Genomic DNA, 230,686 nt, shown 5'->3' with positions numbered 1-230,686 from the left:
TCTCCCTTTTTCAGCGGGCGGCCACGTTTGACGATGTCGTCCAGCGCGTCCATGTCTTCCAGATTCAGCGAAAGCGGCAAACACAGCGGGGCCAGGCTGCAATCCTTGCAATGGGCCTGGTTATGAGTGCGCAGTTTTACTGGCTCGGACATTTCTTCAATCCTTGTGGGAAAACACACATAAGATGTAAGGGTAACCCACTGGAGGACGTTGAGACCAGCGCATGGCGGATTTGTCGCACCGTTAGATCACCCGTGAAAACCGTTGGTGGCTGTGTTGTTCCAGGTACGCATCGAACACCATGCACACCGAGCGCACCAGCAAGCGCCCGGCCGGCAGCACGCTGATTCTTTCGCGCTCCAGCTCAATCAGGCCGTCCTTGGCCATGCGTTGCAATTGCGGCCAAAGTTCGCCGAAATAGCCTTGAAAATCGATGTTGAAGGCGTGTTCGATCTGGGCGAATTCCAGGCTGAAATTGCAGATCAATTGCTGAATGACCGCACGCCGGATTCGGTCATCGCCGTTGCACGACAAGCCGCGACGGGTGGCCAATTGTGCAGAGGCCAAGCTGTTCTGATACTCGTTCAAGTCACTGCTGTTCTGGCAATACAAGTCGCCGATCTGGCTGATCGCCGATACGCCCAACCCGATCAGATCGCAATGCCCGTGGGTGGTGTAACCCTGAAAGTTGCGTTGCAGGGTCGATTCCTCCTGGGCAATCGCCAGCTCATCGTCGGGCAGGGCGAAGTGATCCATGCCGATGTAGCGGTAACCGGCGGCGGTCAGTTGCTCGATGGTGCGTTGCAGCATTTCCAGTTTCTGCGCCGGTGTTGGCAATTCATCACCGTCGATCCGCCGTTGCGGCATGAAGCGTTCTGGCAGGTGCGCGTAGTTGAATACCGAGAGCCGGTCCGGTTGCAGGCGGATGACCTCTTCGACGGTGCGGGCGAAGTTGTCCGGGGTTTGTCTCGGCAAGCCGTAGATCAGGTCGATGTTGATCGAACGGAATTGCAGGGTGCGGGCGGCGTCGATCACCGCGCGGGTTTCCTCCAGGCTTTGCAGGCGATTGACCGCGCGTTGTACGGCGGGGTCGAGATCCTGCAGGCCGATGCTGACCCGATTGAACCCCAGCTCGCGCAACAGGCCCATGGTCGACCAATCGGCTTCACGGGGGTCGATTTCGATACCGTAATCGCCGGAATCGTCGTCCAACAAATTGAAATGCTTGCGCAGGTGCGCCATCAGCTGACGCAACTCGTCGTGGCTGAGAAAGGTCGGTGTGCCGCCGCCGAAGTGCAGTTGCTCGACCTTTTGCGCGGGGTCGAGGTGACAGGCGATCAGCTGGATTTCGTGTTCCAGGCGTTGCAGGTAGGGCAGGGCGCGGCCGCGATCCTTGGTGATGACTTTGTTGCAGGCGCAGTAGTAGCAAATGTTCGCGCAGAACGGCACGTGCACATACAGCGACAACGGGCGCAGGGCCTTGCGGCTCTCGCGCAGGGCGTGAAACAGATCGAAGGTGCCGACCTGCCCATTGAATTGCACGGCGGTCGGGTAGGAGGTGTAGCGCGGTCCCGCCAGGTCATAACGGCGGATCAGATCGGTATCCCAACGAATGGCGTCGAGCATCATGCGGGCATCCCCCGGATTGGGCTGGCGGTGCTGGCCAGTCTAGGGGGGGTGACATTTGGGGATCTTGATTTGCATCAAGGGTCGGTATTTGTGTTGTTTGTGCGGGCCTCTTCGCGAGCAGGCTCGCTCCCACAGGGGGAGCGCATTCCAAATGTGTGCGAGCCTGCTCGCGAAGAAGACACCGCCGATCTAATGCCCCATGAGCCAATGCTGGTGCGGTCCCGGCAAGGTCCAGATACCGAACACCATCACCAGCAACCCACCGGTCATGCGCACGCTGCGCTTGCGCAACAGCGCCGTCACCCGCTCCGCTGCCAGCCCGGTGGCAAGCAGGACCGGCCAGGTGCCGATGCCGAATGCCAGCATCAGCAGTGCGCTGTCCAGCGCATTGCCCTGGCTGGCCGACCATAACAGCGTGCTGTAAACCAGGCCGCAGGGTAGCCAGCCCCAAAGCGAGCCCAGCAATAGTGCGCGGGGGATACTCGACACCGGCAGCAGTTTGTTGGCCACTGGCTGGATATGCCGCCATAGGCCGCGACCCAGGCTTTCGATACGCGTCAGGCCACTCCACCAACCTGCCAGGTACAGGCCCATGGCGATCAATAGCAATCCGGCGAGCACGCGCATGAACAGCGCCGCCGGGCTATTGGCCACCGCCCAGCCAGCGAGACCGATCAGCAGGCCGGCGGCGGCATAGCTGAGGATTCGCCCGAGGTTGTAGGCCAGCAGCAGGCGAAAGCGACGACTGCGTTGTTCCTTGGGAATCGCCAAGGTCAGCGCGCCCATCAAGCCGCCGCACATGCCCAGGCAGTGCCCGCCACCGAGCAGGCCGAGAATCACCGCAGACACCAGCAATGGCGCCAATTCAAGCATGGGGCGGGGCCTTGTCGTCGGGTTTGGCCGGATGGCCGCTGGCCTCGTCGACGGCCGCGGTGTGGTTCGGGTCCTGATCGTCGAACAGGATGCTATGGGCCGGGCCGTCCAGATCGTCGTACTGACCGCTGTCGACCGCCCAGAAGAAGATGTAGATAGCGATGGCCACGATCAGCAGCGCGGCCGGGATCATCACATAGAGAGCTGGCATCTGGACTCCATGCCCGCGCGGCTCACGCCGGCAACGGGCGGGTTTCTGGCGTGGTGGCGGCAACCGGCGCGCCGGGCAGGCGGGTCAGGCGCAGGGCATTGAGCACCACGGTCAACGAACTGATGGACATGCCGACCGCGGCCCACACCGGCGTGATCCAGCCGAGGGCGGCGAACGGCAACATGAGGCCATTGTACAGCGCCGCCCACAGCAGGTTCTCGATGATTACCCGACGGGTGCGCCGAGCCAGGCTGAAGGCTTGTACCAGCGCGTCGAGGCGATTGGACAGCAGCACCGCGTCGGCGCTGGTTTTTGCCAGATCGGTGGCCGAGCCCATGGCCACGCTGATGTCGGCGGCGGCCAGCACCGGTACATCGTTGACGCCGTCCCCCAGCATCAGCACCTTGCGCCCTTGTTGATGCAGCTGCTGCAGAACCTGCAACTTGTCGTCTGGGCGCAATCCTCCCCGAGCCTCGTCGATACCGAGTTCGGCAGCGACACTGGCAACCATCGGCGAGCTGTCGCCGGACAGCAGCAAGGTGCGCCAGCCGCGGGCCTTGCAGGCCGCCAGCAGGGCCGGGGCATCGTCACGCAAGCGGTCGTCGAGCACGAACCAGGCCAGTGGTCTCTGTTGATCGCCAAGCAGCAGCCATTGTCCGGCTTCATCCGGCATCGAGGGGACGGCGGCACCGCTCAGTTCGCAGACAAAACCGGGCTGGCCGATACGCAGACGCTGCTCGCCAACCCGTCCTTCAAGGCCCAGGCCCGGAAAACTGTGCACCTCTTCGGCGGCCAGTGGTGCGCGACCGAAGGCACGGGCAATCGGATGTTCGGAGCGGTTTTCCAAAGCGGCGGCCAGGCTCAGGCACTGATCGCGGTCGAGGGCGCCGAGGGGGCGGATCGAGCGCAGCGCCAGGCGCCCTTCGGTCAGTGTGCCGGTTTTGTCGAAAATCACCGTATCGATCTGGTTCAGGCCTTCGAGCACATGGCCGCGGGTCAGCAGCAAGCCGAGTTTGTGCAGGGTGCCGGTGGCCGCCGTGAGGGCGGTCGGCGTTGCCAGGGAGAGGGCGCAGGGGCAGGTCGCAACCAGCATCGCCAGCACAATCCAGAACGCTCGCGATGAATCCAGTTCCCACCACAGCAGGCCAATACAGGCGGACGCGATCAGCGTCAGCAACAGGAACCATTGCGCGGCGCGGTCGGCGATTTCCGCCAGCCGTGGTTTTTCGGCCTGAGCGCGATCCAGCAGGCGGACGATGGCGGAGAGCCGAGTGTCCTGGCCGAGCGCTTGGACTTGCACGGTCAAGGCGCCTTCGACATTCAGGGTGCCGGCGGTGACGGCGTCGCCAGGTGTACGGGGTTGCGGCAGGTATTCGCCGGTCAGCAGCGATTCGTCGATGCTCGACTGACCGTCGAGAATCCTGCCATCGGCCGGAAGGATCGCGCCCGGATGCACCAGCACCTGGTCACCCACCTGCAGTTCGGTCAGCAGGATACGCTCGCTCTGGCCGTCGGTGCCCAGGCGCAGGCACGAGGCCGGCAACAGGTTGACAAGCTGTGCGGTGGCGGCAGCCGTGCGTTCCCGGGCGCGGCGTTCGAGATAGCGCCCGGCCAGCAGGAACAGCGCAAACATGCCGACCGCATCGAAATACAGTTCGCCAACGCCGGTGATCGACGTCCAGATCCCGGCGATGTAGGCGCTGCCAATGGCCAGCGACACCGAGACGTCCATGGTCAGGTGGCGGGTGCGCAGGTCGCGCATGGCGCCCTTGAAGAACGGTGCACAGCTGTAGAACACGATCGGGGTGGTGAGAAACAGCGCCACCCAGCGCAAGATGGCGTGCAGTTCAGGGCTGAGGTCGATGTTGAATTCCGGCCAGGTGGCCATGGTCGCCATCATTGCCTGGAACCACAGCAGGCCGGCGACGCCGAGCTGGCGCAGGGCCAGACGGTTCTCGCTGGCCAGTTGTTCACTGGCGCGGTCGGCTTGATAAGGGTGAGCGGCGTAGCCGATGTGGCGCAGCTCTGCGAGCACCTGACTGAGCGGCAGTTGCGCGTCGGCCCAGCGCACATGCAGTCGATGGTTCGACAGGTTCAGGCGGGCCTCGGCCACAGCGGGCAAGGCGCGCAAGTGTTTCTCGATCAACCAGCCGCAGGCGGCACAACTGATGCCTTCCATCAACAGCGTGGTTTCGGCCAGCTCGCCTTCATGGCGGACGAAAGGTTGCTGCACGTCGGCGCGGTCATACAGTGCCAGTTCATCCACCAATTGCACCGGCAGCGCCTCGGGGTTGGCCGACGCTTCGCTGCGATGTTGGTAATAGCTTTCCAGTCCCCCGGCGACAATCGCTTCGGCCACGGCCTGGCAACCCGGGCAGCAGAACTCGCGGGTTTGCCCCAGGACCGCCGCGGTGAAACGGCTGCCGGCGGGGACGGGCAGGGCGCAGTGGTAGCAGGAGAGCGAAATGGTCATGGGTAATCTATGGCGTCTGGATGGGCCTCATCGCTGGCAAGCCAGCTCCTACAAGAGTACGTGCGTTCCTGTAGGAGCTGGCTTGCCAGCGAAGCGCGACGTTTATTTCTTCAGGTCTTCCGCCCCCTGCAACGGCTCATCACCGAGCAGCAGGTCCTTGTCATGGCTGACCAGTTCTTCTTCGAACATGCGCCATATGTGGTCGTCCTGGCTACCCAGCAATTCGATAAAGCGACGGCCTTCGATCTTGTCGCTCAACTGGCCGATGTAGCGCCCCTGTTCGGTTTCGCTACGGGTCAGGACGATCTTGCGGTCCTTTTCCGGTTGAGTCGGCGAGATCAGGTTTAGTTCAAGGGTCTTTGGCTGGCTGTTGCCACTCAGGCGCAGGTCGACTTCACCGGTGACGTCATCCAGGTGAACGCTGGCGCGCATCAGCAGGGTCTGTGCCAGCAGTTCACGATCCAGGGAACGGTTGATGCCTTTGCCTGCCTCGTAGTAGTTGTCATTGACCAGGTTGTCCGGGTGGTTCACCGCAATGGTCACCATGGACAAGGTCAGGGTCACCGAGCAGGCCAGAATCCCGATGATGATCCATGGCCAGAGGTGCTTGTACCAGGGACTTGCGGCGTTTGCTGCGGGCATGATCACTTCTCTCAACGATTTTGTGGGCCGATGAATCGGCTCTTGGCTTCAACGTGAATGCTGGCGTCATCGGCATCCTTGAGGATGAATTTCACCTCGTTGGTGCTCGATGGCAGGTGTTCCGGAGCCACGGACAGTTCGGCCGGCTGGCTGACGATATCGCCGGCCACAACCTTGATCTCGCGCCGGCCTTGCAGCTTGAGATCCGGCAGGCCGGTGGCTTCAAGTACATAGGTGTGGTCGCGCTGATCCTTGTTCATGATCTTCAGGCTGTAGACGTTTTCGATCCGCCCTTCGGCGTTTTCGCGGTACAGCACGCGGTCCTTGCTGACGTCGAAACCCACCAGCGAGCGCATGAAGAAGGCGGTCACCAACAGGCTGATCATGGCCAGCAGCACCACGGCATAGCCGATCAGGCGCGGGCGCAGTTTATGGGTTTTCTGCCCGGACAGGTTGTGCTCGGTGGTGTAGCTGATCAGACCGCGCGGATACTCCATCTTGTCCATGATCGCGTCGCAGGCATCGATGCAGGCGGCGCAGCCGATGCATTCGATTTGCAGGCCGTCACGGATGTCGATGCCGGTCGGGCAGACCTGGACGCACATGGTGCAGTCGATGCAGTCACCCAGGCCCTGGGCCTTGTAGTCGATACCTTTTTTACGCGGGCCACGGCCTTCGCCACGGCGTGGGTCGTAGGACACGATCAGGGTGTCCTTGTCGAACATTACGCTCTGGAAACGCGCATACGGGCACATGTAGATGCACACCTGTTCGCGCAGCCAGCCGGCGTTGCCGTAGGTGGCGAGGGTGAAGAAGCCGACCCAGAAATATGACCAGCCATCGGCCTCGCCGGTGAAGAAATCGATGGTCAATTCACGGATCGGCGAGAAGTAGCCGACGAAGGTCATGCCGGTCACGAAGCCGATCAACAGCCACATGGCGTGCTTGCTGAACTTGCGCAGGAATTTGTTGGCGCTCATCGGCGCCTTGTCGAGCTTGATGCGCTGGTTGCGGTCGCCTTCGGTGACCTTTTCACACCACATGAAAATCCAGGTCCAGACGCTTTGCGGGCAGGTATAGCCGCACCACACCCGGCCTGCGTACACCGTGATGAAGAACAGACCGAACGCGGCGATGATCAGCATGCCGGACAGGAGGATGAAATCCTGGGGCCAGAAGGTTGCGCCGAAGATGAAGAATTTACGCTCCGGCAGGTTCCACCAGACGGCCTGGTGACCGCCCCAGTTCAGCCAGACCGTACCGAAATAAAGCAGGAACAACACGGCACCACCCGCCATGCGCAGATTGCGAAACAGGCCGGTGAAGGCGCGGGTGTAGATCTTTTCCCGGGAGGCATAGAGGTCGACGCTGTTGTTCGCGTTTTTGGCGGGCGGGGTAACGTCGTGTACCGGAATCTGGTTGCTCATCGGTTGCATCCCACGGCAGTGGAAAAATGCCTCGGTCAGTACGTGCCGACCGGGGTCAAAAAGGGGTGTTGCAGTGGCTCAATGATACGCCTGTCGCTCTAGCTCAAGGGTGCGACCTTTGGTCACGTTGGTGGAAATCAACTGACCGTGTAATGACCTGTATCAATTGACTTGTGAATTATGGCCGGTTTTACGAAGGTCAGGACTCAATCAGCCCATGGGTTGATCAACTGAACTCCGCTGGATTGAAAGTCGCCGACGTTGCGGGTGACGACAGTCAGACCATGAACCAAAGCAGTCGCTGCAATCAAGGCATCTGCTTCGTTGGTGCGATCCGGAACGTGCAAACTTGCACACCGAAGGGCCACGGCGGTATCGATCGGCAGGATCCGGGCATCGAAAGCCGGTATGACGTGGCGTTTAAGCCAGGTGCGCAATACTTTTCCCTGTGCGGGATCGCGGCGCTCCATGCGCAGGACCCCTGTCTCCAGTTCTTTCAGGGTAATGGCTGAGATAAACATACGGGGAGCGATGATGCTTTTGGCCCAGGTGACGACGTTCCTGTCAGCCTGGGGTTTGCGCAGTTCGGAAATTACGTTGGTGTCGAGTAGATACATCAGGACAAATCCACGGGGCGATGAGTGATCACGGCGCGTTCGGTTTCGAACTCGATGTCTGTCGCTTCTGGCATTACCAGCAGGTCGACGATGTCGGCGTTGATGCCGGTCAGTTTTTGGTAATCCTCAATGCTTAGCAGTACATGGGCCGGTTTGCCTCGGTCGGTAATGAAAACCGGCCCCTGGCGCGTGGCTTTTTTGGCACCACTTGTGTCCTGGTTGAATTCGCGGCTGGAAATGGTGGTGATGGCCATCATCAGTGACCTCCTGTACGTTCTTTTGTAGCAACGTTACTACCTGCTTTGAGGGCCTGCAACATTCGAAGGTGAGTACTCGATCACCGGTCTTTGTTTGAGGATTGCTGTTCATTCAAGAAAATTTTGAGATGGGAGTGGACTGCAAACATGAGAACGCAGCGGCTTGCCGCTGCGTTTGGTCGAAGTGGCCTAAGGCAGGCGACCTTTCCCCAGGCTGTCCAGCCCACCGGAGGTGCGCTTTTTATCCGTAGCGGGATCGGGAGCGGCAAACGAGGCGCGTCGCGTCGAGTTTTCCGCGGCTTCACCGGCTTTCAATGGTGCGTCATCGGTATCTCCTGGCCGGATATCCGCGGCTGGAGCGACCTCAGCAGTCGCTTCGGGTACACCGGCATTGCAAACATGGGGATCGATGTTGTTTTGCTCAGACATTTGATGAGTTCCTTGTTTATCGATAAGTGACTTCCGTGTCCCTGAGTGATCTGCCTGCAGAACCTGCCGGTTGGTCATCAGGTGGGTCAACATTACTGTTGACCGGACTGTCGAACCATCGAACTTTGGTTTCAGTTTATTAACCAGGTGTATATCTGGCCCCAAACAAAACGGCCCCGCCAATTCACATTGGCGGGGCCGTTTTTTGTTGCTTCAAGTGTTTACCTTACTGGGCGTTTTCCGCCACAGCCTTCTCACCGTGAGACAAGCTGTAAACATAAGCGGCCAGCAGGTGAACCTTGTCGTTGCCCTGCATTTGCTCTTGCGCGGGCATCTGGCCCTGACGGCCGTAACGGATGGTCTGCTGCAGTTGAGCGAAGCTCGAACCGTAGATGAACGCAGCCGGGTGAGTCAGGTTAGGTGCGCCCATCGCCGGGGTGCCTTTGCCTTCCGGACCGTGGCAAGCCACGCAGTTGGCGGCGAACAGTTTCTGCCCGGCAACCGGGTCGGCCTTGGCGCCTTCCGGTAGCTTGCGGCCATCGAGGTTGGTCAGTACGAACGCGGCAACGTCCGCAACGCCTTGCTCGCCGATCACTTCAGCCCACGCCGGCATGACCGCGTGACGGCCGCCCATGATGGTGGTCTTGATGGTTTCCGGCTCGCCGCCCCAGCGCCAGTCGGCGTCGGTCAGGTTAGGGAAGCCATAGGCGCCTTTGGCGTCGGAACCGTGGCAGACCGAGCAGTTGGAGGCGAACAGGCGGCCGCCCATCTTCAGGGCTTGCGGGTCTTTCGCGACTTCTTCGATCGGCATGGAAGCGAACTTGGCGAAGATCGGGCCGAACTTGGCGTCCGACCGAGCCATTTCCTTTTCCCACTCGTGAACGCCGGTCCAGCCGGTCTGGCCGTTGGCGAACGCGGTCTGCTTTTCGTTATCCAGGTAGTTGTAACCCGGCAGCAGGCCTTTCCAGTTGCCCAGGCCCGGGTACAGCACCAGGTAGCCCAGGGCGAAAATGATGGTGCCCACGAACAGCATGAACCACCATTTCGGCAGCGGGTTGTCGTACTCCTCGATCCCGTCGAAGGAGTGCCCAACCGTCTCTTCGGTGGCCTCGGTGCGCTGGCCCTTGCGGGTCGACAGCAGCAGCCAGGTCAGGGAAAAGATCGTACCGAGACTGAGGACTGTGACGTACAGACTCCAGAATGTAGTCATTCTTTGTTACTCCTAGAAGCTTGCTCGACGTGCTTGATGGCTTCGGGATCATCCGCGAAAGGCAGCAAGGTCGCGTCTTCAAACTCCGACTTGCGCTTGGGGCTGAATACCCACAACGCCAGACCGATGAAGGCCACCATCACAACGACAGTGCCCAGGCCACGAATCATCCCGATATCCATCTAGATCACCGTTTGCTTTTGATGATGGTGCCCAGGCCTTGCAGATAGGCCACCAGCGCGTCCATTTCGGTTTTGCCCTTCACAGCATCCTTGGCGCCGGCGATGTCTTCGTCGGTGTAAGGGACGCCGAGCGTGCGCAAGACTTCCATTTTCTTCGCGGTGTCTTTGCCGTCGAGCTTGTTTTCCACGAGGAACGGGTAGGCCGGCATTTTCGACTCGGGCACGACGTTGCGCGGGTTGTACAAGTGCGCACGCTGCCAGTCATCGGAGTAACGACCGCCGACACGGGCCAGGTCCGGACCGGTACGCTTGGAGCCCCACAGGAAAGGGTGGTCCCAGACGCTTTCACCGGCAACCGAGTAGTGACCGTAACGTTCGGTTTCAGCACGGAACGGGCGGATCATCTGCGAGTGGCAGCCGACACAACCGTTGGCGATGTAGATGTCGCGGCCTTCCAGTTCAAGGGCGGTGCGAGGCTTCATGCCTTCGACCGGCTTGTTGGTGACGTCCTGGAAAAACAGCGGAACGATCTGGGTCAGGCCGCCGACGCTGACGGCGATAACCATGAAGAAGGCCAGCAGGCCAATATTCTTCTCGACTGCTTCATGCTTCATCAGTGAGCTCCAACTACAACGATCTGTTCGGCGGCTTCAGCTTCTGCCGGGTTCGAGGCGCGTACGGTGCGGAATACGTTGTAGGCCATGAACAGCATGCCGGTGGCAAAGAACGCACCACCCAGGGCGCGAACGATGAAACCAGGATGGCTGGCTTGCAGCGCTTCGACGAACGAGTAGGTGAGGGTGCCGTCATCGTTGATTGCACGCCACATCAGGCCTTGGGTAATGCCGTTGACCCACATCGAAGCGATGTACAGAACGGTACCGATGGTTGCCAGCCAGAAGTGCGTGTTGATCAGGCCGATGCTGTGCATCTGCGCGCGACCGAACAGTTTCGGGATCATGTGGTAGATCGCGCCGATCGAGATCATCGCTACCCAGCCCAGGGCACCGGCGTGTACGTGGCCGATGGTCCAGTCGGTGTAGTGCGAGAGCGAGTTGACGGTCTTGATCGCCATCATCGGGCCTTCGAAGGTCGACATGCCGTAGAACGCCAGCGACACCACCAGGAAGCGCAGGATCGGGTCGGTGCGCAGCTTATGCCAGGCACCCGACAGGGTCATCATGCCGTTGATCATGCCGCCCCAGCTCGGGGCCAGCAGGATGATCGACATCGCCATGCCCAGGGACTGGGCCCAGTCCGGCAGCGCGGTGTAGTGCAGGTGGTGCGGACCGGCCCAGATGTACAGGGTGATCAGCGCCCAGAAGTGCACGATGGACAGGCGATAGGAGTAGATAGGACGCTCGGCCTGTTTCGGCACGAAGTAGTACATCATCCCCAGGAAACCGGTGGTCAGGAAGAAGCCTACGGCGTTGTGGCCGTACCACCACTGGATCATCGCGTCGGTCGCACCCGAGTAGGCCGAGTAGGACTTGAAGAAGCTGACCGGCAGGGACGCGTGGTTGACGATGTGCAGCATGGCAGTCACGACGATGAAGGCGCCGTAGAACCAGTTGCCCACATAGATGTGCTTGGTCTTGCGCTTGGTGATGGTGCCGAAGAACACCAGACCGTAGGTGACCCAGACAATGGCCAGCAGAATAGCCAGGGGCCATTCCAGCTCAGCGTATTCCTTGGTGGTGGTGTAACCCAGCGGCAAGGTAACGATGGCGCCGACGATCACCGCTTGCCAACCCCAGAAGGTGAAGGCCGCGAGACTGTCGGAAATCAGTCGCGTTTGGCAGGTTCGCTGCACGACGTAATAGGAAGTGGCAAACAGTGCACATCCACCGAAGGCGAAAATCACCAGGTTTGTGTGCAACGGGCGCAGGCGTCCAAAGCTCGTCCAGGGCAGACCGAAGTTCAATTCCGGCCAGACCAGTTGAGAGGCGATGAAGACACCGAGCCCCATGCCAAGGATCCCCCAGACCACCGTCATGATGGCGAACTGGCGGACTACCTTATAGTTATAAGCAGTCGGACTGATTGCTGTGCTCATTCTAAGGTTCCACGGTTTGGGTGTTTTATTAGGATTAAAAATCGGCCGCAAGTATGTAGAAAGCGGGGGGTCATTGCAACGCGCCATGACCTGGGTCAATGCTTTCAAATGCTGATTCTGCGGCCTTTCCATGCGCCGCGTAGGGACAAAATTGGCCACCGGAAAAACGTCCCGGAAGACTGATCAGGCAAAGGGGTCAGGTCGGATGTAACGGGGTGTGTTCAAAAGCAACGATTGGGTGACCGAAGGCAATTGGCGCGACAGCCGGTATCTACCAGCCTTTGCGGCCTGTCATCGGGCAGATTCGTCGAACACGTCCTTCAGGGTCGACCTGGAACCGGCACCGGCCAGTCCGCTTCGGGGAAAGCGTAGACCCGAATCAGAGGATTCGAAAGGCGGACTATTCGAGGGTGCGACAATGAGTCGCAAAGGAGAAGGGAACTGCCGCATTCAGGAGAATGCGGCAATAGAGCGGTCAGCGATTACTGGCTTTTGCCTTCGGCCTGCAACCGTTCGGTATTCAATCCGTGGGACAGGCTGTACACATACGCGGCCAGCAGTTGCACCTTATCGTTACCCAGCAGCTCGCTCTGTGCCGGCATGTGCCCCTGACGACCATGGCGAATGGTCTGTTGCAGCTGGGCCAGGCTCGAACCGTAGATGAACGCGGTCGGGTGTGTCAGATTCGGCGCCCCCATGGCTTCGGTGCCCTGGCCGTTTGCCCCGTGACAGGCTGTACAGGTGGTACTGAACACTTGCTGCCCGGCTTGCAGGTCGGCGGTGTCATCGGCCGGCAGCGGCAGGCCAGCCAGCCCATGACGCACATAAGCCGCCACGTTTTTCACGCCGGCCTCGCCAAGGATTTCACCCCAGGCCGGCATCGCCGCCATGCGCCCGCCCATGATGGTGGTCTTGATGGTTTGTGCGTCGCCGCCCCAGCGCCAGTCACTGTCGGTCAGATTGGGGAAACCGAACGCACCCTTGGCATCCGAGCCGTGGCACACCGAGCAGTTGGAGGCGAACAAACGACCACCCATTTTCAGCGCTTGTGGGTCCTTGGCCACTTCTTCCAGCGGCATGGCGGCGAATTTGGCGAAGATCGGTCCGAACTTCGCGTCAGCCTTGTCCATCTCCTTTTCCCATTCGTGCACGCCGGTCCAGCCGTTGTCGTAGCCGGGCAGGATACCTTTCCAGTTGCCCAGGCCCGGATAGAGGATCAGGTAGCCGACGGCAAACACCAGAGTGCCGGCGAACAACATGAACCACCATTGCGGCAACGGGTTGTCGTACTCCTCGATGCCATCGAAGCTGTGGCCCATGGTCTGGTCCACGCTGCCCTTGGTTTCTCCCCGACGGGTGCCGATCAGCAACCAGGTCAGGCCGATCAGGCTGCCGATGGTCAGTACGCAGATCCACGTACTCCAGAAGGTGGTCATGGCCGGGTACTCCTTGTGGCAGGTTCTTGGCTGTTATCGGGTTGTGGCTCATCGGCGAACGGCAACAGGCGCGCCTCGGCGAATTCCGGGCTGCGCTTGGCGTTGAACACCCACAGGGTCAGGCCGACGAAGGCGACGAACACCACGACCGTGCCCAGGCCGCGGATCATTCCAGTTGTAAGTTCAAAGACCATGGTTCACCTCTTGCTCTTGATGGCAGTGCCGAGCACTTGCAGATAAGCAACCAGTGCGTCCATTTCAGACTTGCCCTTGAGTGACTCGACACTTCCGGCGATGTCGTCGTCGGTGTACGGCACGCCCAGGGTGCGCATGGCCTTGAGCTTGGTTTCGGTGTGGCTGCTGTCGAGTTGATTGGCTACCAACCATGGATAGGCAGGCATCTTCGATTCCGGCACCACGTTGCGCGGGTTGTACAAATGCGCACGGTGCCAGTCATCCGAGTAACGCGCGCCGACCCTGGCCAGGTCCGGACCGGTACGTTTCGAACCCCACAGGAACGGGTGATCCCAGACACTTTCACCGGCAACCGAGTAGTGGCCATAGCGTTCGGTCTCGGCGCGAAACGGGCGGATCATCTGCGAGTGGCAACCGACGCAGCCTTCGCGGATATAGATGTCGCGCCCTTCGAGCTGCAGTGCGGTGTAGGGCTTCATGCCGTCTACCGGTTTATTGGTCACGTCCTGGAAGAACAACGGGACGATCTGAGTCAGGCCGCCGATGCTCACGGCGAACACCATCAATAGCATCAGCAGGCCGACGTTTTTCTCAATTGTTTCGTGTTTCATGGCGGACTCCTCAAGCCATCTGCGCGGCAGCGGCGACGGCGGCAGGCTGCGAGGCCCGCACGGTGCGCCAGGTGTTGTAGGCCATCAGCAGCATGCCGCTGAGGAAGATCGCCCCGCCCACCAGTCGCACAACGAAGCCCGGGTGGCTGGCCACCAGGGTTTCGACGAAGGAGTAGGTCAGCGTGCCGTCCTCGTTCACCGCGCGCCACATCAGGCCCTGGGCGATGCCGTTGACCCACATCGAGGCGATGTACAACACGGTGCCGATGGTGGCGAGCCAGAAGTGCGCGTTGATCAGGCCGATGCTGTGCATCTGTTCGCGTCCGAAGACTTTCGGGATCATGTGATACAGCGCACCGATGGAAATCATCGCCACCCAGCCGAGCGCACCGGCGTGTACGTGGCCGATGGTCCAGTCGGTGTAGTGGGAGAGGGCGTTGACCGTCTTGATCGCCATCATCGGCCCTTCGAAGGTCGACATGCCGTAGAACGCCAGGGAGACCACGAGGAAGCGCAGGATCGGGTCGCTGCGCAACTTATGCCAGGCGCCAGACAGGGTCATCATGCCGTTGATCATGCCGCCCCAGCTCGGCGCCAGCAGGATCAGCGACATCACCATGCCCAGCGACTGCGCCCAGTCCGGCAGCGCGGTGTAGTGAAGGTGGTGGGGGCCGGCCCAGATGTACAGGGTGATCAGCGCCCAGAAGTGCACGATGGACAGGCGATAGGAATACACCGGGCGTTCTGCCTGTTTCGGCACGAAGTAATACATCATGCCGAGGAAGCCGGCGGTGAGGAAAAAGCCCACGGCGTTGTGGCCGTACCACCATTGCACCATCGCATCGGTGGCACCGGAATACAGCGAGTAGGACTTGGTGAAACTCACCGGCAACTCAAGGTTGTTGACGATGTGCAGGATGGCGACGGTGATGATGAACCCGCCGAAGAACCAATTGCCCACATAGATGTGCTTGGTCTTGCGCTTCATCACCGTGCCAAAGAACACGATGGCGTAGGCGACCCAGACGATGGTGATCAGGATGTCGATCGGCCATTCCAGCTCGGCGTACTCCTTGGAACTGGTGTAACCCAAGGGCAGGCTGATAGCCGCCAGCAGGATCACCAACTGCCAGCCCCAGAAGCAGAACGCGGCGATTTTCGGCGCAAACAATTGTGTCTGGCAGGTGCGCTGAACCGAGTACAACGAACTGGCGAACAGGGCGCAGCCGCCGAAGGCGAAGATCACCGCGTTGGTGTGCAGCGGGCGCAAACGGCCGAAACTGGTCCACGGCAAATTGAAGTTGAGTTCGGGCCAGACCAACTGGGCGGCGAGAAAAACCCCGAGCCCCATGCCGACGATGCCCCACACCACCGTCATAATGGCGAATTGGCGGACCACCTTGTAGTTGTAGGCGGTACTGATAGAAGTGTTCATGGTTCCCCATCCACGGTTCAGCCGAATCGGGCGCGTGCAAGGCAACGTCCCCTTCGCCTGGAGTTATAGGCAGACTAAAAGCGAGGCAAGCATGGACAAACAGCACAAGGCCGGTATTGACGGGGATCAATGGGCGCAGTGCGTGCAGCAACATGGATGGTTGTGGAATGCCGCGGCCGCGCCGGCATCGGCCACGCTGATCCTCGCCCACGGTGCCGGCGCGCCGATGGACAGCGACTGGATGAACGACATGGCCGCACGCCTGGCGGCGCTTGGCATCAATGTGCTGCGCTTCGAGTTTGCGTACATGGCGCAACGGCGTGTCGATGGCGGCAAGCGTCCACCCAATCCGGCGCCGAAGCTGATGGAGTGTTGGCGTGAGGTGTATGCCCAGGTGCGACGCCATGTCGCCGGGCCACTGGCCATTGGCGGCAAGTCCATGGGCGGGCGGATGGCCAGTCTGCTCGCGGATGAGCTGGGCGCGGATGCGCTGGTGTGCCTGGGCTATCCGTTTTATGCCGTGGGCAAACCGGAGAAGCCGCGGGTCGAGCATTTGGCCGGGTTGAAGACGCGGACGTTGATCGTGCAAGGGGAGCGGGATGCGTTGGGCAATCGTGAGGCGGTCGAGGGGTACGATCTGTCATCAAGTATCGAAGTTTTCTGGCTCGTAGCGGGGGATCATGATTTGAAGCCGCTGAAGGCGTCGGGGTTTAGCCATGAGCAGCATTTGGCGGCTGCGGCGGGGAAGGTGGCAGCATTTCTTCAGTGAGGTTTGCGGTGTCAGTGAGGCCCCCATCGCGGGCAAGCCTTGCTCCCACAGGTGATCGGTGCCCGCATGAACAACACATGACCTGTGGGAGCAAGGCTTGCCCGCGATGAGGCCCTAACAGGCAACATCACTTCCAGAGTGGCAATAAAAAACCCGGAGGCTTTCACCGTCCGGGTTTTTTTATTCGCAGCATCAATCAGCGGTTAAACCGCTCCACCAACGAATACTGAGTATTGGCCGTCTTGGTCAGCTCTTCACTCAGTAGCGCCGAGTTCTGCGCCTGTTCCGAGGTCTGGTCGGCCAGGTGCGAGATGTTGCTAATGTTGCGGCTGATTTCTTCGGCCACGGCACTTTGCTCTTCGGTGGCAGCAGCGATCTGGGTGGTCATGTCGGTGATGTTGGCCACCGCTTCGCTGATCCCCACCAGCGCCTGATCCGCTTCCAGTACCCGAGCCACACCCTCTTCGGCCTGGCGATGCCCGGCTTCCATGGTTTGCACCGCGGTGCCTGCGGTCTGTTGCAGTTTGGCGATCAGGGCATGAATCTGCCCGGTGGATTCGCTGGTGCGTTGCGCCAGTTGCCGGACTTCATCCGCCACCACCGCAAAGCCACGACCCATTTCACCGGCACGGGCCGCTTCGATGGCGGCGTTGAGCGCCAGCAGGTTGGTCTGGTCGGCAATGCCCTTGATCACGTCGACCACGCCACCAATCTCATTGCTGTCCTTGGCCAGTTGGGTCACGGTCAGGCCGGTTTCCCCGACCGCGGCCGACAGGCGCTGAATGGCTTCGCGGGTTTCCCCGGCGATGTCACGACCGCGGCCGGTCAGGCGATTGGCTTCCTGCGTCGCATCGGCCGTGCGCTGTACATGACTGGCGACTTCCTGAGTGGTGGCAGCCATCTGGTTGACGGCAGTGGCCACTTGCTCGGTCTCCACCCGTTGGCGTTCCAGGCCGCTGGAGCTGTTATGCGCCAAGGCATCGGACTGCTTCGCTTGGTCGGTCAGGTGCTCGGCGGTGTCCTGCAGGCGGGTCAGGCAGGTTTTCAGGCGTGCTTCCTGACTGAGAATCGACATCTCCAGGCGCGCCTGGGCGCCGCGGCTGTCGGTGTACATCTGCGCGATCAACGGGTCGGACGTGGTCTGCTCGGCCAGTCGCAACAGACGCTTGATCCCGCGTTGCTGCCAGCTCAGGCCCATCAGGCCCAGCGGCACCGAAAGGCCGGCGGCCAGGGCGAAACCCCAGTGGGAGTTGAGCGAGGCACCGATAGTGAAGCTCAACTGGCTAACCAGAATGAACGGCAGCCAATCCTGAAGGATCGGCAGCCATTTATCGGTAGCAGGAACGGCCGACTTGCCCTGGTTGATGCGTTGGTAGAGCGCTTCGGCGCGGCGGACCTGTTCGGCGGTGGGTTTGACCCGCACCGACTCGTAACCGATCACCTGATTGCCTTCGAAGACCGGCGTCACGTAGGCGTTAACCCAGTAATGATCACCGCTCTTGCAGCGATTCTTGACAATACCCATCCATGGCAAGCCTTGTTTCAGTGTGCCCCACATATGTGCGAACACCGCAGCCGGAACGTCGGGATGACGCACCAGGTTATGCGGCGCACGGATCAGTTCCTCACGAGAAAACCCGCTGATCTCGACGAAGGCATCGTTGCAGTAGGTGATCATGCCCTTGGAATCGGTGGTGGAAATCAACCGTTGCTGAGCCGGGAAGGTCCGTTCGCGTTGTGTAATTGGCTGGTTGTTACGCATGGCATGTTTAATCCGCAAGGCTTTCAAAGGTTGTCGGCCGCGTCGTGTATTTGTTGAGTATTTTTTCGAAAGCCTGACGTATGTCTCAAAACGGGAGCGTGAACTGAAGGAATTTTCCTGCCCGGCAGTTGAACTTTTCAGGTTCCCCTTGATGGACTCGGCGCGTATGATTCGCCGCTATTTTGCGTAGGGCGTTATCTTCGGTCAGGTAGGAAGACGTAATTAACACCCAGGGTGTCGCCGGTTTACCAGCATTTACATTAATGGAATTTGATTGTTGTTCGGCCCTCTTCAAAAGGGGCCGGGTATAAAAAGGGCTAGTCGTAATGCGTAAGAAAGTTGCAATTATAGGGACGTCGTTCCGTTTTCCAGGCTCTACAACTGCAACTTTTTGGCCGCACCTGCTGGATCGACAGAGCTTTATTACCCAAGCGGATTTTTCCCGTTGGTCCAAGGACGAGTTCCTGCACCCGGACAAGGCAAACCCTGCGACGTCCTATACGTTTGCTGCCGGTTCCCTGGGCGATATCTCGACGTTCGATGCCGGGTTCTTCAATATTTCTCCTCGTGAAGCGGCGGTCATGGACCCTCAGCAGCGTCTGTTGCTGGAGCTTGGCTGGGAAGTGTTCGAGAACGCCGGCGTCAAGCCGTCGAGCCTGCGTGGCAGTGATTGCGGTGTTTACCTGGGGATTGCCAGTGTCGACTATGGGTATCGCCTGGCGCATGACATGTCGACGGTCGATGGCGCAACCGCTACCGGTAATACCTTCAGTATCGCGGCCAACCGGTTATCTTTCTTTTATGACCTGCAAGGTCCGAGCATGGCCATCGACACGGCGTGCTCTTCTTCCCTGATCGCCTTTCACCAGGCTTGCCAGGCCATTCAGAACGGCGATATAGAGCAGGCGATTACCGGTGGTGTCAGTCTGCATCTTCACCCGTTCGGTTTCCTGATCTTTGCCAAGGCATCCATGTTGTCACGCACGGGGCAATGCCATGTGTTCGATGAATCCGCCGATGGCTATGTCCGGTCTGAAGGCGCGGGGCTGTTCTACCTGAAGGATTACGACAAAGCGATCCAGGACGGTAACCAGATCCTGGCCGTCGTCGCCGGCAGTGCGGCCAATACAGATGGGCGAAAGTCGAGTCTGACTGTCCCGAGCGCGACGGCGCAGATTGCCCTGATGAAGCAGGCCTATGACGTCGCCGGCATCGATGCGGCGGACATCGACTACCTGGAAGCTCACGGTACGGGCACGCCAGTGGGCGATCCGATCGAAAGCCGGGCCATCGGTGAGGCACTGGGGCAGCAGCGCCCTGTGGATAAGCCACTGCTGATCGGTTCGATCAAAAGCAACATCGGGCACCTGGAAGCCGCCTCGGGTGTTGCCGGTTTGATGAAGGCGTTGTACTGCGTGGTCGAACGCAAGGTACCGGCCACCATCGGCATCAAGAAACTCAATCCGAACATTCCGTTCGCAGACCTCAACCTCAGTGTGGTCACCGAAACCCAGGCGCTCAAAGCCGACGGAAAACTGGTGGTCGGGGTCAATTCCTTTGGTTTTGGCGGGGCCAACGCCCACGTCATCCTGGAAAGTCCGCCACCTGTGCCGCAAACGCCGAGCCGGCAAGGGCAGTCGGTGCCGCTGATGGTCACTGCCAAGGACAGCGCAGCGCTTGCTGCTCAGTCCGAACAACTCGCGCAATTCTTGTCCGGGCCAGAGGCGACGGACCTTTACGACGTGGCCTACCAGTCGATCTTTCGACGCGAGTTGCACCCGCAACGGGTCGTGGTGTTTGGCGCACAAACACTGGAGAGTGCACAGGCACTGCTGGACTTTGCCACTGAGCCGGGCGTTCCGGCGTTGTCGACGGTGCTGGAAAGTGGCCGTGCCCTGGATGAGGCAAAAGGGCCGGTGTTCGTCTTCTCCGGCAATGGATCGCAGTGGCAGGGCATGGGCAAGTCATTGCTGTCCGACCCGGTTTTCCATCAGGCGGTTGCCGAGGTGGACGCCATTTTCCAACCGCTGTCCGGTTATTCATTGATTGGCGAACTGGCGGGCGAGCAGGGTGATGACCGTTATCACCTGACTGAATTCGCGCAACCGGCGCTGTTTGCATTGCAAGTGGGTGTTACCCGCATGCTGGCCGAAAAAGGCGTGGTGCCGGTGGCCGTCATTGGTCACAGCGTCGGTGAAGTCGCTGCCGCCTGGGCATGCGGTGCCCTGACGCTGAGCGATGCCACACGTGTGATCTACCATCGCAGTCGCCTGCAAGGCTTGACCAAGGGCTGCGGCAAGATGGCGGCGGTAGGTTTGTCCGGTGCCGACACGGTGAGCCTGTTGCGAACGCTCGGCCTGGACGGCGAGCTGGTGGTCGCTGGCGAGAACAGCTTCAAAGGCGCAACCGTCGCCGGTCCGGTGCCCGCGCTGGACATTCTGGAGCAGGCGTTGACCGAGCGTCAGGTGTTCGTCCGTCGCCTGGCGCTCGATTATGCGTTCCACTCGCCGGCGATGGAGGTGATTGCCGATCAAGTCATCGACGTATTGAGCGATGTCGTCCCGGGGCCAGCCCGCATCCCGATGTATTCGACCGTGGCCGGTGACGTGCTGGCCGGTGAGCATCTGGACGCCGAATACTGGTGGAAAAACATTCGGTATCCGGTGTTGTTCCAGTCGGCGAGTGAAGCGCTCGCCAGGCAGGGCTACAACGTCTTCGTGGAAGTCGGGCCACACCCGATCCTGCGTGCCTATGTGGCCGATGCACTGGCCAGCCAGGCGCTGGAAGGCGTTGTTATCCCGACGGTGCTGCGCGGTGAAGAAAGCCCGCAGCTGATCGATCGCACACTGGCTAAGGTGCTGATTGCCGGCGTCGACATCGACCTGCAATGCCTGTTTCCCCACACCGGCCGGTTCGTGCAACTGCCCAACTACGCTTGGCAACGCGAGCGTCACTGGCATGTCGACACGCCCGAGTCTTCCGGCAACCTGAGCCGTAACCGCGTCCATCCGCTGCTGGGTTACCCGCTGCCCGAGCATGAGTTCACTTGGGACAATCGCCTCGATACGCAACTGTTTCCGTCACTGGGCGACCACCGGGTGGGCGACTCGGTGTTGTTCCCGGGAGCCGGTTTCACTGAAGTCGTGCTGGCCGCTGCCTTGCAGTATCAACCCGGTGAATTTGTAGAAATCGAAGAGCTGGAAATTCACAGCCCGCTCTTGCTCCATGCGGATTTCAGTAAAAAAGTCCGCGTGATGATCGACAGCTCCGATGGCGGCGTTTCCATTGTGTCGCGCAGTACAGCCCAGGCTGAACCATGGGTGCAGCATGTGGTTGCCAGGCTTCCGGGCGAAGCGCAGGGCGGGCTGTTGGCTTGCACCGCGCCGGTTTTGCCTGCGCGCGATCCCGACTTCACCTCGGCAGAGCACCTGGCGCTGACCTGTGCGGTCGGGCTCAATTACGGTCCGGCTTATCAGGCGGTCGAAGCGGGCTGGATCGAGGGCAACCAAGTGTTGGCGCGGTTGACGATCCCGGCACCGATCGAGACTGAACTCGCAACGCTGAATGTGCACCCGGCTTTGCTGGACAGTGCTTTCCAGTTGATCACTCAACTGCTGCGTGAGGACGTCGGTCGTCGTCAAGACCTGGCCTTTATCCCGGTGAAACTGGGGCGCATCACCTTTGCTGCTGGCAGTCTGCCCCCTTGCCTGGCTCAGGTGAAACTGGTGCGGCGCTCGGAGCATTCGTTGCTGGCGGATTTCACCCTGTATGACGTTGATGGCCGCGCGGTCATCTGCATCAAGGACGCTCGTTTCCGTGGTGTACGCCTGCACAAGGATCGCAGTGGCGACATCAAGCTGGTGGATTTTGTCGGGGTAGCCAAACCCTATCCCGCCCGTCAACGCACAGTGCCATTGCCGGCTTCACGGCTGGAGGCGCAACTTCGGCAGCACCTTTGCGCTCTCGCGGATGATCCCGTGCAAGCCCGTTATGCCGATGAAATCGACCCGTTGCTGGACGGTCTGTGTGGCAGTTTCCTGCTGGAAACCATCGGAAAGCTCGGTGGCGAGCTGACTATGCAGCAGCATGCCGACCGGGAAGCAGGCCATTATCTTGAGCATCTGCTCAAGCAAGCGCAGGAAGATGGCAGCCTGGTCGCGGTCGGCGACAAGCGCTGGCAGCTTGTCGATCAGGGCGAACGAGCCCGGGCGGAAGACATCTGGCAGGAATTGTTCAGCAGCTATCCCGAATACTTCCAGATCATTCATTCGGTCGGCCGGATCGGCATGCACCTGGCGGAACTGATCAGTGGCCAGGTGAACCTGGCGCAACTGCTACCGCGGGAAACCACGCCCGCCGTATTGACCCGCATGGTCCTCGGTGCCAGCGGTCACCACGCGTTGTTGAGTGGCCTGCGAGAGCATATTGCCCAACGATTGGACGCTCTGCCGGACGGGCAACGCCTGCGTATTCTTGAGCTCGGTTTCGAGGGTGCATCTCTGGCGGCGGAGCTGTGTGTCGGCCTGGATTTCGACCGGGTCGATTATCAATACGTTGCGCAAAACATTGAATCGCTGTCGATGCTCCAGGCTGACTTCCCGGATCTGCAGATACGGAGTCTGGAGGCGTCTGAACATATTGCACCGACGCCGGCGAATAGCTTCGATTTGGTCCTCGCCGCCACCGACTTGGCATCGCTGGACGCCATCAGCCAAGGCTTGCAGCATGGCGCCGCACGGTTGTGCGTGAACGGTGAGTTGCTGCTGCTGGCACAACACCCGGCGCGATGGGCTGATTTCACCTTCGGCGCCGAGTCTTCCTGGTGGCTGGCTCCGCAGGGGCAACAGGCCCTGTCGGTACAACAGGCACCGGGATTCTGGCAACAGGAACTGCAACGTCATGGCCTGAAAGTCTGCGAGCCTCTGGAGTTCATTCCGGACTCGGCGTCCGGGAGCTATCTGTTGGTGGCCACCGAGGACTGTGCAAAGCCCCTCGCGACGGCCGCCGGGCATCCGTCTCAGAGCTGGTTGCTGATTGCCGACGGGCAAGGTCCGGAAGGACCATTGACCCAGGCACTGGCTTCGCTGTTGCGCGAGCAAGGCCAAGAGGTTGCCGTGCTTGCACCGGGCTCGGCATCGGTGCTGGCGCAACAGCTGCGTGAACGCCCCGTTGCGCCTCAACACATTGTGATGCTGGCCGGGTTGTTGGCACGCCAAGGGCTGGATGCGCAGGCTGAGCGCTGCATGCTCGCCGCAGACATCACGCAAGCCTGTGAGTCGGCCGGCGTCGCTGCGGATTGCTGGCTGGTGACTTCAGGCGCCGCGGTCCATCTGCTGCCACAAGGCGCCCGTGGGGAAACGACGGTGCAAGGTATTGCCGATGCGGCCTTGTGGGGTTTCGGCCGGACCTTGGCGAATGAAGTGGTTGGCTGTCGTGTCCGTCTGCTCGATCTGGCGACGGGGGCCGGTGTCGAGGCGCTGGTGCCGGCATTGCTCAACGCTGATGAAGAAACCGAATTGGTGGTCAGTGCGGCTGGCGATCGATACGTCGCAAGGTTGCGGGTCCAACCCTATGAGTTGCCAGTTCCAACGCCGCTGGATGCGCCGGCGCAGGTCAGGCTCGGCTTCGACTTGCCGGGGCAGTTGCGCAATCTGCGCTGGGAAACACGAGCGCCGCTCGTTCCGGCTGACGATGAACTGGACATCGAGGTTCAGGCCACCGGTCTGAACTTCCGCGATGTCATGTACGCGTTGGGTCTGCTGTCGGATGAAGCGATCGAAAACGGTTTCTCGGGGCCGACCCTGGGCTTCGAATTTGCCGGTGTGGTGCGTGGCAAGGGCTCGTCGGTTGAAGGCGATTTCCAGCCGGGCGATCGTGTCGTCGGCTTTGGTCCGTCGAGCTTCGCCAATCGCTTGGTCACCAACGCCAACGCCGTGGCGCGCATTCCTGAAGGCATGTCTTTCGAGGCGGCGGCGACCATTCCGAGTACGTTCTTCACGGTTTATTACGCCGTGCATCACCTGGCGCGGCTTGAGCCGGGTGAGAAGATCCTGATTCACGGCGCAGCGGGCGGTGTCGGTATTGCCGCAATCCAGATTGCCAAATGGTGCGGTGCCGAAATCTACGCCACGGCCGGCAGCGACGAGAAACGCGATTTCCTGCGCCTGATGGGCGTCGAGCATATCTTTGACTCGCGTTCGCTGGCGTTCGCCGATGACATCCTGGCGATCACCGATGGCCGCGGCGTGGACGTGGTACTCAATTCCCTGGCGGGGGAGGCGATCAATCGTAACCTGCGGGTACTCAAGCCGTTTGGTCGTTTCCTCGAATTGGGCAAGCGCGACTTTTACCAGAACACCAAAATTGGCCTGCGACCGTTCCGCAATAACATCAGCTATTTCGGCATCGACGCCGACCAGCTCATGAGTGAACGCCCGCAGCTGACCCGTCGGCTGTTCAGCGAAATGATGGGATTGTTCCGCGAAGGCATCCTGGCCCCATTGCCCTATCGCGCCTTCGATGCCAATGAAGTCGTTGAAGCGTTCCGCTACATGCAACAGGCCAGGCAGATCGGCAAGATCGTCGTGACGTATCGCACGCCAATCCGGGAGACTGTCAGTGCATCGGTCTCGCGCTCGCAGGTGTTGATGCTGGAGGCAAACGCCACCTACCTGGTCACCGGTGGGCTCAGTGGTTTCGGTCTGCGCAGTGCGCAATGGCTGGTGGAGAAAGGTGCCCGTCACCTGGTTCTGCTCGGTCGCCGTGGTGCCGCGACTGAAGAAGCGCAACCCCTGCTGACATTGTGGCGCGAGCAGGGCATCGAGGTTCAGGCGCTGGCCTGCGACATCACCGACGCGGCGCAGTTGGCGTCCGTCATGACGCGCATTGAAGCCAGTGCCCGGCCATTACGTGGCGTGGTGCATGCGGCAACGGTGTTCGACGACGGCTTGATCCGCAATCTGACCCGCGAACAACTGCAACGCGTTCTGGAGCCCAAGGCCAAAGGCGCGCAATACCTGCATGAATTGACGGCGCATCTGCCGCTGGACTTCTTCGTGCTGTTCTCTTCGGCCACGACCTTGTTCGGCAACCCGGGTCAGGCCAACTACGTCGCCGCCAACCATTGGCTCGAAGCGCTGGCGCGTCATCGCCTGGCGTTGGGGCTGCCGGCCACCAGCGTACTCTGGGGGGCCATTGACGATGCAGGTTTCCTGGCGCGCAACCAGGACATCAAAGACGCCCTGCAAAGCCGCATGGGTGGCGCTGCCTTGCAGTCGCAAGCAGCCCTGCAGACTCTCGAGCGCCTGCTGCTGCAACGACGTTCGGGGCTGGGCGTGCTGGAGCTGGACTGGAAAGCACTGTCGCGATTCCTGCCGGCTGCCGGTTCGCCCAAGTTCAGTGAACTGGCCAGGTTGCACGGGGGTGAGCAGGACGAAGAAAGCGATGTCGACGATATCCAGCGACTGCTGGCAGAAATGGATGACCCCGAGCTGATCGAGCTGTTCAGTGAAATGCTCAAGCAGGAAATCAGCGAAATCCTGCGTTTGCCAACCAGCAAGCTGGACGTCACGCGACCGCTTCAAGAGTTGGGCCTGGACTCGCTGATGAGCGTCGAGTTGGTAGTGGCCGTCGAGGAACGATTCGGTGTTCGTCTACCGGTCATGGCGCTGAGCGAAGCATCAAGCATCGATAAGATCACCGTTCGAATCCTTGAACTCCTGCGCGGTAATCAGGAGAGCGATGGGCAACCGGATGCGGGAAATGCGCAGCAATCGCTGGCGAGCGATACGCTTTCCCGTCATGGGGTCGACATTAGCGCTGACGATATTGCGATGAACGATGGGCTCGACACCCAGGTTTCAAAACCCTCACGTTTGATTGATTGATCCGAACCATGACCAATAGAACCACGTCCGGGCTTGCCACTTCGATGAAGGACAAGCTGATCCAGCAAGCCCTGGAACGGCGCATGCGCAAAAACGGCGATGGCGCTCCAGGCCCCTCGCTGGAAAGCATCAAAGGTAACCGGCGCGAGGACTTCGGGCAGTTTTGCCGATTTGACCAGCACCCTGGCTATCAGCATTTGCGCATCATGCTCGACGGTGCCGCGCGATTTGGCCTGGTCAATCCGTTCTTCAAGCAGCACGACGGCCTGGCCGGGGCCGAAACCGTCATGGGCGGTAGCCTCTACGTGAACTTCGCGAGCTACAACTACCTGGGCTACTCAGGACACCCGGTTGTCGTCGAAGCTGCCAAGGCGGCCATCGATCGTTTTGGGACCTCGGTTTCGGCTAGCCGCCCGGTGTCGGGCGACCGGCCGATCCATCGTGAGCTGGAGCAGGAACTGGCCCGGCTCTACGAGGTGGACGACGCTATTACATTCGTCAGCGGTCATGCGACGAACGTGACCACCATCGGTTATCTGTTCGGTCCGCGGGATTTGATCCTGCATGACGAACTGATTCATAACAGTGTTCTCCAGGGTATTCAGTTGTCCGGCGCCCGGCGCCTCAGTTTTGCCCATAACGACTGGGAGGCGGTTGACCGGGTACTGAGTGATCAGCGTCAGCATTTCGAGCGGGTGTTGGTGGTGCTCGAAGGCATTTACAGCATGGATGGCGATTTCCCGGATTTGCCACGCTTCGTCGAACTCAGGAAAAAACATCAGGTGTTGCTGATGGTCGATGAAGCGCATTCGCTGGGCGTCATGGGACAGACCGGCAAGGGCATTCGCGAACATTTCGGTCTGGCCGGCAGTGACGTAGATATCTGGATGGGCACCTTGAGCAAAAGCCTGGCCAGTTGCGGCGGTTACATCGCCGGCGAGTCTGCACTGGTGGAGCACCTCAAATTCCTGGCGCCGGGCTTTCTCTACAGTGTCGGCATGCCGCCATCGGTGACGGCGGCAGCTTTGGCCGCGTTGCGATGCCTGCCAGAAGATGGCGAACGCGTCGCCACCCTGCAGGCGCGTGGCAGGCAGTTCCTGGAACTTGCCCGGGAAGCGGGCCTGGACACCGGCACCAGCACCGGCCTGGCGGTTGTTCCGGTCATCACCGGCAGCTCACTCAAGGCGACCCAATTGTCCAGCGCATTGTCCCGTCGCGGCATCAATGCCCAACCCATCTTGCATCCGGCGGTCCCCGAGAAATCGGCGCGTGTGCGCTTTTTCGTGTCGTGCCTGCACACCCCGGAACAAATCGCCGAAACCGTCGCCATTGTTGCGCAGGAACTGCAAAAGCTATAAGTCGGGCAGCCGAAAGAGCGGTGCAATATTCGAAAACGCCTTCGCCGGCAAGCCGGCTCCTACAGGATTGATGGCGTGCGTAACATGTGGGTGTGAACGTTTTTTGTAGGAGCTGGCTTGCCAGCGAAGACGGCCTCGGATCGTGCGACACCCTCGAAAACGCCTTCGCTGGCAAGCTGGCCTCTATAGCCATATGGCATCCCACAGCGAATAGTCATGAACGCGTTTGACCAGACCTGCGCGCAACGGGTTGGCAATGATGTAGCGGGCCACGGCTAACAGATTTTCTTCACGGCGAATGGCGCGATCGTGGAAACCTTTTTGCCAAAATTGGCCTGAGCGACCCAGGTAGGCATTGATCTCTCTCGCGCTGCAAGACTTGGTTGTAAGCATCAACCTGGGCAGTGTGCTGTTCTGGAGTTCGACCAGCCAGTGAAAGTGGTCGGGCATTACCACCCAGGCCAGCGAGTCTGCCCGTCCTTCTGATTTGGCCAGACGAAATTGATCCACCACCAAACGTCCCGCTCGCCAATCGCGGAATACCGGTTCACGCAGGTGGGTCACGGCAGTGAGCAGGTAAATTTGTCCGGACTGGGAATACCGGCCGGCGCGCAGTTGATTAGCGTGGGAGCGAGTGGGCAATCCTTTGCCCTCCTATAAAGGTGGAGAAAGGTAAGGCTAGTGCGCAGATGATTTGACGTCGTAAAGTTTGGGTCCTGATGTGTACTGACCGCAGCCTTCGCCGGCAAGCCGGCTCCTACAGTTTGGGTGTCGTCCACGACATCATCGTGTGCACGTGGTTGTGTAGGAGCTGGCTCGCCAGCGAAGGCGGCCGTGAGTCATGCGGCGCCAATGGAGACGCCTTCGCCAGCAAGCCGGCTCCTACAGCTTGGGTGTCGTCCACAACATCATCGTGTGTACGCAGTTTTTTTGTAGGAGCTGGCTCGCCAGCGAAGGCGGCCTTGAGTCATGCGGCGCCAATGGAGACGCCTTCGCCGGCAAGCCGGTTCCAGCAGGGTGTTAAAGAGAGAGCATGCCCTTGAGATAGCGGCGCACTTGCCGATAGCGCGGGCAGCTGTCGAGCAGGACCGGGCGAGGTTGTGTGTGGTGCTCCTGCGCCTGTTCCTGGCTGCAGGGCATGCCACGGACGTGCTGCAGTTGTTGTTCATCGTCGTCATTGCGCTTGAGGGTCAAGCTGGCTGTTGCGTTGCCCGGGCTGATGCGCCACAGCGGTACACCCTGTGCGGCGGCACGTGACGACAGATCATGTGGTTCATGGTCGCTCCACACCAATACCTTGCCGTTTTCGCCCGCCACTGCTGTCATCAGGTCAGCACTATGGCGGGTGAACTTCACTTGGCCCCAACGGCTATCGAGCAAGCGACGGACTGCCGGTTGCCGGCGCCGCGGCACGCCAAGCACGGTCAACGGGCCTGCAAACTGGCTGTCCTGCTGTTTCTGCCGGGCCAGTTGTCGGGCCACGGTCATCACATCGCAGCGTTGGTCGGTCAAGGGGTCTACATAGCGGCAATAGCGAATGTAGGCGGCAGCGACCAGTTGCTCCAGCGTTGGCCGGGCCTGACGCCGCGGGATCGGCAAGCGATCGTCGGTCAGCCCCCAACCCGCGTAGAACGGCAGCCCGAAACACGTCACCGGTACGCCCTGAATCAAGGCTTCGAGCCCGGCCTGGCTGGTACCGACATACACCCGTTGCGCCCGGCGCGCCAGGGAGGCCCAGGACACATGGCGGTTCTCCAGCGCCACACCCCGTGCAAGGGCAGCGTCGAGCAGGCAGCTTTTCTTGTGGCCATTAAGGCAGTCGGGGTGAATCCGCACTCGTACGTCCGCGCTGGGGTTTTCCGCCAACGCTGCATCGAGCATGCGGATGAAGTCCGCTTCACAAAGCCCGCCGCCAGGAATGGAAAAGTCGCCGTAGGTCTGGTCCACCACCAGGATCAGCGGCTTGTCACGGCCCAGGGCGTCGTCCTTGCTCAAGTCCGGGGCGTTGTTGTATTTGCCGATGCCGCTGCTGCGCATCAGGGCAATCAACGACCGGGCGGTTGCCAGCTCCGCAGCGGTCAGGGTGTGCGGGGTTTGCAGGATGTTTTCCAGCAACGACGGTCGATCGGCCAGGTAGTGGATGCCGATGGGATCAACCACCATCGACATCGGGGTATCGCCTTCCACTCCCAGCGACGAGGAGCGCAGAAAACCATCCTCCAGCGCCACATAGGGAATGCCCCAGCGTTTGCACAACACCCGTGCATGGTCGGACGAACGCTTGTAGCCGATCCCGGAAATCGCCTTCAGCCCTTCGGGCCGTTGATGACCACGCCGCCACAACCAGTGTGGTGGGCCTTCAGGGTCGAGAAACTCGCCCAGATGAAAGACTTTCCACATCACCCATTGCGACATGATGCCCACCCAGCCGGGGCCTTCCACCAGTGAATCAAGGGGGACTGATCGACTCATCTCTTCAAGGCTCATGGTTGGGATGTCAGCGAGCGGCGCATGTTGATCACCGCGGGGAAGGGCAGAAGGCGGCCCAGCCAATTCACTGGCGTGGCCCGGACCCGGGTAAAGCCCAGTTGCTCATAGAGCCGTCGGGCCCGTTGATTCTTCACATGGACCTCCAGCGCAACCCGGTCATGGCCGGCTTGCCGGGCCTGGTCAAAGATCGCTGCCATCAGCGAACGGGCAATGCCCTGATGACGGGCGTGCTTGAGCACGTGCAATCCATAGAGATAAAAGCCGTAGTACCACTCCCGCCCTTCGATAATTGCAAACAGCAGGTAGCGCAGTGCGCCCCGCAACCGGCCGAACTCGCGCAGAAAAGGCCCGGCGCCGGGCGAGAAAGGCCCGCGCCGATGATGCTTGAACGCGGCATAGCCAAGGGGGGTGCGATCGCGGTAGGCGATCAGCACCCGGTCCCAGTTGATCGACTCGGCCAGCAGTCGGTAGCGGCAGGCCTCATCACCAAGCAAGAAGGCCAGGGAGCTGCGACCCGAAGTGATCATCCGCGCGATCGATTCATCAGGCTCCGGCAAGTGGGAGCCGAGGGCGATCTGCAAAGGGACGGTGTCGATGTCATTCATGAGTAGCGGTCTGGGCCCGGTTCGCTTTCCTGATGGATGACCGGGTGTTAACCGACTGCTCGACGAAGGCCTTCGCCAACTGTTCCACCGCCATTGTCCGGGGGGCATTGGAGGAGCGCGCCTGATTGGACCAGATGAAGTAATCGGTATCGCCATCGGGTGCGCCCAGTGCGGCATACACATCCGGGAGAATCGGCACGTGGTCGCCAAAGAAACACAGCCCGGTCGAGGTCGGGCTGGCCAACAGGTACTCGCGCAACTTTCCGAGCATCCGGTCGGCATTGCTCAGGTGGCGCAGATAAGGCGCCAGGTCACGCATGCCATCCAGCAATGGGCGATCGAACCAATTTGGCAGCTCTGTCGCTTCAACCTGCTCCAGGTGCAGCGGCCCATGGTTTTCCATGGTCACGGCGTGGATGTACAAGGGCTGGGTGCGGGCGCTGTCGTCGAGCAACTCGATGATCTTGTCTGCCACGGCACAATCGCCAATGAACGGTCCGGCTTTTTGCCCGTCATTGAAGCTGCGCACGTCGATGAATTCATCGAAGCCCAGTGCCGGCAGCACGCGATCACGGCCGTAGAAACTCCCCGCGTAAGGGTGAACACACACGGTGCGATAACCCCGGCGTTTCATCTCGGCGGCGATGCTGGGCAGCCCCTGGCGAGCCAGGTGGCGGTACGGATTGAAGCGATGAACCCCCAGCCTGTCACCAGCAATCCCGGTCAGGAAGGCGAACTCGGTGCGCACGGTATTCGCGCCCCAGGCCGCGACTTTCAGGCGACCATGGACCTTGGCTTCGTTGCGCAGCACATCGTACTGACTCAGTACCTGCTCGCGGATGCCGGGCCACAATCTTCGAATATCGAAAAACGATTCGCTCTGCACCGAGACCAGGTCGGGCAGGGCGATGTCGCAAGGGTGAGCCATTGCGTGCGCATTGTTCGCAAAAGGCGAATGCAGTGTGTCGAGGGACACCTTGCGCCGGGCTGCGCAAAAGTAGGTCCACAAACTGGCGGCCATTCCCCAGCGGCGCAAATCCAGGCTGGCGTCGTAAGTGGGTTGCAGCGCTTTCATCGCGCCGATGACCAACAATAGCGAGGCACCGACCAACGCCATGGCAGCGGTGGATAACGCATCGCTGGCGCTGGCCTCGAAATACAGTCCGCCGGCCAGATAGGCGACAAACGCCAATGCCAGCACAATGGTTTTGCCAATGCCGAAGAAGGGCAGGTACAGGCGCGGAAAACGCACCGCATCACTGAAGTATTCAAAGTCGGCGCAGACAAAGGGTTCGCGCAACGAGTGGTACTTCGAATTGCTCACCAGCACGATCAACAGCCACAGGGCCAGCACATTCACGGCACTGAAATACGGGCGCCCAGTCATGCCATACAGCAGGGCAACCGAGAACAGCCATGCACCGGCATGCAGCAGCCAGCTGCGCAGCGGGCGGCGCAAGACCGGCCTTGGGATCAGCATCGCTTCGATGATGCAGGAGAGAAGAAAACCGCCAGTCATGACCCAGCAGAAAGAACTGTTCAGAAAATCAGGCACTGTAGTCCAGCCATCGCAAAATTACAGACGACATCCGCGGGGGAATGACACTCAAGGCCCAGCATCCGAGGTTCAGGGGGAAGGGGAAGCTGATGCGTGGCTGGTTGGCTGCAAGGCCACGGCGTATCCGCTGCGCGGCCTTGTCCGGGTTCCACAGCAGCGGTTTCGGCCCAGGCATTTCAAAGCACATTTTCGATTCGACATAACCCGGCATGATCACGTTGATCCGCACGCCGTCAGCAGCGACCAGATCGCGCATGGCTTCGCCGTAAGCCTTCATCGCCGCTTTGCTGGCGCTGTAGCTGGGGGTGACGGGCAGTCCGCGCCAACCGGCGAGGGAGCTGAATAGTGCGATCTGACCATGTTTGCGCGCGCGCATGGCCGGCAGGGCCGCCTGCACGGTCGCGATGGCCGCCATCACGTTCACTTCGATCAACGCCTGGGACTGTTCCCAGACTTCATCTTCCGCGTTCGGCCCGGTGGCCGTATTGACGCCGGCACCGACGATGATCAGGTCCGGCTGCTCGGTTTCGCTGATGCGGGTGATCCATTCGCGCACCGCCACCAGATCCTGAACGTCGAGCGCATGGAGGATGACCCGCGCACCGGCGGCACGACACTGCCCGGCCATTTCTTCCAGGCGCTCGGTGCGTCGGCCTTGCAGGATCAGGGTGACGCCTGGCGCCGCGTAGGCAGGCGCCAGTGCACCACCGATGCCACCGGTGGCACCGGTGATCAGGATGCAACGTGGTGTTTTTTGCAGCGTCATAGGTAGCGTTCAATCCTGGAGGTTTTGGCCATCAACACTTCCAGCGAGTTGTTCACGGCCATGTCGATACCGCAGCGCGTATAGAAGCCGCCATTGACCTGGGTGGTGTGAATCACGGTGCTGCGAAAGCGCTGGAACAGCGTGGTGTCAGGCGGTTCCGGCGTGTGCCAGAAATCGTCGAGGCCGCCCTGATGGGTCAGTCCCTTGAGGTTATAGATCGGGTCGCTGAGGGCGATGGTGGGCACGTTGTGCATCAGCGATGAACCGCCCACAGTGCTGTTGACCGTGATCACACCCGCGACGTGGGACAGCAGTGTCGGCAAGTGGCCGCTTTCGAGGAAGTCCACGCGATCGGCGATGCCGAGTTTGTGAGCAATGCGCAGAGTGATCCGGTGGTAGTTGACGATGCCCGGGGTCAGGGGATGATTCTTGACCACCAGACGCGTATCACTGCCGGCATGGCGGGCGAACGAACCCATTACATGCTTGAGCACATCCTTCATGTGCTTGAACGGCGAGTGATCGCGGATCTGCGCATCGCTGTCCAGTTGCAGTGGCAACAGGAAGGTGCGATGGCGATTGCGCGCCACTTGACTGATCACCTCCGAATCGCGGCCTTGGGCGCGGGCCAGGCGAATACCCTGGCGAATGTAGCCGGCGTACTCCACCGCAGCGTTGAAGGGCGCGTGGGTTTTGTAGTGCGGGAATACCACTTTATTCAGTGCACTACCGATGTGATACATCACGTCGTGAAGGGCCCGGGAGGCAAAGGACAGGTGGAACGGATTGCCATTCTGATAACGCGGGATGTACTTGCCCACTTCCCGATACCATTCCGGATCACGGGGCAGCAGCGAGTGATTGTTCACGCCATTGCGCTCAAGCGTGATCCAGTAGGGGCGAAAATAACCTTCTTCGAACACGTGCACGCGAATGCCCAGCGACCTGGCCAGTTCCACTGCCGGCTGATGCACGGGACGGCAGTCACCGAACAGCACCACGTCGGTAATGTGGTCGGCCCTGAAGCACTGGCTATAAAAGTCCATCAACTGCTCGGGGCGCGCCGAATAAAACACTCGCGCACCGCTACCGTACAGGATGTCACCCATGTTGAAGTTGACCGACTTGACCCACTGTCCCTCGGCCCGCAGTGCCTGGATCAGGCGTGCGAAAAACGGCGAACTGACGCCCTGCAGAAACAGGAATGAGTTGCGCGGTTTTACCGATACCGGACGTTGGGGGCGCTCGACAGGAACTACGAGTTTCTCATGCGCGGTTTCAATGCGGTCAGGAACAAACGCTGAATCATCTCTCGCCATGTTGTAGTTCTTCCTTGTGTGCGTACTTCATCCCAGTTCTGGATCTCTACTAATGTGCGTTCGGGGGTGGTGAATTTTCGGGTAATGCGGCTGACATAGGTCGGGTAGCGGATCAGGGTCGCGGCCACCAGTTCGTCCAGGCTCAGGCGTCGCGTACGACGTGCCTGGACTTCAGGGCTCATGCCCTGATCGCGGGTCAGTCCCCAACCGGCATAGAACGGCTGGCCGTAGGTGGTGACCGGCACACCGCGCAACAAGGCTTCAAAGCCTGATTGCGAGGTCAGTACATGCACCTCATCGACCTCGGACAACAGTTCGTGGAAAGGCACATCGCCGACCACTTGGTTGCACCAGTCGCTGGTGCGTTCTTCGTTTTCGCCCGCCTTACGGGTGCCCGCCAGTACTTCGGGGTGCGGCTTGTACAACAGCCACGCCAACGGATGGCGCTCGCGCACTGCCTTGAGCAAATCGAGATTGCGCCGGATCCGGTACGCGCCATAACGAATCGAGGCGTCGGACTCGACCTGGCCCGGTACCAGAATCACTTTCTCGACACCGGCGGGACGTTTCCACGAGGTGCCAGGCAAGTTGTATTTGGTGACACCGGCGGCACAGATCGCTTCACGCAGCGCCGCTGCCCGCTGCAACAAGCCCGGGTTGCACGGTTCGTTCTGCAAGAGGTGTTCCAGGCGCGACGGACGGGTCGCGTCGTAGTAAATGCCGAGGTCGTCGAACACCCAGGACAGCGGACGGGTTTTCTTCGCGCCCAGGCCGACGGAGCGCAGGAAGCCGTCTTCGACGCGGCCGAGGTGCTTGCCAGCTTTTTGGGTCAATGGCGTGTCGTGCTGACACCCCCAAGTGATGACCGCAGTTGAGGCGCGCTGACGGGAAAAACGTCCCTGGAAACGAATGGACGAACCGTTGAAAAAATCCAGCACTAATGGCTGTTTCCATTTGCTGAAGCCGACCATCCGCAAGTCTTTCGGCAGCCGACTGCGCATCCGCCGTTGCAAACCAAGCCACGCCAAAACGGTCTCCGGCTGACAGGGCGCCCCCGTTTCCGGATCGACGTAACGCGGGTACTCCACCAACGCGGCATGCAACAATTGTTCAAGGCTGACGGGGTGGCGCCGCGCAGGGGCGGGCAGGGCATCGGTGGTCAAACCCCAACCGGCATAGAACGGCATGCCAAAGGTATGCACCGGTACGCCCCACAACAAGGCATCGAAGCCCAGTTGCGAGGTCATCACGTACACAGCCTGAACGGCAGGCAGCAGCTCGGCCGGGTGAACGTTTTCGCTGATCAGATGAACTCGTGGCTGTTTGCGCAGCGCCGCCAGGTCAAAGTGACCTTGCTTGCGCCCGGCCACCACGTCCGGGTGAACCTTCACCACCACCGTGCACTGCGGATGCCGGGCCAGTGCGGCTTCAAGCATGCGCTGGAAATCAGCGACAGTAGCGCCCTGCAACGACGCATCGCCGCGGGTCTGATCGGCCACCAGCACGCAGGGCTGCGGCAATACGCAGGTTTCAATGCGGGCGCCGTTGTATTTGGACACACGCTCCTCGCACCAGCTCGCCTGTAACGCGCGGGCGCGCAGCATCTGCGCGTCTGTCAGCGGTTCGGCAATCAGTTGTTCCAGGCGAGAAGGGGCGGTGGCGTCGTAGTAGATGCCCAGCGGATCGACGATCAATGACAGTGGTGGGTCTTCGACGCCCAGACCTACCGAGCGCAAAAAGCCGTCTTCGACGGTGAGCAGCGGCAAGCCAGCCTCTCGAGCTACGGCTTGAGCGCGCAATGCGCTGGGTTTGCGTCCCCACGCGAGGACTTCATCGGCCTGGGCAATGTCGCGCACCGTTCCACGCAGCAGCCGATACTCGGGCAGCAAGGCGCAAAGGGTGGGGATTTGTTGCGCACCTTTAGACAAAATCAGCAAAGAGCGACGTGTAGCGGCATTGTCCATAAAAAACAGCGGATATCCATAAACGAGCGCACTCTCTTGTCAGTCACGAATCAGTGCGTGCCTGAAGAAAATGCTCAATCAAATGTGGCGCAAATGATAATACAAATGGCCAACTGCCATTCACCAAAACGCCCCTTTTCTAACAACTTTTTCACAAAAAATGTGATTTTTTTAAACTTGACAGTTGTAGGAAAGTGACTTGTCCGATGAGCGGTCATGGCGAGCCGCTCAAGGCGCTTGACTATCAAGCCGAATCAAGGAAGGGCCTCGCACATTGTAGGAGCTGGCTTGCCAGCGAAGAGGGCGTAACAGTCGCCGACAGACATCAACGCAATCGCGCCCATAAACTCACGCAGCGGCTCCAGCTTGCCGCGTCCGCGATATCAACATTCCCTCGCTGGCAATGAGCCGCTAACATACGCGCCCCCAAAATCAAGGAACGATAACGTCCCCATGAATCACCTTCCCATCGCCAAAGAAGCGCTGTGCGCCCAGGCACAAGCCATCAGTCAACTTGCAGAACGCCTGGATGGCGAATTCCAGCGCGCCGTCGAACTGATCCTCGGTTGCAAAGGCCGTGCGGCGGTATGCGGCATGGGCAAGTCCGGTTTGATCGGCCAGAAAATGGTCGCCACCTTCGCTTCCACCGGCACTCCGAGCCTGTTCCTGCACCCGGCCGAAGCCTTCCACGGCGACCTCGGCATGCTCAAGCCGATTGACGTCCTGATCCTGATTTCCTACAGCGGCGAAACGGAAGAAGTGATCAAGCTGATCCCGAGCCTGAAATCCTTCGGCAACAAGATCATCGCCATGACCGGCAACGGCCAATCCACCCTGGCCAAACACGCCGACATCTGGCTCGACATCTCGGTAGAGCGCGAGGTGTGCCCGAACAACCTGGCCCCCACCACCTCGACCCTGGCGACCATGGCCATGGGCGACGCACTCGCCGTTGCCCTGATCAGCGCCCTCGATTTCAAACCGATGGACTTCGCCCGCTACCACCCCGGCGGCAGCCTCGGCCGCAAACTGCTGACCCGCGTGAGCGACGTCATGCACACCAACATCCCCAAAGTCACCCGCGACACCTCATTCCACGACTGCCTGCTGGTCATGACCTCCAGCCGCCTGGGCCTCGCCTTGGTGATGGAGCAAGACAAGTTGATCGGCATCGTCACCGACGGTGACCTGCGTCGCGCACTGCTGGGCAATCCAGGTGTCGTGAACGAAAACGTGGCGACTTTCCTGACACCGAACCCGCACACGGTTAAAGCCTCTGCGCAGTTGTCCGAGGCTGAAGCTTATATGCTGGAGCACAAAATTCGGGCGTTGCCGGTGACAGCGGATGGTGGGGATGAGGTGGTGGGGGTTGTGGAGATTTTTGACTGAGACGGTTGGTCTTGTGACTCGACTGGATAGCCATTCCCCTTATTAGATTGTTTTCATGCCTATCTGTCTCAAAGGTAAATCATTGTCGTCGTTGTGCAGGGGCGGGAGTATCTAAACTTTTTTTGATTTCAGCCGAAGAACTAATGCGTCTTCAGCGCCTGCTAAATGCTGAATAAACGGCGGTCAGAGGTTGATTCTGCATAGCCTAATAAAAAATTGAGTAATAGCCGGGACAACCACCGGCAACCTGAGGGGAAGTATGACCGAATTATTGATCGAGACAGATCACACGTGCGCCTTTTTTCAACCGGGCACATCTGATTATCTAATGATCACTTTCGGCCACATGGGGAAACCCGGCCGGCGTACATTTTGGGGGCAGGCAGCAACTGAGAAGTTAGGTATAGCTTGTATTGGATTGGTTCCAAAACATCCGCATTGGTATCCGGTTTCAGATTTCGAAAAAATATTTGAGGTGATTCGCCCTGTATTAGCCCGGTACAAGGAGGTTATTTGCTATGGCTTTAGTATGGGCGGTTATGCAGCTCTAAAATTTTCCGTTAAATTACAAGCAAAGCACGTGCTGGCATTCAGCCCGCAAGCAAGTATTGATCCGGATATGCTGGGTGTAGTGGATCGGCGTTATATTGAGTTTTTTAATGCAGAGCTACATGCCGGGATGGAAATTCGTCCTGGAGAGTGCATCGATGGCGCCTTGGTTGTTTGTGATCCGGGGTTCGCCGCTGATATGTTTCATCTAGGGGCAATCAGAGCTGTCGCTAATATTGAAGTAGTGCCACTTCCTCGCGTTCAACATCAGACGATTGATGTTGTAGCTGCTACTGATCGTCTCAGCAAAGTGCTGCATATCTTGCGCCAAGATGACCAAAGGGCTGCTCAAGATCTTACTTTGGCATTGGCAGAGTTTCGAGACATTGCACCTGTGGTATAGCGTGTCATTCATGAAGCTGGGGTTTTAGTGTTTCTAGCAAGCGAACTCGGACGATTTGTTCAGGTTCGCTTCGGTAGAATCCCTGATTGTTATCGTTGCTGGTGTTTCACTTCGACTCTTAACTTCTTGTTGGTTGAAGTAAGACAACTTTAGCGGATGCAAGCTTTCGGTTGAGTGTAAACCCTAAATTTTATCGCAGGTTTTTTCTGTGCTTATTGCTTGCGCTGGCTAAGCCAGCTTGCCCTTTAGCGTCAGCCTCAGGGCAAGCTTTGCTATTGTGGTTAGTTTTTGGCTCTTCGCATGTAAATACTTCCAAGTAGTCTTACGTGCGCAGACTTCGAGTCAGCAAAAAAACGTTCCGGGGTAAGTTCAAATTTCTTTACTTTCTTTTCATTCGATGTCTTTTTTACTAACCAGTGAATAAAGCGTTGCTCCAGGTAGTTGTTTTTCTTGCCGTCATGCATGGATGCAACAACGGGTCCTGTTTTGGTTTTTTCGGGTGCCAATTTAATTTGAATAGTTTGTGCGGAAGCGGCGTTTGGTTGCTGAGCCTTTAAGGCGTTTGCGCCGACTTTCCACACGCAGTTGGCTTCTAGATTGTTTTCTTCAGGAAGAACTATCTTCAAGCCTGCGCCGCCATAGGCATCTTCAAAAACAAGGCCGGCAAACATCTGTGCATCCACCGGATGCGGATCACTGAAAAATCTCTCGAGCACGCGTAGCGATTTGACGGGCTCGATATCCAGATTTTTCAAGCGACTGCCAAAGATGCGCGCTGTTTCTTCAATAAAGCTCAGTGCCCCCTTATGGATACGATGCACGACCTCTTCACGTTTTGCCTCGGCTGCGAAGCGCTCCATGAAAATCGGGGTGAGGCGGCCATTCCAGTCACGGTCCATGCGGACAAAGGAGGTGTCCACGCTACTGAACAATGTTTCGTAGAGTGGGACATTTCGGCAGAACGGATGGTGGGTGTCGTGACGGTCCACGAACTCGCCCAGGTAACCTCTGATCGGCATACCGTAAGCATCGACGCGCTTGAGTGCCTGGCGGAAGGTCATCAAATAGTAACCGCCAAACAACTTCTTGCGATCAGTCAGCAGATACAGGGATTCCTGCATGGTACCGGCATACCCGATGTCAACCAGGGCAACCTTACCGTCATCAAGCAGACCTGTTCCTTCCAGATATTCAAGGTAATTCGCCCGCTCTTTGCTGGCCGCGTCAACGATGAGCGGAAGCAGATCAAGGAAAAACGGCTTGAGCATTTCCTGATGTTTATTGGTGACGATCGTCTCGAGGGTCAGATCGTGTTTTGAGAGGATCTCGGCCGGGACATTGGCTGGATAAACACCAAAACGAGACGAAAGCAGGTGCTGGATGGTCGTGCGTGCATAGTCCACTTGCAGCAGATCCATTACGCCGTGTTCGTCGCGCACCTTGGCCAGATTTACGGCCCTGCGCGAGCAGAGCAGGTAATGGCTGCTTGGCGCCTCAGGGTAGTTCTGGGCGATGCGGTCGTATGCTTCCTTCATGATCAAGCCGTCGCGAGACAGGAAGTACAGACGTTTCACACCGTCGCGAATGGCTTTTTCCATCAACCACTTGGTATAGCCCAGGAGCATTGGGCCTTGGCCGTAGTAGCCCAGGCGCCAAGGATCGCCACAGAACAGGGTTCCGCGCCGATGTGGCAAATAAGGGTTGTCATGGAATCGATTGCCCGCGACAGCGAGCATCATCTTCCAGTCGAGGGAGTGGCGCTCTTCATCGCGGGACCAGGGCGTCTTGAAGCTGTCGCACTCTGCAAAGACTTCCGACGCCTTGACCAGGTGGAACGGTTTGATATTGCGTTCTTTGGCTTTTACGACGTCGGCGGCAACGTTGTCCCCTACATGGAGAATCGTTTTCGGATCGACCTTCATGTCTTCGAGGACGTGATCGAATAGCCGGCCGTTGTGTTTCTTGACGCGCGCTTCGGACGAAACGTAAAAGCGCTCATAACCTTCGTAGCCATTCTTTTTGAGGATGGCTTCGAGGAAGTCGCGGGGCAGGTACATATCGGAAATGATGATGATGCGCTTGCCCAGGCTGCGGGCTTCATTGAATGCCTTGAAGCCCGACAACCTTGGATAGAGGATGTCCATTTCCATCTGCATTTCGAGCTGCTGAACACGCTCCGCCAGTTCCTGGCCTACGCCCGTTTGCTCCGCGAATGCCTGATAGATTTCATCGATCCGGGTCTCACCGTCGCCACGTGCAATAGCCTCCTCGAAAGCGGCTTTTTCTGCGGCGCGCCGCGCTGCACGAAAGTCCAGGGATGGAAGGTTGCAAATCTCGCGGACTTCATCCGACATAAACTCAAACATGTCGGAAGGCGATTTGAATGGTCGATACAAAAGCGTATCGAAAACGTCGAACGAGATAATCGGGTACCGCTGAATCTGCTGCGACAGCTCCCGGCAGTGATCCATTGATGACTCTTCACGTACCAGATTGAAATAGCCAAGCTGCTTCAGGTATTCGGGTTCGCGGCGAAGATTCAATAGTGTATTGGCCAAAGGCTCGCTATCGGTCCAGCGTGGGAAATCCCCGGCAGGGCGAGCGACGAGTTTTCGAAGCCAGGCTGCGTAGCCTTTGCCATCTTCCTCAAGCATTTGAGTCGGAAGGTGCTTGGAGCTGATTGTTGAAATGATCAGATCATCTCGTACGATCGGCTCTCCCGCCGTTACCTGGGCAAAGAATTCATTCCAGTCGTTGGTCGTCGCGAATGGCGTGATATGACTGGCACCCAGTGTCAGCAAAGGTTTTTGCCAGAATGCTGCCTGATAACCGAGGGAGGAGGAGATGGTGATAACGCCATCCATCTCAGGAACCAGCAACTGCGATACTGACGGAATTTTGTCGAAGTTTTCGAAGTAAGCGAAGTTCGCAAAGCGCGAGCGCAGGTAGCTGATGTTTTGCTCTGTCAGGACGGCACTTCGTGTCTGGCCTGACCAGTAGTTGGTCACTACCAAGGCCTGGTTGGCCGGAATACGCCCCATGATGTCGACCAGCACATCGAATTGGCTGCGGCGGCCCAGTACAGAGTTGATCATGAAGTAGCCATCAATCTGCAATGGCAACAGGATCACGCTACGAAAGCGTTGTTTAAGGTCGTTGATTGCCACTTGCGTTGGAGCAATCGAATCCAGGAACCGTGCTTCGTGATCACGCAGGGTTTCGAGGGCTTCCAGTTCTGCCCGGCTGACAGACCGATCTGCTGGAGAGGTACTATCGCCGAGAAGGCCGGTGTCAAACGCGACCAGATTGGCAAATGGCGCGCGGGAGAAAAACCCCGGCATCTGATAAACAATGCGCGCCTTGGTAAAGATCTCTCCAAGGAACGACATAGGGGATTCCCAGACGATAATGACGTCGGGTTCGAACCCTTCCGGGATGCCGGACTTAAGCAGTTCGCCGAGACGCGCGTGCTCACCATCCTTGTAGTCCTTGGCTTGATGCCTGAGCGAACGTTCAAGGGTGTTTTCGCCTTCGGTCCAGTCCAGCGGATCGATGGTCGACATCGAGCCGATTGCAGCGACGTGGCCGTCACGCAATGCGCGTTCAGCAATGACCTGGCTGACGATGCAGTGGACGTTTACACCGGCACCACGCAGTGCGGCAACTTGCGGCACGATTGAGCTGCGAAGCGTAGCGTATCGAAATTCAGGATTGCCCAGCTCAATGGCGGGCTCCAGATAGAAAAGGACGTTCATTCAAGTTCCTTGAAATCTGCTGGAGTGTTTCCTGCCGGGGCAATCCTTGAGTCAGCTTATAGAAAGTCCAGTATGTGACATCCCTGTCTTTTAACTTGTTAGTGCTGTACAAAATTCACTGGCCCAACAAACACTCAACTCAAAGTAAATATCGATTTGGATTGTCGCCATGACAGGGTCATGGCGGCATTCACGTAGGTGTTTACTGTCTTTCTTGCTTAGTTGGGGCTCACGCCCACGGCTCGACCCAGTACAAGGGTCTGTACGATGGGTCCGATAATTTTTTGCCACTCGTACACAGCCGCGTTGGTGACATAAATCGTGTCATCCGGCTTTAGCATGACTTGGCGGGCGTAAAAGATTGCAGCCGGATCACGCATGTCAATACGCATGACAATGGGTTTGGCCACTTGAGTAGGGGTGGCTTCCCCCATCCGGAACACGAATACACCCTGTGGGTTTGCATTGGCTTCTTTCAGGCCGCCCACGGAACCCAGTGCATCCAACAGACTGGCGTTCTGTGCCGGCAGGTCGTGCAAGCCTGGCTCGCCCACAGCACCCATCGCCACAAAGCGCTGGCGCGCACGGTCCAGGATCACTTCCGAATTGGGCTTCAGGACGAAGTTGTTACCGGCCAGGATATCTTCGTAGTTGTAGGTGCTGGCTTGAGCACCATTACGTACCGTGACGTTGACCAAATGCGGCTCCATCACCGGGCCACCCGCCTGGTTGACCGCATCCAGCAAGGTCAGCGGACCCTGCAGGGTGGAGAATCGCCCTGGGGCTTTCACTGCGCCGGCGACCAACACCGAACCCGACAGATCACCCACCAGATCCACGTGCGCCTGCACGTCGGTGGTCACGCCCTTGAGCTTCTGGCGGATCATGTCTTCGACCTGGATCAGGGTCATGCCGGCGACGAACTGATGGCCAACGTAGGGCAGGGAGATCATCCCCTTGTCGTCGATGCGCACCTTGAGTTGGGTGCCGCCCGTGGAGAGCGGGGCGAACAGGCCGCTGCCTTCCGGCGCGTTGTCGGTAATCAGCACATTGATCACGTCGCCGCCCATCAGGCGCACGCTTTGCGCCAGGGGGCTGGTGATTTTGGCTTTGGTCGGCTTGGCGGCTGGGCGCATGAACGGCGCGATGGTGTTGGCGTTGATGTCCACCAGGTCATACGCCGCGCTCTGGCTTTTGCTTTCGATATCGCCTTTGTACGGGCCTGCACCAGACAAGGTGCCGCCGCAACCCGCCAGGGTCAAAGTCACCAGCATCAAACCCGCGACAGCGCTGTTTCGCATGCTCAAGTTCAGGGGGCGAAGGGGCAGGCCGGAAATGGATTTAATCACGATGATCCTCGATCGATGCAATTAGGAAGCGGGTGATGCCGTACAGAAGGAGCAGGGCAAGGAAGAGGGTTGCCAGGTTGTACAGGCGCTCTGGATAGAGGGCCATTTGCGGCGTGTTAGGGCTGACCACGGTCACCAGGGTGCGGATCTTCTTGCTGGCTTCAATGCGTGCGTTGTCCAGTGCGGCAACGGCGGTCTTGTAGGTTTCCTCGGCGATGCCGGCGTCCAGGGTCAGCTGCTGGAAGCGCGAAGCCACCACGTTGAGCTGGTCGCCATCGGGTGCAGACACCAGCAGGCGTTTTTCGGCATTGAGCTGTTCACGAATGGCGTTGACGCGTTGCTGTTGCTGCGCAACCTGAGGTGAATCAGCGCGAAGCTTGTAGCTCATTTGCGTGAGTACGGCGCGCTCTTTGGAGTGCTCGCCTTCCAGGGTGTCGATGATGCTGGCGCGGCCCTGGGCCGAGCTTCTACCGTCCAGAACCTTGTTACGGTTCTGGAAGCTCAGCAGCTCTTCCTTGCGCTTGGTGTAGTTCTTCTTTGCGCCTTCCAGTTCGCCTTGGGCGAAACGCATCTGCTCGCGGGCGATGCTGTGGGAGACTTCGTTCACGAAGTGCTCGCTGGCCTCAAGAATGGTCTTGACCATTTGCTCGGCCAGTTCCGGGCTGAAGGCTTGTACTTCAACTTTGAGCAGGCCGGTGGTTTCGTCGTAGTGGGCGGACACCATGCGCTGGTAGTACTCGAGCAGGTCCTCGCGCTCGGTGTCCTTGTCCAGCCAGAAGAACGGGTCATTGCGTTGCTTGCTGTACTGCTCGACCCAGTGCAGGCGGTCTTCCAGCAACTGCATCATGTCCATCGACACGATGTATTCACGCAAGTACAGGGTCTCTTCCCGGGAGGCCGGGTTGGCACCGCTGAGCAGCATGCTCAGGCCAGGCATTTGAGCGGCAGGGTTGTTGCCGTCCTGACGTACGACCACTTGCGCGGAACTGACAAAACGGTCCACGGCAAAAAAGCTGTAGTAGACGATGGCGACAACCATCGGGAGCACGATCAGCCCCAGCGTCAGGCGCCAGCCCTTGAATTTACCCGTACTGCTCATATGCACTCGCATCCTTGAAATAAAACAATCACGCCGCGGTCAGGGCGATCAGGTGTTGTAGGCCTTGATGCCTTCATCGACATCGTCATAGATCTGCACCCCGCCATCGCGCACCAGCAGCACGACGTCACAGAGCTTTTTGATATCGGGCATGCTGTGGGAAACCAGCACAACCCTGGATTTCTTCAGGCGCTCCTCGAACACATCGGCGCACTTGCGCTTGAAGTGCGCATCACCCACCGACATCACTTCGTCGATCAGGTAGTAATCGAAGTCGAAGGCCATGCTCAGGCCGAAGGCCAGGCGCGAGCGCATGCCGGAGGAGTAGGTCTTGACCGGTTCGTCGATCCAGTCGCCGATTTCGGCGAAGTCCTCGACGTAGGCAATCTTCTGGCGCATGGCATCACCTTCGGCGCCATACACCCGGCTGACGAACTTGATGTTTTCGCGGCCGGTCATGGTGCCCTGGAAACCGCCGGCCAGGCCTACGGGCCAGGAAATGCTCTTGTCGGTGACAACGGTGCCGGAGTCTGGAATGTCAGCGCCGCCCAGCAGGCGCATCAAGGTCGATTTGCCTGCGCCGTTGCGGCCGATCAGGCCGATGTTCTTGCCGGCGGGGATTTTCAGCGACAGGTCGCGAAACACGTGGCGGCGACCTTTGGGGGTCAGGTACGACTTGGTGATATTTCTGAGCTCGAACACGGGAAACCTGCGATTAGCCGTTCTTGGTGGAGATCAAATGCAGTCGACGAACCCGATAAGTACCCAGGGAGACGAACAGCAAAACAAGGGTGAAGGCGATCACGTAGTGCACCGAGACACCATCGACCGGAACGTAATGCGGAAAGATTTCGGCACGGAGCAGTTCAAGCAGGTGCAGGAACGGATTGAGCAGCAACAGCGGCAGCATGGCGTGCGGCAGGTAGGCGGCGGGGATGAGTACGCCCGAGATGAAATACAGCGGGAAGAACATCATCCGCAGGAACAATGTACTGCTGGGCATGGCATGGGCGATCAGCGACAACAGCATGCCCAGGCCAAAGGCGAACACGACCCCCAGCAAGATGGTCAGCATCCACTCGATGGGCGACTTGATGGACATGTCAAAGCCGTACCAGGCGAAGCCGAACACCAGAATGGCGTACACGCTGGCCGAAATGCAGAACTCCACCAGCGCACGGGCGATATAGGTGTCGAGGGGCTTGATCTGTTTATAGGAAAACAGCGCACGGTTTTCCTTGGGGCTGTTCATCAGGCGCATGGCGATGTTGCGAAACAGCAGGAAGGGCGCCAGGCCGACCAATACAAAGACCGGGAAGTCGATGCCTGCCACGGTGCGGCCGCGAATCAAGGCAAACAGCACGCTCAGGATCAGCAGATGGCAAATGGGCTCGATCAGTGTCCAGGTGGCGCCCATGCGTCGGTCGCCGAAACGCGAACGCGCTTCACGCAGCACCAGGGCAAAAATGACGGATTTTTTGATTTGCAGGGGGGAGCGAGGCTTGAGCATGGGTTACCGCAAAGCACAACGGCGCGATGCACGCGTTGTTTGAATTCATTTTCAGAGGACTTTCTGCCTATGCAGATAGATCGCTTCCATTCGAGGGGCGCGAGGTTAAACGGTCGGGGAGACAATCGTCAAGCCGATTGGTTCCCTGGCAGTGCCTGACTAAAAGTAACGGTTCGGGAGCGATGGGCGCAGGTCAGGAAAACGGATTTCCTCAATGTTTATCGGGTGTTGCCGATAACAGTGCCTGAATGGAGCGGACAATTTTAATGATTTTTAACGTTGACGCGCAGGTATGTCAGGCCCGACCCTTTAGCTCGGCGGAGCGTGCCTCAATGTGCGGCATTTAGGCACATATCGCCGCCAGTCAGGAATTGTGACGTTGTTCCATGGTGCGTAAAACTTGGCGTGTTACCTTGTCGATATGCGCCGGCCATTCGCTTGAATGGCGTGCTGGCGGATTATCCTGTATCAGAGGACGGACGTGATTACTTGGCCCGTGATTGTCGTGGGATTGTTGGTGTTTTTCACCCTGATGGTTCTTGTCGTTTCGCTTTATGGTTGGATCCAACATCTGAAGAACAAAGAGGATATCGAGTAGGAGATTCCGCTCGGCACAATCCCGTTTTTTATACGAATCCCCGCCTTGTGTTGACTACAAAAACACCGCCTGTAGGAGCTGGCTTGTCGGAACGCCGCCCCGCAGCGATTGTCGTGTCGCTGTTGGGTCCTTCGCTGGCAAGCCAGCTCCTACAAGGGGCCGGTTTTTTCATCGGGCAATCATGAAGCAATCAGCTGCCGCAGCACGTAGTGCAAAATCCCTCCCGACTTGAAGTACTCCACCTCATTGAGCGTGTCGATCCGGCACAGCACTTCGACTTTCTCCCGCGTGCCGTTTTCACGGGTGATGACCAGGGTCAGGTTCATCCGTGGCGTCAGTTCGATGCCGGTCAGACCGATGATGTCCAGGGATTCGGTGCCTTTGAGGTTCAGGCTCTTGCGGTTTTGATCGAGTTTGAACTGCAGCGGCAGCACGCCCATGCCCACCAGGTTGGAGCGGTGAATCCGCTCGAAACTTTCCGCGATGACGGCTTTGACCCCCAGCAGGTTAGTGCCTTTGGCCGCCCAGTCGCGGCTTGAACCGGTACCGTATTCCTGCCCGGCGATCACCACCAGCGGTGTGCCCGCTGCCTGATAACGCATGGCCGCGTCATAGATCGCCAGTTTTTCCCCGGTCGGAATGTAGAGGGTATTGCCACCTTCTTCGCCGCCAAGCATTTCATTGCGTATCCGAATATTGGCAAAGGTGCCGCGCATCATCACTTCATGATTGCCGCGTCGCGAGCCGTAGGAGTTGAAGTCTCGCGGTTCAACACCTTTTTCACGCAGGTAGCGGCCCGCCGGGCTGTCAGCCTTGATGTTGCCAGCCGGGGAGATGTGGTCGGTGGTCACCGAATCGCCGAGCAGCGCCAACACACGGGCACCGTTCACGTCCTTCACCACCGGCGGTGGCCCGCCGATGTCATCGAAGAATGGCGGGTGCTGGATGTAGGTGGAATCCGCCTGCCAGACATAGGTAGCCGCTTGCGGCACTTTGATGGCCTGCCACTGTTCGTCACCGGCAAACACTTCGGCGTATTCCTTGTGGAACATGGCGGTGTTGACCTGCTCCACGGCATCGGCGATCTCCTTGCTACTCGGCCAGATGTCCCGCAGGTAAACCAGCTTGCCATTCTGGTCCTCGCCCAAAGGCTCGCGGCTGAGGTCGATGCGCACGGTGCCGGCCAGTGCATAAGCCACCACCAGCGGCGGCGAGGCCAGCCAGTTGGTTTTCACCAGGGGGTGGACCCGGCCTTCGAAGTTGCGGTTGCCGGACAGCACCGAGGCCACGGTCAGATCGGCCTGCTGGATGGCTTTTTCGATCGGTTCCGGCAAGGGACCGGAGTTGCCGATGCAGGTGGTGCAGCCATAGCCGACCAGGGCAAAACCCAATTCATCCAGGTAGCGCGTCAGACCGGCGGCCTTGTAGTAGTCGGTGACCACTTTCGAGCCGGGGGCCAGCGAGCTTTTTACCCAGGGTTTGCGTCGCAGGCCTTTTTCCACGGCTTTCTTCGCCACCAGGCCGGCGGCCATCATCACGCTAGGGTTGGAGGTGTTGGTGCAGGACGTGATCGCGGCAATCACCACCGCGCCGTTTTTCAGGCGGTGGGTCTGGCCCTCGAAGTCGTAGTCCGCTTCGCCGGCCATATCCGCATTGCCCACCGCCACGCCGCCTCCGCCCTCGCTTTCCAGGCGGCCTTCTTCCTTGCTGGTGGGTTTGAGTTGGACACCCAGAAAGTCGCTGAACGCTTGCGCGACATTCGGCAGCGATACCCGGTCCTGCGGGCGTTTCGGTCCGGCGAGGCTGGCTTCGACGCTGGCCATGTCCAGCGCCAGGCTATCGGTGAAGACCGGTTCTTTACCCGGCAGGCGCCACAGGCCCTGGGCCTTGCTGTAGGCCTCGACCAGTTTTACGGTGTCGAGGGGGCGGCCGGACAGGCGCAGGTATTCCAGCGTCACGTCGTCCACCGGGAAGAACCCGCAGGTGGCGCCGTATTCCGGGGCCATGTTGGCAATGGTCGCGCGGTCCGCCAGCGGCAGGTCGGCGAGACCGTCGCCATAGAACTCGACGAATTTACCGACCACGCCTTTCTTGCGCAGCATCTGGGTGACGGTCAGCACCAGGTCGGTGGCGGTAATGCCTTCCTTGAGCTTGCCGGTGAGCTTGAAACCGATCACTTCCGGAATCAGCATCGATACCGGTTGGCCGAGCATCGCCGCTTCAGCCTCGATGCCGCCGACGCCCCAGCCGAGCACGCCAAGGCCATTGATCATGGTGGTGTGGGAATCGGTGCCCACCAGCGTATCCGGGAAGGCATAAGTGCGGCCGTCCTCGTCCTTGGTCCAGACCGTGCGACCCAGATATTCCAGGTTCACCTGGTGGCAGATCCCGGTGCCCGGCGGTACCACGCTGAAGTTGTCGAACGCGCTTTGGCCCCAGCGCAGGAATGCGTAGCGCTCGCCATTGCGTTGCATTTCGATATCGACGTTCTGTTCGAACGCGCTGCTGCTGGCGAACTTGTCGACCATCACCGAGTGGTCGATCACCAGATCGACTGGCGACAGTGGGTTGATCCGTTGCGGGTTGCCACCGGCCTTGGCCATCGCCGCACGCATGGCGGCCAGGTCGACCACCGCGGGCACGCCGGTGAAGTCTTGCATCAGCACCCGCGCCGGGCGGTACTGGATTTCGCGATCGGAGCGGCGCTCCTTGAGCCAGGCGGCAATCGCCTTGAGGTCGGCGCCGGTGACGGTTTTTTCATCTTCCCAGCGCAGCAGGTTTTCCAGCAGCACCTTCAACGACATCGGCAGCTTGTCCAGGTCGCCCAGGCTTTTGGCGGCATCCGGCAGGCTGAAGTAATGGTAGGTCTTGTTATCGACTTGCAGGGTTTTCAGAGTTTTCAGGCTATCGAGGGACGGCATTACGATCACTCCTATAAGTCCACACGGCTACGGACTGAGGGGACGGGCAGAGCATTAAACCTAGCCCTGTTTTAGGTAGCTGGCTAATAACAGGACTCTATCGCTGAGTCCGAGGTTCCGAAGTCAGCTATCATGCGCCGGTTTTCGTGACAGGCTTTGCTCCAGCGCAAGTCTGGGCATCGCGCAGTGGCGAATGTCTCGCCATCTGTCCAGGAGTAAGAATGAACACCCTCTTTATGCATTGCCGGCCGGGCTTCGAAGGCGAAGTCTGCTCCGAGATTTCCGACCTCGCCGCACGGCTGAACGTAGCCGGTTATGCCAAGGCCAAGACCGCCAGCGCCTGCGCCGAATTTGTCTGCACCGAAGAAGACGGCGCCGAACGCCTGATGCGCGGTCAGCGTTTCGATCAGTTGATCTTCCCGCGCCAGTGGGCCCGGGGAATCTTCATCGACCTGCCGGAAACCGACCGCATCAGCGTAATCCTCGCGCACCTGGCGGACTTTCCGACCTGCGGCAGTCTGTGGCTGGAAGTGGTCGACACCAACGACGGCAAGGAACTGTCGAACTTCTGCAAGAAGTTCGAAGGCCCGTTGCGCAAGGCACTGACCGCTGCCGGCAAACTGGTGGATGACACCAACAAGCCGCGCCTGCTGTTGACGTTCAAGAGCGGTCGTGAAGTGTTCATGGGGCTGGCGGAGTCGAACAACTCGGCGATGTGGCCAATGGGCATTCCGCGCTTGAAGTTCCCCCGCGAGGCGCCCAGCCGTTCGACCCTGAAGCTGGAGGAGGCCTGGCACCACTTCATCCCGCGTGACCAGTGGGACGAGCGCCTGCATGGCGACATGACCGGCGTCGACCTCGGTGCGGCGCCCGGTGGCTGGACCTGGCAACTGGTCAATCGCGGCATGCTGGTGACCGCCATCGATAACGGTCCGATGGCCGAAAGCCTGATGGACACCGGTCTGGTGCAACACCTGATGGCCGACGGTTTTACCTTCAAACCCAAGCAGCCGGTGGACTGGATGGTTTGCGATATCGTCGAGAAACCGGCGCGCAACGCCGCGATGCTCGAAGAGTGGATCGGCGAGGGTCATTGCCGCGAAGCGGTGGTCAACCTCAAGTTGCCGATGAAACAGCGTTATGCCGAAGTGAAGCGCCTGCTGGAGCGCATCGCCGATGGCTTCAAGGCGCGGGGCATTCGCGTGGAGATCGGCTGCAAGCAGCTGTACCACGACCGCGAAGAGGTGACGTGCCACCTTCGCCGACTCGATGTGAAGAAGCCAAAATCCCGCTGATCGATGAATTGGCCGGTCAACACAAATCCTGTAGGAGCCGGCTTGCTGGCGAAATCGGCACCGCGGTTATTCAGATTCACCGCGTGCTGGCTTTCGCTGGCAAGCCAGCTCCTACAGGGGTGAGGCGTTGTGCCACAGATGACCGAGCACCCGGTAATGCGCGACAATGCCGGCAAGTTTCAGGAGTGAATCATGAGTGAAATGATTGATGCGCCGGTTGACGGCACCCTAGACGCCACCGGTCTCAACTGCCCGGAGCCGGTGATGATGTTGCACCAGCACATCCGTGACCTGGTGCCAGGCGGCTTGCTCAAGGTGATCGCCACCGACCCGTCGACCCGGCGTGACATCCCCAAGTTCTGCGTATTTCTCGACCACGAACTGGTAGGGCAGCATGAAGATGCCGGCACTTACCTGTACTGGATTCGCAAGAAATCCGGTTAAAGTCCCGCGAAAACTGTAGGAGCAAAGCTTGCTCGCGATGGCGTCAGATCAGTCAGCATCAAAGCGTGAATATACTGACGCCATCGCGAGCAAGCTTTGCTCCTACAGGACTTTTTTGGATCAACCCACCGGGTGGCTGATGCGAATCCGTTTGCGTGCACTGCGCGTCAGGCGGATCGACAGCATCAGCGCTGCGCAACTCAGGCCTGCGATCAAACCTTCCCACAGCCCGCTCGGGCCGCTGGCCGGGCCGAACCAATCGGTCAGCCCCAGCACATAGCCTACCGGCAGACCGATGCCCCAATAGGCGAACAGCGTCAGGATCATCGTCACACGAGTGTCTTGATAGCCTCGCAGCGCGCCGGCGCAGATCACCTGGATGGCATCGGAGAACTGATACAACGCGGCATAGACAATCAACATGGAGGCAATCTGGATCACCGCCGTGTCGGGCGTGTAGATCGAAGCAATGGATTCGCGCAACAGCAGGATAAAGCTTGCCGAAAACGCGGCGAACACCAATGCCGCGCCCAGCCCGACCTTCGCCGCGAAACGCGCCTGCCAGGGGTTGCCCGCGCCCAGTGCCTGGCCAACCCGAACCGTAACCGCCATGCCCAGGGAATAAGGAATCATGAACAACAGTGAGCTGATGTTCAGGGCGATCTGGTGTCCCGCGACCACGGTGGAGCCGAGGCTGCCGATCAACAGGGCAATGACCGCGAAGATGCTCGATTCGGCAAACACCGCGATACCGATCGGCAGACCGATGCTCACCAGGCGCTTGATCACCGACCATTGCGGGCGGTCGAAACGCCCCAGCACGCGCGTGCGGGCATAGAAACTCGCCCGGCCTGTCCAACCGGCCATGCTCAACGCCATGAACCACATCACAATGCCGCTGGCCCAGCCACAACCGACGCCACCGAGGGCCGGCATGCCGAAATGGCCATAGATCAGCGCATAGTTCAGCGGGATGTTCAGCAGCAGTCCGCACAGGCCGATGACCATGCTCGGACGAGTACGTCCCATGCCGTCGCTGTAGCAACGCAGTACGTAATAGAAAGCAATTCCGGGAAAACCGAAGGCGATACCGTGCAGATAGCCCATGCTTGGTTCGATCAGCTGCGGATCGACTTTCATCCAGTGCAGGATCGGTTCGGCGCTGAGCAGCAGGCCGCTGCCGATCAGACCGACACACAGCGCCAGCCACAATGCCTGGCGGACCAGAGGACCGATTTCGTCGTGTTGTGCGGCACCAAAACGTTGGGCGACCTTGGGTGTGGTGGCCAGCAGAACGCCGGACATCAGCAGATAGACCGGAATCCAGATCGAGTTACCCAAGGCTACCGAGGCCAGATCCCGTGGGCTGACACGGCCAGCCATTACCGCATCGACGAAACCCATGGCCGTAGTAGCCAGTTGCGCGACCATGATCGGCAGGGCCAGCCCGAGCAGGCCTTTGAGTTCCTGGCGAACCGGGGTCGTGCGGGGGGTGGTGATGGTGTCAGTCACGGAATTCACAGGCGAAGCGTCCAGAAGTTTTGATGCGCAAGGCCGCGCATTCTACGCGTTGACGCATCGGTCAGGAAAAGACTGTGTTGGGTATTTGTAATCGCGCTGATTCCCCCTGTAGGAGCGAGCCCGCTCGCGAAAAACCTGAGAGCGCCGTGGGGTGTCAGACAGCCAGCGTTTTTGTTAACACCCATCGCGAGCATTCGAGCGTCGACCGGCTGCTCCTACACAGGGATGAATTCTGCGCCTACACTGCCAACCCGCCAAAGGAGCCTGCCATGCTGATTGTTGCCGACGAAAATATCCCCCTGCTCGATGCCTTCTTCGAAGGTTTCGGCGAAATCCGCCGGGTGCCGGGACGTTCCATCGACCGAACCATGGTCGAACAGGCCGATGTGCTGTTGGTGCGTTCGGTGACCAACGTCAACCGCGCCCTGCTCGAAGGTAGCAAAGTGCGATTTGTCGGCACCTGTACCATCGGCACCGATCACCTGGACCTGGATTACTTTCAGCAGGCCGGTATCACCTGGTCCAGTGCGCCGGGATGCAATGCCCGGGGTGTGGTCGACTATGTGCTCGGCAGCCTGCTGACCCTGGCTGAAATCGAAGGTGTCGACCTGACGCAACGTACTTACGGCGTGGTCGGTGCCGGCGAGGTGGGCGGGCGGCTGGTCAAGGTCCTGCAGGGCCTGGGCTGGAAGGTATTGGTCTGCGACCCGCCACGGCATGCTTTCGAGGGTGGAGATTACGTCAGCCTGGAGGAGATCATCGAGCAGTGCGACGTGATCAGCCTGCACACGCCTTTGAACAAGCGTGGCGCTCAGCCGACCTGGCATCTGTTCGATGAAAAGCGCCTGAAGAAACTCAAGACCGGTACCTGGCTGATCAACGCCAGCCGCGGTCCGGTGATCAATAACGCCGCCCTGCGCAATGTGTTGTTGGAGCGTGAAGACCTGCAAGCGGTGCTGGACGTCTGGGAAGGCGAGCCGGAAGTCGATGTGGCGCTGGCCGAACTCTGCGTGCTGGCGACGCCGCACATTGCCGGATACAGCCTGGATGGCAAGCAGCGCGGCACGGCGCAGATCTATCAGGCCTATTGCGATTTCCTCGGGCAGCCGGCCCGGGTCCGTTTGAATGATCTGCTGCCGGCAGCCTGGTTGTCGCAAGTGACATTGAGTGCCGAGAGTGATCCGGCCTGGGCGCTGGCGATGTTGTGCCGTGGCGTGTACGACCCGCGCCGTGACGATGCGGACTTCCGTCGCAGCCTGGTAGGCAACGTGAGTGAGCAGCGGGCGGCGTTCGATGAATTGCGCAAGAACTACCCGTCGCGGCGTGAGATCGATGGGTTGCAGGTGCGGATCGATGGGGATTCGCCAGCATTGCAGAAGATTGTGGCGGCGTTGGGGGCGACGGCTGTCTGAAAACCGCATTGGCCCAATCGCGGGCAAGCCCGCTCCCACAGGGTATTTGGTGTCCACAAAATCTGTGAACAATACTAATCCTTGTGGGAGCGGGCTTGCCCGCGATGGGTGCATCGCACCCTCCGATAATCAGACATAAAAAACCCGGCCTACAAGGGCCGGGTCAAGAAGACGGTGGCTATATCACTTTTGTTCGGCAGGCTTGACCAATCGCTTTTCCAGGTCGTGGCACGCTTTCTGGATCATGTCTTCAGTGATCGGTATTTCGCGGCCCTTTTCGTCAACAATCGAGCAACCCAGAGACTGATCTCCTTTCGGGCGGATCACTGGAACGGTGACATCGCTGCTGTTTTGCAAGGACATGGCCTGTCTCCTCATCAGGTTGTGTGCTTACTGTAGAACCGCCTGGTGACCGGGTTATGACAATTCCCTGCGATCGTTTCATGGCGGCAACACCAGTCCACCAGAAATACCATGACGTTGCCACCCGGACTTTAGACCAATAGCGTCTATGACCTAGTGTTCGCGGTCATAATTAACCTGACTCATTGTGATTTACCAAGTTCCACCCCATTGAGCGGTGTAGGGTTAACCTGTCAATTGCTCCGTTGTGGATGATGCCAATGCTCTCTGTTCGACACCGCCGTGCGATTCGCCTGGCCAGCCGTTTCATCGTGCCGTATCGCTGGCAGGCTTTCGGTGCCTTGCTCGCGTTGATCGTCACGGCGGGCATCACCCTGTCCATGGGACAGGGCATCCGCCTGTTGGTGGATCAGGGTTTCATGACCCAGTCCCCACACCTGCTCAACCAGTCCATCGGCTTGTTCATGCTGCTGGTGATGGGGCTGGCAGTTGGCACTTTTGCGCGGTTTTACCTGGTGTCGTGGATCGGCGAGCGTTGCGTCGCCGACATCCGTCGCCAGGTGTTCAATCATCTGATTTACCTGCATCCGGGTTTCTATGAAAACAATCGCAGCTCGGAGATCCAGTCACGCCTGACCGCCGATACCACGCTGCTGCAATCGGTGATTGGCTCTTCACTGTCGCTGTTTTTGCGCAACTTGCTGATGGTGATCGGCGGAATCGTCCTGCTGTTTATCACCAACCCCAAACTCACCAGTATCGTGGTGGTCGCCTTGCCGTTGGTGATCGCGCCGATCCTGATCTTCGGCCGCCGCGTTCGCAACCTGTCGCGCCTGAGTCAGGACCGGATTGCCGACATCGGCAGTTATGTCTCCGAAACCCTTGGCCAGATCAAGACGGTTCAGGCCTACAACCACCAAGTTCAGGATGAGCGCAAATTTGCCGTGACGGTGGAGGAGGCGTTCGATACCGCGCGCAAACGCATTTTCCAGCGGGCCTGGCTGATTACCCTGGTGATCATTCTGGTGCTGGGCGCCGTGGGTGTCATGCTCTGGGTCGGCGGCATGGATGTGATTGCCGGACGCATTTCCGCGGGTGAACTGGCGGCGTTTGTCTTCTATAGCCTGATCGTGGGTAGCGCGTTCGGCACCTTGAGCGAGGTGATCGGCGAACTTCAGCGCGCGGCAGGCGCAGCGGAACGGATCGCGGAACTGCTGCGTTCGGAAAACATCATCCTGCCACCGACCACCGATCCGGTGACCTTGCCCGCGCGAGTGAGGGGCGACCTGCAGTTGCAGGGCGTGCGTTTTTCCTACCCGTCACGTCCCGAAAGCTACGCTGTCGATGGCTTGAGCCTGACGGTCAGGGCCGGTGAAACCCTGGCCCTGGTCGGGCCGTCGGGTGCCGGCAAATCGACGGTGTATGACCTGTTGCTGCGCTTTTATGATCCGATGGAAGGGCGCATTTTGCTGGATGGCGTGCCACTGACCTCGCTCGATCCATTGGATTTGCGTCGCTGTTTTGCCCTGGTCTCGCAAACCCCGGCGCTGTTTTTCGGCAGCATCGAAGACAACATCCGTTATGGCAACCCTGCTGCGGCACTGGCCGACGTCCAGGAAGCGGCAAAAATCGCCTACGCCCACGACTTTATCCAAGCCATGCCCAACGGTTACCAGACCCACTTGGGTGACGGTGGCCTGGGCTTGTCCGGCGGCCAGCGCCAACGGCTGGCCATCGCCCGGGCGCTGCTGGTGGACGCCCCCATCCTGCTGCTTGACGAAGCCACCAGCGCCCTCGATGCCCAAAGCGAACACCTGATCCAGCAAGCCCTGCCGAGCCTGATGAAAAATCGCACCACCCTGGTCATCGCCCATCGTCTGGCAACGGTCAAAAACGCCGACCGCATCGCGGTGATGGATCAAGGGAGGTTGGTGGCGGTGGGCACGCATCACGAGCTCATCGCCAGCAATGCGTTGTATGCGCGGTTGGCGGCGTTGCAGTTCAGTGATGGCGCAGCTGTCACCGAGCTGTAGGAGCTGGCTTGCCAGCGAAGGAGGCCTCGCGACTTGCATCGCCAATGCCTACGCCTTCGCCGGCAAGCCGGCTCCTACAGGATCGGGTTATTGATCGTCGAAATACCGCTCATGCCAATCCACCAGCGGTTGCGGCGAGTTGAGCTTCTGGCCGTAGATCACCGAATACGACAGCACGTTTTGCACATACTGGCGGGTTTCGTCGAACGGGATGCTTTCCACCCATACATCGAAACTCAGGTGATCCGCGCCGCGCAGCCACTGGCGGACGCGGCCGGGGCCGGCGTTGTAGGCGGCGGAAGCGAGGACGCGGTTGCCGTTGAACTGGCTGTGGACCTGACTCAGGTAAGCGGCACCGAGCTGAATGTTTTTGTCCGGATCGAACAACTGCTGTGGCGAGGCATACGGAATACTGAACTTGCGCGCGGTTTCCTTGGCAGTTCCGGGCATCAGTTGCATCAAGCCTGACGCGCCGACACCGGAGCGGGCGTCGTCCATGAAGGCGCTTTCCTGGCGGGTGATGGCGAACACCCAGCTTGAGTGCAGGCCACGGACCTTGGCTTCACGGACCAGGGTTTCGCGGTGCGCCATCGGGAAGCGGATGTCCAGATCGTCCCAGTACTGCGCCTGGCTGATGGTGCGGATCGCCGGGAAATACCATTTCAGGTCGTAGGCCAGTTTGGCCTGGGCGACCATTTCGTCGCGGCTGAAGTGCCGGCTGACGTGATACCACTCGCGGCGACCGTCGACGATCTGGCCACGGGCGTGGAACTCCAGGGCGCGGCGTACGCCGGGGGTGTTGCGTACCTTATTGATGGTCGCCTGACTCAGCACCAACGGCTTGTTCAGCAGCGAATAGGGCGACTGTGAACGGTCGGCGGCGAGAAAACCATAGAAGTCACGCTCGCGGGCAAGGCTCTTATAAAGGGTTTGGGCTTCCGGGTTCTGCGGTTGCGCCAGTTCCAGGCTGCGGGCTTGCCAGTAGCGCCAGCGGTTGGTGGTGGCCAGGTCCTGGGGCAGGCGACGAGTCAATTGATAGGCATCGTCCCAGCGGGCCAGGCGCAGCAGCAGGCGCAGGCGCCATTCGGACACGGTGTTGTCGCGCAACTCCGGGTCGTACTTGGTCATCACATCCAGCGCGCGGCCGTCGAAACGGCGCGCGAGGGTCAGGCCTATTTCCCGGGCGATCGCCACTTTTTCGTCGCGGGAAAAGTGCATGCTGCTGGCATAACCGTCGAGCAGCTCCATGGCCTTGTCCGGATCCTGGCGGGCGAGGCGGCGCAGGCCAAGGCTGACGATATCCGACATCGGCTCGTCTGCTGGCGTGAAGCGCGACGGCTGGTTGAGCAGCTCGGGTTTTTGCGCCACATCGATCAACAGGCGACCCCGGGGGGCGAGGGTGGTCAGGCTGTTGACCAGGGCGTTGGCCAGCGGGTAGTTGCGCGCCTGGGCGGCGAGTTTGGCGCGCTCCCAGCGTTTCTGCTCGGTCAACTGGCCCTCGGCGGCCCACATGCCGAACAGCGCGTCGCAGGCCTCGGGTTGGGATTTGCCGGTCAGCCAGAGCTTGTTGGTGTTGGCATTACCTTCGGCCTTGAGATTATGACTGAGCTGATACTGCGCGTTCAGGCAGTCCAGTTCAGTGAAGTTCATTTTTGGGTCGTAATATTTGACGAAAGTCGCCCAGTCGCCGCGTTCGGCCAGCCAGCGCAACCAGCGCAGTTTCATCCAGTTGGCCTGGGGCAGGTCGCCGTGTTCGGCGAGGAATTTTTCGATTTCGGCATTGCTCGCGGTTTTCAGTCGCGCGGTCAGTTCGTCATACGCCAGGTACGGCTCCAGCGGATAATCGGCCAGGGCCTGGCTGTAACGGAAGTAAGGTCCGGTATCGCCCTTGGCCAGGGCGCGCTTGGCCTCGTCGTAATATTGGCGTTGGGTGGACAGGTCCACCGCGTGGGCGGATTGAACGGCAGCGGCAGAGAGTAAAAAACAGGACAAAAGCTTGAGAAGGCGACTGCGCATGAGACGTCCGGACAGAAAAACCATGACAAGTGCTGGCGATGCCCACACTGAATTCTCCGTAGCTTAGCCTTTTGCCAGCAACGGGCGAAAGCTTTGCGGACCTGTCTGCATCAGTTCGCAACATTTGTTGTGCAGAGTGCTTCGACAGTGAAATTGCCGGCCTTCTGAAGCCTCGATTCAGGTAGAATGCGCGCCCGGTTTTTGGAGAAGCTCATGACCCTGCTCAAATTCAGCGATGTGTCCCTTGCTTTCGGCGCTATGCCGTTGTTGGACAAGGTGTCCTGGCAGATCGCCCGTGGAGAGCGGGTGTGCATCATCGGCCGCAACGGCACTGGCAAGTCCAGCATGATGAAGCTCGTCAAGGGCGACCAGAAGCCCGATGACGGCTCCGTTTGGCGCGCACCCGGACTCAAGATTGGCGAATTGCCGCAAGAATTGCCGGTAGCCGACGAACGGACCGTGTTCGACGTGGTTGCCGAAGGCCTGGACGGTGTTGGCGCATTGCTCGCCGAATATCACCACCTGAGCCAGAACATCGTCACCGATGCCGACCTGGACAAGCTGATGCACGTCCAGCACGACCTCGAAGCCCGCGACGGCTGGCGTTTGCAGACCCTGGTCGACAGCACCCTCAGTCGCCTGCAGTTGCCGGCCGACAAGACCCTCGCCGAATTGTCCGGCGGCTGGCGTCGACGCGTCCTGTTGGCCCAGGCCCTGGTGTCGGAACCGGATCTGCTGCTGCTCGACGAACCGACCAACCACCTGGACATCGGTGCAATCGCCTGGCTGGAAGAAGCGCTGAAGGATTTCCAGGGCGCCGTGCTGTTTATCACGCACGACCGTTCCTTCCTGCAAAACCTTGCGACTCGCATTCTCGAACTGGATCGTGGTGGCCTGATCGACTGGAACGGCGACTACGCCAGTTTCCTCGTGCACAAAGAAGCCGAACTCGCCGCCGAAGCCACCGCCAATGCGCTGTTCGACAAACGCCTGGCCCAGGAAGAAGTGTGGATTCGCCAGGGCATCAAGGCCCGTCGTACCCGTAACGAAGGCCGCGTACGTGCCCTCAAGGCTTTGCGCGTCGAACGCAGCGAGCGTCGCGAGCGCACCGGCAAGGCCAACATTCAGCTGGAAACCGCCGACAAGTCCGGCAAGCAGGTGATGGTGCTCGAGAACGTGAGTTTCGCTCACCCGGGCGGGCCGTTCCTGATCAAGGATTTCTCCATGGTGTTGCAGCGCGGCGATCGTATTGGTCTGCTCGGCGCCAACGGCACCGGCAAGACCACGCTGCTGAAACTGATGCTTAGCGGCTTGCAGCCGACCAGCGGCAAGGTGGAAGAGGGGACGAAGATCGACGTTGCCTACTTCGACCAGTTGCGCCACCAGTTGGACCTGGAAAAGACCGTGATCGACAACGTCGCCGAAGGGCGCGACTTCATCGATATCGACGGTCAGAGCCGCCACGTGCTGAGCTACCTCGGCGACTTCCTGTTCAGCCCGCAGCGTGCCCGCACGCCGGTCAAGGCGTTGTCCGGTGGTGAGCGTGCCCGTCTGCTGCTGGCCAAGCTGTTCAGCAAGCCGGCGAACCTGCTGGTTCTCGACGAACCGACCAACGACCTCGACGTCGAAACGCTCGAGCTGCTGGAAGAGGTCCTGCTGACCTTCAACGGCACCGTGCTGATGGTCAGCCACGACCGGGCATTCCTCGATAACGTGGTCACCAGCACCTTGGTGTTCGAAGGTGAAGGTCAGGTTCGCGAGTACGTCGGCGGTTATCAGGACTGGCTGCGTCAGGGCGGTTCGCCGCGCCTGTTGGGTGTGACCGAAAGCAAGTCCGGCAAGGCCGACCTGAACTCCGCGGTGGTGAAGGCTGAGCCAGCGCCAGTCGCGGCAGCTGTAGAAGCGCCGGCGAAGAAGAAGCTCAGCTACAAGTTGCAGCGCGAGCTGGAAGCGTTGCCAGGGCAGATCGAAGCCATGGAACAGCAGATTGCTGCGGTGGAAGCGCAGATGGCGGATGCTGGTTTCTACCTGCGTCCAGCAGCCGAAACCGCTGCGGTGATCGCTCAGCTGTCGCAGTTGCAGGCTGAGCTGGACGTGATGGTCGAGCGCTGGGCCGAACTGGATGCCTGATTGAACTTGCAATGAAAAAGCCCGGCGTTCAGTGATGAACGCCGGGCTTTTCATATGCCACACGACTCCTACCTGTAGGAGCTGGCTTGCCAGCGAAGGCGGTGTACTTGACACACCGAGGTGCGACATTCGCCAGCAAGCCGGCTCCTACAGGATCGGTTATCAGTTTTTGCTTTGCAGGCGCACCGCCAGCACATCGCAAGGCGCGCCGTGCAGTACGTCGTTGGCGGTGGAGCCGAGCAGCAGTGCCAGGCCGTGCCGGCCATGGCTGCCCACCACAATCAGGTCGCAGGTTTGCTCCTTGGCCAGGTGGTGGATTTCCTGGCGTGGCTGGCCGTAGGTCAGGTGGCTGTATTCCTTGGAGAGTTCCGGATACTTCATGATCAGCCGGTCAAGGCGCTCCTTGGCCTGATCGAACTGCTGTTGTTGCAGTTGTGACAGGTCCATCGGAACGTCACCACCAAACGCCATGGCCATCGGCTCGACAATGTGCACCAGGGACAATTTCGCACCGTTGCTCACCGACAGCTCACGAGCACGGTGGATTACAGGGTCGCACTCTTCGGTTAGATCTACAGCGACCAGAATGTGGTTGTAGGGCATGAGGTGCTCCTCCTGAGGAATGCAATATTGGTAAGTATGGCTGGTTTCAAGCGTATTGGTTTCAAAGTGACTGAATACGCCCATCAAGAATCGGGAGTACTGATATGACGGTCTGGATAGTGGTGTCAATCCTGCTGGTGGTGCTCAGTCCGCTGGCATGGTTGCGGCCGTCCCGCCACCAGAGTGGCCGCATGGCCCTGCGCATGGAGGCACGACGCATCGGGTTGGCCATGCAATTGGCACCTCAGGAATGGCCGCACTGGCTCGGTCAGGAGCCGCCAAACCCGTGCGCGCAATACCACCGGCCACGACGCGGCACCCAGCCTGCCTGCTGGAGTTACTGGCAAAAAACACCGGGTCTGTGGGTGAACCAGTGGCAGGAGGTCTGTGACGATCAAGCGCTGCTCAATCATTTCGAAAAATTGCCGGATAACGTCTACAAGGTCGAAGCCGACAAGCAAATGATCGCTTTGTATTGGGGCGAGAAGGGCGAAGCCGAGGTGTTGCTGCACATCGATGCCACCCTCAAGGCGCTCGCCTGAACATACGCCTCCCTCTGTAGGAGCGAGCCTGCTCGCGATGCACCTGAGAGCACCGCGGGGTGTCAGGCTGCAAGCGTCATCGTTGACGACCATCGCGAGCAGGCTCGCTCCTACAGGGATTTATCGCAGACAATAAAAAGCCCGACAACAGCATCGGGCGGGGTTGGCCAGGCAGGCCGGTAAGTCTGTGTGGGCTGATCTAACGCCCGGCATTCGCCGTGGGCGTTCAAAATTTCCCTGAAGTTCCGCCAGCTTAGCCTGTTAAACAAAGGCTGCAGTGAATTAGGGCGACTTTTCTAATGATTGATTCTATGAATGTCTATACATGCAGCCGCGTGTTGCAGGCCTTCGTCTTACAGAAATGACCGCAAAGTCGCATTTCAACCCGCATTTTGGGCGATTGACAATTGGCGGAAATTCCGTGAAGGTGGCGTACCCAAATCAAACGGGCGTATGAATTGAGCGTTTGTATTGAAAAACGCTCCTACAGAATCCCGACTATCGCGTTGGCGGGTGTGCCGGGCAGATTGGCGTAGCATCGACGTTTAACGTCCTGCCAAGCCGGTCGCCTGCGTCCGACGTGTACTGTTCAGCTTCCATATCGTGGAGATCAGTTGATGATTTACGAAGGTAAAGCCATCACGGTTAAGGCTCTTGAAAGTGGCATCGTCGAACTGAAGTTCGACCTCAAGGGTGAGTCCGTCAACAAGTTCAACCGTCTAACCCTGAACGAACTGCGTCAGGCCGTGGACACCATCAAGGCAGATGCTTCGATCAAGGGTGTGATCGTCAGCAGTGGCAAGGACGTCTTCATCGTCGGCGCCGACATCACCGAATTTGTCGACAACTTCAAGCTGCCGGATGCAGAGCTTGTTGCTGGCAACCTGGAAGCCAACAAGATTTTCAGCGATTTCGAAGACCTCAACGTCCCGACTGTCGCCGCGATCAACGGCATCGCCTTGGGTGGCGGTCTGGAGATGTGCCTGGCGGCGGATTACCGCGTCATGTCCACCAAGGCCAAGATCGGTCTGCCGGAAGTCAAGCTGGGCATCTACCCGGGCTTCGGCGGTACTGTGCGTCTGCCGCGCCTGATCGGTGCCGACAACGCCATCGAGTGGATTGCCGCCGGCAAGGAAAACCGTCCTGAAGACGCGCTGAAAGTCGGCGCCGTCGATGCCGTGGTCGCCCCTGAAAAACTGCAGGACGCCGCGCTGGAACTGATCAAGCGCGCCATTTCCGGCGAGTTCGATTACAAGGCCAAGCGCCAGCCGAAGCTTGAAAAACTCAAGCTGAACGCCATCGAACAAATGATGGCTTTCGAAACCGCCAAAGGTTTCGTGGCAGGCCAGGCTGGCCCGAACTACCCGGCGCCGGTCGAAGCAATCAAGACCATCCAGAAAGCCGCGAACTTCGGTCGCGACAAGGCACTGGAAGTCGAAGCCGCCGGTTTCGTCAAGCTGGCCAAGACCTCTGCCGCACAGAGCCTGATCGGTCTGTTCCTGAATGACCAGGAACTGAAGAAAAAAGCCAAGGCCTACGATGAAATCGCCAAGGACGTGAAGCAGGCCGCCGTATTGGGCGCCGGCATCATGGGTGGCGGTATTGCCTATCAGTCGGCCTCCAAAGGCACGCCGATCCTGATGAAGGACATCAACGAACACGGTATCGAGCAGGGTCTGGCCGAAGCCGCCAAGCTGCTGGTTGGCCGCGTTGATAAAGGCCGCATGACCGCCGCGAAAATGGCCGAAGTGCTCAACGGCATTCGTCCGACCCTGTCCTACGGTGATTTCGGTCACGTAGACCTGGTGGTCGAAGCAGTCGTCGAGAACCCAAAGGTCAAGCAAGCCGTTCTGGCTGAAGTCGAAGCTCAGGTCAAAGAAGGCACCATCCTTGCCTCGAACACCTCGACCATTTCCATCAGCCTGCTGGCCAAGGCCCTCAAGCACCCGGAAAACTTCGTCGGCATGCACTTCTTCAACCCGGTGCACATGATGCCGCTGGTGGAAGTGATCCGTGGCGAGAAGTCCAGCGAGTTGGCGGTTGCCACCACCGTTGCCTACGCCAAGAAAATGGGTAAGAACCCGATCGTGGTCAACGACTGCCCGGGCTTCCTGGTCAACCGCGTACTGTTCCCTTACTTCGGTGGTTTCGCCAAGTTGGTCAGCGCCGGTGTGGACTTCGTCCGTATCGACAAAGTCATGGAAAAATTCGGCTGGCCGATGGGCCCGGCGTACCTGATGGACGTGGTCGGCATCGACACCGGCCACCACGGTCGTGACGTGATGGCTGAAGGCTTCCCGGACCGCATGAAAGACGACCGCCGCTCGGCTGTGGACGTGCTCTACGAAGCCAAGCGCCTGGGCCAGAAGAACGGCAAGGGCTTCTACGCCTACGAGACCGACAAGAAGGGCAAGCAGAAGAAGGTCGCCGATCCGTCGGTACTGGAAGTGCTCAAGCCAATCGTGTTCGAGCAGCGCGAAGTCACTGACGAAGACATCATCAACTGGATGATGATCCCGCTGTGCCTGGAAACCGTGCGTTGCCTGGAAGACGGCATTGTCGAAACCGCTGCCGAAGCCGACATGGGTCTGGTCTACGGTATTGGTTTCCCTCCATTCCGTGGTGGTGCGCTGCGCTACATCGACTCGATCGGTGTTGCACAGTTCGTTGCCCTGGCTGACCAGTACGCTGATTTGGGCGCGCTGTACCACCCGACCGCGAAGCTGCGCGAAATGGCCAAAAACGGCCAGAGCTTCTTCGGTTAAGCGCCCCCAACTAGAGTGAGAGTGAACTTATGAGCTTGAATCCTAGAGACGTCGTGATTGTCGACTTCGGTCGTACTCCGATGGGCCGCTCCAAGGGCGGCATGCACCGCAACACCCGCGCCGAAGACATGTCGGCGCACCTGATCAGCAAACTGCTGGAACGCAACGTCAAGGTCGACCCGAACGAAGTCGAAGACGTGATCTGGGGCTGTGTGAACCAGACCCTGGAGCAGGGCTGGAACATCGCGCGTATGGCGTCGCTGATGACCCAGATCCCGCACACGTCTGCTGGCCAGACCGTCAGCCGTCTGTGTGGCTCGTCCATGAGCGCGTTGCACACTGCCGCGCAAGCGATCATGACCGGCAACGGTGACGTATTCGTCGTCGGCGGCGTCGAGCATATGGGTCACGTGAGCATGATGCACGGTGTCGATCCGAACCCGCACATGTCCCTGTACGCGGCGAAAGCCTCGGGCATGATGGGCCTGACCGCTGAAATGCTGGGCAAGATGCATGGCATCACTCGCGAGCAACAGGACGCTTTCGGCGTGCGCTCCCACCAACTCGCCCACAAGGCGACGGTGGAAGGCAAGTTCAAGGACGAAATCATCCCGATGCAGGGCTATGACGAGAACGGTTTCCTGAAACTGTTCGACTACGACGAAACCATTCGTCCGGAAACCACCCTGGAAAGCCTGGCGGCTCTGAAGCCGGCGTTTAATCCAAAGGGCGGCACCGTGACAGCCGGTACCTCGTCGCAGATCACCGATGGTGCTTCGTGCATGATCGTGATGTCGGCGCAGCGTGCACAGGACCTGGGCATTCAGCCTTTGGCGGTGATTCGCTCGATGGCAGTGGCAGGTGTGGACCCGGCGATCATGGGCTATGGTCCAGTACCGGCTACACAAAAAGCACTGAAGCGCGCGGGCCTTGGCATCAACGATATCGACTTCTTCGAGCTCAACGAAGCTTTCGCCGCACAGGCTCTGCCAGTGCTGAAAGATCTGAAAGTGCTCGACAAGATGAACGAGAAGGTTAACCTGCACGGCGGCGCGATCGCCCTGGGTCACCCGTTCGGTTGCTCCGGTGCGCGTATCTCCGGCACTTTGCTGAACGTGATGAAGCAGAATGGCGGCACCTTCGGGGTGGCCACCATGTGCATTGGTCTCGGCCAAGGCATCTCCACCGTCTTCGAACGCGTCTAAGCGTTTCGTTGACGGAAGCCGGGGCCAAGTGCCCCGGTTTTTGTTTTTCCGGATTTATTTTTGTTTTTATTTTGAAAAAATTTGAGTGAGGGCCAAAGCATGCCGATACAACCTGGGCTCTACCAACATTACAAAGGTCCGCAGTACCGCGTTTTCAGTGTCGCGCGGCATTCGGAAACCGAGGAAGAAGTGGTCTTCTACCAAGCCCTGTATGGCGATTACGGCTTTTGGGTACGCCCCTTGAGCATGTTCCTGGAGTCGGTCGAAGTTGACGGCGAACAGGTGCCGCGCTTTGCTTTGGTGCAAGCCGAAGAGAGCCTTTTTAACAAGCCATAAGCTGAGTGCGCGCAAAACCCTGCGCTTGACCTCACCTTGTAGCCACTATATATAGCGGTGCCGCGTCAGGCGCCAACCGCCTTTCACTTTTAGAATTCAGGAATTTTCTGATCCATGGGCAAATCGCTGGTCATTGTGGAATCCCCGGCTAAGGCCAAGACCATCAACAAGTATTTGGGCAACGAATACGTGGTGAAGTCGAGTATCGGCCATATCCGAGACCTGCCCACCAGCGGTTCGGCTAGCGCCAGCAAAGAGCCAGCCGCCAAGCGCGGCAAGGCTGCTGCGGGTGAAGCGCCGGCACTGTCGCCGAAAGAAAAGGCGCGCAAGCAGCTGGTCGCTCGCATGGGGGTCGATCCCGATCATGGCTGGAAAGCCAAGTACGAGATCCTTCCAGGCAAGGAAAAGGTCATCGAAGAGCTGCGCCGGCTCGCCAAGGATGCTGACACCATCTATCTCGCAACCGACTTGGATCGCGAGGGGGAAGCTATTGCCTGGCACCTGCGCGAAGCCATCGGTGGTGACGACAGCCGCTACAAGCGCGTGGTGTTCAACGAAATCACCAAGAAGGCGATCCAGGAAGCTTTCTCCCAGCCAGGCGAGCTGGACATCGATCGTGTCAACGCCCAGCAGGCGCGTCGTTTCCTCGACCGTGTAGTGGGCTACATGGTTTCGCCGCTGTTGTGGGCCAAGATCGCCCGTGGTCTGTCCGCCGGCCGCGTGCAGTCGGTTGCGGTCAAACTGGTGGTCGAGCGTGAGCGTGAAATTCGCGCGTTCATCCCGGAAGAGTACTGGGAAGTGCACGCCGATCTCGGCACCGCCAAAGGCGCGACCGTGCGTTTCGACGTCGCGCGCGAGAAGGGCGAGGCGTTCAAGCCGCTTAACGAAGCCCAGGCCATGGCCGCGCTGGAGAAGCTCAAGGCTTCCAGCTACAGCATCGTCAAGCGTGAAGACAAGCCGACCAGCAGCAAGCCATCGGCACCGTTCATCACTTCCACCCTGCAGCAGGCCGCGAGTAACCGCCTGGGCTTCGGTGTGAAGAAAACCATGATGATGGCCCAGCGCTTGTACGAAGCCGGCTACATCACTTATATGCGTACTGACTCCACCAACCTTTCGGCCGATGCCGTGGCGATGGCGCGTACCTATATTGAAGGTGAGTTCGGCAAGAAATACCTGCCGGAAACCCCGAACGTCTACAGCAGCAAGGAAGGCGCACAAGAGGCTCACGAAGCGATTCGTCCGTCCGATGCCAACACCGAGCCGAGCAAGCTGTCGGGCATGGAGCGTGATGCAGAGCGGCTCTACGAGCTGATCTGGCGTCAATTCCTCGCTTGCCAGATGCTGCCTGCGCAATACTTGTCGACCACGGTCACTGTCGGTGCCGGCGACTTCGAGTTGCGTGCCAAGGGCCGTATCCTCAAGTTCGACGGTTACACCCGCGTCATGCCGCAAATCGCCAAACCGGGCGATGACGATGTGCTGCCGGATATGGCCCAGGGCGACGCGATGAAGCTGATCAAGCTTGATCCGACCCAGCATTTCACCAAGCCACCGGCGCGTTACTCGGAAGCCAGCCTGGTAAAAGAAATGGAAAAACGCGGCATTGGTCGTCCTTCGACCTACGCGGCGATCATTTCGACCATCCAGGACCGCGGCTACGTGGCGCTGCACAACCGTCGTTTCTATTCGGAAAAGATGGGCGATATCGTCACCGAGCGTCTGGCCGAAAGCTTCTCTCATCTCATGGACTACGGCTTCACCGCCGGCATGGAAGAGCATCTCGATGACGTGGCCCAGGGCGAACGCGACTGGAAAAACGTGCTCGACGAGTTCTACGGTGACTTCAAGAAAAAACTCGAAGTGGCCGAAGGTGCGGAAAATGGCATGCGTGCCAATCAGCCGGTGATGACTGACATTCCGTGCACGACCTGCGGCCGCCCGATGCAGATTCGTACCGCGTCGACCGGTGTGTTCCTCGGTTGCTCGGGCTACAGCCTGCCACCGAAAGAACGCTGCAAGGCCACCGTCAACCTGGTGCCGGGCGACGAAATCGCTGCGGACGACGAAGGCGAGTCGGAGTCGCTGGTGCTGCGCGGCAAGCATCGCTGCCCGATCTGCAGCACGGCGATGGACGCCTACCTGCTCGATGAGAAGCGCAAGCTGCACATCTGCGGTAACAACCCGGATTGCGATGGCTATGAAATCGAAGAAGGTGTCTATCGCATCAAGGGCTATGAAGGTCCGAGTCTGGAATGCGACAAGTGCGGCAGCGAGATGCAGCTCAAGACCGGCCGCTTCGGCAAGTTCTTCGGTTGCACCAATCCGACCTGCAAGAACACCCGCAAACTGCTGAAAAGCGGTGATGCAGCGCCGCCGAAGATGGACCCGGTGAAAATGCCTGAGCTGAAATGCGAAAAGGTCAACGACACCTACATCCTGCGCGACGGTGCTTCCGGTCTGTTCCTGGCAGCCAGCCAGTTCCCGAAAAACCGCGAGACCCGCGCTCCGCTGGTCATGGAAATCATCCCGCACAAGGATGAGATCGATCCGAAGTACCACTTCCTGTGTGAAGCACCGAAGAAAGATCCGGATGGCCTCCCTGCGGTAATCCGTTACAGCCGCAAGACCAAGGAGCAATACGTGCAGACGGAAGTCGACGGAAAGCCGACAGGCTGGAAGGCGTACTACGACGGCGGCAAGTGGACCGTTGAAGACAAGCGTCCGGCGAAGACTGCCAAGGCTTAAAACTGTAGGAGCGAGCCTGCTCGCGAAAAACGCAAGGTAACGCGGGCATTCAGACAGCCCGCGTCATCGTTGACGTCAATCGCGAGCTTGCTCGCTCCTACAGAGGTGCAAAGGCCGCATGAGAACCTTCGGGTTTTCATGCGGCCTTTTTGTTTTGGGCTTGCGGTGGACTTGGGTGATCCACGACACTGTCTGACCTGCGTGAAGCATTATTTCGTTGTGGAGGCTGCCGTCATGGCCCACGAACTCTATACCCGTACCAACCAGAAGATCTATTTCGCCGGCCTGTCGCTGGAAGCACTCGGCAGGGCTGAGGAGGCGCGGGCGATGAATTCCCTGGCGCTGATTCAGGCCGGCCGCGAATCGGCATTGTTTCATCTATACGGGGCGCTACTGGGGCTGTGCCATGAAATCGCCGGTTTCTATCGGTTGCCTCAGGCCAATGCGTCCCGGGCCGAAACGCTGCTGACTCGGGAAGTGCTGGAAAGTATCGCCATTCCTGAAATGGCCGAGATGGTCGAACTGGCCAACAACCCGGAAACCTGGCTGGCCAAGCTGCTGGCGGCCCACGCAGCACTGTTTCAACCGCCACGGGCACCGCGCAAACCGAAGGGTGACGTGACGCAGCCGCTGATTCAGGCGGTAAACCTGGACGAAGAAGAGGTGCCTGAAGAGCTGAGCCGTGAAGAGCTGGAGGGCTGGCGTCAGAACCTCAAAAGCCTGGCGATTCGCTTTCGCGAAGGCTTGAACGAGTGCTGAAGGACTGAACCATTTAACGGACGACACGGAAGGCTGTCCGTTCAGGGAAGAGTGTTGTCAGACATTTCTCTTCGTGATGGCATCTTGTCAAGATCCCGAGCGAAGCCTGGCCGATGCCTATATAATCCCCGCCTTTCGTGGAGAACAAACCTTTATGCCAACGTCCTTTCTAGAAATTGTCGAGTTACCAGACGGCCGTATCGAGCTGCGCAGGGCTGAGGACGAGGGTTCTCTGGTTACTTTGGATTTCTCCGAGGACGCCAAAGCATTTCTGCAAGGCCAACACGTAGAAGTCGCCAAAGCGATGTTGAGCGTCGGTGTTCAGATGGCAGGCCGCCTGGTTGAGGGCGAATTCGAAAAGGAAGAGGGGCCGCGGGTTCTTCACTGATACCCGTTCGTCGTTTTTTCGAATACCGCTAGAGATTGGCTTCTCTGTCCCTGGAGAAGCCCTGCACCGTATTTGTGTTAACCCAATCGAATATTCAGGCTTTGCGCGTCCCCGGTCCGGGCGGCGCTGATCAGCTGTTGCCGTGAAGTTGTACTCAGCGGGTTGAGCCAGCTGACAACCGTGTGACTTCGGCCAAGGCGCAGGGCTTCACAGGTCAGTTGCTGGGCGCTCTGGGTACCACGTGGCTGGAGCAGCAGGATGCGCTCGCGATTGAGTCCTGCGTCCCGTAACCAGGCCTGGGTCAGGCTGGCGGGTGGGGCGATCAGTGTCAGCCAGCGTGCGTCCTGATCCTGGCTCAACTCCCGCAGGATCGGTGCCAGAAGGTTCAGGCAGTTCCCGGTTGCACCACGCAGAGACAACTCACTGAAGACCTCGGGTTCGGCGCTCCAGGGCGACTCGACCACTTCCTTCAGGATTGGCGCCAACGGCTGCGCCAGGAATGCCTCGAACAGCAGTGGCAGTTGGGCTTGCTGTGATGTGTGTGGGAACTGCATAAAGCCTCCTTTAGCGGCGAATGACGCCGACACTCAAGCCTTCGATCACCAGTTCCTGATCTTTAAGGTTTACTTCGATAGGGGCGAATTCAGGGTTTTCGGCAATCAGCCAGACCTTGCTGCCGTCACGCTTGAAGCGCTTGACGGTCACTTCGTCACCGATACGTGCCACCACGATCTGGCCATTACGGGCCTCGCGGGTGGTATGGACGGCCAGCAGGTCGCCATCGAAAATACCCACGTCCTTCATGCTCATGCCATGCACTCGCAGCAAATAGTCGGCGCGTGGATGGAAGAATGCAGGGTTGATGTTGCAGGACTCTTCGACATGTTGCTGGGCGAGGATCGGCGCGCCGGCCGCTACCCGGCCAATGATGGGCAAGCTGGCGTCATCGGCCTTGGCTTCGAAACCGGGAATGCGAATCCCGCGGGACGCACCAGGCGTCATTTCGATTGCGCCTTTGCGGGCCAGCGCCTTGAGGTGTTCTTCCGCCGCGTTGGGCGATTTGAAACCCAGTTCCTGAGCGATTTCCGCACGGGTCGGCGGGTAGCCGTTGTCTTCCAGGCAGCGTTTGATGAAGGCCAGAATCTCGGCTTGGCGTGGCGTCAGCTTTAGCATATTGATCGCTCTGTTTTTTTATACAGTGACTGGGATTATATACAGTGGAACGGTCTTGGCAATGCCCGTGTTTCTGCCAACCGCCGGACGGTCTTTCAGCCTGCTGATTGAAGCTTTGCGGTTGTATGGTTAAATGTCTGACCGACCATTCCCAAAACGAACTGCCAGACTTGACAATGCACAGACTGAAACGTATGTTTCAAACAAGTGTTTGTCAGGCGGAGTAGCCATGGCCCAGTCGGAAACCGTTGAACGCATTCTCGATGCTGCCGAGCAGTTGTTCGCGGAAAAAGGTTTCGCTGAAACCTCGTTGCGTCTGATCACCAGCAAGGCCGGTGTCAATCTGGCAGCGGTGAACTATCACTTCGGATCGAAAAAGGCGCTGATTCAAGCGGTCTTTTCGCGTTTTCTCGGGCCGTTCTGCCTCAGTCTCGATAAAGAGCTCGAGCGGCGCCAGGCCAAGCCTGAAATCAGGCCCACGCTCGAAGAACTGCTGGAAATCCTCGTCGAACAGGCCCTGGTGGTACAGCCACGCAGCGGCAATGATCTCTCGATCTTCATGCGTTTGCTGGGCCTGGCCTTCAGTCAGAGTCAGGGGCATTTGCGTCGTTATCTGGAAGACATGTACGGCAAGGTGTTCCGCCGCTACATGATGCTGGTCAACGAAGCTGCGCCGCGCATCCCTCCCATCGAACTGTTCTGGCGCGTGCACTTCATGCTCGGAGCGGCTGCGTTCAGTATGTCCGGCATCAAGGCCTTGCGTGCAATCGCCGAAACCGACTTCGGGGTAAACACCTCCATCGAGCAGGTCATGCGTCTGATGGTGCCGTTCCTCGCGGCCGGCATGCGTGCCGAATCCGGCGTCACCGACACGGCCATGGCCACCGCGCAATTGCGTCCGCGCAGCAAGTCGACATCGGTCGCCGCCAAGGTTTGACCGCGCACGGGTGGGCGCGGCAGCTGACATCCGTTAAGCTAGCCGCCCATGCCGACTCTCGTTCTGAATCCATTTCCCATTGATATCGCCGACCTGCCGGGCATTGCCCTCGGTGGCGAATTCGTGCGGGCTGGATTCATCGTTATCAAGGAATCTCTATGACTGCTGGCCTGCAAGGCTCGTTGATGGTGGACGTCGCCGGTACCTGGCTGACGGCCGAAGATCGCCAACTGTTGCGCCAACCCGAAGTGGGCGGCCTGATCATTTTTGCCCGCAACATCGAACACCCGCGTCAGGTCCGGGAGTTGAGCGCCGCGATTCGCGCCATTCGTCCCGATCTGCTATTGGCGGTGGATCAGGAGGGCGGGCGGGTTCAGCGTCTGCGTCAGGGCTTTGTACGGCTGCCCGCGATGCGTGCGATTGCCGACAACCCGAACGCCGAATACCTGGCCGAGCAGTGTGGCTGGATCATGGCCACCGAAGTATTGGCCGTTGGCCTGGATCTGAGCTTCGCTCCGGTACTGGATCTCGATTATCAGCGTAGCGCTGTGGTCGGCACCCGTTCATTCGAGGGTGATCCGGAGCGTGCAGCACTGCTGGCCGGTGCATTCATCCGTGGCATGAACAGCGCCGGCATGGCCGCCACCGGCAAACACTTCCCTGGTCACGGCTGGGCCGAGGCGGATTCCCATGTGGCGATCCCGAACGACGAACGCAGCCTCGAAGAAATCCGTGCCAATGACCTGGTGCCGTTCGCCAGATTGAGCAAGCAACTGGCCGCCGTCATGCCGGCCCATGTGATCTATCCGCAGGTCGATGCCCAGCCCGCCGGCTTCTCCCGCCGCTGGCTGCAGGACATCCTGCGTGGCGAACTGCAGTTCGATGGCGTGATTTTCAGCGATGACCTGTCCATGGCTGGCGCTCATGTGGTGGGCGATGCCGCCAGCCGCATTGAAGCGGCGCTGACCGCCGGTTGCGACATGGGCCTGGTGTGCAACGATCGTGCGGCCGCCGAGCTGGCCCTGAGCGCCGCGCAACGCATGAAGGTCAAGCCGTCACCGCGTATCGCGCGGATGCGTGGTCAGTCGCATGCGCGCACCGACTACCGTCAGGATCCGCGCTGGCTGGCAGCTGTCGGCGCGCTCAAAGGCGCTCAATTGATTGATTAAGGACGGTTCGTTATGACGGTTTACGCGATTATCGGTGGTACCGGCCTGACTCAGCTTGAAGGCCTGAGCATTCGTCAGTCACTGGCGGTCGACACCCCTTATGGCACGCCTTCGGCCGAGGTCCAGATCGGCGAGTATGCTGGCAAGGAAGTGCTGTTCCTCGCCCGTCACGGTCATCCGCACCGGTTCCCACCACATCAGGTGAACTATCGCGCCAATCTCTGGGCACTGAAGCAGGCCGGGGCCGAGGCGATTCTCGCGGTCAATGCCGTGGGGGGGATTCATGCCGCGATGGGTACCGGACATTTCTGCGTGCCGCATCAATTGATTGACTACACCAGCGGTCGCCAGCACACCTATTTTGCCGATGACCTGGAGCAGGTCACGCACATCGATTTCAGCTACCCGTACAGCGAACCGCTGCGTCAGCAGTTGATTGCAGCGCTGGCGGCTGAAGGCGTTGGCTACAGCAGCCATGGCGTGTATGCCTGCACCCAGGGCCCACGGTTGGAAACAGTGGCCGAAATCGCACGCCTGGAGCGTGACGGTTGCGACATCGTTGGGATGACCGGGATGCCGGAAGCGGCCCTGGCCCGTGAGCTGGAACTGGATTATGCCTGCCTGGCGCTGGTGGTGAATCCGGCGGCGGGCAAGTCGACGGCAGTGATTACCATGGCCGAGATCGAACAGGCGTTGCATGACGGGATGGGCAAGGTGAAGTCGACGTTGGCGCGGGTGCTGAAAGGCTGAGCCAGGCTTTAGATCTGGTTGACCCCATCGCGGGCAAGCCTTGCTCCCACAGGTTTAATGTTGATCACATACTGAGTGATCGACTCAAAACCTGTGGGAGCAAGGCTTGCCCGCGATGGCGATCTGTCTGGCAACGCAATTTTCAACGCTTCTCCAATTTATCCGGCAACGGCGCAAACAACGCCTCGATGTCATCGCTCTGCAGTTTCCAGTCCCCGGCCTGACGCCCATCCAGTACGCCGGCCGCGAGGTCGGATTTTTCTTTCTGCAGGTGCTGGATTTTCTCTTCCACCGTGCCTCGCGCGATCAGCTTGTAGACGAACACCGGTTTTTCCTGGCCGATGCGATAGGCGCGGTCGGTTGCCTGATTTTCCGTTGCCGGGTTCCACCAAGGGTCGTAGTGAATCACGGTGTCTGCTTCCGTCAGGTTCAAGCCAACGCCACCTGCCTTCAGGCTGATCAGAAAGATCTGACGTTTGCCGCTCTGGAAGTCCTTCACAGGTGCGCGCCGGTCGCGGGTTTGTCCGGTCAGCAGCGCGTAAGCCACACCGCGCTTGTTCAGTTCGTCCTCAATCAACAACAGCATTGAAGTGAATTGCGAGAACAGCAAAATTCGCCGGCCTTCTTCGAACAACTCTTCGAGCATTTCCATCAGGCTATCGAGCTTGCCCGAGGTGCTGCCGCGAGCCGGCAGGGCGGCATCGTTGACCAGGCGCAAATCGCAGCACACCTGACGCAGTTTCAGCAGCGCCTCAAGGATGATGATCTGGCTGCGGGCCACGCCCTTGCGGGTGATCTCGTCGCGGACTTTCTTGTCCATGGCCAGGCGCATGGTTTCGTACACATCACGCTGCGCCTCGTTGAGTTCGACCCAATGAATGATTTCGGTTTTCGGTGGCAGCTCGGTGGCGACCTGTTCCTTGGTCCGGCGCAACAGGAAGGGTTTGATCCGACCGTTGAGGTGCTGAAGTCTTACTTCGCTGGTGCGCTTTTCAATGGGTACGCGGTAATCGCGGTTGAAGCTTTTCACATCGCCGAGCCAGCCTGGCAAGAGGAAGTGGAACAGTGACCACAACTCGCCCAAGTGGTTTTCCAGCGGCGTGCCACTCAGGCACAAACGCTGTCGGGCGTTCAGCTCGCGAGCGGCCTGTGCGGCCTTGCTGTTCGGATTCTTGATGTATTGCGCTTCATCCAGTACCAGCACGTGCAGCGGCTGTGCTGCGAGGCGGTCGACATCCTTGGGCAGCAATGCGTAGGTGGTCAGGATCAGGTCGTAATCAGTCAGGTTTTCAAAATGCTTTTTGCGACTGGCGCCGTACAGCGCCAGCACTTTGAGTTGCGGCGTGAAGTGGGCGGCTTCGTCGAGCCAGTTCGGGATCAGGCTGGTCGGCATCACCACCATGCAGGGACGATCAAGACGTCCGGCGTTTTTCTCACTGAGAACATGCGCGAGGGTTTGCAGGGTTTTACCCAGGCCCATGTCGTCCGCGAGAATCCCGCCGACCTCCAGTTGCCGCAGTGACTGCATCCAGCTCAAGCCTTCCAGCTGATAGGGGCGCAGTGTTGCGTTTAAGCCTTCCGGCACGCTGGCGGTGTAGTCCTTGATGTCGCGCAGGCGCTGGGCAAAGGTGCGTATCTGCTCACCACCTTCCCAGAGGAGAGGCAGGTCTTCGAGCGGGTTCAGGCGTGTGGCGTCGGCCTTGCTCAGGCGTAATGTGGTTTCACCGGGCTCTTGCAGGTAGAACTCGCCGAGGGTCGCCAGCACGGGCTTCAAGCGGCCGAAGGGCAGGGCGACTTGCAAGGGGCCGTGCTCGGAGTTCGGTCGATGGGGGATATTCACCAGGATCAGTTCGTCGTCGCGACGTCGGGCCAGGCGTTCGGGGTTGAGGATTTCGGTGTGCGAGCGCATCAGGTTCAGCAGGATCGGCAGCAGGCTCAGACGTTCGCCGTTGACGATGATCCCAAGTTCCAGGTCGAACCAGTCACGCTCCGGTGCCTGTTCGACCGTAGCGTACCAGTCGTCCACCGCGGTCAGGTCGAAGCCAAAATCTTCGTTGATCTGCAACTCCCAGCCCTGGGTACGCAGCTTCGGCAGTTCATTGAGGGTGAAGGTCAGCCAGGCGCTGTCGTTGACCATCTCGAACAGTTCGCCGGCGCTTTCTGGCAAGGCCTTGCTTTGTCGGGTGGCGACTTTGAAGCCGAGAATCCGTAGCTGTTCCCGGTAGGACTGCTCCACTTCCGGATGGCGTTTTATCCGCAGTGTCTGTGTTTCCTGGCGAATCAGGATGTCGGCATTTTTCTGCCCGGAAACGTATTCATCCAGATAACTGAAGGACAGCGCGGCGCGGTGCTGGATGTAGCGCTGCATCCGGCCATTGCGCGGTTCGAAGGCACTGAACTCGATGCTCGCCAGCCACAGGCGCGGAACCGGTTGGACATTGTCCACCAGCAATTGCGGCAAGGCTTTAGGGCTACGGTTTTCCAGCACGGCCTGGAGTTTTTCAAGTAACTCGGCGTCTTTGGCGGCGGCGGGGTAGTCGAGGGTTTCCTGCACCTGCAGCAATACCGCTGCGCAGTGTTTGCAGTTGCTGTGGACCGGGCAGGAGCATGTGGCGTCGATCATCAGCAAAGTGCCTTTGGCTGACTCTCGCAAGCGAATGGTCTGACGGTAAACGTTACCGCCAGAACCCTCGCACGCCGCTATGATCGTTGCATCGCCGGCCTCGACGATCCTCACGCGATTCTCCAGCGCGTAGCGGCGGCCACGCTCCAGGCTCTGTTCCTTGAATCGGCTGACCCAGGAAGGTGCCAGGGGTTTGCTCAGGGTCGCGGACATAGGGGATCAATCAGTCCGGAATTTCTTCGGGGACTGGCCGAGGCGCGGGGGCTGTCAGCGAGGTGATCTTGATCAGCAGGCCGAGATGACCGGCATCGAGGAAGTTCAGCTGCCCGTTTTTGGTATGGCTTTCGGTCTTCAGGCGTTCACTGGCAGTGACCAGGCCATCGGTGTTGATCTGGTTGACCCAGAAGTCGGCGTCGACGTCGGTGAAACGCCCCAGTTTCATGTTCAGCGTGCCCTCGATCGGGAACTGTCCGAATTGTTCCTTGCCGTCGCTGATCGCGACTTTGGTGGCTTCCTCGCCAAGGGTCTGTTGCCAGGTCTTGTGCAGCAACACCTCGTATTGATTGCTGGCAGTGAGTTTTTCCACCTCGCCGTTGAGGCTCGGCGAGCGCAGGCTGTCGGGGTTGATGCGTTGGGCGCCGGCGTCCCAGTCTTCCGGCGCGGCACGGGTGACAATTGCCGGCACGGCATTCTGCCGCACCAGAATCATTTCAATCTGATACAGATCATCGGCAAACACCGAAGGTGCGACCAGCGTTATCAGCAGGGTCAGTGAGCGAAACAGGCGCATGCGGCGTCCTTCAAGCAGTTTTCGGGATGAGGCGCTCGAACAGCGCCTCTACAGTATTAAAGCGCTCTTCCGGGCGCTCCATCGGGACCATGAACTTGAACATCGTGGCGCCTTCGAATTTGTAACGTTTGGGCTGGCTCTGGATCAGCTTGATCAGGGTCAGCGGGTCGACCGGGGTTTGCGTCGCGAACTCGACCCGGCCGCCTTGCGGGCCGCCGTCGACTTTCTTGATGCCCAGCAACTCGGCCTGCAATTTCAGGGCGGTGATGCGCATCAGGTTCTTGGTCGGCTCGGGTAGCAGGCCGAAACGGTCGATCATTTCCACTTGCAGATCCTTGAGGCCTTCCTCGTCCGTGGCCGAGGCGATGCGCTTGTAGAGAATCAGGCGTGCGTGGACGTCCGGCAGATAGTCTTCGGGAATCAACGCCGGTACACGCAAGTTGACTTCCGGGCCGCCGCCCAGCGGTTGATCGAGGTTCGGCTGTTCGCCCTTGCGGATCGATTTCACGGCGCGCTCGAGCATTTCCATGTACAGCGTGAAACCGACGGCCTGGATCTGCCCGCTCTGCCCATCGCCGAGCAGTTCGCCGGCGCCACGGATTTCCAGGTCGTTGGTGGCGAGCACGAAGCCTGCGCCGAGGTCCTGGGTATTGGCGATCGCTTCCAGGCGCTTTTCGGCGTCCGGGGTGATTTGCTGGCGCGGCGGCGTCAGCAGGTAGGCGTAAGCCTGGTGGTGACTGCGCCCGACCCGGCCGCGCAACTGGTGCAGCTGCGCCAGGCCGAACTTGTCGGCACGCTCGATGATGATGGTGTTGGCGCTTGGCACGTCAATGCCGGTCTCGATGATGGTCGAGGCGATCAGTACGTTGAAACGCTTGTGGTAGAAGTCGCTCATCACCTGCTCAAGTTCGCGTTCGCGCATCTGCCCGTGGCCGATGCCGATCCGCGCTTCCGGCACCAGTTCGGCGAGGTCGGCGGCGCATTTCTCGATGGTTTTCACGTCGTTGTGCAGGTAGTAAACCTGGCCGCCACGCAACAGTTCACGGAGCAGGGCTTCCTTGACCGTGCTTTTGTTCTGTTCCATGACGAAGGTCCGCACGGACAGGCGTCGGGCCGGTGGCGTGGCAATGATCGACAGGTCGCGCATGCCCGACACCGCCATGTTCAGCGTGCGCGGAATCGGCGTGGCGGTCAGGGTAAGGATGTCGACTTCGCTGCGCAGGGCCTTCAACTGTTCTTTCTGGCGCACACCGAAACGGTGCTCTTCGTCGATGATCACCAGGCCCAGGTTTTTGATTTTCACATCGTCCTGCAGCAGCTTGTGGGTGCCGATGACGATGTCGATCTTGCCTTCGGCCAGATCCGCGACCGCCGCGTTCACTTCCTTGGCCGACTTGAAGCGGCTCATCACTTCCACAGTCACCGGCCAGTCGGCAAAGCGGTCGCGGAAGCTGTTGTAGTGTTGCTGGGCGAGCAGGGTGGTCGGCACCAGAATGGCCACCTGACGACCGCCGTGTACGGCGATGAACGCGGCACGCATGGCCACTTCTGTCTTGCCGAAACCGACGTCGCCGCACACCAGGCGATCCATCGGCTTGGGCGCGAGCATGTCTTCGCGCACGGCTTCGATGGTGGTCTGTTGGTCGGGGGTTTCTTCGAACGGGAAACCGGCGCTGAAGGTGGCGTAGTCGGCTTTCGGATCGGCAAAGGCGTAGCCTTCGCGGGCAGCACGGCGGGCGTAGATGTCGAGCAGCTCCGCCGCGACGTCGCGCACCTGTTCGGCCGCCTTGCGCTTGGCTTTCTGCCAGGTTTCGGAGCCGAGGCGGTGCAGCGGGGCCAGTGCATCGTCACTGCCGGTGTAGCGTGCGATCAAATGCAGGTTGGCCACCGGCACATAGAGCTTGGCGCCCTCGGCGTATTCTAGGGCGAGAAACTCGGCGGCCTGGTTATCGATTTCCAGCGTCGCCAGGCCGAGGTAGCGGCCGACACCGTGATCGATATGCACCACTGGCGCGCCTTCGCGCAGCTCGGTGAGGTTCTTGATAACGGCGTCGTTGTTGGCGTCGGCGCGTTTTTCGCGACGACGGCGTTGCATGACGCGCTGACCGAACAGCGGGCTTTCGGCAACCAGTGCCAGGGCCGGATCATCTAGCAGCAAGCCTTCATCCAGCGGCGCGATGGTGATCGCCAGACGGTCCTTGCCAGCGACGAAATCCGGCCAGCTATCGACGGTCTTCGGCCGCAGTTTCAGGCGTTCCAGCAACTCCAGCAGCACTTCGCGCCGACCCGCGGATTCGGCGGTGAACAACACGCGCCCGGGGAATTCGTCGAGGAAACCCGAGAGCGCCGCCAATGGCTGGGTGGCCTTGGCTTCGATGGCCAGGTTCGGCAGTTCGCGCGCGGGGAAACGCTCACGGCCGGCACCGGTTTCCACGTCCTGTTGGCTGGCCACTACACGAGGCCAGTTTTTCAGGCGTGCGAAGCAGTCTTCCACCGGCAAAAACAATTCGGTGGGTGGTAATAAAGGACGTGATGGATCGACACGGCGCTCTTCATAGCGATTGCGTACATCGTTCCAGAAGTTCTCCGCGGCCTGCTCGATGCCCGGCAACGAGAACACCTGGGTGTCCTGGGGCAGGTAATCGAACAGCGTCGAAGTTTCCTCGAAGAACAGCGGCAGGTAGTACTCGATACCGGCCGGGGTAATTCCGCTGCTCAAGTCCTGGAAGATCGGGCAGCGACGGAAGTCGACATCGAAGCGTTCGCGAAACCGTGCCTTGAAGCGGGTCACGGCTTCTTTTTGCAGCGGGAATTCTTTCGCGGGCAACAGCTTGACCGAGTCGACCTTGTCGATGGAACGCTGGTTCTCCGGGTCGAAGGTGCGCAGGGTTTCGATTTCGTCATCGAACAGGTCGATGCGATAAGGCAACTTGCTGCCCATCGGGAACAAGTCGATCAGCGAGCCGCGCACGGTGAATTCGCCATGCTCGTACACGGTATCGACATAGCGATAACCGGTGGCCTCGAGCCGGGTGCGCATCTGCTCGACGTCGAGCTTCTGGCCGACATCCAGCACCAGGCTGCTGCCGAGCAGGAATTTGGTCGGTGCCAGGCGGTGCAGGGCGGTGGTGATCGGCACCACCAGCACGCCGTGACTCAGCTCCGGCAATCTATAAAGTGCCGAGATGCGCTGGGAAATAATGTCCTGGTGCGGTGAAAACAGATCGTAGGGCAGGGTTTCCCAGTCCGGGAAATGCAGCACAGGCAAATCCGGGGCGAAGAAGCTCAGCTCCTGTTCCAGCCGTTCGGCACTTTGGCTGTCGGCGGTCAGCAGCAGGGTAAAGCGCTTGGCAGCGCTGGCGGCCTCGGCGATGGCCAGGCTCAGGGACGCACCGGGCAGGTTGCCCCAATGCTGTTTACCTGCCGCGGCAGGGAGATGCGGTAGACGCAGAACGGGCACGGAAGGTCGAGCTCCAAGCGTTGCGACAAAGTCGGTAATTGTAGCGGTCCAGGGTGCCGGCTGTCAGTTGCAGATGTGTCTAATACGCGGGTGAGGCGAAATGTAGTGGTAATGACAAAATCGGGCCGTTTTTTAACGGAAATTAGTGAATATGTAGTGGCAAAATGAGGCGGTGTTACGGATGGTTACGGACAAGGCAGCGCTGTCCCCAAAAAATTGACGACGCTGGAAGCCCCGGTTTCATTGGGCTTCAGCGAAGCGTAATTTTTTTGAACAGGATTTTGTTACGGGCAGTGCGACAAGCGCGCATTGCTACGTGAGGCGCGGAGCGGCATAATGTAGCCCCTTTTTTCTGCCCCTACATGTGGAAGGTTCCCGTGACTCAGAAGCCCGACCAGTGTCTTGGTGAATGGATCGACCGTGAAGCACTCGCAGAAGCGATGATTCCGCTTATCGGTCAGCTCTACCGCAATAACAACGTGGTGAGCTCGATCTATGGCCGCAGCCTGATCAACCGCTCGGTGATTTCGATCCTCAAAGCGCACCGCTTTGCCCGTCATCGCCAGACCGACGAAACCGAACTCTCCGTCCACGAAACGTTCCCGCTGCTCAAGGCGATGAGCGAGCTCAAGCTCGGCGCCGCCTCGGTAGACCTGGGCAAGCTGGCGGCCAAATTCAAGGCCGAAGGCAATGGCCGTACTGCCGAGCAGTTCGTCCGTGAAGAAATGGCCGACGTGGTTGGCCAGCAAAACGCTTCCGCCCGCAAAGGCACCGACGTTGTCCTGTACGGCTTCGGTCGCATCGGCCGTCTGCTGGCGCGCATCCTGATCGAGAAAACCGGTGGTGGCGACGGCCTGCGCCTGCGCGCCATCGTCGTCCGCAAGGGCGCCGAGAATGATCTGGTCAAACGTGCCAGCCTGCTGCGCCGTGACTCGGTCCATGGTCCGTTCGATGGCACCATCACCATCGATGAAGCCAACAACACCATTAGCGCCAACGGCAACCTGATCCAGGTGATCTACGCCAAGAGCCCGAGCGAAGTCGACTACACCCAGTACGGCATCGAAAACGCCCTGATCGTCGACAACACCGGTGTATGGCGTGACGCTGACGGCCTGGGCCAGCACCTGGCCTGCCCGGGCGCTGCCCGCGTGATCCTCACCGCACCTGGCAAGGGCGCGCTGAAGAACATCGTTCACGGCATCAACCACGGCGACATCAGCCCTGACGACAAGATCATCTCGGCGGCTTCCTGCACCACCAACGCCATCGTGCCGGTGCTCAAGGCTGTCAATGACAAGTTCGGCATCGTCAATGGCCACGTCGAAACCGTTCACTCGTTCACCAACGACCAGAACCTGATCGACAACTTCCACAAGGGCAGCCGTCGTGGCCGCGCCGCGCCACTGAACATGGTGATCACCGAGACCGGTGCCGCCACCGCAGCCGCCAAGGCGCTGCCAGTGCTCAAGGGCAAGCTGACCGGCAACGCGATTCGCGTACCGACGCCGAACGTGTCGATGGCTATCCTGAACCTGAACCTGGAAAAGGCCACCACTCGCGAAGAGATCAACGAGTACCTGCGCCAGATGGCCATGCACTCGGATCTGCACAAGCAGATCGACTACGTCAGCTCCCAGGAAGTGGTTTCCACCGACTTCGTTGGCTCGCGTCACGCCGGCGTCGTGGATGCTGAAGCGACCATCACCCAGGATAACCGTGTTGTTCTGTACGTCTGGTACGACAACGAGTTCGGTTACAGCTGCCAAGTGGTTCGCGTGATGGAAGACATGGCCGGTGTAAACCCGCCAGCATTCCCGCGCTAAGCCTTAGCTGCACATGAAAACGCCCCGACTTTGGTCGGGGCGTTTTTGTTTGTGCGGTGTGTCAATTGCAGGTGTGTTGCCTGGACCGGCCTCTTCGCGGGCAAGCCTTGCTCCCACAGATATTGCGCTGCCCTTGTGGGAGCAAGGCTTGCCTGCGATGGCGATTTATCAGGCGCCGCCTGCTACCGCTGCCTTCGCCGTCCGCAGCTCATGCTTGTTGCCACGGAACAATACCAGCGTCGCAATCAACCCCAACACCGCCGCCGCACTCAGCCAGATCCCCGGTGCTAGCTGCCAGGTGGTTCGCGTGATGGAAGACATGGCCGGTGTAAACCCGCCAGCATTCCCGCGCTAAGCCTTAGCTGCACATGAAAACGCCCCGACTTTGGTCGGGGCGTTTTTGTTTGTGCGGTGTGTCAATTGCAGGTGTGTTGCCTGGACCGGCCTCTTCGCGGGCAAGCCTTGCTCCCACAGGTATTGCGCTGCCCTTGTGGGAGCAAGGCTTGCCCGCGATGGCGATCTATCAGGCGCCGCCTGCTACCGCTGCCTTCGCCGTCCGCAGCTCATGCTTGTTACCGCGGAACAACACCAGCGTCGCAATCAACCCCAGCACCGCCGCCACACTCAGCCAGATCCCCGGTGCCGCTTTGTTATCCAGCACATGAATCAGATAAGTACAGGCCGCCGGTGTGAAACCGCCAAAGGTCGCCGTCGCCAGGCTGTAAGCCAGGGAGAAACCGGTCGTACGCACTTCCACCGGCATGATTTCGGTCAGGGCCACGACCATGGCGCCGTTATACGAGCCGTAAAGGAACGACAGCCACAACTCGACGATCAGCAGATGGCTGAAGCTCGGGTTCGCCACCAGCCACGACAGCGCCGGATACGCCGTGAGGATCGCCAGGATGGTCGCCGCCAGCAGCAGGGGTTTGCGCCCGATTTTGTCGGACACCGAACCCATCACCGGCAGCCAGAAGAAATTCGATAGCCCGATACACACTGTTACCAGCAGCGCATCCATGTCCGATAAGTGCAGTTCCGCTTTGCCGAAAGTCGGGGTGTAGGCGGTGATCAGGTAGAACGACACCGTGGTCATCACCACCAATGCCATGCCGGCGATGACGATGCCGAAGTTCTGACCGATCGAACGGACAATATCCTGCAGGGTGGGGCGATGTTTACGTGCCTGGAATTCAGGCGTTTCTTCCAGAGAGCGACGAATCACGAAGATCACCGGCACGATCATGCAGCCAATCAGGAACGGCACGCGCCAGCCCCATTCACCCATTTGCTCCGGACTCAGCCAATGGTTCAAGCCCACGCCCAGCAACCCGGCGAACACCACGGCTGCCTGCTGGCTGGCGGACTGCCAACTGACGAAGAAACCCTTGCGGCCCGGTGTGGAGATCTCCGCCAGATACACCGACACGCCGCCGAGCTCCACACCCGCCGAGAAGCCTTGCAGCAGGCGACCGAATAGCACAATCAGTGGAGCGGCAACGCCGAGGGTGGCGTAACCGGGCACGCACGCAATCAACACTGTGCCGGCAGCCATCAGGGCCAGGGTGATGATCAGCCCTTGGCGACGGCCGTGGCGGTCAATGTAGGCCCCAAGAAAAATCGCTCCCAGCGGGCGCATCAGGAAACCGGCACCGAAGGTGGCCAGCGACAACATCAAGGAAGCGAAAGCGCTGTCGGCGGGGAAGAAGGTTTTGGCGATGGCCGTGGCGTAAAAGCCGTAGACCATGAAGTCGAACATTTCGAGAAAGTTACCGCTGACAACGCGAAAAATCGCTTTGCCTTTGCCCGTATTGGAGGACATTTGAACGTACTCGCTTTTAGCTGTCTTGTCGGAAATCCTTGATTTAGACGCGTCCCTCTTTGTCGCTCGGGACGTCAGGTATCCTTGGCAACAGTTTGTAACAATATGTGTGGAGAGATAGATAGGCAACAACTAGTTAGCTTGCTGCTTAAACGTTTTTGCCATTTCACGGTACGGAATTAGAACCCTGTAGGAGCCGGCTTGCTGGCGAAGGCGGCGTGCATCAATCGTGATGGCGTCTGACGCGCCGCTTTCGCCGGCAAGCCGGCTCCTACAGGTTGTGCATAATGGCGGGCCTTGGCGTTGTGTCAGGGTGGCGATGGAGGTGGATTTGTTGAGCTGGCGACTGGCTGGAATAGTAATGCTGATGGGCATCCTGTCAGGCTGCGGTAATGGCGACTCCCTGGAAACCTTCGGCGGCCCGACCATGGGCAGCACCTATTCAGTCAAATTCGTACGTCACGCGGGTCTTCCGGCTCCCGCACAAGTTCAGGTCGACGTCGAAAAAATCCTGGCTGAAGTCGACCAGCAGATGTCCACCTACCGCAGCGACTCCGATATCGCACGCTTTAACCAATTACCCGCCAACCGTTGTCAGAACATGCCCGCGCCGATCCTCGAATTGGTCCGCGTCGGTGAACAGCTGTCAGAGCAAAGTGAAGGTTCCTACGATTTGACGGTGGAACCGCTGCTCGATCTCTGGGGCTTCGGCCCCCAGGCTCGCGAAGAAAAAGTCCCGACCGCCGAAGCGCTTGCACAAGTGCGCCAACGGGTGGGCCACGCACATTTGCGCATAGATGGCGATCAGCTGTGCAAGGACGCCGCCGTCGAAGTCGATTTCAACAGCATCGCCGCCGGCTACGCGGTCGACAGGATCGCTGCAAGGCTTGAAGCACTGGGCATTCAAAACTACCTCGCCGAAGCCACTGGCGAGCTCAAGGCGGCCGGCAAGAAGCCCGATGGCTCGCCGTGGCGTATTGCCCTGGAAGAACCTCGCGACGACCAACAAGTGGCCGAGCGCATCATTGCCGTCGACGGATACGGCCTGTCCACATCCGGCGACTACCGAAATTTTTTCGAGCAGGGTGGGCAGCGTTATTCCCATACCTTCGATGCCCGTACCGGTGCGCCGGTCGCGCACGCGCTGGCGTCCGTCACGGTGATTCATCCTTCAGCGTTGATGGCCGATGGCTTGTCGACGCTGTTGCTGATTCTCGGCCCGGAGCGCGGATGGGACTACGCAGAAAAACACGATATAGGCGCATTTTTTGTGATTCGTGCCGATACAGGTTTCGTCACACGCACCAGTCACGCTTTTGCACGCCTCAGTGGCGAAAAAACCGAGTGATTGCGGCGATTCAAGCATTGAAAACTGGCGTTGTAGTGCAGGCAAAAGTAGCCTACGACGCGACCAAGGGTTAATGTGCGCGGCGTTGACGCTTCTATAGACTGTGTCCGGGTTCTGCACTGGCCCCAAATTGTTCCTTCACGCCACAGATCGGCGTGATTTAGCCGCAGGTGCCGATGGCGCCACGGCCTGTTCTGAGGAGTACGCATGGCTGTCTACAACTACGACGTGGTGGTGTTGGGTTCCGGCCCGGCGGGAGAAGGCGCGGCAATGAACGCCGCCAAGGCAGGGCGCAAGGTGGCGATGGTCGATAGCCGTCGTCAGGTCGGCGGCAACTGCACCCACCTGGGTACCATCCCGTCCAAGGCACTGCGTCACTCGGTCCGGCAGATCATGCAGTTCAACACCAACCCGATGTTCCGGGCCATTGGTGAGCCGCGCTGGTTTTCGTTTCCGGACGTGCTGAAAAGCGCTGAAAAAGTCATCTCCAAACAAGTCGCTTCGCGCACCGGTTACTACGCCCGCAACCGCGTCGACGTATTTTTCGGCACCGGCAGCTTCGCCGACGAGCAAACCATCGAAGTGGTTTGCGCCAACGGCGTGGTCGAAAAACTGGTGGCCAAGCACATCATCATCGCGACCGGCTCGCGTCCGTATCGTCCGGCCGACATCGATTTCCATCACCCGCGTATCTACGATAGCGACACCATCCTCAGCCTCGGTCACACCCCGCGCAAACTCATCGTTTACGGCGCCGGCGTGATCGGTTGCGAATACGCATCGATCTTCAGTGGCCTGGGTGTGCTGGTGGAACTGGTGGACAACCGTGGCCAGTTGCTGAGTTTCCTCGACTCGGAAATTTCCCAGGCCCTGAGCTACCACTTCAGCAATAACAACATCACGGTTCGCCATAACGAAGAATACGACCGCGTCGAAGGCGTGGACAATGGCGTGATCCTGCACCTCAAGTCCGGCAAGAAGATCAAGGCCGACGCCTTGCTCTGGTGCAACGGCCGGACCGGCAACACCGATCAGTTGGGCCTGGAAAACATCGGCGTGAAGGTCAACAGTCGTGGCCAGATCGAAGTCGACGAGGCCTACCGCACCTGCGTGCCGAACATCTACGGTGCCGGTGACGTGATCGGCTGGCCGAGCCTGGCCAGTGCTGCCCACGACCAGGGGCGTTCGGCCGCTGGCAGTATCGTCGACAACGGCAGCTGGCGTTTCGTCAATGACGTGCCGACCGGCATCTACACCATTCCGGAGATCAGCTCGATCGGCAAGAACGAGCAAGAGCTGACCCAGGCGAAGGTGCCGTACGAAGTGGGCAAGGCGTTCTTCAAGAGCATGGCGCGTGCGCAGATCGCCGGCGAGCCGCAAGGCATGCTGAAGATCCTGTTCCACCGCGAGACCCTGGAAGTGCTGGGCGTGCATTGCTTCGGCTATCAGGCGTCGGAGATCGTGCACATCGGCCAGGCGATCATGAACCAGCCGGGTGAACAGAACACTCTGAAGTACTTCGTCAACACCACGTTTAACTACCCGACCATGGCCGAAGCCTATCGGGTCGCGGCGTACGACGGCCTCAACCGGCTTTTTTGAGCGGCTCCGGCCGGTGGCCTGAGCCGGCCGGGGAGACCGATTTCAGCAATTCTCGAGCGTGGCGGTGGCCAAACCGGGAAAGTCTGTAATCAGGCTGTCAACGCCGAAGTCGGCGAGTCTGCGCATCAGCGCGGGCTCGTTGACGGTCCACACCGACACATGCAGCCCTTGCCGCTGCGCCCTTTGCAGGCGTTCCGGCGTGCACAGGGTCCAGTTCAGCGCCAGAATTTCACAGCCATAGCTGGCCGCGACCTTCAATGGGTCGAGCCAGGCGTACTCGGCCACCAGCCCACGGGACACGTCCGGCACCAATTCCAGCGCGGCTTTGAGCACTTCGCGGGAGCTCGAGGTGATGGTCACCTTGTCCATCAGGCCATGACGCTGGACCATTTCGCGAATCGCCAGCACGGTGGTCGCGGCACGCGTCCGTGACGCGCTTTTGACTTCCAGCTGCCAGTGATCGAAGTCGCATTTCTCGAACAGTTCTTCCAGCGTCGGAATCGGGCAGGGTTTGATCCAGCCCGGGCCACCCTTGCGTGCGTCATACGTCACAAGTTCGGCTGCCGTGTGTTCGACGACCTTGCCGCGACGGTCAGTGGTGCGCTTGAGTGTCGGATCGTGGATGACCATCAGTTCGCCATCTCTGGACAGGTGCAGGTCCAGTTCGCAACGGCGAACGCCGTGCTTGAGACATTCCTGAAAACTGGTCAGGGTATTTTCCGGTGCTTCGCCCTTGGCGCCGCGGTGGCCGTAGATAAGGGTCACGGTTCTTCCTTAAATTAATTGCCTGATTCGAGTAGTTCGCGGGCCTGGCGTCGTTCCTGGGCCTGCTTCTGCAAGATATAGCGGGCCAGCAGTTGCCGCTGGGCATCGGTCAGGTGTTCGAACTCGGTGCCGACGTCGTAACCATCGCCCTTGCGATCGCAATGGGTGACGCGGGCGCGCAGCAACAGGCCCAGGGCTTGCGGCATTAGCACAAGCTTGACCGACAGGCGTGCGCCGGCGGCAATCGGGACAGGGTGCTGGAAGTCGATGCCGCCTTCGGAAATGATCACCGGCTGCGGTTCGCCGATCTGCCCGAGTACGGTGAGTGCGATCACCTGGCTGAGCAAATCGATGCGTTTGTTCTGGGATTTCAGAAAGGCCGAGAGGGTGCGGTCGCGCTCGCTGATCTGGCGCAGCAGGTGTTGCGACTCGAATTCGCTCAGGTGCAGTTCGCTGAGCAGGTTGAAGAGTGGGGAAGCATCCTGCAACACTTCCTGACCTGCGGCTTCGGGAGCGGACAGGGGCCGAATTTCCAGTGCGATCGTGTCCTCGATACGGTAGTATTCGCGGCGATCTTCTTCATCTAATGTCGACATGGCGAACCCATGGTAGCGGCGGTGGTCTGAGTGTAAAGCTGGTTATCGACCCCCGCCACAAGGACGTTCCTTTTCCCTCCGAACAAGCCCCGACATGTTCAGACCTCTCTTCGTATTTATCGGCACGCGTTATACCCGTGCAAAGCGTCGCAATCATTTTGTGTCCTTCATTTCCCTGACGTCGATGATCGGGCTCGCCCTTGGCGTGGTCGTGATGATCGTGGTGCTGTCGGTCATGAACGGCTTCGATCATGAGATGCGTGCCCGCGTGCTGGGCATGGTGCCCCACGCGACCATCGAGGCTGGCGAGCCGATCAGCGATTGGCAAGACCTCGCCGCGAAGGTCAAGCAGAACCCGCAGGTGACGGCCGTGGCGCCCTTCACCCAGATGCAGGGTTTGCTGACCAATAACGGCAAAGTCTCAAAAGTCCTGCTCAATGCCATCGACCCGGCGCTGGAGCGCCAGGTGTCGATCATCGATAACTTCATGCAGCAGGGCCAGCTCGATGACCTCAAGGCTGGCGAGTTCGGCATCGTCATCGGCGACAAGGCGGCAGCCAAGCTCGGCGCGGCGGTCGGCGACAAGCTGACATTCGTGGCGCCGGAGGTCACCGTGACCCCGGCCGGGATGTTCCCGCGCATGAAGCGCTTCACCGTAGTCGGCATTTTCCATGTCGGCGCCGGCGAGATCGACGGCTACCTGGGCATCACCAATCTTCAGGATCTGGCGCGGCTGCATCGCTGGAAGCCGGATCAGGTCCAGGGCATCCGCCTGAAGTTCGACGATCTGTTCCAGGCGCCGCGCACGGCGTGGAGTATCGCTCGGGAACTGGGCGAAGACCGTTACTACGCCCGTGACTGGACCCGCACCCATGGCAACCTGTACCAGGCGATCCGCATGGAAAAGGCCATGATCGGCCTGTTGTTGCTGCTGATCGTCGCCGTTGCCGCGTTCAACATCATTTCCACGCTGGTGATGGTGGTGAACGACAAGAAGGGCGACATCGCGATCCTGCGCACCCTCGGCGCCACGCCGGGCACGATCATGCGTACGTTCATGGTGCAGGGCACGGTCATCGGCGTGGTGGGTACGGCCATCGGCGCGGTGGTCGGAATCTTCGCCGCGCTGAATGTCAGCGCCGCGATCTCGGCGCTTGAAGGCCTGATCGGGCACAAGTTCCTCAACGCCGACGTGTATTTCATCGATTACCTGCCGTCGCAGGTGCAGGGCCAGGACGTATGGATGGTCTGCTCCGCGGCGTTGGTCCTGAGTTTCCTCGCCACCCTGTATCCAGCCTGGCGTGCCGCGCGCACCCAGCCTGCGGAGGCGCTACGTTATGAGTGAGTCGGGCATGAGTGATAAAGCAATCTTGAGCTGCCGCAACCTGGGCAAATCCTACGAGGAAGGCCCGGAATCGGTGGAGGTCCTGGCTAATTTGCAGCTGGAGCTGCATCCGGGCGAGCGCGTGGCGATTGTCGGCAAGTCGGGATCGGGTAAAAGTACCCTGCTCAATTTGCTCGGCGGCCTCGATACACCGAGCAAGGGCAGCGTCTGGCTCGACGGGGAAGAACTCTCGGCGCTGAGCGAGAAAAAGCGCGGCCTGCTGCGTAACCGTGCCCTGGGCTTCGTGTACCAGTTTCACCATTTGCTGCCCGAGTTCACGGCGCTGGAAAATGTCTGCATGCCGCTGCTGATCGGCAAGACCGCAATCCCGGAAGCTCGCAAGCGAGCAACCGCCTTGCTGGAGCGGGTAGGGCTGGGCCATCGCCTGGAGCACAAACCGGCGGAACTGTCCGGTGGTGAACGCCAGCGCGTGGCCATCGCCCGTGCCCTGGTGAACAATCCGGGCCTGGTGATGCTCGACGAGCCCACCGGTAACCTCGACTCCCATACCGCCGAAGGCATCCAGGATTTGATGCTGGAACTCAGCACTTCGATGCGCACCGCGTTCCTGGTGGTGACTCACGATATGAACCTGGCCCGCCAGATGGATCGCGTCCTGCACCTGCAGGAAGGCTGCCTCACTCCCATCTGATTGGCTGAAACCCGATGCCTGAAAAGGTGTCGGGTCTTTTATTTTTATACGGTGCCCCAGCGAATGTTCAGACCGTTATCGATCTTTATCGGCACGCGCTATACCCGCGCCAAGCGCCGCAATCGCTTTGTTTCCTTCATCTCGATGACTTCGATGATCGGCCTCGCCCTGGGCGTGCTGGCAATGATCGTGGTGCTGTCGGTGATGAACGGATTCCAGCGCGAAATGAGCTCGCGCATCCTCGGCATGGTGCCCCACGCGACCATCGTCGGCGTCAACCCGATTGACGACTGGCAGCCGGTTGCCGCAGCCGCGATGAAGAATCCGCAAGTCACGGCAGCCGTGCCGTTCACTGAAATGGAAGGCATGCTGTCCTACAAAGGCACGATGCAGCCGATCCAGGTCAGCGGCGTCGATCCGGCACTGGAAGGCCAGGTGTCGATTGTCGCCAAACACATCGTCCAGGGGCGGCTGGATGCCTTGAAGCCGGGCGAGTTTGGCGTGGTGATCGGCGAAATCACGGCGCGCCGCTTTCGTTTGAACGTCGGCGACAAGATCACCCTGATCGTGCCGGAAGTCAGCAACGCACCGGGCGGCATTACCCCGCGCATGCAGCGCTTGAATGTGGTCGGCGTGTTCAAGGTCGGCGCCGAACTGGATGGCACGATGGCGCTGATCCACATGGCCGATGCCGCGCAGATGCAGCACTGGGAGCCGAATCAGGTGCAGAGCGTGCGCCTGGCGGTGAAGGACTTGTATGCTGCGCCACAAGTGTCGAGCGACATCGCCACGGGACTGGGCGCCGCCTACAAGGCTGACGACTGGACCCACACCCAGGGCAGCCTGTTCAGCGCCATGAAGATGGAAAAAACCATGATTGGCCTGTTGTTGCTGATGATCGTCGCCGTGGCAGCGTTCAACATCATCGCGACCCTGATCATGGTGGTGAACGACAAGGGCGCGGACATCGCGATCCTGCGCACCATCGGCGCCACGCCGCGGGAGATCATGGCGATTTTCATGGTGCAGGGCACCGTGATCGGCATCGTCGGCACCTTGATTGGTGGTGTGTTGGGCGTGATCGCTGCGTTGAACGTCAGCGAGATGGTCGGCTGGATCGAACGGGTCAGCGGGCAGCACATCTTCAGTTCCGATGTGTATTTCGTCAGCAACCTGCCGTCCGAGCTGCAGGGCGGGGATGTGCTGTTGATCTGTTCGGCGGGGTTCATCATGAGCTTTCTGGCCACCGTCTACCCTGCCTGGCGGGCGGCGAAAATCGAGCCGGCTACCGCTCTGCGGTATTCGTAAACAGATAGACCGTTTTCGCTGGCAAGCCAGCTCCCACAGGATTATGAGTCGTTCACACAATAGTGTTTCAACTCGGTCATTGTGGGAGCGGGCTTGCCCGCGAAGAGGCCGGCCCTGCCAGCCTCAGTCTCCTTTTGGTAACTCGATCACAAACCGCGTCCGCCCCTGCTCCGATTCACAACGTATCTGCCCACCATGTGCCCGGATGATCGACCGGGTAATCGCCAATCCCAGCCCCGCATGCTCACTGCTGCCTTCATGACGCGCCGGATCTGCCCGGTAGAAACGGTCAAACAGGCGCGGCAGCACATCCTCGGAAATCCCGTCACCGCTGTTTTCGACTGTCAGGCGCAAGCCTTTGGGCTGATCGACGATTCGGATCAAAATCTCACCGTCGGCCGAGGTGAAGCGCAGCGCGTTGTCCAGCAGGTTGGACAGCGCCCGCCGTAACATGCTGCGGTCACCTTCCATGCGTCCAAGGCCTTCGCGGCTAAGCGTGACCCGGGCGTCTTCGGCCAACGGTGCAAAAAACTCCAGCAGCACGTCCACGTCCTCGGCCAGTTCCAAGGGTTCGCGCGAGGGCATCAACAGCCCGTGGTCGGCTTTCGCCAGATAAAGCATGTCGTTGACCAACTGCGCCATCCATTGCAGTTCTTCGAGGTTACTGTGCAGTGCTTCGCGATAGTCCTCGATGGGGCGCGGGCGGGTGAGGGTGACTTGGGTATGGGTCAACAGATTCGACAGCGGTGTGCGCAACTCATGGGCTATGTCGGCGGAGAACGCCGACAACCGCTGAAAGGAATCGTCCAGGCGTCCGAGCATGGCGTTGAAGTGGTGGGCCATTTCCGCCAATTCCGGCGGCATGTTTTCTTCTGGCAGGCGAGCATTGAGCGATTGCGCCGAAACACCGCTGGCCACGGCGCTCATGCGTCGCAATGGCCGCAAGCCACTGCGGGCTGCCCAGGCTCCCAGCAGCGCGGTGGCCAGGGCCGACAAGCCTACCGTCAGCCAGATCAGGTGCTGCATGCGTTGCAGGAAATGCTGGTGATGGGTGATGTCCAGCAGCAGGGTCAATTGTGGAGAGCCGGGCTTGTCGGTAAACAGAGGGGCATTGAGCACCCGGTAATCGGCCCCGTCGTTGTTGATCGTCGACAAGCCTGGCTTTTGCGGGAGTGTGTCGGGCAGGTTCGCCGAGCTGTCGTACCAACGCTGGCCATCGCTGCCAGTAATACGCAGCGACAGATCGGCTTGTCGGCTCAACTCGTCGGCCAATTTGACTTCGCTGTCGCGCGATTGAATGTCGTGCAACGCCCGCCGCAGGCCAATCAACTTGCCATCGAGCAGTTGCTGATCGAGCTCAATGAAGTGTGCCTCGCTGGCGCGGCTGAACAGGACCCCGGCGAACAGCGACACCACCGCTGTACACGCCGCAAACAGCAGTGCCAGGCGACTGCTTAACGAAAGCCGCTGCATCAGGCGCAGCGCTCTTCTAGTACGTAACCCATGCCGCGCACGGTGTGGATCAATTTGCGGGGGAATTCATCGTCGATTTTCAGGCGCAAACGGCGGATAGCGACTTCGATGACATTGGTGTCACTGTCGAAATTCATGTCCCAGACCTGGGAGGCAATCAGCGATTTGGGCAGTACTTCACCCTGGCGGCGCAGGAGCATTTCCAGCAGGGCGAATTCCTTGGCCGTCAGATCGATGCGTTGGCCGCTGCGCTCCACTCGGCGGCGGATCAGGTCCAGGCGCAGGTCGGCCAGTTGCAGGCTGGTTTCCTGGGGCGCTGAGCTGCCGCGGCGCAACAGGCTGCGTACCCGGGCCAGCAGTTCGGAAAAGGCGAAGGGCTTGACCAGGTAGTCGTCGGCACCGAGTTCCAGGCCGTGAACCCGATCCTCCACGGCGTCACGAGCGGTCAGAAACAGTACCGGCGTGTCCAGGCCCGCGCTGCGCACCGCTTGCAGGATCTGCCAGCCATCGCGACCGGGTAGCATGACATCGAGAATCAGCAGGGCATATTCGCCGCTCAACGCCAATTGCTGGCCGGTGCTGCCATCAGCCACCAGTTCGGTATTGAAACCGGCCTCGGTCAGGCCCTGGCGCAGGTAATGGCCAGTTTTCGGTTGGTCTTCGACGATCAGCAGTTTCATGGGCGACTCGGGTTTCTTGATGGAACGAAGGCTTTATACCGTGGGCGATGGCGGTACAGGCCAACCTGACAAAGTTGTAATCTGGCTGTCAGGTTACGGGCAGCGGTGGCAGTTTAGAGTTTTCCACAGGCTGAACCTTATTTTGTTGGAGTACGACGATGTTTTTGCGCAAATCCGTGATGCTGGCCGCCTGTGTGTGGGTATTGAGTCCGCTGGCATGGGCGTCAGGAACGCACAGCTATGACTTCGGTCAACCGGCGCCAGCGGCCAAGGCAACTCGCAGTGTTGAAGTGGTGATGGGTGACATGTCGTTCACCCCCAAGACAATCGACGTCAAGGCCGGGGAAACCGTACGCTTCGTGCTGGTGAATAAAGGCCAGTTGCTGCACGAATTCAACCTGGGGGATGCGGCGATGCATGCCAGGCATCAGCAGGAAATGCTGCAGATGCAGCAAAGCGGCATGCTCACGCCTACAGGCGTGAAAGAAATGGACCACAGCGCGATGGCCGGTATGGATCACGGCGCCATGGGACACGAGATGAAGAGTGGCATGAAGCACGACGACCCCAATAGCGTGCTGGTGGAGCCGGGCAAAACTTCCGAGCTGACCTGGACCTTCAGCAAGGCGGCCAATCTGGAGTTTGCCTGCAATATTCCCGGTCATTATCAAGCCGGTATGGTCGGCAAACTGACAGTCAGTCAGTAAGCACTCAAAGGCGGGAGCAAAGGCTGTTAGAATCCGCTGATTCTTCAGTCAGGTTTCCGCCATGCATCCCGCAGCCGAACACTCGCCGCTGGGCAAATCCAGCGAATACATCGCCACTTACACGCCGTCCCTGCTGTTCCCGATCCCGCGTACCGCGAAGTGGGCCGAGCTGGGCCTGACGGCTGATACGCTGCCGTACAAGGGCGTGGACTTCTGGAACTGCTTCGAACTGTCGTGGCTGTTGCCGTCGGGCAAGCCAGTGGTGGCGATCGGAGAGTTCAGCATTCCGGCGGATTCGCCGAATATCATCGAATCGAAGTCGTTCAAGCTGTACCTCAACTCCCTGAACCAGACGCCATTCGCCGACACGGCGAGCCTTGAGGCGACACTGGTCAAGGACTTGTCAGCCGCTGCCGGCAAGCCGGTGGGCGTGCGCATTCGCAGCCTGAAAGATGTCGAAACCGAAGGCGTCGTGGCATTGCCGGGCGTGTGCATCGACGATTTGGATATCAGTGTCAGCAACTATGAACATCCACGTCCGGAACTGCTGCGTTGCGACGAATCGCGCATTGTCGAGGAGAGCGTGCACAGCCATTTGCTCAAATCCAACTGCCCGGTGACCAGTCAACCGGACTGGGGCAGCGTAGCGGTGGAATACCGCGGCGCGGCGCTGGATCATGCCAGTTTGCTGGAGTACATCGTCAGCTTTCGCCAGCATTCGGACTTCCATGAACAGTGCGTGGAGCGGATTTTTCTCGATCTGCAACGGTTGCTGAAACCGGAGAAACTGACGGTGTATGCGCGTTATGTGCGCCGTGGCGGGCTGGATATCAATCCGTACCGCAGTACTGAAGAAGTGCAGTTGCCGAACCATCGCCTGGTCCGTCAATAGCGATTTCCTGTAGGAGCGAGCTCGCTCGCGATGGTCTCAAGAGCACCGTGTTTAGCCAGTAAACACGCGTTTTCGTTAACGACCATCGCGAGCAAGCTCGCTCCTGCATTGTATCCAGCGGGGTCAGATCCCCATGCTGTGCAGGGCCTGGCCAATTTGGCGCAGGGTGCCGGCGAGGGTGGGGTGTTCGAGTTCGAAGCGTTCGACGGCCAGATTAACGTTATCGGCGAGGTTGACATCCTTCGTCTTGGTTTCGAGCTCAAGTTCAAGTTCGATCTGTTGCATCAGCGCGTGCAGGTCTGCGCGCTCGGCTTCGGACAGCGGAGGATTCTGCTCCAATTGCTCGCGCAGGGCATTGAGCTGTTCTTGCAGTTCGCGGGCAGGCATGGCGTTCTTCCTTTTCTCGAATGGCACTGGCATAGACCGCGGCGGTACGCCAAAGATCTATGGCTTCCCTTAGATTAATCCACTCGCGGCCAACCTGCATGCCTTCGTAGGTGTGAGGCGGCGATCAGGGCTTTTCGCCTTTGAGCCGGCGCAAGTTGATATCCGCCAGGCAGGTGTCGAGTTCACCCAGGTGATCGATGACCGAATGCACGCCAAGGCCAAACAGCTGTACCGTTGCCTTGCCGCGACGGGTGTCCCGTTCCTGTTGGGACAGTGCTTGCCATTGCGTGGGCGAGAGCCCGCAAAGTGAGCCGCAGGATGCCAATCCGATCGTCCACAGTCCGGCGTTTAGCCCCGATTGCAGCAAGCGCGGTTCGCCGCTGACCAGCACACAGCCATCCAGACGCGAGACATTCAGCGTCATTAGCGCTTGCCAGCACGCATTCGGTGCCGGCCAAGGGCTGATTGTTGCGGGGTGTTGCGAAGGTTTGATCCATTCCGGCAGCGCGCCGGCCAGGGAATGGCTGAGGGCAGGGGGCAGTTCATCGAGCCAGGCGCAGGGTATTTGTTGGCGCTGCAAGCTGTGCACACTGTCGAGGGCACCAGGCGTTACTTCGGCGTATTCGGCCGAATGGTCGCCAGTCAGGCGCGTACGCGCGCCGAAATCCACCAGGCAGCCACTGAGGCCGAACAACACGGCGGTCAGGTTTGGCGCGGTTTGAGGCGAAGTTTCGGCATGCGGCATGTCAACGTCCCTGAAATAGCTTAAAGGCTAGGGATCGTCGATGACAGTTGCGTGACATGGGTGTGAATCGCTCACAATCGACAGGAATCATCCGCACGCATGCGGGTGCAATGCTGCCTAAAATGGCGTTTCCGACTTATACTAGGTGTCTTTGCGTCGAGCCAAGCGCCCGGCGATGGTATGAACCAAGGAGTTTTTCTATGCGCTGGAGCAATCATCTCGCTCAGCTTTGTGTATGTGCCAGTGCGATGCTGGTTCCGTTTGTTGCCCAGGCAGCTTCGGAAGACGACCCTTGGGAAAGCATCAACCGCCCGATCTACAAATTCAACGACGTGATCGACACCTATGCACTGAAGCCTTTGGCCCAGGGCTACCAGTTCGTGACGCCGCAGTTCCTCGAAGACGGCATCCACAACATGTTCCGTAACGTCGGTGATGTAACCAACCTCGCCAACGATATCTTGCAGGCCAAGCCAACGGCAGCCGGTGTCGACACCGCACGTTTGATCTTCAACACCACCTTCGGCCTCCTGGGCTTCTTCGACGTCGGTACCAAAATGGGCCTGCAGCGCAACGATGAAGACTTCGGCCAGACCCTGGGTTATTGGGGCGTGGGCAGCGGTCCGTACGTGATGCTGCCGCTCCTGGGCCCAAGTACCCTGCGTGACGCGCCATCGAAGTACGTCGATAGTTACACCGGCCCGTACCGCTACATCAATGACATTCCGGTGCGCAATTCGGCTTTCGGTCTGAACATCGTCGATACCCGAGCGAGCTTGTTGTCCTCGGAAAAGTTGATCACTGGCGACAAGTACACGTTCATTCGTAACGCTTACCTGCAAAACCGTGAATTCAAAGTGAAGGATGGCCACGTCGAAGACGATTTCTGATCCTGGCCGGTAGAACGAAAAAGGCAGCCTTCGGGCTGCCTTTTTTCGTCTGGTACGGGGTTACTTCATCTTGAGGATTGTAAGGCCAAGTTTCTGGCCGCCCTCGTGCTGTTCCTTCACCCACACCACTTCGGTATCGGCTTCGAGCCCTTTGAGCGCAGCGTGCTCGGATTCGATACGCACTCTGAGCCGATCACCTGACTCGAACAAGCGCGGCGCCTGCAGTTGCATGCCGCTGCTGGAAAGGTCTAGGCAGACAGCTGGCACCTCATCCCCCTCATGAATCAGCGACACATCGGCATCGACCCGCATGCGGATGAAGTCGCGCTTTTCGCTGTAGTCCCGACTGGTTTGACTCATGGCTATGATCCTTCCGTTGAGTTACGGTTTTGATGGTTCTTATAACTCCTGGTGCTTTGAGGAGTGTAGACGTCAAGCGACCATCGGCGTGAGCTTGAAACGCCTCGCGGATGGGAGTACCGTCTGCGCCTTAGAAGGGCACCTCTGGTGTACATGTGTGTAGGGCAAATGCTCGAAAACGGTGCGACAGAGAGGCTAGAAAGCGAATCCAGTAGTATGAGCCGGGCCAAAACCCGAGCCGCTACGCCAACCTAATTCTGGCGCCGTTTGCCCACATGCCAAAAACCAGTGCCACGCTGCTGATAATCGATGATGACGAAGTAGTGCGCGCGAGCCTCGCCGCCTATTTGGAAGACAGTGGTTTCAGCGTCTTGCAGGCCAGCAATGGCCAGCAGGGTCTTCAGGTATTCGAGCAAGACAAGCCCGACTTGGTCATCTGCGATCTGCGCATGCCGCAGATGGGTGGACTCGAACTCATTCGCCAGATTACCGAGCTGTCGCCGCAAACGCCGGTGATCGTGGTGTCCGGGGCCGGAGTGATGAATGACGCGGTCGAGGCGTTGCGCCTCGGCGCGGCGGACTACCTGATCAAACCTCTCGAAGATCTGGCTGTGCTCGAGCACTCTGTGCGTCGGGCCCTGGATCGCGCGCGCTTGCTGCTGGAAAACCAGCGTTACCGCGAGAAGCTGGAAAAGGCCAACCGTGAGCTCGCCGCCAGCCTGAACCTGCTCCAGGAAGACCAGAACGCCGGTCGACAGGTGCAGATGAACATGCTGCCGGTCAGCCCTTGGGCCATCGACGAGTTCAAGTTTGCTCACCAGATCATCCCGTCGCTGTACCTGTCGGGTGATTTTGTCGACTATTTCAGGGTCGACGAGCGTCGGGTTGCGTTCTACCTGGCGGACGTTTCCGGACATGGCGCTTCTTCAGCCTTCGTCACCGTGCTGCTGAAATTCATGACCACGCGCTTGCTGTTCGAGTCAAAGCGCAGTGGCACTTTGCCGGAATTCAAGCCTTCAGAGGTGCTTGGTCATATCAACCGGGGCCTGATCAGTTGTAAGCTGGGCAAACACGTCACAATGGTCGGTGGAGTCATCGACGAGGAGACAGGTTTGTTGACCTATAGCATCGGCGGTCATTTGCCGTTGCCTGTGTTGTACACACCCGACAGTGTTCGTTATCTGGAAGGGCGTGGACTGCCGGTAGGCCTCTTCAATGAAGCCACCTACGAAGACCACGTGCTGGAGTTGCCCCCGACGTTCAGCCTGACGCTGATGTCTGATGGCATTCTGGACCTTTTGCCAGAACCCACACTCAAAGAAAAAGAAGCTGCGTTGCCCCAACGGGTCAAGGCAGCGGGCGGCAGCCTGGATGGTCTGCGGCAGGTTTTTGGATTGGCCACGCTAGGGGAGATGCCGGATGATATCGCCCTGTTGGTGTTGAGCAGGAATCTTTAATGAGTACCGGTAGAATCCAGTTCGCCGAGCAGGACGGCACCTTCGTCCTCAAGTTCGTCGGTGAAGTTCGCCTGACCCTGTGTTCGGCGTTGGATGCGACTATTGAGAAAATCTTCACCGCGATGAATTTCAACGCGATCGTGATTGATTTGACCGAAACCCGCAGCATCGACAGCACCACCCTTGGCCTGCTGGCCAAGCTGTCGATCCTGTCGCGGCAAAAGGTCGGCCTGCTGCCGACCGTCGTCACCACCCACGAAGACATCACCCGCCTGTTGCAATCCATGGGCTTCGAGCAGGTGTTCAACATCGTTGACCAGCCTGTGGCATGCCCGGAGTGCCTGGACGACTTGCCGGATCAGGATCAGTCCGAAGAAGTGGTGCGGATCAAGGTGCTTGAAGCGCACAAGATCCTCATGGGCCTGAACGATTCCAATCGCGAAGCGTTCCATGACCTGGTGAATGCGCTGGAGCGGCATTGATCCCAATGCGAAGTTGGCTGTACTCGCCTCTTCGCGGGCAAGCCCGCTCCCACAGGTCCTTCGTTTGACTATTTAACCTGGCAGCCCACAAATCCCTTGTGGGAGCGGGCTTGCCCGCGAAAGCGTCAGCCCAATCTCCACATCTCCCAGCGCGAAGCCAACCCATCGCGCAGCAGACACAAAAAAGGGCGAACCCACCAGGGTTCGCCCTTTTTGCATTTCCGGCTCAGATCACAGCTTGGCCTGCAGCAACGCCTCAAGCTTCTCCTGGTCCCGGGCAAACTGACGAATCCCTTCAGCCAGCTTCTCGGTCGCCATGGCATCCTCGTTGGACAACCAGCGGAACTGCGCTTCGTTGAGATTCAAGCGCGCCTCACCGGCATGACCCGGCACCAGTTTGCGTTCCAGCTTGCCGGTATCCGCCGCCAGCTTGTCGATCAAGTCCGGGCTGATGGTCAAGCGATCGCAACCGGCCAACTGCTCGATCTGGCCCAGATTACGGAAACTGGCACCCATCACCACGGTTTTGTAATCGTTGGCCTTGTAGTAGTTGTAGATGCGCGTCACCGACTGCACGCCCGGATCGTCCGCGCCGGTGTACTCGTTGCCGGTGGCCTTCTTGTACCAGTCGTAGATACGGCCCACGAACGGCGAAATCAGGAACACCCCGGCATCAGCACAGGCAGCGGCCTGGGCGAAGGAGAACAGCAGGGTCAGGTTGGTCTGGATGCCTTCCTTCTCCAGGATCTCGGCAGCACGGATGCCTTCCCAGGTGGAAGCAATCTTGATCAGCACGCGGTCGCGACCGATGCCGGCCTTTTCGTACAGCTCGATCAGACGATGCGCACGCTTCAATACGGCGTCAGTGTCGAACGACAGGCGCGCATCCACTTCCGTGGAAATGCGACCAGGGATCACCTTGAGAATTTCCTGCCCCACCGCGACGCCAAAACGGTCGCTGGCCAGACCTACATCGCCCTTGCAGTCGCTGACACAAGCATTCAGCAACTCGGCATACCCGGGAATGGCCGCTGCCTTGAGCAGCAAAGAAGGGTTGGTAGTAGCGTCCACCGGTTTAACACGAGCGATCGCTTCGAAGTCACCGGTGTCGGCAACCACGGTGGTCATTTGTTTGAGTTGTTCCAGCTTGGAAGTCATGGGCGTGCTCTGTCCTATGGGTCTGATGACATTACCCGAGCGCTGACAGCCGCTCAAGGGTGTGTGCGTGTATCGGTGGCTCCGGGGGCAACTACCTGAAAACAGGTGTTTGAATGGCGAAGCGCGGTATCCGTAGATAGGAACCCAATCGGGCGATCAGGTTCAACTCATCTGACGGTTAGCGCCCGGCACAAATTATCTGGCTCCAGGATTCTTTTCGAACTTTCGCAATAGTTACTTGTTTTAGCGATATTGTTAAAGTTTAACTAGTTTGGTAGCGGTCTTGATAATTGTTATAAAAAGTCGATTAAGTTGCCGGTGACAAGTCAGTGCGTAAACATATGTTATTTGTTGAGGGTGTGATCGTTAGAATACGTCCAATAAAGGCATCGGATAAAGTGTAATGTGATAATAGTAAGTGTCTGCTTGGTAGAAACGACTTCACAAAGTGAAGAGGTATATGTTTTTGGATGCGTTTGATGATTTGATGCTTGGCTACGCACTAAAAAAGTTAACCGACGTATTTGAAGAGGTAATGGAAAACTCGAAAAGCACTTCTTCAGATAAGACAACGGGCGTACTGGACAGCAGCCAAACTAAAACCGCAAAAAGACTTCCCGTCTGGCTGGGGCGCGTGCGAGTCAATACGCCCTATCAAGTGACTCATGTATTGATCGATCAGATGCACGCTTCTCGAAAGCTCAACCGCGACCAGCGCTTCGCTGCACAAGTTGCCTTGCTTGAGGCGCTGGTGGAGGAGGGGCTGGCGATGCACGTCGCGAGTTATTCGGTCGCCATCGTTGAGAAACGTCTAAAGTGCTTTTTGGATCGCTGAATTTTTACCCCCTGAGCACCTGCTCCTATTCAAACACTAGAAGTCTGCATGAGGCGTGAGGAAGTAGATTGGAGTCAAAATTTTACATCGCTCAATACGCCGGCATCACCGTCATGTTGCCCGCAGCGCTGGTTGTCGCCGGTTGGTTATGGTGCACAGCATCAAGAAAACTCGCCCTCCTATGGCTAGGTGTGCTGTCCGCAGCCTATTTCGTCGTCGGTCTCAGTAAAGTGCTTTTCAAGGGCTGGGGAATTGGCCTGGAAAGTCTGGATATCGCAGTCATCAGCGGCCACGCGATGAACGCCTGTCTGGTGTCGACCGTTGTCCTGAGTTTGCTTTTGCGCCAACTGGATCACCGCCTTCGATGGTTGGCACTGGGTGCGGGTCTGCTGTCGACCTGGTGGTTCAGCGTCCAGTATGTCGCGCAGTCGATCCATCCTCTGTCGGAAGCTGTTGCGGGAGCGGTTGTCGGATCAGCAGCGGCCTGTGTGTTTCTTTACAGGCTGGAGAAAAAGCAAGTCCGTAAAATCCCCCCGCAGGCCCTGGTGCTGGGGCTAGCGATCATCATGTTGAGTACGAGCATTCCAAAGTATACGGCTGAGGGGGCCTTGAACTCGATTGCTGTGGCTCTGTCGGGGGCGGAAAAGGCGGTTATACAGCCTCATTGGCGCACTTCTGCCAAGGCCTCACGGTTGTAAAGTTCAGCTTGATAGCGACTCCTGGCAAAAGGGCGGTATCAGAACTCACTACTGCTTTTCTCATCAATCCGAGCCAGCAGCTCTGCCGTCTTCAACTGCATCAGCTCAACATCGCCACGACTCTCTACGTTCAGCAGGATTTCCGACCGCGTCTGCGAGATATGAACCTTGAAGCGCCATTCTGTGAAAGTCAGGCTGAGGCCGTCAGTTTCGTCCGTGTCCAGCGCTTTACTGGCATACAGCGACCGAAGATGCTCCAGTGCGGCAATCGGATTGGCGGTCGCACATCGAATCCACCCCGAGGAAGGAAAAAGCCCGATGCGCTCCACCAACAACCTTGGTTGTGGTGAAGAGGAGGAGGGAGCTCTTTCGTAAGTCCGCAACCAGGCCATCAATCCACTATTGCCCTCGGTGAGCTTCTGCCCCAAAACCATATTGCCGGGTGCAAAAGGGTCCAGCGATTTATAGACAACGTCGATGGGTGATCTGGAAGCGTTCATAGTGGTCTGCCTTGCAAAAGGTTTATGGCCGCTCAGAAACGCGGCACCCAAGAGCTGAGAAATACCGTTTACAGGCCTTTCTTATACAAATTCTCAAAACAGAAATTGGTTGCGTCGATGTAGCCTTCCGCGCCACCGCAGTCGAAACGATTACCCTCGAATTTGTAAGCCAGCACACAGCCACTCTGTGCCTGCTTCATCAACGCATCAGTAATCTGGATTTCCCCGCCCTTGCCAGGCTCGGTATCGGCAATCAAGTCAAAGATGTCGGCCGTCAGGATATAACGACCAATGATCGCCAAGTTAGACGGAGCATCTTCCGGTTTAGGCTTTTCAACCATGCTGTTGACCCGATAGATGCCTTCGCGAATCTGCTCACCAGCAATAATCCCGTACTTGTGCGTCTGATCGTTGGGCACTTCCTGGATCGCCACGATCGAACAGCGGAACTGCTTATAAAGCGCAATCATCTGAGACAGCACACCATCGCCGCCGAGGTTCAAACACAGGTCATCAGCCAGGACCACCGCAAAAGGTTCGTCACCAATCAACGGACGGCCAGAGAGAATGGCATGCCCAAGCCCTTTCATCTCTACCTGGCGGGTGTAAGAGAAGGTGCACGTCTCCATCAGCTCGCGAGTGCTCGACAGAAACTTTTCCTTATCACTGCCGCGGATCTGATGTTCCAGCTCGTAGCTGATATCGAAGTGATCCTCCAAAGCCCGTTTGCCACGACCGGTAACGATAGCCATGTGCTGAAGGCCTGCGTCCCGAGCTTCCTCTACGCCGTACTGGATCAGCGGTTTATTCACAACCGGCAGCATTTCCTTGGGCATTGCCTTTGTGGCAGGCAGGAAGCGAGTGCCGTAGCCAGCGGCGGGGAATAGGCATTTACGGATCATGAGAAAGTCCTGTATTAAAAATTTCGGTATAAATTGAATTCAACAATCAGCCACCAAATGAGTAAATTTACTTGGGGGCAAAAAACTGATGCAGCTTGCATACAAATTTATACTGTGACAAAGAAAAAAACATAAATAGTTATTTATTGTCGTGATTTCGCATGTGATGTTATTTGCGACGCGGAAATTGATTTGAGTTGCGTGCCTAGTGATTGGCGATCATTTCGGGGGAGTACCAAAAACGTCAATATATGATTATCCAATCGATTAATCATGGCTAATTGGCTAAAATTTGGCGGGATCAGGTGTCGAAGGATGGCAGTTTTAAAAGAGATTCCAAATAGTGTGTGATTATCACGATAAAAATCACTGTTAATTACGAGAAAGTAGATTTTTTTTAACATTCATGAGCCTATTGCATGATTTGCCAATATGATGTACGTAAAAAGCAGGCGCAATCGAACAGCAAACGCGAAATTTCTGATCTAAAGATATGCTGGATGAGGCTTGGGATGTAGAGAAGTGTGAATGCATTGAAATGTGCTGCTTTGAAAGCAAATATGATAGTTTGAAATGTGGAACATCTGAGAGGCAGTTTTGTGACTCGTGTTTAAATGACAGATTGCAGAAACTATTATCCGTTATCGGCCTCGGATAAGCACTTAAAATCCATTTCATTGTGATTGTCGGGAAATAAAATGATCGCTGAAAAAACAATCGATAAACTCAAGGTTGGAGATGTTCATCCAATGGATCAAGAGCTATTAGATGTGAAGAGTTTCTTGGTTCAAGAAGGCATCTGGTTCAAAGAAAATTACGAGATAAAATACGATACATATTTTAAGTCCGGTGGTTTGGTTAAGCTTTTTATCTGCCCTCAATCACGAGAGAAGATGAAGTTGGCAGTTGGAAAATTAATTGGAAAAAAGGTTGCGTATAAAGTTATTGGGTTCACATCCAATATACTTCTCTTTGATGAGATTGAGTATTCTGTAATTTTATCCACTAAAAATCTAACCAGTATTAGAAAGTGTGAAGGTGTCGTCGAGGTCGATAGCGGCTATTCATTGCAGGATTTTGTTCGTATTGCTGTGCTTGAAGAAGCAGACGGTTTTGAGGGGCTGGAAGGAATCCCAGGAAGTATCGGCGGTGGGGTGTGCATGAATGCTGGTGCATACGGATATGCAATATCTCAGAATATTATTTCAGTAGATTGCATAGATGAAAATGGAGAGCTAATAACCCTAACAAAGGAAAATTGTGAATTTAGCCATCGAAAATCTCGCTTTCAAAGTAATGATTTTATAATTCTTTGCGCTCGATTTAAGTTTGTTAAGGGGAGAGTAGAGGAGATAGCAGATAATATTGAAACATTCCATATTGCACGCCACTCGTATCAAGAGTTTGTGTACCCTAATCTAGGGAGTATGTTTTCAATTGGAGGTGATCCATATGGCGCACTATTGAAGCACGACGGAAGGTTAGAAAAAATCATCTACTATGCATTTAAGTTGCTTTATAAAAACCCGTTGATGAAGTTTGTGAACAGAAAAAAACCTAGAAATACAGCAATGAACAATTTGTTTTTGGATAAGTTCAAGCATACTCAATATACCCCGTCCAATAAAAGTCTGAATATATTGATTAACGATGGAAGAACCTCGGTTGAGTCGCATCTGAAATATATTCTAGAATTTGAAAAACGACTGGGTGACCGATTTAGTATAGAAAACGAAATGATTGTCGGGCCCGCATATCGGGTGGCTGATGATTTTCAGTCGAATCACCAAAAGATAACCAGCTACTTAAAATTTAAATGCCTTCAATGATCTATAGGCCGGGCATCTCGAGCCCGGCATTACTCGTTAAAGGTGGATTTCCAAAAAACTTCAGTCGCATTTTATTATTTTAGATATTTTTTAATTCCCTCCAGGTATCTAAATTGGTATTTTTTTGTTGGTTCGATATATGATCCTTCTCCGTATTCATTCCAGCAGCAAATAACAACTGAGTTTAGCGTCTGATTGGGGTATCTATTTAAAGTGCTCTTAGCTTTTTGTAAGTGCTCATAAAAATTCTCTGGTGTGCTTACTGACCGATCATGGATTGGATCGGCACTACCACCCCATGGGGATCTGTCCCAACCTGAAGTCAGTGGTAAGATGTAGGGAATACTACTTTTGCTTATAATTCGCTTCCATGATTGAGCATAACCAGCGGCAAGATCTGGATAGCTAGTAGATAGCTTTCTTCTGGCGCTTTTTTCAGCGGATCCAAGGTGGTAGTTGTAAGCGGATAGAGCATCATAGGTATTCCCTAAATCTGTGAAGTCCAAGCGTTTTTTATCCGCTGACGCAGAACCTACGAAATATATACCTTTATACCCGGCTTTAACTGCTGCCGCACGGGCCCGCCTAAGCAACTCTTTAGGTGTTGCGCCAAACGTTTTTGCGTCAGCGCTTAGTCGATCATGGGAAAACACATAAACAACCGGTGTATCATTGATTCTTTTATATCGTTCGTTGCTAAAATAATGAGTGATCCAGTAGTTTATGATTTCGTCGAATTGCTTGTAGCTAACAGGTGTGCCGGAGTGATTAGCCCAGAGTAGAGAAAACTCAATCGAGGAAGGGCTTGAATTTCTCATAAACGAGTCAATCGCATAAGTGGTGTCCTGTACACCGCCATTCTTTTCCCAGTACCAGTCATAAATAACATAATCAATTCCATATTCTTTCATCCATGCAGTATACGTTTTTGTATATGTGTCAGTTCCTTCCTTGTACCACCCCAGTAATGGTTCTCTCTCTGGATAGGGTTTGATTTTTCCCCAAGAGTCAACGGTCGTTTTGTTCCATCCAGGGTAATAGAAAACACCGACATCTGTCGCAAAAGTAACATTGGCGTATAACATCAAAAAAAAGGATAGTGTCAGGACGGGATATTTCATTACGGTACCTATAAGATAGTCTTACTAAAATTTTGACAAAATAACCAAGTCGATACCACTTGCAAATGTAGACAAAGACTAACGTGTGGTATGAGTTACAATTTGAGTAGCCAATATTTGGTACTTACGTTCTTTTTGCATTGTCAGGTACGTGCAAAATTTGGTGTTCGTTGTAATTATTTGATAAGTTTAACTGTGCTATCAAGACCTATGCGCTCAATTATGACGTTTGAAAATATCTCCTGCTAGGCAAAAATGTTATTTACAAGTCCAGCATGTAAAGGAGGAGGCTGTGGTTAACGTTAGAATGTTATTTTTGGTCACGTACAATTTCTCGCGTTATGCATAATTCCATGATAATAATTGCAATGCTTTTGGTTGCTGAAAACTTTCTTTGTTTTGCGATCCGGAAGTGCTGAGTGCTAACTGTCTCTAGTTGGTAGTCAAGTGTCTTGCAGTTTAAGGTACATGGTTATGGTGTTTTGTTTGTGATGAAAATGTTATCAAAAAGACGAGGGTGATGAACTTGTTTAAGCGAATTCTAATCGTCTGCATCGGCAATATTTGTCGAAGCCCTACAGCGGTAACCCTATTCCGTGAGGCGATGGCTGGAACGGAAATAAAAATTGATTCGGCCGGGCTAGCTGCCGTAAAAGACCATCCGATGGAAGCGCTGGCTAAAGTTGTGCTTGAGGAGCATGGGCATACTCCTATTGATCATTTTGGGCGTCAGCTAACGAAGGAAATTGTCGCAGAATCAGATCTAATTTTGGTGATGGAGAAACATCATCTTGATGGGGTATTTAGCATCTCTCCTGAGGCCCGTGGAAAGGTTTTTCTTTTGGGCAAATGGCAGAATGATCGTGAGATAGCTGACCCTTATCGTCAAGGCAAGCCCGCGTTTGTGCATACCTATGCACTAATAAACGAAGCGTCGCATGCATGGGCTCTACGTTTTGCACGTTAATTGTTTAATTTGAATTGAACTAGAGGCATAAAAGCAATCTTATGCAGCAACAAGCACCGATAATCCAAGTAAAAAATGACGAAAATGATGAAATTGATCTTCTTGGTCTTATTGGTAGCCTCATAGACCATCGATGGTTGATTGCCGCGATTACCGGCACGTTTATGGTTGTTGGGATCGCTTACGCATTTTTAGCCGTCCCAATTTATCAAGCGACTGCGATGCTGCAGGTTGAAGCAAAAAAGAATGACGTTTTAGGGTTTTCCGATGTCAGTAGTATGCTTGGAAAGGAATCACCCTCAGCGACAGAAATTGAGCTAATTAAGTCTCGTTCGATAATTGGTAAAACTATCGATGATTTAAAACTTGATATCATAACTGAGCCGAATTATTTTCCAGTATTTGGAGAGTTTCTCGCGCGGAAGTTTCGCAGTTCTAATCCTGGACAACTATCCCCGGCTCTATTCGGTCTCAATAGCTTCGCTTGGGGTGGGGAGACATTGAAAATATTTAAACTGGAGCTTCCTGATGATCAACTAGGAAAAAATTTAACTCTGGTTGCAGGAGAGAGTGGCAGTTTTACTCTGTTTGATGAAGATGACAATGTGCTAGCAGTGAGTGAGGTCGGAAAGGACTTCGATCAACATGGTGTAAAAATTCAAGTTGAAGAAATGCGCGGTAATCCTGGCACTCAATTTTGGGTGACTCGCAATCCCAGGCTTACGACAATCCTCGACTATCAAGACGCACTTGATGTGGCTGAACGTGGGAAAGATTCCGGAATTATCGGACTTTCCCTAGAAAGTAAAGATCCAAGTCTAGCCATTCTCACGCTAAACAAAGTTACTGACTTGTATGTATTGCAGAATGTTGAACGGACCTCAGCAGAAGCTGCCCAGAGCTTGGAGTTTCTTAAAAAACAGCTTCCTCAAGTTCGTAAGGATTTGGATAGAGCAGGAGACGCGCTAAACAAGTATCAGATCAGGCAAAAGTCGATAGATATCACTTTGGAAACAAAGGCGATTTTGGATCAGATTGTCTCTATAGATACAAGTATTTCGGAGTTGAAGTTGCAGCAAGCGGAGATGGATAGAAAATTTACGCCACAACATCCTGCTTATCGCGCTCTTCTATCTCAGCTGGCTGAACTTAATGAGAAGAAAAATGGGCTAGCAACCAAAGTAGAAAATTTACCTGCGACTCAACAAGAGTTGTTGAGCCTCACGCGGGATGTAGAAGTCGGGACTGCTATATATACTCAGCTTCTGAATAAGTCCCAAGAATTAGATGTAATGCGTGCGGGTACAGTTGGAAACGTCCATGTTATCGACACTGCAGATGTGAATTTGCGTAAGCCGGTTAAACCTAAGCGGTTGCTAGTTGTAGTAGTTGCAACATTGGCCGGTGCCTTTATTGCAATTTCAATAGTGCTCGTTCGTAGATCCCTAAACCGGGGATTAGAAAATCCTGAATCAATTGAACAATTTGGTCTGCCGGTATATGCGTCAATTCCATTTAGTATCTTGCAGAAGACGGAAGAAGATAAGTTTTCGCGATCAGCTGATCGTTCATCAAGAAAAGCATCATTGCTCGCCTTAAGTCATCCAACAGATCTTTCTATTGAGGCGCTTCGCAGCTTGCGCACAAGTTTGCACTTTGCAATGTTGGAGTCCAATAATAATAGACTAATGATATCTGGGCCAAGTCCCCAGGTTGGCAAAACATTCGTGTCCGCAAACTTGGCTGCAGTCATTGCTCAGTCAGGGCTGAGAGTATTGTTAATAGATGGAGATATGCGTAAGGGGTATCTGCATAAAGTTCTTGGATGCACTGAAAAGGATGGGTTATCAGATCTGTTAATCAAGAGATGTGATTTAGCGAAAGCCATTAGAAAAACCGCGTCAGAAAATTTTGATTTTATCAGCCGCGGGGAGATTCCTCCCAATCCCTCAGAGCTTTTAATGCATCAAAATTTCACCGATCTGTTGGATAGTGTCGGAAGCTTGTATGACTTAGTAATAATTGATACGCCGCCAATATTAGCTGTGACTGATGCTGCTATTGTAGGTCGTCAATCTGGCACTAGCTTGATAGTTACGCGCTCTGGGCTGACGTCGGCTAGGGAGATTGATTTGACGGTGAAGAGATTTGCACAGAATGGTACATCGGTTAAAGGTGCAATTTTCAATGGTGTTCAGAAAAAAGCATCCGATAAGTACGGTTATACTAATTATGGATATTATCATTATCAATACACTTCGGATGGTGCTTGAAAAGTAAGGAGGAGAGAAAAGACAAGAAGGATAGTCAACCATGCGGGTTGTCAGTGTAACAATAACCCGCTAGGTGTGTGTTAGTGAAATGCACAAGTGCAGTGGTGTAATAACTAAATTTATGGCTCTCTTCACGCCCTCAGGAATATGTCGTTAAATCCTGGGGCGGTAGCGTGGTGTAATAGTATTATCACGATAAAATCACAAGTCCTGATCGAGTGTCAGGCATTTTGCAAGTTGAGATTTGATCGGTCGTTAGATAGCCATGACTATTGAGATATTTATTAACGCTGTTCTTGTTGAATTGAAAACACGATGATGAAAAAAAATGCAATTAAAGCAATATCTCTTTTATGGATCGGATCATTATCAGGTGCAGGCTTTGCATTTTTAACTCAGGTTTTGCTCGCGCGTGGCCTAGGTAGTGCGAGCTTCGGTATTTTTTTTTCCGCACTAAGTACAATTACCCTTCTTGCTCCTTTAGCGGGATTCGGAATATCTCAATTCTGGTTGAAGGCATTTGGGGCGGAAGGTTGGGCAGCAGTTAGATGGATAAAGCCATCAATCAAATTTGTAGCGGTTAGTACGATTATATTAATGCTTATTATAATCTTTGGAGCTGGTACTTTTAGTCACGATTCTGAGTCGCAACACATTTTAATGGTTCTTTCGTTTTATATCCTTGGTCAGTTGTCAGTTGAATTGGTAAGTAGCAAGCTGCAATTGGAGGAGAGATATACTAAGTTGGCACTGTGGCAATTACTTCCGCATCTCTTGCGATTTATAATCGTCTTGGTAGCAACTACGGTTTATATTGAATATATTAGCGTTGAAGTGTATGCATTGTTTTACGCTGCTGTTGCTATAGTTTTTTTTATTTTTGCACTCCCTGAGCTGTCAGCGATGAAAAATGGAGTTCTTAAATTAAAAGGGCATGCGCATAATTCTTTGGGGGGGGATCGTACTAATCCGACGGCTCTAACTGCAGCTAGTGAAAGCTGGCCGTTCGGGATGGCTGCGTTTTCCTATTTGATCTACTTTCAAAGCAACATTGTGTTGCTTAAGTATATGTCGGGAAATCAAGAGGCCGGAATATACAGTGTTGCGTTTACAATAATGACCGCCGTGTATTTATTACCTAGTGTTATTTATCAGCGCTTTTTGACACCGAAAATTCATCGGTGGGCAAATCATGAGCCTGAAAAGTTTTATCAAGTTTACCGTACGGGGAATTGGGCAATGCTCGTGCTGGGCGCTGCGGCTATGATAACGATATATATTTCAGCAGATTGGGCTGTGCCGTTATTTTTTGGAGAGCAGTACAGGGCCTCTGCGGGAATCTTGAAAATTCTTTCACTATCTGCGCCGATAATTTTTGTGGCATCCAGTGCAGGTGCAACATTAGTAACTCAGCAGCACATGAAAATCAAAGTAAAATATATGATGAGTGTGGCGCTGATAAATCTTGTGCTTAATTTACTGTTGATACCAAAATTACACACTACAGGTGCAGCAATAGCAACTGTGATTAGTAATGCAATATTGTTGGCGTTCTACATGTATGGTGCTAAAAAATTTGTTTTCCAATCTGCGAAGGCTAGATCTTAAGTGCACGTTTTTCAGAGATAATTAGTTTGCAGGGCGCCATGTGACTTTTATAGTATGAAAGTTTTAAGGCGTTGATTCCGGTCATGAGTTCAATGTCATAAATAAGTACATAGCCCAGGCCTTCAGACGCGGGTGAAGCCACCTTCAGAGGATTCAATATTTTGAAAATTGCACTAATTACTATCCATTATGCTAACAGCTATGGTGGCACTCTACAGGCTCTAGCGAGCCAAAAAGTATTAAGCGCTTTTGGTAATGTTGAAATTATAGACTATAAAAGCGATGAGTTGAGAAACACCCTTAAACTTATTCGTGTAGATGGCAGTGTGCGTAGCGTTTTAAGAGCTGGCAAAGACTTGTTTAGACTAGTACCAAGAAGACGTCTCATAAAAAAGTTTAAGCTGTTTATTGAAGGTAATTATAGTTTGACCGAGGAGTGTAATAGTTTTAAAGAACTCCAGGATGTTTCGAAGCAATTTGACTATGTGGTTTGCGGAAGTGATCAAATTTGGAATCCCAAAATCACGGGAAAACTGGACCTGAACTACATGCTTGAATTTGCCACAGAGGCAAAAAAAATCTCATTTTCGTCAAGTTCAGGATCATACACATATACAGAAGCCGAAGCTCTCGATGTTAAAAGAAACCTCGCGACATTCCATAGTATTTCCGTAAGGGAAGAAGATACTGCGGTAAAGCTTAAATATTTACTTGATGGTAAGGAGATCCACCATACGTTAGATCCCACACTGATGCTTAACAAGCAGGAGTGGTTGCAAGTGATCGGCGGGAAAAAATCTCAAAATAAGAAAATTGATAAGTACATACTTGTATATACCCTGAAGAAAGACCCATTGACGAGAGAAGCTGTAAACAGAGTAAGAAGTATATTGGGGCTAAAAGTTATCGCGATTGATCAGGATCCTTATCTTGGGTATCGGGCGGATCATCATATAATGGACGCTAGTCCATCTGATTACATTTCGCTTTTTTCAAATGCATCTTTTGTGGTTACTAACTCGTTCCATGGGACCGCATTTTCTGCGAATTTCGAGATTCCATTCATAACAACCCAGCCAGAAAGTGGAGCAAATAGAATAAAAGGTTTGCTTGATAACCTAAGTTTGTCGAAGCAATTCATCCAATCTTTGTGCGATATTGATAGTGTGTTAAAAGAAGATGCTGATTTTGTACAAAGTAGATCAAAGTTAGAAACCATGCGCATGTCCTCCTGGAATTACCTTCATAATGCCTTTTCAGATAATTTAAAAAGTGAAAACTCAGGAGTATTATGACCTCGCTACACACCTATGGTATTCCCATATCAAGATTGTCTACTCGGTATGTACTAGCTCTTATAATAGGGTTTACGGTAACTTTTAATAATATAGAGTGGTCGTTTGGTGGTAATACTTTGACTTTGGAGCGGATACTGTCCGTTCCGCTTTTTTTGACCGTATGTATGTTGTTACTTGGTTCAAAAGTTTCGTTTAGACTTCCTCAGACTGGAATTATTCTAGTTGTATGGGTCGTACTCACTTTTTTTTCTTCTGCAACTGGTCCAGTCCCCGCCTGGTCTCTTAAAATGTTCTTGGGGTTACTATTTGCAATTAGTTTCTATTATGTAACTATTTGGCTAAGGGCTAATCCATTCACTATATTTAGGTCGAAGTTGTTTTTGCTGTTGGCTTGGTTTTGTGGGCCATTCCTTTCTATAATCTATGTGGCTTCAGTTCTTCATGTTCAGCTTCCTGATATTGCTATTCATTGGCTTCAGGAAGGGAGTGGCGGAACACGAATTAGAGGAGGTATTACTGAGGCTAACTTGTTTGGTGTCTTTGTTTCTCTAATAACGCTGGTTGTCGTTGCACTTGGAAGAACTAGAAAGATTTGGTGGTGGGTTTTAGTTTTAGGATTGCATACTTCGCTTTTGTTTTCTTTTTCTAGGGCACCATGGGTTTCCTATGTGTTGTCTGTTGGGATCTATTATGCGCTAATCAAGCGAAGCCGTTATAAGGCAAGGGGCTTCGTCTGGTATACACTTGCGGCATTATTGTTGGTTGCGGTTATAGGTGCGGCATCTTATTTTGTAATGGCCGAATTTGGAGAGTATGAAATAGTAGGTAGAACGCACTCTGTTAGGACTAGATTTATTATGTGGGGACTTGCAGCAGAGTCGATACTTAAGAACCCGTTTTTGGGGAATGGTATCTACAGCTTTAGCGAAATATACTCATTTGCGCCAGAACTAGTCGGTTCGGATAGCCATCGTAGCGCATGGATATCAAACCTACCTTTAGCACTACTACATGATACTGGTATTTTTGGGCTGCTACTTTTCTTCTTTTTCATGATTTCAGTAATTCGGCGCGGCTTAGTAGCTGTTCGAAGGTTGGCAGTAAGTAAGGTGGCTGATATTAATCAAGTGAAAGTCGGTGCAGCTCTTGTAGCATTCTTGATGGCAATGGTTTTTTCCAGTCAGTCAATTCCGGCACACTCTATTGCGATTTTTTGGGTTTGTATTGCCCTTACTGAGCGCTTTACTACATTAAGTAATACCTTGCCATTGAAGGGCTAATAAATGAAGCAAAGGAAAATTGTTTTCTTCCATCTCTTTAATGATCGTAGCGGTAGTCCAAAGGTGTTATCGCAAATAATAAAAATTGCCAGCAAAAATGATAATAAAACTGAGGTGGTCACTAGCGATCATTCGGATGGCTTTCTTTCGGGGTTGGGTGATGCTCAGAGGATACTTTTCTACAGACGATCGGAGAACAAGCTAGTAACTCTTTTGTATTACGTGTATTCCCAGGTTTCTCTATTTTTTCAATGCCTGAAATACAGTCGCGGTGATACTGTATTTTATGTGAATACAATGATGCCGTTTGGGGCGGCTATTGCGGGAAAAATTAAGGGAATACCAGTTTACTATCATGTGCATGAAACATCGATAAAGCCTAAGCCACTTAAGGTTTTCCTGCGGTGTATTATAAAAATCGCGGCTGAGAAAGTAATATACGTATCGAAGTACTTGAGGCAGGTTGAGAGTTTCAGTGGGCTGAAGTATGAGATTGTACATAATGGTTTGGATGGTTTTCCAGTCGTAAAGACTAAAGAAGTCGTCGGTGAGTTTCGGGTTTTGATGGTTTGCTCATTGAAAAAGTACAAAGGTGTTTTAGAGTTTGTCGAAATAGCTAATCTATGTAGAGGGTATAAAGAGTTAAAGTTCACTCTTGTATTAAATGCTACTTCTGAAGAGATTGGTACATTTTTTGAAAAAATTGAGCTTCCATCTAATTTAGAAATTCATGCGCGACAACAAAAATTGGCGGAGTTTTATGAGCGCTCGCACCTGTTACTGAATTTGTCTAAAAGAGATGGGTGGGTTGAAACATTTGGTTTGACAATACTGGAGGGTATGTCCTTTGGACTGCCTGTTATTGTTCCTCCTGTAGGAGGCCCAGCAGAAATTATTCGAGATGGAGTCGAGGGTTATTTAATCGATTCAAAACATACATTGCTTATTCGCGACACTATATATTCGCTTTCTAAGTCGTCTCAAAACTACCAAGAATTTTCGCATAGGGCTCTAATGCGGTCTCGCGAGTTTAGTTTGGAAAGGTTTGAATCTAAAGTTATCCGCTTGTTAAATGAGATGGCTTATTCTTCGTGAGTTATTTTTCATAACTCATGCAAAGATTTACATGCTAATCCGTTTTTTCTGTTTTTGGGCGGGATTGAAATCTGTCTATCGCGTTACGCGTTAATATTTTGTGAAATGTGCTTAGATTCGCAAAGCGCAGGCCATATTGTTTTTTTCAATATGTAGTAACTTTCATTTTTCGTTTTGGTTTTTATTTGGTGTTATGGCTTTTCGAGGTTTTTTTGAACAACGAGTCTCGTCGTAAAAATATCATCGCTAACTGATGAGTTCGTTTGATATGTGGCGAATATTACTAACTATAGATTGCAGAGTCCGATGAAAAAATTATTTATCCTTGGGATCCGCGGAATCCCAGCAAGACATGGCGGATTCGAGACGTTCGCGGAAAAACTTTCACTGTATCTGACAAGAAATGGCTGGGAAGTAACAGTCTATTGCCAGGAAACTGGTGAAGGTGAGGTTTCAACCAGTCAATGGAATGGCATCAACAGGATACATATTCCCGTATCCCGCTCTGGTGCTGGCGGTACTGTTGTATTTGACTGGAAAGCCACAACGCATGCTCTAGGTCAAAAAGGCTTGTTTCTTACCCTCGGTTATAACACGGCCTTATTTAACGTGCTTCAAAGAGTTAAAGGCCAAGTAAATGTAATCAACATGGATGGGATTGAATGGAAGCGAGATAAGTGGGGAGGAATCGCAAAGGCTTGGTTTTGGCTCAATGAGAGAGCTGGATGCTGGGTCGGCAATCATTTGGTGGCAGATCACCCTCTTATCAAGTCGCATCTTGCTACCAGAGTTTCAGAGTCGAAAGTGACAATGATCCCTTATGGTGGTGACGAAGTATTGGATGCCGATGTAACTTGTTTGGACCGATACGGGTTAACAGTCGGTGGATTTTCAATCGTCATTGCTCGACCCGAACCTGAAAATTCTTTTTATGAAATAGTCGATGGGTTCAGTAAAAAAAATCGTAATCATAAACTGATTGTGCTGGGTAATTTTACTCCTGATAAAGTTCCATATCATAAAAAAGTAATGGAAGCTGCCAGTGATGAAGTTATCTTCCCAGGTGCCATATACGAACAATCAGTCGTGCGGGCATTACGATTCTACAGTAGGTTCTATATTCATGGTCACCGCGTGGGTGGGACGAACCCATCGCTCGTTGAAGCATTAGGCGCCAGTTGTGCGGTTATTGCGCACGACAATCAATTTAATCGTTGGGTGGCAGGTAATGCCGCGGTGTACTTCAAAGACGAGCAGGACTGTGCCGCTTTGTTTGATAAGTACCTGCGCGACGACCACAACTTTTTGCGAGTGACAATGAAAAATGAAAGCACTCGCCGATTCAACGAGAACTTCACATGGGAAAACATCCTTTCCCAATATGAACAACTACTGATTCAGTGGTACCCCAAGGAGCGCAGCAAGTGACCAGACGTATTATTGTTACCGGTGGTGCCGGCTTTATCGGCTCAGCCGTAGTACGCCATTTGATCGCGAATACCGATGTTGCTGTCTGCAACATCGACAAGCTCACTTATGCTGGCAACACTGAGTCCTTGGCATCGGTGTCCGATAGCGCGCGTTATGAGTTCCAGCAAGTGGATATCTGTGACACTGCTGCGCTACATGAGATTTTTGCCTGTTTTCAGCCGGATGCAGTAATGCACCTGGCAGCAGAATCCCATGTAGACCGGTCGATCGACAGCCCGTCGGACTTCATTCAAACCAATATCGTCGGCACCTACAGCATGCTGGAGGCTAGCCGGCGCTATTGGTCGACATTGACGTCGGAGCGGAAGCAAGATTTCCGTTTCCACCATATTTCAACGGATGAAGTGTATGGCGACCTGGAGGGGACTGATGATCTGTTCACCGAAGCCACGCCTTACGACCCTAGCTCGCCTTACTCGGCATCCAAGGCAGGTTCCGACCATCTGGTTCGCGCCTGGCATCGTACCTATGGCCTGCCGGTGGTGGTAACCAACTGCTCGAATAATTACGGGCCGTACCATTTCCCGGAGAAGTTGATTCCCCATGTAATTCTTAACGCCATTCATGGCAAACCACTGCCGGTATATGGCGATGGTTCGCAGATTCGTGACTGGTTGTTCGTGGACGATCATGCCCGGGCGCTGTTCGAAGTGGTTTCTCGCGGTGAAGTCGGTGAAACCTACAACATCGGCGGCCACAACGAAAAACGCAATCTGGAAGTAGTCGAAACAATCTGCGAGTTACTTGATGAACTGCGGCCCCGGGATGCGGAGCTTGGCTCTTATAAAGAGCTGATTACATTCGTGACTGACCGCCCTGGCCATGACCGCCGATATGCCATCGACGCCGCCAAAATTCAACGAGAGCTGGGATGGGTACCGAAAGAGACCTTTGAAAGCGGGATCCGCAAGACGGTGCTCTGGTATCTGGAAAACAGCCTGTGGTGGCAGGACGTGCTGAGTGGCAACTATCGCCTCGGCCGACTTGGCGAGCACGCCTGAATTTCTGTCCGTGATTTTCCCGTCTCAGTGAAGGAGTAATTTATATGAAAGGTATCATTCTGGCCGGTGGCTCCGGTACGCGCTTACACCCGATTACCCGTGGCGTGTCGAAACAACTTTTGCCCGTGTACGACAAACCGATGATCTATTACCCGCTGTCGGTGCTGATGCTGGCTGGTATCCGCGAGATCCTTATTATTTCCACTCCTGAAGATCTGCCTAACTTCGAGAAGCTTCTGGGGGACGGATCGTCTTACGGGATTGAACTCAGCTACGCAGAACAGCCTAAACCTGACGGTTTGGCTCAGGCATTTATCATCGGTGAATCGTTCATTGGCGACAGTAATGTTGCGCTGGTGTTGGGCGATAATATTTTCTACGGGTATGGTTTCAGCGCTAGCCTGCAGGAAGCTGCCAAACGCAAGTCCGGTGCCACAGTCTTTGGCTACCACGTGGCTGACCCCGAGCGTTTCGGTGTGGTTGAATTTGATGAAAACGACAAAGCCATTTCCATCGAAGAAAAACCCAAGCACCCGAAATCCAATTACGCAGTCACCGGCCTTTACTTCTACGACAACGATGTGGTGCAGATCGCGAAGAAGGTGAAGCCTTCCCATCGCGGTGAGCTCGAAATTACTGACATCAACAACGCTTACCTGCAGCGCGGCGATTTGCACGTCAGCGTATTGGGTCGTGGCTTCGCCTGGCTGGACACGGGTACCCATGATTCATTGATGGAAGCTGGGCATTTCGTTCAAACGATCGAAGCGCGTCAAGGGTTGAAGGTAGCGTGCCTGGAAGAGGTTGCCTTCAACCAGGGCTGGTTAAGTGCTGCGGAGCTCGACAAACTAGCCACCGCTCTCCACAAAACTGGTTATGGCCAATACCTCGCGGGTCTGCTGGCAACGAGGTCTTCTAAATGAATGTCATCCAGACCCAATTACCTGGCGTGCTGATTATTGAGCCCAAGGTGTTTGGCGATGAGCGCGGCTTTTTCGTGGAGTGCTACCAGGAGCCGCGCTATCGTGACGCCGGAATTGAATTGCCGTTTGTACAGGACAATCACTCGCGGTCTCAGTTTGGCGTACTGCGTGGTTTGCATTTCCAGCGTAATCGGCCTCAAGGCAAGTTAGTACGTGTTACCCGTGGAGCCGTCTACGATGTAGCGGTCGATATCGACCCTGAATCTCCGACCTGCGGAGAGTTCGTAGGCGTTGAACTGACGGCAGATAATCATCTTCAACTGTGGATTCCACCGGGTTACGCCCATGGATTCTGTGTGTTGAGTGATATCGCCGACTTTCAGTACAAATGCACTGATCTGTACTATCCGGAGGAAGAGGGCGGCCTTATCTGGAATGACCCTGATGTGAATATTCCCTGGCCAGTGGATACACCAAAACTTTCGGAGAAAGATCTGCGTAACCCGAGCTTGCGAGCTCTACTAGGCGGAGAATGACTATGCGTGTTCTTGTCACGGGCGCTCAGGGGCAAGTCGGATACGAGTTGCTTCAGCGGGTGCCAGATGGTTTTGCTGTGTTCGGTTATGGTTCCCAAGATCTGGACATCAGCAATGCAGATCAGGTCCGTGCAGTATTTAAAGCGGTTAAGCCAGAGTTGGTCATTAACGCAGCGGCGTATACCGCAGTAGACAAAGCCGAATCAGACGCCGAGCGTGCCTATGCGGTTAACTCGGACGGAGTGGGACTGCTCGCGGCCGCTGCGGAAAACCTGGGTATTCCGCTCCTGCATATCTCCACGGACTATGTGTTTAGTGGTGATGGTGATAAGCCGTACACCCCCGAAGACGTTACCCACCCTACCGGTGTATACGGGTTGAGCAAGTTGGCTGGCGAGAAGCAACTGTCGGAGCAGTGCTCGCGACATCTGGTCCTACGGACCAGTTGGGTATTTGGTGCGCACGGTAATAATTTCGTCAAGACAATGCTTCGTCTAGGAAGTGACCGGGACACATTGTCTATCGTTGCCGACCAACATGGGGGACCAACTTCTGCGGGCAGCATCGCCGAGACGTTGTGGGCATTGGCTTCGGTTTTTCGACGCGACGGTCGTCTGGGCTGGGGGGTGTATCACTACAGCGGTGCCCCTGCTTGCAGCTGGTATGACTTTGCCAAGGAGATTTTCACTCAGGCTGCCGACCTTGGTCTGCTGGAAAAATCCCCGAATGTAAACGCAATTACCACCGCTGAGTACCCGACACCCGCGAAGCGCCCTATGTGGTCTGTGTTGGACTGCGAGAAGCTGGTCGACGCACACGGATTGGTGCCTAAGAACTGGGTGCAAGAACTCCAGACAGTTCTTCGGCAGTTAGGGGAACGACAAAGCGTTTGATGTCTTAGAGCCTCGAATATAAGTCCGACCATTAATAACATTTGTCGAGACTATCAAACTGTCTGCATCAAACACTACCCACTCAAAAGCCTCTGAACGCGCTGAGTTTACTGGCAAATCCAAAAACGTTAGAAAAATTGTAGCCATTAGCTATATAGCTTGCCATCGGCCGAGTAACGCGTAATCAGTGGCATAGATGTTCTGTCAGTGACATGATCTACAGAAGGTAAAGGGGGAGTGGGCACGGTCATTTGACGCTTTTTTTGTCGGTGTCTGTTCAGTCTTTCGCTTCTTGGTACTTAGTATCAAACCTGTATATCGAGAAGGAGTCTGATATGAAAAAGCTATTTGCAGCCACGTTATTGGGTCTTTTGAGTACCGCAGTCATTGCGGCAGAAGAGCCGCTGACTCTGAGTACTCCTCTGGTCGGTTCGGTCACTGTGGGCACAAGTCTGTTGGTCGGCGCTGCAGTGGTTGCGGGTGTGGTAGCCGCATCCAACAGTGGTGGTAGTTCTAACGGCGGTGGGGGTACTTCGGGTACAACCGGTACTACCGGTACCACTAGATAACATAACCGTCGATGTTTTGGACAAGGTCACACAGGGATGCCTGGGTGGCCTTGTTTTTTTGGATGTGCTCTCAACTAGCGTAGTGCCAATATGATTCGTAATCTTTCTGTTGCCATACTGGCAAGTATTACTTTGCAAGGCTGTATGTTTTCCCCCGGTCAACATATGGACACTAGTCAAGTCGTTCGTGATGGAACACCCGAGAGCAGTCGTGTTGAACTGATCCCTATCACTCCCAAGTTGATCGCGATGAACGCGGCCACTGAGGTGGGCGAGGCCATTCCGTCAGAGCTTTTGAGCTACTCACCGGGAAGTTATAGGATTGGTGCCAATGATTTGCTGTTTATTACCGTTTGGGATCATCCAGAGTTAACAGCTCCTTCCGGGCCACAGCAGCAAATCGATGCGAACGGGCGTCTCGTCCGTCCAGACGGCAATCTTTTTTACCCCTATATAGGCAATGTCCTTGCTGCAGGTAAAACAATTGAAGAGCTGCGAGACCATATTTCCAGCCGTCTATCGCAGTTTGTTGAAAGTCCACAAGTGGACATCAGTGTTTTGCGGTTCGCCAGCCAAAAAGTCGTTGTTTCTGGTGCAGTCATCAGGGCAGGGCAACAGCCACTCACCACAACACCGCTGAGCGTCGTCGAGGCTGTTGGTTTCGCTGGCATCGATCCTCTGAATGCTGACCTCTCAAACCTGACCCTCACCCGTGATGGTCGCCAATACAAACTCGACCTGGACGCTTTGAACCATCAGAGCGACTCCCAGTTGCCGAACGTGTATCTCAAGGCCGGCGACCAGTTGTATCTGCCTTACAACGATCGCAAGCGAATCTATGTCATGGGTGAAGTTACCCAACCCCGGGCTTTGAGCTTCAAAACCAAAACCATGAACCTGTCCGATGTGCTGGGGACAGTGGGTGGCTTGAACCAGACGACTTCCAATGGCAATGCCGTTTATGTGATCAGGGGTGTCGAAAACCTGGACAAGGAGCCAGCGAAGATTTTCCAGCTGGAGGCCGAATCGCCTTCTGCCATGGCGTTGGCCACTCGCTTCGATGTGCAGGCGCAGGACGTGGTTTACGTCGGTCCCGCCAACATCACCCGTTGGAACCGTTTCATCAGCCAGTTGGTACCGTCCGCGTCCATCGTGGGTATAGGCGCAGCTGCAAGAAACGACATGAGCGAAGCCGGCAGCAGATAAGGGCAAATTCTACCCGTGAATATTTTGCGCAGCAGCGCCTGCTTGGCGATGGCTTTCATGCTGTGTGGGTGTAACCCACTGATGAAGGCCTCTTTCGATACCCTTAAAGCGTCCGCCGTGGGGCCCGACTCTCTGGAGTTGACCCAGGCTCAGGTGGACGCTGTTCCCTTTCCTCAGATCAAAGTCACCACGTCCTCCAGCGAGGGCGTGATGGCAATGATTCGCCAGCGTGGCGACCTGCAGTTCTGGGTCGCTTCCGGTAAGCAGGTGTTGTTGATGCGCGACGGTTTGATCGTGCGCAGCGTCGGGCTCGGTATCAACCTCGATGGCACCCGCTGGGAGGGTGAGTCGCCGTTCAAGCGTGGACTGCATCGGCTGCCCGACGGCTATAGCAGCACCCGCTGGATCGATATCTATGACGGCTACCACGTCGGGATTGCCGTGAGCAGCCGGTTTACCCAGGAAGGCATCGAGGACGTCAAGGTGATGGACAAGACGTATGCCTTGGTCCGTGTTGATGAGCGCATTGATGCGCCTCAAATAGATTTCCATACGGTCAATCGTTACTGGGTCAGGCCACAGGATGGTTTCGTCATTCAGAGCGAACAGCATCTAACGCCTCAAATTTCCCTGAAGTTCATTCAGTTGCGTTCTCAGCAGGGAGCTATTCATTGAAGCGTCTGAATATAGTGTTTGCCGGCTTGCTATTAGCTGGCTCAGGCCTGGGCCATGCCGACGTCACTGTCAGTGGTGATGTTCGCAGTCCCGGCCCATTCAAGATCCAGCCAGGCGCCCGTTTGCTGGATGTTATGACCGCTGCACAACCCAATGCTGAAAGTTACTGGTTGGCTGCCGCCTGGTTACGCCAGCCTTTGCTGGAAGAGCAGCGCCGGTTGAAAGTCGGCGTACTGTTTGATCTGAAAGTACTGCAGCGTGGTGCCTTGTTGTTTAACAAGCCTGCCCGGGCATCCTTGGCCGACCAACTCTATGAGGAGGTCGCTCGACTACCGGTCACGGGTCGCCAGGTTGCAGTGCTTGACCCTGTTGCGGTCGAGGTCGGGTTTGCCCTCAACGATCGCATCGATGATGGCGACCATCTTGTCTATCCACTTCGTCCAGATACCGTGGAAGTGTTGGGCGCTGTCGCGAAACCTTGCCGGCTGCCTTATCGCGCAATGCAGGAAGCCCGTGACTATCTGCAGGCTTGTCAGTCCTCCGCCGATGCCGAGATGGACTACCTGTGGATTATTCAGCCCGATGGCCACACCCAGCGGATAGGCATTGCCTTGTGGAATCGGGAGGAGGGGCACTGGCCCGCCGCCGGCAGCAAAATCCTCGTGCCGATCAAGAACGATGATCTTGACCCGCCTACACCCGAACTCAATCAGCAGTTGGCCGAATTCCTCGCCACTCAACCTGTGGCTGAGGTGGCCCCTTGAAGTTACGTTTTGCAGCCGTTCTGTTGTTACCTTGTGGTTTGGCTCATGGAGAGCCGCGTTATACCCAGAATGATTTCGGTGGTGTGGGCTTGTTGCAGACACCCACCGCACGCATGGCGCCTGCCGGTGAGCTGAGTGTCAATGCCAGTCGAACCGACCCCTACAGTCGTTACAGTCTCTCGCTGCAGCCTTTTGACTGGCTTGAAGGCTCGTTTCGATATACCGCCATCACCAACCGTGCATACGGCCCCGAGTCATTAAGTGGCGACCAGAGCTTCAAGGACAAGGCTATCGATGCAAAAGCCCGGCTCTTGAAAGAAACCCATTGGTTGCCAGAAGTTGCCCTGGGCTTCCGGGACATTGGCGGTACCGGGTTGTTTTCCAGTGAATATTTCGTAGCAAACAAGCGTGCTGGCGACCTTGATTTCAGTCTCGGAGTCGCCTGGGGCTACATCGGCAATCGTGGCGATTTCACAAACCCGCTTTCTGTGTTTGACGACAAATTCGATGATCGCCCGCAGAGCTCTGCTGCAGTTGCTAGAGCGGGCGATGTGAATACGGATTCCTATTTCAGAGGGTCCCCCTCCTTGTTTGGCGGTGTGTCTTACCAGACACCTTGGGCGCCGCTCAGTCTGAAACTCGAATACGAAGGTAATGACTATAAAAACGAGCCACTCGACAACCCGATCAAACAAGACACGCCCATCAACATCGGCGCCGTGTACAAACTGACAGACTCGATTGACCTCAGTGCTGCCTGGGAGCGCGGCAATACCGCCATGTTCGGTATTACCCTGCACACCAACTTTGCCAGCCGCAAGACGCCCACGAAGACCTACGACCCGCCGGCGGAGCCTCTTCCCGCTCAAACGCCTGCTACTCCCCCGGAGCAGGTCGATTGGGCCAACGTGTCCCAACGCCTGCAAAATAATGCCGGCTATAAAGTGGAGCGCATCACTCAGCGTGGCTCTGAGTTGTTGGTGTATGGCGAGCAGTCCCGTTACTTCTATTCGGCGAAAGCCGTCGGCCGGGCCAGCCGAATCCTGGATAACAGTGTCAACGACGATATCGACTGGTTCACCTTGGTGAACAAGCGGTACGACATGCCTCTGGAAGAAACCAGTGTGCCCCGCGAAACCTTCCGCGAGGTGGTCAAGAACGAAGAGCCTCTACAAGACCTGCATCGCGCAACCGACGTCAATGCCGCGGTACCGCACACCGAGACCACGCTGTATACCGGGGTGCGGGATCCTTTCTCTTATGGGCTGGGCCTGGGGTACAAACAGAACATCGGTGGACCTGATGGCTTGCTCTATCAGGTCACTGCCGATGCCGACGCTGAATATCGCTTCACCCGTAATACCTGGTGGAGTGGTTTGCTGAGCGTCAACTTGTTGAATAACTATGACAAGTTTACCTACGACGCACCGAGTGGATTACCTCGAGTACGCACAGACCTGCGCAAGTATCTGACGACCTCCGACGTCACCATGCCGACGTTCCAGCTCAACCACGCCAAGCAGTTGGACAAGGATCTTTATGGCATGGTCTACGGGGGGTATCTGGAGTCCATGTTTGCCGGGGTCGGCGGTGAGGTACTGTTTCGCCCGGCGGGCCAGCGCTGGTCCGTCGGTGCCGATCTGAACTTCGTTCGCCAGCGTGACTTTGACCAGGGCTTTGGTCTGCGTGACTACTCGACCGTCACGGGGCACGTCACCGGCTATACCGACTTGCCTTTCGAAGCACAGGCGGCTGTCAGCGTGGGCCGTTATCTGGCCCGGGACTGGGGCACTACGATCGACCTGTCCCGTGAGTTCCGTAACGGCGTGCGATTTGGTGGCTGGGTCACGCTGACCACGGCGACTAAAGAGGAGTATGGCGAGGGTAGTTTCGACAAGGGAATCTACATCTCCATTCCTTTCGACGAGTTGATGAGCATGTCGACGATGCGTCGTGCCAACATCGTCTGGGCGCCTTTGACCCGGGATGGTGGTGCGCGGCTGAATCGTAGTTACTCGTTGCACACGATGACCGATAGCCGCGACAGCGATTTGTTCTATCGCAACTTCGAGAAGATTACCGAGTGATGATTGGCGATCTGCAAGGTGGGTATGCCTTGCAGATCGCCCTGAGGTTCCTACAGCCTGGTGACACTCGACAGCGGCAGGTTAATACGCTGCTCGCGTTGCAAAAAGTTCATCAGCAACACAACCCGCTCATCGCCATCCATCGCTAGAAAAAGCGCTTCCAGCTCCGCAAAACTCCCTTGGTTGATACGCACCAGGTCGCCCTGTGTCAGCAACGATTGTGCCGACGGTTCGCGCTCGCGCAGTTGAAGATGCCCAATCACATCATCAGCAATCGCTACAGGCTGACCGCCAAAACTGACTGTCCTCAATACGCCTCGCGTCGAACGCAGGGGTGCCCAGTTGTCGTGTAAGCTGAGCTGGATAAACAGATAGCCGGGAAACAGCGACTCGCAGAGTGTCTGCCGCTTGCCCCGCAGGAGGCGTTCGCGACGATAAGTCGGGCGATAGCATTGGTAACCCTGACGCTGCAGATTTTCCTCGGCGCGCTCATCCTGGTTGGCTTTGCAGTGAATCAGGTACCAGGCGGGTTTGGCATATTGTTTACTCGCGATCATCCGAGTCTTCCTTACTTGGCGAGTTGTTTAGTCTTGAGTTGCACCGGACCAAGCGAAAAGGGGACTTTCGTCCCCTGATTAATCCGCTGGCGCACCATCAAATTGAGGCTCGCCGTCAATAAATGTCTTTTGACAGCAAGGTGAATGGCGTCTTCACCAGGATTTTCAGATCCAGCCACAGCGACCAGTTGTTGATGTACTTGAGGTCGATCTCGACGCGCTTCTGCATCTTGTCGATGGTGTCGGTCTCGCCGCGGTAACCGCTGATTTGAGCCAGTCCGGTGATACCCGGTTTGATTCGGTGACGAGCCATGTAGGCGAGAATCTTGCCGGAGTAGTAATCATTGTGAGCAATGGCATGCGGACGAGGCCCAACAAGAGCCATATGGCCTTGCAAGACATTGAACAACTGCGGCAACTCATCGATTGAAGTGCGGCGGATAAAGCGTCCGATCGGCGTTATCCGCGAGTCATTACGACTGGCCTGCTTCACTTCGTGGTCATCGTGCACGCGCATCGAGCGAAACTTCCAGACCTGAATGACCTTGCCATTCCAGCCATGGCGATCCTGCTTGAAGAATACCGGACCCTGGGAGGTGAGTTTGACCGCAAGGCCAATCGCCAACAACAACGGACTCAGAACGACAATGGCCATCAGCGCCACGCTTTTATCGAGCAGGCTTTTGCTCAGGGCGGCGGTGGGTTGGCTGGTCAGCGGGCTTTCATTCAAATGGATCGCCGGAAGGCCATCTACATCACTGACCGAGTGATTGAGCAGCGTCAGGCTGTTCAAGTCCGGTACCCAGACAACATCGACGTGGGCATCCAGCAGGTCGCCATACATGGCCTCGATCTGTGCTGCTTCACTCAACGGCAGTGTGATGTACAGGCGGCGGATATCGTGGGTCTGGATCAGTTCCAGCAGTGCCTCCTGCGGGCCTACAACAGGTGGCGCACCCTCAGTCATCAAGGGCGTGGCGTCCGAACTGACCAGGCCGACCAATGGGAAATGCTCAAGGGTACGAAGCTTGTTGGCCAACCCCAATGCCAGATCGCCAGTACCGACAATCAGCGTTTTCCGCTCTCGTTGAAGTGAGCGTTGGTAGTATTTCGAGAAGCCATGCAACGGGACATATAACAACGCCTGCCCGATGTAACTGCAGATGGCCCAGATCAGAATGATCTGACGGGAAAACAGCTCATTGGCCTTGCAGAGAAACGCGACAATAGCTAACGCTGCCAACGTCATTGACCAACCCATCAGGAGTCTTATCAAACCTTCCAGGTAATTATCTTGCTTTGCATAGACGCCGCACCAGGTATAGGCGGGCACGGATGCAAGTACAGTGAGTGTTGCGCATACTCGATAATAGAATTCTACGTTTCCATTCTGGTAATAAACCAATAGAAGTAACAGGGCGACAACAAAGCCCTGACCCATTGCCCACTGTCCCCAGAAGGTCAATCCTTTGAGAGTGGTATTTCGATTGATACGAAGATTGTTAACCATGCGATATCCCCAAAATACGTTCATTTCCGTGTCGACAGACAAGAACCAAAGTTGATCTGGCATGTATTATTGTTTTTATTAGATAGCCAACCGTTGACGAACTGAAACGCCAAGGGCGGCGCTGTCGCCAGTAAATAGAGTAAGTGATTGGTTTGAATGCTGTCTGACGACTTTTAACGATGGGGGGTGGTATGTTTCGGTTGATATATTGGGCAAGCAAGGCGTGTTAGAAATGGTCGATAAACCGGTTTTGTGGGGTGGGGTTTATAGAAGAGAAGAGGCAGATGGGGAAGTGAGGCGGTGTGCTTTTTTATTGTTGTAGTGCACTACCTGGGATGGCCGTTTCATTAACTCAGGTCAGGCCTTTCCCTCGGGTGATTTTTTGTATCAGGCAATACCCTCGGTTGCGGACTGCACGAAAAAGACGCTCGCCATTGCTGGCGCTTTTGAACTTTTCCTGGAGTCGGCTCAGGCACATTTCGAGACCGCGATAATGCTCGGGTTCTCTGCCGATGCTGCGAATAAGATCGTCCTTGCTGACCACGCGATCATCATGATGCAGCATTGTCTTGAGCAGGGTGGCCTCCAGTCCAGTCAAGACAATCTCTACATCATCCTTGATCAGTACGCCGTTGCCATTGCTTAATCGCCAGGTTTCGTTAAAAGGGTTGCATTGTTCGGCCGAGTTGGAGACGCAATCCCTGGTGTCATCCCCGGCATCATCTGCGAAGCAGACGATGTTATCGAATTGAGTGTCGGACTGGGCCGCTTGCCACTCAGACTTGAATGTCGAAAGAACGCGCTGTGTATCATGCTTGATAACAGGCGAAACCATTCTGTCCACGTGCGGGAAAATAAACTCCATTAGTTTTGGAGCGGAGGAAGGAGGGGTTACGCTTTCCACAAACATTTTTGCTTGTGACGTACCGAACGAGTTATATCGCTTGCTGGAGAGTAGTGCCTCCAGCTCCAGCTGTAGTGCGGGGTTATGGGTTACCACAACAAAGTATTTTCTGAGGAGGTTTGTGCTGCTATCCATGGCTCTCTCCTGATGTGCACGCCTGGTAATGGGATTAAAGGTTTTCGGCAGGGGAGTAATGGCTCCCTTGGAAATAGTCAAAGGGCAACGCTCGCGCCAGCACATGGCTGGCAGCATGCTCGACGCTGTCCGCTATAAAGCAGACTTTATTATTGTGCGCTTGCAGGATCATGCGTTCGTAAAGTCGGTTGAAAAGGTCTGGGTTACCCGTGAGCTTAAGATCCAAGTCTAAGGTCGAAATGGAAATCTTTATATAGTCGAATAGATTCAGGGTTGTGTATGTTTCGATACTTTCGTCGTAGATATCGAAGCCATCGAATGCGATTTCTATGCCGTGATCTTTTAATTGAAATACGTTGTGGAGGACATTTTTTTTGTCGGTAAAACTGTCCATCGACACAGGCAGCTCGTTTAGTGCGATCACCAGCGTCTGACCAAAACCACGCAGGATGTCGCTGCACCGGATCAAGTCTTCAGTGAGCTCGGCATGGGTGAGCGCAGACTGTTCTACACACACGAATCGGCGGCTCAGATGTTTGTTTTCGCTAGCGCTGTTGCGGTTTTTCAACGAAAAGGCGCTCAGCCGGGTCTGCATCAGTACTTCGCTGTAGATGCCACCCATCTGATGCGCTGCTGGTGCGCCAGAGTCAATAGCGGACAGAATCAGACTATCGTCGGATTGTATTCTGATCTCGCTGGCAAATGGGTAGCCATCGCGTGTAAGAATCAATTGCCGAGAAAAGTGTTGATCCGCGCGGTCGAAGCGAGGCACGCATCCGGTTGCGTTCATAATGCAAAAACTCCGTTGCACATAAATAATCAGGTGGTAGAAATCAAACCCCTGATTAAACGATATCCATACCCACGAATGCTTTGAATGGCGTTGGTGCCATACATGCCTTTTATTTTGCCGCGAAGGCGGCTGATCGATTTTTCCAAGGCTCTTGGGTCATAGAAATTTATATTGAGCCCCATGACTTTGGCGATTTCATCATGGCTCAATATCTGGGTTTTCGTTTGAGAAAAGGCTTCAAGAATTTTCATTTCTGCAAACGAGACATCAAGCTTTTTATAGTCCCCGATGAGGCACATGCGAGTCGGGTCCAGGAGCAGATTGTCTTTCTTCTGCCATTCCGGGCTACTAAAGACCTCGGAAAACACCTCGGCGCTATCATCAGGCGTTCTATTGAACTTTATGCAGTAATCGGCGCCGGCAAGATAATATTTCATCTTGTTGTAGGTGCCTGAGCCCGTGATGGCTGCAATAATTATTGACGCCAAATTGTCGGCACGAAGGCCTTCAATCAAGGCAATACTTTCATCAAGCGCCTGGGGGCTATCAATGACGACAAAAACCGCCCGATACAAATCAAGGTGCTTGTTTCTATTGAACGAATTGCTGTAGCACGCTGCATCAACGGTTATATCGGTCCCTGCATGGCTGGCGACTAATTCCCTGAAACCCTCAGCTACGATATGGGTCCGTCCGATGGTGAGAATCCCTGTCTGCTCCTTTGCGTGGCTGTGAATTGAAGTCGTTTTGGTCCCTGTAAGCATCATGCTTTGACTCGGCTGGGTGCAGACGTTTGGATGTTAAAGCACCAATTCTCATTTGTGACTGACAATTGGTAACATTTCACCAAAATTTGATGCGGTAGACACGTTTTTTTTAACATTGCCGAACAATCGGACGTGATCGTTGGGTGTGGACAGCCGAATTGTCCAGGAATCCGCAGAGGTTAGCACGGTATAGCATTGTGCCATCTTTTTGCATGGGCATCCTGATTTTCCGAACCGATAAGCTGTGCGTATGACTGAAGCGTGAATCGTTTTACGCTTTTTCCTGGAGGATCAATTAGCCCTGAAAATTAGTTGCCTGTAGAGGGCGTTTACCGACGGTTTTGGTAAAGGTATATCCAATAATAACTGATATATAACTTCTGTTTGTTAGTGTTGGTGGTGGACATTTGATAACAGCCAGTTTTAATGCGATCTCTAATGCGTTTTAATCTCGCGTTCGCCAAATGGTAATCATCGGATTGAACTAAGGTCAGTCTGGATGTTTGGCTTTTTCCGGAATGAGCTTCGTTGCGAAAATTCCAATCGTTCGAGTAGTCATCAGTCCCCTGACGCGCGTGCTGCCAGGGGCTAACGGGGAGTTTATGGATTTTTGGACGACCATCACGGTGTTGATCCTGGGGGCGGTCGAAGGGCTGACGGAGTTCTTGCCTATATCAAGTACCGGGCACCAGATTATTGTCGCGGACTTGCTCGACTTCGGCGGCGAACGGGCAATGGCGTTTAATATTATTATTCAGCTCGGCGCCATCCTCGCGGTGGTCTGGGAGTTTCGTCGCAAGATCCTCGAAATCGTCAGTGGTTTGCCAACCCAGCGCAATGCGCAGCGTTTTACCTTGAATCTATTGATCGCCTTTATGCCGGCCGTTGTCCTGGGGGTATTGTTCGCCAACAAGATTCACGAATACCTGTTCAACCCGATCACTGTGGCGATGGCATTGGTGGTGGGTGGCGTGATCATGTTGTGGGCCGAGCGCCGCGAACATGTGGTGTGCGTCGATCATGTCGACGATATGCGCTGGACGGACGCACTCAAAGTGGGTTTCGTGCAATGCCTGGCGATGATACCGGGCACTTCACGCTCAGGATCGACCATTATCGGTGGATTGCTGTTTGGACTGTCGCGCAAGGCTGCGACGGAGTTTTCGTTCTTTCTGGCCATGCCGACCATGGTTGGCGCCGCCGTCTACTCCGGCTACAAGTATCGAGACCTGTTCCAGGCTGGCGACCTGCCGGTTTTTGCCTTGGGTTTCGTGACGGCGTTCGTATTCGCCATGATCGCCGTTCGTGGCTTGCTCAAGTTCATCGCCAGCCACAGTTACGCGGCATTCGCCTGGTACCGGATCGTATTCGGATTGCTGATCCTGGCGACATGGGGATTTGGCTGGGTCAACTGGACTGAAGCGGCGCACTGAACACCAGCACCAGGCTGCGGGATCAGCAGCCTGGTATCGGGTAATGCTTAACGCCCTTCAAGCAACTGCGCCGCCTGATCCAGCAAGGCCAACGGCTCTTTGGCCTTGTGGATATCCACCGACAACAACTGCCGAAACTTGCGTGCCCCCGGAAACCCGGTGCCCAGCCCCAGCACATGCCGCGTGATGTGGTGCATCGAACCGCCTGCATCGAGGTGTGCGGCGATATACGGCCGCAACTGCGCCAGCGCCTCGGCGCGCGTAATCACCGGTGCGGTGCTGCCGAACAGCTGCTGATCCACTTGCGCCATCACATAAGGGTTGTGATACGCCTCTCGGCCCAGCATTACCCCGTCAAATGTCTGCAAATGCTCGTGGCAGGCCTCCAGCGTCTTGATCCCGCCGTTGAGAATAATCTCCAACTCCGGAAAATCCGCCTTCAACCGTGCCGCCACGTCATAACGCAGAGGCGGAATGTCACGGTTCTCCTTCGGCGACAACCCCTCCAGAATCGCAATCCGCGCATGCACGGTAAAACTTGTGCATCCGGCCTCGCGAACCGTACCGACGAAATCACACAACTCTTCGTAACTGTCGCGCCCGTTAATGCCGATGCGATGCTTCACCGTCACCGGAATCGACACCGCATCGCGCATCGCCTTCACACAATCGGCCACCAACTGCGGATGCCCCATCAGGCACGCGCCAATCATATTGTTCTGCACCCGATCACTCGGGCAGCCGACGTTCAGATTCACCTCGTCGTAACCGTGGTCCTGGGCCATGCGTGCGCAGGCAGCCAAGTCCAGCGGCACACTGCCACCGAGCTGCAACGCGAGCGGGTGCTCGGCTTCGTTGTGGCGCAGGAAGCGTTCGTGATCGCCGTTGAGAAGCGCGCCGGTGGTGACCATTTCGGTGTAGAGCAGGGCGTTTTTCGACAATAGGCGCAGGAAGAACCGGCAGTGGCGGTCAGTCCAATCCATCATGGGCGCGACGGAGAAACGGCGGGAGAGCGGGGCGGGTGTGGCAATGGTTACGGGCATTGGGGATCTGGAATCGGTGAGGCTGGGAGGTGGGGGAGTTTAACAGGTATGGGGGTGTGGGGCTGAGGTGGCTTTTAGCCTTGACTTGAGACCGGCTAACGGGTGTCCCCATTTTGCACGGTTGGCAACAGGCGTCATCCCCGGTTACCTGCTATTAATCAATGGGTGTTCGAGTGCAGGTCCTATAGGGAGCGCGTAATGAATCCACTTATTCGCATCGGCATTGTCGACGATCATCCGCTGTTGCGTGAGGGCGTTGCCAATACATTGAAAAAACGGGCGGATCTTCACGTCGTCGAGCAGGGCGCCAATGCGGACGATGCCAGGGATATTGCCCAGAGGACGCGTCCGGACGTGATGTTGATGGACGTCAATATGCCGGGCGATGTGTTCGCCGCGGTGCGGTTCATTTCCACGCAGTTGTCGGTGAAGGTGCTGATGCTGACGGTTTCAGAATCCGAAGATGACGCCTTTTTGGCACTGGAGGCTGGCGCGCGTGGGTATGTGTTGAAAGGTGTCAGCGGACCGCAACTCGTCCAGGCGATCAGGTCGGTTGCCAAGGGTGAGACCTATATCACCCCCGAGGTTGCCAACAAGCTGCTGAGTAACATCAAGGAACACGAAGCGGAAATTCGCACGTTGGATCTGAGCCACCGCGAGGAGCAGGTCATCCGTGAAGTTTCAACGGGGCTGACCAATAAGGAAGTTGCGTCAAAGCTGTTGATCAGCGAACAAACCGTCAAGAACCACATGAGCAGTGTGATGCAGAAACTGCACGCCCGAAATCGTGTCGAAGCGGTCGCTGCCCTACGGCGTTATTGGGAGCGCGAAGCGGTCGGGCGGCTTCATCCTGGCGTGGGAAAAAACCAAATGGATCCCCGGAATGGCTCCTGACTAGAGTTTGAACTGTGCATTTACCGAGGTACCAGAGGCGCAGGAATCGATACTGAATAACCCGCCCAGAGACTCAACGCGATAACGCAATCCGGCGAGCCCCAATCGGGTTCTGCCGGATTTTTCGAGCAGCATGGCATCCGCCGCCATGCCTGGACCACTGTCCCTGACGCTGATGTTCAATACTTGATCACTGTATCGCGCGTGAATGACCTGTCCCTCGCCGTTGGCATAACGGTAAGCGTTGTTGAGGGCTTCTTGCACAAAACGGTACAAACAGAGTTTGAGCGGCAGTGGCGCGAACTTCGGCAGCCGCGCCAGGTTTAATGTGACCTTGGTGCCAGTGCGTTGCTCGTGCCGTTGCGCCACCAGTTGCAACTCTTCCACCAGGCTCAAGTCGTTGATTTCCGGAAGTGCCAGACCTCGGGACAAATCGCGGACTTCACGCAATGCGTCGGTGGCGGCGCCACGAATGGTTTCCAGCGATTCCTGGTCGACAGCGGAGCAATTTTCGACCAAGTCGTCGAGCCGGATCAGAATCAAGGTCAATAACTGCGCCGGCCCATCGTGCAGGTCTGCACCAATGCGCCTCAAGGTGAGTTCGTTGACACGGGAAAACTCCTGGGTCGCCGTCGCTATCTTGCGCTGGAGTTCGGCATTGCTGATGTGCAATCGGGTTTGCTCCTGCAGCCGTAAGCGCAGTGCCACTTGTTGTTGTTGGATAATCTTGTCACCGCGCCGCACGATGAAGAAAAGCAACGTCAGCATGGCCAGCGTCGCGGCGCCAACGACCACCCATACCTGCTCCCGGACCTGATTGACCTCGCGTTTCAGGCTATCGGCCTTTTCATAAAACTCGCCCACCGCGATGATTTTTCCGGAACTGGAGTCCCGCAGGGGCGCATAGATCTCATAGAGCGGCAGGTTGAGCTCACGTTCGAACTCGTTCTCATCCTCGTCCAGGTCTTTAAGGTCGGTGACCACGTTGCCTTTGAGTGCCTCCCTGATCTCATCCAGTGGGAATTTGTGGTTGGTGATGGCTTTGTTCGTGCTGTAGACCACCGTGCCATCCGCTCGCCAGATCTTGATCGAGACAATGTGCTGTTTCAGCGAACGACTTTGTGTGAGGCGGTCCAGGGACTGGACGCTTGCAGCCGAAAGGCCATTGTCCCGGCTCATCTCCTGAACATAGGGCTCCAGGAATGTATCCATGTACTGAGCGCCTGCTTCTGCCGCGCTTTGTACCGCGGCATTTTCTATGCCTACGCTTACCAGATTGCCGACGAAGAACATGGTCAGTCCCAGGATCAGCGCGGCGGCAATGACAAACTGGGTCGAGCGACTCAGATCGCGCGCCTGCGCCGTGATCCGGGTGCGCCAGATTCCGTTGCGGGCCGCACCGGAAACCGGGGCAGGTCCGATCAAACTCTCAGTCTCCTGCGCGATAAAAGTCGCGTTTTTTGATTCGACGTCTGCATTTGCCATCTGCCTGGTTCCCTGAACGTGATCAGTCGGTTGGAAAACCTTGCAACTCAACGGACATCTGGAAAATGCCGGGGCGGGCGTCCCTGTAGGCGCCACGCCCATGACTGACAGTAGTTCACTGTAGAGCGATCCGACAGCTTCACGGGTGGACGGAGGCGGGGGCGGTCAATAAGACATGGTGGCCGTGGCGACGCCGGTCTTGCGCCGGGTATATCCCATGGAGCCTGCCTGCCGCAGTCGAGACTAATGCCACAACGGTATTTTCGGTTATTCAGTTATGCAATTTCTGGCGGACAGAAAAAACCGGCCAAGTGCCGGTTTTGTAAGGCTTCAAAGGTCATCCAGGTCAAGGCAGTGAACCTGTCCAACAATCCAGGGCTCTACAATCTCGCTACGTATCGTACGTAGGAACGAACCCCACTCGATACGATTGTGAGCATCCGGGCCGGTAACCGTGAGCAGCAAGTACTCATCTCTGAAGTCGTCATAGGCATAAACGAGCCAAAAGTCATTTTCGGGATCGTCTATAAGGGTGGTGCGATAATACTGACGGCTTATTTTTGCCCAGCGAGTTTGCATCTGTTCTGTACTGGCGAGATGGATATGGTGCATATCACTCAGGTCGAGTTTTTCATCTCTGCCAAATATGGCAGGCAGATCGCCGAACAATTTATAGTTGTAGAACTGTGCGGCAATCGTTTCCCAATGTTTTATTTGTCGAAAAACTTCTGCGATTTTGACCGCTGGCATCCAGACCTACTTCGATATAGGAAGCTTGCCAGAGATCACAAAGGTATCGAATATCTTCTGCCCGTCACGCGCTGCTTCCCGAACATCCAGGAATGTCAGTTCTTTGTGGATGACCTTTTTGCGGGGCTTCACGGTTTTTTTAGTGGTGGCCATTGGGGCCTCCAATGTATGTGTATTCATGCTGACCAGCTTATTGGATGAATGGGATCCGGGCAAACCGTGTGGACGGCACTCGGGGCTAATTTTCGAGTCTCCAAACCCGACTACCGGGAGGGCGTGGGTCGGACTATAGGTCTCGTGGCAAAGGCGTAGCAATGGCGGAATGTACGGACGATTCCTATCGTGGTGTAGGACGCAGCTGTTTTTGGCTGAGTGGCTGATTTTTCAAGAACCCAACGCCCCTGAACCAACGCTGTCACCCCGCAAAGTTTCATCATTCCCGCCGGGCGAAAGGCCTAGGATAAAAGCACAAGGTCAACCCATCGCACCCCCACCCAACAGGACACAAAAAATGATCTCAAACGTCATCAAAGTCGCACTCGTCACCAGTGCTGTGCTGTTGAGCGCCTGTTCGGGAGTGAGCACGACAAACCGCTATTCCGAAGAAAGCGTGCCGTCAGCCGGCTTCGGTCCGGGGCCCACCAATAGCCCCAACAAGATGAATTTCCACGGCAGTGCGCTCGGCAACAGCTTCGGTGAGTACAGCTCGGGCCTGTTGCACGATGACTGATCAGTAACAAATTACCCGACATCCGCAATGAAAAAGGGCGCTCCTGAAGAGGGGGCGCCCTTTTTGCTGTTCGAGGTAATGTTCTGTCATTTAGCTTCGGGTGTCGCTATCCACTGCCCCAATACCTTCTGGTAATTCCCCGTCACCTTGGCCAAATGCAGCCACTGATCCACATACAACTTCCACGTCATATCATCACGCGGCAGCAGGTAAGCCTTCTCCCCATACTGCATGTACTGCGTCGGATTGACCGCACACAACCCCGGTTTGAGTTTCTGCTGGTACAGCGCTTCCGAAGCATCGGTGATCATCACGTCAGCCTTCTTGTCCAGCAGTTGCTGAAAGATGGTGACGTTGTCGTGCAGCTGCAATTGCGCCTTGGGCAGGAACGCATGGACAAAGGCTTCGTTGGTGCCGCCGGCCGGTTCAACCAGGCGAACCGTGGGTTGGTTGATCTGGTCGATGGTTTGGTACTGCGTCTGTTCTTCGCAGCGCACCAGCGGGATTTTGCCGTCGACATCGAGGGTGGTGCTGAAGAAGGCTTTTTTCTGCCGTTCCAGGGTGACGGAGATGCCGCCCATGCCGATGTCGCATTTGCCGGCGAGCATGTCGGGCATCAGGGTTTTCCAGGTGGTGGGCACCCACTCGACCTTGGCGCCGAGGCTATCGGCCAGGGAGCGGGCCATGGCGATGTCGATGCCCGAGTATTCGCCGTCCTCGGCTTTGTAGGTATAGGGTTTGTAGTCGCCCGTGGTGCAGACGCGCAGTTGGCCTTGTTGAATGACGCTGTCCAGGTGTGAAGGGCCTTCCTGAGCCTGGGCGCCAAGTGAAAGCGCGAGCAGGCCACCGAGCATCAGGGGGGTGTTGATGTTTTTCATTGTTGTCGGGCTTTTGTGATGGAGTGGTTTTGAACGGGGGAGTGTAGTGAAACTTTCTGGCGTTAAAAAATGAACGATCCCTGGCGTTCGCAGATTTCTGTCTGCGGACGCCGTGTCCAAAATCCCCCCCCTTCATCTGACAATCAATGGATTCAGAACCACATCCATACACCGAGAACCAGGCGTGCCTCGCTGTGCTCCTCGCCTTCGTCGGAGGCAAAATCGGCGGTTTTGCCGTAAGTGCGGTTCCAGGTCACGCCGATGTAAGGTGCGAATTCCCGGCGGATTTCATAGCGCAGGCGCAGGCCGGCCTCACTGTTGGACAGCCCGGAACCGATACCGCGTTGCGGGTCGGTTTTGCCGTGAAAGTTGAGTTCGGCGGTCGGCTGCAGAATGAGTCGATTCGTCAGGAGGATGTCGTAGTCGCCCTCCAGACGCGCAGCGGTCTGGCCGCCTTCGCCAAGGAAGGCTGTGGCTTGGGCTTCAAAGTTGTACAGCGCCATGCCTTGTACGCCGAAGGCGGCCCAGGTTTGCGGGGGGCCGGGTTTGAAGTCCTGGCGCACGCCGCTCACGAGGTCCCACCACGGCGAAATGGCGTGGCCCCAGAGTGCCTGGATTTCGGCATCTTCGGTCTTGCCGTTGGTGCGTTCGCCCCCGGATCGCAGCCACAGGCGATCGACGTCGCCGCCGATCCAGCCCGACAAATCCCAGGCCAGGGTGCTGCCGTCGTTGGCGTCCTGCCACTCAAGTTTTTCGGCGAGCAAGAGTGAGTTGAGTGCGCTGTCATGCACGGTGTGGCCCTTGGGGCTTGCGTAGACGGCGGCGCGATCGGCATCAGTCAACGGCGGGATGGGCGTGCGGCTTTCAGTCGGTGCAGCGGGCTGCATCTGGCCGTGATCCATGGGCTGCATCTGGCTATGGTCCATTCCGGTCATCTGGCCGTGGTCCATGCCCTGCATATCATGGGTCGCTGCAATCGCCGACGAAAGCGTCGGCCCGAGGGTGACGAGGGCCAAAGCGATGGGGGCCAAGGCTATAGGGGGGAGCCTGATCATGGGTAGCGCCTCATTCTTCCACGCGAACTTCACGGAACATGCCCATTTCCATGTGGTACAGGAGATGGCAGTGATAAGCCCAGCGACCGAGCGCATCGGCGGTGACCCGATAGCTGCGTCGGGAGCCTGGTGGCATGTCGATGGTGTGTTTGCGCACCCTGAAATCGCCGTTCTCGTCCTCGAGGTCGCTCCACATGCCGTGTAGGTGGATGGGGTGCGTCATCATTGTGTCGTTGACCAGCACCACCCGGACGCGCTCGCCATATTTGAGAAGCAGCGGCTCGGCGTCGGAAAATTTCACGCCGTTGAACGACCAGGCGAACTTCTCCATGTGCCCGGTGAGGTGCAACTCGAGGGTGCGGCCGGGCTCGCGGCCATCCGGATCGTCGAAGGTGCTGTGCAGGTCGGCATAGGTCAGGACCCGGCGACCATTGTTTCTCAGGCCGAGGCCTGGGTCGTCGAGTTTGGGTGAAGTGGACATGGCCTGCATGTCGACCAATGGGTTGTCGTTTTCCGACGCGGGATGGGCTTGCATGCCGGGCATGGCCATGGCGCTGTGGTCCATGCCGGCCATGCTGCCATGGTTCATCCCGCCCATGCCCATGTCATCCATGGTGACCAGGGGACGCGGATCCAGGGTTGGTACAGCCGCCGACAAACCGGCCTTCACCGCCAACGTGCCACGGGCATAACCCGTGCGATCCATCGATTGGGCGAACAGGGTGTAGGCGTCGAGGGTCGGCTCGACGATCACATCGAAGGTCTCCGCCACCGCGATGCGAAACTCGTCGACACTCACCGGTTTGACGTAGAGACCGTCGGCTGCGACCACGGTCATTTTCAAGCCGGGAATGCGCACGTCGAAGTAGGTCATCGCGGAGCCGTTGATGAAGCGCAGCCTCAGCTTCTCACCGGGGCGGAACAGGCCCGTCCAGTTGGCGTCCGGCGCCTGGCCGTTGATCAAGTAGGTGTACGTGGCGCCACTGACGTCGGCCAGATCGGTGGGGTTCATCTTCATCCCGGCCCACATCTTGCGATCGGCGATCGTCGCGCCCCAGCCGTTCTCGCTGACGTCGTGGATGAAGTCGCCCACGGTGCGTTTGTTGTAGTTGTAGTAATCGGATTGTTTCTTAAGGGTCTTCATCAGGCTGACCGGATCTTCGTCGGTCCAGTCGGTCAACATCACCACGTAGTCACGGTCGTACTGGAAAGGTTCCGGTTCCCTGGCATCGATCACCAGTGGTCCGTAGACGCCGGACTGTTCCTGCAAGCCGGAATGACTGTGGTACCAGTAGGTGCCGTTTTGCCGGATCTTGAATTGATAGACATACAGGCCGTTGGGTTCGATGCCTTTGAAACTCAGCCCCGGTACGCCGTCCATGTTGGCGGGCAGCAGGATGCCGTGCCAGTGAATGGAGGTGCTGTCCCTGAGTCGGTTCTTCACCCGCACTGTCACCGTATCGCCTTCACGCCAGCGCAGGAGAGGTCCGGGCAGGCTGCCGTTGATGGTCATTGCGGTGCGTGGGTTGCCGGTGATGTTGACCGGGGTTTCGCCGATGAACAGCTCGAAATCGCTGCCGGCCAGCACTTGTGGTTCGCCGGGGCTGGTAATCGCCCAGACCGGCGTGCGCCATAACCCGAGGCCGCCAAGCAGTCCGCCGGCGGTCAGCCCTTTGACGAAGGTGCGTCTTGAAGTGTTGGAGCGCATGCCGTTTTTCCCGTCAGCCTGGTGAACGTGTCGACGAGGCTAACGGGCGGTGCCTTTCAGCAGGCTGAGGCGGGGATTACAGTTTTGACAGGCGGGGCGTTGGTTACTGACGCGTCGTAGTCTTTTCGGATGACGCTACCGTGCCGCTCCCACAATTAATGTATGAAGAAGACTTCAGCCAGCGTTGATCGGGATAGTAGGAAAACAGCAACTGCCCGTCCTTCATCGAGTCGATCAGCCGATGCGCAATCGCCGGCCTTACTGCAGGGCAGCCGAGGCTTCTGCCGATTCGGCCGTTGGCACGTGCCAGTACCGGACTGACGTACGGTGCGCCGTGGATGACGATTGCCCGGTCAAAGGCGTTATCGTTGAAGCCTGGCTCCAGGCCTTCCATGCGCAAGGAATAGCCATTTTGGCCGCGATAGCTTTCCTGGGTGCGGAACAGGCCGAGGCTGGTGGCGTAGCTTTCGTTCTGGTTAGAGAATTGGGTGGCCATGTTCTCGCCGCTGTTGCGGCCATGGGCGACGAGTTCGTGGAACAGCAATTTGCGCTTTTTCAGGTCGAACACCCATAACCGTTGCTCGGTCGAAGGCAGGGAGTAGTCGATCACTGCTAGTCTTTGTGCCGGGGCCGCGCCCAGGGCGCGGGTGCATTGGGTGGCGCGTACCGCCAGGGCGATGACCTTGGCATTGGCATTGGGGGCAGCTTTGGCCAGCGCGACTTCAAGCGAATCGGCGTAGGCTGTGGGTATGAAGGCCGACGTCAACAGCAGCGCTGTGAGTAGAAAGCCAAAGCGATGTAGCGCCATAAGTAAATCTCATCAGGAATATGTCGAGTCTAGCAGCGAGTGGAACGCTAGCTTTTTGATTTGCGGGAGATTAAGGATTATCCATGGTGCAATTAACAAGGTTATTCGTCATAAGCCGCGTATTTTTTATGGTCTTTCTGATCAGCGGCACTGCTTTTGGTGAAACTTCGCCGATCGTGCAGGTATCTCCTCCAGTTAGCACAGTGTCCGCGGCGCCTGACGATGTGGTCGGCCAGGCGATCCAGGCGGTGCTGGAACCTCTGCAATCGGCGTTCCCGCCACTGCTCACTTCTCGCAAGCACCAGCGGACGGACATCAACCGCGTCGTCCTGGATTTCTATTCCCATCGCAACTATCGTGCCGCCTGGACGAATGGGCGCGATGTCACCCAATTGTTCAAAAGCCTGAACGAGACCGCAATCGATGGCTTGAACCCTGCGGATTACCGGGGCACTGAGCTGCTCCAGGCGCAACTGGCAATGCAAGCCAGCGCGCCAACGCCGGCGCAATCGGCGGCTTTTGATATCGGGTTGACCCGCACCTATATCACCGCGCTGCTGCAATTGCGGCGCGGTAAAGTCGATCCGTCCCGGCTGGATTTTCACTGGAATTTCGACCCGGTGGGGGTTGATCCCCGTGAAGATGTGAACAGTTTCTTCGTCGCCCTCGATGATCACGATGTGGCAGGCGCGTTTGCGCAAGCTCCGCCGCAAGAAGCGGTTTATCGCAGCATGCGCGAGGCGCTGGCGCAGTTGCGTCAGGTTCGGGATGCGGGCGGTTGGCCGAAAGTCGCCGAGGGGCAGTCGCTCAAGCCGGGGATGGACGGTGTAGCAGTCGCCCAGTTACGGGCCCGACTGGTGGCCGGGGGGTATCTGGAGCCACATAAGAGCAAACGCAGCGATTACGACGATAAAGTCATCGCGGCGGTGAAGAAATATCAAGTCGAACAGTACCTGGGCGCGGATGGGGTGGCAGGGGCGACGACCCTGGCGGCGCTGAATGTGCCGGTCGAGGCCCGGATCGATCAGGTCCGGGTGAACATGGAGCGGGCGCGGTGGTTGCTGTACAAGCTTCGGGGCACTTTTGTCGTCGTCGACATTGCAGGCTACAAAGTGGCGCTGTACCGCGACGGTCAACCGATCTGGCGTTCCCGGGTACAGGTCGGCAAGCCGATTCGCAGTACGCCGGTGTTTCAGTCCGAGATCACCTACGTCACCTTCAACCCCACCTGGACCGTACCGCCGACGATTCTGGTCAAGGATATGCTGCCCAAGATTCAACAGAACCCGGATTACCTGGCGGCCAACCGGATCAGAGTCCTGGATCGCGATGGCAACGTGCTCGATCCGGCGACTGTCGATTGGTCCAACGCCCGCGGTCTGACACTGCGCCAGGATGCCGGTCCTGATAATTCATTGGGGCAGGTGGCCATTCGCTTCCCCAACGACTATGCGATTTATCTGCACGATACGCCCCATCGCGAGTTGTTCGCCAAGTCCGTACGTGCCACCAGTTCCGGCTGCATTCGGGTGGAAAACCCGCTGCAATTGGTCGAACTGTTATTCAACGACCCGGCACGCTGGAACAGCGAGGGCATTCAAAAACAGTTGGCCAATGGCAAGACTGAAAACATCAAGCTCCCGGTCAGGGTACCGGTGCTGTTGGCTTACTGGACGGTCGACCTGAGTAAAGAAGGGCGGGTAACGTTCAAACCGGACGTTTATGGTTACGACACTCCGGTGCTGCAGCAGTTGAACTTGCCTTCGAAACTGCCGGCCCTGGAAATACCGCAGGCAGAAAACCCACTGGTGGTGACAGGGAAAGGCGAGCAATAGTCGTCGGAAAAAAAGTCCGGATGCTTTCCGATGAAAACTATCGCAATGAAAACGAGTCACAGATGATCGTTCGGCATGGATAGGGAATTCAAAGATGGTCGTTGCGCATAAAAACTCGTCATTCACCAAAGGTCAGCCTCGTGTGCATGGCCTCGATGAGTGCCGCAACATTCAAAAAGGTTCAGTGTTCATCATTGCTTCAGGGGCATCGGCCAAAGATTTTCCTTTGCACAAGTACGCAGATGTTCCAATGATTACCATGAACGGTGCCATCTCGAAATTTACCGGGACAGGTATCAACCCTTTTTTTTATGTGTGTACCGATCAGGGTTTTTCCGAACAGCAGCCAGATCTTTTTACGGAAGCCATGCGTCTCAGCGAGCGGGTTGCACTATGGGAAAGCCATGTCTGGCATACCACGCTCAAGCCCCAGGGCGAGCTGTATCTGCTGAGGCGGGCGCCGAAACTGACATGGCGAGATCTGTTCCGTAGCGATGACGAGCTGATCAGAAGCCGTAAACTCGGCAATGGCCGCAATAAAACCCTGGGTTTCAGCAAGAATCTCAAGCGCGGTTTCTTTGATGCTCGCACGGTCGCTTATCTGGCATTACAACTTGCCTATCACGTGGGGTTCAGCAAGGTATTCCTGGTGGGAGTCGATCTGGACCCGTCGGTGGGCCGCTTCTACGAAGTAGCAGGCAAGTTCACCTCTCCCTGTGTGCTCGATGAGCATTTCATTACGAGAATCCTGCCGTCGTTTGAGATTTTGTCGAAATACGTCATGAACAAGGATTTTCAGGTCTACAACTTATCCGCTAACTCAAGGATCCCTACAAATCTGGTTCCTCGAGTGACGCTCGATGAGCTTGACAGGCTCATCTGACTCCCGTCCTTGATCGGTAAACAAACAGGCGCTTTTTTTGTTTATGCCTGGCTCTATTTCACCCGCCAAAACTCCAATAGCGCCCATTGTGTTCTGCTTGATGCGCGATCAGGCAGGGGGCGACCACAACGTATCTGAATCGCTTGATCGGGGGCTCCCATTTATCCCCGATAACCCCGTAGACTACGCGCACAAAAATTAAGGGCTTTTGGGCCGGTGCCCAGGCGTTGCCCTTGAAGGATGAGCTTTTTTGCCCACACGCTTTCACGACCCGCACCCCACCCCCGGCGTTGCATTGAAACGCATACCGCTGCGCAAGGCAGCGGTATTGTTTATTGCCACGGTGTGTCTGTGCCTGTGCGCTTTGCTTTATCTGCAACTGGAGCAATCCCGGCGTCATGACCTGAGCCAGGCCCAGGTCGCCTCGTCGAACCTGACGCGGGCGATGGCGCAGCAGGCCGAAGATACGTTCATGAAGGCCGATCTGGTGTTGACCAGTCTGGTGGACTGGATCCAGGTCGACGGTTTCGATGCGCCTCTGAGGCCCCGCCTGCAAAAAACCTTCGCCCGGCGGGTGCAGGCGCTGGACCAATTACACGGCATCCTGCTGTTCGACCAGAAGGGCCAATGGGTCGTGACCTCGTTCGAGAGTCTGCCCCGTGGTCCCGGCGTGGCGGATCGCGAATACTTCAAGTTCCACCAGCAGAATGTGTCGTCTGTGGCGCACATCGGCCCGGCGATTCGCAGCCGGGAAAATGGCGAGTGGATCATTCCGGTTTCCAAGCGGGTGAACGACAGGAACGGTCAGTTCCAGGGGGTGTTGCTGGCCGGTATCAAGATGTCGTACTTCGACCAGTTCTTCAAAAGCTTCAGCATTGATGACAACGGTTCGATGTTCGTCGCGTTGACCGATGGAACGCTGCTGGCGCGGCGGCCGTTCGTGGAGTCGCAGATCGGTACGTCGTTGGCCCAGGGCGAAATCTTCCAGAACCTCCTGCCCCAGGCGCCCTCCGGTAACGCGATGTTTACTTCGATGGTGGATGGCGTCGTGCGGTTGTTTGGCTACCGGCAGCTGGAGGCTTACCCGTTAGTGGTTTCGGCGGCAACGTCCAGGGATTCGATTCTGGCGGGTTGGTACGACACGGCGTTTCGTTCCAGCGTCATTGTCGCGCTGGTCATGCTCGGCGTCGGTCTGTTCGGTTGGGTCTTCATCCGGCAGGTGCGTGTCGGTGAGCGGGTCGAGGCGGATCTGCGCGAGGCTCAGCAAGCGCTGGAGCTCATCGCCACCCATGACAGCCTGACCGGTCTGGGCAATCGCCGGTTGTTCGAGCGGGCGCTGGAGATCGAGTTCGGACGCGGCGCACGACAGCAAAGCTCGCTGAGCCTGATCATGCTCGATATCGATTACTTCAAATGTTACAACGACACCTATGGCCATGTGGTCGGGGATCATTGCCTGGCCCAGGTCGCGAGGGCAGTGAAAGGTTGCTGTCATCGCAAGGCCGATTTGGCGGTGCGTTACGGCGGTGAAGAGTTTGCGGTGTTGCTGCCCGACACTGACATTCATGGGGCCATGACCATTGCCGAACAGATTCGCCGCAGTGTCATGGGCAAGAACATCAGCCACACCGGATCGCCCATTGGTTATGTGACGGTCAGCCTGGGTTGCTATTCGTTCGTGCCGACGGGGCAGGACAGCATGGACGTGTTCGTTCAACGGGCGGACGCGGCGTTGTATCAGGCCAAGCATTCTGGGCGCAATCGTTCGGCCGTGCTGTCGATGGAGGGTGGCGTCGAAGCGCTGATGCGTTCGGATCGTTGAAGCGCTTGCCCTGTTGTTTCACCTGCGCAACACCCTGTGTAAGCCGGTCGTCCGCCTGTCAGTTCCTGTCCATTTGATCGTCTAGAGTTCCGTTAGCGCTGCCGGCTTCGGCAGGTGTTCCCACCGCACGGACGATCGCTAACATGTTGATAACCCGAGCATTGACAGCCGTAGCTCTCACCCTTGCAGCCTCCGCTATCTTTCCGCTGGCCAGTCACGCGCAATCGAAAATCACTTCCGAGGAAGCCCACGCCATTGGCGTTGAAGCCTACGTTTATTTCTACCCGCTGCTGACCATGGACATTACCCGCAAGCAGTTCACCAACATCGAGCCGGGCAAGGAGTTCGGTAAAGGTCCGATGAACATGTTTGTGAGCGTGCCGCAGTATCCGCCCGCGAGTTTCAAAGGGGTGGTGCGCTCGAATTTCGACACCCTGTATTCGATCGCCTGGCTCGACTTGACCAAGGAACCGCTGGTCATCTCCGCGCCGGACACCGCCGGGCGTTTCTATTTGCTGCCGATGCTCGACATGTGGAGCGACGTGTTTGCCTCGCCGGGCTGGCGCACCACGGGCACCGACGCCGCGCAGTTTCTGGTGACGCCACCGGGCTGGAGCGGCACGGTGCCTGCCGGGTTGAATCACTTGCCGGCGCCGACGCCTTTTGTCTGGGTCATCGGTCGTACCAAGACCGACGGCGAGGCGGACTACGCGGCCGTGCACAAGATCCAGGCGGGCTACACCGTGACGCCGCTGTCGCGACTCGGTAAAAGCGCGGAACCGGTCAGTGTCCAGATCGACCCGGCCGTGGACATGAAGACCCCGCCGAAGATCCAGGTCGACACCCTGCCGGCGGCCAAATACTTCGCTTATGCCGCCGAATTGCTCAGCGTGCATCCGGCCCACAGCACCGATCAACCGATGCTGGCGCAGATCAAGCGCATCGGCATCGAGCCCGGCAAGCCGTTCGACATGGACGCGCTGGAGCCTGAAATCAAGGCTGCGCTGCAAACCGTGCCTGAAGAAGCGCAGGCGTTGATGAAGTGGAAAGTGGAAACCCTGGCACGGGTAGTCAATGGCTGGTCGATGAACACCGATACCATGGGCGTCTATGGCAACTACTATCTCAAGCGCGCGGTCGTCGCCCAGGTGGGGCTCGGCGCCAACCTGCCCGAAGATGCGATTTATCCATTGAACATGGGCGATGCAAACGGCAAGGCGCTCGACGGTGCGAACAAATACGTGCTGCATTTCCCCAGGGGGGAGGCGCCGCCGGTGAACGCGTTCTGGTCGATCACCCTGTACGATCCCGAAGGCTTTCAGGTCGGCAATGGGCTCAACCGTTTTGCGGTGAGCAGCTGGATGCCGTTCAAGAACAACGCCGATGGTTCGCTGGACCTCTACTTCCAGAAAGAAAGCCCTGGCAAGGAACTTGAGGCTAATTGGCTGCCGGCACCTGAAGGACCGTTCAACCTGACCATGCGCCTGTACGGGCCGAAGGCGGAGGCGTTGAACGGCAAATGGAACCCGCCTCCGGTCAAGCAGATGTAGGTATCAGGTAATAGAAGCAGCCGACGACAGTTCACCATCGGTCGCCTTTACGCGTTCAGGTGCCTGTCCCACCGCCAGCACCTCCGGTTCCACCGCCTGCCGACCCGGTGCCGCCACCGGCGCCCGAACCAGAGCCGGAACCGCTGGCGCCACCGGCACTGCCGCTTGAGGACCCGGTTGCACCGCCATCACCGGCATTGCCACCCGAGGGCGAGGCGGGGGTGTTGTCGGGCGGCATGACGGGCCCGCTGGTTGCGCGGGATTTGGTGCCTGTCGCACCCGCGTCATCGCCCGATGCGGCAAAGGACGCCAGCGACGTTGCAGACAGTAATCCGGCGAGTAAGAGCGAAATGAGTTTGATGTTCATCATGGTCCGTCTCCCAAAAATGAGTCGTTACCTGATGTTGGTGTGAAGGGCGGGCGGGTTGGTGCCGGCAGGATGACGAGTGGCGTGCGTGAAGTAAAAAGGCAAACCTCCAACCCTCGCAACCACCGTCAGGCATCGAGGTCACAACCTTGACACCCGGCCAAATGGAACGGCGACCATGAAAAAATTGCGGATTGCGACCTTCAACGTCAACGGCATGCGTGCCAGGCTGCCGAACCTGCTGGCCTGGCTTGATCGCGAGCAGCCGGACATTGCCTGTTTGCAGGAGCTCAAGTCGGTCGACAGCGCTTTTCCCGCCGCCGAGCTTGAGGCCATCGGCTACGGTGCGATCTGGCAGGGCCAGGCGTCGTGGAACGGGGTGGCGATTCTGGCGCGGGATGCGCAGCCATTGGAGAGCCGGCGAGGGTTGCCGGGCGATGAGGGCGACAGCCACAGTCGCTATCTGGAAGCCGCCGTGCACGGGGTGGTGGTGGGCTGCCTGTACCTGCCCAATGGCAATCCGCAACCGGGACCGAAATTCGATTACAAGCTGGCGTGGTTCGAGCGGCTGATCCGCTATGCGCAGGTGCTGCAAAGCAGCGAACATCCGGTGGTGCTGGCCGGTGACTACAACGTGGTTCCCACCGACCTGGACATCTACAACCCGCGCTCCTGGCTCAAGGATGCCTTGCTGCAACCGCAAAGCCGCGAGTGTTACCAGCGTTTGCTGGATCAAGGCTGGACCGATTCCTTGCGATATTTGTATCCGGAGGATCGGCTCTACACTTTCTGGGACTACTTTCGCCAGCACTGGCAAAAGAACTCCGGGTTGCGCATTGACCATCTGCTGCTCAATCCGGCGTTGAGCCCTTACTTGCAGGACGCTGGCGTCGATGCCTGGGTGCGCAACGAACCCCATGCCAGTGATCATGCACCGACCTGGATTCAACTGGACTCGCGAAAGCGTCGTTGATGTTACCGGCGGGGCGATTGGCTAAATCAATTGTCGGCGACAGCGGTTCGTCCCTTATACATAACGCCCATTGGCGGAACGATCCGTCGACTGCGTGCATAAGGACTGAACGATGAGCGAGACACGCCTGACGAGCCGTGGACTGTACCTTCAACGCCTGGGCTTCAATGCGCCCCCGGCGCCGACCCTGGAGACTTTGCGTCAACTTCAACTGCGCCACACCGGCGCCTTTGCGTTTGAAAACCTCACCACGCTGTCGGGCGAACCGGTGCTGATTGACTTGCCATCGGTAGAGCGCAAGGTCCTGCACGAAGGGCGCGGCGGGTACTGCTACGAACTCAACAATCTGTTCCTCGCCTTGCTTCAAGAGTTGGGTTTCGATGCGCGCGGCATCAGCGGCCGCGTGGTCATGGGCCAGCCCGAGGGTGCATGGACTGCCCGAACGCATCGCTTGAGCCTGGTGACCCTGGACGGTGTGCGCTACATCACCGATGTCGGCTTCGGCGGCATGGTGCCCACCGCACCCCTGTTGCTCGATAGCCGGGCTGAACAACTCACTCCTCACGAACCCTATCGCATCGAGCAGCACGCCGACGGCTACACACTGCGTGCCAAGGTTGGGGACGAGTGGCGAGCGATGTACATCTTCGATTTGCAGCGCCAGGAAGATATCGATTACTCGGTCGGCAACTGGTACGTCTCGACCCATCCCGAATCATCGTTCGCCAGGCAACTGATGGTGGCGCGGACCGGGGAGGGGTGGCGACGCACCCTCAACAATGGCAATTTTGCGATCCATCGCATGGGCCGCGACAGCGAACGCCGGCAGGTGGCTGATGTGCAGGAGCTGACCGCATTGCTGGAAAACGAATTCGGCATCCGGGTGTCGGCCAATGAGACATTGATGCGTACGCTTGAGCGCCTGATCGAGCCGCAATAAGCACGTCATCACGCACACAAAAACGGGGCGGATTGAAACAATCTGCCCCGTTTTGCATCAGGCCTAGGGCCTGGCTTCAGGCTCCATCACGCGATGAATTTCCCTGAGGGCTTCCGAAAGCTTTTTCTCCAGGGTTTTCAGCTCGGAATGCGTGATCCCCTTTTTGAGGTGTCCGACTGTGTCTGATTCTGCGATTTTGCTTTGATCAGTCAGCAGTACCCGGCGCAGGGTGTTGTTGATTGCGGTCTGGTAGCCATACCCCTCGCTCTCTGCCAGGGCGCGTGCAGCCTCGATGACGACATCATCGAGCATGATGGTGATTCGGGTTTTGCCTTTGCTGGAGGCAACGGCCCCACGCTTGGCATGGCTGAAGTCGTACTCGTCTTTCATGGGTCAAGCCTCCCGATACTGACGGCGCTCGTTTTTGCTGGCGAGGCGCGCGGAAATAATTCGAACGAAATTTGGATCACGCCACGTGTACGCAACCACCAGCAAACGACCTTTGCCATCAAGGCCGATGGTGATCCAGCGCTGTTCATCATGGTGATCGTCCTGAAGGGTCAGTGCGTACTCATCATGGAACACCGGTTCTGTCTCGGCGAGGCTGATGCCTTTGTGCTTGAGTTTGTTGGCTGCGTTCTTTGCCTTGTGATACTGAATTTCGAATGGCTTCATTATGCATACTTTATATGTATATGAAAGAGGGCAACCATGCTCGATGGTCGCCAGGAGCTCAAAAGACTAGCGGGCGCGGGAGAGAGGACCGGGAGGATGTATTTCAAGGTTTATGGGGCGATGGCACACAGCCTGCATGACCAACTGTTCATAATTTGAATGGCAAGTTGTATACAACTCTATAGACATTTGTCCTGAGTCTTGCATACAGTGTGCGCATAACAAAAACCAGGGAACCCCCTAACATGAAAACGCCCCATGTTTCACACCAACGGCCCGAAGACGAAAATCTCGGGGTCGGCGCGAATATGGCTTACGGCCTGCAACATGTTCTGACCATGTACGGTGGCATCGTCGCGGTGCCTTTGATCATTGGTCAGGCTGCCGGGCTGTCGCCGGCGGACATTGGTTTGTTGATTGCTGCTTCATTGTTTGCGGGGGGGCTGGCCACGTTGCTGCAAACCCTGGGCTTACCGTTTTTCGGTTGTCAGTTGCCGCTGGTGCAGGGCGTGTCGTTCTCCGGCGTTGCGACAATGGTGGCGATTGTCAGCAGCGGTGGGGAGGGCGGGTTTCAGTCGATTTTGGGGGCGGTGATTGCGGCGTCCCTGATCGGGTTGCTGATCACGCCCGTGTTCTCTCGAATCACCAAGTTCTTTCCACCGCTGGTCACGGGGATCGTGATCACTACCATTGGCCTGACCTTAATGCCGGTGGCCGCACGCTGGGCCATGGGTGGTAACAGCCATGCCCCGGAATTCGGCAGCATGGCCAATATCGGCCTGGCGGCGGTGACACTGGTGCTGGTGCTGTTGCTGAGCAAGATCGGCAGCGCGACGATCTCCCGCTTGTCGATCCTGCTGGCGATGGTCATCGGTACGATCATCGCGGTGTTCCTCGGCATGGCGGATTTCTCGTCCGTGACCCAGGGCCCGATGTTCGGTTTCCCAACGCCCTTCCATTTTGGCATGCCGACCTTCCACTTCGCCGCGATCCTGTCGATGTGCATTGTGGTCATGGTGACCCTGGTGGAAACCTCGGCGGACATCCTGGCGGTCGGTGAAATCATCGGCACCAAGGTTGACTCCAAGCGCCTGGGCAACGGATTGCGCGCCGACATGTTGTCGAGCATGATTGCACCGATCTTCGGCTCCTTCACCCAGAGCGCGTTCGCCCAGAACGTCGGGCTGGTGGCGGTTACCGGCATCAAGAGCCGTTATGTGGTGGCCACCGGAGGCCTGTTCCTGGTGATTCTGGGCTTGCTGCCATTCATGGGGCGGGTCATCGCCGCCGTGCCGACCTCCGTCCTTGGCGGGGCCGGGATCGTGTTGTTCGGTACCGTGGCCGCCAGTGGCATTCGAACACTGTCCAAGGTCGACTACCGCAACAACGTCAACCTGATCATCGTCGCCACCTCCATCGGCTTCGGCATGATCCCGATTGCCGCACCGAACTTCTACGACCACTTCCCAAGCTGGTTCTCCACGATCTTCCACTCGGGCATCAGCTCCTCGGCCATCATGGCCATCGTGCTGAACCTGACCTTCAACCACCTCACGGCCGGCAACTCCGACCAGCAGTCGGTGTTTGCGGCGGGGACCGAGCGGGTCTTGCGTTATCAGGATCTGGCGGCCCTGCGCGAAGGGGATTACTTCAGCGATGGCAAACTGCATGACTGCGACGGGAAAGAGATTCCGGTGGTGGAAGTAGACCACGGGCATGGAGAGCCGCGGGCGCTGCATGCCAAGAGCAGTGAGCATGTCTGACAGGTTCTAACCGGAAGATTAAAAGATCGCAGCTTGCGGCAGCTCCTACACAGGATTGATGTACACCTGTAGGAGCTGTCGCAGGCTGCGATCTTTTGCATTTGTGATCGCCACAAAGTGCCCAGCTACGCGACAAACAAAACCTTATTAATCAAGGTCTTTCAGTCTTCCAGCGAGCGGGCGCCAGTAAAGCGACACGGGCCGCTGCCGCTTGCCCCGACGCCAGTTACTAAATGTTTCCCGGATCCCTAAAGTATCAAATGGCCATGTCGATAAACTCTTCGAACATGGCACAGACTCGTGGATTCGTTTTGCGGCGATGCGAGAGTGATTAAGGGTGCCAGCAACTCAATTCTTCCCAGGAACGTTAACCCTATGACCTCCATCGTCACGTCAATGTCAACGGCTCAAATCGCCGTTTTGTCAACCAAGCAGATCGCGGCACTGTCGACTTCCGATATTGCCGCGCTCAGCACTGCGCAGGCTGCGGTCCTGACCACCAGCCAGATTGCCACGCTGTCGACTGCCGACGTTGTCTCGCTGAGCACAGCCGCCATCGCAGCCTTTAATGCCTCGCAGCTGAATGCGCTGAACACCCAGGATGTCGCCGCACTCGCTACTGCCCAGGTTGCCGCGCTGACCACCACTCAGGTGGCTGCGTTTTCCACCACCCAGATCGCCGCCCTGACCGCTACTCAGGTTGGTGCACTGGCCATCAACATGACCACTGCCCAAATCGGCACACTGTCGGCGACGCAGGTCAAGGGCTTGTCCACCACAGTGCTGGGCGCCATGACAGCCACTCCAGTGGCAGCATTCAGCACCAAAGCCATTGCGGCGCTGACGACCGCCCAGATCGGCGCACTGTCGACCACGGCCGCCAGTGCAATGACCACCGCTCAGGTCACCGCGCTGACGACTGCCCAGGTCGGCGCCGTTGCCACCAAGCTGTCGACCGGCCAGATCGGCACACTGACCACTGGTCAGGTCTCGGGCCTGACCACCACCGCACTGGCGGGCCTGAGCACTGCTCAGCTGCAGGCGATCTCGACCAAGGACATTGCTCTGCTGTCGACTGCACAGGTATCGGGCCTGTCGACTTCCGCGTTGGGCAACCTGACCACCGCTCAGCTGCAAGCCATTTCGATCACGGACGTTGCCGCGCTGTCGACCACTCAGGTCGGCGCCCTGTCGACTGCCCAGGTTAACGCGCTGACAACCATCCAGGCGGGCGCGTTGACCGGTACCCAAGTCAGCACCCTGGCCGCCAAGCTGACCACCACTCAGGTCGGCGCACTGTCGGTTACGCAGGCAACAGGCCTGAGCACCACGGCAATGGCCGCGCTGTCCACCACTCAGCTGGCGGCCATTTCGACCAAAGACATCGTGGCGCTGACCACTGCCCAGCTGGGCGCCATTGCCACCACAGACGTCGCTTCCCTGACGACTGCCCAGGTCACGGCAATGACCAACACCCAGGTCGGCGCCCTGGCGGCAAAAATGTCGACCACTCAGATTGGCGTACTGACTGCCGCTCAAGCGGGCAGCTTGTCGACCACCGTTCTGGGCTCGCTGAGCTCGAACCAGCTGCAGGCCATCTCGACCAAGGACATCGCTGTTCTGTCGACGGCGCAGGTAGCGAGCCTGTCGACCACCGCGCTGGGTAACCTGACCACCGCTCAACTTCAGGCCATCTCGGCCAAAGACGTCGCCGTACTGTCGACCACTCAGGTCGGCGCCCTGACCACGGCCCAGGTCGGCTCGCTGGTGTCCACTCAGGTCGCCGCACTGACCAGCACCCAGGTCGGCACTCTGGCTGCCAAACTGACCACCGGTCAGATCGGTACGCTGTCCACGTTGCAGGCTGCGGGCCTGACGACCACCGCGTTGGCCGCCCTGAGCACCGCTCAGGTAGCCGCGATTTCCACCGCGGACATCGCGAAGTTGACCACCACCCAGTTGGGCGGTTTGACAACGGCAGGCGTCGCCGCTCTGACGACCGCCCAGGTCACGGCATTGACCACCGCCCAAGTCGGCGTACTGGCGACCAACCTGACGACCGGTCAGATTGGCGCGCTGACCGTCACTCAGGCAGCAGGTCTGTCGACCACCGTTCTGGGCTCGCTGAGCACCGCTCAGTTGCAGGCGATCTCGACCAAGGACATTGCTGCCCTGTCCACCGCGCAGGTGTCCGGCCTGTCGACCACGGCGCTGGGTAACCTGACGACTGCTCAGCTTCAGGCGATCTCGACCAAAGACGTGGCCGCCCTGTCGACCGCGCAATTGGGCTCGTTGACCACCGCCCAGGTCGGCGCTCTGGTCACTGCACAGGTTGCAGCACTGACCAGCACCCAGGTCGGCACACTGGCCACCAACCTGACCACTGGCCAGATCGGCACACTGTCGACCACCCAGGTAGCGGGTATTAGCACGACTGCCATGGCTGCCCTGAGCACTGCCCAGGTTGCTGCCATTTCCACCCGTGATATCGCGTCGCTGACAACCACTCAGTTGGGCTCTCTGGGCACAACCAGTGTCGCCGCCATGACAACTGCCCAAGTGGCAGCGCTGACGACCACTCAAGTCGGCACGCTGACCGCCAAGCTGACCACTGGCCAGGTCGCTGCACTGAACATCACCCAGGTCACCGGCCTGGTTGTCGGCAGCCTGAGCACCGCCCAGGTGGCAGCGGTTTCGACCGCTGATATCGGTGCATTGTCGACCACGCAGATGACGGCGATGTCGACCGCTCAGGTCGGTAGCCTGACCACCGGCCAGATTGCAGCCTTGAAGTACACCCAGGTCAGCTCGCTGGGCCAGAACTTCACCACCACCCAGCTCGGCGCTCTGACCACGGCTCAGGCCGCTGGTTTGACCACCTCGCTGCTGGCCGGGTTGAGCACCACTCAGTTGCAGGCGATCTCGACCAAGGAAATCGCAGCCCTGTCGACCACCCAGGTCTCGGGTCTGGCGGCTTCGGTGTTGAACGGCCTGAGCACCACTCAGGTTCAGGCGATCGAGGTAGCTGATATCGGCGCCCTGACGACAACTCAGGCCGGCGCTCTGGCAAGTGCTCAGGTCACCAGCCTGACCAGCAGCCAGGTCGCTGCCCTGAAGTACACCCAGGTCAGCGCGCTGGGTACTAACCTGTCCACCACTCAGGTCGGTCAGCTGTCGGTCGCGCAGGTAGCGGGTATCTCGACTTCGACTCTGGCGGCCATGAGCACCGCACAGGTTGCAGCGATCACTACCAAGGATATTGCTGCCCTGACCACCACGCAGGTGAGCTCGCTGACCACGGCGCAGATCGGTGCACTGTCGACCTCCCAGGTCGGTGCACTGACCCACACTCAGGTCGGCGCCATGACCTCCACCCAACTGGGTACGCTCTCTACAACTCAGATCCCGTATCTGACCCTGTAAGGACGCCACCCAGGCTCATGAAACGACGCTTGTCCATGCCGCGCATCAGCACGGCATGTTCAAGTGCCGGCGCATCGAGTGCTTTTGAAACGCGGGGGTTCGGCAGGCGACTGCCGGCCTCCTGCTTTCATCCCCTGGTTCTGGACGAATCCGGATGTGCCCATTTAGGATGAGCCGCTGCTTTGACTCCTGAGGTACCTCCCGTGGTCCGCCTGCCAGTTTTTTTTCCAACACCGGACATCGCCGGATGTCTTCGTCGCGACCTCGCGATCATTTCTTTCGAAAACCTGACCCTATGACCAATCCAGAAGGGCGTCTTGCGGCGCTACTCGAACAGATCACTGGCGGCCGTTCTGCCGAGGCCTTGCCCGAACTCGATCAATTGCTGAGCCAGCAGCCGGAACATCCCGCCCTGCTTGGGCTCAAGGCCGAAGCCTTGCGCCTGACCGGGAGCTTTGTCGAAGCGGTGGCGGTGTTCAAGCAAGCGGCCGAGAAGGGCGCCGGCGTGCGCAACTGGCTGGCCGCCGGCGTGTTGCTGGCCGCCATGCGCAGCACTGACGACGCCTTGCAGTGCCTGCTCAAGGCCCAGGAGGAAGCCCCCGACAGCGATGAAGTGCTGGACGCGCTGATCACCACGTACTTCAACGCCAACCGCCAGCAGGAGGGCATCGAGTTCGCCCGCCGCCAATTGACGGTCAGTTCCAACCCAAGGCTTTTGACCCACGCAGCCCTGCTCCTGCAAAGCAATGACCTTTACGCAGAGTCCTCCGGCGCCTTCAAGAAAATCATTGAGCTGGCGCCCGAAGACCCTGCGGTGGTGGGCGCGGCCCTGGTACCCGCGCGCTTCACCTGCGAGTGGGAATGGGTCGAGGCCCTGCAGCAAAAGATCGGTGCCTGGTACGATCAGGGCGTATTCGATGCGCCTCAGGAATACCCGCTGACACACCTGACCTGGTGCCCGGACGAAGCGCGTAACCTTGGTGTGACCAAGGCCTATGTCAAGCGCATGGTGCCGGCGGCCGAGCCTTTGCCGGTGCAGGCTGTCGCTCCGAGCCAGGGCAGGCGGATTCGCCTGGGTTACGTTTCCTGCGATTTTCGCAATCACGCGACCATGCATCTGATGGCCGGGCTGTTCGAGTCCCACGACCGTGATCGCTTCGAAGTGTTTGCCTACGATTACAGTGCTTTTGATATTTCCGAGTATCGCCAGCGTTTCATCAATGGCTGTGAGCATCTGGTCGCCATTCACTCCATGAGCGACCAGCAGGCCGCCGAGCGCATCGCCGCCGACCAGCTGGATATCCTCTTCGATCTGAAGCTCTACACCGGCGGTGGTCGTCCGGGCATCATGGCTTACCGGCCGGCACCGCTGCAGGTGGCTTACCTGGGCTATCCGGGCAGCGCAGCGAACAACGATATCGACTACATCGTCTCGGACCGCTTCGTTACGCCTGACAGCAGCACACCTTTTTATCCCGAAGCGTTCTGCCGCCTGCCGCACACCTACCAGTGCAACGATCGCAAACGCAGTGCCGCCGCTCAGCCGGCCAACCGCGCTGCCCACGGTCTACCGGACGACAAGGTGGTGTTCGGTGCCTTCAACCAGTCCTACAAAATCGATCGCACCAGCTTTACCGTGTGGCTGAGGGTATTGGCCGAAGTGCCGGACAGCGTGCTCTGGCTGCTGGGCCAATGCGACGAGGCGATTGCCAACCTGACCCACTATGCGCAGCTGGCCGGCGTTGATCCTCAACGCCTGATCTTCGCTCCGTTTGCCGCACCCCAGGATCACCTGGCCCGTCTGCAACTGGCCGACGCTGTCCTCGACACCCTGGTGTGCAACGGCCATACCACCACTTCCGATGCACTCTGGGCCAGTGTTCCGGTGATCACCTCGCGCGGGAAGCATTTCTCGTCGCGGGTCAGCGAGAGCCTGCTCAATGCCATGGAGCTGCCGGAGCTGGTGGGTGTCGACCATGACGACATGGTGCGCATCGCCAGGCGCATCGGCACCGATGCCGGGTACCGGACAGCGTTGCGTACCAAAGTTATTGCCAATCGCCTGACGACACCGCTGTTTGATACGTTGCGGTTTACCCGTAACTTCGAAACGGCGATCGAGATGATGACCCGTCAGCATCGTCCAGGCGAGAAGGGGGCCCATATCGATGTGCCGGACTGTGGGCCGGTCGAACCGCCGAGCATCGATCAAGCGAAAGTCGAGGCAGTCGCCACGCCACTGCAAGAAACCTATCCGGCCTGCCCGTTGTGCCAGGGCAGCAGCGAGGCGCTGGGGTTTGCCAACTGCACCGGGCATGAACTGTGGCATGCCGCTCTGCCGCCTTCTCTTGAGTGGATGAAATGCGCGTCATGCGGGCATGTGCATACGCGTCACCATTGGACCTCGGCGGGCGTTACCGAAGTTGCGCGCAAGGCCGACGCCAATCGGCTGGTCATTGCTGCCGATAACTACGACGCCAGGCGGACGGCCTGGGCGCCAGTGGTGGATAAGGTCGTGAATGTGTTGGGCGGCTACCGTGCAGTGCTGGGCTCGTCCCGCCAGCCAACCTGGGTGGATGCCCGTTGCGGCGACGGTTCGTTGCTCATGCTGGCGGCTGACTACGGTTTTGCCAGTGCAGGCCTGGATACACGCCAGGAGCCTGTCACGCGAATTCGGCAGTTGGGCTTCAATGCCGTGCATCAGGATTTCATGGTCCACCTGTTCGATTCCACCTTCGATGTCATTTCGATGATGGATATGCTGGAGCATGTGGCTTATCCACGGGAGGCGCTGCTCAAAGCCGCACAACTGCTGCGCCCGGGTGGTGTATTGGTACTTGGCCTACCGGATCTGAACTCTTCGAGCTGGAAAGTCATGGATGCGGCCGGCGCTAATCCGTATTGGCAGGAATTGGAGAACTTTCACCACTTCAGCCGCGAGCGCCTGATTGCCTTGCTGGCCGAATGTCATTTCGAGGTGGTCGACATGGCCATCCCGAATCGCTACAGGGCTCATATGGAACTGTACGCGCGGCGCAAATAAGCGCAGCGGTAATGCAAAACGCCCGGGGCATTGGAAATGCCTCGGGCGTTTTTGTTTATTCGCATGCTCCAGCCACAAAAAAGCCCCTGAACCTTTCGATTCAGGGGCTTTTCGGTATTGCTGTCTGGCTCCACGACCTGGACTCGAACCAGGGACCCAGTGATTAACAGTCACTTGCTCTACCAACTGAGCTATCGCGGAATGGCGCCTATGTTACTGATTCAAAAAGAGAAGTCAAGCATGTGATTGCAAATTGACGGATTCAATGGGACGGACGGTGGTTTATCGGTGATTGGCGGTTACCAGAATCGCTTCATGGGTCTACCATGACCGCCCGGAAGTGGTTGCACGCGCTACCGGCCATTCGCCGAAAAGGTACGCGCCATGACTCACTTGACCCCTTCAATGCCTCGAATCAATGAGGTGTTCCCATGAGCATCGCTCAGATCAGCCTGCCCAAAGGTGTCGGCCCTCACGCCGAAAAGCTGTTCGATGCAATCACCCAGGCCAGTACTGCTGAACAATTGAATCGCGCGGGTGGCAAGGCCGAAGGGTTTGTCCTGGGTCTTGAAAGCACCAAGGCGATCAAGAGCCAGGTCGCTGAATCGCTCTATGTCGCGTTTGACGATGCCGCCAGCCAGCGCGCGACCGAACTGGCTTAACCGCCGAAGGTGATCGTGCCGAGCATCAGCTTGGCGTACAGCGCAGTGGCGCCCAGTTGCACCAGCCACAGGGCCAGCCCGCCGAGAAACACGCCGGCAGCGACTTGCATCACCAGGTTATTGCCGCGTTTGGCCGGGGTGCGGGGGATGAAGTCATCCAGGTCGTCGCGGTCACCGCGATCAGCGCGTAGGTCATCGATTTTCATGTCGTTCTCGTCAGATTCTGGGTGTACACAAAACTTGTAGGAGCTGGGTTGCCAGCGAAGAGGCCTTAACGGTTAACGTTGATGTCGGCTGTTCGGCCGCCTTCGCTGGCAAGCCAGCTCCTACAGGGTAGATGTGTGCAGTTTAGAGGGCTTGGCAGGCGGTTTGAGAATTATCTGGGGCACAAAAAAACGGGAAGCCCAAAGGCTTCCCGTTTTTCGTCTCACAATGCGGTTCAGATCACCTGAACGATTGCATCCGTTACAACCTTGATGTTGCTCTGGTTCAGCGCAGCCACGCAGATGCGGCCGGTGTCCAGGGCGTAGATGCCGAATTCGTTGCGCAGGCGGTGAACCTGTTCGACGCTCAGGCCGGAGTAGGAGAACATGCCGCACTGACGACCGACGAAGCTGAAATCGCGCTGCGGGGCGTTTTGCGCCAGCAGGTCGACCATCTGAGTACGCATGCCCTTAATGCGCAGGCGCATTTCCGCCAGTTCGGCTTCCCACTGGGCACGCAGTTCCGGGCTGTTGAGCACGGCAGCGACGATGCTTGCGCCGTGGGTCGGCGGGTTGGAGTAGTTGGTGCGGATCACGCGTTTGACTTGCGACAGTACGCGCGCGCTTTCTTCTTTCGATTCGCTGACGATCGACAAGGCACCAACGCGCTCGCCGTACAGCGAGAACGACTTGGAGAACGAGCTGGAAGCGAAGAAGGTCAGGCCCGACTCAGCGAACAGACGCACGGCAGCGGCGTCTTCGTCGATACCATCGCCAAAGCCCTGGTAGGCCATATCGAGGAATGGTACGTGACCTTTGGCTTTCACGACTTCCAGTACGTTTTTCCAGTCCGCCGGGCTCAGGTCGACGCCGGTCGGGTTGTGGCAGCAGGCGTGCAGCACAATGATCGAGCCGTTTGGCAGCGCGTTCAGGTCTTCCAGCATGCCGGTACGGTTCACGTCGTGGGTCGCGGCGTCGTAGTAACGGTAGTTCTGCACCGGGAAACCAGCGGTTTCGAACAGCGCGCGGTGGTTTTCCCAGCTCGGATCGCTGATCGCCACGACGGCGTTGGGCAGCAGTTGCTTAAGGAAGTCGGCACCGATTTTCAGTGCGCCGGTACCACCAACGGCCTGGGTGGTGATCACTCGGCCAGCGGCGATCAGCGGCGAATCATTGCCGAACAGCAATTTCTGCACAGCCAGGTCGTAGGCGGCGATGCCGTCGATTGGCAGGTAGCCACGGGAAACGTGTTGAGCGGCGCGAATCGTCTCGGCTTCGACAACGGCGCGCAGGAGTGGAATTCGCCCCTCCTCATTGCAGTAAACACCAACCCCCAGGTTGACTTTGTCAGTACGGGTATCGGCGTTGAATGCTTCGTTGAGGCCCAGGATTGGATCGCGTGGTGCCATTTCGACAGCGGAGAACAGGCTCATTTTTGCGGCGGCTCTGATAGGGGAGTGGACGGACGTGTCGCGCTCCAGCCGAATGCACTAGAGCGGTGCACAAACGGGGAGCTAGTATAGAGGCCATCTGCGATTGATGGCGACAGACGATTCGGGTTTTGAGGTAAGTTTTTCGGATTATTTTTCGACCATTAGTCGATTGACTGCATCAAAGACTGCAAGGGATGTAGGACGTTTGCCTTGAAAGCGCGGGCAATCGACACCACATTGAGCACAATCCAGTTTTTTCCTCGGGCGACGTGTGTCGTTTGCGGCCTTTCTCGTTCCTGCCGGTTTGACTGCGCAGGCGCGATTCCTTGCTCCGAGAACCGAGAGGTATACATGTCTGAATTTCAGCTCGTCACCCGCTTCGAGCCTGCCGGCGATCAGCCGGAAGCCATCCGCCTGATGGTCGAGGGCATCGAAGCCGGGCTGGCGCACCAGACGTTGCTCGGTGTGACCGGCTCGGGCAAGACCTTCAGCATCGCCAACGTGATCGCGCAGGTGCAGCGCCCGACGCTGGTGCTGGCACCGAACAAGACCCTGGCCGCGCAATTGTACGGTGAGTTCAAGTCGTTCTTTCCGAACAACGCGGTGGAGTATTTCGTTTCCTATTACGACTACTACCAACCTGAAGCCTACGTACCGTCTTCCGACACCTTCATTGAGAAAGATGCCTCGATCAACGACCACATCGAGCAGATGCGCCTGTCCGCGACCAAGGCGCTGCTGGAGCGCAAGGACGCGATCATCGTCACCACGGTGTCGTGCATCTACGGTCTGGGCAGCCCGGAAACCTATTTGAAGATGGTTTTGCACGTGGATCGCGGCGACAAGCTCGATCAGCGTGAGTTGCTGCGGCGTCTGGCTGACCTGCAATACACCCGTAACGACATGGAGTTCGCCCGCGCGACTTTCCGCGTGCGCGGCGATGTGATCGATATCCACCCGGCAGAATCCGATTTCGAAGCGATCCGCATCGAGCTGTTTGACGATGAAGTGGAAAGTCTGTCGGCGTTCGATCCATTGACCGGCGAAGTGATTCGCAAACTGCCGCGTTTTACCTTCTACCCCAAGAGCCACTACGTGACGCCACGGGAAACCCTGATGGGCGCCGTCGAGGGGATCAAGGTCGAATTGCAGGAACGCCTGGAATACCTGCGTTCCAACAACAAACTGGTGGAAGCCCAGCGTCTGGAGCAACGCACCCGTTTCGACCTGGAGATGATCCTCGAACTGGGCTACTGCAACGGTATCGAAAACTACTCGCGCTACCTGTCCGGTCGTGAAGCCGGGGCACCACCACCGACCCTTTACGACTACTTGCCGGCCGACGCCTTGCTGGTGATCGACGAGTCCCACGTCAGCGTGCCCCAGGTCGGGGCCATGTACAAAGGTGACCGTTCGCGTAAAGAAACGCTGGTGGAGTACGGTTTCCGCCTGCCATCAGCGCTGGATAACCGGCCGATGCGTTTCGACGAATGGGAAAGTATCAGTCCGCAGACGATCTTCGTCTCGGCGACGCCGGGCAACTACGAAGCCGAACACGCCGGTCGCGTGGTTGAGCAGGTGGTGCGGCCGACCGGCCTGGTGGACCCGCAAGTGGAAATCCGTCCGGCGCTGACCCAGGTCGACGACTTGTTGTCGGAAATCAGCAAGCGCGTGGCGGTAGAGGAGCGGGTGCTGGTCACCACGCTGACCAAGCGCATGGCCGAAGACCTGACCGATTACCTGGCCGACCACGGTGTGCGCGTGCGCTACCTGCACTCGGACATCGACACCGTCGAACGGGTTGAAATCATCCGCGATCTGCGCCTCGGCACCTTCGATGTGCTGGTGGGGATCAACTTGCTGCGCGAAGGCCTGGACATGCCGGAAGTGTCGTTGGTGGCCATCCTCGATGCCGACAAGGAAGGCTTCCTGCGTTCCGAGCGCTCGCTGATCCAGACCATCGGCCGGGCGGCGCGTAACCTCAACGGTCGGGCGATTCTGTATGCCGATCGCATCACCGGCTCCATGGAGCGGGCGATTGGCGAAACCGAGCGCCGTCGCGACAAGCAGATCGCCTTCAACCTCGCCAATGGCATCACGCCAAAAGGGGTGTTCAAGGACGTTGCCGACATCATGGAAGGCGCCACTGTGCCGGGTTCGCGCAGCAAGAAGCGCAAGGGCATGGCCAAGGCGGCCGAGGAAAACGCCAGGTACGAAGCCGAACTGCGCTCGCCGGGCGAGGTCGCCAAGCGCATCAAGGCACTGGAAGAGAAGATGTATCAGCTGGCTCGCGACCTGGAATTCGAAGCTGCGGCGCAAATGCGCGACGAGATAACCAAGTTACGCGAGCGTTTGATTACGGTTTGATCTCTAGCGTCTGTTAGGGACTCATCGCGAGCAAGCTTTGCTCCCACAGGTTTATGGCGAACACCCTGTGGGAGCAAAGCTTGCTCGCGATGGAGGCAACTCGGTCTTAGTGTGCTTCCCCGGCCTTCAACCCCGCCGGCAGTTTTTTGGTCAACAACACCGCCAGCATGCTGATCCCCAACGCAATCCCGACAAAGTGAAACGCATCGTTGTAGGCCATGATCGACGCTTGCTGGTGGGCGATTTCGCTGAGTTTGCCCAGTGCCGCCGTTTCGTTGCCCAGCGTATTGGTCAGCGACGCCAGGCGTTCGGCCACCTGCGGGTTGCTCGGCACAATGGACTCGCGCAAATAGTCGAAGTAAACCTTGGTTCGCGCATCCAGCAGGGTAGCGAGGAGGGCGATGCCAATCGCGCCGCCGAGGTTGCGCAGGATGTTGAACAGACTCGATGCCGACCCCGCATCCTTCGGCAGGATGTACGAAGTCGCGATCAGCGAGATGGTGACCATGATCAGCGGCTGCCCCAGCGCGCGGATGATCTGGATCTGATTGAACTGCGGTCCGGCGAAGTCCGGGTTTAGCACGCCTGAGGAAAAACTCGCCAGGCCGAACAGGCCGAAGCCAATCGTGCACAACCATTTGGGCGAGACAACCTTCATCAACTTGGGCACCAGCGGGATCAAGAACAGTTGTGGCACGCCCATCCACATGATCACTTCACCGATCTGCAGGGCGTTGTAGTTCTGAATCTGCGCCAGGTACAGCGGCAACAGATAAATCGAGCCATACAGGCCGACCCCCATGCCGACGCTGGAAATGCTCGACAGGCCGAAATTGCGATTGCCCAGGATGCCGAGGTTGATCAGCGGATTGGGCTTGGAAAACTGCACGATGACAAAAGTGATCAGGCTGATCAGTGCAATGCTGCCGAGGGTCACGATCAAGTCGGATTCGAGCCAGTCCTTGCGATGGCCTTCTTCCAGGAATACCTGCAGGCAACCCAGGCCGACGCCGAGGGTGACAATCCCGGCGTAGTCGGTGCTTTTCAGCAATTCCCAGTGCGCTTCTTTTTTCTCCAGGCCGTACATCAGGCCGGCGATCATGATCAGGCCGGGAGGAATGTTGATGTAGAAAATGTATTCCCAGCCCCAGTTTTCGGTCAGCCAGCCGCCCAGAGTCGGGCCGATGGACGGGGCGAAAGTCGCGGTCATGGCGAACATCGCCATGCCTTTGGCGCGGTGATGCTCGGGCAGTTTGATCAGTGTCAGGGTGAACGCCAGCGGAATCAGCGCCCCGCCGGTAAAACCCTGAAGTGCGCGAAAAACGATCATGCTTTCCAGGCTCCAGGCCATGGAGCACAGTAGCGAGGCAACGAGAAATCCGAGGGACACCCACACCGCCAGGCGACGCGCCGACAGCAACTGCACCAGCCAGGCAGTCAGCGGGATCATGATGATTTCCGCCACCAGGTACGAGGTGGAAATCCACGAGCCTTCTTCCAGGGTGGCTGACAGCGCGCCCTGAATATCCTTGAGTGAGGAGTTGGTGATCTGGATGTCGAGTACGGCCATGAAGGCGCCGAGCATCACGCTCATCACCGCGATCCAGTCCCGGCGGGTCGGTTCCCCGACCGGTCGGATCAGTTGATCACCGGCCATCGTCAGGGGTGTCTTTGCTGCTTACCTTGGGCGTGACAGCTTCAGGCGCGTCCTTGATGTTCACTTTGGCAGTGACCGACATGCCCGGCCGGATCTTGCCACGCAGTGGATTGTCGGAGGCGAAGGTCAGTTTTACCGGTATCCGTTGCACGACTTTGGTGAAGTTGCCCGTGGCATTGTCCGGCGGCAACAGGCTGAACTGCGCGCCCGAGGCGGCGAACAGGCTGTCGACCCTGGCTTCGATCGGCGTATCGCCGTAGGCGTCAAAGATCAGTTCGGCTTTCTGGCCGGGCTGCATGTGGCCGATCTGGGTTTCCTTGAAGTTGGCCTGAATCCAGATGTCTTCATCGGGCACGATCGACAGCAAATAGGCACCGGCCTGCACGTATTGACCTTCGCGGGCCGCGCGCTGGCCGATCAGGCCGCTGATCGGCGCATGGATCTCGCTGCGAGTGAGGTTCAGTTCGGCCTGGGCCAGATCCGCCTTGGCATTGGCGATCTGCGCGTCGAGGCGTTTGATCTCGGCGGTCAGCGCGTTCACTTGCTGGCGCTGTCCCTGGGCGTCTGCCTGGGCTTTGCTCAGTTGTGATCGGGCGATGTGGGATTCGGCGGAGAGGGTGGTGACCCGTTCTTCCGACACGTAACCGGGTTTACGCAAGGTCTCGGCTCGGTTCAAATCAATCTGCGTACGGCCCAGGCTGGCCTGGCTGGAGGCTACCTGCGCATCGCTGGCGGCAATCAGGCTGGCCTGTTGGGTCAGTTTGCTCTGGGCTTGCAGGCGTTCGGCCTGGCGAGTGGCGAGGGTGGCGCTGGCGCGGTCGACGGCGAGGCGGAAATCGTCACCCTCGAGCCTGATCAGCAGCTGGCCTTTTTCGACGTGCTGGTTGTCCTGCACCAGTACCTGATCGATACGTGCGCCCAGCTGGCTGGACACGCGGGTGATCTCGCCCTGGACATACGCGTTGTCAGTGCTTTCATAAAAACGTCCCTTAAAGAACCAATGGGCAAAAAAGCCCCCGGCAATGAGCAGGACGATCAGCAGGAAAATGGACAGGCGACGCTTGAGTTGGGCAGGCATGGGGCAAACTGTAGTCGAGAATATGTAAGGAAAGTTACCAGCAGGGGAATCTGGCATACAGCCGATAAACGGTAAATGCCATCGGCTGATATTTGGCCATTCACCGCGGCATACGGGCGTTGTAGACGCAAACTTGGCTTAAATGCCCTGTTCACTGGAGCGGGGCGGGTTGCGCCTGTTACCATTCGCCCCCTGTTTAATCTTCGCTTTTTATTTTTCGAGACATGCCATGACCACCGTCCGCACTCGCATCGCGCCATCGCCTACCGGGGACCCCCACGTAGGTACCGCTTACATCGCATTATTCAACTACTGCTTTGCCAAGCAGCACGGCGGCGAGTTCATCCTGCGAATCGAAGACACGGACCAGTTGCGTTCGACCCGCGAGTCCGAACAGCAGATTTTCGACGCCCTGCGCTGGTTGGGCATCGACTGGAGCGAAGGTCCGGATGTTGGCGGCCCGCATGGTCCGTATCGTCAAAGCGAGCGCGGCGATATTTACCAGAAGTATTGCCAGCAATTGGTCGACCTGGGTCATGCCTTCCCGTGCTTCTGCACCGCTGAAGAGCTGGACCAGATGCGCGCCGAACAAATGGCCCGCGGCGAAACTCCGCGCTACGACGGTCGCGCGCTGCTGCTGTCCAAGGAAGAAGTCGCGCGCCGCCTCGCCGCTGGCGAACCGCACGTGATCCGCATGAAGGTGCCGAGCGAAGGCGTCTGCGTGGTTCCGGACATGCTGCGCGGCGACGTTGAAATCCCGTGGGATCGCATGGACATGCAAGTCCTGATGAAGACCGACGGCCTGCCGACGTACTTCCTGGCCAACGTGGTCGATGATCACCTGATGGGCATCACCCACGTGCTGCGTGGCGAAGAGTGGCTGCCATCGGCACCGAAACTGATTCTCCTGTACGAATACTTCGGCTGGGAACAGCCGCAGCTGTGCTACATGCCGCTGCTGCGTAACCCGGACAAGAGCAAGCTCTCCAAGCGCAAGAATCCGACCTCGGTGACCTTCTACGAGCGCATGGGCTTCATGCCGGAAGCCATGCTCAACTATCTGGGGCGCATGGGCTGGTCGATGCCCGACGAGCGCGAAAAGTTCTCGCTGCAGGAAATGGTCGACCACTTCGACCTGAGTCGCGTTTCTCTGGGTGGGCCGATTTTCGACATCGAGAAATTGTCGTGGCTCAACGGTCAGTGGCTGCGTGACCTGCCGGTGGAAGAATTCGCCGCACGCGTGCAGAAGTGGGCTTTCAACTCCGAATACATGATGAAGATCGCGCCGCACGTACAGGGGCGGGTTGAAACCTTCAGCCAGGTCGCACCGCTGGCCGGCTTCTTCTTTGCAGGTGGAGTGAACCCGGACGCCAAGCTGTTCGAATCGAAGAAGCTGTCGGGCGATCAGGTCCGTCAATTGATGCAGTTGATCCTCTGGAAGCTCGAAAGCCTGCGTCAGTGGGAGAAGGACAGCATTACGGCGACGATTCAGGCGGTGGTCGAATCCCTGGAACTGAAGTTGCGCGATGCCATGCCGCTGATGTTCGCGGCGATCACTGGCCAGGCGAGCTCGGTGTCGGTACTCGACGCGATGGAAATCCTCGGTCCGGACCTGACCCGTTTCCGCTTGCGCCAGGCGATTGATCTGCTGGGCGGCGTATCGAAGAAAGAAAACAAAGAGTGGGAAAAGCTGTTGGGCGCGATCGTCTGATCCTGCGCACCTGACCTTGTAGGAGCCGGCTTGCCGGCGAAGGCGACCTTGATGCTTGCATCGATCTTGCGGGCCTCTTCGCTGGCAAGCCAGCTCCTACGGTTGGAGAAACCCCCGGATTTTCGGGGGGAGGGTGGTAAGTGATTGTTATGTCGGCAAAAAATTTTAAATTTTTTGAAAAATAAGTTTGACAGCCTTTCGATACGCCCTTAAGATTCGCCCCGTCCTCAGCGATGACATCAACGATGAGGGGCTATAGCTCAGCTGGGAGAGCGCTTGCATGGCATGCAAGAGGTCGACGGTTCGATCCCGTCTAGCTCCACCAATTTACACTTCAAGGTCTGGCCACACCGGCCTTGAAGCGATCAACACTCAGCGTTGATCAGTTGTATAGAAGGGTTTGCGTCCCCTTCGTCTAGTGGCCTAGGACACCGCCCTTTCACGGCGGTAACAGGGGTTCGAGTCCCCTAGGGGACGCCAGTTTTACAGAAGCGATGTTGCAAGATGTCGCTCCGCCGCGAGGCGAAAAATCCGGGGCTATAGCTCAGCTGGGAGAGCGCTTGCATGGCATGCAAGAGGTCGACGGTTCGATCCCGTCTAGCTCCACCAATTTTACAGTTCAAGGTCTGGCCACACCGGCCTTGAATCGATCAGCTCTCAGCACTGATCAGTTGTATAGAAGGTTTGTGTCCCCTTCGTCTAGTGGCCTAGGACACCGCCCTTTCACGGCGGTAACAGGGGTTCGAGTCCCCTAGGGGACGCCACGATTACCCGCTCTGCGGGATTTTATAAGGGTCATTCAATTATTGAATGGCCCTTTTGTTTGTCTGGCGTTTGGCCAAATCTCCCTCTCTCTTTCAAACTGTTCTTCAGACCAGCGGTCACATCCACGACTTGCAGAATATTATTATGAGAATAATATTCTAGTCGTAATATTCGGAGGCATCGATGAACGATAAAAAAGCTCAAACCCGCGAACGCATCCTCAAGGCTGCCAGCGCAGCGCTGATTCAGCGCGGCCCGGCTGAGCCGAGCGTGGGCGAAGTCATGGGGGCGGCCGGCCTGACCGTCGGTGGTTTCTATGCGCACTTCGAAAGTAAGGACGCGATGATGCTGGAGGCGTTCAAGCAATTGCTGGGTCGTCGTCGCGACCTGATTGCCGATATGGACGCCGAGTTGACCGGAGAAGAGCGTCGTGCCCTGGTCGCTGCGTTCTATCTGTCGCGCAAACATCGTGATTCCAGCGAGTCTGCGTGCCCGATTCCGGCCTCGATCGGCGAGCTCGGACGTCTGCCGGAGACGTTCCGAATTGCACTGAACGAGCATTTGGAACTGATGGTCGCGCAATTGGCGGCCAGTCCTGAAGACACCGACAAAGCCTTGGCCGATATGGCCTTGATGGTGGGTGGTCTGGCGCTGGCACGGGCGCTGGGTCCCGGTGATTTATCCGATCGATTACTGCGCGCTGCCAAGTCGGCGGTGCGTTGACCTGAAGGCAGCAGCCTGAGGAAAGAGCGATGAGCACGTTGAAGTGGGTTCGTGGCGTTAATGGCACCTTGGGTTGGTTTGCTCCGCAACTGGTCGCAAGCAAAATGCGACTGGCGTTCATGACGCCGCGGGATTTTCCACCGCGTGATTGGGAATTACCGCTGCTGGCCAAATCCGAGCGGATAACCTTGCGTTTCGGCCTCTCGGCATTGCGTTGGGGGCAGGGGCCTGCGGTGTTGCTGATGCACGGCTGGGAAGGTCGGCCCACACAATTCGCCAGCCTGATCACCGCGCTGGTCGATGCCGGTTACACCGTGGTTGCCCTCGATGGCCCGGCGCACGGTCGCTCACCGGGAACCGAGGCGAATGTCGTGTTGTTCGCCCGCGCCATGCTCGAAGCCGCCGCCGAGTTGCCACCGCTCCAGGCAGTCATCGGTCACTCCATGGGTGGCGCCAGTGCCATGCTTGCCGTGCAATTGGGTTTGCGTACCGAAACGCTGGTCAGCATCGCCGCGCCGGCGCGGATCCTTGGCGTACTGCGCGGTTTCGCCCGCTATGTGCGATTGCCTCCCAAAGCCCGTTCCGCCTTCATTCGCCAGGTCGAGAAGGACGTTGGCATGCGTGCCGCCACGCTGGATGTCGCGCATTATCAACTGGACATGCCCGGGCTGATCGTTCATGCCGAGGACGACAATCAGGTACCAGTCAAGGAGTCGCAGCTGATCCACGAGGCCTGGTTCGACAGTCGCCTGTTGCGCCTGGAAGAGGGCGGTCACCAGCGGGTCCTTGCTGATCCCCGGATGATTGAGGGCGTGTTATCACTGTTGGCCGGTCGCAGTCTGCAATCGCGCCAATCGGCCTGAGCATCCGTTACACTGCGCCGGTCGAAATCATCTGACCGGGAGTGGGGCATGGGCTGGGATCGGGCAACGCCATTTATCATTGATCTGCAAGTGGGCGCCGAGGACATCGACGGCCTGGGGCACGCCAACAACGCGGTGTACGTGACCTGGCTCGAACGCTGTGCGTGGCGCCACTCCCAGCGCCTTGGCCTGGATCTGGTCGAGTATCGTCGGCTGGACCGGGCGATGGCGGTGGTGCGACACGAGATCGATTACCTGGCGGCGGCCTATGAAGGCGACGAACTGCAATTGGCGACCTGGATCGTCGATTGGGATCAGCGTCTGAAAATGACCCGTCACTTCCAGTTGAAGCGCCCCAGCGATAATTCGACGTTGTTGCGTGCGCAAACCACGTTCGTCTGCATCGAACTGTCCACGGGCAAGCCCAAGCGCATGCCGGCGGAGTTCATTGAGGGCTATGGCCCGGCGTTGCTGTCGCAAAATCCGGAAGCAGCCAAGATCTAATGTGGGAGTGAGCCTGCTCGCGATAGCGGTCTGTCAGAAACATTGATGTTGGATGTGCAACCGCCATCGCGAGCAGGCTCGCTCCCACAGGGGAATCTGCGATGTTCTGCAGATTCCTGCCGAAACCAGTAAACTGCCGCACGTTTTTCGTTGAGTGTGTTTTTCATGCAAATTGCCCTGGCGCCCATGGAGGGGTTGGTCGACGACATCCTGCGCGACGTGCTGACCCGAGTGGGTGGCATTGACTGGTGCGTGACCGAGTTCATTCGTGTCAATGATCAGTTGCTCACGCCTGCCTATTTCCACAAATTCGGCCCTGAATTGCTCAATGGAGCCCGCACGGCGTCCGGCGTACCGCTGCGCGTGCAGTTGCTGGGTTCGGACCCGGTGTGCCTGGCGGAAAACGCCGCTTTGGCCTGCGAGTTGGGTTCTGAGGTCATAGACCTGAACTTCGGCTGCCCGGCCAAGACCGTGAACAAGTCCCGTGGCGGCGCGGTGTTGCTCAAGGAGCCCGAGCTGCTGAACCGGATCGTCGAGCATGTCCGTCGCGCCGTTCCAGCGCATATTCCGGTGACCGCCAAGATGCGCCTGGGCTTCGACAGCCCGGACGGTTCGCTGGTGTGTGCCACGGCCCTGGCCGAAGGCGGCGCGGAGCACATCGTGGTGCACGCGCGGACCAAAACCGACGGCTACAAGCCGCCAGCGCATTGGGAGTGGATTCCCAGGGTGCAGGACGTAGTCAAGGTTCCGGTGTTTGCCAATGGCGATATCTGGAGCGTCGAAGACTGGCGCCGTTGCCGCGAGATCAGTGGCGTGGAAGACATCATGCTCGGCCGCGGCCTGGTTTCGCGCCCGGATCTGGCACGGCAAATCGCTGCGGCGCGCGCAGGTGAGGAAGTCGTCGAAATGACGTGGGCCGAGCTGATGCCGCTGCTCCAGGATTTCTGGCTGCAAGCCAAGGCGCAGATGACGCCACGTCAATCGCCGGGTCGCCTGAAGCAATGGCTGGCGATGCTGACCCGCAATTATCCCGAGGCGGTAGAGCTGTTCACCGTCCTGCGTCGGGAGACGGAGCCGGATCAGGTTTCGCGCCTGCTGGGTTTGCAGGTGGCCGAAGCCGCCTGATAAAAATCTGAAAAAAATCTCTTGAAAAGCAATCAGTGGTCCCTATCTAAGGGTTACGCGATGCCGAATTCGGGTCGCGGAGACAAAAAACCTTGCTGATTGTTTTCAGGAGATTTGAATCATGACTACTGCATTTTCCCTGGCGCCTCTGTTCCGTTCCTCGGTAGGTTTCGACCGTTTCAACGACTTGTTCGAAACCGCCCTGCGCAATGAGCCAGGCAGCACCTACCCACCCTACAACGTCGAAAAACACGGTGACGATCAATACCGCATCGTCGTGGCGGCGGCCGGTTTCCAGGAAGAAGACCTGGAGCTGCAGGTCGAGAAGGGTGTACTGACCATCAGTGGCGGCAAACGTGATGCCAGCGAAGGCGTGACCTTCCTGCACCAAGGCATTGCCCAGCGTGCCTTCAAACTGTCCTTCCGTCTGGCGGACCACATCGAAATCAAGGCCGCCGGCCTCAGCAACGGTCTGTTGAGCATCGACCTGCTGCGGGTTGTTCCGGAAGAGGCCAAGGCCAAGCGCATCCCGATCAACGGGACGCAAAAACCGGCTCTGCAACACTAAGCCGAAGCAACAAGAAGGGCGCCAATGGCGCCCTTTTCTGTGGGAGCAAGCGGGCGGCGATCCGACTTGCCCGCGATGGCGATCTCAAGGGCCTCATCGCGGGCAAGCCTTGCTCCCACATAAGGTTTTTTTTACGCCATCACCTCAACAGCTTTTGAAATTCCTCCACCGGCAACGGCTGGCTGTGCAAATACCCCTGGTAAAAGTGACAGCCCAACCCCTGCAAGAATTCAAGCTGCTCCGACGTCTCCACGCCTTCGGCAATCACTTTCAATTCCAGGCTGCGAGCCATGGCGACGATGGCGCGGATGATTTCGGCGTCGTTGGGGTCGGTGGTGGCGTCGCGAATGAACGACTGGTCGATTTTCAGGGTGTCGACCGGCAGGCGCTTGAGGTAAGTCAGCGAGGAATAGCCCGTGCCGAAATCGTCCATGGCAAAACTCACGCCGATTTTTTTCAGGCGACGCATTTTGCTGATGGTGTCTTCCAGGTTCTGGATGACGATGCCTTCGGTGATTTCCAGTTTCAGCAACGAGCAGGGCAGGCCGTAGCGGGCCAGGCTTTCTTCGATGCGCTCGACGAAGTCATTCTGGCGAAATTGTCGCGGGCTGATGTTCACGCACAGGCTGAAATCCTGCGGGTCCACCCGTCCGGTGGTGATCAGTTGCCTGAAAGCCTGGCAGGCTTCGTCGATGATCCAGGTACCGACCTCCAGGATCAGGCCACTGTCTTCCAGCACCTTGATGAACTCGGCGGGCGATTGCGCGCCGAGTTCCGGATGGTTCCAGCGCACCAGCGCTTCAGCGCCGACGATGCGGTTGTCCCGGGCGTCGAGTTGCGGCTGGTAATGCACGCGAAATTCACCCCGAGACAGTGCCAGGCGCAGATCAGTCTCCATGCGCAGGCGCTCGCTCGCGGCCTTCTGCATGGTGTTGTGATACATCTGCGCGGTATTGCGCCCCGAATCCTTGGCGCGATACAGGGCGATGTCGGCGCGTTTGAGCAGGTCGGTCGGCGTCGAGCCGTGATCGGGAATCAGCGCAATGCCGATACTCGGTGTCACTTGCAGGCGTTGGCCGTCGAGGAACATTGGCTCGGACAGCAATTCTCGTAACGTATCGGCCAGTTCGCGAACCTGGGTGCTGACCTCGTTGCGCGAACCTTCAAGGCCGCTGAGCAGGACCACGAATTCGTCACCGCCCAGGCGGGCGACCGTGTCTTCCATGCGCACGCTGGCTTCGAGGCGCGCGGTGATGATTTTCAGTACCGTATCGCCCACTGGATGGCCGAGCGAGTCGTTGATGTGCTTGAAGTGGTCGAGATCCAGGAACATCAGTGCGCCGCGCAGGTTATGGCGCTTGAGCAGGGCAATCTGCTGGCTCAGGCGATCCATCAGCAACGCGCGGTTGGGCAGGTTGGTCAGCGGATCGTGGTAGGCCAGGTGGCGGATCTGCGCCTCGGCGTTTTTCAGCAGGCTGACGTCCCGTGCGGTCAACAGCAGGCACGCGGTTTCATTGAGGGTGATCGGTTCCACCGAGACTTCGACGGTCAGCAATTCGCCGCGCTTGTTGCGCCCGAGCATTTCCTGATGATGGACCCGGCCCTTGATCTGCAGTTCGGCCAGCAATGCCGAGCGTTGCTTCTCTTCGGCCCAGATCCCGACCTGGTACACCGTACGACCAATCACTTCGTCTGCGCGATAGCCGGTCAGGCGGCAGAAGCCGTCGTTGACTTCCAGATAGCGGCCGGTGTCGCGTTCGGTGATGGTGATGGCGTCGGGACTGGAGTGAAATGCCTTGGCAAACTTCTCTTCACTGGCCTTGAGCGCCGCTTCCGAGCGTTGCTGCTGGGTGATGTCGCGCAGGGTGGTGACGATGCATGGCTGGTCGCCCACGCTGATCTGGCGGCTTGAAATCACGCAGGTCAGGGATTGCCCGTCCTTGTGCTGGACAAGGATTGCTACATTGTTCAGCGCCTGTTCGCGGATCACCTGTTCGATCCGTTGCAGGCTTTTCGCCGAAGCATCCCACAAGCCGATTTCGTCGGCGCTGCGCCCGATGACATCCGTAGCGCTCCAACCGAAGGTCTGGGTGAAGCTGGAATTGATCTCGATGAACTGCCCGGTGTCCTGGCGGGTCACGCAGATCGGGTCCGGGCTGACCTGGAACAGCGTGGCGAATTTCTCCTCGGAAGCTACCAGCAGTTGTTCGCGTTCGACCTGATCGGTGATGTCGAGCAAGGTGCCGGCCATGCGCAGCGGCAGGCCGTTTTCATCGCGGTAGAGCCGGGCCCGGCTTTCCAGGTAACGCGAGCTGCCGTCCGGCAGTTGAACCTGATAGGTCAGTTGATAGTTGCCGGCCGGGCCTTCGCGCAGAGTGCGGTAGGCATCGCGCATGGAGTCGCGCTCTTCGCCGGGCACGCCCTCGAAAAACTCTTCGAAGGACTCATGGAAGGGTTTCGCCTCCAGCCCGTGCAACTGTGCGGCGCGGGCCGAGCCGTAGAGCATGCCGCTGGGTATGTGCCAGTCCCAGGTGCCCAGTTGTGCCGAGTCCAGGGCCAGGTCGAGGCGTTCCTGGCTGTCTTTGAGGGCGTGTTCGGCGGCCTTGCGCTCGGTGGTATCGAGGAAGGTGCTCAACAGATACGGTTGCCCCTCGAGTTCGACCTTTTGCGCGCTGAGGATGCCATCGTGAATTTGCCCATTGCTGGCGCGAAATTGCACCTCCATGCTGATCAGCTCGCCTTTGGCCTTGGTGGCCTTGACCAGTTGCGCCCGCTGCTCGGGGTGCACCCACAGGCCCAGCTCCAGGGTGGTGCGCCCGATCGCGTCTTGCACCGGCCAGCCGAACAGGCTTTCGAAATACTGGTTGGCCTCGGTGATCAGGCCATCATCCTGGCGGGTCAGCAGGACCATGTTCGGGCAAAGATGAAACAGCGTGGCGAAGCGCTTTTCCGAGCTGCTCAAGGCCTGTTCGCGCTGGCGCTGGTGGGTGATTTCGCGGATTACGCCGATCATGCGTGGGCGACCGTGCTTGTCCGGCAGCAGGCTGCCATTGATCTCCAGCCAATGCAGGCTGCCGTCAGGCCAGCGAATGCGGTGGTGCATCGCTTGATCCAGCGGTGCACCGGCGATCACTGCGTGGAAGGCGCGAACGGTTTTCGCCCGGTCTTCCGGGGGCAGCAAGTCCAGGTACTCCAGATCGGCCGGCAATGGTTGGCGCGGGTCGAAGCCGAAAAGCGCCTGTGTACCCCGTGACCAACTGATTTGCCCGCGCTCGATATCCCAATACCAGGCACCCAAACGTGCGCCGTTCAGGGCAGCCAGCAATTGTGGGGCGCTTTCCCAGCTCTGCTCGGAACGCTTGGGGTCAAGTGCCTGAATACGCGGCATCGGCGGAATACGGTCAACAGATTTCGGCATTGGCAAGCCTTAGGCTGAAGTGGGCATTGGGCACAGGATTTCGCGGCTCTATAGGCGTAGCACAAGTTAGCCATGAGTCCCTGGCAGATCGATTTGGGCATCCAGCAAGGCCATGAAAGCCCGTGCTGCATTCGATAGCGTCCGTTCTGTGTGCAGGATATAGCCTAGCTGGCGAGACAGTTGTATGCCCGGCAGCGGTATTCGTGCAACTTGTTCATCAAGCATGGTGCGCGGCAAGACGCTCCAGGCCAGGCCAATTGACACCATCATCTTGATGGTTTCCAGGTAATTGGTGCTCATGGCGATATTCGGCGTCAGGCCCTGGGCCTCGAACAGTCGCTGGACGATATGGTGGGTAAAGGTGTTTCCGCCAGGGAACACCGCTGGATGGCGGGCGATGTCTGCCAGGCTGACCTTGCCGTTGTTGAGCAGCGAATGCTCCGGGGCGACCACGAAATCCAGCGGGTCATCCCACACTGGCTTGGCCTTGACCAGCGCGTGGGGCTCCGGTGCCAGGGTGATGACCGCCAGTTCGGCGCGGCCATGCAGGATTTCCTCGTAGGCCACTTCCGAATCGAGAAACTGAATGTCCAGCGCGACGTCAGGGAAGCGTCGTGTGTACTCCCTTAATAACGGTGGCAATCGATGCAGGCCGATGTGGTGACTGGTGGCCAGGGTCAGACGACCGGTCACTTCGCCGGTGAGGTTGGTCAGGGCGCGGCGCGTATCATCAAGGACGTTCAGGATCTGGTAGGCGCGGGGCAGCAGGGCGCGACCGGCCTCGGTCAGCCCCACCTCACGACCCAGTCGATCGAACAATCGCACCTTCAATTGTTGCTCCAGCCCGGCGATGCGTTTGCTGATCGCCGGCTGGGTCAGGTGCAGGCGTTCGCCCGCGCCGGAGAAGCTTCCGGTCTCGGCGATGGCGATAAAGGCATTGAGATTGGCCAGGTCCATGGATGTATTCCAGTTGGTTATTCAAAGCATAAAAAATATGAATTTGAGTTATTCAATGTAACCCCATAGGATCAGCCTCACAAGCCAAAGGGTTATTGAAATCGTCAAGGCCCGGGGCATAGAAACAAGCTGATGAGGAAACCGTCTGATGGCCGGCAAAACGCTCTACGACAAGCTCTGGGATTCGCATTTGGTCAAACAGCGCGACGATGGCTCTGCGCTGATCTACATCGACCGTCACATCATCCACGAAGTGACCTCGCCGCAAGCCTTCGAAGGCCTGCGCCTGGCCGGGCGCAAGCCTTGGCGCATCGATGCCAACATCGCGACCCCGGACCACAACGTACCGACCACCCCGGAGCGCAAGGGTGGCATCGCCGCCATTGCCGACCAGGTCTCGCGCTTGCAGGTCCAGACCCTCGACGATAACTGCGACGAATACGGCATCGTCGAATTCAAGATGAATGACGTCCGCCAAGGCATCGTCCACGTGATCGGTCCGGAGCAGGGTGCCACCTTGCCGGGCATGACCGTGGTCTGCGGCGACTCCCACACCTCGACCCACGGCGCGTTCGGTGCCCTGGCTCACGGTATCGGCACTTCCGAGGTCGAGCACGTGCTCGCTACCCAGTGCCTGGTCGCCAAGAAAATGAAGAACATGCTGGTACGCGTCGAAGGCCAATTGCCGTTCGGCGTGACCGCCAAGGACATCGTCCTCGCCGTGATCGGCAAGATCGGCACCGCCGGCGGTAACGGCCACGCCATCGAATTCGCCGGCAGTGCGATTCGCGACCTGTCCGTCGAAGGCCGCATGACCATCTGCAACATGTCCATCGAGGCCGGCGCTCGCGTAGGCCTGGTGGCAGCTGACGAAAAAACCGTGGCCTACGTGAAGGGCCGTCCATTCGCTCCAAAAGGCGCGGAGTGGGACTTGGCCGTCGAAGCCTGGAAAGACCTGGTGTCCGACGCTGATGCGAAGTTCGACACCATCGTTGAACTGGACGCGACCCAGATCAAGCCGCAAGTCAGCTGGGGCACCTCGCCCGAGATGGTGTTGGCTGTCGATCAGAACGTGCCGGATCCGGCGAAGGAAATGGACCTGGTCAAGCGCGGTTCCATCGAGCGCGCCTTGAAGTACATGGGTTTGACCGCCAATCAGGCGATCACCGACATTCAGCTGGACCGCGTGTTCATCGGCTCCTGCACCAACTCGCGGATCGAAGACCTGCGCGCGGCGGCGGTGATCGCCAAGGGTCGCAAAGTGGCATCGACCATCAAGCAGGCGATCGTGGTGCCGGGCTCGGGCCTGGTGAAGGCCCAGGCGGAATCCGAAGGCCTGGACAAGATTTTCCTCGAAGCCGGTTTCGAATGGCGTGAGCCGGGTTGCTCGATGTGCCTGGCGATGAACCCGGACCGTTTGGAAAGTGGCGAGCATTGCGCTTCGACCTCGAACCGCAACTTCGAAGGCCGTCAAGGCGCTGGTGGTCGTACTCACCTGGTCAGCCCGGCCATGGCCGCCGCCGCCGCTGTGAACGGTCGTTTCGTCGACGTCCGTGAATTGATCTAAAGGAGCGCAGCATGAAAGCTTTTACCCAGCACACTGGACTTGTCGCGCCTCTGGATCGTGCCAACGTCGACACCGACCAGATCATCCCGAAGCAATTCCTGAAGTCGATCAAACGCACCGGTTTCGGCCCGAACCTGTTCGACGAGTGGCGCTACCTGGATGTGGGTCAGCCGTATCAGGACAACTCCAAGCGTCCGCTGAACAAGGACTTCGTGCTCAACGCCGAACGCTATCAGGGTGCCAGTGTATTGCTGGCCCGCGAGAACTTCGGTTGCGGCTCCAGCCGCGAACACGCGCCGTGGGCGCTGGAAGAGTACGGTTTCCGCAGCATCATCGCGCCAAGCTATGCCGACATCTTCTTCAACAACAGCTTCAAGAACGGCTTGTTGCCGATCATCTTGAGCGACGCTGAAGTCGATGAACTGTTCAAACAGGTCGAGGCCGATCCGGGTTACCAGTTGCAGATCGATCTGCAAGCCCAGACCGTGACCCGTCCGGATGGCAAGGTGCTGAGCTTTGAAATCGACGCCTTCCGCAAGCACTGCTTGCTCAATGGCCTGGACGATATCGGCCTGACCTTGCAGGACGGCGATGCGATTGCGGCGTTCGAAGCCAAGCACCGTGCGAGCCAGCCCTGGTTGTTTCGCGACGCCTGAGGTTTATGTATTCAGGGCCGGCCCCATCGCGAGCAAGCTCAGCTCCCACAGATTATGTGAACGCCACAGACCCCTGTAGGAGCAAAGCTTGCTCGCGATGACGGCAGCCCAGACAACACAAGACTCAACCCCAAAAAGGAAGTCCCCATGACCAGCACCGCCCAGCACAGTCAGGTAGTCCAGAAACAATTCGGTGAACAGGCCTCGGCCTACCTGAGCAGCGCCGTCCACGCTCAAGGCGCCGAATTCGCGCTGCTACAGGCCGAATTGGCGGGGCAGGGCGATGCCCGCGTGCTGGACCTGGGTTGCGGCGCCGGTCACGTGAGTTTTCACGTCGCCTCGCTGGTGAAAGAAGTGGTGGCCTACGACCTGTCGCAGCAAATGCTCGACGTGGTCGCCGCGGCAGCTATCGATCGTGGCTTGAGCAATGTCGCCACGGTCAACGGTGCCGCTGAGCGCCTGCCGTTCGCCGATGGCGAGTTCGACTTCGTGTTCAGCCGTTATTCGGCGCACCATTGGAGCGATCTTGGCCTCGCGCTGCGGGAAGTGCGTCGAGTGCTGAAGCCGGGCGGTGTGGCGGCGTTCATCGACGTGTTGTCACCGGGCAGCCCGTTGTTCGACACTTACCTGCAAAGCGTCGAAGTACTGCGCGACACCAGCCATGTGCGTGATTATTCCGCGGGTGAGTGGTTGCGCCAGGTCAGTGAGGCGGGGTTGCATACTCGCAGTACCGCTCGTCAGCGGTTGCGTCTGGAATACAACTCCTGGGTCGAACGCATGCGCACACCGTCGGTGATGCGTGCGGCGATCCGCGAATTGCAGCAGTCGATGGGCAGCGAAGTGCGCGAGTATTTTGAAATTGAGGCCGATGGTTCGTTCAGTACCGATGTGTTGGTGCTGTTCGCCGAAAAATGAGCCCTGAACAGTAGACTTTTTCCGGGTGCGCCCAAGGGTGCACCGACTGATGACATGAGGAAAGCATGAGCAAGCAGATTCTGATTCTCCCAGGTGACGGTATTGGCCCGGAAATCATGGCCGAAGCGGTCAAGGTGCTGGAACTGGCCAACGACAAGTTCACCCTGGGCTTCGAGTTGAGCCACGACGTGATCGGTGGCGCGGCCATCGACAAGCACGGCGTGCCGCTGGCCGACGAAACCCTGGAGCGTGCCCGCACCGCCGACGCCGTGCTGTTGGGCGCCGTGGGCGGCCCGAAATGGGACGCCATCGAGCGTGATATCCGTCCTGAGCGTGGCCTGCTGAAAATCCGCGCGCAACTGGGCTTGTTCGGCAACCTGCGTCCGGCGATCCTCTACCCGCAACTGGCCGAAGCTTCCAGCCTGAAGGCGGAAATCGTTTCCGGCCTGGACATCCTGATCGTTCGCGAGCTGACCGGCGGCATCTACTTCGGCGCGCCACGTGGCACCCGTACCCTGGAAAACGGCGAGCGTCAGTCCTACGACACCCTGCCGTACAGCGAAAGCGAAATCCGTCGCATCGCCCGTGTCGGTTTCGACATGGCCATGGTGCGCAACAAGAAGCTGTGCTCGGTGGACAAGGCCAACGTACTGGCGTCCAGCCAGCTGTGGCGTGAAGTGGTCGAGCAAGTGGCCAAGGATTACCCTGAAGTCGAACTGAGCCACATGTACGTCGACAACGCCGCCATGCAACTGGTGCGTGCACCGAAACAGTTCGACGTGATCGTGACGGATAACATGTTCGGTGACATTCTGTCGGACCAGGCATCGATGCTCACCGGTTCCATCGGCATGCTGCCGTCGGCGTCCCTGGACACCAACAACAAAGGCATGTACGAGCCGTGCCACGGTTCGGCACCGGACATCGCGGGCAAGGGCATTGCCAACCCGTTGGCGACCATTTTGTCGGTGTCGATGATGCTGCGTTATAGCTTCAACCAGCAGGCTGCGGCCGATGCCATTGAAAAAGCCGTCAGCCTGGTGCTGGATCAGGGCTTGCGCACGGGTGACATCTGGTCGACCGGTTGCACTAAAGTCGGTACGCAGGAAATGGGTGACGCAGTAGTCGCCGCGCTGCGGAATCTGTAATCTTTCGGGCCCGCTGCAAAATTCAACCATGAAAGCAGCGGTCCACATTTCAAGAAGGTGTAGTTGCGATGAAACGTGTAGGTCTGATCGGTTGGCGCGGTATGGTCGGTTCCGTGCTCATGCAGCGGATGCTGGAAGAGCAGGATTTCGATCTTATCGAGCCGGTGTTTTTCACCACTTCCAATGTCGGTGGCCAAGGCCCGTCCGTGGGCAAGGATATTGCTCCGCTCAAGGACGCTTACAGCATTGAAGAGCTGAAAACCCTCGACGTGATCCTGACCTGCCAGGGTGGCGACTACACCAGCGAAGTGTTCCCGAAGCTGCGCGAAGCCGGCTGGCAGGGTTACTGGATCGACGCCGCTTCCAGCCTGCGCATGCAGGATGACGCGGTCATCGTGCTGGATCCGGTCAACCGCAAGGTCATCGACCAGCAGCTCGATGCGGGCACCAAGAACTACATCGGCGGCAACTGCACCGTCAGCCTGATGCTGATGGGCCTGGGTGGCCTGTTCGAGGCCGGTCTGGTGGAGTGGATGAGCGCCATGACCTATCAGGCGGCTTCCGGTGCCGGCGCGCAGAACATGCGTGAACTGATCAAGCAAATGGGCGCAACCCACGCTGCTGTTGCCGATCAACTGGCCGATCCGGCCAGCGCGATCCTCGACATCGACCGTCGTGTGGCCGAAGCCATGCGCAGTGATGCGTACCCGACTGAAAACTTTGGTGTACCGCTGGCCGGTAGCCTGATCCCGTGGATCGACAAGGAATTGCCGAACGGCCAGAGCCGCGAAGAATGGAAAGCCCAGGCCGAAACCAACAAGATCCTCGGTCGCTTCAAGAGCCCGATCCCGGTCGACGGCATCTGCGTGCGCATCGGCGCCATGCGTTGCCACAGCCAGGCGCTGACCATCAAGCTGAACAAAGACGTACCGATCGCCGATATCGAAGGGCTGATCAGCCAGCACAACCCATGGGTCAAGCTGGTGCCGAACAGCCGTGAGACCAGCATTCAGGAGCTGAGCCCGAACAAGGTCACCGGCACCCTGAACATCCCGGTTGGCCGTCTGCGCAAGCTGAACATGGGTTCGCAATTCGTCGGTGCGTTCACCGTCGGCGACCAGCTGTTGTGGGGCGCGGCCGAGCCGCTGCGTCGCATGCTGCGGATCCTGCTCGAGCGTTGATCGATTGATGCAATGAAAGAACCCGTGCCTTGAAAGAGGTGCGGGTTTTTTTATGGATTCGTGTCGTGAGCCAGACCGCCATCGCGAGCAAGCTTTGCTCCCACAGAGGCAAGCGCACCACAACCTGTGTGGGAGCAAAGCTTGCTCGCGATAGCGTCGGTTCTGTCACCACAGATCCCCATCGAATTGCCTGCATGCCCACCACCCGGTAAAGTGCCGCTCCCCCCGTTTCGCCAGAGGTAAAACCATGAGCCAGTCCTTTGATATTGCCGTGATCGGCGCCACCGGTACTGTCGGCGAAACGCTGGTGCAGATTCTCGAGGAGCGCGATTTCCCGGTCGGCGATCTGCACTTGCTGGCCAGCAGCGAATCCGCCGGCAGTTCGGTGCCGTTTCGCGGCAAGAACGTGCGGGTGCGGGAGGTCGATGAATTCGACTTCAGTAAGGTGCAGTTGGCATTTTTTGCCGCCGGCCCGGCGGTTTCGTTGAGTTTTGCTTCCCGTGCGACCGATGCCGGTTGCTCGGTAATCGATCTCTCCGGTGCCTTGCCGGCAGAAAAAGCGCCGCAGGTTGTGCCCGAGGCCAACGCTCAGGTGTTGGCCGGTTTGAAAAAACCGTTTCAGGTCAGCAGTCCAAGTCCTTCAGCTACCACGCTGGCGGTGGTGCTCGCACCGTTGATGGATTTGCTCGATTTGCAGCGCATCAGCCTGACCGCCAGCCTGGCGGTATCGGCCCAGGGCCGCGAAGCCGTGAGTGAGCTGGCCCGGCAAACCGCCGAATTGCTGAATGTGCGGCCACTGGAGCCGAAATTCTTTGACCGGCAGATGGCCTTCAATCTGTTGGCTCAGGTGGGCAAGCCGGATGAACAGGGCCATACATTGCTGGAAAAGCGCCTGGTGCGTGAGCTGCGTCAGGTCATGGCGTTGCCTGAATTAAAGATTTCCGTCACTTGCATTCAAGCCCCGGTGTTTTTTGGCGATAGCTTTAGCGTGACCTTGCAGTCGGCGAGCGAGATCGACCTGGCCAAAGTCAACGCTGCGCTGGAAGATGCGCCCGGCATCGAGCTGGTCGAAGCCGGCGATTACCCGACGCCGGTCGGCGACGCGGTAGGGCAGGATGTGGTTTACGTTGGTCGGGTTCGCCATGGTATCGACGACCTGTCGGAACTAAATGTGTGGCTGACGTCAGATAACGTACGTAAGGGCGCCGCGCTCAATGCTGTGCAGCTGGCCGAATTGTTGATAAAAGACCTGCTGTAAAAGATACTTGGCAACAAATTTTCGAATGGTTCCGGGTGGGCGTTATGCTTGGCCGGAATGCTGAAGGCGAGTCACCCTGCGGGGCTTTCCGGGGCATGCACGAAACAATCGCGCGCGACGACCCTTCGCCGCCGCGCGCCATGCCTTATGGCAGCGGCATCAACACCTTCTCGCTGGCCGAGGAATGTTCAAACTAAGGATGAGCTATGGTTCAAGTTCGCAAACTGGTGTTAGCAATAGCGGCCGCCTCGGCGCTGTCCTCCGGTATGGCGCATGCCCTCGGACTCGGGGAATTGACCCTGAAGTCGACGCTCAACCAGCCGCTGGTGGCGGAAATCGAGTTGTTGGACGTCAAGGAGCTCACCGCAGCCGAAGTGGTGCCGAGCCTGGCTTCACCTGAAGATTTCGCCAAGGCCGGTGTCGACCGCCAGGCATTTCTCAACGACCTGACTTTCACCCCGGTGTTGAACGCCAGCGGCAAAAGCATCCTGCGTGTGACCTCCAGCAAACCCCTCTCCGAGCCGATGGTGAAATTCCTGGTTCAGGTGATGTGGCCCAACGGTCGTCTGCTGCGCGACTACAGCGTGCTGCTCGATCCGTCCAAATTCTCGCCGCAAACCGCTGAAGCGGCTGCGCAGCCTGCACCGACCCAAGGTACAACGCCGGTCACCGGTGCGAGCAAAGCGTCCCAGTACACCACCACGCCGCGCGATACCTTGTGGGAGATCGCCGCGAAGGCACGTAACGGCGGGTCGATCCAGCAAACCATGCTGGCCATCCAGGCGCTGAACCCGGATGCCTTCATCGACGGCAACATCAACCGCCTGAAAACCGGGCAGGTGCTGCGATTGCCGGATCAGGCGCAGAGCACCAGCCTGCCGCAACCCAAGGCAATTGCCGAGGTCGCTGCACAGAACACTGCCTGGCGCCAGGGGCGTCGCTACGTCGCTAAACCGGGAACGGGTCAGCAACAGCTCGATGCCACCAACCGCGGCCGCGGTGAAACAATGTCTGCGCAAGCCGGTCCGGACAAACTGACCCTGGTCTCTGCCGAGTCCGCAAAGGGACGCGGCAAAGGTGCGGCAGGTGATGCCAAGGCCTTGAACAACAAACTGGCGGTCACCCAGGAAAGCCTCGATACGACTCGTCGTGACAACGCCGAACTGAAAAGCCGCATGGCCGATCTGCAAAGTCAGCTCGACAAGCTGCAGCGCCTGATCGAGCTGAAAAACAATCAGCTGGCCAAGTTGCAGGCCGAAGGCGCTGTGGATGCACCAGCTGCCGCTACTGCCCCGGCCGCTCCGGCGATGTCCGCTGAACTGGCGGCCAGCCCTGCACCAACGCCCGCCGAACCTGTGCCGGCAGTACCGACTCCGGCTGCGCCTGAGACAGCGGCGGCTCCGGTTTCGGCCGAGCAACCCGCCGAGCCGACACCGGCAGCTTCCGACGAACAGAAATTCAACGAATTGCTGACCAATCCATGGCTGCTGGGTATGGCCGGTGGCGGGGCAGTGGTGGTCTTGCTGTTGCTGTTGTTGCTGGCCCGTCGCCGCAAAGCCCAGCAGGAAGCCGAGAAGCACCTGCGTATGGCTCGCGCCCTGGCTGAAGAACAGCCATTTTCCGCTGATCTGGACCTGCCGGAAAGCAGCTTCGAAGGTCTGGAGGTTCCGCCGCCGAGCGTGAAGCGCGCCACTGTGCCGCCACCTGCACCAGCCCCGGCTCCGGCTCCGGCGATTGAGCCGGTTGTGGTGACGGCACCGATCGCTGCACCACTGGTGGCTCCGGCAGCGGAACGTTCCGGCGACGTGTTGGGCAAAGCCCAGTCGCACATCGACGCCGGTCGCCTGAATCAGGCTGCCGCGCTACTGGAAGAAGGTGTCAAGCTAGAGCCGCAGCGCAGTGATGTGCGCCTGAAACTGATGGAAGTTTATGGCTTGCAGGGCGACCGAGATGCATTTGTGGTTCAGGAGCGTCAGTTGGTGGCCAATGGCGACAATTTTGCCCAGGTCGAAAAACTGAAAAGCCGTTTCCCGGCCATGGCGCTGGTCGCTGCCGGTGGTATCGCCGCTGCGGCCGTTGCTGCCGAACTGGATGCGCAATACGTCAAGGACCTGCTGCTGGACGAACCGCAAACACCGGCCCCGGCTGCAATTCCAACCGATGACGATTTCGACAGTGCATTCGATCTGAGCCTGGATGATTTGGAGAACATTACGCCAGCAGCCGTGAGCCCGGCGCCGCAACCGCAACCGCAACCGGAGCCTGAGCCGGAAACTGCAACCCTGGACGAGCTGGAAGATTTCCCGCTGGACGACGACTTGAGTTTCGAGTCGGTGCTGCAACAGCAAACTGAAATCAAGGAAAACCTCGACGATCTGTCAGATTTCGATCTGGACATGGACCTCGGTGGTGAGCCTTCGCCAGCGCTTCTTGCTGAAGACGACTTCCTGCTGGATCTGGATCTGGATGAGGGGGTGAAGGATCTGCCTGTTGCTGAGGCGCCGGCAGTCCCTGAGGTGACATTGGACGATCTGGAGTTGCCCGCTGATTTCGACCTGTCCCTGGCTGACGAAATGGACGCTTCAAAGGCACCGGATGCGTTTGCCGCCGAGCTTGACGACGTCAACGCCGAGCTGGATCGCCTGTCCCAGAGCATCAGCGAGCCAACCTTCACTGTGGACGACGCCCTGGCGACCGTGGATGACGAGCCGGAATTCGATTTCCTGTCCGGTACCGACGAAGTCGCCACCAAGCTCGATCTGGCTCAGGCCTACATCGACATGGGTGACAACGACGGCGCCCGGGACATCCTCAATGAGGTGGTGACCGAAGGTGACGACGGTCAGAAAAGCGAAGCCAGGGAGATGCTTGCGCGTCTGGCTTGATGATATGGCTTTAAACAGGACGGCAGCCCGGTGAGGCTGCCGTTTTTGTTTCTGTCGATGGCGGGGTGGTGTTTGTGAAGGCCTCATCGCGGGCAAGTCGAATCGTCGCACCGCCGCTCCCACAGGTTTTGTGGGCGCCAAAGATCCTTGTGGGAGCGGGCTTGCCCGCGATGAGGCCGGAACAGTCAATGGAGATCCTTCTGGCATCCCCGCCCGACAACCTTATAATGCCCACCTTTGCGTACATCAGCAGGCTGTCCCTCCTTGGCAAACTTAGATAACCCGGCCGCCGAAATGGCGGCTGACGGCTTTTTCCGGATCGCATTGGGCGTTGAATACAAAGGCTCGCGTTATCGCGGCTGGCAGCGCCAGGCCTCCGGTGTGCTCACCGTGCAGGAAACACTCGAAAACGCCTTGTCCAAAGTCGCCGATTCACCGGTTTCGCTGCTTTGCGCAGGGCGTACCGATGCCGGCGTGCACGCCTGTGGACAAGTGGTGCATTTCGATACCCAGGTCGAGCGGTCGATGAAAGCCTGGGTCATGGGAGCCAACATCAACCTGCCGCACGACGTCAGCGTCAGTTGGGCCAAGGTCATGCCGGCGCATTTTCATGCGCGGTTCAAGGCTATCGCCCGGCGCTACCGCTATGTGATCTACAACGATCAGATCCGTCCGGCGCATCTCAACGAAGAAATCACCTGGAACCACCGTCCACTGGACGTCGAGCGTATGGCTGAAGCGGCGCAATACCTGGTAGGCACCCATGACTTCAGCGCCTTCCGCGCCGGTCAGTGCCAGGCCAAGTCGCCGATCAAGCAATTGCATCACCTGCGCGTCACCCGTCACGGCAAGATGATCGTGCTGGATATCCGCGCCAATGCCTTCCTGCACCACATGGTTCGCAACATTGCCGGGGTGCTGATGACCATCGGCGCTGGCGAGCGCCCGGTGGAGTGGATGAAGGAGGTGCTGGAGAGCCGCATCCGTCGTACCGGCGGGGTGACGGCGCACCCGTTTGGCCTGTATCTGGTGCAGGTCGAGTACCGCGACGAGTTCGAATTGCCCGAGCGATATATCGGGCCGCACTTCCTCACCGGTTTCTCCGAACTTGACGGCTGACGCCCTCGAGCGCTTTTGTTACCATCCGGGACTTTCCCGGATTTACCGTGAGGTTTTCTCGACATGTCAGCCGTTCGCAGCAAGATTTGCGGGATTACCCGCATAGAGGATGCGTTGGCAGCGGTCGAAGCCGGGGCCGATGCCATCGGTTTCGTGTTTTACGCCAAGAGTCCGCGGGCGGTGACGTTCCAGCAGGCGCGCGCAATCATCAAAGCCTTGCCGCCGTTTGTCACGACCGTGGGTTTGTTCGTCAACGCCAGTCGCTGCGAGCTGGGGGAAATCCTCGACGCCGTGCCGCTGGACCTGTTGCAGTTCCATGGCGATGAAAGCGCTGAAGACTGCGAAAGTTGGCATCGTCCGTACATCAAGGCGTTGCGGGTCAAGGCGGGTGACGATATCGCCGCCGCTTGTGACGCGTATCCAGGCGCCAGCGGTATCCTGCTCGACGCCTATGTCGAAGGTATTCCCGGTGGAACCGGCGAAGCGTTCGACTGGTCTCTGATACCGCAAGGCTTGAGCAAACCGATCATCCTGGCCGGTGGCCTGACTTCGGATAACGTTGCCGAAGCGGTGGCGCGGGTTCGGCCTTATGCCGTGGACGTCAGTGGCGGGGTAGAGGCGAGCAAGGGCATCAAGGATCACGCGAAGATCAAGGCGTTCATCAAAGCGGCACGCGGATGATGTGACGGCTGGCACACTGCCGCCGTCCACTGCACTGTACAAAACGGCTGAGGATTGATGAGTGGTACGCAGGTCACGCTTCACTGACCCGGCCATCCATCGAACATCGCCGCACACATGAATTTAGCTTTAGGGCATACGCGGGGCTGCGAACCAGAGCGTTCGGGCCGCCGGTACTGGAGAAAGAAAGCATGAGCAACTGGTTGGTAGACAAACTGATCCCTTCGATCATGCGTTCCGAGGTCAAGAAGAGCTCGGTGCCTGAAGGTCTTTGGCACAAATGCCCGTCTTGCGAGGCAGTGCTGTATCGTCCGGAACTGGAAAAGACCCTGGACGTTTGCCCCAAGTGTAATCACCACATGCGTATCGGCGCCCGCGCCCGTATCGACATTTTCCTCGACGTTGAAGGTCGTGCCGAACTGGGTGCGGACCTGGAGCCGGTCGACCGCCTGAAGTTCCGCGACGGCAAAAAGTACAAGGATCGCCTGACCGGTGCACAGAAGCAGACCGGCGAAAAAGACGCGCTGGTGTCCATGAGCGGTACGCTGCTGGGCATGCCGGTGGTGGTTTCTGCGTTCGAATTCAACTTCATGGGCGGCTCCATGGGTGCCATCGTTGGTGAGCGCTTCGTCCGCGCCGCTAACTACGCGCTGGAAAAACGCTGCCCGATGATCTGCTTCTCCGCCTCCGGCGGTGCGCGAATGCAAGAGGCGCTGATCTCCCTGATGCAAATGGCCAAGACCTCCGCGGTACTGGCGCGTCTGCGTGAAGAGGGCATTCCGTTCATCTCCGTGTTGACCGATCCGGTCTACGGTGGTGTATCCGCCAGTCTGGCGATGCTGGGCGACGTGATCGTCGGCGAACCGAAAGCCCTGATCGGCTTTGCCGGTCCGCGCGTCATCGAGCAGACCGTGCGCGAAAAACTGCCGGAAGGCTTCCAGCGCAGTGAGTTCCTGCTGGAGCACGGCGCCATCGACATGATCATCTCTCGTCAGGAGCTGCGTCCGCGCCTGGGCAACCTGCTGGCGCAAATGATGGGCCTGCCGACGCCAAAATTCGTCGCTGCACCTATCGAGCCGATCGTCGTTCCACCGGTGCCTGCCAACCTATGACCCAACGTACCCTTGGCGAGTGGCTCGCCTACCTTGAGCAGTTGCACCCTTCGGCCATCGACATGGGCCTTGAGCGCTCGCAACAGGTAGCGTCCCGCATGGGACTGGGCAAGCCGGCGCCTCGGGTGATCACGGTCACCGGCACCAACGGCAAAGGCTCCACCTGCGCGTTCGTGGCCTCGTTGCTGCGGGCTCAGGGCCTGAAAGTCGGTGTCTACAATTCCCCGCACCTGCTGCGTTACAACGAGCGGGTGCAGGTCAATGGCGTCGAAGCCACTGACGCCGAGTTGTGCGAGGCCTTTGCTGCGGTCGAGGCGGGGCGCGGCGACACTTCCCTGACCTATTTCGAGATGGGCACCCTGGCGGCGTTCTGGCTGTTTCAACGCTCCGGGCTTGATGCCGTGGTGCTGGAAGTTGGTCTGGGCGGGCGTCTGGATACAGTCAACGTGGTAGATGCCGACATGGCGCTGGTCACCAGCATCGGCGTCGACCATGCGGACTACCTGGGTGATACCCGTGAATCCGTGGCCTTCGAGAAGGCCGGCATCTTTCGCCGGGGCTCGCCTGCGCTCTGTGGTGACCTGAATCCTCCACAACCCCTGCTGGATAAAGCGCGCGAGCTCAATTGCCCGTTCTTCCTGCGTGGGCGCGATTTTGATCTCGGGATCACCGAGCACAATTGGCAGTGGCGCGGTATCGACGCCCAGGGTCGTGCGGTCGAATTGCACGATCTGCCCTTGCTCGATCTGCCGATGGAAAACGCTGCGCTGGCGTTGCAGGCCTATCTGCTGCTCGGTTTGCCTTGGGTGGATACGCAGATTATCCAGGCGCTGCAAGCGACGCGGGTGGTCGGTCGTCTTGATCGCCGGCAGTTTGACTGGCAAGGCAAGCGTCTGAATCTGTTGCTGGATGTGGGGCATAACCCCCATGCGGCAGAGTATCTGGCCCGGCGTCTGGCCAGTCGTCCGCCGGCCGGCAAGCGCCTGGCGGTGTTCGGGTTGCTGGCGGACAAGGATCTGGATGGTGTTGTTGACGAATTGAGTGCTAGTGTCGAGCACTGGGCTGTCGCACCGCTGGATTCGCCGCGGGCGCGGCCGGTTAGCGAAATGTACGAATCGTTGCACAGGCGCGGTGCTTCAGTTACGTCTTATGGCAGCGTGGCCGCGGCCCTGGAAGGGCAGTGCGCGCTGGCGACGGGCGACGACGAAATTTTGTTGTTCGGATCATTTTATTGTGTCGCCGAGGCCCTGGATTGGCTGGCCCGGCGCTCCACGGAGGAAGCGGCAGATGGCATTGCTGGATAAAGCCTATAAACAGCGCATGGTCGGCGCCCTGGTTCTGGTGGCGCTGGCCGTGATTTTCCTGCCGATGCTGTTTTCCCGTCAGGATGAGCAGCGTCAGGTGACGGTTGACGTCCCTGCTGCGCCACAAGCGCCTGCGATGCCGCAAGTGCAGGTCGAGCCGGTGGTGGTGCCTGAACCGCAAGCCTTGCCTCAGGAACCGGTGCCGAGCGACGACGAAATTGCCCAGGACATACCGGCAGTGCCGACTGCTCCGGCTGTGCCCGCTCCGGCGCCAATTGCCAAGCCGGTGACACCTGCTCCGGTTCCGGCGCTGGCCGCTAAACCGGCGACAGCGCCTGCTCAGCCGATCACGGCTGCGCCAGGCAAGCCCGACACCACGCAAAGCCGCGTGGACGCCAATGGCCTGTCGGTCAGCTGGTCGGTGCAACTGGCCAGTCTGTCCAATCGTGAAAGTGCGGAAAAACTGCAAAAAACCCTGCGCAGCCAGGGTTACAACGCCTATATCCGCTCTGCCGATGGCAAGAACCGGGTGTTTGTCGGGCCGCTGATCGAGCGTGCCGAGGCCGATCGTCTGCGTGACTTGTTGAACCGCCAGCAGAACCTCAAGGGGTTTGTGGTGCGCTTTCAGCCAGAGCGCGGCTAAATCTATCGCCCTGATTTGAAATGCACTGACAATCGCAGCTTACCGATCAGCATGGGCTCTGCTAAAATGCGCCGCCTTATCCGTCTGTAGGCTGCACTGTGCCATTTACCTGGGTTGACTGGGCGATCGTTGCAATCGTCGCCATCTCCGCATTGATCAGTCTGAGCCGCGGCTTCGTCAAAGAAGCACTGTCGCTGGTGACCTGGATCATCGCAGGAGTCGTTGCCTGGATGTTCGGTGGTTCATTGTCCGAGTACCTCGGCGGGTATATCCAGACACCTTCGGCTCGCGTGATCGCGGGCTGTGCCATCATGTTTGTCGCCACCCTGGTGGTTGGCGCAATGATCAATTATCTGATCGGCGAGTTGGTACGCGTCACCGGGCTATCCGGGACCGATCGATTCCTCGGCATGGCCTTCGGCGCCGCGCGTGGCGGGTTGCTGGTGGTCGTGGCGGTCGGGCTGTTGAGCCTGGGGCCGGTACAACACGACGAGTGGTGGCAACAGTCACAGCTCGTGCCAAAATTTCTATTGGTCGCGGACTGGTCCAAAAACCTGATTCTCGGGTGGAGCAGTCAGTGGCTTGCCAGCGGAATCAGCGTACCCGCTGATATACCGTTCAAGGAGCACCTCTTGCCGATGGCCAAAATGCCTCAGTGAGTTGTGTTCAGTTCAGATCCATTAAGTAGGGGTTGCGTCGCATGTGTGGCATCGTCGGTATCGTCGGTAAGTCGAACGTCAATCAGGCGCTGTATGACGCGCTAACCGTGCTCCAGCACCGCGGCCAGGACGCTGCCGGTATCGTGACCAGCCATGATGGCCGGTTATTCCTGCGCAAGGACAATGGCCTGGTGCGTGACGTGTTCCAACAGCGTCACATGCAGCGTCTGGTCGGCCATATGGGTATCGGCCATGTGCGCTACCCGACCGCAGGCAGTTCGACCTCGGCCGAAGCTCAACCGTTTTACGTCAACTCGCCTTACGGCATCACCCTGGCGCACAACGGCAACCTGACCAACGTTGAACAACTGGCCAAGGAGATTTACGAATCCGACCTGCGCCACGTCAACACCAGCTCCGATTCGGAAGTGCTGCTCAACGTGTTCGCACACGAATTGGCCCAGCGCGGCAAGTTGCAGCCGACCGAAGAAGACGTCTTCGCCGCCGTCACCGACGTGCACAACCGTTGCGTGGGTGGCTACGCAGTCGTGGCGATGGTGACCGGCTACGGCATCGTCGGTTTCCGCGACCCGCATGGCATCCGCCCGATCGTGTTCGGCCAGCGTCACACTGACGAAGGCGTCGAATACATGATCGCCTCCGAAAGCGTGTCCCTGGACGTGCTTGGCTTCACCCTGATTCGCGACCTGGCACCGGGCGAAGCGGTCTACATCACTGAAGACGGCAAGCTGCACACCCGTCAGTGCGCGACCAACCCGTCCCTGACCCCGTGCATTTTCGAGCACGTCTACCTGGCGCGTCCGGATTCGATCATCGACGGCGTGTCGGTGTACAAGGCCCGTCTGCGCATGGGTGAGAAGCTCGCCGAGAAGATTCTGCGCGAGCGTCCTGATCACGATATCGACGTGGTCATTCCGATCCCGGACACCAGCCGCACCGCGGCCCTGGAACTGGCGAACCACCTGGGCGTGAAGTTCCGCGAAGGCTTCGTGAAGAACCGCTACATCGGCCGTACCTTCATCATGCCGGGCCAGGCGGCACGGAAAAAATCCGTACGTCAGAAGCTCAACGCCATCGAACTGGAGTTCCGCGGCAAGAACGTGATGCTGGTGGACGATTCCATCGTTCGTGGCACCACCTGCAAGCAGATCATTCAGATGGCACGGGAAGCGGGCGCCAAGAACGTTTACTTCTGCTCCGCAGCGCCAGCCGTACGCTTCCCGAACGTCTACGGCATCGACATGCCGAGCGCTCACGAGCTGATCGCGCACAACCGTTCGACCCAGGACGTGGCCGACCTGATCGGTGCCGACTGGCTGATCTATCAGGACCTGCCTGACTTGATCGAAGCGGTCGGTGGCGGCAAGATCAAGATCGAGAAGTTCGATTGTGCGGTGTTCGACGGTCAGTACGTCACCGGCGATGTCGACGAGGCTTACCTGAACAAGATCGAACAGGCACGTAATGATGCCTCGAAGGTCAAGACCCAGGCGGTCAGTGCGATCATCGATCTGTACAACAACTGAGTTTCTACCGGCCCTGAGGGGCCGGTTTTGTATCTGGCTTTTAATTTACGAGAATAGGGAAGGAGTGACAGCATGAGTCAGGATTGGGATGCCGGTCGGTTGGACAGCGACCTCGAAGGCGTAGCGTTCGATACCCTGGCGGTACGTGCCGGTCAGCACCGCACGCCGGAAGGCGAACACGGTGATCCGATGTTCTTCACTTCCAGCTATGTGTTCCGCACCGCCGCCGACGCGGCCGCGCGTTTTGCAGGGGAAGTGCCGGGCAACGTCTACTCGCGCTACACCAACCCGACCGTGCGCGCCTTCGAAGAGCGCATTGCTGCCCTGGAAAGTGCCGAGCAAGCCGTGGCCACCGCCACCGGCATGGCGGCGATCATGGCCGTGGTGATGAGCCTGTGCAGCGCCGGTGATCATGTGCTGGTGTCGCGCAGCGTGTTCGGTTCGACCATCAGCCTGTTCGAGAAGTACTTCAAGCGTTTTGGCGTCGAAGTCGATTACGTGCCCCTGGCGGATTTGTCCGGCTGGGATGCGGCGATCAAGGCCAACACCAAATTGCTGTTCGTCGAATCGCCGTCCAATCCGCTGGCCGAGCTGGTGGACATCGCGGCTCTGGCAAAAATCGCTCACGCCAAAGGCGCGATGCTGGTGGTCGACAACTGCTTCTGCACTCCGGCGTTGCAGCAACCACTGAAAATGGGCGCGGACATCGTCGTGCATTCGGCCACCAAGTTCATCGACGGGCAAGGACGTTGCATGGGCGGTGTCGTGGCGGGTCGCAGCGAGCAGATGAAAGAAGTGGTGGGTTTCCTGCGTACCGCTGGGCCGACCTTGAGCCCGTTCAACGCCTGGATCTTCCTCAAGGGGCTGGAAACCCTGAATCTGCGCATGAGGGCGCATTGCGCCAACGCCCAGCAGTTGGCTGAGTGGCTGGAGCAGCAGGACGGTATCGAGAAAGTCCACTACGCGGGCCTCAAGAGCCATCCGCAGCATGAATTGGCCCAGCGTCAGCAGAAGGGCTTCGGCGCCGTGGTGAGTTTCGAGGTCAAGGGCGGCAAAGAGGGCGCCTGGCGCTTTATCGATGCAACCCGACTGATTTCGATCACCGCCAACCTGGGCGACAGCAAAACCACCATTACACACCCGAGCACCACCTCCCATGGCCGTCTTGCGCCGCAAGAGCGTGAAGCCGCGGGGATTCGTGACAGCCTGATCCGCATCGCGGTCGGTCTGGAAGACGTGGCAGACCTGCAAGCCGACCTGGCGCGCGGGTTGGCTGCCTTGTGATCGAGTTGTCCACGCCAACCGCCTCCAATGGCCGTGTAGCGCTGGTGACCGGCGCTGCGCGGGGCATTGGTCTGGGCATTACCGCCTGGCTGATCAGTGAAGGCTGGCAAGTGGTGCTGACGGATCTGGACCGGGTGCGAGGGTCGAAGGTGGCGAAGGTGCTCGGCGACAACGCCTGGTTCATCGCCATGGACGTCTCCAATGAGGCGCAGGTCGCCTTGGGTGTTGCCGAGGTGCTGGGGCAATTCGGGCGTCTGGATGCGCTGGTGTGCAATGCGGCGGTTGCCGATCCGCACAACACCACCCTGGAAAGTCTCGATCTGGCTTACTGGAATCGGGTGCTGGCGGTCAATCTCAGTGGGCCGATGCTGTTGGCCAAGCACTGCGCGCCATACCTTCGCGCCCACAGCGGGGCGATCGTCAATCTTGCCTCGACCCGCGCCGGGCAATCGGAACCCGATACCGAGGCGTATGCGGCAAGCAAGGGCGGCCTGTTGGCCCTGACCCATGCCTTGGCCATCAGCTTGGGGCCGGAAATTCGAGTCAATGCGGTCAGCCCGGGCTGGATCGATGCGCGCGACCCTTCAGTGCGCCGTGCCGAGCCGCTGACCGATGCCGATCATGCGCAGCATCCGGCGGGCAGGGTAGGGACGGTCGAGGACGTGGCGGCGATGGTGGTCTGGCTGCTGTCGAAGAATGCCGGTTTCGTCACAGGGCAGGAGTTTGTGGTGGACGGTGGCATGACCAAGAAGATGATCTACAGCGAGTAATCGGACAAGTAGCATTGATGTTGAATGTTCCGCCGCCTTCGCGAGCAGGCTCGCTCCCACATGTGTACCGCGTTCCCCTGTGGGGGCGAGCCAGCTCGCGAAGCGATCTGATGGTGGCCAGGCTCATGCGGAATGACACATTTTTGTCTTTTTCAGAAAAACTTCAATCCTGCTATTGACTTAGGTTCGTTACCTGCGTAAATTTCGCGGCCTCGGAGATGCAAACGGGTGATTAGCTCAGCTGGGAGAGCGTCTGCCTTACAAGCAGAATGTCGGCGGTTCGATCCCGTCATCACCCACCACTCCCGAGATACTTGCGAAAGCAAGAGGTAGGTTGAAATGCCTCCACCGACGCGCAGCGGTAGTTCAGTCGGTTAGAATACCGGCCTGTCACGCCGGGGGTCGCGGGTTCGAGTCCCGTCCGCTGCGCCATATTTTCCGAGTCAGGTTCGCCTGGTTCGAGATTGAAAAGCTACTGAGTTTTCAATCAAACGAGTTACTTGGGCGAAAGTCCAAAGCGATACGCAGCGGTAGTTCAGTCGGTTAGAATACCGGCCTGTCACGCCGGGGGTCGCGGGTTCGAGTCCCGTCCGCTGCGCCATATCTGCCTCAAGGCCCGCTGAACGCCTTGGAGCTACGAAGAGAGCCATCAGTGCTACTTCGAGTCGATAGCAAAGACCCTGGTCGAAAGACCGGGGTTTTTTGTTTCTGAAATTTGATTTTTCCCTCCTGTATTTTTCCTGTCAGTCCTTTCTGCATGTCTATCCTCAGATAGAGCCGTATTTGCGCGTAAGCGCGACGGGGCGAATCTTGTTTCGTTGTCTGCCGAAATCCACAGTGCGCCAAATAGTCGCGGTTTTTTGATCTTTTGGTCAGTTTTTAGTTTTCCGCAAGGTCGTAAATCTATAAACTTAACCCTTCAGTCAGCTTTGCACTGTCATTTCAGCCCTTGAACCGTCAAGAAGGGCTTCTGCAAGACTCGAGAATTCCAGTACATAACCAGAAGGGCGGACCCCATAACCGCCCAGAGGATGATCCATGTCCAACCGTGAAATATCCCGGCGTTCGTTCCTTCAGGGCGGGCTGGTGGCGGGTGTGAGCGTCACGCTTACACCGCTGAGCAGCCAGGCGCTGGCCGCCTTGATGGAAAACAGCGTGACCGTGCCGTCCGAGCAATGGCTTGGCAACAACGGCAAGGCGCGCGCCCGTAACGATGCCTTGTCCAAGGTCTGCGGCAGCAAGGTCTTTGCCCGCGACATCCGCGCCAAGGACATGCCGGGCTGGCCGCAGCAGCAAGGTCACGCCATGCTGCTGAAAACCATCAAGGCTGACCGTATCTACGACGGCTACGACCTGTCGTGGTTGGGCGCCGAGTTGCAGCCGGACCGCATCGTCACCGCCGAGGACCTGGTCAAGGACGGTATCGTCTTTCCGGAAGAACACGCCCCCGACCCACTGTTGCCGGCCGGCAAGGTGCCGATGTTCATCGGCCACCCGGTGGCGATCCTGATCTGGAACGACTTCGAGCGTTTCCGCAAGGCCAAGGCCCAACTCAAGTTCAACGACAAAGCGATCCGCTACGGTGCTCAGGTGCCGTTCTACGAAGGCGATCCCTACGGTAGCTTCCGCTACGTGCGTGTCGGCGGCGCGACCTCGGCAGACGAAGACGAGTTCGCCAGCCTCAAGGATTCGATCCTGTTCCCGATGCTGCGCAACCGCCGTCCGGTGTGGAATTCCCAGCCGAACCTGCACGGCAACCTGACCGAGCGCGGCCTGTTCTACGCTGAGCGCATGAAGCAGCAGATCGACACGCCGCCAGACAACTGGCTGGTGTTCGACGAGCGCTACAAGACTCCATCGATCGAACCAGCAGCAATGGAGCCGGACAACGGCAACGGCTGGTACGACCCGGCGACCAAGACCCTGCATTTTGTGGTGGCGACCCAGTGCCCGCTGGAAGCCGCGACAGAGACCGCGAAGATGATCGCGCCGTCGCGATTTGGCCTGGCCAACCTCAACATGCATCCCGGTTACACCGTCGGTTACGGCTCCAAAGACCACAACATTTTCGTTTACTACGCAGCGCTGGCGGCCTTGTACGGTGCCGGTGTGCCGGTGCGTCTGGCCAACGACCGCTACGAGCAGTTCCAGAGCGGCATCAAGCGTCATCCGTTCGACATCCGCTATCAGCTGGCGGTGGATAAGACCGATCACAGCTTCAAGATTTTCCGCGCCGAGATGAGCGTCGACGGTGGCGGCCGGATCAACTACAGCCCGTCTGTGGCTGCGGTTGGCGCCACGGCGGCGCAGTCGATCTACTACATGCCGCAGAACGACCTGCAGGTCACCGCCTACCATTCCCGTGCCGTGGAAGCCGGATCGATGCGTGGCTACGGCACCCTGCAGAGCATGGCGTCCACCGAGATGATGGTCGATGAAATCGCCGGTCGCCTCGGCATCGATGCCATTGAGCTGCGCCGCAAAAACGCCCTGCGTTCGGGCATGAAAAACACCCAGGGCGCGGTCCCTGCGGGTGCTTTGCGTTTGCATGAAATTCTCGACAAAGCCGCTGCACACGAGGTCTGGAAAAAACGCGACCTGATCAAGATGCAGCGTGAAGCGGCTGACCCTGATCACTGGTATGGCGTCGGTTTTGCCATCTGCCAGAAAGACTTCGGCACCGGTTCCGAAGCGCCGATGGCCAGTATCGAATTCACCGCGGAGGGGCGTATCAACCTGCGTCACATCGGCATCGAGATCGGCACCGGCATGTCCACTTCGCAAGCGATGGTCGTGGCCGATTTCCTCGGTCTGCCTGCGCATGAAGTGAAGACCGGTGAAACCGACTGGAAGGAAATGCAGCTGATCACCGGCGGCAACCCTTACATCATGAGCCAGGCCGAACAGGACAACTTCCTGCGCAACCCACGCTGGGTCGGCAAGATTGCATCGGCCTCGTCGGCAACCAACTCCGCCTACTACTTCAGTCACGCCACCCGTGAAGCGGCGCGTGTGCTGTTCAACCACGGGCTGTGGCCGGCAGCGCTGGAGATCTGGCGACAAGGCCCTTACGGCGGTCAGGCCAACCCTTATGTGGTGCGACGCGAAGACGCTCATTGGGTCGACGGCAAACTCACCGCCAACGGCATGGAACCGCTGCCTTTCGCGATGCTGGCCAAGCGTGCCCACGAGCGCGGTCTGGTGACCGGTGCCACCGTGCACGGTTTCAACCGTTGGAGCTGGGCCGAGGCCGAGTTCAGCATCGACGGCGTGCGTGAGCGTTTGCCGCTCGATGGACTGGCAGTCAAGTACGGCGACGGTGCACCGAAGGCGAAACTGGCACAGATGAGCAGCGGCGGTTTCCATTTGCTGGATCGCCAGAACATCGCCTACCCGGCAACCCAGCTGAACAACGCGGCGGTGACTTATTACAGTCCGGTCGCGACGCTGGTGGAAGTGAAGGTCAACAAAGGTTCGGCAGAAGTGTCGGTGCTCAATCATCACTCGTGGGTCGAGTGCGGTCGGGTGCTGGTGGAAGAACTGGTCAAGGGCCAGATCGAAGGCGGGATCGCCATGGGCATCGGCCACGCGCTGATGGAGGAAATGCCGCTGTACGAAGGTGGGCCGGGGGAGGGTGACTGGAACTTCAACCGTTACCGCTTGCCGATGGCGCGGCACGTGGCGGTATGGAAACAGACCGCGGAAATCCTGCCGCCGCTGTCGCCGAGCGATCCATCCAAGGGCATCGCCGAGGTGGTGATGATTCCGGTGGTGGGTGCCATCGGCAACGCCGTGGCCCACGCTATCGGCAAACGTGTCCGCGACCTGCCTATCACTTCTGCACGCATCAAGGAGGCCCTCAATGGCTAACCGTCCGCTTCAACTGACCCTCAACGGTCAATCCGTCGGCCCGGTGGACATCCCTGATGACCTGCCGATGATCGATTACCTGCACGAATACAAGAACCTCACCGGCTCGCGCCTGGGTTGCGGCCAGGGTATCTGCCACGCCTGTGTGGTGATCGTCGATAACCCGGATGGCACCAGCGAAGAAGTGCGCACCTGCATCACCGGCGCGCACTATTTTGAAGGCAAGAAGGTGCGGACCATCGAAGGCCACGCGACCCGCGACGAGCAGGGCAAGGTCACCGAACTGAACCCGATCCAGCAGCGCTTCGTCGACGAATTCGCCTTCCAGTGCAGCTACTGCGCGCCAGGATTCGTCAACGCCGCGACGGTGCTGGTGGAAAAGCTGCAGCGTCAGCCGATCGTCAAAAGCCAGCTGGAAAAAGTCATCGAGGACAGCCTCGGTCATCACATCTGCCGCTGCACCGGGTACGTGCGCTACTACAGCGCCACGCGCAACGTGCTGACGGATCTCGGCCTGGTCAAGGAGGGTTGAGCATGAAGCATCTACTGACCCGCCTTGCATTGGCGGTCGGCCTGGCTGCGCCTGTGTTGCTGGCGCAGGCGGATGATCAGGTCAAACGCGGCGAATACCTCGCCCGTGCCGCCGATTGCATGGCCTGCCACACCGCACCGGGCGGCGCGCCGTTTGCGGGCGGTCTGCCGATTGTCTCGCCGTTCGGCACGATCTACGGCACCAACATCACCCCGAGCAAAGAGCATGGCATCGGTTTGTATAACGATGACGAGTTCTTCGCCGCGCTGACCGAAGGTAAGCGCCGTGATGGTGCCAACCTGTATCCGGCGATGCCGTACACCTCGTATCACCTGATGCCCCGTGAAGACTCCGACGCGATTCACGCCTACCTGAAAACCATCGAGCCGATCGAACGTGCCGCGCCGGTGACCAGCCTGAGCTTTCCGTTCAATGTGCGCATGGGCCTGATGGGCTGGAACATGCTCTACGGTAAAGACGTGAAGCTGGCGCCGACCGAAGGCAAAAGCGAAGCCTGGAAGCGTGGCCAATACATGGTCGACGTGCTTGGCCACTGCGGCGAATGCCACACGCCACGGGGGCTGCCGGGGGCGATGCAGCAAGACAAGCGCATGACGGGCGGCCTGCTCAACGGTTATCTGGCGCCGAGCTTGCTGGCCACTGACCTGGCGGCTCGCGGCTGGAATCATCAGGACCTGAGCTCGTTCCTCAAGCACGGCATGAGCGCCCAAGGCACGATGTTCAACGAGATGTTCCCGGTATTCCACAACAGCACCCAGGGCCTGAATGATCCTGATCTGGCGGCTATGGCGACCTTCCTGCTCGGTGATCAGCCACCGGCGGCGAAAGTGCTGACGGACGTACCGTTGGATAAGCTCAGCGCAAGCGCCCAGCGCGGCCGTCAGGAATATTTGAATGTCTGTGCCGGTTGCCATGCGGTCGGTGGCGAAGGCAAACCGCACATTGCCGTGGCCATGCGCGGCAACACCACGCTGCGCCTGGAGGATCCGCGCAACCTGGTGCGGGTGATCGACGATGGTATCGGCGAGCAGAAATTTGCCGGGTTCGAACACATGCAGCCGATGCCGGGCTTCGCCGCAAAACTCAGCCACGAGCAGCTGACTGATTTGTTGAACTACCTGCGTCAAGGGTGGGGCGGTCAGGCGGGTGATCTGGCGGTGAACGAGGTGCAGACGCTGCGTGCGGATGCGCCGCCGCTCGAGCACAAGGCGCACTGACATGCAGCATCTGGATCTGCAAGTGGTGCGCCGGGCGTTGGAGTGGTCGGCGGGCGGACAGCGCGTCTGGCTGTGTACGGTCCTCGCCACCTACGGCTCGGCACCCCGTGCGCCGGGTTCGTTGCTGGCGGTGAGTGCCGACGGACAGTGGATCGGTTCGCTGTCCGGCGGCTGTGTCGAGGAAGACTTTCTCGAACGCGTCGCCGAAGGTGCATTCGAGCAAGCGGTCAGCGTCGTGCGCTACGGCGAAGGCGATGACCCGCGCTCGCGGGTCAGCCTTCCCTGCGGCGGCGTACTGGATGTGTTGGTCGAGAAGCTTGAGCCTGATTGCGACGTGCAGTCGCATTTGCGCGAGCTGGAGTCGGCACTGTTGGGGCGGCGTCGGTTGATCCGCGAAGTCGACCTGGTTAGCGGCGCACGCAGTCTGTTCGACGATCGCGAACAGGGCGTGCGCGTCGAGCGCGAGATCGACCGGGTTCGACTGCGCATCGGCGCGGCTCAGCGTTTGCTGTTGGCCGGGTACTCCAGCGTGGCGCAGGCTTGTGCGGAATTTGCCGTGGGCCTGGGCTTCGAGGTGATTCTGTGTGATCCGCGTGACGAGGTGCTGCAAGGCGTAGTGCTGGACAACGTGGAGATCCGCCGTCAACTGCCGTCGGTGTTCATCGCCGACGGTGGCTGCCACAGCGATACGGCAGTGGTCGCCCTGACCCACGACCCGCGCATCGATGACCTGGCAATGATGGAAGCGGTGCGCACCGAGGCGTTTTACATCGGTGTGATGGGCTCCATGCAGACTTCGCAAAAGCGTTTCGAGCGCTTGCGGCGAATTGGTGGACTGGGGGATGTCGAACTGGCGCGGATCCATGCGCCAATCGGTTTGAACCTGGGCAGTAAGACACCGGCGGAAATTGCCTTGGCGGTACTGGCCGATATCCTGCGAATTCGCACCGGCATCGCGCGGGATCGGCTCTAACTCCAATCTTTGTAGGAGCTGGCTTGCCAGCGAAGGCGACCTCGAGCCTTGCACCGCCAATGCGGACGCCTTTGCCGGCGGCCCGCTCCCACAAAGGTTTGTGTGTTGCTCAATAGCCGAACTTGTCCCGCAATCCGTAATACCAGGCGCCCAATGCCGCAAACGGTGTGCGCAGCAATTGGCCGCCGGGGAAGGGGTAGTGCGGCAGGTCTGCAAACGCGTCGAAACGCTCGGCCTGGCCACGTAGCGCTTCAGCCAGAACCTTGCCTGCCAGGTGCGTGTAGGTCACGCCGTGGCCGCTGCAACCCTGGGAATAATAGATATTGTCGCCCAGGCGTCCGACCTGCGGCAGGCGCGACAGGGTCAGCAGGAAATTGCCGGTCCAGGCGTAGTCGATCTTCACATCTTTAAGTTGCGGGAAGGCCTTGAGCATCTTCGGCCGAATGATTGCCTCGATGTTCGCCGGATCTCGCGCGCCATACACCACGCCGCCGCCGAAAATCAGGCGCTTGTCACCACTCAGGCGGTAGTAGTCGAGCAGGTAGTTGCAGTCCTCGACGCAGTAGTCCTGTGGCAACAGGCTTTTCGCCAATGCATCGCCCAAGGGCTCCGTGGTGATCACCTGAGTACCGCAGGGCATCGATTTGGCGGCCAGTTCCGGCACCAGATTGCCCAGATAGGCGTTGCCCGCCACGATGATAAATTTTGCCCGGACCTTACCTTGTGGCGTATGCACCACAGGATTCGCGCCACGCTCGATGCGCACTGCCGGTGATTGCTCGTAAAGGGTGCCACCCAGCGACTCCACGGCAGCCGCCTCGCCCAGCGCCAGATTGAGCGGGTGGATATGCCCGCCACTCATGTCTAGCATGCCGCCGACGTATTGATCGCAGGCCACCACTTCACGGATGCGTCGCTGGTCCATCAGTTCGAGTTGCGTGTGACCGAAGCGCTCCCACAGACGCTTCTGGGACTCCAGGTGGCCCATCTGTTTAGGGGTGATGGCGGCGAACACGCCACCGTCCTTCAAGTCGCACTGGATGTTGTACCTGGCGACCCGCTCACGAATGATCCGCCCGCCCTCGAACGCCATTTGCCCCAGCAACTGAGCCTGTTTGGGGCCGACACTGCGCTCGATCACATCAATATCGCGGCTGTAGCTGTTCACGATCTGGCCGCCGTTACGTCCCGACGCGCCGAAACCCACCTTGGCCGCTTCCAGCACCGTCACCCGGAAACCACTCTCCAGCAGGAACAGCGCCGCTGACAGTCCGGTGTAACCGGCGCCGATCACACAGACATCAGTCTCAACATCATCCTGCAGAGCCGGGCGCGGCGGCACCGCATTGGCCGATGCGGCGTAGTAGGACTCTGGGTAGGGGGTGTTCGCCATCCTGCTGCCTCTGTTTAATATATTTTACGAGTGTGTCGATCCTACCCGAGTTAAAAAACCACCGCCAGCCACCGGAAAATCTTCTTTGCAGCCGAAAAATTAAATATTTTGCATATTCATAGGGTTAGCTCGAAAAAAGGTGTTGACACCCCTCCGGAATTCCGTAGAATGCCGCCTCACAGCAGGCACGTAGCTCAGTTGGTTAGAGCACCACCTTGACATGGTGGGGGTCGTTGGTTCGAGTCCAATCGCGCCTACCAAACAAAATCCGCTCTGCTGGGCGGTCTAGAAGGGCTCACCGAAAGGTGGGCCCTTTTTTGTTGTCTGGTGTTTGGCAAAGCATTTGCCAAGCCCGGCTCATCCCCTTGAAGCGAATGCGACAACCTACTCAATATTTTTCAACTCCACCGTGTTGTGCGCCAATTCGCGGGTTCGCTGCCTCCCTCATAACCAAGGCGTCCCGGGCGCTGACTAAACCTGAAAATCATTATTGTTTTGGCGAAGCCTGGTCGAATGAAAACCAATTCGTTTTGATATTGAACTGATCGCACCGAATGGCATCCAACCTGAACACGTGACCAAGTGCTTCGCTGGCTTTTGTGCGGGAGACCAATATGGGGAGGCGAGGGATGATCAAGTTCTATGCGACTTATTTGTCCATTTGCCTTCTGCTTCAATGGATGGTGGTCAAGTCATCGTCGTGGATCGCGTCTCATGTTCTTCTGAAGTGGATTTTGTAACCCGATACACCAGTCACTGTCCTGGCAGGTCAAGCCGCCACAGTCACACCGCCATTCAGGCGTAGAATGGGCAGTACTACCTCATCTAAAGGAGTCGAACATGATCTCCGACCAAATGAACACGCAGTCATCCGAATCTAAAACCGTCTGGGATCAATACTTCTGCGCGGCGTTGATTGCCGAAAGCAATCTGACAGCACCGGTTGTCGGCGGCGCTACTCACGAAGACAGGCAGAACCTGTTGATCGAGAGGGCCAAAGCCCTCGCTGACAAAATGATGGAAAACAGAAAATAACCAGAGCCCAGCCATCGCGCTGGGCTCTTCACATCTGATACGCCTCACCGATGCTGTGTCGAGTCAGGCAATCAGCTCGACTTTACCGGTCGCCAGTCGATAGATGCCCCCGACTATTTTCAGTTTGCCGTTACTGAGCGCGTCGGTCAGCAGAGGCGTGGCCTTCTTGAGGCGGTCGACCGTGTCTTTGACATTCTGCACGGTTGCGTTTTCCACCAGGTCTCCGGGCTGGTTGATGACTGTCTCGATAGAGGGTTTGAGTGCGTCAGTCAGTTTCGGGATTTGCCCAGGGAACACGGTGTGCTCTTTTACGGCTTTTATACCGGCCTCGATGGCGCCGCAACTCTCATGCCCCAATACCAGGATGAGTGGCGCACCCAGCACGGCAACGCCGTATTCAAGACTGGCCAGACCTTCATCTGTGACGAAGTTACCGGCGACGCGTATGGCGAATAGATCACCTCGTGCGGTATCGAAAGCATACTCGGGTGCGATACGGGAGTCGGAGCAACTCAGTACTGCCACGAACGGATTCTGGCCGGAGACCAACGCTTCACGTTCGCTCTTGAAGTCGTGTTTCTTGGAGTTGCCACTGATATATCGCTCATTTCCCTTCATCAGCCGTTTCAGGGCTTCATCCGGGTTGATCACGTTTTTAGGTTTTGGCGCCGCTGAGGTTTTTTCTGCTGCCTGAAGGACCCGGTCGGGCAGGATACCGGCAAGTAGCAGGGCTCCGGCTCCTAGCCCGGCAACCCGAAGAAAATGGCGACGATCATTCATTTTTGAAGCAGAGTTTGAATCGCATGATTCACACATGATGTCGTGTACTCAGTTCAATTCGGTGGGAATGACAGCTGTTGGGGGTAGTGTCTGCAGGGCCCTGAGGCACTGGAGTGTTGAAGTCTAGCCGGTCTGCAACGTTATGTTTTCCGCAGCCTCCGGGAGCACGTCGACGGAGCGCAAACCCGTGAGCAGCAAAGTGCGAGGCGGGTGCAAACCCATGAGACATGGGCTACTACTGACAGGTTGATTCAACGACGTCCTGACAGGAGTTTCTCGATGCTGACTCACTGGTTTCTTGCGGCAGTGCATCTTTTGGCGTTTGCGCTTGGGTTCTGGGCAGTTCTGGTTCGCGGTACGAATTTTCGGCGTCTGGCAGTCGGCACGGGGGAGGCTCGCAGCGTGTTGATCGCGGATAACCTGTGGGGGATTTCTGCGCTCATTCTGCTGGTTACCGGTGGGATGCGAGCCTTTGGCGGGTACGAGAAAGGTACGGATTACTACCTGCATCAGCCGTTGTTCCACCTCAAGATGACGCTCTTCGTTCTTATCCTGCTGCTTGAAGTGACGCCGATGGTGACCTTGATCAAGTGGCGGGTGGCGCTGGCGCGTGGCGCGGCAATCGATACCGGGCGCGCGACGCTGTTTGCGCGCATCAGTCATGTCGAGGCGTTGCTGCTGTTGCTGATGGTGATCGCGGCCACTGGCATGGCACGCGGCGTGACGTTTGGCTAGTCGGGGATAGTCGGGTGCATCGGCGCTTGAATCTTTAGCCAGCCGTCATTCCGGGGTGAACGGGCTGGCTACTGACTGCATCAGAATTCAGGGAGTTTGTGGCTTGTCCGGGGCGGTCAGGCCAGCCTGAATGCGCTGATAGATCTCTTCGCGGTGCACCGCAACGTCTTTCGGGGCGTTGATGCCGATCCGGACTTGCTGACCGCTTACGCCCAGAATGGTGATCGTAATGTCATCGCCAATGTTTATGCTTTCACCGACTTTGCGGGTGAGTATCAGCATGGTCTTCTCCTTGATTGCTTTATGGGGCACCTGATTCGGACAGTGCAGAGGTCGGTGGTATGTATAGATTAGTGCGAAGTCTCACGGTTTGGGTGCCTCTTTCTGACGTGCAGATGCAGCATTAATTCCCAAGGCGTAACTATACAGAGGCCGCAACCATCATTCTCGTTGTTTTGAGCCCATTTTGCGGCACTCGGGACGTATACATGAGTGTTAAAATCTTCGCTTTAAGCATTCAGAGGGCAACGCTGTGCGCAAAATGGTCTTGGTAATGGCGGTACTGGCGCTGGCGGGATGTGGTGAAGGCAAGCGCGCTGACGCACCAAAGCCGCAGCCGGCAACGATCGCCGTACCTGCGCAGGCATCGGCGCCGCAATGGGACCTGGAAGTGCGGGGTGAATCATCCCAGGCAGTCAGCGACATCAGTGGCTGGTTGATCGAGCACAATTTCATGACCAATGTCGTCCGGGAGAATGGCAAGGTCCGAGTGCTGATGGGGCCGTTCAATTCAAAAGCCGAGGCCGAGGCCAGGCAGGCAGAGGTGCAGGCAGCCATCACCCGCGCGAAACAGCAGAACATAGAACTGCTGGTGCTGGAGCGACCGGTCGCTCAGTAACAACGCAATGGCTGTTTCGCGATTAAGCCAGGGCAGTGAAAGTGGACTTGTTAATCGTCGAGCCCACTGGAAACACAAAGGCNNGCCTTTGTGTTTCCAGTGGGCGTTTAACCGCAGGCTTTCATGTCCACAGGGCCGACAAACTCGTTGCCGCGTCCCATGACGCACGCCACGCTCTGGTTGCGTTGACGTTCCCAGGCCTGAACCGGATAGGTTTTGTCCCAGGCTTCATACAGTTGGCGATCCTGTTTCGACAGGCGCAATCCGTACTGCTTGCTCATGTAGAAATAAGTCCGGGCAATCATGCCGCGAATGGACGGGCGAGGCATGACCTTCTTCGCCTTGAAGTCGACCTGAGTCAGGCACGAACCATATTGACCCGATTGCTCCGGCAGCCAGCCGAAACTGAAGTTACTGCGATCGCCATTCACTTCACCGATGCTGGGCACCAGGTTATGCAGATCGGCCTCGGCCTTCTGATAGACAGAATCGTACCGCGTGCAATTCTTGCGTCCGCCTTCTTGCCAGCATTGGCGCTGATGACCAATCTGCCAGGCCGGAACAATGTGCTCCCACTCGATGCGCGCAGCTCGCTTGGCATTTTTGCGCGGCACATATCCGCAGGCCGCGAGGTTCACTCGGTTGCCGGTGTATTTGCAACCGCAATAAAACTCGGTGGATTGTGGTGCGTACAGCTTCCAGGCCACCTTCTTGGCTTCGTCGAAAGTGCGTGGCGCATCGGCCTGGGCGCCCATGGCGAACAACAGAAACAGCAAAGCAAAACAGCGGACACTCATTGACTCAATCTTCCTTCGGCACAACCCAGAAAATCTGCACACCACCATCGTCGCGATAGGCGAGGGTGACGTTGTCGTTCTCGTCGATCTCTTCGAGCAAGCGCTCCCACTCATCCACGGGCTCGTCCGGAAGACGGAAAATCAGTGCTGCCTTGGCTTTTTGAGCGGTGGGGGAGTTGATGATTTTCTGAACGCGCAAGCCCATGCGGACATAGGCGTCAGGTGAAGCGGAGGTGGTGTCCACGGAATTATCCTTATTAAGCTGTACGTGCATACAGTATTTAACTGTAGGCATTTTCGCAACTGCTTAAAACTCAAGAAAATCCTCTGACAGCCGTTTTTTCGTTTTGGCGTAGGGCGAAAGGAGATTTTTTTCGGCGGGAGGCGAGAGCCACTCGCCAAGGCTGGCGAGTGGTGAAATCAGTGCCTGACCGGAATCGTTCGGGCGAGGGCGAATCAGTACTCCCAGAACATCCTTTGCAACTCTTTACTGTCGTTGGTCTTGGTCAGGGCAACCATGGCCAGGATGCGCGCTTTTTGCGGGTTCAGGTCGTGCGCCACGACCCAGTCGTACTTGTCGTCAGGCTGCTCGGCGTTGCGCAGTACGAAGCCACCGGCGTTGACGTGGGAAGAACGAATGATTTGCACGCCGTCCTTGCGCAGGGCTTGCAGGCTTGGAACAACCCGCGAGGACACAGAGCCATTGCCGGTACCGGCGTGGATGATGGCTTTGGCCCCCGACTGAGCCAGTGCCTTATAGGCGGTGTCGCTGACGTTGCCATAGGAGTAGGCGATTTCAACGTCAGGCAGGCTCTTGATGGTCTTAATGTCGAATTCGGAATCCATGGTGTGGCGCTTGGCTGGCAAGCGGAACCAGTAGGATTTGCCTTCAACCACCATTCCGAGCGGACCCCAGGCGCTTTTGAACGCCTCGGTCTTGATGTTGATCATTTTGCTGACGTCGCGACCTGACTGGATTTCATCGTTCATGGTCACCAGCACGCCTTTACCACGTGCGTCTTTGCTGCTGGCCAGGGCCACGGCGTTGTACAGGTTGAGCATGCCGTCGGCAGACATGGCGGTGCCGGGGCGCATGGAACCAACGACGATGATCGGCTTGTCGGTTTTTTCCACCAGGTTCAAGAAGTAGGCGGTTTCTTCCAGAGTGTCGGTGCCGTGGGTAATCACGATGCCGTCGACGTCTGCGCTGTCGGCCAGTTCGGCCACGCGGTGACCTAGTTGCAGCAGGTTGTCGTTGGTGATGCTCTCGGATGCGATCTGCATGACCTGTTCGCCGCGAACGTTAGCCAACTGGCTCAGTTCCGGAACGCCAGCGATCAATTTGTCGACGCCGACTTTTGCCGCTTGATAGGTAGCGCTGTTGGCCGTGCTGGCACCGGCGCCGGCAATGGTGCCGCCGGTGGCCAGGATCACCACGTTCGCCAGTTTCTGTTGGGTTTCGACTTCTTTTGCCTGAAGGGCTGTCGGCAGGAGTAGCAGGAGGGCCAAGGCGCCCGGAACAAAAGTCTTGATAGCAGATGTCATTATTTTTCTCTCTAGTCGTGACGGTGCTGATGCAGTTTCATCTAGATGTGCCCCGGCGAATCTGAACGCTTGGGGTGCTGGAGAAGAGCAGGATCTGTACCAGTCATGTTTTGCGTTGAGAAAAACGTTTAACTTGTTGATTTGTGTAAATATTTAAACGCGTCATGCGAAGTGAGGACGCTTGGAATGTCCGGTTATCCGACCGTCTGGCGTTTTTGTGTTCGGCTCACCGAAAAGGATGGCTGTTGAACAGGTCCTTCTGGCGGCTCGTGAAACAGAGCTAAAGAAACCCGTGCACAGGTCGATCTTCTTCCTGAGGAATTTTTTATTCAGGGAGTTCATATGTCGTTGACTGTCGGTTTTCCAAGTGCATTCGTGATCAATATCGGCGGGAAATCACCGGCGCCCGTCGAGGCATCGACGGAGGCGGAGGGGGGCGAGAAAAAGGCAGTCAGCCCCGGTGATGTTCGCGGTTCTGAATCCGAAAGCGGCGACAGCCAAAGCATCGCGGTGAAGACACTGCTCAAACGCATGCAGGAGCTGCAACAGCAACTGCGCGAACAGCAGCAGCAATTGGCGGCCACGCAAGCCGCGGCGTTTCCAACACCGGACGCCAAGTCGACGGCAGTGATGGCGATTCAGGGCCAGATTGCCGATACCTCGGCCGCCCTGTTGCAAGTGACCGCCGCCCTGGTAAAGGAATTGACCAAATCCGCGAGTACGGGAAGCGTGATCAGTACGACGGCATGATAAAAAACAATCGGTTTTTATCTACGCTTCGAGCCTGTAAAAGGCATTTCCGATCGTTGACAAATTTTGACAAGGTTCGCATAGTTCGATCAACGCAAACGTTTGCGCGGCCATGACGGTGGACAAAATCCATCAATAGCGCCACGTAGCTTACGTCGGCGCAAGCGTTGCTCACAATAATCATAAGATCGGAGTGAACCCATGAAGCTGCCATTCGCTGGACGTCTTCTTGCTGTCGCTATGCTGGCCGCCGCTGCCGCCGCGTTACCTGTCTCTTCGGCGTTTGCCGAAACGCCTGCCAAGCCTAAAGTCGCACTGGTCATGAAATCCCTGGCCAACGAATTCTTCCTGACCATGGAAGACGGCGCCAAGGCTTATCAGAAAGACCACTCCAGCGAATTCGAGCTGATCTCCAACGGTATCAAGGACGAAACGGACACCGCCAACCAGATCCGTATCGTCGAGCAAATGATTGTTTCCAAAGTCGATGCGCTGGTCATCGCGCCAGCTGATTCCAAGGCCATGGTGCCGGTGATCAAGAAAGCGGTCGATGCCGGTATTACCGTGATCAACATCGACAATCAGCTTGACCCAGCGGTGGTGAAAAGCAAAAACATCAGCGTTCCGTTCGTAGGTCCGGATAATCGCAAAGGGGCGCGACTGGTGGGTGAGTACCTGGCCAAGCAACTCAAGGCCGGTGACGAAGTCGGCATTATTGAAGGCGTATCCACCACCACCAACGCCCAGGCCCGCACCGCGGGTTTCAAGGATGCGATGGAGGCTGCGCAGATCAAGGTGGTGTCCGTGCAGTCCGGTGACTGGGAGATCAACAAGGGCAACCAGGTTGCCTCCGCCATGCTCAGCGAATACCCGCAAATCAAGGCCCTGCTGGCCGGTAACGACAGCATGGCGGTCGGTGCAGTGTCTGCCGTGCGCGCCGCCGGCAAAGCCGGCAAAGTGCAAGTAGTCGGCTACGACAATATTAATGCCATCAAGCCGATGCTCAAGGACGGTCGTGTGCTGGCCACTGCCGATCAGTTCGCGGCCAAACAAGCGATATTCGGTATCGAGACCGCGTTGAAAATGATCAAGGGCGAGAAAGTCGACAGCGCCAACGGTGTGATCGAGACACCGGTAGAGCTGGTTACAAAGTAATCCTCTGGCGATACAACAGTGCTCGTCCGCCCGGGCGGGCACATGGAGAGTTTTTATGTCCGTTCGCGCCCCGAACGCTGTCCTGTCGGTCAGCGGTATCGGCAAGACCTACGCCCAACCGGTCCTGACCGGCATCGACCTGACGCTCATGCGCGGTGAAGTGCTGGCGCTGACCGGTGAAAACGGCGCAGGCAAAAGCACTCTGTCGAAAATCATGGGTGGACTGGTCGCGCCGACCACTGGCCAGATGCAATTTCAGGGGCAGGATTATCGTCCTGGCAGCCGCACTCAGGCGGAAGACCTGGGCATCCGCATGGTCATGCAGGAACTCAATCTGTTGCCCACCCTGTCGGTGGCGGAAAACCTGTTTCTCGATAACCTGCCCAGCAACGGCGGCTGGATCAATCGCAAGCAATTGCGCAAGGCCGCGATCGAAGCCATGGCTCAGGTCGGACTCGACGCGATCGATCCGGACACACTTGTCGGCGAGCTCGGCATCGGCCATCAGCAAATGGTCGAAATCGCCCGCAACCTGATTGGCGATTGCCACGTGCTGATCCTCGACGAACCGACCGCGATGCTCACGGCCCGGGAAGTCGAGATGCTGTTCGAGCAGATCACGCGCCTGCAGGCGCGTGGTGTGTCGATCATCTATATCTCCCATCGCCTCGAAGAACTGGCCCGGGTCGCCCAGCGCATTGCAGTGCTGCGCGACGGCCATCTGGTGTGCGTCGAGCCGATGGCCAATTACAACAGCGAGCAACTGGTCAATTTGATGGTGGGCCGAGAGCTCGGCGAACACATCGACATGGGGCCGCGCAACATCGGGGCTCCGGCGTTGACAGTCAAGGGCCTGACCCGTGCCGACAAGGTTCGTGATGTGTCGTTCGAGGTACGCGCCGGCGAGATCTTCGGCATTTCCGGCCTGATCGGGGCAGGGCGCACCGAATTGCTGCGCCTGATCTTCGGCGCCGATACCGCGGACAGCGGTACGGTGGCGCTGGGCTCGCCGGCGCAGGTCGTCAGCATTCGTTCTCCCGCGGATGCGGTCGGTCACGGCATCGCCCTGATCACCGAGGACCGCAAGGGTGAAGGCCTGCTGTTGACGCAGTCGATCAGCGCCAACATCGCGCTGGGCAATATGCCCGGTATCTCCAGCGGCGGCTTCGTCAACAACGGCGACGAGACCTCCCTTGCCAAGCGTCAGATCGATGCCATGCACATTCGCAGTTCCGGTCCGGCGCAATTGGTGTCCGAACTGTCCGGTGGCAACCAGCAGAAAGTGGTCATCGGTCGTTGGCTGGAGCGCGATTGCTCGGTGCTGCTGTTCGACGAGCCGACCCGGGGCATCGACGTCGGTGCCAAGTTCGACATTTATGCACTGCTCGGCGAGTTGACCCGTCAGGGCAAGGCACTGGTGGTGGTGTCCAGCGACCTGCGTGAATTGATGCTGATCTGCGACCGGATCGGCGTGCTGTCGGCGGGCCGTCTGATCGACACGTTCGAGCGCGACAGCTGGACTCAGGATGATTTGCTTGCTGCTGCATTTGCCGGCTACCAAAAACGTGATGCGCTGCTCAACGAAGCAGCGCCTAGGGATCTTCCATGAAAACCGCATCTTTAGCCGGCAAACCCAGCGGCAATTTTTTTGGCCTCGGCACTTATCTGGGCCTGGCCGGTGCCTTGCTGGCGATGGTGGTGCTGTTCTCGATCCTCAGCAGCCATTTCCTGTCTTACGACACTTTCAGTACGTTGGCCAACCAGATTCCGGACCTGATGGTGCTGGCGGTCGGCATGACCTTCGTGTTGATCATCGGCGGCATCGATCTGTCGGTGGGGTCGGTGCTGGCGCTCGCTGCGTCGACAGTCAGCGTGGCGATTCTCGGCTGGGGCTGGAGTGTCCTGCCCGCGGCGTTGCTCGGCATGGTGGTGGCTGCGCTGGCCGGAACCCTCACCGGTTCGATCACTGTGGCGTGGCGCATACCGTCGTTTATCGTCTCCCTCGGCGTGCTGGAAATGGCCCGCGGCGTGGCGTACCAAATGACCGGTTCGCGCACGGCGTACATCGGCGATGCTTTCGCCTGGTTGTCCAACCCGATCGCCTTCGGCATTTCGCCGTCCTTTATCATTGCGTTGCTGATCATTTTCATCGCCCAGGCCGTGTTGACCCGTACCGTGTTCGGTCGCTACCTGATCGGCATCGGCACCAACGAAGAAGCGGTGCGACTGGCGGGGATCAATCCGAAACCCTACAAGATCCTGGTGTTCAGCCTGATGGGGTTGCTGGCGGGGATCGCGGCGTTGTTTCAGATTTCGCGCCTGGAAGCGGCGGACCCGAACGCCGGCTCCGGCCTGGAGCTGCAAGTGATCGCCGCGGTGGTGATCGGTGGCACCAGCTTGATGGGGGGGCGTGGCTCGGTAATCAGCACCTTCTTCGGCGTGTTGATCATTTCCGTATTGGCGGCCGGCCTGGCGCAGATCGGCGCAACCGAACCCACCAAGCGCATCATCACCGGCGCGGTGATTGTGGTCGCGGTGGTGCTCGATACTTACCGTAGTCAACGCGCAAGCCGGCGGACCTGAACCATGGCAACGATCAAGGATGTGGCAGCACTCGCGGGGATTTCCTACACAACGGTTTCCCACGTGGTGAACAAGACCCGGCCGGTCAGTGAAGAAGTTCGGATCAAGGTCGAAGCGGCGATCAAAACCCTGGACTATGTACCCAGCGCCGTGGCCCGGTCCCTCAAGGCCAAAACCACGGCGACCATCGGTTTGCTGGTGCCCAACAGTCTTAACCCGTACTTCGCCGAACTGGCCCGGGGCATCGAGGATTGCTGCGAGCGCAACGGTTATTGCGTAATCCTCTGCAACTCTGACGATAACCCGGATAAGCAACGCAATTACCTGCGGATGCTGCTGGAAAAACGCATCGACGGGCTGATCGTCGCATCGGCGGGTGGTGATTGCGGGTTGGCGCAGGGCTTGTCCGGCGTACGCACGCCGATGGTGATCGTCGACCGCGGGCTGGAAGGCGTCGATGCGGACCTGGTGCGCATCGATCACGAATACGGTGCTTACCTGGCGACCCGGCACTTGCTGGAGTTGGGGCATCGTGACATCGCCACCATCAGCGGTCCGGCAACCACCCGCGTGGCGCAGATGCGTCTGGCCGGTTTCCGCCGGGCACTGAAAGACGCAGGCATCGAAGTGCGCGGCGAGCGCATGCTGGAAAGTGACTTCACCAGCACCGGTGGCTACAACGCTGCCGCGATCCTGCTGGAGCGCAACCCGCCCACCGCCATCTTCGCCGCCAACGACATGATCGGCATCGGCGTGCTGCGAGCCGCTGCCGAGCGCAATGTGCGTGTACCGACGGAGCTGTCGGTAATCGGCTTCGACGATATCCAGATGAGTCGTTATGTCTATCCGGCGCTGACCACTGTAGGGCAGTCGATCCTCCAGCTTGGCGAGATGGCCGCCGAAGTGCTGCTGCGCCGGATCGCCGCGCCGGATCTGGCGACCGAGCAGCGGATCGTGACGCCAAGCATCGTTATGCGTGAATCGACCGCGCCATTGGCCGGTGTGTTTGCCGAATACCGCTAAAACTGATTAAACGAGTAGTGATGAATGCCAGCAAAAGTAGTGGTTATAGGCAGCCTGAACATGGATCTGGTGACCCGGGCCCCGAGGCTGCCGCAGGGTGGTGAAACGTTGATCGGCCATTCGTTTACCAAGGTCTGCGGCGGCAAGGGTGCGAATCAGGCCGTGGCCGCCGCGCGATTGGGGGCTCAGGTATCGATGGTCGGCTGCGTGGGTCGCGATGCCTATGGTGAAGAGCTTCGCGCGGCCCTGTTGGCCGAGCAGGTCGATTGTCAGGCGGTCAGCACGGTGGACGATTCCAGTGGTGTGGCGTTGATTGTGGTCGATGACAACAGCCAGAACGCGATCGTGATCGTCGCGGGTGCCAACGGCGCACTGACGCCGGCAGTGGTTGGCTGCTTCGATTCGGTTCTGCAGGCTGCCGATGTGATCATTTGTCAGCTGGAAGTGCCGGATGCCACGGTGGGCCACGCGCTCAAGCGCAGTCGGGAACTGGGCAAGATCGTGATCCTCAATCCGGCGCCGGCCAGTCGCCCGTTGCCAGCGACCTGGTATGAGAACATCGATTACCTGATTCCCAACGAGAGCGAAGCGTCGACGCTGAGCGGTTTGCCGGTGAACTCTCGGCAAACCGCGCAAGCCGCTGCAAGCCGCCTGATCGAGTTGGGCGCCGGCAAGGTGATCATTACCCTCGGTGCCCAGGGTTCGTTATTGGCCGATGGCCAACACGTCGAGCATTTCCCTGCGCCGACCGTGAAGGCAGTCGACACCACGGCGGCCGGCGATACGTTCGTCGGTGGTTTTGCCGCTGCGCTGGCGGGCGGTAAAGGTGAAGCCGAAGCGATCCGTTTCGGCCAGGTTGCCGCAGCGTTGTCGGTCACCCGAGCCGGCGCGCAACCCTCGATTCCCACTCTGTCCGAAGTGCAGGCGTTCAAGACACCATGAAAAAGACACCCTTGCTCAACGTTGCACTGTCGAGGCTGATCGCATCCCTGGGGCATGGCGACACCGTAGTGATCGGCGATGCGGGTCTGCCGGTACCGCCCGGTGTCGAGTTGATCGACCTGGCCTTGACCCAGGGTATTCCGGATTTCATCGGCACCCTGAAAGTTGTTCTCAGCGAGATGCAGGTTGAAAGCCATGTGCTGGCCCGGGAAATCCTCGAGAAAAGGCCATCGGCACTGGCTGCTCTGGATGAGCTGAGAGGCGAGGGTGCCCTCGGGCAGCGTGATCTGCTCAGTCATGAGCAATTGAAGGTCCTTAGCCGACAGGCCCGGGCGATTGTCCGGACCGGCGAATGCCAGCCGTACTGCAACATCGTTTTGGTCGCCGGGGTGACGTTCTGACAGGTTTTTATGCTCTACCCTGCACAAGGAGTGCGCCATGTATCGTTATGCCCGGAAACTGCCTCATCTGCTTCGGAGTCTGCTGCTTTTGTCCCTGATTACCGCTAACGGCGCCCACGCGGCGGAAAAAATCGACTTGATCATCGACACCGACCCCGGTGCCGACGATGTGATTGCCCTGCTGTTTGCGCTGGCATCGCCGCAGGAGTTGAGCATCCGCGCATTGACCACCGTCGCCGGCAACGTACGCCTGGACAAGACCTCGCGTAACGCAAGGCTGGCTCGTGAGTGGGCGGGGCGTGAGGACGTACCGGTTTATGCTGGAGCGAAGAAGCCGTTGATGCGCAAACCCATCTATGCCGAGGACATCCATGGCAAGGAAGGGCTATCGGGCATCACTGTCCATGAGCCGAAGAAAGGCCTGGCCGAGGGCAATGCGATCCAGTACCTGATCGACACCCTGCTGGCGGCCAAGTCCCATAGCATCACCATTGCCATACTCGGACCACAGACCAACCTGGCCCTGGCACTGATCCAGGAGCCGGAAATCGTCCGGGGCATCAAGGAAGTGGTGATCATGGGCGGTGCGCACTTCAACGGCGGCAACATTACGCCCGTGGCAGAGTTCAACCTGTTCGCCGATCCGCAGGCAGCCGAGGTGGTGCTCAAGAGTGGTGTGAAGCTGACTTACCTGCCGCTGGACGTGACCCACAAGATCCTCACCAGCGACACCCGTCTGCAGCAGATCGCGGCATTGAACAACAACGCGAGCAAACGGGTGGTCGACATTCTGAATGAATACATCAAGGCCGATATGGAGCACTACGGCATTCCGGGTGGCCCGGTGCATGACGCAACGGTTATCGCCTATCTACTCAAGCCGCAGCTATTCAGTGGTCGTGAGGTGAATGTCGTGATTGATAGTCGCGAAGGGCCCACGCTTGGCCAGACCATCGTCGATTGGTACGACGGTCTAAAGGCGCCGAAAAATGCCTTCTGGGTTGAAAGCGGCGATGCCCAGGGGTTCTTCGATTTGCTGACCGAGCGCCTTGCGCGCCTGAAGTAGCCCTCGGACTGCAGGTACTTGCCGGCGGGTTTTTACGCCTTGCCGGTATGGGGGGCACCCAAGTGATTGATTTCGTATTTTTCGAATATTTGCGCGATAAATTGCTGGGCTGCTTCGGTTCCCAGTCCTTTGACCAATAGATCGATACCAATGATTGCCAGCTCTTCCGGACTGCCCGGACTGTAGGAGCTGTGGCCTTGTGGCCACTTGACAGTGATGTTGGCGTCGATGCTTACGGTGGTCATGATGGCGCTCGTGCAGTCGGAAAAGTCGAAGCGTCGAGTTAACCATTTTGCGGCGCTTTTGGCACTCCGACTTAGGCATGAATAGAGGGCTATGCGACACTGGGCCCTTGATGACTTTTCAAGGACTGTGCTGTGCAGATCGATCTGAACACCCCTGACGGCTTGACCCTTGACGCTGTGCGTCAGTTGCTCGCATCAGCCAGTGACGATGAGCACACGCAATTGCGTGTGACCAAGGGCGGCATCGCCTATATTTCATCGGGGGTCGTAGGCGGCACCGATATCGACGGATTGCTGTTCCGACTGGAAACCTGGGCCAAGGGCTCCGGTTATGTCGGGCGCGTCGCAGCCAGCGACGAGGTCTGGGTGATGCAGATTTTCAATGCGCTGAAACAGAACTGGCCGAAACCGGCCTTTGATTACATCGATATCTATTGAGCGTTATTAATATTCAGTCACGATTGAAGGGTGAAGTGCAGGGTGATGCTCAGGCAAACTCGCCGTTTGTCCGTAGTCAAAGGGCAGATCGTCAGTTCTTCCCGCGAAACCAAACGCCGGAATGGCGGTCGCACGATCTCAGCTTAACTCTCGAAAAAAGGAGGCTTCATGCCTTGGAAGCTCGCGTCATTGGGTACTTTGTTGGCCGTTGCCATGCTGGCCGGCTGCAGCACTGCCACCACCGAGTCGGCAACTGACCCTGTAACGACGACTGACACAGGTCACAGCCGTTGCGAGGCCAAAGCGGCCGAATTCACCATTGGCAAACAGGCTTCACCTGAATTGCTGGAGCAGGCGCGCACACGGGCCGGGGCGCAGAATGCGCGGTTCCTCCTGCCTACCGACATGGTGACGATGGAGTACCGCTCAGACCGCCTGAACCTCAATACCGATGCCAATCGGGTCGTCACCCGCGTCAACTGCGGCTGATCGTTCAGGCTTTTGCATTGCCCACAAAAAACCCCGTCACATGGACGGGGTTTTTTTAGTGCGCCTGGAAATTACTCTGGGCGAACTTGAGCAGCTTGCATACCCTTTTGGCCTTTCTCAGCCACGAAGGAAACGGTTTGGCCTTCTTTCAGGCTTTTGAAACCGTCGCTTTCGATAGCTTTGAAGTGTACGAACAGGTCGTCACCGCCACCTTGAGGAGTGATGAAGCCGAAGCCTTTTTCATCGTTGAACCATTTAACGGTGCCGGTTTGGCGATTAGACATGGTGTATCTCCAAGAAACATATATTTTCAGTAGTACTGTGCTGCTCAGGCCAACTGGGCACACCGGGGTATCATAGTCGAAATGTTCGCTTTGGGAGCCCCCCGCGGGTGCTGTTTGCCCTACAGTCGCACATTCTTTGTTGCCTGATATGGCTGAAAGCCCCGGTTTTAAAGGCTTTCAGTCGAAAGTAAAGGTGATAAAAAAAGCTGTAAAACCTGCATAAATCGTAGGAAAAAGCGATTTTCAGATGCCATTCATCAGCTGAAAGCGCTTTTTTACCGCCTGGCCAGGCTTATTTTTTCGCCGGGTTGGTGGCCTTGCACTTGGAAATCTGGGTCAGGGCCTGTTGCTGCAGTTCCGCGCTGGCTTTGTTCTCCATCAGGGATTTCAGGTCGCTGGCCGGGTACGATTTGAGTGCATCGGCACCACAAGCGCAATGGGCTTTTGCCGCGGCTTCACCGATAGTTTGTGCGGCCGCAGGTACGCATTGCGCCATGTATTTCTCGCGTTCGCCCTTTGGCCAGTCAGCGTGGGCGGCTAAAGGCAACAGCAGGGCGATGGGTGCGACTACAGCGAACAAGCGATTCAGACGCATGCTGGGATACTCCTTGTGGGTCAATGTGTAGTTATCTGAGGGGTAGACCGGGCTTCAAGTTCAGCACTCTGGCATAAAAACGGTTGATTTACCCCGTTGGAAAAGCTGTATCCCGCGACGACCGTTCATCTGTGTTAGCATGCTTGGCTCGCGTGTTTACAGGCATCGGTAGACCTTCAGTCCCGGCCGCGGTGAGCGCGCGAATAACCCTGATTTGAATCCCAGTCACTCTGGTTCGGTTTTCCGGTTGGCCGCAAGGCTCCTGCCGCTGTAAGGCAGGCGTTCGTCATTGAATGGCCTGGACCGGATCTTGTACTGGCTCATCCCAACCCACGTGACCTTTGGTAGGGGTCACCACTAGGAGAGGAGGCGCCATGCCAACTATTACTCTTCCCGACGGCAGTCAACGTTCATTCGATCACCCGGTTTCCATCGCCGAGGTCGCCGCATCCATTGGTGCTGGCCTGGCCAAGGCCACCGTGGCCGGAAAGGTCAATGGCAAGCTGGCCGATGCCAGCGACATCATCGACAGCGACGCTTCGCTGCAAATCATCACGCCAAAGGATGAAGAGGGGCTGGAGATCATTCGCCACTCTTGCGCCCACCTGGTGGGTCACGCGGTCAAGCAGTTGTACCCGACCGCCAAAATGGTCATCGGTCCGGTCATCGACGAAGGTTTCTATTACGACATCGCCTTCGAGCGTCCTTTCACTCCGGACGACCTGGCCGCCATCGAACAGCGCATGCAGCAGCTGATCGAGAAAGATTATGACGTGATCAAGAAAGTCACTCCGCGCGCCGAAGTGATCGAAGTGTTCAAGGCCCGTGGCGAAGACTACAAGTTGCGCCTGGTCGAGGACATGCCGAACGAGCAGGCCATGGGCCTGTACTATCACGAAGAATACGTCGACATGTGCCGCGGTCCGCACGTGCCGAACACCCGCTTCCTGAAATCCTTCAAGCTGACCAAGTTGTCCGGCGCCTACTGGCGTGGCGATGCCAAAAACGAGCAATTGCAGCGCGTTTACGGCACTGCATGGGCCGACAAGAAGCAGCTGGCTGCCTACATCCAGCGCATCGAAGAAGCCGAGAAACGCGATCACCGCAAGATCGGCAAGCGCCTGGGCCTGTTCCACACCCAGGAAGAGTCGCCGGGCATGGTGTTCTGGCACCCGAACGGCTGGACCCTGTATCAGGTGCTCGAGCAGTACATGCGCAAGGTGCAGCGCGACAACGGCTACCTGGAAATCAAGACGCCTCAGGTCGTTGATCGCAGCCTGTGGGAGAAATCCGGGCACTGGGCCAACTACGCCGACAACATGTTTACCACCCAGTCGGAAAACCGCGACTACGCCATCAAGCCCATGAACTGCCCTTGCCACGTGCAGGTGTTCAATCAAGGCCTGAAGAGCTACCGCGAGTTGCCGATGCGTCTGGCCGAGTTCGGTGCCTGCCACCGTAACGAGCCATCGGGCGCATTGCACGGCATCATGCGTGTGCGTGCGTTCACTCAGGATGACGCCCACATCTTCTGCACCGAAGAGCAGATGCAGGCTGAATCCGCTGCGTTCATCAAGCTGACCATGGACGTCTACGCCGATTTCGGCTTTAAAGACGTCGAAATGAAGCTCTCCACTCGTCCGGAAAAACGCGTCGGTTCCGATGAGTTGTGGGATCGCGCAGAAGCGGCATTGGCTGCAGCCCTTGACAGTGCTGGTCTGCCGTACGATCTGCAGCCGGGTGAGGGCGCGTTCTATGGTCCGAAGATCGAGTTCTCGCTGAAAGATTGCCTCGGCCGTGTCTGGCAGTGTGGTACCCTGCAGCTCGATTTTAACCTGCCTGTCCGTCTGGGCGCCGAATACGTCTCCGAAGACAACAGCCGCAAGCATCCGGTGATGTTGCACCGGGCGATCCTGGGTTCCTTCGAGCGTTTCGTCGGAATTCTGATCGAGCACTACGAGGGTGCATTCCCTGCGTGGCTGGCGCCGACCCAGGCAGTGGTGATGAATATCACTGATAAACAGGCAGATTTTGTTGCCGAAGTGGAAAAAACTCTCAACGAAAGCGGGTTTCGTGCCAAGTCTGACTTGAGAAATGAAAAGATCGGCTTTAAAATCCGCGAGCATACCTTGCTCAAGGTTCCCTATCTCTTGGTTATTGGGGATAAGGAAGTCGAGATGCAGACTGTCGCTGTGCGTACTCGTGAAGGTGCTGACCTGGGCTCGATGCCCGTCGCCCAGTTCGCCGAGTTCCTCGCGCAAGCGGTTTCCCGGCGTGGTCGCCAAGATTCGGAGTAATTATTATTAAGCGTGAAATGAGACAAGATAAACGAGCTGCACCGAAAGCCCCGATCAACGAGAATATCTCGGCACGCGAGGTTCGGTTAATTGGCGCTGACGGCGAGCAGATTGGCATCGTCTCGATTGATGAAGCGCTTCGTATTGCTGAAGAAGCCAAGCTTGATCTGGTAGAAATCTCCGCTGACGCTGTCCCGCCTGTTTGCCGGGTGATGGACTACGGCAAATCGATCTTCGAAAAGAAGAAGCAGATTGCTGCGGCGAAGAAGAACCAGAAGCAGATTCAGGTAAAAGAAATCAAGTTTCGTCCAGGGACGGAGGAAGGGGATTACCAGGTAAAACTGCGCAACCTGGTACGTTTCCTGAGTGACGGGGACAGGGCCAAGGTATCCTTGCGATTCCGCGGCCGTGAGATGGCCCACCAGGAGCTGGGGATGGAACTCCTCAAGCGAGTTGAAGGTGACTTGCTCGAGTACGGTTCGGTCGAACAGCATCCTAAGATGGAAGGACGCCAGCTGATCATGGTCATCGCCCCGAAAAAGAAGAAGTAATCAACAGGGCACGGCAGGCCTTCTGATTATGTTTATCAACTGAATGCGGAGTATCCGAACATGCCAAAAATGAAGACCAAAAGTGGTGCTGCTAAGCGGTTTCTGAAAACTGCTAACGGTATCAAGCACAAGCACGCTTTCAAGAGCCACATCCTGACCAAAATGTCGACCAAGCGTAAGCGTCAACTGCGCGGTAGCAGCTTGCTGCATCCGTCTGACGTGGCAAAAGTCGAGCGCATGCTGCGCCTTCGTTAATTTTAGTCAAGAATAGAGGAAGTAACTCATGGCTCGTGTAAAGCGTGGCGTCATTGCCCGTAAGCGTCACAAAAAAATTCTGAAACTTGCTAAAGGCTACTACGGCGCACGCTCCCGCGTATTCCGTGTTGCCAAGCAAGCGGTAATCAAGGCAGGCCAATACGCCTACCGTGACCGTCGTCAGAAAAAACGTCAGTTCCGCGCTCTGTGGATCGCTCGTATCAACGCTGGTGCTCGTATCAACGGTCTGTCCTACAGCCGTTTCATCGCCGGCCTGAAAAAAGCGTCCATCGAGATCGACCGTAAGGTTCTGGCTGATCTGGCAGTGAACGAAAAAGCGGCGTTTGCTGCGATTGTCGAGAAAGCTAAAGCCACCTTGGCTTAAGTACCCCCGACAGTCACCCGGCCTCACCTCTGTGGGGTCAGGTGTTAAACGTCATAAATAGGGGAAGAGCCTTCAAGCTCTTCCCCTATTTTGTATCTGGAGTCTGTACATGGAAAACCTGGACGCGCTCGTCTCTCAAGCTCTAGAGGCTGTGCAAAGCGCTGAAGATATCAATGCCCTGGAGCAAATCCGGGTTCACTACCTTGGCAAAAAAGGTGAATTGACTCAGGTGATGAAGACCCTGGGGAATTTGCCGGCAGAAGAGCGTCCGCAAGTCGGCGCGCTGATCAACGTTGCCAAGGAGCGTGTCACAGAGGTTCTCAATGCGCGCAAGGCGTTGTTCGAGGAGGCTGATCTCGCGGCCAAGCTCGCCGCCGAATCCATTGACGTGACCCTGCCTGGCCGCGGCCAGACCTCAGGCGGTCTGCATCCGGTTACCCGGACTCTGGAACGTATCGAGCAGTTCTTCACCCGCATCGGCTACGGCATCGCCGAAGGCCCTGAGGTCGAAGACGACTACCACAACTTCGAGGCGCTCAACATCCCAGGCCATCACCCGGCCCGGTCGATGCATGACACCTTCTATTTCAATGCCAACATGTTGTTGCGCACCCATACCTCGCCGGTACAGGTCCGCACCATGGAATCGAAACAGCCGCCGATCCGCATCGTCTGCCCAGGCCGTGTGTATCGCAGCGACTCCGATATCACCCACTCGCCGATGTTCCACCAGGTCGAAGGCCTGCTGGTCGACCGCGACATCAACTTCGCCGACCTGAAGGGGACCATCGAAGAGTTCCTGCGCGTGTTCTTTGAAAAAGAACTGGCCGTGCGCTTCCGTCCTTCGTACTTCCCGTTCACCGAGCCATCCGCTGAAGTCGACATGGAATGCGTGATGTGCAGCGGTAAAGGCTGCCGTGTCTGCAAACAGACTGGCTGGCTGGAAGTCATGGGTTGCGGCATGGTTCACCCGAACGTGCTGCGCATGTCCGGGATCGACCCGGAAGAGTTTTCGGGCTTTGCCTTCGGCATGGGCGTTGAGCGTCTGGCCATGCTGCGTTACGGCGTGAACGACTTGCGTCTGTTCTTCGACAACGACTTGCGGTTCCTCGCGCAATTTCGCTAGTCGTAACGAATTCTTAGGAGAGCAGGATGAAATTCAGTGAACAATGGCTGCGTGGCTGGGTAAGCCCGCAGGTAAGTCGCGACGAGCTGGTTGCTCGTCTGTCGATGGCCGGTCTTGAGGTCGATAGCGTTACGCCGGCCGCCGGTGTTTTCAGTGGCGTGATCGTGGGTGAGGTGCTGAGCACCGAACAGCACCCTGACGCCGACAAGCTGCGTGTTTGCCAGGTCAGCAATGGCTCGGAGACGTTCCAGGTCGTTTGCGGTGCACCAAACGTGCGCCCGGGCCTGAAGATCCCGTTCGCCACCATCGGTGCCGAATTGCCGGGTGACTTCAAGATCAAGAAAGCCAAGCTGCGTGGCGTTGAGTCCAACGGCATGCTGTGCTCGCAGGCCGAGCTGCAGGTGGGTGAGGGCAACGATGGTCTGATGGAGCTGCCGGCGGATGCGCCGGTCGGTCAGGACATTCGTGAATACCTGAACCTGGACGATGCCAGCATCGAGGTCGACCTGACCCCGAACCGCGGCGACTGTCTGTCCCTGGCGGGCCTGGCCCGTGAAGTTGGCGCACTGTACGCCGCTCCAGTGACCCGTCCGGTGGTTGCTTGCTTTCCAGCCGTGCACGATGAAGTGCGTCCGGTTGAAGTGCTGGCACCCGCTGCCTGCCCGCGTTACCTGGGGCGTGTGATCCGTAACGTCGACCTGTCCCGGCCAACGCCGCTGTGGATGGTCGAGCGTCTGCGTCGTGCCGACGTGCGCAGCATCGACGCGGCTGTCGACATCACCAACTACGTGATGCTGGAGCTGGGTCAACCGCTACACGCCTTCGATCTCGCCGAAATCAATGGCGGTATCCGGGTGCGCATGGCCGAAGAAGGCGAGAAGCTGGTATTGCTCGACGGTCAGGAAGTCAGCTTGCGTAGCGATACGCTGGTGATTGCCGACCATACACGTGCATTGGCCATCGCTGGCGTCATGGGGGGCGAGCACAGCGGCGTCAACACCGCGACCACGCGTGACATCTTCCTCGAAAGCGCGTTTTTCGATCAGATCGCCGTCGCTGGCAAGGCCCGCTCCTATGGCCTGCACACCGACGCTTCGCACCGCTACGAGCGTGGCGTGGACTGGCAACTGGCCCGTGAAGCCATGGAGCGCGCCACTGGCCTGCTGCTGGAAATCACTGGCGGTGAAGCCGGCCCGATCATCGAGACCGTCAGCGAACAGCATTTGCCGTCGATTGCGCCGATCACCCTGCGTGCCCAGCGCATCACCCAGATGTTAGGCATGGAGATGGACTCGGCTGAAGTTGAGCGTCTACTCAGTGCTTTGGGTCTGAAGATTGCTGCCGATGGAGCAGGGCAATGGCGCGTAGAAGTGCCAAGCCATCGCTTCGATATCAGCCTGGAAGTCGACCTGATCGAAGAACTGGCCCGTCTGTACGGTTACAACCGTCTGCCGGTTCGCTACCCGCAAGCGCGTCTGGCGCCCCAAGCCAAGGCTGAAGCACGTAGCGATCTGCCGGAACTGCGCCGTCTGCTGGTGGCTCGTGGTTATCAGGAAGCAATCACCTACAGCTTCATCGATCCGAAACAATTTGAGCTGTTTAATCCGGGTGTTGAACCACTGCTGCTGGCCAACCCGATTTCCAACGACATGGCTGCCATGCGCTCGTCGCTGTGGCCTGGCCTGGTCAAAGCACTTCAGCACAACCTGAACCGTCAGCAGGATCGTGTTCGTTTGTTCGAAAGCGGTTTGCGTTTCGTCGGTCAGCTCGAAGGCTTGAAGCAAGAGCCGATGCTGGCGGGTGTGGTTTGCGGTAGCCGTCTACCGGAAGGCTGGGCGCAAGGTCGCGATGTCGTTGACTTCTTCGACGTCAAGGCTGACGTGGAAGCAGTGCTGGGCTTCGCCGGTGCACTGGATGCATTCACTTTCGTGCCGGGCAAGCACCCAGCGTTGCACCCGGGTCAAACCGCGCGCATCGAACGTGAGGGCCGACTGGTCGGTTTCGTCGGCGCCATCCACCCGGAACTGTCGAAAACCCTGGGTCTGGATCGCCCGGTATTCGTTTTCGAGCTGGTTCTGGCGGAAGTGGCGTTGGGCAAAATGCCAAAATTCCACGAGTTATCGCGCTTTCCTGAAGTGCGTCGTGATCTTGCCCTGATTGCGCACAAAGACGTCGCAGCCGCGGCAGTACTGGACGTAATCCGTGAAAATGCAGGCGAATGGCTGACAGACCTCAGGCTATTTGACGTGTATCAGGGTAAAGGCATTGATCCTGATAGAAAAAGCCTCGCAGTCGGCTTGACCTGGCAGCATCCATCGCGCACTCTTAATGACGATGAGGTGAATTCCACGACGCAAAACATCCTCACCTCGCTCGAACAAAGGTTGAACGCCACGTTAAGGAAGTGACGTATGGGGGCTTTGACGAAAGCTGAGATGGCGGAACGTCTGTACGAAGAGCTGGGCCTGAACAAGCGGGAAGCCAAGGAATTGGTTGAACTGTTTTTCGAGGAAATCAGGCACGCTCTTGAAGACAACGAGCAGGTCAAATTGTCCGGTTTCGGCAATTTCGACCTTCGGGACAAACGCCAGCGGCCTGGCCGCAACCCGAAAACGGGTGAAGAAATCCCGATCACGGCTCGCCGTGTGGTCACCTTTCGTCCAGGGCAGAAGTTGAAGGCCCGAGTTGAGGCTTATGCTGGAACCAAGTCATAACGACGAGCTTCCCGTCATCCCAGGCAAACGCTACTTCACCATTGGTGAAGTCAGCGAGCTGTGTGCGGTTAAACCGCACGTGCTGCGTTATTGGGAGCAGGAGTTTCCTCAACTCAACCCCGTCAAACGCCGCGGAAACCGTCGGTATTATCAGCGCCAGGACGTGCTGATGATCCGGCAGATCCGCGCGCTCCTTTACGATCAAGGGTTCACCATCGGCGGCGCACGACTGCGCTTGTCGGGTGATGAAGCCAAAGACGACACCACGCAATACAAGCAAATGATTCGCCAGATGATCGCTGAGCTCGAAGATGTTCTGGTGGTCCTCAAGAAATAAATTCTGCTTTTAAATACTTCCAGTTTTCAAAAGCTTGCGATATATTCTTGAGCGTTCCTCGAGAAGAGGAACAGGTTACACGCCTAGTCGGGGCGTAGCGCAGTCCGGTAGCGCACTAGCATGGGGTGCTAGGGGTCGAGTGTTCGAATCACTCCGTCCCGACCATTTATTTTTCAAGAAATCCAGTCACTTAGCTGTGACTGGATTTTTTTATGGCTCATCGTTTTTTCGCGGCGCTGATTTTTGCCCCACTTTTTGCCCCACTGAGGATTTAGATCATCCACTGGTCGGGTGGGAAGGGAATTAACGTAGAATGGTCCTTAGCGGGGTGTTCAAGAGCATCGGGTTGCGAGGCGTGCACGATTGCAACGTTAATAAGGCGTTTTCCTCTTCGGGTAAGAAACTCCACGTATCCGCCACATATCTCCAAGTAGAACCCATAAGGGACTGGCTCAACCGTTGCTGATAGTTAGTGGTGCCCCATTTGGCCATAAACTTTTGTTGGCAACTCCACGTGGAAGGGTGTCAATTGCATCAACACGTCTCACCTCATGGCCAAATTGCAGAAGACAGCACGGGGTCGATTACTTCAATTCGCAACCTGCAGCTTTTCACATGGCTGTTTGCGAAAGGCTGCTTTTGGCTGATTGTGGGCTCTTGCGAAGGGCGGCAGTCGACCGATTCTGTTGAAAAAGTCGACCATGGTTTCCGCAGCAGAAAAGTATGCGTCCGAGATTGAAATCTTTACTTTCGGCAGAGGCTTCCGGACTCAGATTTCACGTAGCAGTGTGCAAAAAAGGCGTTTTAACCAGTCAATGACCAGGCTGTTTGGGCGAACCGACTTTTTCAACAGAATCGACCCTTTATAGATAGTCCGTCCCACCTTCATCGATACTGGTAACGGTTGGCAGGTAGCTGTCAGCGAGGGTGGAACATGCACCTGTAGACTACGAATAAAACGACCCAAACGCATGACGTTTGCAGCTTTAGTTCCGAGTCTACAGGTGCGCTTGCGCTCGATAACGAATACTCAGGGTTCGCCGTCGCACCGGCTCACTATATTGCCTTCGCTGAACGCAAGCATGCATGTCCCTAGCAGCTATTTTATCGCTTGCGGAGGTTCACGTGACAGCGTCCTTGAGTCAGCACTTCACAGCCTATGTCGGCATTGATTGGGCAGATACCAAACATGATATTTGCCTACAGGCTGGGGATGACAATCATCGTCAGTTCGACTGTATTCCGCACCAGGTTGATCGCATTGATGAGTGGGCCAAGGCATTGCACCTGCGCTTCGGTGGCCCTATCGCTGTAGCTCTGGAGTTGGCCAAAGGGCCTATTGTGTCGGCTCTGCTGAAGTATGACTTTTTCGTGCTGTTCCCGATCAATCCCTCGACGCTTGCCAAATATCGCGTGGCGTTCAAGCCGAGTCGCGCCAAGGATGATCCCACCGATGCGGAGTTAGCACTCGATCTACTGCTTCGCCATCCTGAACGGTTCACCGCGCTCAGGCCGCAGAGTGTGGCCATGCGTTCGCTGCTTAGCCTGATCGAACAGCGCCGGGATCTGGTCAACGACAAGACGCGTTTTACCAACCGTTTATGCAACACCCTCAAGCAATATTACCCGCAGGCACTGGAATGGTTCGAGCAGCGAGACACTCTGTTGTTTTGCGATTTCCTCACTCGCTGGCCGACACTCCTGTCAGCCAAACGGGCGCGTAAAACCACGCTTGAGGCGTTCTTTTATGCCCACAACGGGCGTCGCGCCACATTGATCGAGGCGCGTTTGGCGTCGATTCGTGCGGCATCTGCGCTCACAGAAGATGCCGGCATTATCGAGCCTTGCCGCTTACACGCCCTCGCGTTGGTGGAGCAACTACGCACCGTCCTCACGGTGATCGATCGCTTCGATAAGGAAGTCGAGCGGGTCGCTTCTGCACTACCGGATTACGCATTGTTTCGTGGCTTGCCGGGCGCAGGCCCGCATCTAGCGCCACGTTTACTCGCAGCCTTCGGAGAGCAACGTGAGCGTTTCCATGGCGCGGACGAGTTGCAAAAATACTCAGGCATTGCCCCGGTGACGGAACGGAGCGGTAAGAAGAGCTGGGTGCATTGGCGCTGGCAATGTCCAACATTTCTTCGTCAGACCTTTGTGGAATGGGCGGGGCAGACCATCAATAAATCCTTTTGGGCTGGAGCTTTCTACCGGCAGCAACGCGCCAAAGGGAGCACCTATCAAGCTGCTGTACGCGCACTCGCGTTTAAGTGGATTCGGATTCTATATCGGTGCTGGCAGACCAGGACGCTCTACGATGAAACGACCTATTTGAATGCCTTGAGGAAGCGCGGTTCACCGCTCCTGAAGAACCTCGATTTAGGTTGACTGACTTCCTCAGGGCGTGAAGCTGCCGGTCAACAGCGGCAAAGAACGACCAATTGCAGCCTCTCAGGCTGAGCGATGGTCGGCCAAAAGCGGCCAATCACCAAGGTTTGCTTTAGGCCAATTCGCGATAGGCAGGTTCGGATTGAGCGATGGCCCCGGTCGCATAAATTTGAAATGCACGGTATTGCCCGACAGAAATATACTTCGCAGACGCCCAGGTGAGTGGTGAGTGGTGATCTGGTGATCATGAGTTGGGAGCCCGCTGCCTAAGGCGGACTGTTTTAGGAAGTCAGATTTTTCTATACAGTGCCCATATCCATCTCTGGGCTCAAGGTTCCAAGCCAAGCGACAAGGCACACTATGATTATTGCCACTGTGAGCTCCAGGGCCATACTGCGCCGCAAAGCATTAATGGCACCAGTGTACTCTCCGCTCTGGATTGATCGCGCTAAAAGTGGGCTCAAGTGAAACCGGTTCATCGTGGCTAATACGAGCATCGCTGCGAATAGTAAAATTTTCAAACAAAGCAGCGCGCCATATGTGCTAAACATCACACCCTCAAGTGTTGGGCCAACAATAAACAGATAATTCACTATGCCGGTGATAACGAGGCTCACTACGATCAATGCACCCGCTGTCTCAAAGCCGGTAAGCACTCGAGAGAGAGTTCGCACCTCTTGTTCGCCATTCAGTATTTTCGTACGCAGCAATAAAGCGAATGCCGCCAGGGCGCCGAGCCAGCCTCCTGCGGCCAACAGGTGGAAGATGTCGCTGGCGAAATGTATGTAACGCTTATCGCCTTCGTCCATAGCACCATGCCCAGTCCACGCGAGGGTGGCTAAGGCTACGGCACCGCACAAGGTAACTATCCACAAACTGAGGGTCGGAAAGCGTTTGTTTAGCGTCAAGCCGATACCCGCTAAGACAAGGGCTGCTATGCGGACCATCCACATGAGCCCGACATCGGTCCCCATCAGCACCATTTCGAAAATATGGCGCTGAAGTTCCATAAGTTCGGAAACACCACTCATTGCCTTGGCAAGTAACAACATGGCTGCGAGAGACAGAAGTACGCCAATAACGACGGTGCCGAAAACTAGCG

The 230,686-nt window shown here is 57.7% G+C and carries 198 protein-coding genes and 10 tRNA genes (1 of these 208 cut by a window edge); 121 read left to right on the top strand and 87 right to left on the bottom strand.

The genetic code is table 11. From position 1 onward, the window contains the following. From fnr to ccoN (GPL81_RS02705), 18 genes are all read right to left on the bottom strand, one after another. A protein-coding gene (gene fnr / locus GPL81_RS02790) for a fumarate/nitrate reduction transcriptional regulator Fnr (protein ID WP_096512695.1) crosses the window boundary here: on the bottom strand, positions 1–152 show its 5' portion. 583 nt of this gene lie to the left of the window's left edge; the window shows 152 of its 735 coding nt (coding positions 1–152); its start codon is at positions 150–152; the stop codon falls past the left edge of the window. Between the two features lie 91 nt (positions 153–243). Then, positions 244–1,626, bottom strand: a complete 1,383-nt coding sequence (gene hemN, locus GPL81_RS02785) for an oxygen-independent coproporphyrinogen III oxidase (RefSeq protein WP_160105158.1) — start codon at positions 1,624–1,626, stop codon at positions 244–246. Between the two features lie 192 nt (positions 1,627–1,818). Continuing rightward, complete coding sequence (locus GPL81_RS02780; RefSeq protein ID WP_160105102.1) at positions 1,819–2,502, bottom strand: sulfite exporter TauE/SafE family protein; 684 nt, start codon at positions 2,500–2,502, stop codon at positions 1,819–1,821. Further along, positions 2,495–2,713, bottom strand: a complete 219-nt coding sequence (gene ccoS, locus GPL81_RS02775) for a cbb3-type cytochrome oxidase assembly protein CcoS (RefSeq protein WP_059404569.1) — start codon at positions 2,711–2,713, stop codon at positions 2,495–2,497. The genes GPL81_RS02780 and ccoS overlap by 8 nt, the downstream gene beginning before the upstream one ends. Before the next feature lie 22 nt (positions 2,714–2,735). Then, entirely contained in the window at positions 2,736–5,186 is a 2,451-nt protein-coding gene (locus GPL81_RS02770) for a heavy metal translocating P-type ATPase (protein WP_160105101.1), read from the bottom strand. A gap of 102 nt (positions 5,187–5,288) precedes the next feature. Next, positions 5,289–5,828 (bottom strand): FixH family protein, encoded by a 540-nt coding sequence (locus GPL81_RS02765; protein WP_160105100.1) that lies wholly within the window; start codon positions 5,826–5,828, stop codon positions 5,289–5,291. A gap of 11 nt (positions 5,829–5,839) precedes the next feature. Next, positions 5,840–7,255, bottom strand: a complete 1,416-nt coding sequence (gene ccoG, locus GPL81_RS02760; protein WP_160105099.1) for a cytochrome c oxidase accessory protein CcoG — start codon at positions 7,253–7,255, stop codon at positions 5,840–5,842. A gap of 206 nt (positions 7,256–7,461) precedes the next feature. Further along, positions 7,462–7,872, bottom strand: coding sequence for a type II toxin-antitoxin system VapC family toxin (locus GPL81_RS02755; protein WP_160105098.1), 411 nt, complete (start codon positions 7,870–7,872; stop codon positions 7,462–7,464). Then, positions 7,872–8,126 carry a type II toxin-antitoxin system Phd/YefM family antitoxin gene (locus GPL81_RS02750; protein WP_178122560.1) on the bottom strand — a complete coding sequence of 85 codons (255 nt, stop codon included), beginning with the start codon at positions 8,124–8,126 and terminating at the stop codon, positions 7,872–7,874. Before GPL81_RS02750 ends, GPL81_RS02755 begins: the two co-directional genes overlap by 1 nt. Positions 8,127–8,318: 192 nt before the next feature. Further along, positions 8,319–8,651: a hypothetical protein gene (locus tag GPL81_RS02745; protein WP_160105096.1), complete on the bottom strand. Its 333-nt coding sequence runs from the start codon at positions 8,649–8,651 to the stop codon at positions 8,319–8,321. A 133-nt stretch (positions 8,652–8,784) separates the two neighbouring features. After that, positions 8,785–9,768 carry a cytochrome-c oxidase, cbb3-type subunit III gene (ccoP, locus tag GPL81_RS02740; protein WP_096512689.1) on the bottom strand — a complete coding sequence of 328 codons (984 nt, stop codon included), beginning with the start codon at positions 9,766–9,768 and terminating at the stop codon, positions 8,785–8,787. Then, the gene (locus GPL81_RS02735) at positions 9,765–9,950 is read right to left on the bottom strand and encodes a CcoQ/FixQ family Cbb3-type cytochrome c oxidase assembly chaperone (RefSeq protein ID WP_003175465.1); all 186 of its coding nucleotides are present in this window, start codon (positions 9,948–9,950) and stop codon (positions 9,765–9,767) included. The genes ccoP (GPL81_RS02740) and GPL81_RS02735 overlap by 4 nt, the downstream gene beginning before the upstream one ends. Positions 9,951–9,955: 5 nt before the next feature. Beyond that, positions 9,956–10,564: a cytochrome-c oxidase, cbb3-type subunit II gene (gene ccoO / locus GPL81_RS02730; protein ID WP_010456412.1), complete on the bottom strand. Its 609-nt coding sequence runs from the start codon at positions 10,562–10,564 to the stop codon at positions 9,956–9,958. Then, the gene (ccoN, locus tag GPL81_RS02725) at positions 10,564–12,006 is read right to left on the bottom strand and encodes a cytochrome-c oxidase, cbb3-type subunit I (RefSeq protein WP_096512688.1); all 1,443 of its coding nucleotides are present in this window, start codon (positions 12,004–12,006) and stop codon (positions 10,564–10,566) included. The genes ccoO (GPL81_RS02730) and ccoN (GPL81_RS02725) overlap by 1 nt, the downstream gene beginning before the upstream one ends. A 482-nt stretch (positions 12,007–12,488) precedes the next feature. Further along, positions 12,489–13,442 (bottom strand): cytochrome-c oxidase, cbb3-type subunit III, encoded by a 954-nt coding sequence (gene ccoP / locus GPL81_RS02720; RefSeq protein ID WP_160105095.1) that lies wholly within the window; start codon positions 13,440–13,442, stop codon positions 12,489–12,491. Then, positions 13,439–13,636, bottom strand: coding sequence for a cbb3-type cytochrome oxidase subunit 3 (locus GPL81_RS02715; RefSeq protein WP_160105094.1), 198 nt, complete (start codon positions 13,634–13,636; stop codon positions 13,439–13,441). The genes ccoP (GPL81_RS02720) and GPL81_RS02715 overlap by 4 nt, the downstream gene beginning before the upstream one ends. Positions 13,637–13,639: 3 nt before the next feature. Next, positions 13,640–14,248 (bottom strand): cytochrome-c oxidase, cbb3-type subunit II, encoded by a 609-nt coding sequence (ccoO, locus tag GPL81_RS02710; RefSeq protein WP_160105093.1) that lies wholly within the window; start codon positions 14,246–14,248, stop codon positions 13,640–13,642. Positions 14,249–14,258: 10 nt separating this feature from the next. Beyond that, a complete protein-coding gene (gene ccoN / locus GPL81_RS02705) occupies positions 14,259–15,683 on the bottom strand; it encodes a cytochrome-c oxidase, cbb3-type subunit I (protein WP_160105092.1) in 1,425 nt (474 codons plus the stop codon). A 91-nt stretch (positions 15,684–15,774) separates the two neighbouring features. Here ccoN (GPL81_RS02705) and GPL81_RS02700 point away from each other — a divergent pair, with 91 nt between their 5' ends. Beyond that, entirely contained in the window at positions 15,775–16,452 is a 678-nt protein-coding gene (locus GPL81_RS02700; protein WP_160105091.1) for an alpha/beta family hydrolase, read from the top strand. A 196-nt stretch (positions 16,453–16,648) separates the two neighbouring features. Here GPL81_RS02700 and GPL81_RS02695 read toward each other — a convergent pair whose 3' ends face one another. Continuing rightward, positions 16,649–18,214 (bottom strand): methyl-accepting chemotaxis protein, encoded by a 1,566-nt coding sequence (locus GPL81_RS02695; RefSeq protein WP_160105090.1) that lies wholly within the window; start codon positions 18,212–18,214, stop codon positions 16,649–16,651. A 326-nt stretch (positions 18,215–18,540) separates the two neighbouring features. On the opposite strand from GPL81_RS02695, the gene GPL81_RS02690 reads away from it, so the two are divergent. Both GPL81_RS02690 and GPL81_RS02685 read left to right on the top strand, forming a co-directional pair. Then, entirely contained in the window at positions 18,541–26,100 is a 7,560-nt protein-coding gene (locus GPL81_RS02690; protein ID WP_160105089.1) for a type I polyketide synthase, read from the top strand. Positions 26,101–26,108: 8 nt separating this feature from the next. Further along, positions 26,109–27,458 (top strand): aminotransferase class I/II-fold pyridoxal phosphate-dependent enzyme, encoded by a 1,350-nt coding sequence (locus tag GPL81_RS02685; protein WP_160105088.1) that lies wholly within the window; start codon positions 26,109–26,111, stop codon positions 27,456–27,458. A gap of 183 nt (positions 27,459–27,641) precedes the next feature. On the opposite strand, the gene GPL81_RS02680 is transcribed toward GPL81_RS02685, so the two are convergent. From GPL81_RS02680 to GPL81_RS02650, 7 genes are all read right to left on the bottom strand, one after another. Continuing rightward, positions 27,642–28,100 carry an REP-associated tyrosine transposase gene (locus GPL81_RS02680; RefSeq protein WP_160105087.1) on the bottom strand — a complete coding sequence of 153 codons (459 nt, stop codon included), beginning with the start codon at positions 28,098–28,100 and terminating at the stop codon, positions 27,642–27,644. 378 nt (positions 28,101–28,478) lie between these two features. Beyond that, positions 28,479–29,930: a capsular polysaccharide export protein, LipB/KpsS family gene (locus tag GPL81_RS02675; RefSeq protein WP_160105086.1), complete on the bottom strand. Its 1,452-nt coding sequence runs from the start codon at positions 29,928–29,930 to the stop codon at positions 28,479–28,481. A gap of 11 nt (positions 29,931–29,941) precedes the next feature. After that, positions 29,942–30,553 (bottom strand): GNAT family N-acetyltransferase, encoded by a 612-nt coding sequence (locus tag GPL81_RS02670; RefSeq protein WP_160105085.1) that lies wholly within the window; start codon positions 30,551–30,553, stop codon positions 29,942–29,944. Continuing rightward, on the bottom strand, positions 30,546–32,108 hold the full coding sequence (locus GPL81_RS02665) for an LTA synthase family protein (RefSeq protein WP_246218875.1): 1,563 nt from the start codon (positions 32,106–32,108) through the stop codon (positions 30,546–30,548). The genes GPL81_RS02670 and GPL81_RS02665 overlap by 8 nt, the downstream gene beginning before the upstream one ends. After that, positions 32,101–32,877: an SDR family NAD(P)-dependent oxidoreductase gene (locus GPL81_RS02660; RefSeq protein ID WP_160105084.1), complete on the bottom strand. Its 777-nt coding sequence runs from the start codon at positions 32,875–32,877 to the stop codon at positions 32,101–32,103. Before GPL81_RS02660 ends, GPL81_RS02665 begins: the two co-directional genes overlap by 8 nt. Then, a complete protein-coding gene (locus GPL81_RS02655; protein ID WP_246218874.1) occupies positions 32,874–34,196 on the bottom strand; it encodes a capsule biosynthesis protein in 1,323 nt (440 codons plus the stop codon). The genes GPL81_RS02660 and GPL81_RS02655 overlap by 4 nt, the downstream gene beginning before the upstream one ends. After that, positions 34,133–36,160: a capsular polysaccharide biosynthesis protein gene (locus tag GPL81_RS02650; protein WP_160105083.1), complete on the bottom strand. Its 2,028-nt coding sequence runs from the start codon at positions 36,158–36,160 to the stop codon at positions 34,133–34,135. Before GPL81_RS02650 ends, GPL81_RS02655 begins: the two co-directional genes overlap by 64 nt. A 453-nt stretch (positions 36,161–36,613) precedes the next feature. On the opposite strand from GPL81_RS02650, the gene GPL81_RS02645 reads away from it, so the two are divergent. Then, positions 36,614–37,549: a KpsF/GutQ family sugar-phosphate isomerase gene (locus tag GPL81_RS02645; protein WP_160105082.1), complete on the top strand. Its 936-nt coding sequence runs from the start codon at positions 36,614–36,616 to the stop codon at positions 37,547–37,549. Between the two features lie 259 nt (positions 37,550–37,808). Then, positions 37,809–38,501, top strand: coding sequence for a hypothetical protein (locus tag GPL81_RS02640; protein WP_160105081.1), 693 nt, complete (start codon positions 37,809–37,811; stop codon positions 38,499–38,501). A 281-nt stretch (positions 38,502–38,782) separates the two neighbouring features. Here GPL81_RS02640 and GPL81_RS02635 read toward each other — a convergent pair whose 3' ends face one another. From GPL81_RS02635 to acnA, 6 genes are all read right to left on the bottom strand, one after another. Continuing rightward, positions 38,783–42,256 carry an HAD family hydrolase gene (locus tag GPL81_RS02635; RefSeq protein WP_160105080.1) on the bottom strand — a complete coding sequence of 1,158 codons (3,474 nt, stop codon included), beginning with the start codon at positions 42,254–42,256 and terminating at the stop codon, positions 38,783–38,785. A 218-nt stretch (positions 42,257–42,474) separates the two neighbouring features. After that, complete coding sequence (locus GPL81_RS02630) at positions 42,475–43,557, bottom strand: polysaccharide biosynthesis/export family protein (protein WP_160105079.1); 1,083 nt, start codon at positions 43,555–43,557, stop codon at positions 42,475–42,477. Between the two features lie 40 nt (positions 43,558–43,597). Then, positions 43,598–44,704 (bottom strand): KpsE/RkpR family capsule polysaccharide export protein, encoded by a 1,107-nt coding sequence (locus tag GPL81_RS02625; protein WP_096512669.1) that lies wholly within the window; start codon positions 44,702–44,704, stop codon positions 43,598–43,600. Positions 44,705–44,752: 48 nt separating this feature from the next. Beyond that, a complete protein-coding gene (locus GPL81_RS02620) occupies positions 44,753–45,406 on the bottom strand; it encodes an ABC transporter ATP-binding protein (RefSeq protein WP_096512668.1) in 654 nt (217 codons plus the stop codon). A 13-nt stretch (positions 45,407–45,419) separates the two neighbouring features. Continuing rightward, on the bottom strand, positions 45,420–46,214 hold the full coding sequence (locus tag GPL81_RS02615) for an ABC transporter permease (protein WP_160105078.1): 795 nt from the start codon (positions 46,212–46,214) through the stop codon (positions 45,420–45,422). Between the two features lie 777 nt (positions 46,215–46,991). Further along, positions 46,992–49,733 (bottom strand): aconitate hydratase AcnA, encoded by a 2,742-nt coding sequence (acnA, locus tag GPL81_RS02610; RefSeq protein ID WP_160105077.1) that lies wholly within the window; start codon positions 49,731–49,733, stop codon positions 46,992–46,994. A gap of 221 nt (positions 49,734–49,954) precedes the next feature. Between acnA and rlmM the strand changes: the two genes are divergently transcribed. Together rlmM and tusA are read left to right on the top strand one after the other, a co-directional pair. After that, complete coding sequence (gene rlmM, locus GPL81_RS02605; RefSeq protein WP_160105076.1) at positions 49,955–51,028, top strand: 23S rRNA (cytidine(2498)-2'-O)-methyltransferase RlmM; 1,074 nt, start codon at positions 49,955–49,957, stop codon at positions 51,026–51,028. Positions 51,029–51,220: 192 nt separating this feature from the next. Then, the gene (gene tusA / locus GPL81_RS02600) at positions 51,221–51,472 is read left to right on the top strand and encodes a sulfurtransferase TusA (RefSeq protein WP_160105075.1); all 252 of its coding nucleotides are present in this window, start codon (positions 51,221–51,223) and stop codon (positions 51,470–51,472) included. Between the two features lie 120 nt (positions 51,473–51,592). Here tusA and GPL81_RS02595 read toward each other — a convergent pair whose 3' ends face one another. Continuing rightward, positions 51,593–52,993, bottom strand: a complete 1,401-nt coding sequence (locus GPL81_RS02595; RefSeq protein ID WP_160105074.1) for an MATE family efflux transporter — start codon at positions 52,991–52,993, stop codon at positions 51,593–51,595. Between the two features lie 269 nt (positions 52,994–53,262). On the opposite strand from GPL81_RS02595, the gene pdxB reads away from it, so the two are divergent. Beyond that, positions 53,263–54,405 (top strand): 4-phosphoerythronate dehydrogenase PdxB, encoded by a 1,143-nt coding sequence (gene pdxB, locus GPL81_RS02590; RefSeq protein ID WP_160105073.1) that lies wholly within the window; start codon positions 53,263–53,265, stop codon positions 54,403–54,405. 183 nt (positions 54,406–54,588) lie between these two features. Here the strand turns inward: pdxB and GPL81_RS02585 are convergent, their stop codons facing one another. Continuing rightward, on the bottom strand, positions 54,589–54,768 hold the full coding sequence (locus tag GPL81_RS02585; protein WP_096512661.1) for a PA1571 family protein: 180 nt from the start codon (positions 54,766–54,768) through the stop codon (positions 54,589–54,591). Between the two features lie 251 nt (positions 54,769–55,019). Between GPL81_RS02585 and GPL81_RS02580 the strand changes: the two genes are divergently transcribed. Beyond that, the gene (locus GPL81_RS02580) at positions 55,020–56,801 is read left to right on the top strand and encodes an ABC transporter transmembrane domain-containing protein (protein ID WP_178122555.1); all 1,782 of its coding nucleotides are present in this window, start codon (positions 55,020–55,022) and stop codon (positions 56,799–56,801) included. An 87-nt stretch (positions 56,802–56,888) separates the two neighbouring features. Here the strand turns inward: GPL81_RS02580 and GPL81_RS02575 are convergent, their stop codons facing one another. Next, the gene (locus GPL81_RS02575; protein WP_160105071.1) at positions 56,889–58,817 is read right to left on the bottom strand and encodes a transglycosylase SLT domain-containing protein; all 1,929 of its coding nucleotides are present in this window, start codon (positions 58,815–58,817) and stop codon (positions 56,889–56,891) included. Positions 58,818–59,030: 213 nt separating this feature from the next. Between GPL81_RS02575 and GPL81_RS02570 the strand changes: the two genes are divergently transcribed. Next, positions 59,031–60,947, top strand: a complete 1,917-nt coding sequence (locus tag GPL81_RS02570) for an ATP-binding cassette domain-containing protein (protein ID WP_160105070.1) — start codon at positions 59,031–59,033, stop codon at positions 60,945–60,947. A gap of 162 nt (positions 60,948–61,109) precedes the next feature. On the opposite strand, the gene GPL81_RS02565 is transcribed toward GPL81_RS02570, so the two are convergent. Next, entirely contained in the window at positions 61,110–61,550 is a 441-nt protein-coding gene (locus GPL81_RS02565) for a universal stress protein (protein WP_160105069.1), read from the bottom strand. A gap of 104 nt (positions 61,551–61,654) precedes the next feature. Here GPL81_RS02565 and GPL81_RS02560 point away from each other — a divergent pair, with 104 nt between their 5' ends. The 7 genes from GPL81_RS02560 to GPL81_RS02530 all read left to right on the top strand — a co-directional run bounded on the left by GPL81_RS02560 (position 61,655) and on the right by GPL81_RS02530 (position 70,293). Beyond that, the gene (locus tag GPL81_RS02560; protein ID WP_160105068.1) at positions 61,655–62,092 is read left to right on the top strand and encodes a hypothetical protein; all 438 of its coding nucleotides are present in this window, start codon (positions 61,655–61,657) and stop codon (positions 62,090–62,092) included. A gap of 617 nt (positions 62,093–62,709) precedes the next feature. Beyond that, positions 62,710–64,857 (top strand): fatty acid oxidation complex subunit alpha FadB, encoded by a 2,148-nt coding sequence (fadB, locus tag GPL81_RS02555; protein WP_160105067.1) that lies wholly within the window; start codon positions 62,710–62,712, stop codon positions 64,855–64,857. Positions 64,858–64,886: 29 nt separating this feature from the next. After that, a complete protein-coding gene (gene fadA, locus GPL81_RS02550; protein ID WP_096512656.1) occupies positions 64,887–66,062 on the top strand; it encodes an acetyl-CoA C-acyltransferase FadA in 1,176 nt (391 codons plus the stop codon). Positions 66,063–66,161: 99 nt separating this feature from the next. Beyond that, entirely contained in the window at positions 66,162–66,398 is a 237-nt protein-coding gene (locus GPL81_RS02545) for a DUF1653 domain-containing protein (protein WP_008050054.1), read from the top strand. A gap of 114 nt (positions 66,399–66,512) precedes the next feature. Continuing rightward, complete coding sequence (gene topA, locus GPL81_RS02540) at positions 66,513–69,146, top strand: type I DNA topoisomerase (protein WP_160105066.1); 2,634 nt, start codon at positions 66,513–66,515, stop codon at positions 69,144–69,146. Between the two features lie 234 nt (positions 69,147–69,380). Further along, on the top strand, positions 69,381–69,905 hold the full coding sequence (locus GPL81_RS02535; protein WP_160105065.1) for a DUF6586 family protein: 525 nt from the start codon (positions 69,381–69,383) through the stop codon (positions 69,903–69,905). Between the two features lie 154 nt (positions 69,906–70,059). Then, positions 70,060–70,293: a hypothetical protein gene (locus tag GPL81_RS02530; protein WP_096512653.1), complete on the top strand. Its 234-nt coding sequence runs from the start codon at positions 70,060–70,062 to the stop codon at positions 70,291–70,293. Between the two features lie 77 nt (positions 70,294–70,370). Here the strand turns inward: GPL81_RS02530 and sulA are convergent, their stop codons facing one another. Both sulA and lexA read right to left on the bottom strand, forming a co-directional pair. Next, entirely contained in the window at positions 70,371–70,847 is a 477-nt protein-coding gene (sulA, locus tag GPL81_RS02525) for an SOS-induced cell division inhibitor SulA (RefSeq protein ID WP_160105064.1), read from the bottom strand. 10 nt (positions 70,848–70,857) lie between these two features. Next, positions 70,858–71,466 (bottom strand): transcriptional repressor LexA, encoded by a 609-nt coding sequence (gene lexA, locus GPL81_RS02520; protein ID WP_096512651.1) that lies wholly within the window; start codon positions 71,464–71,466, stop codon positions 70,858–70,860. 229 nt (positions 71,467–71,695) lie between these two features. On the opposite strand from lexA, the gene GPL81_RS02515 reads away from it, so the two are divergent. The 3 genes from GPL81_RS02515 (at position 71,696) to GPL81_RS02505 (ending at position 74,322) form a co-directional block, all read left to right on the top strand. Further along, positions 71,696–72,403 carry a TetR/AcrR family transcriptional regulator gene (locus GPL81_RS02515; protein WP_160105063.1) on the top strand — a complete coding sequence of 236 codons (708 nt, stop codon included), beginning with the start codon at positions 71,696–71,698 and terminating at the stop codon, positions 72,401–72,403. 170 nt (positions 72,404–72,573) lie between these two features. Then, the gene (gene nagZ, locus GPL81_RS02510) at positions 72,574–73,572 is read left to right on the top strand and encodes a beta-N-acetylhexosaminidase (RefSeq protein WP_178122558.1); all 999 of its coding nucleotides are present in this window, start codon (positions 72,574–72,576) and stop codon (positions 73,570–73,572) included. A 12-nt stretch (positions 73,573–73,584) separates the two neighbouring features. Further along, complete coding sequence (locus GPL81_RS02505; RefSeq protein ID WP_096512648.1) at positions 73,585–74,322, top strand: S-methyl-5'-thioinosine phosphorylase; 738 nt, start codon at positions 73,585–73,587, stop codon at positions 74,320–74,322. 142 nt (positions 74,323–74,464) lie between these two features. On the opposite strand, the gene GPL81_RS02500 is transcribed toward GPL81_RS02505, so the two are convergent. The 3 genes from GPL81_RS02500 to mfd are packed head-to-tail and all read right to left on the bottom strand — an operon-like array spanning position 74,465 to position 81,195. Further along, positions 74,465–77,158, bottom strand: coding sequence for a DEAD/DEAH box helicase (locus GPL81_RS02500; protein ID WP_160105061.1), 2,694 nt, complete (start codon positions 77,156–77,158; stop codon positions 74,465–74,467). Between the two features lie 10 nt (positions 77,159–77,168). Next, entirely contained in the window at positions 77,169–77,735 is a 567-nt protein-coding gene (locus GPL81_RS02495) for a CsiV family protein (protein WP_096512646.1), read from the bottom strand. 10 nt (positions 77,736–77,745) lie between these two features. Next, complete coding sequence (gene mfd, locus GPL81_RS02490; protein ID WP_160105060.1) at positions 77,746–81,195, bottom strand: transcription-repair coupling factor; 3,450 nt, start codon at positions 81,193–81,195, stop codon at positions 77,746–77,748. A 362-nt stretch (positions 81,196–81,557) separates the two neighbouring features. Between mfd and GPL81_RS02485 the strand changes: the two genes are divergently transcribed. Continuing rightward, positions 81,558–83,021 (top strand): glyceraldehyde-3-phosphate dehydrogenase, encoded by a 1,464-nt coding sequence (locus tag GPL81_RS02485; protein ID WP_160105059.1) that lies wholly within the window; start codon positions 81,558–81,560, stop codon positions 83,019–83,021. 168 nt (positions 83,022–83,189) lie between these two features. Here the strand turns inward: GPL81_RS02485 and GPL81_RS02480 are convergent, their stop codons facing one another. Beyond that, complete coding sequence (locus GPL81_RS02480) at positions 83,190–83,342, bottom strand: hypothetical protein (protein ID WP_160105058.1); 153 nt, start codon at positions 83,340–83,342, stop codon at positions 83,190–83,192. Between the two features lie 202 nt (positions 83,343–83,544). Beyond that, positions 83,545–84,843 (bottom strand): MFS transporter, encoded by a 1,299-nt coding sequence (gene tcuC / locus GPL81_RS02475; RefSeq protein ID WP_160105057.1) that lies wholly within the window; start codon positions 84,841–84,843, stop codon positions 83,545–83,547. Between the two features lie 361 nt (positions 84,844–85,204). Between tcuC and GPL81_RS02470 the strand changes: the two genes are divergently transcribed. Together GPL81_RS02470 and sthA are read left to right on the top strand one after the other, a co-directional pair. Beyond that, positions 85,205–86,191, top strand: a complete 987-nt coding sequence (locus tag GPL81_RS02470) for an FAD:protein FMN transferase (RefSeq protein ID WP_160105056.1) — start codon at positions 85,205–85,207, stop codon at positions 86,189–86,191. A 207-nt stretch (positions 86,192–86,398) separates the two neighbouring features. Beyond that, on the top strand, positions 86,399–87,793 hold the full coding sequence (gene sthA, locus GPL81_RS02465) for a Si-specific NAD(P)(+) transhydrogenase (protein WP_007972111.1): 1,395 nt from the start codon (positions 86,399–86,401) through the stop codon (positions 87,791–87,793). 42 nt (positions 87,794–87,835) lie between these two features. On the opposite strand, the gene GPL81_RS02460 is transcribed toward sthA, so the two are convergent. Further along, complete coding sequence (locus GPL81_RS02460; RefSeq protein ID WP_096512641.1) at positions 87,836–88,558, bottom strand: glycerophosphodiester phosphodiesterase; 723 nt, start codon at positions 88,556–88,558, stop codon at positions 87,836–87,838. A gap of 14 nt (positions 88,559–88,572) precedes the next feature. Next, complete coding sequence (locus tag GPL81_RS02455) at positions 88,573–89,154, bottom strand: PilZ domain-containing protein (RefSeq protein WP_160105055.1); 582 nt, start codon at positions 89,152–89,154, stop codon at positions 88,573–88,575. A gap of 94 nt (positions 89,155–89,248) precedes the next feature. Between GPL81_RS02455 and GPL81_RS02450 the strand changes: the two genes are divergently transcribed. The 3 genes from GPL81_RS02450 to GPL81_RS02440 all read left to right on the top strand — a co-directional run bounded on the left by GPL81_RS02450 (position 89,249) and on the right by GPL81_RS02440 (position 92,498). Then, a complete protein-coding gene (locus GPL81_RS02450; RefSeq protein ID WP_160105054.1) occupies positions 89,249–90,499 on the top strand; it encodes a lipoprotein-releasing ABC transporter permease subunit in 1,251 nt (416 codons plus the stop codon). A 7-nt stretch (positions 90,500–90,506) separates the two neighbouring features. Then, the gene (gene lolD, locus GPL81_RS02445) at positions 90,507–91,190 is read left to right on the top strand and encodes a lipoprotein-releasing ABC transporter ATP-binding protein LolD (RefSeq protein WP_178122554.1); all 684 of its coding nucleotides are present in this window, start codon (positions 90,507–90,509) and stop codon (positions 91,188–91,190) included. A 63-nt stretch (positions 91,191–91,253) separates the two neighbouring features. Further along, positions 91,254–92,498 carry a lipoprotein-releasing ABC transporter permease subunit gene (locus GPL81_RS02440; protein ID WP_096512637.1) on the top strand — a complete coding sequence of 415 codons (1,245 nt, stop codon included), beginning with the start codon at positions 91,254–91,256 and terminating at the stop codon, positions 92,496–92,498. 123 nt (positions 92,499–92,621) lie between these two features. Here GPL81_RS02440 and GPL81_RS02435 read toward each other — a convergent pair whose 3' ends face one another. Beyond that, the gene (locus tag GPL81_RS02435) at positions 92,622–93,971 is read right to left on the bottom strand and encodes a heavy metal sensor histidine kinase (protein ID WP_160105052.1); all 1,350 of its coding nucleotides are present in this window, start codon (positions 93,969–93,971) and stop codon (positions 92,622–92,624) included. Next, the gene (locus GPL81_RS02430; protein WP_160105051.1) at positions 93,971–94,651 is read right to left on the bottom strand and encodes a heavy metal response regulator transcription factor; all 681 of its coding nucleotides are present in this window, start codon (positions 94,649–94,651) and stop codon (positions 93,971–93,973) included. The genes GPL81_RS02435 and GPL81_RS02430 overlap by 1 nt, the downstream gene beginning before the upstream one ends. 158 nt (positions 94,652–94,809) lie before the next feature. Between GPL81_RS02430 and copI the strand changes: the two genes are divergently transcribed. Together copI and queF are read left to right on the top strand one after the other, a co-directional pair. Continuing rightward, complete coding sequence (copI, locus tag GPL81_RS02425) at positions 94,810–95,358, top strand: copper-resistant cuproprotein CopI (protein WP_160105050.1); 549 nt, start codon at positions 94,810–94,812, stop codon at positions 95,356–95,358. A gap of 61 nt (positions 95,359–95,419) precedes the next feature. Beyond that, complete coding sequence (gene queF, locus GPL81_RS02420) at positions 95,420–96,250, top strand: NADPH-dependent 7-cyano-7-deazaguanine reductase QueF (protein ID WP_160105049.1); 831 nt, start codon at positions 95,420–95,422, stop codon at positions 96,248–96,250. A 123-nt stretch (positions 96,251–96,373) separates the two neighbouring features. Here queF and GPL81_RS02415 read toward each other — a convergent pair whose 3' ends face one another. Next, the gene (locus GPL81_RS02415; protein ID WP_160105048.1) at positions 96,374–96,637 is read right to left on the bottom strand and encodes a DUF4404 family protein; all 264 of its coding nucleotides are present in this window, start codon (positions 96,635–96,637) and stop codon (positions 96,374–96,376) included. Positions 96,638–96,761: 124 nt separating this feature from the next. Further along, a complete protein-coding gene (gene pcrP / locus GPL81_RS02410; RefSeq protein ID WP_160105047.1) occupies positions 96,762–97,382 on the bottom strand; it encodes an HAD superfamily inactivated hydrolase PcrP in 621 nt (206 codons plus the stop codon). Between the two features lie 200 nt (positions 97,383–97,582). Here pcrP and GPL81_RS02405 point away from each other — a divergent pair, with 200 nt between their 5' ends. Continuing rightward, positions 97,583–98,272, top strand: a complete 690-nt coding sequence (locus GPL81_RS02405; protein WP_160105046.1) for an MlaA family lipoprotein — start codon at positions 97,583–97,585, stop codon at positions 98,270–98,272. Between the two features lie 60 nt (positions 98,273–98,332). On the opposite strand, the gene GPL81_RS02400 is transcribed toward GPL81_RS02405, so the two are convergent. Continuing rightward, on the bottom strand, positions 98,333–98,632 hold the full coding sequence (locus GPL81_RS02400; RefSeq protein WP_160105045.1) for a PilZ domain-containing protein: 300 nt from the start codon (positions 98,630–98,632) through the stop codon (positions 98,333–98,335). A gap of 275 nt (positions 98,633–98,907) precedes the next feature. On the opposite strand from GPL81_RS02400, the gene rssB reads away from it, so the two are divergent. Next, the gene (gene rssB / locus GPL81_RS02395; RefSeq protein ID WP_096512628.1) at positions 98,908–100,089 is read left to right on the top strand and encodes a two-component system response regulator RssB; all 1,182 of its coding nucleotides are present in this window, start codon (positions 98,908–98,910) and stop codon (positions 100,087–100,089) included. Beyond that, entirely contained in the window at positions 100,089–100,571 is a 483-nt protein-coding gene (gene rssC, locus GPL81_RS02390) for an anti-sigma factor antagonist RssC (protein WP_096512627.1), read from the top strand. Before rssB ends, rssC begins: the two co-directional genes overlap by 1 nt. Positions 100,572–100,802: 231 nt before the next feature. On the opposite strand, the gene tal is transcribed toward rssC, so the two are convergent. Beyond that, the gene (gene tal, locus GPL81_RS02385) at positions 100,803–101,729 is read right to left on the bottom strand and encodes a transaldolase (RefSeq protein ID WP_096512626.1); all 927 of its coding nucleotides are present in this window, start codon (positions 101,727–101,729) and stop codon (positions 100,803–100,805) included. Between the two features lie 466 nt (positions 101,730–102,195). Here tal and GPL81_RS02380 point away from each other — a divergent pair, with 466 nt between their 5' ends. Together GPL81_RS02380 and GPL81_RS02375 are read left to right on the top strand one after the other, a co-directional pair. Next, entirely contained in the window at positions 102,196–102,564 is a 369-nt protein-coding gene (locus GPL81_RS02380) for a hypothetical protein (protein WP_160105044.1), read from the top strand. 68 nt (positions 102,565–102,632) lie between these two features. Further along, entirely contained in the window at positions 102,633–103,262 is a 630-nt protein-coding gene (locus GPL81_RS02375; RefSeq protein WP_425502501.1) for a phosphatase PAP2 family protein, read from the top strand. A 38-nt stretch (positions 103,263–103,300) separates the two neighbouring features. Here the strand turns inward: GPL81_RS02375 and GPL81_RS02370 are convergent, their stop codons facing one another. Together GPL81_RS02370 and galU are read right to left on the bottom strand one after the other, a co-directional pair. Then, a complete protein-coding gene (locus GPL81_RS02370; RefSeq protein WP_160105043.1) occupies positions 103,301–103,762 on the bottom strand; it encodes a phosphohexomutase domain-containing protein in 462 nt (153 codons plus the stop codon). 68 nt (positions 103,763–103,830) lie between these two features. After that, positions 103,831–104,664 (bottom strand): UTP--glucose-1-phosphate uridylyltransferase GalU, encoded by an 834-nt coding sequence (gene galU, locus GPL81_RS02365; RefSeq protein ID WP_160105042.1) that lies wholly within the window; start codon positions 104,662–104,664, stop codon positions 103,831–103,833. A 698-nt stretch (positions 104,665–105,362) separates the two neighbouring features. Here galU and GPL81_RS02360 point away from each other — a divergent pair. After that, entirely contained in the window at positions 105,363–106,493 is a 1,131-nt protein-coding gene (locus GPL81_RS02360; protein WP_160105041.1) for a UDP-N-acetylmuramate dehydrogenase, read from the top strand. A 74-nt stretch (positions 106,494–106,567) separates the two neighbouring features. Here the strand turns inward: GPL81_RS02360 and GPL81_RS02355 are convergent, their stop codons facing one another. Beyond that, positions 106,568–107,614 carry a glycoside hydrolase family 99-like domain-containing protein gene (locus GPL81_RS02355; RefSeq protein WP_246218873.1) on the bottom strand — a complete coding sequence of 349 codons (1,047 nt, stop codon included), beginning with the start codon at positions 107,612–107,614 and terminating at the stop codon, positions 106,568–106,570. 526 nt (positions 107,615–108,140) lie between these two features. Here GPL81_RS02355 and GPL81_RS02350 point away from each other — a divergent pair. From GPL81_RS02350 to GPL81_RS02280, 16 genes are all read left to right on the top strand, one after another. Next, a complete protein-coding gene (locus tag GPL81_RS02350; RefSeq protein ID WP_178122557.1) occupies positions 108,141–108,581 on the top strand; it encodes a low molecular weight protein-tyrosine-phosphatase in 441 nt (146 codons plus the stop codon). A 41-nt stretch (positions 108,582–108,622) separates the two neighbouring features. Beyond that, a complete protein-coding gene (locus GPL81_RS02345) occupies positions 108,623–110,854 on the top strand; it encodes a polysaccharide biosynthesis tyrosine autokinase (protein WP_160105039.1) in 2,232 nt (743 codons plus the stop codon). 315 nt (positions 110,855–111,169) lie between these two features. Beyond that, positions 111,170–112,462 (top strand): oligosaccharide flippase family protein, encoded by a 1,293-nt coding sequence (locus GPL81_RS02340; protein WP_160105038.1) that lies wholly within the window; start codon positions 111,170–111,172, stop codon positions 112,460–112,462. Positions 112,463–112,623: 161 nt separating this feature from the next. Further along, entirely contained in the window at positions 112,624–113,757 is a 1,134-nt protein-coding gene (locus tag GPL81_RS02335) for a polysaccharide pyruvyl transferase family protein (RefSeq protein ID WP_160105037.1), read from the top strand. Further along, on the top strand, positions 113,754–115,040 hold the full coding sequence (locus tag GPL81_RS02330) for an O-antigen ligase family protein (protein WP_160105036.1): 1,287 nt from the start codon (positions 113,754–113,756) through the stop codon (positions 115,038–115,040). The genes GPL81_RS02335 and GPL81_RS02330 overlap by 4 nt, the downstream gene beginning before the upstream one ends. Positions 115,041–115,043: 3 nt before the next feature. Next, entirely contained in the window at positions 115,044–116,135 is a 1,092-nt protein-coding gene (locus tag GPL81_RS02325; protein WP_160105035.1) for a glycosyltransferase, read from the top strand. Positions 116,136–116,441: 306 nt separating this feature from the next. After that, complete coding sequence (locus GPL81_RS02320) at positions 116,442–117,563, top strand: DUF1972 domain-containing protein (RefSeq protein WP_160105034.1); 1,122 nt, start codon at positions 116,442–116,444, stop codon at positions 117,561–117,563. Then, complete coding sequence (rfbB, locus tag GPL81_RS02315) at positions 117,560–118,627, top strand: dTDP-glucose 4,6-dehydratase (protein WP_160105033.1); 1,068 nt, start codon at positions 117,560–117,562, stop codon at positions 118,625–118,627. Before GPL81_RS02320 ends, rfbB begins: the two co-directional genes overlap by 4 nt. 44 nt (positions 118,628–118,671) lie before the next feature. Further along, complete coding sequence (rfbA, locus tag GPL81_RS02310) at positions 118,672–119,550, top strand: glucose-1-phosphate thymidylyltransferase RfbA (RefSeq protein WP_160105032.1); 879 nt, start codon at positions 118,672–118,674, stop codon at positions 119,548–119,550. Beyond that, positions 119,547–120,086, top strand: coding sequence for a dTDP-4-dehydrorhamnose 3,5-epimerase (rfbC, locus tag GPL81_RS02305; protein ID WP_160105031.1), 540 nt, complete (start codon positions 119,547–119,549; stop codon positions 120,084–120,086). Before rfbA ends, rfbC begins: the two co-directional genes overlap by 4 nt. 2 nt (positions 120,087–120,088) lie before the next feature. Then, on the top strand, positions 120,089–120,979 hold the full coding sequence (rfbD, locus tag GPL81_RS02300; RefSeq protein WP_160105030.1) for a dTDP-4-dehydrorhamnose reductase: 891 nt from the start codon (positions 120,089–120,091) through the stop codon (positions 120,977–120,979). A gap of 335 nt (positions 120,980–121,314) precedes the next feature. Further along, positions 121,315–121,548, top strand: coding sequence for a hypothetical protein (locus GPL81_RS31315; protein WP_246218872.1), 234 nt, complete (start codon positions 121,315–121,317; stop codon positions 121,546–121,548). A 90-nt stretch (positions 121,549–121,638) separates the two neighbouring features. Beyond that, positions 121,639–122,754 (top strand): polysaccharide biosynthesis/export family protein, encoded by a 1,116-nt coding sequence (locus tag GPL81_RS02295; RefSeq protein WP_160105029.1) that lies wholly within the window; start codon positions 121,639–121,641, stop codon positions 122,752–122,754. A 15-nt stretch (positions 122,755–122,769) separates the two neighbouring features. Continuing rightward, positions 122,770–123,429: a YjbF family lipoprotein gene (locus GPL81_RS02290; protein WP_281354984.1), complete on the top strand. Its 660-nt coding sequence runs from the start codon at positions 122,770–122,772 to the stop codon at positions 123,427–123,429. Further along, positions 123,426–124,193, top strand: a complete 768-nt coding sequence (locus GPL81_RS02285; RefSeq protein WP_160105028.1) for a capsule biosynthesis GfcC family protein — start codon at positions 123,426–123,428, stop codon at positions 124,191–124,193. Before GPL81_RS02290 ends, GPL81_RS02285 begins: the two co-directional genes overlap by 4 nt. Continuing rightward, complete coding sequence (locus GPL81_RS02280) at positions 124,190–126,280, top strand: YjbH domain-containing protein (protein WP_160105027.1); 2,091 nt, start codon at positions 124,190–124,192, stop codon at positions 126,278–126,280. The genes GPL81_RS02285 and GPL81_RS02280 overlap by 4 nt, the downstream gene beginning before the upstream one ends. A gap of 50 nt (positions 126,281–126,330) precedes the next feature. Here the strand turns inward: GPL81_RS02280 and rfaH are convergent, their stop codons facing one another. The 5 genes from rfaH to GPL81_RS02255 form a co-directional block, all read right to left on the bottom strand. Continuing rightward, positions 126,331–126,837 carry a transcription/translation regulatory transformer protein RfaH gene (rfaH, locus tag GPL81_RS02275; protein WP_096512604.1) on the bottom strand — a complete coding sequence of 169 codons (507 nt, stop codon included), beginning with the start codon at positions 126,835–126,837 and terminating at the stop codon, positions 126,331–126,333. A 115-nt stretch (positions 126,838–126,952) separates the two neighbouring features. Then, positions 126,953–128,347: an undecaprenyl-phosphate glucose phosphotransferase gene (locus GPL81_RS02270; RefSeq protein WP_096512603.1), complete on the bottom strand. Its 1,395-nt coding sequence runs from the start codon at positions 128,345–128,347 to the stop codon at positions 126,953–126,955. A 352-nt stretch (positions 128,348–128,699) separates the two neighbouring features. Then, on the bottom strand, positions 128,700–129,386 hold the full coding sequence (locus tag GPL81_RS02265) for a winged helix-turn-helix domain-containing protein (protein WP_160105026.1): 687 nt from the start codon (positions 129,384–129,386) through the stop codon (positions 128,700–128,702). A 34-nt stretch (positions 129,387–129,420) separates the two neighbouring features. Further along, on the bottom strand, positions 129,421–130,176 hold the full coding sequence (locus GPL81_RS02260; protein ID WP_160105025.1) for an EAL domain-containing protein: 756 nt from the start codon (positions 130,174–130,176) through the stop codon (positions 129,421–129,423). Positions 130,177–130,205: 29 nt separating this feature from the next. Further along, complete coding sequence (locus GPL81_RS02255) at positions 130,206–130,946, bottom strand: winged helix-turn-helix domain-containing protein (RefSeq protein WP_425502500.1); 741 nt, start codon at positions 130,944–130,946, stop codon at positions 130,206–130,208. 602 nt (positions 130,947–131,548) lie between these two features. Here GPL81_RS02255 and GPL81_RS02250 point away from each other — a divergent pair. Continuing rightward, positions 131,549–132,379: an undecaprenyl-diphosphate phosphatase gene (locus tag GPL81_RS02250; protein WP_160105024.1), complete on the top strand. Its 831-nt coding sequence runs from the start codon at positions 131,549–131,551 to the stop codon at positions 132,377–132,379. 47 nt (positions 132,380–132,426) lie between these two features. Here the strand turns inward: GPL81_RS02250 and dusA are convergent, their stop codons facing one another. After that, positions 132,427–133,422 carry a tRNA dihydrouridine(20/20a) synthase DusA gene (gene dusA, locus GPL81_RS02245; protein WP_160105023.1) on the bottom strand — a complete coding sequence of 332 codons (996 nt, stop codon included), beginning with the start codon at positions 133,420–133,422 and terminating at the stop codon, positions 132,427–132,429. Positions 133,423–133,620: 198 nt separating this feature from the next. On the opposite strand from dusA, the gene GPL81_RS02240 reads away from it, so the two are divergent. After that, positions 133,621–134,316 carry a response regulator gene (locus GPL81_RS02240; protein ID WP_160105022.1) on the top strand — a complete coding sequence of 232 codons (696 nt, stop codon included), beginning with the start codon at positions 133,621–133,623 and terminating at the stop codon, positions 134,314–134,316. Here the strand turns inward: GPL81_RS02240 and GPL81_RS02235 are convergent, their stop codons facing one another. The 3 genes from GPL81_RS02235 to GPL81_RS31035 all read right to left on the bottom strand — a co-directional run bounded on the left by GPL81_RS02235 (position 134,317) and on the right by GPL81_RS31035 (position 136,704). Further along, a complete protein-coding gene (locus tag GPL81_RS02235; RefSeq protein WP_160105021.1) occupies positions 134,317–135,801 on the bottom strand; it encodes a sensor histidine kinase in 1,485 nt (494 codons plus the stop codon). Between the two features lie 330 nt (positions 135,802–136,131). Then, positions 136,132–136,551, bottom strand: a complete 420-nt coding sequence (locus tag GPL81_RS02230) for a type II toxin-antitoxin system YafO family toxin (protein WP_160105020.1) — start codon at positions 136,549–136,551, stop codon at positions 136,132–136,134. A 6-nt stretch (positions 136,552–136,557) separates the two neighbouring features. Next, positions 136,558–136,704, bottom strand: coding sequence for a hypothetical protein (locus GPL81_RS31035; protein WP_177435564.1), 147 nt, complete (start codon positions 136,702–136,704; stop codon positions 136,558–136,560). 358 nt (positions 136,705–137,062) lie between these two features. Between GPL81_RS31035 and GPL81_RS02225 the strand changes: the two genes are divergently transcribed. Further along, on the top strand, positions 137,063–137,281 hold the full coding sequence (locus tag GPL81_RS02225; protein WP_096512594.1) for a hypothetical protein: 219 nt from the start codon (positions 137,063–137,065) through the stop codon (positions 137,279–137,281). Between the two features lie 86 nt (positions 137,282–137,367). Here GPL81_RS02225 and GPL81_RS02220 read toward each other — a convergent pair whose 3' ends face one another. From GPL81_RS02220 to GPL81_RS02205, 4 genes are all read right to left on the bottom strand, one after another. Next, entirely contained in the window at positions 137,368–138,135 is a 768-nt protein-coding gene (locus GPL81_RS02220) for a transporter substrate-binding domain-containing protein (RefSeq protein ID WP_425502509.1), read from the bottom strand. A gap of 176 nt (positions 138,136–138,311) precedes the next feature. Further along, positions 138,312–139,214: a copper resistance protein B gene (locus GPL81_RS02215; RefSeq protein WP_160105018.1), complete on the bottom strand. Its 903-nt coding sequence runs from the start codon at positions 139,212–139,214 to the stop codon at positions 138,312–138,314. A gap of 10 nt (positions 139,215–139,224) precedes the next feature. Beyond that, positions 139,225–140,922: a copper resistance system multicopper oxidase gene (locus tag GPL81_RS02210; RefSeq protein WP_160105017.1), complete on the bottom strand. Its 1,698-nt coding sequence runs from the start codon at positions 140,920–140,922 to the stop codon at positions 139,225–139,227. Between the two features lie 103 nt (positions 140,923–141,025). Next, on the bottom strand, positions 141,026–141,730 hold the full coding sequence (locus GPL81_RS02205; RefSeq protein ID WP_096512588.1) for a murein L,D-transpeptidase catalytic domain family protein: 705 nt from the start codon (positions 141,728–141,730) through the stop codon (positions 141,026–141,028). A gap of 83 nt (positions 141,731–141,813) precedes the next feature. On the opposite strand from GPL81_RS02205, the gene GPL81_RS02200 reads away from it, so the two are divergent. The 4 genes from GPL81_RS02200 (at position 141,814) to GPL81_RS02185 (ending at position 147,820) form a co-directional block, all read left to right on the top strand. Next, the gene (locus GPL81_RS02200) at positions 141,814–143,565 is read left to right on the top strand and encodes a L,D-transpeptidase family protein (protein ID WP_160105016.1); all 1,752 of its coding nucleotides are present in this window, start codon (positions 141,814–141,816) and stop codon (positions 143,563–143,565) included. A 94-nt stretch (positions 143,566–143,659) separates the two neighbouring features. Then, positions 143,660–144,448, top strand: a complete 789-nt coding sequence (locus GPL81_RS02195; protein WP_160105015.1) for a lipopolysaccharide biosynthesis protein — start codon at positions 143,660–143,662, stop codon at positions 144,446–144,448. A gap of 250 nt (positions 144,449–144,698) precedes the next feature. Next, positions 144,699–146,270 carry a sensor domain-containing diguanylate cyclase gene (locus GPL81_RS02190; protein ID WP_160105014.1) on the top strand — a complete coding sequence of 524 codons (1,572 nt, stop codon included), beginning with the start codon at positions 144,699–144,701 and terminating at the stop codon, positions 146,268–146,270. A gap of 143 nt (positions 146,271–146,413) precedes the next feature. Beyond that, the gene (locus GPL81_RS02185) at positions 146,414–147,820 is read left to right on the top strand and encodes a DUF1254 domain-containing protein (RefSeq protein ID WP_160105013.1); all 1,407 of its coding nucleotides are present in this window, start codon (positions 146,414–146,416) and stop codon (positions 147,818–147,820) included. A 55-nt stretch (positions 147,821–147,875) separates the two neighbouring features. On the opposite strand, the gene GPL81_RS31310 is transcribed toward GPL81_RS02185, so the two are convergent. Further along, positions 147,876–148,190 (bottom strand): hypothetical protein, encoded by a 315-nt coding sequence (locus tag GPL81_RS31310; RefSeq protein WP_246218871.1) that lies wholly within the window; start codon positions 148,188–148,190, stop codon positions 147,876–147,878. Between the two features lie 175 nt (positions 148,191–148,365). On the opposite strand from GPL81_RS31310, the gene GPL81_RS02175 reads away from it, so the two are divergent. Further along, entirely contained in the window at positions 148,366–149,160 is a 795-nt protein-coding gene (locus GPL81_RS02175) for an exodeoxyribonuclease III (RefSeq protein WP_160105011.1), read from the top strand. 112 nt (positions 149,161–149,272) lie between these two features. Continuing rightward, positions 149,273–150,100 (top strand): arylamine N-acetyltransferase family protein, encoded by an 828-nt coding sequence (locus tag GPL81_RS02170; RefSeq protein WP_160105010.1) that lies wholly within the window; start codon positions 149,273–149,275, stop codon positions 150,098–150,100. A gap of 63 nt (positions 150,101–150,163) precedes the next feature. Here GPL81_RS02170 and GPL81_RS02165 read toward each other — a convergent pair whose 3' ends face one another. Next, positions 150,164–150,490, bottom strand: coding sequence for a BrnA antitoxin family protein (locus tag GPL81_RS02165; RefSeq protein WP_160105009.1), 327 nt, complete (start codon positions 150,488–150,490; stop codon positions 150,164–150,166). 3 nt (positions 150,491–150,493) lie between these two features. Continuing rightward, a complete protein-coding gene (locus GPL81_RS02160) occupies positions 150,494–150,775 on the bottom strand; it encodes a BrnT family toxin (RefSeq protein WP_160105008.1) in 282 nt (93 codons plus the stop codon). 245 nt (positions 150,776–151,020) lie between these two features. On the opposite strand from GPL81_RS02160, the gene GPL81_RS02155 reads away from it, so the two are divergent. The 3 genes from GPL81_RS02155 (at position 151,021) to GPL81_RS02145 (ending at position 159,004) form a co-directional block, all read left to right on the top strand. Further along, positions 151,021–152,538, top strand: a complete 1,518-nt coding sequence (locus GPL81_RS02155) for a nucleobase:cation symporter-2 family protein (protein WP_160105007.1) — start codon at positions 151,021–151,023, stop codon at positions 152,536–152,538. A gap of 375 nt (positions 152,539–152,913) precedes the next feature. Then, entirely contained in the window at positions 152,914–155,961 is a 3,048-nt protein-coding gene (locus GPL81_RS02150; RefSeq protein ID WP_160105006.1) for a beta strand repeat-containing protein, read from the top strand. A 295-nt stretch (positions 155,962–156,256) separates the two neighbouring features. Further along, positions 156,257–159,004, top strand: a complete 2,748-nt coding sequence (locus tag GPL81_RS02145) for an O-linked N-acetylglucosamine transferase family protein (protein ID WP_160105005.1) — start codon at positions 156,257–156,259, stop codon at positions 159,002–159,004. Positions 159,005–159,129: 125 nt separating this feature from the next. Here the strand turns inward: GPL81_RS02145 and GPL81_RS02140 are convergent. Next, positions 159,130–159,205, bottom strand: a tRNA-Asn gene (locus GPL81_RS02140). A 230-nt stretch (positions 159,206–159,435) separates the two neighbouring features. Between GPL81_RS02140 and GPL81_RS02135 the strand changes: the two genes are divergently transcribed. Continuing rightward, on the top strand, positions 159,436–159,666 hold the full coding sequence (locus GPL81_RS02135) for a hypothetical protein (protein WP_160105004.1): 231 nt from the start codon (positions 159,436–159,438) through the stop codon (positions 159,664–159,666). Here GPL81_RS02135 and GPL81_RS02130 read toward each other — a convergent pair. Both GPL81_RS02130 and GPL81_RS02125 read right to left on the bottom strand, forming a co-directional pair. Then, positions 159,663–159,872 carry a hypothetical protein gene (locus tag GPL81_RS02130; protein ID WP_096512574.1) on the bottom strand — a complete coding sequence of 70 codons (210 nt, stop codon included), beginning with the start codon at positions 159,870–159,872 and terminating at the stop codon, positions 159,663–159,665. The two genes, GPL81_RS02135 and GPL81_RS02130, sit on opposite strands and share 4 nt — an antisense overlap. Before the next feature lie 233 nt (positions 159,873–160,105). Further along, positions 160,106–161,302, bottom strand: a complete 1,197-nt coding sequence (locus GPL81_RS02125; RefSeq protein ID WP_160105003.1) for an amino acid aminotransferase — start codon at positions 161,300–161,302, stop codon at positions 160,106–160,108. Between the two features lie 351 nt (positions 161,303–161,653). Between GPL81_RS02125 and uvrB the strand changes: the two genes are divergently transcribed. Beyond that, the gene (gene uvrB / locus GPL81_RS02120; RefSeq protein ID WP_096512572.1) at positions 161,654–163,669 is read left to right on the top strand and encodes an excinuclease ABC subunit UvrB; all 2,016 of its coding nucleotides are present in this window, start codon (positions 161,654–161,656) and stop codon (positions 163,667–163,669) included. Positions 163,670–163,775: 106 nt separating this feature from the next. On the opposite strand, the gene GPL81_RS02115 is transcribed toward uvrB, so the two are convergent. Next, positions 163,776–165,326, bottom strand: a complete 1,551-nt coding sequence (locus tag GPL81_RS02115; protein ID WP_121102898.1) for an MDR family MFS transporter — start codon at positions 165,324–165,326, stop codon at positions 163,776–163,778. Then, entirely contained in the window at positions 165,316–166,404 is a 1,089-nt protein-coding gene (locus tag GPL81_RS02110; RefSeq protein WP_160105002.1) for an HlyD family secretion protein, read from the bottom strand. Before GPL81_RS02110 ends, GPL81_RS02115 begins: the two co-directional genes overlap by 11 nt. Before the next feature lie 229 nt (positions 166,405–166,633). Here GPL81_RS02110 and gltX point away from each other — a divergent pair, with 229 nt between their 5' ends. The 10 genes from gltX to GPL81_RS02060 all read left to right on the top strand — a co-directional run bounded on the left by gltX (position 166,634) and on the right by GPL81_RS02060 (position 172,663). Beyond that, the gene (gene gltX / locus GPL81_RS02105) at positions 166,634–168,115 is read left to right on the top strand and encodes a glutamate--tRNA ligase (protein WP_160105001.1); all 1,482 of its coding nucleotides are present in this window, start codon (positions 166,634–166,636) and stop codon (positions 168,113–168,115) included. A gap of 249 nt (positions 168,116–168,364) precedes the next feature. Further along, positions 168,365–168,440, top strand: a tRNA-Ala gene (locus GPL81_RS02100). Between the two features lie 79 nt (positions 168,441–168,519). After that, positions 168,520–168,595, top strand: a tRNA-Glu gene (locus GPL81_RS02095). 53 nt (positions 168,596–168,648) lie between these two features. After that, positions 168,649–168,724, top strand: a tRNA-Ala gene (locus GPL81_RS02090). A 79-nt stretch (positions 168,725–168,803) separates the two neighbouring features. Continuing rightward, positions 168,804–168,879: transfer RNA gene (locus GPL81_RS02085), tRNA-Glu, on the top strand. 184 nt (positions 168,880–169,063) lie between these two features. After that, complete coding sequence (locus tag GPL81_RS02080; protein ID WP_096512568.1) at positions 169,064–169,603, top strand: TetR/AcrR family transcriptional regulator; 540 nt, start codon at positions 169,064–169,066, stop codon at positions 169,601–169,603. Positions 169,604–169,632: 29 nt separating this feature from the next. After that, complete coding sequence (locus GPL81_RS02075) at positions 169,633–170,466, top strand: alpha/beta fold hydrolase (protein ID WP_160105000.1); 834 nt, start codon at positions 169,633–169,635, stop codon at positions 170,464–170,466. A 48-nt stretch (positions 170,467–170,514) separates the two neighbouring features. Further along, positions 170,515–170,970 carry an acyl-CoA thioesterase gene (locus GPL81_RS02070; protein ID WP_096512566.1) on the top strand — a complete coding sequence of 152 codons (456 nt, stop codon included), beginning with the start codon at positions 170,515–170,517 and terminating at the stop codon, positions 170,968–170,970. A gap of 165 nt (positions 170,971–171,135) precedes the next feature. Further along, on the top strand, positions 171,136–172,095 hold the full coding sequence (locus GPL81_RS02065; protein ID WP_096512565.1) for a tRNA dihydrouridine synthase: 960 nt from the start codon (positions 171,136–171,138) through the stop codon (positions 172,093–172,095). 121 nt (positions 172,096–172,216) lie between these two features. Next, entirely contained in the window at positions 172,217–172,663 is a 447-nt protein-coding gene (locus GPL81_RS02060; RefSeq protein WP_096512564.1) for an Hsp20 family protein, read from the top strand. Positions 172,664–172,802: 139 nt separating this feature from the next. Here the strand turns inward: GPL81_RS02060 and GPL81_RS02055 are convergent, their stop codons facing one another. Both GPL81_RS02055 and GPL81_RS02050 read right to left on the bottom strand, forming a co-directional pair. Further along, positions 172,803–176,081: a PAS domain S-box protein gene (locus GPL81_RS02055; RefSeq protein WP_160104999.1), complete on the bottom strand. Its 3,279-nt coding sequence runs from the start codon at positions 176,079–176,081 to the stop codon at positions 172,803–172,805. Positions 176,082–176,147: 66 nt separating this feature from the next. Next, complete coding sequence (locus tag GPL81_RS02050; protein ID WP_121102889.1) at positions 176,148–177,038, bottom strand: LysR family transcriptional regulator; 891 nt, start codon at positions 177,036–177,038, stop codon at positions 176,148–176,150. A 148-nt stretch (positions 177,039–177,186) separates the two neighbouring features. Between GPL81_RS02050 and leuC the strand changes: the two genes are divergently transcribed. The 23 genes from leuC to GPL81_RS01935 all read left to right on the top strand — a co-directional run bounded on the left by leuC (position 177,187) and on the right by GPL81_RS01935 (position 202,380). Continuing rightward, on the top strand, positions 177,187–178,605 hold the full coding sequence (gene leuC, locus GPL81_RS02045) for a 3-isopropylmalate dehydratase large subunit (protein WP_096512561.1): 1,419 nt from the start codon (positions 177,187–177,189) through the stop codon (positions 178,603–178,605). An 11-nt stretch (positions 178,606–178,616) separates the two neighbouring features. After that, on the top strand, positions 178,617–179,261 hold the full coding sequence (gene leuD / locus GPL81_RS02040) for a 3-isopropylmalate dehydratase small subunit (protein ID WP_160104998.1): 645 nt from the start codon (positions 178,617–178,619) through the stop codon (positions 179,259–179,261). A gap of 147 nt (positions 179,262–179,408) precedes the next feature. Next, positions 179,409–180,176 (top strand): class I SAM-dependent methyltransferase, encoded by a 768-nt coding sequence (locus tag GPL81_RS02035; RefSeq protein WP_160104997.1) that lies wholly within the window; start codon positions 179,409–179,411, stop codon positions 180,174–180,176. A gap of 65 nt (positions 180,177–180,241) precedes the next feature. Further along, on the top strand, positions 180,242–181,324 hold the full coding sequence (gene leuB / locus GPL81_RS02030; protein WP_160104996.1) for a 3-isopropylmalate dehydrogenase: 1,083 nt from the start codon (positions 180,242–180,244) through the stop codon (positions 181,322–181,324). 68 nt (positions 181,325–181,392) lie between these two features. Further along, the gene (asd, locus tag GPL81_RS02025; RefSeq protein WP_007975660.1) at positions 181,393–182,505 is read left to right on the top strand and encodes an aspartate-semialdehyde dehydrogenase; all 1,113 of its coding nucleotides are present in this window, start codon (positions 181,393–181,395) and stop codon (positions 182,503–182,505) included. A 247-nt stretch (positions 182,506–182,752) separates the two neighbouring features. Then, entirely contained in the window at positions 182,753–183,763 is a 1,011-nt protein-coding gene (locus tag GPL81_RS02020; protein ID WP_160104995.1) for an aspartate-semialdehyde dehydrogenase, read from the top strand. Positions 183,764–183,969: 206 nt separating this feature from the next. Further along, positions 183,970–186,648: a motility hub landmark protein FimV gene (locus GPL81_RS02015; RefSeq protein ID WP_160104994.1), complete on the top strand. Its 2,679-nt coding sequence runs from the start codon at positions 183,970–183,972 to the stop codon at positions 186,646–186,648. A 294-nt stretch (positions 186,649–186,942) separates the two neighbouring features. After that, positions 186,943–187,767 (top strand): tRNA pseudouridine(38-40) synthase TruA, encoded by an 825-nt coding sequence (truA, locus tag GPL81_RS02010; RefSeq protein WP_095193691.1) that lies wholly within the window; start codon positions 186,943–186,945, stop codon positions 187,765–187,767. A 63-nt stretch (positions 187,768–187,830) separates the two neighbouring features. Then, entirely contained in the window at positions 187,831–188,448 is a 618-nt protein-coding gene (locus GPL81_RS02005; RefSeq protein ID WP_160104993.1) for a phosphoribosylanthranilate isomerase, read from the top strand. Positions 188,449–188,639: 191 nt separating this feature from the next. Beyond that, positions 188,640–189,560 carry an acetyl-CoA carboxylase, carboxyltransferase subunit beta gene (accD, locus tag GPL81_RS02000; protein WP_096512553.1) on the top strand — a complete coding sequence of 307 codons (921 nt, stop codon included), beginning with the start codon at positions 188,640–188,642 and terminating at the stop codon, positions 189,558–189,560. After that, positions 189,557–190,864, top strand: coding sequence for a bifunctional tetrahydrofolate synthase/dihydrofolate synthase (folC, locus tag GPL81_RS01995; protein WP_160104992.1), 1,308 nt, complete (start codon positions 189,557–189,559; stop codon positions 190,862–190,864). Before accD ends, folC begins: the two co-directional genes overlap by 4 nt. After that, on the top strand, positions 190,848–191,507 hold the full coding sequence (locus GPL81_RS01990) for an SPOR domain-containing protein (RefSeq protein ID WP_160104991.1): 660 nt from the start codon (positions 190,848–190,850) through the stop codon (positions 191,505–191,507). Before folC ends, GPL81_RS01990 begins: the two co-directional genes overlap by 17 nt. 98 nt (positions 191,508–191,605) lie before the next feature. Next, positions 191,606–192,166 carry a CvpA family protein gene (locus GPL81_RS01985; RefSeq protein ID WP_096512550.1) on the top strand — a complete coding sequence of 187 codons (561 nt, stop codon included), beginning with the start codon at positions 191,606–191,608 and terminating at the stop codon, positions 192,164–192,166. A 41-nt stretch (positions 192,167–192,207) separates the two neighbouring features. Beyond that, on the top strand, positions 192,208–193,713 hold the full coding sequence (gene purF, locus GPL81_RS01980; RefSeq protein ID WP_095193313.1) for an amidophosphoribosyltransferase: 1,506 nt from the start codon (positions 192,208–192,210) through the stop codon (positions 193,711–193,713). Between the two features lie 72 nt (positions 193,714–193,785). Then, positions 193,786–194,997 carry an O-succinylhomoserine sulfhydrylase gene (locus GPL81_RS01975; RefSeq protein ID WP_096512549.1) on the top strand — a complete coding sequence of 404 codons (1,212 nt, stop codon included), beginning with the start codon at positions 193,786–193,788 and terminating at the stop codon, positions 194,995–194,997. Next, complete coding sequence (locus GPL81_RS01970; protein ID WP_160104990.1) at positions 194,994–195,767, top strand: SDR family oxidoreductase; 774 nt, start codon at positions 194,994–194,996, stop codon at positions 195,765–195,767. Before GPL81_RS01975 ends, GPL81_RS01970 begins: the two co-directional genes overlap by 4 nt. 226 nt (positions 195,768–195,993) lie before the next feature. Continuing rightward, positions 195,994–196,069: transfer RNA gene (locus GPL81_RS01965), tRNA-Val, on the top strand. Positions 196,070–196,122: 53 nt separating this feature from the next. Next, positions 196,123–196,199 (top strand) — tRNA-Asp (locus GPL81_RS01960). Between the two features lie 92 nt (positions 196,200–196,291). Then, positions 196,292–196,368: transfer RNA gene (locus GPL81_RS01955), tRNA-Asp, on the top strand. Between the two features lie 437 nt (positions 196,369–196,805). Further along, positions 196,806–199,637, top strand: coding sequence for a xanthine dehydrogenase family protein molybdopterin-binding subunit (locus GPL81_RS01950; protein ID WP_160104989.1), 2,832 nt, complete (start codon positions 196,806–196,808; stop codon positions 199,635–199,637). After that, the gene (locus tag GPL81_RS01945; RefSeq protein ID WP_007982256.1) at positions 199,630–200,169 is read left to right on the top strand and encodes a (2Fe-2S)-binding protein; all 540 of its coding nucleotides are present in this window, start codon (positions 199,630–199,632) and stop codon (positions 200,167–200,169) included. Before GPL81_RS01950 ends, GPL81_RS01945 begins: the two co-directional genes overlap by 8 nt. A 2-nt stretch (positions 200,170–200,171) precedes the next feature. Then, positions 200,172–201,407 (top strand): c-type cytochrome, encoded by a 1,236-nt coding sequence (locus tag GPL81_RS01940; protein WP_160104988.1) that lies wholly within the window; start codon positions 200,172–200,174, stop codon positions 201,405–201,407. Position 201,408: 1 nt separating this feature from the next. Continuing rightward, positions 201,409–202,380, top strand: coding sequence for an XdhC family protein (locus tag GPL81_RS01935; protein ID WP_160104987.1), 972 nt, complete (start codon positions 201,409–201,411; stop codon positions 202,378–202,380). 109 nt (positions 202,381–202,489) lie between these two features. Here GPL81_RS01935 and GPL81_RS01930 read toward each other — a convergent pair whose 3' ends face one another. Next, positions 202,490–203,773, bottom strand: coding sequence for an NAD(P)/FAD-dependent oxidoreductase (locus GPL81_RS01930; protein WP_121102862.1), 1,284 nt, complete (start codon positions 203,771–203,773; stop codon positions 202,490–202,492). A 183-nt stretch (positions 203,774–203,956) separates the two neighbouring features. Between GPL81_RS01930 and GPL81_RS01925 the strand changes: the two genes are divergently transcribed. Continuing rightward, positions 203,957–204,033, top strand: a tRNA-Val gene (locus GPL81_RS01925). Between the two features lie 580 nt (positions 204,034–204,613). Further along, on the top strand, positions 204,614–204,808 hold the full coding sequence (locus GPL81_RS01920) for a hypothetical protein (RefSeq protein ID WP_160104986.1): 195 nt from the start codon (positions 204,614–204,616) through the stop codon (positions 204,806–204,808). Between the two features lie 63 nt (positions 204,809–204,871). Here GPL81_RS01920 and GPL81_RS01915 read toward each other — a convergent pair whose 3' ends face one another. Beyond that, on the bottom strand, positions 204,872–205,624 hold the full coding sequence (locus GPL81_RS01915; RefSeq protein WP_160104985.1) for a carbonic anhydrase: 753 nt from the start codon (positions 205,622–205,624) through the stop codon (positions 204,872–204,874). A 243-nt stretch (positions 205,625–205,867) separates the two neighbouring features. Between GPL81_RS01915 and GPL81_RS01910 the strand changes: the two genes are divergently transcribed. Continuing rightward, positions 205,868–206,323: a DUF2214 family protein gene (locus tag GPL81_RS01910; protein ID WP_160104984.1), complete on the top strand. Its 456-nt coding sequence runs from the start codon at positions 205,868–205,870 to the stop codon at positions 206,321–206,323. 87 nt (positions 206,324–206,410) lie between these two features. Here GPL81_RS01910 and csrA read toward each other — a convergent pair whose 3' ends face one another. Then, entirely contained in the window at positions 206,411–206,605 is a 195-nt protein-coding gene (csrA, locus tag GPL81_RS01905; protein ID WP_007938114.1) for a carbon storage regulator CsrA, read from the bottom strand. Positions 206,606–206,855: 250 nt separating this feature from the next. On the opposite strand from csrA, the gene GPL81_RS01900 reads away from it, so the two are divergent. Further along, positions 206,856–207,221 carry an SPOR domain-containing protein gene (locus tag GPL81_RS01900; protein ID WP_160104983.1) on the top strand — a complete coding sequence of 122 codons (366 nt, stop codon included), beginning with the start codon at positions 206,856–206,858 and terminating at the stop codon, positions 207,219–207,221. 107 nt (positions 207,222–207,328) lie between these two features. Here GPL81_RS01900 and GPL81_RS01895 read toward each other — a convergent pair whose 3' ends face one another. From GPL81_RS01895 to GPL81_RS01885, 3 genes are all read right to left on the bottom strand, one after another. Beyond that, positions 207,329–208,018: an endonuclease gene (locus GPL81_RS01895; protein ID WP_096512537.1), complete on the bottom strand. Its 690-nt coding sequence runs from the start codon at positions 208,016–208,018 to the stop codon at positions 207,329–207,331. A gap of 4 nt (positions 208,019–208,022) precedes the next feature. Then, positions 208,023–208,313, bottom strand: a complete 291-nt coding sequence (locus GPL81_RS01890; RefSeq protein ID WP_160104982.1) for a DUF1654 domain-containing protein — start codon at positions 208,311–208,313, stop codon at positions 208,023–208,025. Positions 208,314–208,474: 161 nt separating this feature from the next. Beyond that, complete coding sequence (locus GPL81_RS01885) at positions 208,475–209,563, bottom strand: asparaginase (RefSeq protein WP_160104981.1); 1,089 nt, start codon at positions 209,561–209,563, stop codon at positions 208,475–208,477. Positions 209,564–209,905: 342 nt separating this feature from the next. Here GPL81_RS01885 and GPL81_RS01880 point away from each other — a divergent pair, with 342 nt between their 5' ends. The 8 genes from GPL81_RS01880 to GPL81_RS01845 all read left to right on the top strand — a co-directional run bounded on the left by GPL81_RS01880 (position 209,906) and on the right by GPL81_RS01845 (position 217,483). Further along, positions 209,906–210,313, top strand: coding sequence for a hypothetical protein (locus GPL81_RS01880; RefSeq protein WP_160104980.1), 408 nt, complete (start codon positions 209,906–209,908; stop codon positions 210,311–210,313). Between the two features lie 201 nt (positions 210,314–210,514). Beyond that, on the top strand, positions 210,515–211,468 hold the full coding sequence (locus tag GPL81_RS01875; RefSeq protein ID WP_096512533.1) for a sugar ABC transporter substrate-binding protein: 954 nt from the start codon (positions 210,515–210,517) through the stop codon (positions 211,466–211,468). Positions 211,469–211,523: 55 nt separating this feature from the next. Further along, the gene (locus tag GPL81_RS01870) at positions 211,524–213,077 is read left to right on the top strand and encodes a sugar ABC transporter ATP-binding protein (protein WP_160104979.1); all 1,554 of its coding nucleotides are present in this window, start codon (positions 211,524–211,526) and stop codon (positions 213,075–213,077) included. Beyond that, positions 213,074–214,051, top strand: a complete 978-nt coding sequence (locus GPL81_RS01865; protein WP_160104978.1) for an ABC transporter permease — start codon at positions 213,074–213,076, stop codon at positions 214,049–214,051. The genes GPL81_RS01870 and GPL81_RS01865 overlap by 4 nt, the downstream gene beginning before the upstream one ends. A gap of 3 nt (positions 214,052–214,054) precedes the next feature. Further along, positions 214,055–215,074, top strand: a complete 1,020-nt coding sequence (locus tag GPL81_RS01860; RefSeq protein WP_160104977.1) for a LacI family DNA-binding transcriptional regulator — start codon at positions 214,055–214,057, stop codon at positions 215,072–215,074. A gap of 24 nt (positions 215,075–215,098) precedes the next feature. Then, a complete protein-coding gene (gene rbsK / locus GPL81_RS01855) occupies positions 215,099–216,016 on the top strand; it encodes a ribokinase (protein WP_160104976.1) in 918 nt (305 codons plus the stop codon). After that, the gene (gene rbsD, locus GPL81_RS01850; protein ID WP_160104975.1) at positions 216,013–216,417 is read left to right on the top strand and encodes a D-ribose pyranase; all 405 of its coding nucleotides are present in this window, start codon (positions 216,013–216,015) and stop codon (positions 216,415–216,417) included. The genes rbsK and rbsD overlap by 4 nt, the downstream gene beginning before the upstream one ends. Positions 216,418–216,454: 37 nt before the next feature. Then, a complete protein-coding gene (locus GPL81_RS01845; protein ID WP_160104974.1) occupies positions 216,455–217,483 on the top strand; it encodes a nucleoside hydrolase in 1,029 nt (342 codons plus the stop codon). A 32-nt stretch (positions 217,484–217,515) separates the two neighbouring features. On the opposite strand, the gene GPL81_RS01840 is transcribed toward GPL81_RS01845, so the two are convergent. Continuing rightward, positions 217,516–217,728: a hypothetical protein gene (locus tag GPL81_RS01840; protein WP_096512526.1), complete on the bottom strand. Its 213-nt coding sequence runs from the start codon at positions 217,726–217,728 to the stop codon at positions 217,516–217,518. A 132-nt stretch (positions 217,729–217,860) separates the two neighbouring features. On the opposite strand from GPL81_RS01840, the gene GPL81_RS01835 reads away from it, so the two are divergent. Continuing rightward, complete coding sequence (locus GPL81_RS01835; protein WP_160104973.1) at positions 217,861–218,166, top strand: hypothetical protein; 306 nt, start codon at positions 217,861–217,863, stop codon at positions 218,164–218,166. A 168-nt stretch (positions 218,167–218,334) separates the two neighbouring features. Then, positions 218,335–218,655: an I78 family peptidase inhibitor gene (locus GPL81_RS01830; RefSeq protein WP_160104972.1), complete on the top strand. Its 321-nt coding sequence runs from the start codon at positions 218,335–218,337 to the stop codon at positions 218,653–218,655. 71 nt (positions 218,656–218,726) lie between these two features. Here the strand turns inward: GPL81_RS01830 and GPL81_RS01825 are convergent, their stop codons facing one another. Then, positions 218,727–218,939 carry a cold-shock protein gene (locus GPL81_RS01825; protein WP_003179963.1) on the bottom strand — a complete coding sequence of 71 codons (213 nt, stop codon included), beginning with the start codon at positions 218,937–218,939 and terminating at the stop codon, positions 218,727–218,729. Between the two features lie 292 nt (positions 218,940–219,231). Next, on the bottom strand, positions 219,232–219,534 hold the full coding sequence (locus GPL81_RS01820; RefSeq protein ID WP_096512523.1) for a hypothetical protein: 303 nt from the start codon (positions 219,532–219,534) through the stop codon (positions 219,232–219,234). Between the two features lie 374 nt (positions 219,535–219,908). On the opposite strand from GPL81_RS01820, the gene thrS reads away from it, so the two are divergent. From thrS to GPL81_RS01770, 10 genes are all read left to right on the top strand, one after another. Then, positions 219,909–221,831, top strand: a complete 1,923-nt coding sequence (thrS, locus tag GPL81_RS01815) for a threonine--tRNA ligase (protein ID WP_121102842.1) — start codon at positions 219,909–219,911, stop codon at positions 221,829–221,831. Next, the gene (gene infC, locus GPL81_RS01810) at positions 221,831–222,382 is read left to right on the top strand and encodes a translation initiation factor IF-3 (RefSeq protein ID WP_169843736.1); all 552 of its coding nucleotides are present in this window, start codon (positions 221,831–221,833) and stop codon (positions 222,380–222,382) included. The genes thrS and infC overlap by 1 nt, the downstream gene beginning before the upstream one ends. Positions 222,383–222,442: 60 nt before the next feature. Beyond that, positions 222,443–222,637: a 50S ribosomal protein L35 gene (gene rpmI, locus GPL81_RS01805; protein ID WP_002553160.1), complete on the top strand. Its 195-nt coding sequence runs from the start codon at positions 222,443–222,445 to the stop codon at positions 222,635–222,637. Between the two features lie 28 nt (positions 222,638–222,665). Beyond that, positions 222,666–223,022: a 50S ribosomal protein L20 gene (rplT, locus tag GPL81_RS01800; RefSeq protein WP_007905879.1), complete on the top strand. Its 357-nt coding sequence runs from the start codon at positions 222,666–222,668 to the stop codon at positions 223,020–223,022. Between the two features lie 109 nt (positions 223,023–223,131). Then, positions 223,132–224,148, top strand: a complete 1,017-nt coding sequence (gene pheS / locus GPL81_RS01795; protein ID WP_110967418.1) for a phenylalanine--tRNA ligase subunit alpha — start codon at positions 223,132–223,134, stop codon at positions 224,146–224,148. A gap of 26 nt (positions 224,149–224,174) precedes the next feature. Further along, positions 224,175–226,556: a phenylalanine--tRNA ligase subunit beta gene (gene pheT, locus GPL81_RS01790; protein ID WP_160104971.1), complete on the top strand. Its 2,382-nt coding sequence runs from the start codon at positions 224,175–224,177 to the stop codon at positions 226,554–226,556. A 3-nt stretch (positions 226,557–226,559) separates the two neighbouring features. Then, positions 226,560–226,862 (top strand): integration host factor subunit alpha, encoded by a 303-nt coding sequence (gene ihfA, locus GPL81_RS01785; protein WP_002553164.1) that lies wholly within the window; start codon positions 226,560–226,562, stop codon positions 226,860–226,862. Continuing rightward, positions 226,843–227,199 (top strand): MerR family transcriptional regulator, encoded by a 357-nt coding sequence (locus GPL81_RS01780; protein WP_003179985.1) that lies wholly within the window; start codon positions 226,843–226,845, stop codon positions 227,197–227,199. Before ihfA ends, GPL81_RS01780 begins: the two co-directional genes overlap by 20 nt. Positions 227,200–227,287: 88 nt before the next feature. Continuing rightward, positions 227,288–227,364, top strand: a tRNA-Pro gene (locus GPL81_RS01775). Positions 227,365–228,324: 960 nt separating this feature from the next. After that, positions 228,325–229,584, top strand: a complete 1,260-nt coding sequence (locus tag GPL81_RS01770) for an IS110 family RNA-guided transposase (RefSeq protein WP_246218870.1) — start codon at positions 228,325–228,327, stop codon at positions 229,582–229,584. 299 nt (positions 229,585–229,883) lie between these two features. Here the strand turns inward: GPL81_RS01770 and copD are convergent. Next, positions 229,884–230,686, bottom strand: an 803-nt coding sequence (gene copD / locus GPL81_RS01765; RefSeq protein WP_160104970.1) for a copper homeostasis membrane protein CopD, incomplete at its 5' end; no start/stop codon positions are given.

It is taken from the genome of Pseudomonas izuensis (assembly GCF_009861505.1).
GTDB classification, from domain to species: Bacteria; Pseudomonadota; Gammaproteobacteria; order Pseudomonadales; family Pseudomonadaceae; genus Aquipseudomonas; species Aquipseudomonas izuensis.
This window is presented reverse-complemented; position numbering and strand designations above follow the sequence as displayed.

What these genes read in the sequence shown, in the direction of transcription:
- hemN (WP_160105158.1), bottom strand. Translation starts at nt 1,626, where the DNA reads ATGCTCGACGCCATTCGTTGGGATACCGATCTGATCCGCCGTTATGAC.
- GPL81_RS02780 (WP_160105102.1), bottom strand. Translation starts at nt 2,502, where the DNA reads ATGCTTGAATTGGCGCCATTGCTGGTGTCTGCGGTGATTCTCGGCCTG.
- ccoS (WP_059404569.1), bottom strand. Translation starts at nt 2,713, where the DNA reads ATGCCAGCTCTCTATGTGATGATCCCGGCCGCGCTGCTGATCGTGGCC.
- GPL81_RS02770 (WP_160105101.1), bottom strand. Translation starts at nt 5,186, where the DNA reads ATGACCATTTCGCTCTCCTGCTACCACTGCGCCCTGCCCGTCCCCGCC.
- GPL81_RS02765 (WP_160105100.1), bottom strand. Translation starts at nt 5,828, where the DNA reads ATGCCCGCAGCAAACGCCGCAAGTCCCTGGTACAAGCACCTCTGGCCA.
- ccoG (WP_160105099.1), bottom strand. Translation starts at nt 7,255, where the DNA reads ATGAGCAACCAGATTCCGGTACACGACGTTACCCCGCCCGCCAAAAAC.
- GPL81_RS02755 (WP_160105098.1), bottom strand. Translation starts at nt 7,872, where the DNA reads ATGTATCTACTCGACACCAACGTAATTTCCGAACTGCGCAAACCCCAG.
- GPL81_RS02750 (WP_178122560.1), bottom strand. Translation starts at nt 8,126, where the DNA reads ATGGCCATCACCACCATTTCCAGCCGCGAATTCAACCAGGACACAAGT.
- GPL81_RS02745 (WP_160105096.1), bottom strand. Translation starts at nt 8,651, where the DNA reads ATGTTGACCCACCTGATGACCAACCGGCAGGTTCTGCAGGCAGATCAC.
- ccoP (WP_096512689.1), bottom strand. Translation starts at nt 9,768, where the DNA reads ATGACTACATTCTGGAGTCTGTACGTCACAGTCCTCAGTCTCGGTACG.
- GPL81_RS02735 (WP_003175465.1), bottom strand. Translation starts at nt 9,950, where the DNA reads ATGGATATCGGGATGATTCGTGGCCTGGGCACTGTCGTTGTGATGGTG.
- ccoO (WP_010456412.1), bottom strand. Translation starts at nt 10,564, where the DNA reads ATGAAGCATGAAGCAGTCGAGAAGAATATTGGCCTGCTGGCCTTCTTC.
- ccoN (WP_096512688.1), bottom strand. Translation starts at nt 12,006, where the DNA reads ATGAGCACAGCAATCAGTCCGACTGCTTATAACTATAAGGTAGTCCGC.
- ccoP (WP_160105095.1), bottom strand. Translation starts at nt 13,442, where the DNA reads ATGACCACCTTCTGGAGTACGTGGATCTGCGTACTGACCATCGGCAGC.
- GPL81_RS02715 (WP_160105094.1), bottom strand. Translation starts at nt 13,636, where the DNA reads ATGGTCTTTGAACTTACAACTGGAATGATCCGCGGCCTGGGCACGGTC.
- ccoO (WP_160105093.1), bottom strand. Translation starts at nt 14,248, where the DNA reads ATGAAACACGAAACAATTGAGAAAAACGTCGGCCTGCTGATGCTATTG.
- ccoN (WP_160105092.1), bottom strand. Translation starts at nt 15,683, where the DNA reads ATGAACACTTCTATCAGTACCGCCTACAACTACAAGGTGGTCCGCCAA.
- GPL81_RS02700 (WP_160105091.1), top strand. Translation starts at nt 15,775, where the DNA reads ATGGACAAACAGCACAAGGCCGGTATTGACGGGGATCAATGGGCGCAG.
- GPL81_RS02695 (WP_160105090.1), bottom strand. Translation starts at nt 18,214, where the DNA reads ATGCGTAACAACCAGCCAATTACACAACGCGAACGGACCTTCCCGGCT.
- GPL81_RS02690 (WP_160105089.1), top strand. Translation starts at nt 18,541, where the DNA reads ATGCGTAAGAAAGTTGCAATTATAGGGACGTCGTTCCGTTTTCCAGGC.
- GPL81_RS02685 (WP_160105088.1), top strand. Translation starts at nt 26,109, where the DNA reads ATGACCAATAGAACCACGTCCGGGCTTGCCACTTCGATGAAGGACAAG.
- GPL81_RS02675 (WP_160105086.1), bottom strand. Translation starts at nt 29,930, where the DNA reads ATGAGTCGATCAGTCCCCCTTGATTCACTGGTGGAAGGCCCCGGCTGG.
- GPL81_RS02670 (WP_160105085.1), bottom strand. Translation starts at nt 30,553, where the DNA reads ATGAATGACATCGACACCGTCCCTTTGCAGATCGCCCTCGGCTCCCAC.
- GPL81_RS02660 (WP_160105084.1), bottom strand. Translation starts at nt 32,877, where the DNA reads ATGACGCTGCAAAAAACACCACGTTGCATCCTGATCACCGGTGCCACC.
- GPL81_RS02655 (WP_246218874.1), bottom strand. Translation starts at nt 34,196, where the DNA reads ATGGCGAGAGATGATTCAGCGTTTGTTCCTGACCGCATTGAAACCGCG.
- GPL81_RS02650 (WP_160105083.1), bottom strand. Translation starts at nt 36,160, where the DNA reads ATGGACAATGCCGCTACACGTCGCTCTTTGCTGATTTTGTCTAAAGGT.
- GPL81_RS02645 (WP_160105082.1), top strand. Translation starts at nt 36,614, where the DNA reads ATGAATCACCTTCCCATCGCCAAAGAAGCGCTGTGCGCCCAGGCACAA.
- GPL81_RS02640 (WP_160105081.1), top strand. Translation starts at nt 37,809, where the DNA reads ATGACCGAATTATTGATCGAGACAGATCACACGTGCGCCTTTTTTCAA.
- GPL81_RS02635 (WP_160105080.1), bottom strand. Translation starts at nt 42,256, where the DNA reads ATGAACGTCCTTTTCTATCTGGAGCCCGCCATTGAGCTGGGCAATCCT.
- GPL81_RS02630 (WP_160105079.1), bottom strand. Translation starts at nt 43,557, where the DNA reads ATGCGAAACAGCGCTGTCGCGGGTTTGATGCTGGTGACTTTGACCCTG.
- GPL81_RS02625 (WP_096512669.1), bottom strand. Translation starts at nt 44,704, where the DNA reads ATGAGCAGTACGGGTAAATTCAAGGGCTGGCGCCTGACGCTGGGGCTG.
- GPL81_RS02615 (WP_160105078.1), bottom strand. Translation starts at nt 46,214, where the DNA reads ATGCTCAAGCCTCGCTCCCCCCTGCAAATCAAAAAATCCGTCATTTTT.
- acnA (WP_160105077.1), bottom strand. Translation starts at nt 49,733, where the DNA reads ATGCCGTCCCTCGATAGCCTGAAAACTCTGAAAACCCTGCAAGTCGAT.
- rlmM (WP_160105076.1), top strand. Translation starts at nt 49,955, where the DNA reads ATGAACACCCTCTTTATGCATTGCCGGCCGGGCTTCGAAGGCGAAGTC.
- tusA (WP_160105075.1), top strand. Translation starts at nt 51,221, where the DNA reads ATGAGTGAAATGATTGATGCGCCGGTTGACGGCACCCTAGACGCCACC.
- pdxB (WP_160105073.1), top strand. Translation starts at nt 53,263, where the DNA reads ATGCTGATTGTTGCCGACGAAAATATCCCCCTGCTCGATGCCTTCTTC.
- GPL81_RS02585 (WP_096512661.1), bottom strand. Translation starts at nt 54,768, where the DNA reads ATGTCCTTGCAAAACAGCAGCGATGTCACCGTTCCAGTGATCCGCCCG.
- GPL81_RS02580 (WP_178122555.1), top strand. Translation starts at nt 55,020, where the DNA reads ATGATGCCAATGCTCTCTGTTCGACACCGCCGTGCGATTCGCCTGGCC.
- GPL81_RS02575 (WP_160105071.1), bottom strand. Translation starts at nt 58,817, where the DNA reads ATGCGCAGTCGCCTTCTCAAGCTTTTGTCCTGTTTTTTACTCTCTGCC.
- GPL81_RS02570 (WP_160105070.1), top strand. Translation starts at nt 59,031, where the DNA reads ATGACCCTGCTCAAATTCAGCGATGTGTCCCTTGCTTTCGGCGCTATG.
- GPL81_RS02565 (WP_160105069.1), bottom strand. Translation starts at nt 61,550, where the DNA reads ATGCCCTACAACCACATTCTGGTCGCTGTAGATCTAACCGAAGAGTGC.
- GPL81_RS02560 (WP_160105068.1), top strand. Translation starts at nt 61,655, where the DNA reads ATGACGGTCTGGATAGTGGTGTCAATCCTGCTGGTGGTGCTCAGTCCG.
- fadB (WP_160105067.1), top strand. Translation starts at nt 62,710, where the DNA reads ATGATTTACGAAGGTAAAGCCATCACGGTTAAGGCTCTTGAAAGTGGC.
- fadA (WP_096512656.1), top strand. Translation starts at nt 64,887, where the DNA reads ATGAGCTTGAATCCTAGAGACGTCGTGATTGTCGACTTCGGTCGTACT.
- GPL81_RS02545 (WP_008050054.1), top strand. Translation starts at nt 66,162, where the DNA reads ATGCCGATACAACCTGGGCTCTACCAACATTACAAAGGTCCGCAGTAC.
- topA (WP_160105066.1), top strand. Translation starts at nt 66,513, where the DNA reads ATGGGCAAATCGCTGGTCATTGTGGAATCCCCGGCTAAGGCCAAGACC.
- GPL81_RS02535 (WP_160105065.1), top strand. Translation starts at nt 69,381, where the DNA reads ATGGCCCACGAACTCTATACCCGTACCAACCAGAAGATCTATTTCGCC.
- GPL81_RS02530 (WP_096512653.1), top strand. Translation starts at nt 70,060, where the DNA reads ATGCCAACGTCCTTTCTAGAAATTGTCGAGTTACCAGACGGCCGTATC.
- sulA (WP_160105064.1), bottom strand. Translation starts at nt 70,847, where the DNA reads ATGCAGTTCCCACACACATCACAGCAAGCCCAACTGCCACTGCTGTTC.
- lexA (WP_096512651.1), bottom strand. Translation starts at nt 71,466, where the DNA reads ATGCTAAAGCTGACGCCACGCCAAGCCGAGATTCTGGCCTTCATCAAA.
- GPL81_RS02515 (WP_160105063.1), top strand. Translation starts at nt 71,696, where the DNA reads ATGGCCCAGTCGGAAACCGTTGAACGCATTCTCGATGCTGCCGAGCAG.
- GPL81_RS02505 (WP_096512648.1), top strand. Translation starts at nt 73,585, where the DNA reads ATGACGGTTTACGCGATTATCGGTGGTACCGGCCTGACTCAGCTTGAA.
- GPL81_RS02500 (WP_160105061.1), bottom strand. Translation starts at nt 77,158, where the DNA reads ATGTCCGCGACCCTGAGCAAACCCCTGGCACCTTCCTGGGTCAGCCGA.
- GPL81_RS02495 (WP_096512646.1), bottom strand. Translation starts at nt 77,735, where the DNA reads ATGCGCCTGTTTCGCTCACTGACCCTGCTGATAACGCTGGTCGCACCT.
- GPL81_RS02485 (WP_160105059.1), top strand. Translation starts at nt 81,558, where the DNA reads ATGTGGAAGGTTCCCGTGACTCAGAAGCCCGACCAGTGTCTTGGTGAA.
- GPL81_RS02480 (WP_160105058.1), bottom strand. Translation starts at nt 83,342, where the DNA reads ATGTCTTCCATCACGCGAACCACCTGGCAGCTAGCACCGGGGATCTGG.
- tcuC (WP_160105057.1), bottom strand. Translation starts at nt 84,843, where the DNA reads ATGTCCTCCAATACGGGCAAAGGCAAAGCGATTTTTCGCGTTGTCAGC.
- GPL81_RS02470 (WP_160105056.1), top strand. Translation starts at nt 85,205, where the DNA reads ATGCTGATGGGCATCCTGTCAGGCTGCGGTAATGGCGACTCCCTGGAA.
- sthA (WP_007972111.1), top strand. Translation starts at nt 86,399, where the DNA reads ATGGCTGTCTACAACTACGACGTGGTGGTGTTGGGTTCCGGCCCGGCG.
- GPL81_RS02455 (WP_160105055.1), bottom strand. Translation starts at nt 89,154, where the DNA reads ATGTCGACATTAGATGAAGAAGATCGCCGCGAATACTACCGTATCGAG.
- GPL81_RS02450 (WP_160105054.1), top strand. Translation starts at nt 89,249, where the DNA reads ATGTTCAGACCTCTCTTCGTATTTATCGGCACGCGTTATACCCGTGCA.
- lolD (WP_178122554.1), top strand. Translation starts at nt 90,507, where the DNA reads ATGAGTGATAAAGCAATCTTGAGCTGCCGCAACCTGGGCAAATCCTAC.
- GPL81_RS02440 (WP_096512637.1), top strand. Translation starts at nt 91,254, where the DNA reads ATGTTCAGACCGTTATCGATCTTTATCGGCACGCGCTATACCCGCGCC.
- GPL81_RS02435 (WP_160105052.1), bottom strand. Translation starts at nt 93,971, where the DNA reads ATGCAGCGGCTTTCGTTAAGCAGTCGCCTGGCACTGCTGTTTGCGGCG.
- GPL81_RS02430 (WP_160105051.1), bottom strand. Translation starts at nt 94,651, where the DNA reads ATGAAACTGCTGATCGTCGAAGACCAACCGAAAACTGGCCATTACCTG.
- copI (WP_160105050.1), top strand. Translation starts at nt 94,810, where the DNA reads ATGTTTTTGCGCAAATCCGTGATGCTGGCCGCCTGTGTGTGGGTATTG.
- queF (WP_160105049.1), top strand. Translation starts at nt 95,420, where the DNA reads ATGCATCCCGCAGCCGAACACTCGCCGCTGGGCAAATCCAGCGAATAC.
- GPL81_RS02415 (WP_160105048.1), bottom strand. Translation starts at nt 96,637, where the DNA reads ATGCCTGCCCGCGAACTGCAAGAACAGCTCAATGCCCTGCGCGAGCAA.
- pcrP (WP_160105047.1), bottom strand. Translation starts at nt 97,382, where the DNA reads ATGCCGCATGCCGAAACTTCGCCTCAAACCGCGCCAAACCTGACCGCC.
- GPL81_RS02405 (WP_160105046.1), top strand. Translation starts at nt 97,583, where the DNA reads ATGCGCTGGAGCAATCATCTCGCTCAGCTTTGTGTATGTGCCAGTGCG.
- GPL81_RS02400 (WP_160105045.1), bottom strand. Translation starts at nt 98,632, where the DNA reads ATGAGTCAAACCAGTCGGGACTACAGCGAAAAGCGCGACTTCATCCGC.
- rssB (WP_096512628.1), top strand. Translation starts at nt 98,908, where the DNA reads ATGCCAAAAACCAGTGCCACGCTGCTGATAATCGATGATGACGAAGTA.
- rssC (WP_096512627.1), top strand. Translation starts at nt 100,089, where the DNA reads ATGAGTACCGGTAGAATCCAGTTCGCCGAGCAGGACGGCACCTTCGTC.
- tal (WP_096512626.1), bottom strand. Translation starts at nt 101,729, where the DNA reads ATGACTTCCAAGCTGGAACAACTCAAACAAATGACCACCGTGGTTGCC.
- GPL81_RS02370 (WP_160105043.1), bottom strand. Translation starts at nt 103,762, where the DNA reads ATGAACGCTTCCAGATCACCCATCGACGTTGTCTATAAATCGCTGGAC.
- galU (WP_160105042.1), bottom strand. Translation starts at nt 104,664, where the DNA reads ATGATCCGTAAATGCCTATTCCCCGCCGCTGGCTACGGCACTCGCTTC.
- GPL81_RS02360 (WP_160105041.1), top strand. Translation starts at nt 105,363, where the DNA reads ATGATCGCTGAAAAAACAATCGATAAACTCAAGGTTGGAGATGTTCAT.
- GPL81_RS02355 (WP_246218873.1), bottom strand. Translation starts at nt 107,614, where the DNA reads ATGAAATATCCCGTCCTGACACTATCCTTTTTTTTGATGTTATACGCC.
- GPL81_RS02345 (WP_160105039.1), top strand. Translation starts at nt 108,623, where the DNA reads ATGCAGCAACAAGCACCGATAATCCAAGTAAAAAATGACGAAAATGAT.
- GPL81_RS02340 (WP_160105038.1), top strand. Translation starts at nt 111,170, where the DNA reads ATGATGAAAAAAAATGCAATTAAAGCAATATCTCTTTTATGGATCGGA.
- GPL81_RS02330 (WP_160105036.1), top strand. Translation starts at nt 113,754, where the DNA reads ATGACCTCGCTACACACCTATGGTATTCCCATATCAAGATTGTCTACT.
- GPL81_RS02325 (WP_160105035.1), top strand. Translation starts at nt 115,044, where the DNA reads ATGAAGCAAAGGAAAATTGTTTTCTTCCATCTCTTTAATGATCGTAGC.
- GPL81_RS02320 (WP_160105034.1), top strand. Translation starts at nt 116,442, where the DNA reads ATGAAAAAATTATTTATCCTTGGGATCCGCGGAATCCCAGCAAGACAT.
- rfbA (WP_160105032.1), top strand. Translation starts at nt 118,672, where the DNA reads ATGAAAGGTATCATTCTGGCCGGTGGCTCCGGTACGCGCTTACACCCG.
- rfbC (WP_160105031.1), top strand. Translation starts at nt 119,547, where the DNA reads ATGAATGTCATCCAGACCCAATTACCTGGCGTGCTGATTATTGAGCCC.
- rfbD (WP_160105030.1), top strand. Translation starts at nt 120,089, where the DNA reads ATGCGTGTTCTTGTCACGGGCGCTCAGGGGCAAGTCGGATACGAGTTG.
- GPL81_RS31315 (WP_246218872.1), top strand. Translation starts at nt 121,315, where the DNA reads ATGAAAAAGCTATTTGCAGCCACGTTATTGGGTCTTTTGAGTACCGCA.
- GPL81_RS02295 (WP_160105029.1), top strand. Translation starts at nt 121,639, where the DNA reads ATGATTCGTAATCTTTCTGTTGCCATACTGGCAAGTATTACTTTGCAA.
- rfaH (WP_096512604.1), bottom strand. Translation starts at nt 126,837, where the DNA reads ATGATCGCGAGTAAACAATATGCCAAACCCGCCTGGTACCTGATTCAC.
- GPL81_RS02270 (WP_096512603.1), bottom strand. Translation starts at nt 128,347, where the DNA reads ATGGTTAACAATCTTCGTATCAATCGAAATACCACTCTCAAAGGATTG.
- GPL81_RS02265 (WP_160105026.1), bottom strand. Translation starts at nt 129,386, where the DNA reads ATGGATAGCAGCACAAACCTCCTCAGAAAATACTTTGTTGTGGTAACC.
- GPL81_RS02260 (WP_160105025.1), bottom strand. Translation starts at nt 130,176, where the DNA reads ATGAACGCAACCGGATGCGTGCCTCGCTTCGACCGCGCGGATCAACAC.
- GPL81_RS02255 (WP_425502500.1), bottom strand. Translation starts at nt 130,946, where the DNA reads ATGATGCTTACAGGGACCAAAACGACTTCAATTCACAGCCACGCAAAG.
- GPL81_RS02250 (WP_160105024.1), top strand. Translation starts at nt 131,549, where the DNA reads ATGGATTTTTGGACGACCATCACGGTGTTGATCCTGGGGGCGGTCGAA.
- dusA (WP_160105023.1), bottom strand. Translation starts at nt 133,422, where the DNA reads ATGCCCGTAACCATTGCCACACCCGCCCCGCTCTCCCGCCGTTTCTCC.
- GPL81_RS02240 (WP_160105022.1), top strand. Translation starts at nt 133,621, where the DNA reads ATGAATCCACTTATTCGCATCGGCATTGTCGACGATCATCCGCTGTTG.
- GPL81_RS02235 (WP_160105021.1), bottom strand. Translation starts at nt 135,801, where the DNA reads ATGGCAAATGCAGACGTCGAATCAAAAAACGCGACTTTTATCGCGCAG.
- GPL81_RS02230 (WP_160105020.1), bottom strand. Translation starts at nt 136,551, where the DNA reads ATGCCAGCGGTCAAAATCGCAGAAGTTTTTCGACAAATAAAACATTGG.
- GPL81_RS31035 (WP_177435564.1), bottom strand. Translation starts at nt 136,704, where the DNA reads ATGGCCACCACTAAAAAAACCGTGAAGCCCCGCAAAAAGGTCATCCAC.
- GPL81_RS02225 (WP_096512594.1), top strand. Translation starts at nt 137,063, where the DNA reads ATGATCTCAAACGTCATCAAAGTCGCACTCGTCACCAGTGCTGTGCTG.
- GPL81_RS02220 (WP_425502509.1), bottom strand. Translation starts at nt 138,135, where the DNA reads ATGCTCGGTGGCCTGCTCGCGCTTTCACTTGGCGCCCAGGCTCAGGAA.
- GPL81_RS02215 (WP_160105018.1), bottom strand. Translation starts at nt 139,214, where the DNA reads ATGATCAGGCTCCCCCCTATAGCCTTGGCCCCCATCGCTTTGGCCCTC.
- GPL81_RS02210 (WP_160105017.1), bottom strand. Translation starts at nt 140,922, where the DNA reads ATGCGCTCCAACACTTCAAGACGCACCTTCGTCAAAGGGCTGACCGCC.
- GPL81_RS02205 (WP_096512588.1), bottom strand. Translation starts at nt 141,730, where the DNA reads ATGGCGCTACATCGCTTTGGCTTTCTACTCACAGCGCTGCTGTTGACG.
- GPL81_RS02200 (WP_160105016.1), top strand. Translation starts at nt 141,814, where the DNA reads ATGGTGCAATTAACAAGGTTATTCGTCATAAGCCGCGTATTTTTTATG.
- GPL81_RS02195 (WP_160105015.1), top strand. Translation starts at nt 143,660, where the DNA reads ATGGTCGTTGCGCATAAAAACTCGTCATTCACCAAAGGTCAGCCTCGT.
- GPL81_RS02185 (WP_160105013.1), top strand. Translation starts at nt 146,414, where the DNA reads ATGTTGATAACCCGAGCATTGACAGCCGTAGCTCTCACCCTTGCAGCC.
- GPL81_RS31310 (WP_246218871.1), bottom strand. Translation starts at nt 148,190, where the DNA reads ATGATGAACATCAAACTCATTTCGCTCTTACTCGCCGGATTACTGTCT.
- GPL81_RS02175 (WP_160105011.1), top strand. Translation starts at nt 148,366, where the DNA reads ATGAAAAAATTGCGGATTGCGACCTTCAACGTCAACGGCATGCGTGCC.
- GPL81_RS02170 (WP_160105010.1), top strand. Translation starts at nt 149,273, where the DNA reads ATGAGCGAGACACGCCTGACGAGCCGTGGACTGTACCTTCAACGCCTG.
- GPL81_RS02165 (WP_160105009.1), bottom strand. Translation starts at nt 150,490, where the DNA reads ATGAAAGACGAGTACGACTTCAGCCATGCCAAGCGTGGGGCCGTTGCC.
- GPL81_RS02160 (WP_160105008.1), bottom strand. Translation starts at nt 150,775, where the DNA reads ATGAAGCCATTCGAAATTCAGTATCACAAGGCAAAGAACGCAGCCAAC.
- GPL81_RS02155 (WP_160105007.1), top strand. Translation starts at nt 151,021, where the DNA reads ATGAAAACGCCCCATGTTTCACACCAACGGCCCGAAGACGAAAATCTC.
- GPL81_RS02150 (WP_160105006.1), top strand. Translation starts at nt 152,914, where the DNA reads ATGACCTCCATCGTCACGTCAATGTCAACGGCTCAAATCGCCGTTTTG.
- GPL81_RS02145 (WP_160105005.1), top strand. Translation starts at nt 156,257, where the DNA reads ATGACCAATCCAGAAGGGCGTCTTGCGGCGCTACTCGAACAGATCACT.
- GPL81_RS02135 (WP_160105004.1), top strand. Translation starts at nt 159,436, where the DNA reads ATGAGCATCGCTCAGATCAGCCTGCCCAAAGGTGTCGGCCCTCACGCC.
- GPL81_RS02130 (WP_096512574.1), bottom strand. Translation starts at nt 159,872, where the DNA reads ATGAAAATCGATGACCTACGCGCTGATCGCGGTGACCGCGACGACCTG.
- GPL81_RS02125 (WP_160105003.1), bottom strand. Translation starts at nt 161,302, where the DNA reads ATGAGCCTGTTCTCCGCTGTCGAAATGGCACCACGCGATCCAATCCTG.
- uvrB (WP_096512572.1), top strand. Translation starts at nt 161,654, where the DNA reads ATGTCTGAATTTCAGCTCGTCACCCGCTTCGAGCCTGCCGGCGATCAG.
- GPL81_RS02115 (WP_121102898.1), bottom strand. Translation starts at nt 165,326, where the DNA reads ATGGCCGGTGATCAACTGATCCGACCGGTCGGGGAACCGACCCGCCGG.
- GPL81_RS02110 (WP_160105002.1), bottom strand. Translation starts at nt 166,404, where the DNA reads ATGCCTGCCCAACTCAAGCGTCGCCTGTCCATTTTCCTGCTGATCGTC.
- gltX (WP_160105001.1), top strand. Translation starts at nt 166,634, where the DNA reads ATGACCACCGTCCGCACTCGCATCGCGCCATCGCCTACCGGGGACCCC.
- GPL81_RS02080 (WP_096512568.1), top strand. Translation starts at nt 169,064, where the DNA reads ATGAACGATAAAAAAGCTCAAACCCGCGAACGCATCCTCAAGGCTGCC.
- GPL81_RS02075 (WP_160105000.1), top strand. Translation starts at nt 169,633, where the DNA reads ATGAGCACGTTGAAGTGGGTTCGTGGCGTTAATGGCACCTTGGGTTGG.
- GPL81_RS02070 (WP_096512566.1), top strand. Translation starts at nt 170,515, where the DNA reads ATGGGCTGGGATCGGGCAACGCCATTTATCATTGATCTGCAAGTGGGC.
- GPL81_RS02065 (WP_096512565.1), top strand. Translation starts at nt 171,136, where the DNA reads ATGCAAATTGCCCTGGCGCCCATGGAGGGGTTGGTCGACGACATCCTG.
- GPL81_RS02060 (WP_096512564.1), top strand. Translation starts at nt 172,217, where the DNA reads ATGACTACTGCATTTTCCCTGGCGCCTCTGTTCCGTTCCTCGGTAGGT.
- GPL81_RS02055 (WP_160104999.1), bottom strand. Translation starts at nt 176,081, where the DNA reads ATGCCGAAATCTGTTGACCGTATTCCGCCGATGCCGCGTATTCAGGCA.
- GPL81_RS02050 (WP_121102889.1), bottom strand. Translation starts at nt 177,038, where the DNA reads ATGGACCTGGCCAATCTCAATGCCTTTATCGCCATCGCCGAGACCGGA.
- leuC (WP_096512561.1), top strand. Translation starts at nt 177,187, where the DNA reads ATGGCCGGCAAAACGCTCTACGACAAGCTCTGGGATTCGCATTTGGTC.
- leuD (WP_160104998.1), top strand. Translation starts at nt 178,617, where the DNA reads ATGAAAGCTTTTACCCAGCACACTGGACTTGTCGCGCCTCTGGATCGT.
- GPL81_RS02035 (WP_160104997.1), top strand. Translation starts at nt 179,409, where the DNA reads ATGACCAGCACCGCCCAGCACAGTCAGGTAGTCCAGAAACAATTCGGT.
- leuB (WP_160104996.1), top strand. Translation starts at nt 180,242, where the DNA reads ATGAGCAAGCAGATTCTGATTCTCCCAGGTGACGGTATTGGCCCGGAA.
- asd (WP_007975660.1), top strand. Translation starts at nt 181,393, where the DNA reads ATGAAACGTGTAGGTCTGATCGGTTGGCGCGGTATGGTCGGTTCCGTG.
- GPL81_RS02020 (WP_160104995.1), top strand. Translation starts at nt 182,753, where the DNA reads ATGAGCCAGTCCTTTGATATTGCCGTGATCGGCGCCACCGGTACTGTC.
- GPL81_RS02015 (WP_160104994.1), top strand. Translation starts at nt 183,970, where the DNA reads ATGGTTCAAGTTCGCAAACTGGTGTTAGCAATAGCGGCCGCCTCGGCG.
- truA (WP_095193691.1), top strand. Translation starts at nt 186,943, where the DNA reads ATGGCGGCTGACGGCTTTTTCCGGATCGCATTGGGCGTTGAATACAAA.
- GPL81_RS02005 (WP_160104993.1), top strand. Translation starts at nt 187,831, where the DNA reads ATGTCAGCCGTTCGCAGCAAGATTTGCGGGATTACCCGCATAGAGGAT.
- accD (WP_096512553.1), top strand. Translation starts at nt 188,640, where the DNA reads ATGAGCAACTGGTTGGTAGACAAACTGATCCCTTCGATCATGCGTTCC.
- folC (WP_160104992.1), top strand. Translation starts at nt 189,557, where the DNA reads ATGACCCAACGTACCCTTGGCGAGTGGCTCGCCTACCTTGAGCAGTTG.
- GPL81_RS01990 (WP_160104991.1), top strand. Translation starts at nt 190,848, where the DNA reads ATGGCATTGCTGGATAAAGCCTATAAACAGCGCATGGTCGGCGCCCTG.
- purF (WP_095193313.1), top strand. Translation starts at nt 192,208, where the DNA reads ATGTGTGGCATCGTCGGTATCGTCGGTAAGTCGAACGTCAATCAGGCG.
- GPL81_RS01975 (WP_096512549.1), top strand. Translation starts at nt 193,786, where the DNA reads ATGAGTCAGGATTGGGATGCCGGTCGGTTGGACAGCGACCTCGAAGGC.
- GPL81_RS01950 (WP_160104989.1), top strand. Translation starts at nt 196,806, where the DNA reads ATGTCCAACCGTGAAATATCCCGGCGTTCGTTCCTTCAGGGCGGGCTG.
- GPL81_RS01945 (WP_007982256.1), top strand. Translation starts at nt 199,630, where the DNA reads ATGGCTAACCGTCCGCTTCAACTGACCCTCAACGGTCAATCCGTCGGC.
- GPL81_RS01940 (WP_160104988.1), top strand. Translation starts at nt 200,172, where the DNA reads ATGAAGCATCTACTGACCCGCCTTGCATTGGCGGTCGGCCTGGCTGCG.
- GPL81_RS01935 (WP_160104987.1), top strand. Translation starts at nt 201,409, where the DNA reads ATGCAGCATCTGGATCTGCAAGTGGTGCGCCGGGCGTTGGAGTGGTCG.
- GPL81_RS01930 (WP_121102862.1), bottom strand. Translation starts at nt 203,773, where the DNA reads ATGGCGAACACCCCCTACCCAGAGTCCTACTACGCCGCATCGGCCAAT.
- GPL81_RS01920 (WP_160104986.1), top strand. Translation starts at nt 204,614, where the DNA reads ATGATCTCCGACCAAATGAACACGCAGTCATCCGAATCTAAAACCGTC.
- GPL81_RS01915 (WP_160104985.1), bottom strand. Translation starts at nt 205,624, where the DNA reads ATGTGTGAATCATGCGATTCAAACTCTGCTTCAAAAATGAATGATCGT.
- GPL81_RS01910 (WP_160104984.1), top strand. Translation starts at nt 205,868, where the DNA reads ATGCTGACTCACTGGTTTCTTGCGGCAGTGCATCTTTTGGCGTTTGCG.
- csrA (WP_007938114.1), bottom strand. Translation starts at nt 206,605, where the DNA reads ATGCTGATACTCACCCGCAAAGTCGGTGAAAGCATAAACATTGGCGAT.
- GPL81_RS01895 (WP_096512537.1), bottom strand. Translation starts at nt 208,018, where the DNA reads ATGAGTGTCCGCTGTTTTGCTTTGCTGTTTCTGTTGTTCGCCATGGGC.
- GPL81_RS01890 (WP_160104982.1), bottom strand. Translation starts at nt 208,313, where the DNA reads ATGCCTACAGTTAAATACTGTATGCACGTACAGCTTAATAAGGATAAT.
- GPL81_RS01885 (WP_160104981.1), bottom strand. Translation starts at nt 209,563, where the DNA reads ATGACATCTGCTATCAAGACTTTTGTTCCGGGCGCCTTGGCCCTCCTG.
- GPL81_RS01880 (WP_160104980.1), top strand. Translation starts at nt 209,906, where the DNA reads ATGTCGTTGACTGTCGGTTTTCCAAGTGCATTCGTGATCAATATCGGC.
- GPL81_RS01875 (WP_096512533.1), top strand. Translation starts at nt 210,515, where the DNA reads ATGAAGCTGCCATTCGCTGGACGTCTTCTTGCTGTCGCTATGCTGGCC.
- GPL81_RS01870 (WP_160104979.1), top strand. Translation starts at nt 211,524, where the DNA reads ATGTCCGTTCGCGCCCCGAACGCTGTCCTGTCGGTCAGCGGTATCGGC.
- GPL81_RS01865 (WP_160104978.1), top strand. Translation starts at nt 213,074, where the DNA reads ATGAAAACCGCATCTTTAGCCGGCAAACCCAGCGGCAATTTTTTTGGC.
- GPL81_RS01860 (WP_160104977.1), top strand. Translation starts at nt 214,055, where the DNA reads ATGGCAACGATCAAGGATGTGGCAGCACTCGCGGGGATTTCCTACACA.
- rbsK (WP_160104976.1), top strand. Translation starts at nt 215,099, where the DNA reads ATGCCAGCAAAAGTAGTGGTTATAGGCAGCCTGAACATGGATCTGGTG.
- rbsD (WP_160104975.1), top strand. Translation starts at nt 216,013, where the DNA reads ATGAAAAAGACACCCTTGCTCAACGTTGCACTGTCGAGGCTGATCGCA.
- GPL81_RS01845 (WP_160104974.1), top strand. Translation starts at nt 216,455, where the DNA reads ATGTATCGTTATGCCCGGAAACTGCCTCATCTGCTTCGGAGTCTGCTG.
- GPL81_RS01840 (WP_096512526.1), bottom strand. Translation starts at nt 217,728, where the DNA reads ATGACCACCGTAAGCATCGACGCCAACATCACTGTCAAGTGGCCACAA.
- GPL81_RS01830 (WP_160104972.1), top strand. Translation starts at nt 218,335, where the DNA reads ATGCCTTGGAAGCTCGCGTCATTGGGTACTTTGTTGGCCGTTGCCATG.
- GPL81_RS01825 (WP_003179963.1), bottom strand. Translation starts at nt 218,939, where the DNA reads ATGTCTAATCGCCAAACCGGCACCGTTAAATGGTTCAACGATGAAAAA.
- GPL81_RS01820 (WP_096512523.1), bottom strand. Translation starts at nt 219,534, where the DNA reads ATGCGTCTGAATCGCTTGTTCGCTGTAGTCGCACCCATCGCCCTGCTG.
- thrS (WP_121102842.1), top strand. Translation starts at nt 219,909, where the DNA reads ATGCCAACTATTACTCTTCCCGACGGCAGTCAACGTTCATTCGATCAC.
- rpmI (WP_002553160.1), top strand. Translation starts at nt 222,443, where the DNA reads ATGCCAAAAATGAAGACCAAAAGTGGTGCTGCTAAGCGGTTTCTGAAA.
- rplT (WP_007905879.1), top strand. Translation starts at nt 222,666, where the DNA reads ATGGCTCGTGTAAAGCGTGGCGTCATTGCCCGTAAGCGTCACAAAAAA.
- pheS (WP_110967418.1), top strand. Translation starts at nt 223,132, where the DNA reads ATGGAAAACCTGGACGCGCTCGTCTCTCAAGCTCTAGAGGCTGTGCAA.
- pheT (WP_160104971.1), top strand. Translation starts at nt 224,175, where the DNA reads ATGAAATTCAGTGAACAATGGCTGCGTGGCTGGGTAAGCCCGCAGGTA.
- ihfA (WP_002553164.1), top strand. Translation starts at nt 226,560, where the DNA reads ATGGGGGCTTTGACGAAAGCTGAGATGGCGGAACGTCTGTACGAAGAG.
- GPL81_RS01780 (WP_003179985.1), top strand. Translation starts at nt 226,843, where the DNA reads ATGCTGGAACCAAGTCATAACGACGAGCTTCCCGTCATCCCAGGCAAA.